The 222,597-nt window shown below is 58.5% G+C and carries 240 protein-coding genes, 1 other RNA gene, 2 pseudogenes and 1 other annotated feature (2 of these 244 cut by a window edge); of the genes and pseudogenes, 106 read left to right on the forward strand and 137 right to left on the reverse strand.

Annotation, left to right across the window (positions count from 1 at the left end):
* Positions 1-459: the beginning of a Fe-S cluster assembly protein SufB gene (gene sufB, locus CRO23_RS13170; protein WP_025302644.1), read on the reverse strand. The gene continues 1,038 nt to the left of window position 1, outside the view; only the first 459 of its 1,497 coding nucleotides appear in the window; the start codon lies at positions 457-459; its stop codon lies off the left edge, out of view.
* A gap of 14 nt (positions 460-473) precedes the next feature.
* Positions 474-845 carry a Fe-S cluster assembly scaffold SufA gene (sufA, locus tag CRO23_RS13175; RefSeq protein WP_004931368.1) on the reverse strand — a complete coding sequence of 124 codons (372 nt, stop codon included), beginning with the start codon at positions 843-845 and terminating at the stop codon, positions 474-476.
* Positions 846-1,371: 526 nt separating this feature from the next.
* On the opposite strand from sufA, the gene CRO23_RS13180 reads away from it, so the two are divergent.
* Complete coding sequence (locus CRO23_RS13180) at positions 1,372-1,776, forward strand: hypothetical protein (protein WP_004931369.1); 405 nt, start codon at positions 1,372-1,374, stop codon at positions 1,774-1,776.
* Between the two features lie 45 nt (positions 1,777-1,821).
* Here CRO23_RS13180 and menI read toward each other — a convergent pair whose 3' ends face one another.
* Both menI and ydiJ read right to left on the reverse strand, forming a co-directional pair.
* A complete protein-coding gene (gene menI / locus CRO23_RS13185; protein WP_016927938.1) occupies positions 1,822-2,238 on the reverse strand; it encodes a 1,4-dihydroxy-2-naphthoyl-CoA hydrolase in 417 nt (138 codons plus the stop codon).
* The gene (ydiJ, locus tag CRO23_RS13190) at positions 2,235-5,291 is read right to left on the reverse strand and encodes a D-2-hydroxyglutarate dehydrogenase YdiJ (RefSeq protein ID WP_097102154.1); all 3,057 of its coding nucleotides are present in this window, start codon (positions 5,289-5,291) and stop codon (positions 2,235-2,237) included. The genes menI and ydiJ overlap by 4 nt, the downstream gene beginning before the upstream one ends.
* 245 nt (positions 5,292-5,536) lie before the next feature.
* On the opposite strand from ydiJ, the gene ydiK reads away from it, so the two are divergent.
* Both ydiK and rprA read left to right on the forward strand, forming a co-directional pair.
* Positions 5,537-6,637 (forward strand): AI-2E family transporter YdiK, encoded by a 1,101-nt coding sequence (gene ydiK / locus CRO23_RS13195; RefSeq protein WP_049191420.1) that lies wholly within the window; start codon positions 5,537-5,539, stop codon positions 6,635-6,637.
* Positions 6,638-6,895: 258 nt separating this feature from the next.
* Positions 6,896-7,005: antisense sRNA RprA (rprA, locus tag CRO23_RS13200), an RNA gene on the forward strand.
* Positions 7,006-7,114: 109 nt separating this feature from the next.
* On the opposite strand, the gene ppsA is transcribed toward rprA, so the two are convergent.
* Positions 7,115-9,493, reverse strand: coding sequence for a phosphoenolpyruvate synthase (gene ppsA / locus CRO23_RS13205; protein ID WP_028128172.1), 2,379 nt, complete (start codon positions 9,491-9,493; stop codon positions 7,115-7,117).
* A gap of 460 nt (positions 9,494-9,953) precedes the next feature.
* Between ppsA and ppsR the strand changes: the two genes are divergently transcribed.
* From ppsR to CRO23_RS13255, 9 genes are all read left to right on the forward strand, one after another.
* Positions 9,954-10,814, forward strand: coding sequence for a posphoenolpyruvate synthetase regulatory kinase/phosphorylase PpsR (gene ppsR, locus CRO23_RS13215; protein WP_161544659.1), 861 nt, complete (start codon positions 9,954-9,956; stop codon positions 10,812-10,814).
* Positions 10,815-11,010: 196 nt separating this feature from the next.
* Positions 11,011-12,057, forward strand: a complete 1,047-nt coding sequence (locus CRO23_RS13220; protein ID WP_015377715.1) for a 3-deoxy-7-phosphoheptulonate synthase — start codon at positions 11,011-11,013, stop codon at positions 12,055-12,057.
* Between the two features lie 105 nt (positions 12,058-12,162).
* Positions 12,163-12,648 (forward strand): glutathione peroxidase, encoded by a 486-nt coding sequence (locus CRO23_RS13225; protein ID WP_015377714.1) that lies wholly within the window; start codon positions 12,163-12,165, stop codon positions 12,646-12,648.
* 171 nt (positions 12,649-12,819) lie between these two features.
* A complete protein-coding gene (gene hemP / locus CRO23_RS13230) occupies positions 12,820-13,002 on the forward strand; it encodes a hemin uptake protein HemP (RefSeq protein WP_016927944.1) in 183 nt (60 codons plus the stop codon).
* Between the two features lie 94 nt (positions 13,003-13,096).
* On the forward strand, positions 13,097-15,169 hold the full coding sequence (locus CRO23_RS13235; protein ID WP_016927945.1) for a TonB-dependent hemoglobin/transferrin/lactoferrin family receptor: 2,073 nt from the start codon (positions 13,097-13,099) through the stop codon (positions 15,167-15,169).
* A 66-nt stretch (positions 15,170-15,235) separates the two neighbouring features.
* Positions 15,236-16,273: a hemin-degrading factor gene (locus CRO23_RS13240; protein WP_049300239.1), complete on the forward strand. Its 1,038-nt coding sequence runs from the start codon at positions 15,236-15,238 to the stop codon at positions 16,271-16,273.
* A complete protein-coding gene (locus CRO23_RS13245) occupies positions 16,270-17,100 on the forward strand; it encodes a heme/hemin ABC transporter substrate-binding protein (protein WP_097102156.1) in 831 nt (276 codons plus the stop codon). The genes CRO23_RS13240 and CRO23_RS13245 overlap by 4 nt, the downstream gene beginning before the upstream one ends.
* A complete protein-coding gene (locus CRO23_RS13250) occupies positions 17,100-18,104 on the forward strand; it encodes a FecCD family ABC transporter permease (protein ID WP_016927948.1) in 1,005 nt (334 codons plus the stop codon). The genes CRO23_RS13245 and CRO23_RS13250 overlap by 1 nt, the downstream gene beginning before the upstream one ends.
* A complete protein-coding gene (locus tag CRO23_RS13255) occupies positions 18,097-18,882 on the forward strand; it encodes a heme ABC transporter ATP-binding protein (RefSeq protein WP_016927949.1) in 786 nt (261 codons plus the stop codon). Before CRO23_RS13250 ends, CRO23_RS13255 begins: the two co-directional genes overlap by 8 nt.
* 33 nt (positions 18,883-18,915) lie before the next feature.
* Here CRO23_RS13255 and CRO23_RS13260 read toward each other — a convergent pair whose 3' ends face one another.
* The 15 genes from CRO23_RS13260 to CRO23_RS13330 all read right to left on the reverse strand — a co-directional run bounded on the left by CRO23_RS13260 (position 18,916) and on the right by CRO23_RS13330 (position 34,324).
* The gene (locus CRO23_RS13260) at positions 18,916-20,358 is read right to left on the reverse strand and encodes a protein adenylyltransferase SelO (protein WP_097102158.1); all 1,443 of its coding nucleotides are present in this window, start codon (positions 20,356-20,358) and stop codon (positions 18,916-18,918) included.
* 256 nt (positions 20,359-20,614) lie between these two features.
* Complete coding sequence (locus CRO23_RS13265) at positions 20,615-21,346, reverse strand: EAL domain-containing protein (protein WP_016927951.1); 732 nt, start codon at positions 21,344-21,346, stop codon at positions 20,615-20,617.
* A gap of 514 nt (positions 21,347-21,860) precedes the next feature.
* Positions 21,861-22,874 (reverse strand): lipoate--protein ligase A, encoded by a 1,014-nt coding sequence (locus CRO23_RS13270; protein ID WP_033640505.1) that lies wholly within the window; start codon positions 22,872-22,874, stop codon positions 21,861-21,863.
* Positions 22,875-22,933: 59 nt separating this feature from the next.
* Positions 22,934-23,398 (reverse strand): NlpC/P60 family protein, encoded by a 465-nt coding sequence (locus CRO23_RS13275; protein ID WP_016927954.1) that lies wholly within the window; start codon positions 23,396-23,398, stop codon positions 22,934-22,936.
* Positions 23,399-23,569: 171 nt separating this feature from the next.
* On the reverse strand, positions 23,570-23,962 hold the full coding sequence (gene arnF / locus CRO23_RS13280; protein WP_016927955.1) for a 4-amino-4-deoxy-L-arabinose-phosphoundecaprenol flippase subunit ArnF: 393 nt from the start codon (positions 23,960-23,962) through the stop codon (positions 23,570-23,572).
* Positions 23,959-24,303: a 4-amino-4-deoxy-L-arabinose-phosphoundecaprenol flippase subunit ArnE gene (arnE, locus tag CRO23_RS13285; RefSeq protein ID WP_004931404.1), complete on the reverse strand. Its 345-nt coding sequence runs from the start codon at positions 24,301-24,303 to the stop codon at positions 23,959-23,961. Before arnE ends, arnF begins: the two co-directional genes overlap by 4 nt.
* The gene (gene arnT, locus CRO23_RS13290; protein ID WP_097102160.1) at positions 24,300-25,964 is read right to left on the reverse strand and encodes a lipid IV(A) 4-amino-4-deoxy-L-arabinosyltransferase; all 1,665 of its coding nucleotides are present in this window, start codon (positions 25,962-25,964) and stop codon (positions 24,300-24,302) included. The genes arnE and arnT overlap by 4 nt, the downstream gene beginning before the upstream one ends.
* Positions 25,961-26,866: a 4-deoxy-4-formamido-L-arabinose-phosphoundecaprenol deformylase gene (gene arnD / locus CRO23_RS13295; RefSeq protein ID WP_016927957.1), complete on the reverse strand. Its 906-nt coding sequence runs from the start codon at positions 26,864-26,866 to the stop codon at positions 25,961-25,963. Before arnD ends, arnT begins: the two co-directional genes overlap by 4 nt.
* The gene (gene arnA, locus CRO23_RS13300; RefSeq protein ID WP_097103097.1) at positions 26,863-28,845 is read right to left on the reverse strand and encodes a bifunctional UDP-4-amino-4-deoxy-L-arabinose formyltransferase/UDP-glucuronic acid oxidase ArnA; all 1,983 of its coding nucleotides are present in this window, start codon (positions 28,843-28,845) and stop codon (positions 26,863-26,865) included. Before arnA ends, arnD begins: the two co-directional genes overlap by 4 nt.
* Positions 28,845-29,825: an undecaprenyl-phosphate 4-deoxy-4-formamido-L-arabinose transferase gene (arnC, locus tag CRO23_RS13305; protein ID WP_015377702.1), complete on the reverse strand. Its 981-nt coding sequence runs from the start codon at positions 29,823-29,825 to the stop codon at positions 28,845-28,847. Before arnC ends, arnA begins: the two co-directional genes overlap by 1 nt.
* Entirely contained in the window at positions 29,812-30,966 is a 1,155-nt protein-coding gene (arnB, locus tag CRO23_RS13310) for a UDP-4-amino-4-deoxy-L-arabinose aminotransferase (protein ID WP_097102162.1), read from the reverse strand. Before arnB ends, arnC begins: the two co-directional genes overlap by 14 nt.
* A gap of 396 nt (positions 30,967-31,362) precedes the next feature.
* Positions 31,363-32,118, reverse strand: a complete 756-nt coding sequence (gene btuD / locus CRO23_RS13315; protein WP_016927960.1) for a vitamin B12 ABC transporter ATP-binding protein BtuD — start codon at positions 32,116-32,118, stop codon at positions 31,363-31,365.
* Between the two features lie 5 nt (positions 32,119-32,123).
* Positions 32,124-32,675, reverse strand: coding sequence for a glutathione peroxidase (locus CRO23_RS13320; RefSeq protein WP_004931411.1), 552 nt, complete (start codon positions 32,673-32,675; stop codon positions 32,124-32,126).
* Positions 32,676-32,720: 45 nt separating this feature from the next.
* Positions 32,721-33,728: a vitamin B12 ABC transporter permease BtuC gene (gene btuC, locus CRO23_RS13325; protein ID WP_097102163.1), complete on the reverse strand. Its 1,008-nt coding sequence runs from the start codon at positions 33,726-33,728 to the stop codon at positions 32,721-32,723.
* Positions 33,729-33,907: 179 nt separating this feature from the next.
* Positions 33,908-34,324 (reverse strand): DUF2502 domain-containing protein, encoded by a 417-nt coding sequence (locus CRO23_RS13330; protein ID WP_016927962.1) that lies wholly within the window; start codon positions 34,322-34,324, stop codon positions 33,908-33,910.
* A gap of 232 nt (positions 34,325-34,556) precedes the next feature.
* On the opposite strand from CRO23_RS13330, the gene CRO23_RS25305 reads away from it, so the two are divergent.
* Complete coding sequence (locus tag CRO23_RS25305; RefSeq protein ID WP_016927963.1) at positions 34,557-34,688, forward strand: hypothetical protein; 132 nt, start codon at positions 34,557-34,559, stop codon at positions 34,686-34,688.
* A 187-nt stretch (positions 34,689-34,875) separates the two neighbouring features.
* Here the strand turns inward: CRO23_RS25305 and ihfA are convergent, their stop codons facing one another.
* The 8 genes from ihfA to thrS form a co-directional block, all read right to left on the reverse strand.
* Entirely contained in the window at positions 34,876-35,172 is a 297-nt protein-coding gene (gene ihfA, locus CRO23_RS13335; RefSeq protein ID WP_004931414.1) for an integration host factor subunit alpha, read from the reverse strand.
* A 4-nt stretch (positions 35,173-35,176) separates the two neighbouring features.
* On the reverse strand, positions 35,177-37,564 hold the full coding sequence (gene pheT / locus CRO23_RS13340) for a phenylalanine--tRNA ligase subunit beta (protein ID WP_097102165.1): 2,388 nt from the start codon (positions 37,562-37,564) through the stop codon (positions 35,177-35,179).
* Between the two features lie 14 nt (positions 37,565-37,578).
* Entirely contained in the window at positions 37,579-38,562 is a 984-nt protein-coding gene (gene pheS, locus CRO23_RS13345) for a phenylalanine--tRNA ligase subunit alpha (protein WP_004931416.1), read from the reverse strand.
* 186 nt (positions 38,563-38,748) lie between these two features.
* Positions 38,749-38,871, reverse strand: a sequence feature (Phe leader region).
* Complete coding sequence (gene pheM / locus CRO23_RS25180) at positions 38,823-38,867, reverse strand: pheST operon leader peptide PheM (RefSeq protein ID WP_121626058.1); 45 nt, start codon at positions 38,865-38,867, stop codon at positions 38,823-38,825. It overlaps the preceding feature by 45 nt.
* 113 nt (positions 38,872-38,984) lie before the next feature.
* Positions 38,985-39,341, reverse strand: coding sequence for a 50S ribosomal protein L20 (rplT, locus tag CRO23_RS13350; protein WP_004931417.1), 357 nt, complete (start codon positions 39,339-39,341; stop codon positions 38,985-38,987).
* 43 nt (positions 39,342-39,384) lie between these two features.
* Positions 39,385-39,582 carry a 50S ribosomal protein L35 gene (gene rpmI, locus CRO23_RS13355; RefSeq protein WP_004931418.1) on the reverse strand — a complete coding sequence of 66 codons (198 nt, stop codon included), beginning with the start codon at positions 39,580-39,582 and terminating at the stop codon, positions 39,385-39,387.
* A 98-nt stretch (positions 39,583-39,680) separates the two neighbouring features.
* The gene (gene infC / locus CRO23_RS13360; protein WP_048233542.1) at positions 39,681-40,232 is read right to left on the reverse strand and encodes a translation initiation factor IF-3; all 552 of its coding nucleotides are present in this window, start codon (positions 40,230-40,232) and stop codon (positions 39,681-39,683) included.
* A gap of 3 nt (positions 40,233-40,235) precedes the next feature.
* Positions 40,236-42,164: a threonine--tRNA ligase gene (gene thrS, locus CRO23_RS13365; protein ID WP_025159696.1), complete on the reverse strand. Its 1,929-nt coding sequence runs from the start codon at positions 42,162-42,164 to the stop codon at positions 40,236-40,238.
* A 267-nt stretch (positions 42,165-42,431) separates the two neighbouring features.
* Between thrS and CRO23_RS13370 the strand changes: the two genes are divergently transcribed.
* Positions 42,432-43,139, forward strand: a complete 708-nt coding sequence (locus CRO23_RS13370; protein ID WP_097102167.1) for an SOS response-associated peptidase family protein — start codon at positions 42,432-42,434, stop codon at positions 43,137-43,139.
* Here the strand turns inward: CRO23_RS13370 and umuC are convergent.
* The 12 genes from umuC to CRO23_RS13430 form a co-directional block, all read right to left on the reverse strand.
* Positions 43,136-44,404 carry a translesion error-prone DNA polymerase V subunit UmuC gene (umuC, locus tag CRO23_RS13375; RefSeq protein ID WP_097102169.1) on the reverse strand — a complete coding sequence of 423 codons (1,269 nt, stop codon included), beginning with the start codon at positions 44,402-44,404 and terminating at the stop codon, positions 43,136-43,138. The two genes, CRO23_RS13370 and umuC, sit on opposite strands and share 4 nt — an antisense overlap.
* Entirely contained in the window at positions 44,404-44,826 is a 423-nt protein-coding gene (umuD, locus tag CRO23_RS13380) for a translesion error-prone DNA polymerase V autoproteolytic subunit (RefSeq protein WP_033637997.1), read from the reverse strand. The genes umuC and umuD overlap by 1 nt, the downstream gene beginning before the upstream one ends.
* Positions 44,827-44,971: 145 nt before the next feature.
* Positions 44,972-45,154 carry a recombinase RecA gene (locus tag CRO23_RS13385; protein WP_255253508.1) on the reverse strand — a complete coding sequence of 61 codons (183 nt, stop codon included), beginning with the start codon at positions 45,152-45,154 and terminating at the stop codon, positions 44,972-44,974.
* 2 nt (positions 45,155-45,156) lie between these two features.
* The gene (locus CRO23_RS13390; protein WP_097102171.1) at positions 45,157-46,062 is read right to left on the reverse strand and encodes a hypothetical protein; all 906 of its coding nucleotides are present in this window, start codon (positions 46,060-46,062) and stop codon (positions 45,157-45,159) included.
* Complete coding sequence (locus CRO23_RS13395; RefSeq protein WP_141398617.1) at positions 46,063-48,396, reverse strand: hypothetical protein; 2,334 nt, start codon at positions 48,394-48,396, stop codon at positions 46,063-46,065.
* Between the two features lie 68 nt (positions 48,397-48,464).
* Positions 48,465-50,942: a MoaD/ThiS family protein gene (locus tag CRO23_RS13400; protein WP_097102175.1), complete on the reverse strand. Its 2,478-nt coding sequence runs from the start codon at positions 50,940-50,942 to the stop codon at positions 48,465-48,467.
* Entirely contained in the window at positions 50,929-51,324 is a 396-nt protein-coding gene (locus CRO23_RS13405; protein ID WP_097102177.1) for an NlpC/P60 family protein, read from the reverse strand. Before CRO23_RS13405 ends, CRO23_RS13400 begins: the two co-directional genes overlap by 14 nt.
* Positions 51,321-51,791: a hypothetical protein gene (locus CRO23_RS13410; protein ID WP_049299995.1), complete on the reverse strand. Its 471-nt coding sequence runs from the start codon at positions 51,789-51,791 to the stop codon at positions 51,321-51,323. The genes CRO23_RS13405 and CRO23_RS13410 overlap by 4 nt, the downstream gene beginning before the upstream one ends.
* Positions 51,791-52,267 carry a hypothetical protein gene (locus CRO23_RS13415; protein WP_162807749.1) on the reverse strand — a complete coding sequence of 159 codons (477 nt, stop codon included), beginning with the start codon at positions 52,265-52,267 and terminating at the stop codon, positions 51,791-51,793. The genes CRO23_RS13410 and CRO23_RS13415 overlap by 1 nt, the downstream gene beginning before the upstream one ends.
* A gap of 41 nt (positions 52,268-52,308) precedes the next feature.
* A complete protein-coding gene (locus tag CRO23_RS13420) occupies positions 52,309-54,966 on the reverse strand; it encodes a tape measure protein (RefSeq protein WP_097102181.1) in 2,658 nt (885 codons plus the stop codon).
* Between the two features lie 64 nt (positions 54,967-55,030).
* Complete coding sequence (locus CRO23_RS13425) at positions 55,031-55,363, reverse strand: hypothetical protein (RefSeq protein ID WP_060447769.1); 333 nt, start codon at positions 55,361-55,363, stop codon at positions 55,031-55,033.
* 12 nt (positions 55,364-55,375) lie between these two features.
* Positions 55,376-55,747, reverse strand: a complete 372-nt coding sequence (locus CRO23_RS13430) for a hypothetical protein (RefSeq protein ID WP_141398618.1) — start codon at positions 55,745-55,747, stop codon at positions 55,376-55,378.
* A 194-nt stretch (positions 55,748-55,941) separates the two neighbouring features.
* Here CRO23_RS13430 and CRO23_RS13435 point away from each other — a divergent pair, with 194 nt between their 5' ends.
* Positions 55,942-56,430, forward strand: a complete 489-nt coding sequence (locus tag CRO23_RS13435) for a hypothetical protein (protein WP_141398619.1) — start codon at positions 55,942-55,944, stop codon at positions 56,428-56,430.
* Positions 56,431-56,571: 141 nt separating this feature from the next.
* On the opposite strand, the gene CRO23_RS13440 is transcribed toward CRO23_RS13435, so the two are convergent.
* The 31 genes and pseudogenes from CRO23_RS13440 to CRO23_RS13595 form a co-directional block, all read right to left on the reverse strand.
* Positions 56,572-57,249: a DUF6246 family protein gene (locus CRO23_RS13440; protein ID WP_097102186.1), complete on the reverse strand. Its 678-nt coding sequence runs from the start codon at positions 57,247-57,249 to the stop codon at positions 56,572-56,574.
* 39 nt (positions 57,250-57,288) lie between these two features.
* Positions 57,289-57,825, reverse strand: a complete 537-nt coding sequence (locus CRO23_RS13445; protein ID WP_097102187.1) for a Rha family transcriptional regulator — start codon at positions 57,823-57,825, stop codon at positions 57,289-57,291.
* A gap of 206 nt (positions 57,826-58,031) precedes the next feature.
* On the reverse strand, positions 58,032-58,781 hold the full coding sequence (locus CRO23_RS13450) for an Ig-like domain-containing protein (protein WP_097102189.1): 750 nt from the start codon (positions 58,779-58,781) through the stop codon (positions 58,032-58,034).
* Positions 58,782-58,841: 60 nt separating this feature from the next.
* Positions 58,842-59,225 carry a phage tail termination protein gene (locus tag CRO23_RS13455; protein ID WP_097102191.1) on the reverse strand — a complete coding sequence of 128 codons (384 nt, stop codon included), beginning with the start codon at positions 59,223-59,225 and terminating at the stop codon, positions 58,842-58,844.
* Complete coding sequence (locus CRO23_RS13460) at positions 59,222-59,620, reverse strand: HK97 gp10 family phage protein (protein WP_097102193.1); 399 nt, start codon at positions 59,618-59,620, stop codon at positions 59,222-59,224. The genes CRO23_RS13455 and CRO23_RS13460 overlap by 4 nt, the downstream gene beginning before the upstream one ends.
* A 2-nt stretch (positions 59,621-59,622) precedes the next feature.
* Positions 59,623-59,970, reverse strand: coding sequence for a hypothetical protein (locus tag CRO23_RS13465; RefSeq protein WP_097102195.1), 348 nt, complete (start codon positions 59,968-59,970; stop codon positions 59,623-59,625).
* Positions 59,971-60,141: 171 nt separating this feature from the next.
* Positions 60,142-60,540, reverse strand: a complete 399-nt coding sequence (locus CRO23_RS13475; RefSeq protein ID WP_097102199.1) for a DUF7370 family protein — start codon at positions 60,538-60,540, stop codon at positions 60,142-60,144.
* A 66-nt stretch (positions 60,541-60,606) separates the two neighbouring features.
* Positions 60,607-60,900: a hypothetical protein gene (locus CRO23_RS13480; protein ID WP_097102201.1), complete on the reverse strand. Its 294-nt coding sequence runs from the start codon at positions 60,898-60,900 to the stop codon at positions 60,607-60,609.
* A gap of 9 nt (positions 60,901-60,909) precedes the next feature.
* The gene (locus CRO23_RS13485) at positions 60,910-61,986 is read right to left on the reverse strand and encodes a major capsid protein (RefSeq protein WP_097102203.1); all 1,077 of its coding nucleotides are present in this window, start codon (positions 61,984-61,986) and stop codon (positions 60,910-60,912) included.
* 17 nt (positions 61,987-62,003) lie between these two features.
* On the reverse strand, positions 62,004-62,450 hold the full coding sequence (locus CRO23_RS13490; protein ID WP_097102205.1) for a gp53 minor capsid family protein: 447 nt from the start codon (positions 62,448-62,450) through the stop codon (positions 62,004-62,006).
* A 12-nt stretch (positions 62,451-62,462) separates the two neighbouring features.
* A complete protein-coding gene (locus CRO23_RS13495; protein WP_097102207.1) occupies positions 62,463-63,728 on the reverse strand; it encodes a hypothetical protein in 1,266 nt (421 codons plus the stop codon).
* Positions 63,729-63,731: 3 nt separating this feature from the next.
* Positions 63,732-64,658: a phage minor head protein gene (locus tag CRO23_RS13500; protein WP_077038805.1), complete on the reverse strand. Its 927-nt coding sequence runs from the start codon at positions 64,656-64,658 to the stop codon at positions 63,732-63,734.
* Positions 64,642-65,970 carry an anti-CBASS protein Acb1 family protein gene (locus tag CRO23_RS13505; RefSeq protein WP_097102209.1) on the reverse strand — a complete coding sequence of 443 codons (1,329 nt, stop codon included), beginning with the start codon at positions 65,968-65,970 and terminating at the stop codon, positions 64,642-64,644. Before CRO23_RS13505 ends, CRO23_RS13500 begins: the two co-directional genes overlap by 17 nt.
* Before the next feature lie 21 nt (positions 65,971-65,991).
* Positions 65,992-67,239: a PBSX family phage terminase large subunit gene (locus tag CRO23_RS13510; protein WP_063919325.1), complete on the reverse strand. Its 1,248-nt coding sequence runs from the start codon at positions 67,237-67,239 to the stop codon at positions 65,992-65,994.
* On the reverse strand, positions 67,236-67,691 hold the full coding sequence (locus CRO23_RS13515) for a DUF2280 domain-containing protein (protein ID WP_097102211.1): 456 nt from the start codon (positions 67,689-67,691) through the stop codon (positions 67,236-67,238). The genes CRO23_RS13510 and CRO23_RS13515 overlap by 4 nt, the downstream gene beginning before the upstream one ends.
* 31 nt (positions 67,692-67,722) lie before the next feature.
* Positions 67,723-68,373, reverse strand: coding sequence for a putative metallopeptidase (locus tag CRO23_RS13520; protein WP_097102213.1), 651 nt, complete (start codon positions 68,371-68,373; stop codon positions 67,723-67,725).
* Between the two features lie 230 nt (positions 68,374-68,603).
* Positions 68,604-68,870 (reverse strand): Rz1-like lysis system protein LysC, encoded by a 267-nt coding sequence (lysC, locus tag CRO23_RS25185; protein WP_217992225.1) that lies wholly within the window; start codon positions 68,868-68,870, stop codon positions 68,604-68,606.
* Positions 68,761-69,141: a DUF2570 domain-containing protein gene (locus CRO23_RS13530; protein WP_097102217.1), complete on the reverse strand. Its 381-nt coding sequence runs from the start codon at positions 69,139-69,141 to the stop codon at positions 68,761-68,763. The genes lysC and CRO23_RS13530 overlap by 110 nt, the downstream gene beginning before the upstream one ends.
* Positions 69,138-69,572 carry a lysozyme gene (locus CRO23_RS13535; protein WP_097102219.1) on the reverse strand — a complete coding sequence of 145 codons (435 nt, stop codon included), beginning with the start codon at positions 69,570-69,572 and terminating at the stop codon, positions 69,138-69,140. The genes CRO23_RS13530 and CRO23_RS13535 overlap by 4 nt, the downstream gene beginning before the upstream one ends.
* A complete protein-coding gene (locus CRO23_RS13540; protein ID WP_060441685.1) occupies positions 69,559-69,876 on the reverse strand; it encodes a phage holin family protein in 318 nt (105 codons plus the stop codon). The genes CRO23_RS13535 and CRO23_RS13540 overlap by 14 nt, the downstream gene beginning before the upstream one ends.
* 180 nt (positions 69,877-70,056) lie before the next feature.
* A complete protein-coding gene (locus tag CRO23_RS13545; protein WP_097102221.1) occupies positions 70,057-70,449 on the reverse strand; it encodes a hypothetical protein in 393 nt (130 codons plus the stop codon).
* Positions 70,433-71,203 (reverse strand): hypothetical protein, encoded by a 771-nt coding sequence (locus tag CRO23_RS13550; protein ID WP_097102223.1) that lies wholly within the window; start codon positions 71,201-71,203, stop codon positions 70,433-70,435. The genes CRO23_RS13545 and CRO23_RS13550 overlap by 17 nt, the downstream gene beginning before the upstream one ends.
* Before the next feature lie 208 nt (positions 71,204-71,411).
* Positions 71,412-71,810 carry an antiterminator Q family protein gene (locus tag CRO23_RS13555; protein ID WP_097102225.1) on the reverse strand — a complete coding sequence of 133 codons (399 nt, stop codon included), beginning with the start codon at positions 71,808-71,810 and terminating at the stop codon, positions 71,412-71,414.
* Positions 71,807-72,163, reverse strand: coding sequence for a RusA family crossover junction endodeoxyribonuclease (locus CRO23_RS13560; protein ID WP_097102227.1), 357 nt, complete (start codon positions 72,161-72,163; stop codon positions 71,807-71,809). Before CRO23_RS13560 ends, CRO23_RS13555 begins: the two co-directional genes overlap by 4 nt.
* Positions 72,160-73,134: a DUF968 domain-containing protein gene (locus CRO23_RS13565; protein ID WP_097102229.1), complete on the reverse strand. Its 975-nt coding sequence runs from the start codon at positions 73,132-73,134 to the stop codon at positions 72,160-72,162. Before CRO23_RS13565 ends, CRO23_RS13560 begins: the two co-directional genes overlap by 4 nt.
* The gene (locus CRO23_RS13570) at positions 73,131-74,153 is read right to left on the reverse strand and encodes a helix-turn-helix domain-containing protein (protein ID WP_097102231.1); all 1,023 of its coding nucleotides are present in this window, start codon (positions 74,151-74,153) and stop codon (positions 73,131-73,133) included. The genes CRO23_RS13565 and CRO23_RS13570 overlap by 4 nt, the downstream gene beginning before the upstream one ends.
* Positions 74,150-74,287, reverse strand: a pseudogene (locus CRO23_RS25310) (DUF4222 domain-containing protein); the annotation flags it as partial. The gene CRO23_RS13570 and the pseudogene CRO23_RS25310, both read right to left, overlap by 4 nt.
* Positions 74,288-74,318: 31 nt before the next feature.
* Positions 74,319-75,056 carry a KilA-N domain-containing protein gene (locus CRO23_RS13580; RefSeq protein WP_097102233.1) on the reverse strand — a complete coding sequence of 246 codons (738 nt, stop codon included), beginning with the start codon at positions 75,054-75,056 and terminating at the stop codon, positions 74,319-74,321.
* A gap of 14 nt (positions 75,057-75,070) precedes the next feature.
* Positions 75,071-75,343: a hypothetical protein gene (locus CRO23_RS13585; RefSeq protein ID WP_097102235.1), complete on the reverse strand. Its 273-nt coding sequence runs from the start codon at positions 75,341-75,343 to the stop codon at positions 75,071-75,073.
* A gap of 8 nt (positions 75,344-75,351) precedes the next feature.
* Positions 75,352-75,642, reverse strand: coding sequence for a CII family transcriptional regulator (locus tag CRO23_RS13590; RefSeq protein ID WP_060706485.1), 291 nt, complete (start codon positions 75,640-75,642; stop codon positions 75,352-75,354).
* A 25-nt stretch (positions 75,643-75,667) separates the two neighbouring features.
* Positions 75,668-75,880: a transcriptional regulator gene (locus CRO23_RS13595; RefSeq protein ID WP_060706484.1), complete on the reverse strand. Its 213-nt coding sequence runs from the start codon at positions 75,878-75,880 to the stop codon at positions 75,668-75,670.
* 41 nt (positions 75,881-75,921) lie between these two features.
* On the opposite strand from CRO23_RS13595, the gene CRO23_RS13600 reads away from it, so the two are divergent.
* The 16 genes from CRO23_RS13600 (at position 75,922) to CRO23_RS13675 (ending at position 83,818) form a co-directional block, all read left to right on the forward strand.
* The gene (locus tag CRO23_RS13600) at positions 75,922-76,584 is read left to right on the forward strand and encodes a helix-turn-helix domain-containing protein (RefSeq protein WP_080377027.1); all 663 of its coding nucleotides are present in this window, start codon (positions 75,922-75,924) and stop codon (positions 76,582-76,584) included.
* 1,080 nt (positions 76,585-77,664) lie between these two features.
* A complete protein-coding gene (locus CRO23_RS24915; protein WP_141398621.1) occupies positions 77,665-77,877 on the forward strand; it encodes a hypothetical protein in 213 nt (70 codons plus the stop codon).
* Between the two features lie 140 nt (positions 77,878-78,017).
* Positions 78,018-78,803 carry a ParB/RepB/Spo0J family partition protein gene (locus CRO23_RS13610; RefSeq protein WP_097102238.1) on the forward strand — a complete coding sequence of 262 codons (786 nt, stop codon included), beginning with the start codon at positions 78,018-78,020 and terminating at the stop codon, positions 78,801-78,803.
* Complete coding sequence (locus CRO23_RS13615) at positions 78,800-79,288, forward strand: hypothetical protein (protein WP_097102240.1); 489 nt, start codon at positions 78,800-78,802, stop codon at positions 79,286-79,288. The genes CRO23_RS13610 and CRO23_RS13615 overlap by 4 nt, the downstream gene beginning before the upstream one ends.
* Positions 79,285-79,827: a hypothetical protein gene (locus tag CRO23_RS13620; RefSeq protein ID WP_097102242.1), complete on the forward strand. Its 543-nt coding sequence runs from the start codon at positions 79,285-79,287 to the stop codon at positions 79,825-79,827. The genes CRO23_RS13615 and CRO23_RS13620 overlap by 4 nt, the downstream gene beginning before the upstream one ends.
* Complete coding sequence (locus tag CRO23_RS13625) at positions 79,824-80,009, forward strand: Lar family restriction alleviation protein (RefSeq protein WP_097102244.1); 186 nt, start codon at positions 79,824-79,826, stop codon at positions 80,007-80,009. The genes CRO23_RS13620 and CRO23_RS13625 overlap by 4 nt, the downstream gene beginning before the upstream one ends.
* A complete protein-coding gene (locus CRO23_RS13630) occupies positions 80,006-80,341 on the forward strand; it encodes a hypothetical protein (protein ID WP_097102246.1) in 336 nt (111 codons plus the stop codon). The genes CRO23_RS13625 and CRO23_RS13630 overlap by 4 nt, the downstream gene beginning before the upstream one ends.
* A complete protein-coding gene (locus CRO23_RS13635; RefSeq protein ID WP_141398622.1) occupies positions 80,331-80,996 on the forward strand; it encodes a hypothetical protein in 666 nt (221 codons plus the stop codon). The genes CRO23_RS13630 and CRO23_RS13635 overlap by 11 nt, the downstream gene beginning before the upstream one ends.
* A complete protein-coding gene (locus CRO23_RS13640) occupies positions 80,997-81,251 on the forward strand; it encodes a hypothetical protein (RefSeq protein ID WP_097102249.1) in 255 nt (84 codons plus the stop codon).
* 9 nt (positions 81,252-81,260) lie between these two features.
* Positions 81,261-81,824, forward strand: coding sequence for a hypothetical protein (locus tag CRO23_RS13645; protein WP_097102250.1), 564 nt, complete (start codon positions 81,261-81,263; stop codon positions 81,822-81,824).
* Positions 81,814-82,128: a DUF4406 domain-containing protein gene (locus CRO23_RS13650; RefSeq protein ID WP_097102252.1), complete on the forward strand. Its 315-nt coding sequence runs from the start codon at positions 81,814-81,816 to the stop codon at positions 82,126-82,128. Before CRO23_RS13645 ends, CRO23_RS13650 begins: the two co-directional genes overlap by 11 nt.
* Positions 82,106-82,324, forward strand: coding sequence for a hypothetical protein (locus CRO23_RS24920; RefSeq protein WP_141398623.1), 219 nt, complete (start codon positions 82,106-82,108; stop codon positions 82,322-82,324). The genes CRO23_RS13650 and CRO23_RS24920 overlap by 23 nt, the downstream gene beginning before the upstream one ends.
* 12 nt (positions 82,325-82,336) lie before the next feature.
* Positions 82,337-82,546, forward strand: coding sequence for a ParE family toxin-like protein (locus CRO23_RS25410; RefSeq protein WP_072270069.1), 210 nt, complete (start codon positions 82,337-82,339; stop codon positions 82,544-82,546).
* Between the two features lie 2 nt (positions 82,547-82,548).
* Positions 82,549-82,743, forward strand: a complete 195-nt coding sequence (locus CRO23_RS13660) for an ANR family transcriptional regulator (protein ID WP_075205909.1) — start codon at positions 82,549-82,551, stop codon at positions 82,741-82,743.
* A complete protein-coding gene (locus tag CRO23_RS13665; RefSeq protein WP_097102254.1) occupies positions 82,740-83,387 on the forward strand; it encodes an MT-A70 family methyltransferase in 648 nt (215 codons plus the stop codon). The genes CRO23_RS13660 and CRO23_RS13665 overlap by 4 nt, the downstream gene beginning before the upstream one ends.
* Before the next feature lie 182 nt (positions 83,388-83,569).
* A complete protein-coding gene (locus CRO23_RS13675; protein WP_071532844.1) occupies positions 83,570-83,818 on the forward strand; it encodes a hypothetical protein in 249 nt (82 codons plus the stop codon).
* On the opposite strand, the gene CRO23_RS13680 is transcribed toward CRO23_RS13675, so the two are convergent.
* Both CRO23_RS13680 and CRO23_RS13685 read right to left on the reverse strand, forming a co-directional pair.
* Entirely contained in the window at positions 83,782-84,984 is a 1,203-nt protein-coding gene (locus CRO23_RS13680) for a tyrosine-type recombinase/integrase (protein ID WP_097102256.1), read from the reverse strand. The two genes, CRO23_RS13675 and CRO23_RS13680, sit on opposite strands and share 37 nt — an antisense overlap.
* A 349-nt stretch (positions 84,985-85,333) precedes the next feature.
* The gene (locus tag CRO23_RS13685; protein ID WP_097102259.1) at positions 85,334-85,957 is read right to left on the reverse strand and encodes a hypothetical protein; all 624 of its coding nucleotides are present in this window, start codon (positions 85,955-85,957) and stop codon (positions 85,334-85,336) included.
* 247 nt (positions 85,958-86,204) lie between these two features.
* On the opposite strand from CRO23_RS13685, the gene CRO23_RS24925 reads away from it, so the two are divergent.
* On the forward strand, positions 86,205-86,402 hold the full coding sequence (locus tag CRO23_RS24925; protein ID WP_050072186.1) for a hypothetical protein: 198 nt from the start codon (positions 86,205-86,207) through the stop codon (positions 86,400-86,402).
* A 107-nt stretch (positions 86,403-86,509) separates the two neighbouring features.
* A complete protein-coding gene (locus CRO23_RS13690) occupies positions 86,510-87,196 on the forward strand; it encodes a MarC family NAAT transporter (protein ID WP_016927970.1) in 687 nt (228 codons plus the stop codon).
* Positions 87,197-87,233: 37 nt separating this feature from the next.
* Here CRO23_RS13690 and CRO23_RS13695 read toward each other — a convergent pair whose 3' ends face one another.
* From CRO23_RS13695 to CRO23_RS13720, 6 genes are all read right to left on the reverse strand, one after another.
* Positions 87,234-88,367: an ABC transporter substrate-binding protein gene (locus CRO23_RS13695; RefSeq protein WP_028128169.1), complete on the reverse strand. Its 1,134-nt coding sequence runs from the start codon at positions 88,365-88,367 to the stop codon at positions 87,234-87,236.
* A 150-nt stretch (positions 88,368-88,517) separates the two neighbouring features.
* Positions 88,518-89,801 carry a serine/threonine protein kinase gene (locus CRO23_RS13700; RefSeq protein ID WP_033640513.1) on the reverse strand — a complete coding sequence of 428 codons (1,284 nt, stop codon included), beginning with the start codon at positions 89,799-89,801 and terminating at the stop codon, positions 88,518-88,520.
* A gap of 257 nt (positions 89,802-90,058) precedes the next feature.
* Entirely contained in the window at positions 90,059-91,396 is a 1,338-nt protein-coding gene (locus tag CRO23_RS13705; protein WP_033640514.1) for a c-type cytochrome, read from the reverse strand.
* Between the two features lie 12 nt (positions 91,397-91,408).
* Positions 91,409-93,190 (reverse strand): GMC family oxidoreductase, encoded by a 1,782-nt coding sequence (locus CRO23_RS13710; RefSeq protein WP_004931432.1) that lies wholly within the window; start codon positions 93,188-93,190, stop codon positions 91,409-91,411.
* 2 nt (positions 93,191-93,192) lie between these two features.
* On the reverse strand, positions 93,193-93,918 hold the full coding sequence (locus CRO23_RS13715; protein WP_016927975.1) for a gluconate 2-dehydrogenase subunit 3 family protein: 726 nt from the start codon (positions 93,916-93,918) through the stop codon (positions 93,193-93,195).
* A gap of 307 nt (positions 93,919-94,225) precedes the next feature.
* Positions 94,226-94,891 carry a transglycosylase SLT domain-containing protein gene (locus CRO23_RS13720; protein WP_004931439.1) on the reverse strand — a complete coding sequence of 222 codons (666 nt, stop codon included), beginning with the start codon at positions 94,889-94,891 and terminating at the stop codon, positions 94,226-94,228.
* Positions 94,892-95,000: 109 nt separating this feature from the next.
* Between CRO23_RS13720 and ghoS the strand changes: the two genes are divergently transcribed.
* From ghoS to CRO23_RS13750, 6 genes are all read left to right on the forward strand, one after another.
* Entirely contained in the window at positions 95,001-95,300 is a 300-nt protein-coding gene (gene ghoS, locus CRO23_RS13725) for a type V toxin-antitoxin system endoribonuclease antitoxin GhoS (RefSeq protein WP_016927977.1), read from the forward strand.
* Positions 95,301-95,431: 131 nt separating this feature from the next.
* Complete coding sequence (locus tag CRO23_RS13730) at positions 95,432-96,376, forward strand: metal ABC transporter substrate-binding protein (RefSeq protein WP_079451310.1); 945 nt, start codon at positions 95,432-95,434, stop codon at positions 96,374-96,376.
* Positions 96,373-97,263, forward strand: coding sequence for a manganese/iron ABC transporter ATP-binding protein (locus CRO23_RS13735; protein ID WP_049300232.1), 891 nt, complete (start codon positions 96,373-96,375; stop codon positions 97,261-97,263). Before CRO23_RS13730 ends, CRO23_RS13735 begins: the two co-directional genes overlap by 4 nt.
* Entirely contained in the window at positions 97,263-98,123 is an 861-nt protein-coding gene (gene yfeC / locus CRO23_RS13740; RefSeq protein ID WP_049300231.1) for an iron/manganese ABC transporter permease subunit YfeC, read from the forward strand. Before CRO23_RS13735 ends, yfeC begins: the two co-directional genes overlap by 1 nt.
* The gene (locus tag CRO23_RS13745) at positions 98,123-98,977 is read left to right on the forward strand and encodes a metal ABC transporter permease (RefSeq protein ID WP_033640520.1); all 855 of its coding nucleotides are present in this window, start codon (positions 98,123-98,125) and stop codon (positions 98,975-98,977) included. Before yfeC ends, CRO23_RS13745 begins: the two co-directional genes overlap by 1 nt.
* A 236-nt stretch (positions 98,978-99,213) precedes the next feature.
* Complete coding sequence (locus CRO23_RS13750; RefSeq protein ID WP_004931452.1) at positions 99,214-100,083, forward strand: fructosamine kinase family protein; 870 nt, start codon at positions 99,214-99,216, stop codon at positions 100,081-100,083.
* Positions 100,084-100,118: 35 nt separating this feature from the next.
* Here the strand turns inward: CRO23_RS13750 and CRO23_RS13755 are convergent, their stop codons facing one another.
* Complete coding sequence (locus tag CRO23_RS13755) at positions 100,119-100,679, reverse strand: YniB family protein (RefSeq protein ID WP_004931453.1); 561 nt, start codon at positions 100,677-100,679, stop codon at positions 100,119-100,121.
* 185 nt (positions 100,680-100,864) lie between these two features.
* Here CRO23_RS13755 and CRO23_RS13760 point away from each other — a divergent pair, with 185 nt between their 5' ends.
* The 4 genes from CRO23_RS13760 to CRO23_RS13775 all read left to right on the forward strand — a co-directional run bounded on the left by CRO23_RS13760 (position 100,865) and on the right by CRO23_RS13775 (position 105,417).
* A complete protein-coding gene (locus CRO23_RS13760) occupies positions 100,865-102,145 on the forward strand; it encodes an HdeD family acid-resistance protein (RefSeq protein ID WP_097102261.1) in 1,281 nt (426 codons plus the stop codon).
* 63 nt (positions 102,146-102,208) lie between these two features.
* Positions 102,209-102,874, forward strand: a complete 666-nt coding sequence (gene hxpB, locus CRO23_RS13765) for a hexitol phosphatase HxpB (protein WP_033640522.1) — start codon at positions 102,209-102,211, stop codon at positions 102,872-102,874.
* Between the two features lie 421 nt (positions 102,875-103,295).
* Positions 103,296-103,844 (forward strand): metal-dependent hydrolase, encoded by a 549-nt coding sequence (locus CRO23_RS13770; RefSeq protein ID WP_004931456.1) that lies wholly within the window; start codon positions 103,296-103,298, stop codon positions 103,842-103,844.
* Between the two features lie 181 nt (positions 103,845-104,025).
* Positions 104,026-105,417 (forward strand): L-cystine transporter, encoded by a 1,392-nt coding sequence (locus tag CRO23_RS13775; RefSeq protein ID WP_176519326.1) that lies wholly within the window; start codon positions 104,026-104,028, stop codon positions 105,415-105,417.
* A gap of 63 nt (positions 105,418-105,480) precedes the next feature.
* Here the strand turns inward: CRO23_RS13775 and phnX are convergent, their stop codons facing one another.
* On the reverse strand, positions 105,481-106,290 hold the full coding sequence (phnX, locus tag CRO23_RS13780; protein WP_049300226.1) for a phosphonoacetaldehyde hydrolase: 810 nt from the start codon (positions 106,288-106,290) through the stop codon (positions 105,481-105,483).
* A 9-nt stretch (positions 106,291-106,299) separates the two neighbouring features.
* Positions 106,300-107,403: a 2-aminoethylphosphonate--pyruvate transaminase gene (phnW, locus tag CRO23_RS13785; RefSeq protein WP_097102265.1), complete on the reverse strand. Its 1,104-nt coding sequence runs from the start codon at positions 107,401-107,403 to the stop codon at positions 106,300-106,302.
* Positions 107,404-107,557: 154 nt separating this feature from the next.
* On the opposite strand from phnW, the gene phnR reads away from it, so the two are divergent.
* The 5 genes from phnR (at position 107,558) to CRO23_RS13810 (ending at position 112,267) form a co-directional block, all read left to right on the forward strand.
* A complete protein-coding gene (gene phnR, locus CRO23_RS13790) occupies positions 107,558-108,277 on the forward strand; it encodes a phosphonate utilization transcriptional regulator PhnR (RefSeq protein WP_016927989.1) in 720 nt (239 codons plus the stop codon).
* Between the two features lie 175 nt (positions 108,278-108,452).
* The gene (locus CRO23_RS13795) at positions 108,453-109,463 is read left to right on the forward strand and encodes a 2-aminoethylphosphonate ABC transporter substrate-binding protein (protein WP_097102267.1); all 1,011 of its coding nucleotides are present in this window, start codon (positions 108,453-108,455) and stop codon (positions 109,461-109,463) included.
* Between the two features lie 8 nt (positions 109,464-109,471).
* Complete coding sequence (gene phnT, locus CRO23_RS13800) at positions 109,472-110,596, forward strand: 2-aminoethylphosphonate ABC transport system ATP-binding subunit PhnT (protein WP_050487542.1); 1,125 nt, start codon at positions 109,472-109,474, stop codon at positions 110,594-110,596.
* A gap of 1 nt (position 110,597) precedes the next feature.
* Complete coding sequence (gene phnU, locus CRO23_RS13805) at positions 110,598-111,461, forward strand: 2-aminoethylphosphonate ABC transporter permease subunit (RefSeq protein ID WP_016927992.1); 864 nt, start codon at positions 110,598-110,600, stop codon at positions 111,459-111,461.
* A gap of 2 nt (positions 111,462-111,463) precedes the next feature.
* The gene (locus CRO23_RS13810; RefSeq protein ID WP_097102269.1) at positions 111,464-112,267 is read left to right on the forward strand and encodes an ABC transporter permease; all 804 of its coding nucleotides are present in this window, start codon (positions 111,464-111,466) and stop codon (positions 112,265-112,267) included.
* A gap of 46 nt (positions 112,268-112,313) precedes the next feature.
* On the opposite strand, the gene kdgR is transcribed toward CRO23_RS13810, so the two are convergent.
* Positions 112,314-113,105 (reverse strand): DNA-binding transcriptional regulator KdgR, encoded by a 792-nt coding sequence (gene kdgR / locus CRO23_RS13815; protein ID WP_097102271.1) that lies wholly within the window; start codon positions 113,103-113,105, stop codon positions 112,314-112,316.
* 231 nt (positions 113,106-113,336) lie between these two features.
* Between kdgR and CRO23_RS13825 the strand changes: the two genes are divergently transcribed.
* Complete coding sequence (locus CRO23_RS13825; protein ID WP_016927996.1) at positions 113,337-114,731, forward strand: MFS transporter; 1,395 nt, start codon at positions 113,337-113,339, stop codon at positions 114,729-114,731.
* 90 nt (positions 114,732-114,821) lie between these two features.
* On the opposite strand, the gene CRO23_RS13830 is transcribed toward CRO23_RS13825, so the two are convergent.
* From CRO23_RS13830 to CRO23_RS13850, 5 genes are all read right to left on the reverse strand, one after another.
* Positions 114,822-115,529: a hypothetical protein gene (locus CRO23_RS13830; protein WP_033640534.1), complete on the reverse strand. Its 708-nt coding sequence runs from the start codon at positions 115,527-115,529 to the stop codon at positions 114,822-114,824.
* A 339-nt stretch (positions 115,530-115,868) separates the two neighbouring features.
* A complete protein-coding gene (gene htpX, locus CRO23_RS13835; protein WP_016927998.1) occupies positions 115,869-116,753 on the reverse strand; it encodes a protease HtpX in 885 nt (294 codons plus the stop codon).
* Positions 116,754-117,062: 309 nt separating this feature from the next.
* Complete coding sequence (gene prc / locus CRO23_RS13840) at positions 117,063-119,111, reverse strand: carboxy terminal-processing peptidase (protein WP_016927999.1); 2,049 nt, start codon at positions 119,109-119,111, stop codon at positions 117,063-117,065.
* A gap of 19 nt (positions 119,112-119,130) precedes the next feature.
* Entirely contained in the window at positions 119,131-119,841 is a 711-nt protein-coding gene (gene proQ / locus CRO23_RS13845) for an RNA chaperone ProQ (protein WP_004931497.1), read from the reverse strand.
* Between the two features lie 96 nt (positions 119,842-119,937).
* Positions 119,938-120,435 carry a GAF domain-containing protein gene (locus tag CRO23_RS13850; RefSeq protein ID WP_097102273.1) on the reverse strand — a complete coding sequence of 166 codons (498 nt, stop codon included), beginning with the start codon at positions 120,433-120,435 and terminating at the stop codon, positions 119,938-119,940.
* Between the two features lie 255 nt (positions 120,436-120,690).
* On the opposite strand from CRO23_RS13850, the gene yebS reads away from it, so the two are divergent.
* The 10 genes from yebS (at position 120,691) to CRO23_RS13900 (ending at position 132,554) form a co-directional block, all read left to right on the forward strand.
* Positions 120,691-121,938 (forward strand): membrane integrity lipid transport subunit YebS, encoded by a 1,248-nt coding sequence (gene yebS / locus CRO23_RS13855; RefSeq protein ID WP_028128162.1) that lies wholly within the window; start codon positions 120,691-120,693, stop codon positions 121,936-121,938.
* Entirely contained in the window at positions 121,907-124,537 is a 2,631-nt protein-coding gene (locus CRO23_RS13860) for a PqiB family protein (protein WP_028128161.1), read from the forward strand. The genes yebS and CRO23_RS13860 overlap by 32 nt, the downstream gene beginning before the upstream one ends.
* Before the next feature lie 101 nt (positions 124,538-124,638).
* Positions 124,639-126,075 carry a 16S rRNA (cytosine(1407)-C(5))-methyltransferase RsmF gene (rsmF, locus tag CRO23_RS13865; protein ID WP_097102274.1) on the forward strand — a complete coding sequence of 479 codons (1,437 nt, stop codon included), beginning with the start codon at positions 124,639-124,641 and terminating at the stop codon, positions 126,073-126,075.
* A gap of 274 nt (positions 126,076-126,349) precedes the next feature.
* On the forward strand, positions 126,350-126,889 hold the full coding sequence (locus CRO23_RS13870) for a Csu type fimbrial protein (protein ID WP_016928005.1): 540 nt from the start codon (positions 126,350-126,352) through the stop codon (positions 126,887-126,889).
* Between the two features lie 2 nt (positions 126,890-126,891).
* Complete coding sequence (locus CRO23_RS13875) at positions 126,892-127,395, forward strand: Csu type fimbrial protein (RefSeq protein ID WP_097102275.1); 504 nt, start codon at positions 126,892-126,894, stop codon at positions 127,393-127,395.
* Between the two features lie 5 nt (positions 127,396-127,400).
* On the forward strand, positions 127,401-127,949 hold the full coding sequence (locus tag CRO23_RS13880; RefSeq protein ID WP_086013591.1) for a Csu type fimbrial protein: 549 nt from the start codon (positions 127,401-127,403) through the stop codon (positions 127,947-127,949).
* Positions 127,950-127,973: 24 nt separating this feature from the next.
* Positions 127,974-128,738 carry a fimbrial biogenesis chaperone gene (locus CRO23_RS13885; RefSeq protein ID WP_033640548.1) on the forward strand — a complete coding sequence of 255 codons (765 nt, stop codon included), beginning with the start codon at positions 127,974-127,976 and terminating at the stop codon, positions 128,736-128,738.
* Between the two features lie 67 nt (positions 128,739-128,805).
* Positions 128,806-131,226: a fimbria/pilus outer membrane usher protein gene (locus CRO23_RS13890; protein ID WP_176519327.1), complete on the forward strand. Its 2,421-nt coding sequence runs from the start codon at positions 128,806-128,808 to the stop codon at positions 131,224-131,226.
* 20 nt (positions 131,227-131,246) lie between these two features.
* A complete protein-coding gene (locus tag CRO23_RS13895; RefSeq protein ID WP_079449321.1) occupies positions 131,247-132,179 on the forward strand; it encodes a Csu type fimbrial protein in 933 nt (310 codons plus the stop codon).
* A gap of 135 nt (positions 132,180-132,314) precedes the next feature.
* Complete coding sequence (locus tag CRO23_RS13900; protein ID WP_004931517.1) at positions 132,315-132,554, forward strand: DUF1480 family protein; 240 nt, start codon at positions 132,315-132,317, stop codon at positions 132,552-132,554.
* A gap of 54 nt (positions 132,555-132,608) precedes the next feature.
* Here CRO23_RS13900 and CRO23_RS13905 read toward each other — a convergent pair whose 3' ends face one another.
* Both CRO23_RS13905 and CRO23_RS13910 read right to left on the reverse strand, forming a co-directional pair.
* Positions 132,609-133,208, reverse strand: coding sequence for a papain-like cysteine protease family protein (locus CRO23_RS13905; RefSeq protein WP_097102277.1), 600 nt, complete (start codon positions 133,206-133,208; stop codon positions 132,609-132,611).
* Between the two features lie 4 nt (positions 133,209-133,212).
* Positions 133,213-133,605, reverse strand: coding sequence for an ASCH domain-containing protein (locus tag CRO23_RS13910; RefSeq protein ID WP_004931522.1), 393 nt, complete (start codon positions 133,603-133,605; stop codon positions 133,213-133,215).
* Positions 133,606-133,944: 339 nt separating this feature from the next.
* On the opposite strand from CRO23_RS13910, the gene yniD reads away from it, so the two are divergent.
* The gene (yniD, locus tag CRO23_RS25315; protein ID WP_016928013.1) at positions 133,945-134,037 is read left to right on the forward strand and encodes a small membrane protein YniD; all 93 of its coding nucleotides are present in this window, start codon (positions 133,945-133,947) and stop codon (positions 134,035-134,037) included.
* 36 nt (positions 134,038-134,073) lie between these two features.
* Here yniD and CRO23_RS25095 read toward each other — a convergent pair whose 3' ends face one another.
* A complete protein-coding gene (locus tag CRO23_RS25095; RefSeq protein WP_162835083.1) occupies positions 134,074-134,226 on the reverse strand; it encodes a hypothetical protein in 153 nt (50 codons plus the stop codon).
* Positions 134,227-134,385: 159 nt separating this feature from the next.
* Between CRO23_RS25095 and CRO23_RS13915 the strand changes: the two genes are divergently transcribed.
* Complete coding sequence (locus CRO23_RS13915; RefSeq protein ID WP_016928015.1) at positions 134,386-134,595, forward strand: hypothetical protein; 210 nt, start codon at positions 134,386-134,388, stop codon at positions 134,593-134,595.
* Positions 134,596-134,742: 147 nt separating this feature from the next.
* On the opposite strand, the gene CRO23_RS13920 is transcribed toward CRO23_RS13915, so the two are convergent.
* Both CRO23_RS13920 and CRO23_RS13930 read right to left on the reverse strand, forming a co-directional pair.
* Positions 134,743-136,161, reverse strand: coding sequence for a serralysin family metalloprotease (locus CRO23_RS13920; RefSeq protein ID WP_016928016.1), 1,419 nt, complete (start codon positions 136,159-136,161; stop codon positions 134,743-134,745).
* A 333-nt stretch (positions 136,162-136,494) separates the two neighbouring features.
* Positions 136,495-137,838, reverse strand: coding sequence for a 2-hydroxycarboxylate transporter family protein (locus tag CRO23_RS13930; RefSeq protein WP_048795674.1), 1,344 nt, complete (start codon positions 137,836-137,838; stop codon positions 136,495-136,497).
* Positions 137,839-138,270: 432 nt separating this feature from the next.
* Here CRO23_RS13930 and pckA point away from each other — a divergent pair, with 432 nt between their 5' ends.
* Positions 138,271-139,890, forward strand: a complete 1,620-nt coding sequence (gene pckA / locus CRO23_RS13935; protein ID WP_016928019.1) for a phosphoenolpyruvate carboxykinase (ATP) — start codon at positions 138,271-138,273, stop codon at positions 139,888-139,890.
* 56 nt (positions 139,891-139,946) lie between these two features.
* Here the strand turns inward: pckA and CRO23_RS13940 are convergent, their stop codons facing one another.
* The gene (locus CRO23_RS13940; RefSeq protein ID WP_079449324.1) at positions 139,947-140,591 is read right to left on the reverse strand and encodes a TetR/AcrR family transcriptional regulator; all 645 of its coding nucleotides are present in this window, start codon (positions 140,589-140,591) and stop codon (positions 139,947-139,949) included.
* 93 nt (positions 140,592-140,684) lie between these two features.
* On the opposite strand from CRO23_RS13940, the gene CRO23_RS13945 reads away from it, so the two are divergent.
* The 5 genes from CRO23_RS13945 to CRO23_RS13965 all read left to right on the forward strand — a co-directional run bounded on the left by CRO23_RS13945 (position 140,685) and on the right by CRO23_RS13965 (position 146,113).
* On the forward strand, positions 140,685-141,383 hold the full coding sequence (locus tag CRO23_RS13945) for a DAPG hydrolase family protein (RefSeq protein WP_016928021.1): 699 nt from the start codon (positions 140,685-140,687) through the stop codon (positions 141,381-141,383).
* Positions 141,384-141,465: 82 nt separating this feature from the next.
* Entirely contained in the window at positions 141,466-141,852 is a 387-nt protein-coding gene (locus CRO23_RS13950) for a GFA family protein (RefSeq protein WP_016928022.1), read from the forward strand.
* Positions 141,853-141,941: 89 nt separating this feature from the next.
* A complete protein-coding gene (locus CRO23_RS13955) occupies positions 141,942-143,246 on the forward strand; it encodes an MFS transporter (protein ID WP_097102279.1) in 1,305 nt (434 codons plus the stop codon).
* A gap of 168 nt (positions 143,247-143,414) precedes the next feature.
* On the forward strand, positions 143,415-144,674 hold the full coding sequence (locus CRO23_RS13960; RefSeq protein ID WP_033640564.1) for an MFS transporter: 1,260 nt from the start codon (positions 143,415-143,417) through the stop codon (positions 144,672-144,674).
* Positions 144,671-146,113, forward strand: a complete 1,443-nt coding sequence (locus tag CRO23_RS13965; RefSeq protein ID WP_097102281.1) for a glycoside hydrolase family 32 protein — start codon at positions 144,671-144,673, stop codon at positions 146,111-146,113. Before CRO23_RS13960 ends, CRO23_RS13965 begins: the two co-directional genes overlap by 4 nt.
* Before the next feature lie 41 nt (positions 146,114-146,154).
* Here the strand turns inward: CRO23_RS13965 and CRO23_RS13970 are convergent, their stop codons facing one another.
* The 3 genes from CRO23_RS13970 to CRO23_RS13980 all read right to left on the reverse strand — a co-directional run bounded on the left by CRO23_RS13970 (position 146,155) and on the right by CRO23_RS13980 (position 149,153).
* A complete protein-coding gene (locus CRO23_RS13970) occupies positions 146,155-147,156 on the reverse strand; it encodes a LacI family DNA-binding transcriptional regulator (protein WP_028127390.1) in 1,002 nt (333 codons plus the stop codon).
* Between the two features lie 69 nt (positions 147,157-147,225).
* On the reverse strand, positions 147,226-147,783 hold the full coding sequence (locus CRO23_RS13975) for a HutD/Ves family protein (protein WP_016928027.1): 558 nt from the start codon (positions 147,781-147,783) through the stop codon (positions 147,226-147,228).
* A complete protein-coding gene (locus CRO23_RS13980; protein WP_097102283.1) occupies positions 147,783-149,153 on the reverse strand; it encodes a formimidoylglutamate deiminase in 1,371 nt (456 codons plus the stop codon). Before CRO23_RS13980 ends, CRO23_RS13975 begins: the two co-directional genes overlap by 1 nt.
* Positions 149,154-149,333: 180 nt before the next feature.
* On the opposite strand from CRO23_RS13980, the gene hutC reads away from it, so the two are divergent.
* From hutC to CRO23_RS14000, 4 genes are all read left to right on the forward strand, one after another.
* Positions 149,334-150,089, forward strand: a complete 756-nt coding sequence (gene hutC / locus CRO23_RS13985) for a histidine utilization repressor (protein ID WP_028128056.1) — start codon at positions 149,334-149,336, stop codon at positions 150,087-150,089.
* A gap of 156 nt (positions 150,090-150,245) precedes the next feature.
* Entirely contained in the window at positions 150,246-151,469 is a 1,224-nt protein-coding gene (hutI, locus tag CRO23_RS13990; protein WP_016928030.1) for an imidazolonepropionase, read from the forward strand.
* On the forward strand, positions 151,466-152,269 hold the full coding sequence (hutG, locus tag CRO23_RS13995) for an N-formylglutamate deformylase (RefSeq protein WP_097102285.1): 804 nt from the start codon (positions 151,466-151,468) through the stop codon (positions 152,267-152,269). Before hutI ends, hutG begins: the two co-directional genes overlap by 4 nt.
* A 236-nt stretch (positions 152,270-152,505) precedes the next feature.
* The gene (locus CRO23_RS14000) at positions 152,506-154,041 is read left to right on the forward strand and encodes a serine hydrolase domain-containing protein (RefSeq protein ID WP_016928032.1); all 1,536 of its coding nucleotides are present in this window, start codon (positions 152,506-152,508) and stop codon (positions 154,039-154,041) included.
* A gap of 3 nt (positions 154,042-154,044) precedes the next feature.
* On the opposite strand, the gene CRO23_RS14005 is transcribed toward CRO23_RS14000, so the two are convergent.
* Both CRO23_RS14005 and CRO23_RS14010 read right to left on the reverse strand, forming a co-directional pair.
* Complete coding sequence (locus CRO23_RS14005; protein WP_028128276.1) at positions 154,045-154,575, reverse strand: chorismate mutase; 531 nt, start codon at positions 154,573-154,575, stop codon at positions 154,045-154,047.
* Positions 154,576-154,689: 114 nt separating this feature from the next.
* Positions 154,690-155,181: an anti-virulence regulator CigR family protein gene (locus CRO23_RS14010; RefSeq protein WP_079451327.1), complete on the reverse strand. Its 492-nt coding sequence runs from the start codon at positions 155,179-155,181 to the stop codon at positions 154,690-154,692.
* 442 nt (positions 155,182-155,623) lie between these two features.
* Here CRO23_RS14010 and CRO23_RS14015 point away from each other — a divergent pair, with 442 nt between their 5' ends.
* Entirely contained in the window at positions 155,624-155,803 is a 180-nt protein-coding gene (locus CRO23_RS14015) for a hypothetical protein (protein WP_025160261.1), read from the forward strand.
* Between the two features lie 54 nt (positions 155,804-155,857).
* Here CRO23_RS14015 and CRO23_RS14020 read toward each other — a convergent pair whose 3' ends face one another.
* The 6 genes from CRO23_RS14020 to CRO23_RS14050 form a co-directional block, all read right to left on the reverse strand.
* Complete coding sequence (locus tag CRO23_RS14020; protein WP_028128054.1) at positions 155,858-156,739, reverse strand: nucleoside-specific channel-forming protein Tsx; 882 nt, start codon at positions 156,737-156,739, stop codon at positions 155,858-155,860.
* A 416-nt stretch (positions 156,740-157,155) separates the two neighbouring features.
* Positions 157,156-158,028, reverse strand: coding sequence for a glycosyl transferase (locus CRO23_RS14025; protein WP_097102287.1), 873 nt, complete (start codon positions 158,026-158,028; stop codon positions 157,156-157,158).
* Between the two features lie 169 nt (positions 158,029-158,197).
* A complete protein-coding gene (locus CRO23_RS14030; RefSeq protein WP_004941292.1) occupies positions 158,198-158,470 on the reverse strand; it encodes a hypothetical protein in 273 nt (90 codons plus the stop codon).
* A gap of 73 nt (positions 158,471-158,543) precedes the next feature.
* Positions 158,544-159,437: an aromatic amino acid DMT transporter YddG gene (yddG, locus tag CRO23_RS14035; RefSeq protein WP_016928038.1), complete on the reverse strand. Its 894-nt coding sequence runs from the start codon at positions 159,435-159,437 to the stop codon at positions 158,544-158,546.
* A gap of 91 nt (positions 159,438-159,528) precedes the next feature.
* The gene (locus CRO23_RS14040) at positions 159,529-160,899 is read right to left on the reverse strand and encodes an APC family permease (protein ID WP_016928039.1); all 1,371 of its coding nucleotides are present in this window, start codon (positions 160,897-160,899) and stop codon (positions 159,529-159,531) included.
* 308 nt (positions 160,900-161,207) lie between these two features.
* The gene (locus CRO23_RS14050; RefSeq protein ID WP_015377637.1) at positions 161,208-162,626 is read right to left on the reverse strand and encodes a glutamine synthetase family protein; all 1,419 of its coding nucleotides are present in this window, start codon (positions 162,624-162,626) and stop codon (positions 161,208-161,210) included.
* Between the two features lie 219 nt (positions 162,627-162,845).
* Between CRO23_RS14050 and puuD the strand changes: the two genes are divergently transcribed.
* The 4 genes from puuD to CRO23_RS14070 are packed head-to-tail and all read left to right on the forward strand — an operon-like array spanning position 162,846 to position 166,965.
* Positions 162,846-163,607, forward strand: coding sequence for a gamma-glutamyl-gamma-aminobutyrate hydrolase (gene puuD, locus CRO23_RS14055; protein ID WP_025302552.1), 762 nt, complete (start codon positions 162,846-162,848; stop codon positions 163,605-163,607).
* Positions 163,604-164,161: an HTH-type transcriptional regulator PuuR gene (gene puuR, locus CRO23_RS14060; RefSeq protein ID WP_016928041.1), complete on the forward strand. Its 558-nt coding sequence runs from the start codon at positions 163,604-163,606 to the stop codon at positions 164,159-164,161. The genes puuD and puuR overlap by 4 nt, the downstream gene beginning before the upstream one ends.
* A gap of 15 nt (positions 164,162-164,176) precedes the next feature.
* The gene (gene puuC / locus CRO23_RS14065; RefSeq protein ID WP_060445309.1) at positions 164,177-165,673 is read left to right on the forward strand and encodes an aldehyde dehydrogenase PuuC; all 1,497 of its coding nucleotides are present in this window, start codon (positions 164,177-164,179) and stop codon (positions 165,671-165,673) included.
* An 11-nt stretch (positions 165,674-165,684) separates the two neighbouring features.
* Positions 165,685-166,965, forward strand: a complete 1,281-nt coding sequence (locus tag CRO23_RS14070; RefSeq protein WP_016928043.1) for an NAD(P)/FAD-dependent oxidoreductase — start codon at positions 165,685-165,687, stop codon at positions 166,963-166,965.
* Positions 166,966-167,009: 44 nt separating this feature from the next.
* Here the strand turns inward: CRO23_RS14070 and CRO23_RS14075 are convergent, their stop codons facing one another.
* Together CRO23_RS14075 and CRO23_RS14080 are read right to left on the reverse strand one after the other, a co-directional pair.
* Positions 167,010-167,765, reverse strand: a complete 756-nt coding sequence (locus tag CRO23_RS14075; RefSeq protein WP_016928044.1) for an SDR family NAD(P)-dependent oxidoreductase — start codon at positions 167,763-167,765, stop codon at positions 167,010-167,012.
* 315 nt (positions 167,766-168,080) lie between these two features.
* On the reverse strand, positions 168,081-168,509 hold the full coding sequence (locus CRO23_RS14080) for a universal stress protein (RefSeq protein ID WP_033633267.1): 429 nt from the start codon (positions 168,507-168,509) through the stop codon (positions 168,081-168,083).
* Positions 168,510-168,762: 253 nt separating this feature from the next.
* On the opposite strand from CRO23_RS14080, the gene CRO23_RS14085 reads away from it, so the two are divergent.
* Positions 168,763-169,440 (forward strand): isochorismatase family protein, encoded by a 678-nt coding sequence (locus CRO23_RS14085; protein WP_016928046.1) that lies wholly within the window; start codon positions 168,763-168,765, stop codon positions 169,438-169,440.
* A 215-nt stretch (positions 169,441-169,655) separates the two neighbouring features.
* On the opposite strand, the pseudogene CRO23_RS14090 reads toward CRO23_RS14085, so the two are convergent.
* Positions 169,656-169,731, reverse strand: a pseudogene (locus CRO23_RS14090).
* 114 nt (positions 169,732-169,845) lie between these two features.
* Entirely contained in the window at positions 169,846-170,058 is a 213-nt protein-coding gene (gene cspE / locus CRO23_RS14095) for a transcription antiterminator/RNA stability regulator CspE (RefSeq protein ID WP_016928047.1), read from the reverse strand.
* Between the two features lie 558 nt (positions 170,059-170,616).
* Between cspE and CRO23_RS14100 the strand changes: the two genes are divergently transcribed.
* On the forward strand, positions 170,617-171,018 hold the full coding sequence (locus CRO23_RS14100; protein WP_033641431.1) for a hypothetical protein: 402 nt from the start codon (positions 170,617-170,619) through the stop codon (positions 171,016-171,018).
* An 8-nt stretch (positions 171,019-171,026) separates the two neighbouring features.
* Here the strand turns inward: CRO23_RS14100 and CRO23_RS14105 are convergent, their stop codons facing one another.
* From CRO23_RS14105 to CRO23_RS14115, 3 genes are all read right to left on the reverse strand, one after another.
* The gene (locus CRO23_RS14105) at positions 171,027-171,671 is read right to left on the reverse strand and encodes a Qnr family pentapeptide repeat protein (RefSeq protein WP_015377630.1); all 645 of its coding nucleotides are present in this window, start codon (positions 171,669-171,671) and stop codon (positions 171,027-171,029) included.
* A gap of 74 nt (positions 171,672-171,745) precedes the next feature.
* On the reverse strand, positions 171,746-172,819 hold the full coding sequence (locus tag CRO23_RS14110; RefSeq protein WP_097103106.1) for an SMP-30/gluconolactonase/LRE family protein: 1,074 nt from the start codon (positions 172,817-172,819) through the stop codon (positions 171,746-171,748).
* Positions 172,820-172,972: 153 nt separating this feature from the next.
* Positions 172,973-173,182 carry a hypothetical protein gene (locus CRO23_RS14115; RefSeq protein ID WP_004941260.1) on the reverse strand — a complete coding sequence of 70 codons (210 nt, stop codon included), beginning with the start codon at positions 173,180-173,182 and terminating at the stop codon, positions 172,973-172,975.
* A 141-nt stretch (positions 173,183-173,323) separates the two neighbouring features.
* On the opposite strand from CRO23_RS14115, the gene CRO23_RS14120 reads away from it, so the two are divergent.
* Positions 173,324-173,674, forward strand: coding sequence for a GFA family protein (locus CRO23_RS14120; RefSeq protein WP_016928050.1), 351 nt, complete (start codon positions 173,324-173,326; stop codon positions 173,672-173,674).
* A gap of 13 nt (positions 173,675-173,687) precedes the next feature.
* Here CRO23_RS14120 and CRO23_RS14125 read toward each other — a convergent pair whose 3' ends face one another.
* The 5 genes from CRO23_RS14125 to CRO23_RS14145 all read right to left on the reverse strand — a co-directional run bounded on the left by CRO23_RS14125 (position 173,688) and on the right by CRO23_RS14145 (position 178,062).
* Entirely contained in the window at positions 173,688-174,860 is a 1,173-nt protein-coding gene (locus tag CRO23_RS14125; protein WP_097102289.1) for a Gfo/Idh/MocA family protein, read from the reverse strand.
* A gap of 14 nt (positions 174,861-174,874) precedes the next feature.
* Complete coding sequence (locus tag CRO23_RS14130; RefSeq protein ID WP_097102291.1) at positions 174,875-175,798, reverse strand: TIM barrel protein; 924 nt, start codon at positions 175,796-175,798, stop codon at positions 174,875-174,877.
* A 186-nt stretch (positions 175,799-175,984) separates the two neighbouring features.
* Positions 175,985-177,016 carry a LacI family DNA-binding transcriptional regulator gene (locus CRO23_RS14135; protein ID WP_097102293.1) on the reverse strand — a complete coding sequence of 344 codons (1,032 nt, stop codon included), beginning with the start codon at positions 177,014-177,016 and terminating at the stop codon, positions 175,985-175,987.
* A 72-nt stretch (positions 177,017-177,088) separates the two neighbouring features.
* The gene (locus tag CRO23_RS14140) at positions 177,089-177,505 is read right to left on the reverse strand and encodes a DUF2000 domain-containing protein (RefSeq protein ID WP_004941246.1); all 417 of its coding nucleotides are present in this window, start codon (positions 177,503-177,505) and stop codon (positions 177,089-177,091) included.
* Between the two features lie 98 nt (positions 177,506-177,603).
* A complete protein-coding gene (locus CRO23_RS14145) occupies positions 177,604-178,062 on the reverse strand; it encodes a hypothetical protein (RefSeq protein ID WP_097102295.1) in 459 nt (152 codons plus the stop codon).
* Positions 178,063-178,290: 228 nt separating this feature from the next.
* Between CRO23_RS14145 and CRO23_RS14150 the strand changes: the two genes are divergently transcribed.
* Complete coding sequence (locus CRO23_RS14150; protein ID WP_097102297.1) at positions 178,291-179,499, forward strand: MFS transporter; 1,209 nt, start codon at positions 178,291-178,293, stop codon at positions 179,497-179,499.
* On the opposite strand, the gene CRO23_RS14155 is transcribed toward CRO23_RS14150, so the two are convergent.
* Positions 179,474-179,887 carry a LysR substrate-binding domain-containing protein gene (locus tag CRO23_RS14155; protein WP_255253509.1) on the reverse strand — a complete coding sequence of 138 codons (414 nt, stop codon included), beginning with the start codon at positions 179,885-179,887 and terminating at the stop codon, positions 179,474-179,476. The two genes, CRO23_RS14150 and CRO23_RS14155, sit on opposite strands and share 26 nt — an antisense overlap.
* Positions 179,888-179,920: 33 nt before the next feature.
* On the opposite strand from CRO23_RS14155, the gene CRO23_RS14160 reads away from it, so the two are divergent.
* Complete coding sequence (locus tag CRO23_RS14160) at positions 179,921-180,130, forward strand: tautomerase family protein (protein ID WP_033633277.1); 210 nt, start codon at positions 179,921-179,923, stop codon at positions 180,128-180,130.
* 85 nt (positions 180,131-180,215) lie between these two features.
* Here the strand turns inward: CRO23_RS14160 and CRO23_RS25100 are convergent, their stop codons facing one another.
* Complete coding sequence (locus CRO23_RS25100; protein WP_170913118.1) at positions 180,216-180,353, reverse strand: hypothetical protein; 138 nt, start codon at positions 180,351-180,353, stop codon at positions 180,216-180,218.
* A 294-nt stretch (positions 180,354-180,647) separates the two neighbouring features.
* Between CRO23_RS25100 and CRO23_RS14165 the strand changes: the two genes are divergently transcribed.
* Both CRO23_RS14165 and CRO23_RS14170 read left to right on the forward strand, forming a co-directional pair.
* On the forward strand, positions 180,648-181,763 hold the full coding sequence (locus CRO23_RS14165) for an AI-2E family transporter (RefSeq protein WP_079449333.1): 1,116 nt from the start codon (positions 180,648-180,650) through the stop codon (positions 181,761-181,763).
* A 94-nt stretch (positions 181,764-181,857) separates the two neighbouring features.
* On the forward strand, positions 181,858-182,070 hold the full coding sequence (locus tag CRO23_RS14170; RefSeq protein ID WP_004941224.1) for a hypothetical protein: 213 nt from the start codon (positions 181,858-181,860) through the stop codon (positions 182,068-182,070).
* Here the strand turns inward: CRO23_RS14170 and CRO23_RS14175 are convergent.
* Entirely contained in the window at positions 182,067-182,486 is a 420-nt protein-coding gene (locus CRO23_RS14175; protein WP_016928058.1) for a GNAT family N-acetyltransferase, read from the reverse strand. The genes CRO23_RS14170 and CRO23_RS14175 overlap by 4 nt on opposite strands.
* Before the next feature lie 145 nt (positions 182,487-182,631).
* Between CRO23_RS14175 and CRO23_RS14180 the strand changes: the two genes are divergently transcribed.
* Positions 182,632-182,922 (forward strand): hypothetical protein, encoded by a 291-nt coding sequence (locus CRO23_RS14180; RefSeq protein ID WP_016928059.1) that lies wholly within the window; start codon positions 182,632-182,634, stop codon positions 182,920-182,922.
* A 30-nt stretch (positions 182,923-182,952) separates the two neighbouring features.
* Here CRO23_RS14180 and CRO23_RS14185 read toward each other — a convergent pair whose 3' ends face one another.
* Both CRO23_RS14185 and tolA read right to left on the reverse strand, forming a co-directional pair.
* Complete coding sequence (locus CRO23_RS14185; protein WP_097102299.1) at positions 182,953-183,855, reverse strand: HNH endonuclease; 903 nt, start codon at positions 183,853-183,855, stop codon at positions 182,953-182,955.
* 148 nt (positions 183,856-184,003) lie between these two features.
* Positions 184,004-184,459 (reverse strand): cell envelope integrity protein TolA, encoded by a 456-nt coding sequence (gene tolA, locus CRO23_RS14190; protein WP_255253510.1) that lies wholly within the window; start codon positions 184,457-184,459, stop codon positions 184,004-184,006.
* A 220-nt stretch (positions 184,460-184,679) separates the two neighbouring features.
* Between tolA and CRO23_RS14195 the strand changes: the two genes are divergently transcribed.
* Positions 184,680-185,741: a beta family protein gene (locus CRO23_RS14195; protein ID WP_097102301.1), complete on the forward strand. Its 1,062-nt coding sequence runs from the start codon at positions 184,680-184,682 to the stop codon at positions 185,739-185,741.
* Here CRO23_RS14195 and CRO23_RS14200 read toward each other — a convergent pair.
* Entirely contained in the window at positions 185,711-186,304 is a 594-nt protein-coding gene (locus CRO23_RS14200; protein ID WP_097103108.1) for a sce7726 family protein, read from the reverse strand. The genes CRO23_RS14195 and CRO23_RS14200 overlap by 31 nt on opposite strands.
* Before the next feature lie 787 nt (positions 186,305-187,091).
* On the opposite strand from CRO23_RS14200, the gene uspF reads away from it, so the two are divergent.
* Positions 187,092-187,547, forward strand: coding sequence for a universal stress protein UspF (gene uspF / locus CRO23_RS14205; RefSeq protein ID WP_016928063.1), 456 nt, complete (start codon positions 187,092-187,094; stop codon positions 187,545-187,547).
* 84 nt (positions 187,548-187,631) lie between these two features.
* Here uspF and icd read toward each other — a convergent pair whose 3' ends face one another.
* Positions 187,632-188,885, reverse strand: coding sequence for an NADP-dependent isocitrate dehydrogenase (gene icd / locus CRO23_RS14210; RefSeq protein ID WP_015377612.1), 1,254 nt, complete (start codon positions 188,883-188,885; stop codon positions 187,632-187,634).
* 131 nt (positions 188,886-189,016) lie between these two features.
* Between icd and rluE the strand changes: the two genes are divergently transcribed.
* From rluE to mnmA, 4 genes are all read left to right on the forward strand, one after another.
* Positions 189,017-189,643, forward strand: coding sequence for a 23S rRNA pseudouridine(2457) synthase RluE (rluE, locus tag CRO23_RS14215; protein WP_097102303.1), 627 nt, complete (start codon positions 189,017-189,019; stop codon positions 189,641-189,643).
* A 22-nt stretch (positions 189,644-189,665) separates the two neighbouring features.
* Positions 189,666-190,004, forward strand: a complete 339-nt coding sequence (locus tag CRO23_RS14220) for a lysozyme inhibitor LprI family protein (protein WP_097102305.1) — start codon at positions 189,666-189,668, stop codon at positions 190,002-190,004.
* Positions 190,005-190,013: 9 nt separating this feature from the next.
* Positions 190,014-190,460, forward strand: coding sequence for an NUDIX hydrolase (locus CRO23_RS14225; protein WP_015377609.1), 447 nt, complete (start codon positions 190,014-190,016; stop codon positions 190,458-190,460).
* Positions 190,461-190,566: 106 nt separating this feature from the next.
* Positions 190,567-191,667: a tRNA 2-thiouridine(34) synthase MnmA gene (gene mnmA, locus CRO23_RS14230; protein ID WP_016928066.1), complete on the forward strand. Its 1,101-nt coding sequence runs from the start codon at positions 190,567-190,569 to the stop codon at positions 191,665-191,667.
* Between the two features lie 50 nt (positions 191,668-191,717).
* Here the strand turns inward: mnmA and kup are convergent, their stop codons facing one another.
* Positions 191,718-193,586 (reverse strand): low affinity potassium transporter Kup, encoded by a 1,869-nt coding sequence (gene kup / locus CRO23_RS14235; protein ID WP_016928067.1) that lies wholly within the window; start codon positions 193,584-193,586, stop codon positions 191,718-191,720.
* Positions 193,587-193,917: 331 nt separating this feature from the next.
* On the opposite strand from kup, the gene hflD reads away from it, so the two are divergent.
* Positions 193,918-194,544, forward strand: coding sequence for a high frequency lysogenization protein HflD (hflD, locus tag CRO23_RS14240; RefSeq protein ID WP_016928068.1), 627 nt, complete (start codon positions 193,918-193,920; stop codon positions 194,542-194,544).
* A 22-nt stretch (positions 194,545-194,566) separates the two neighbouring features.
* Positions 194,567-195,937: an adenylosuccinate lyase gene (gene purB / locus CRO23_RS14245; protein WP_016928069.1), complete on the forward strand. Its 1,371-nt coding sequence runs from the start codon at positions 194,567-194,569 to the stop codon at positions 195,935-195,937.
* A 51-nt stretch (positions 195,938-195,988) separates the two neighbouring features.
* Here the strand turns inward: purB and CRO23_RS14250 are convergent, their stop codons facing one another.
* The 3 genes from CRO23_RS14250 to pdxR all read right to left on the reverse strand — a co-directional run bounded on the left by CRO23_RS14250 (position 195,989) and on the right by pdxR (position 198,792).
* Positions 195,989-196,693 (reverse strand): GNAT family N-acetyltransferase, encoded by a 705-nt coding sequence (locus CRO23_RS14250; protein ID WP_028128046.1) that lies wholly within the window; start codon positions 196,691-196,693, stop codon positions 195,989-195,991.
* A 15-nt stretch (positions 196,694-196,708) separates the two neighbouring features.
* Positions 196,709-197,161 carry a GNAT family N-acetyltransferase gene (locus CRO23_RS14255; RefSeq protein ID WP_097102307.1) on the reverse strand — a complete coding sequence of 151 codons (453 nt, stop codon included), beginning with the start codon at positions 197,159-197,161 and terminating at the stop codon, positions 196,709-196,711.
* Between the two features lie 116 nt (positions 197,162-197,277).
* Positions 197,278-198,792, reverse strand: coding sequence for a MocR-like pyridoxine biosynthesis transcription factor PdxR (gene pdxR / locus CRO23_RS14260; protein WP_097102309.1), 1,515 nt, complete (start codon positions 198,790-198,792; stop codon positions 197,278-197,280).
* 138 nt (positions 198,793-198,930) lie between these two features.
* Between pdxR and CRO23_RS14265 the strand changes: the two genes are divergently transcribed.
* Positions 198,931-199,695 (forward strand): GntR family transcriptional regulator, encoded by a 765-nt coding sequence (locus CRO23_RS14265; RefSeq protein ID WP_016928073.1) that lies wholly within the window; start codon positions 198,931-198,933, stop codon positions 199,693-199,695.
* A gap of 4 nt (positions 199,696-199,699) precedes the next feature.
* Here CRO23_RS14265 and CRO23_RS14270 read toward each other — a convergent pair whose 3' ends face one another.
* On the reverse strand, positions 199,700-200,719 hold the full coding sequence (locus CRO23_RS14270; RefSeq protein ID WP_079449340.1) for an ADP-ribosylglycohydrolase family protein: 1,020 nt from the start codon (positions 200,717-200,719) through the stop codon (positions 199,700-199,702).
* Positions 200,720-201,097: 378 nt separating this feature from the next.
* Here CRO23_RS14270 and phoP point away from each other — a divergent pair, with 378 nt between their 5' ends.
* The 3 genes from phoP to CRO23_RS14285 all read left to right on the forward strand — a co-directional run bounded on the left by phoP (position 201,098) and on the right by CRO23_RS14285 (position 204,438).
* A complete protein-coding gene (phoP, locus tag CRO23_RS14275; RefSeq protein ID WP_004941169.1) occupies positions 201,098-201,769 on the forward strand; it encodes a two-component system response regulator PhoP in 672 nt (223 codons plus the stop codon).
* A gap of 5 nt (positions 201,770-201,774) precedes the next feature.
* Positions 201,775-203,232, forward strand: coding sequence for a two-component system sensor histidine kinase PhoQ (gene phoQ, locus CRO23_RS14280; RefSeq protein WP_028128045.1), 1,458 nt, complete (start codon positions 201,775-201,777; stop codon positions 203,230-203,232).
* A gap of 84 nt (positions 203,233-203,316) precedes the next feature.
* Complete coding sequence (locus CRO23_RS14285) at positions 203,317-204,438, forward strand: ribosomal protein uL16 3-hydroxylase (protein ID WP_004941161.1); 1,122 nt, start codon at positions 203,317-203,319, stop codon at positions 204,436-204,438.
* 40 nt (positions 204,439-204,478) lie between these two features.
* Here CRO23_RS14285 and CRO23_RS14290 read toward each other — a convergent pair whose 3' ends face one another.
* Positions 204,479-205,567, reverse strand: a complete 1,089-nt coding sequence (locus tag CRO23_RS14290) for a malate/lactate/ureidoglycolate dehydrogenase (protein ID WP_028128044.1) — start codon at positions 205,565-205,567, stop codon at positions 204,479-204,481.
* Between the two features lie 90 nt (positions 205,568-205,657).
* The gene (pepT, locus tag CRO23_RS14295; protein ID WP_004941154.1) at positions 205,658-206,887 is read right to left on the reverse strand and encodes a peptidase T; all 1,230 of its coding nucleotides are present in this window, start codon (positions 206,885-206,887) and stop codon (positions 205,658-205,660) included.
* A 57-nt stretch (positions 206,888-206,944) separates the two neighbouring features.
* On the opposite strand from pepT, the gene CRO23_RS24930 reads away from it, so the two are divergent.
* From CRO23_RS24930 to CRO23_RS14320, 6 genes are all read left to right on the forward strand, one after another.
* Complete coding sequence (locus CRO23_RS24930) at positions 206,945-207,235, forward strand: hypothetical protein (RefSeq protein WP_126502237.1); 291 nt, start codon at positions 206,945-206,947, stop codon at positions 207,233-207,235.
* Positions 207,236-207,243: 8 nt separating this feature from the next.
* A complete protein-coding gene (gene potA, locus CRO23_RS14300) occupies positions 207,244-208,359 on the forward strand; it encodes a spermidine/putrescine ABC transporter ATP-binding protein PotA (RefSeq protein ID WP_097102311.1) in 1,116 nt (371 codons plus the stop codon).
* The gene (gene potB / locus CRO23_RS14305; protein WP_004941149.1) at positions 208,343-209,203 is read left to right on the forward strand and encodes a spermidine/putrescine ABC transporter permease PotB; all 861 of its coding nucleotides are present in this window, start codon (positions 208,343-208,345) and stop codon (positions 209,201-209,203) included. Before potA ends, potB begins: the two co-directional genes overlap by 17 nt.
* Positions 209,200-209,982, forward strand: coding sequence for a spermidine/putrescine ABC transporter permease PotC (potC, locus tag CRO23_RS14310; protein WP_033640617.1), 783 nt, complete (start codon positions 209,200-209,202; stop codon positions 209,980-209,982). The genes potB and potC overlap by 4 nt, the downstream gene beginning before the upstream one ends.
* 218 nt (positions 209,983-210,200) lie before the next feature.
* The gene (locus tag CRO23_RS14315) at positions 210,201-211,760 is read left to right on the forward strand and encodes a PTS transporter subunit EIIC (RefSeq protein WP_016928082.1); all 1,560 of its coding nucleotides are present in this window, start codon (positions 210,201-210,203) and stop codon (positions 211,758-211,760) included.
* 24 nt (positions 211,761-211,784) lie between these two features.
* Positions 211,785-213,170 carry a family 4 glycosyl hydrolase gene (locus tag CRO23_RS14320; RefSeq protein ID WP_097102313.1) on the forward strand — a complete coding sequence of 462 codons (1,386 nt, stop codon included), beginning with the start codon at positions 211,785-211,787 and terminating at the stop codon, positions 213,168-213,170.
* Positions 213,171-213,182: 12 nt separating this feature from the next.
* Here the strand turns inward: CRO23_RS14320 and CRO23_RS14325 are convergent, their stop codons facing one another.
* Positions 213,183-213,893, reverse strand: a complete 711-nt coding sequence (locus CRO23_RS14325) for a MurR/RpiR family transcriptional regulator (protein ID WP_016928084.1) — start codon at positions 213,891-213,893, stop codon at positions 213,183-213,185.
* On the opposite strand from CRO23_RS14325, the gene CRO23_RS24935 reads away from it, so the two are divergent.
* Both CRO23_RS24935 and potD read left to right on the forward strand, forming a co-directional pair.
* Positions 213,883-214,200, forward strand: a complete 318-nt coding sequence (locus tag CRO23_RS24935; protein WP_141398625.1) for a hypothetical protein — start codon at positions 213,883-213,885, stop codon at positions 214,198-214,200. The two genes, CRO23_RS14325 and CRO23_RS24935, sit on opposite strands and share 11 nt — an antisense overlap.
* Entirely contained in the window at positions 214,130-215,173 is a 1,044-nt protein-coding gene (gene potD / locus CRO23_RS14330) for a spermidine/putrescine ABC transporter substrate-binding protein PotD (RefSeq protein ID WP_079449345.1), read from the forward strand. The genes CRO23_RS24935 and potD overlap by 71 nt, the downstream gene beginning before the upstream one ends.
* A gap of 48 nt (positions 215,174-215,221) precedes the next feature.
* Here potD and cobB read toward each other — a convergent pair whose 3' ends face one another.
* The 5 genes from cobB to lolC form a co-directional block, all read right to left on the reverse strand.
* The gene (gene cobB / locus CRO23_RS14335; RefSeq protein ID WP_016928086.1) at positions 215,222-216,058 is read right to left on the reverse strand and encodes a Sir2 family NAD+-dependent deacetylase; all 837 of its coding nucleotides are present in this window, start codon (positions 216,056-216,058) and stop codon (positions 215,222-215,224) included.
* A 91-nt stretch (positions 216,059-216,149) separates the two neighbouring features.
* Positions 216,150-217,067 (reverse strand): N-acetylglucosamine kinase, encoded by a 918-nt coding sequence (gene nagK / locus CRO23_RS14340; RefSeq protein WP_048795582.1) that lies wholly within the window; start codon positions 217,065-217,067, stop codon positions 216,150-216,152.
* A gap of 53 nt (positions 217,068-217,120) precedes the next feature.
* Entirely contained in the window at positions 217,121-218,368 is a 1,248-nt protein-coding gene (gene lolE, locus CRO23_RS14345) for a lipoprotein-releasing ABC transporter permease subunit LolE (protein WP_049300655.1), read from the reverse strand.
* On the reverse strand, positions 218,368-219,072 hold the full coding sequence (gene lolD, locus CRO23_RS14350) for a lipoprotein-releasing ABC transporter ATP-binding protein LolD (protein ID WP_004941120.1): 705 nt from the start codon (positions 219,070-219,072) through the stop codon (positions 218,368-218,370). Before lolD ends, lolE begins: the two co-directional genes overlap by 1 nt.
* The gene (gene lolC / locus CRO23_RS14355; RefSeq protein WP_097102315.1) at positions 219,065-220,267 is read right to left on the reverse strand and encodes a lipoprotein-releasing ABC transporter permease subunit LolC; all 1,203 of its coding nucleotides are present in this window, start codon (positions 220,265-220,267) and stop codon (positions 219,065-219,067) included. Before lolC ends, lolD begins: the two co-directional genes overlap by 8 nt.
* Positions 220,268-220,305: 38 nt before the next feature.
* On the opposite strand from lolC, the gene CRO23_RS14360 reads away from it, so the two are divergent.
* Both CRO23_RS14360 and mfd read left to right on the forward strand, forming a co-directional pair.
* Positions 220,306-220,566: a hypothetical protein gene (locus CRO23_RS14360; RefSeq protein ID WP_097102317.1), complete on the forward strand. Its 261-nt coding sequence runs from the start codon at positions 220,306-220,308 to the stop codon at positions 220,564-220,566.
* Between the two features lie 10 nt (positions 220,567-220,576).
* Positions 220,577-222,597, forward strand: partial view of a transcription-repair coupling factor gene (mfd, locus tag CRO23_RS14365; RefSeq protein ID WP_049300657.1) — the 5' portion only. 1,453 nt of this gene lie beyond the right edge of the window; only the first 2,021 of its 3,474 coding nucleotides appear in the window; the start codon lies at positions 220,577-220,579; the stop codon falls past the right edge of the window.

A 222,597-nucleotide genomic window follows, 5' to 3' on the forward strand; every position in this document is an offset into this window, starting at 1 on the left:
CGAGACCGAGTCGAAGATGGCGTCCACCGCCACCTCGCTGCCCTCGCGCACCGGCACGCCGAGCTGGTTGAACGCCAGCTCCACTTCGCTGGTCAGGTAATCTTTTTCCGTCGCCGCGCCCGGTTGCTGCTCGGCGCCGGGTTGCGAACCGCAGGCATCGTCGCAGCTGCCGCAGGACGGCGCCGAATAGTAACTGTAGTCCTGGTAGTTCAGGCGTTCGTAATTGGCCTTCAGCCAGTGCGGCTCCTCCATCTGCAGCCAGGCGCGGTAGGCCTCGAGGCGGAATTCCAGCATCCACTCGGGTTCGTTGCGCTTGGCCGAGATGGCGCGCACCACCTCTTCGTTGATGCCTTTGGCCAACTCATCGGTTGCCAGCTGGGTGAAGAAACCTTCTTTGTAGCGACCTTCGCTGACCCAAGCCTGCACTTCATTAGGCATTTCTACATTGCTTCGTGTCATGTTGATTGCATCGCTCAAACGCCAAAGCTCTCGCCGCACCCGCAGGCATGCTGAGCTTTAGGGTTGTTGAATTTGAATATCTGATTCAGCCCTTCGCGGACGTAATCTACCGTGGTGCCATCGATGAACGGCATGGCCTTCAGCGGCACGTAGAGTTTGGCGCCGTCGCGCTCAAACAGCAGATCGTCATCGGCGGGTTCGCGGGTCAGATCCAGCACATAGGCAAAGCCGGCGCAGCCGGATTGTTTCACCCCTAGCTGCAGCCCTTTCACCTGCGGATCCTGCTGCATCAGTTTGGTTATTTGTCGTACGGCGCTGTCGCTGAGCGAAATGCCTTGCCAGACATTTTCATCCAGAGAAAAAGTGCCGACATTTTCCGTTTGCATAGGGTCTACCTCACACTCGTGTTTGGCCACAGCCAATCTGGGTTGCTTATATGTTAGTGATAACGATTATCACTTCAACCGTTTGTTTTGCGGGGGTATCCGCCGCGAGCGCGGTTTTTCGCTGCGGCGTGCGGCAAGCCAGCGGGACATCCGTGGCGGCTTGCGGCGTCTGGCGGCAAGGTGTACATGCTATCCCTATGAATTTGTTCTTTATCCTGCATCACCGTACCGCACTCCCCGGTGGCCCGTCAGCGTTACAGCGCCGCGGTGCATTGCCGATCTAAACATTCATAGAAAATACCTATTTCTGCATTCTGTCTGTCGTAAATGTGCGTTTATCGGCATTTCGTGGCGCAGCGCAAGCGCGCACCCTCAGGTTAAAGTTTAGTCGCTCAGGCTCAAGTTGGGTCGTCGGCAGCCTTTTACACCTCACGCAATGAAAAAACGCCACGCCGGGGATTGATCGGCAACGCGGCAGTTTATATGATAATGATTATCATTCAATTGTAATTTGAGCGCGAAGCCAATGACTCTTTCGATCAACGCATGGTTGCTGGGCAAGATTGATGACTACAAATTCAGCGTGCGCGACGCCACGGTGGACTTTTACATGGCCGAAGCGGCGCTACGGCGCCCGGAATGCAATATCGACCACCTGAAGCGGTACAACAGCGTCAGCCTTACCATGGCCAATCTGTGTCTGGAGAACGGTGACGACGACAGCTACCTGCACGCGCTCAGCAAGCTGCACAACCGGCTGATCGTCGAGATCAACAATCCGCAGCGTTGCCAGCTGTTTCGGGTGCAAAGTTACCACTTCGCGCGCCATACGCTGACGCTGATCTGCCAAAAATACGCAATGGAAGGCACCTGGGAGAAGGCGAACGCGTTTCAGAAGGACTTCGTCAAACGCGTGCCGTTTCAACTGTAAAGCGAAAGGCTCCGCAGGCCGAGCGCCTGCGGAAACCGGCGGGGATCAGTCGATGACCGCCGTGGTCAGACGCGAAGTGCAGCACAGCCGATCGCGCGCGTCGAAGATCTCGATTTGCCATACTTGATGACGGCGGCCAACGTGCAGCGCGCGGCACACCCCGCGCACCTGGCCATCGAACACCGCGCGCAGGTGGTTGGCGTTGATCTCCAGCCCCACCACTTTCTGCTCGCCCTCACTGCACAGGTAACCGGCCATCGATCCCATCGATTCCGCCAGCACCACCGACGCCCCGCCGTGCAACAGCCCGAACGGCTGCCGGGTGCGGCCATCGACCGGCATGGTGGCCTCGAGGAAATCCTCGCCCAGCTGGGTAAACTCGATGCCCACATGGCTGACCATGCAGCCGTCACCGGCGCGGTTCAGCTGCTCCAGCGACGTTTCACGTTTCCACAATTTCACTCAATCATCTCCAGAAGTGCCTGTAATGGGTGGCGCACGCCATTGCCCTCGATGCGTTTCACCTGGCTGCGGCAGGAATAGCCGGTCGCCAGGCAGCGCTGCCGCGGCAAACGCTGTAGCGTCGGATGCCATGATAGCTCATAAATGCCGAGCGAGTTTTGCAGGTTCTTGGCTTCATGGCCGTAAGTGCCCGCCATGCCGCAGCAGCCGACGCTGACGTTCTCCAGTTTGGCGCCGAAGCGGGCGAAGATCGCCGCCCATTGTTGGCCGCTGGCCGGCAGCGCGGTGGTTTCGGTGCAGTGGCCGAACAGATACCACGGCTCGCCGGTCGCCGGCTGTTCGGCGCGATCCGCGATCCGCTGCTGCAGCCATTCATGCACCAGCTGCACCTGGAAATCGCCGCGCTCGGCGCCGAGGATCTCGCGGTATTCGTCGCGGTAACACAGCACCAGCGCCGGATCGACGCCCACCAGCGGCATGCCGAGCTGCGCCACGCGGTTGAGAAAATCGGCGGTTTTGCGCGCGGTGCGGGCAAACCGCGTCAGGAAACCTTTCACATGCTGCGCCTTGCCGTTCGGCGAGAACGGCAGCAGCACCGGTTTATAACCGAGCTTCTCCACCAGCCGGACAAAGTCCGCCACCACTTTGGCGTCGTAATAGCTGGTGAACGGATCCTGGACGATCAACACGTGTTCTGCCCGCTGCTCGGCGCTCAGCCCTTCCAGCTGCTCCAGCGTCAGCGTGGTCGCGCGGTGGCCGGACAGCTGCTGACGCAGCGTCGGGCTGGACAACAGCGGCAGATCGACCATGCCGATGGCGTTGCGGCTCATCTCTCGCAGCCACGGCTGGCGGAAGAAGAAGTTGAACACCTTCGGCGCGCGGGCCATCAATGGGGTATAGCTCTCTACGCCGGCGACCATGTAGTCACTCACCGGGCGCAGATAGCGGGTGTGGTAGAGCTGCAGGAAGCGCGAACGGAACCCCGGCACGTCAATTTTGATCGGGCACTGGGTGGAACAGGCCTTGCAGGCCAGACAGCCAGACATCGCCTCTTTCACTTCGTGCGAAAAGTCGTACTCGCCCTTGCCGGCATGCCAGCTGTTGCGGGTTTTCTCGATTAGACCGCGCAAGCTGAGGCGCTGCTGCGGCAGCTGTTTCTCCAGCGCCAACGGATCGACGCCTTGCTCGGCCAACAGACGCAGCCACTCGCGCACCAGCGTCGCCCGCCCTTTCGGCGAATGAATGCGGTTGCCGCTGATCTTCATCGACGGGCACATCGGGCTGCGCACGTCGAAGTTGAAGCACAGGCCGTTGCCGTTACACTCCAGTGCGCCGCGGAACGAGGTGCGCACCTCGACCGGGATCTGGCGATCGAAGGTGCCGCGTTTGACCGCGTCAACCTGCATCATCGGCGCATCGACCGCCAGCGGCGAACAGATCTTGCCTGGGTTCAGGCGATTATCCGGATCGAACGCCGCCTTGATGCGGCGCAGCTCTTCATACAGCGTTTCCCCGAAGAATTCAGGGCTGTATTCCGCGCGGAACCCCTTGCCGTGCTCTCCCCACAGCAGGCCGCCGTATTTGGCGGTCAGCGCCACCACCCGATCGGAGATCTGCTTCATCAGCACTTCCTGCTGCGGGTCGCACATGTCAAGCGCCGGGCGCACGTGCAGCACCCCGGCGTCGACGTGGCCAAACATGCCATAGCTCAGATTGTGGTCATCGAGCAGTTGCCGAAATTCGACGATATAGTCCGCCAGATGTTGCGGCGGCACACAGGTGTCCTCGGCGAACGGAATCGGCTTGGCACGCCCTTTGGCGTTGCCCAGCAGCCCGACCGCCTTCTTGCGCATGTTGTAAATGCGCTCGATGCCAGCCAGATCGCCGCAGATCTGGTAGCCGATCACGCCGCCCTGCCGCTGCGCGATCAATTCGTCCAGCCGTTGGCACAGGGCTTCCATCTGGCCGTCGATCAGCGCCCGATCGTCGCCGGCGAACTCGACGATGTTCAGCCCGAGCATCTCTTTATCCGGCACGTCGGCGATCAGTTCGTTCACCGAGTGCCAAACAATGTCTTCACGCGCCAGGTTCAGCACCTTGGAATCGATGGTTTCCACCGACAGCGCCTTGGCCTCGACCATAAAGGGCGCATTGCGCAGCGCAGAGTCAAAGGAGTCGTACTTCACGTTGACCAGGCGGCGCACTTTCGGCAGCGGCGTGATGTCCAGCCGCGCCTCGGTGATAAACGCCAGCGTGCCCTCGGCGCCGGTCAGAATGCGCGTCAAATCGAAGGTCTGCAGATCGTCGCTCAGCACGTGGCGCAGATCGTAACCGGTGAGGAAGCGGTTGAGCTTGGGGAATTTCTCCAGGATCAGCGCGCGCTGCTCGCGGCAGCGGTTGAGCACCGTGCGGTAGATGCGCCCTTCGGCGGTCTCTTCCTGAGCAATCGTTTCCGCCAGCGCTGTCGGCATGGCGCGGGTATCGATCATCTCGCCGCCCAGCAGCACCGCCCGCAGGCCCAACACGTGATCGGAGGTTTTGCCGTACACCAGCGAGCCCTGGCCGGAAGCATCGGTGTTGATCATGCCCCCCAGCGTGGCGCGGTTGCTGGTGGACAGTTCCGGCGAGAAGAAGTAGCCGAACGGCCGCAGGTATTGATTCAGCTGATCCTTGATCACGCCGGCTTCGACTTTCACCCAGCCTTGTTCGACGTTGATCTCCAGAATGCGGTTCATGTGGCGCGACATATCGACCACGATGCCGGTATTGAGCGACTGGCCGTTGGTGCCGGTGCCGCCGCCGCGCGGGCTGAAGGTCAGCGTATTGAAGCGCTCTTCTCCGGCCAGACGGGCGATCAGCGCCACATCGGCGGTGGAACGGGGGAACACCACCGCATCGGGCAGCAGCTGATAGATACTGTTGTCGGTGGCCATCGTCAGCCGGTCGGCATAGCTGGTGGCGGTATCGCCGTTGAATCCGTTTAGCTTCAGTGCTTCCAAAAAGTCGAGCACCCGTTGAACGAGGCCGGGCGCCTGAGAAATCTGTGGGATCATTCGCTTTTTTGACCCTGTCCGTCTATTTTTTATGCGCTGATGTACGCTGAATCGGGCCTTTAATTCAGACCCACCCTATTTTTTAGTGACACTAAAAACTAACATACTCGTTTAGTGAAGGCATTCACATTATTACCGCCCTGCGAGCGCCGCCACAGGCGGCCGCCCGGCGGTGATAAACCGACCGACAGGCACCCCGATTCGCCGGTGCCAGGGATTTAATTGACCAGGATGAGAACCCACTGATGCCACTCCCGCAATCGCGTTACGACTTACCGCGAATTATTTTCGGCGTGCTGTTTATCGCCATCATGATCGTTGCCTGTTTTTGGGTGATCCAACCGTTTATTCTCGGCTTCGCCTGGGCGGGTATGGTGGTGATCGCCACCTGGCCGTTGCTGCTCAAACTGCAAAAGCTGCTGTGGGGCCGCCGCTCGCTGGCGGTGTTGGTCATGACCCTGCTGCTGATCCTGCTGTTCATTCTGCCTATTTCCCTGCTGATCAGCAGCGTGGTGGATAACAGCGCACCGCTGATCGCCTGGGCCAGTTCGCCCGGCAAGCTGCACATTCCCGATCTCGCCTGGCTGCAGTCCGTGCCGATGATCGGCGACAGGCTCTATACCAGCTACCACACATTGGTTAACGCCGGCGGCGCTGCGCTGCTGGCGAAGGTGCAGCCGTACTTCGGCCAAACCGCCACCTGGTTCGTGGCGCAGGCGGCGCATATCGGTCGTCTGCTGCTGCACTGCGCGCTGATGCTGCTGTTCAGCGCCTTGTTGTATGCGCGCGGCGAGCAGGTGGCGCTGGGTATCCGTCACTTTGCGGTGCGCCTCGGTTCCAAACGCGGCGATGCGGCGGTGCTGCTGGGCGGCCAGGCGATCCGCGCCGTCGCGCTGGGCGTGGTGGTGACGGCGTTGGTGCAGTCGGTGCTGGGCGGCATCGGTCTGGCAGTAAGCGGCATTCCTGCCGCCACTCTGCTGACGATGCTGATCTTTATCTGCTGCGTGGCGCAATTGGGGCCGCTGTTGGTGCTGGTGCCGGCCATCATCTGGCTGTACTGGCACGGCGACACCACCTGGGGCACCGTGCTGCTGGTCTGGAGCTGCGTGGTGGCCACGCTGGATAACGTGCTGCGCCCGGTGCTGATCCGCATGGGCGCAGACCTGCCGCTGCTGCTGATCCTGTCCGGCGTTATCGGCGGTTTGCTGGCCTTCGGCATGATTGGCCTGTTCATCGGCCCGGTGGTGTTGGCCGTATCTTATCGCCTGTTGACCGCCTGGATGGATGAAGCGCCGGAGCCGACCTCCGCACCGGAGCAAGTCATCGAAGATCTGGAAAAACGCTAATTCCCCCCTTCCGCCCGCATCGTCGGGCGGAACTTTTCACGCCTGTCATTATTCCTACCCCATTCGAGTAATATCTCCGCCCAATATAATGCCGCCCTATATTGATTTCAGTACGGCGAATGAAAGGTGCAATGTAAATCCCTGTTTGTTGCAAACGGAAAAAAGAGATAACTACCGCAAATAAAATGTGATGCCGCTATCGATTAGGATGATTCTTAATGACTAGTCGCGTTCAAAAATCTAGTATTATGGCCATCTATTGCTTCAAATCACTGATTTTAAAGCAACCTTTCTGAACAATGTAATGCCATACATGTGAATTGCTGTGTGTAGTCTTTGCCCATCTCCTACGGTGGGCTTTTTTTTATTCTTTTTTCGTCGAATTGATTATTTTACGCGCCGTTATTTACATTCAGAAATAAAAAGGCCGCAGCGTTAACTGCGGCCTGACGTTAATGCCTCAGCGAGGCCGAGACATTATTTCTTTTTCGACAAATTGATCCAGGTCTGCACCACAGTGTCCGGGTTGAGCGACAGGCTGTCGATGCCCTGCTCCATCAGCCACTCGGCGAAGTCTTCATGGTCAGACGGACCCTGGCCGCAGATGCCGACGTATTTGCCGTGGCGCTTGGCCGCCTGAATCGCCATCGACAGCAGCGCTTTCACCGCCTCGTTGCGCTCGTCGAACAGTTCCGACACCACGCCGGAATCGCGATCCAGCCCCAGCGCCAGCTGAGTCATGTCGTTGGAGCCGATGGAGAAGCCGTCGAAGTGCTCGAGGAACTGATCCGCCAACAGCGCATTGGACGGGATCTCGCACATCATGATCACTTTCAGCCCGTTTTCGCCGCGCTTCAGCCCCTGACGCGCCAACTCGGCCACCACCGCTTCCGCCTGCGCCACGGTGCGCACGAACGGCACCATGATTTCGACGTTGGTCAGCCCCATGTCGTTACGTACGCGTTTCACCGCCTCGCACTCCAGCGCGAAGCAATCGCGGAAGCTGTCGGCCACGTAACGGCCGGCGCCGCGGAAGCCCAGCATCGGGTTCTCTTCGTGCGGTTCATACTTATCGCCGCCCACCAAGTTGGCGTACTCGTTGGATTTGAAGTCGGACAGCCGCACGATCACACGCTTCGGCCAGAAGGCGGCGCCCAGCGTCGCGATCCCTTCTGTCAGGCGGCCAACGTAGAACTCGACCGGGTGGTCGTAACCCTGCATCAACGCGCGAATTTCGTTTTGCAGCGCCGGCGTCTGCTGATCGAACTCCAGCAGCGCGCGCGGGTGCACGCCAATCATGCGGTTGATGATAAATTCCAGCCGCGCCAGGCCCACGCCTTCATTCGGCAAACGCGCAAAGTCGAAAGCGCGATCCGGGTTGCCGACGTTCATCATGATCTTCAGCGGCAGATCCGGCAGCTCGGTCACTTCAGAGCTCTGCACGCTGAAATCCAGCATGTCGCTGTAAACGAAGCCGGTGTCGCCTTCCGCACAGGATACGGTGACTTTCTGGCCGTCTTTCAGCACGTCGGTGGCGTGGCCGCAGCCCACCACCGCCGGGATGCCCAGCTCACGGGCGATGATCGCCGCGTGACAGGTGCGCCCGCCGCGGTTGGTGACGATCGCGGCGGCTTTCTTCATGATCGGTTCCCAGTCTGGGTCGGTCATGTCGGTGACCAGCACGTCGCCCGGCTGGATGCGATCCATTTCGCTGATGTCGTGGATCACTTTCACCGGACCGGCGCCGATGCGGTGACCGATGGCGCGGCCTTCCACCAACACCGGACTGGTGCCGTTCAGCTGGTAGCGCTCCATGGTTTGTTCGTTGGAGCGTACGGTCTCCGGGCGTGCCTGCACGATCAGCAGCTTGCCGGTATGGCCGTCTTTCGCCCACTCGATATCCATCGGGCGGCCGTAATGTTTTTCGATCAGGATCGCCTGCTGCGCCAGCGCCTGCACTTCGTCATCCGTCAGCGAGAAACGGCTGCGCTGCGCTTCCGGCACGTCTTCAATGCGCACCTGTTTGCCGTGATCCTGCGACGGCGCGTATACCATGCGGATCTTTTTCGAACCCAGGTTGCGGCGCACGATCGCCGGCTTGCCGTTTTGCAGCGTCGGTTTGTGCACGTAGAACTCATCCGGGTTCACCGCGCCCTGCACCACCATTTCACCCAAGCCGAAAGCGGAGGTGATGAATACCACCTGATCAAAGCCGGACTCGGTGTCGATGGTGAACATGACGCCCGAGGAGGCCAGATCCGAGCGCACCATGCGCTGTACGCCGGCCGACAGCGCCACGCCGCGGTGATCGTAGCCCTGGTGCACGCGATAAGAGATGGCGCGGTCGTTGAACAGCGACGCGAACACGTGCTTGATCGCCACCATTACGGCGTCGATGCCCTGCACGTTGAGGAAGGTTTCCTGCTGGCCGGCGAAGGAGGCATCCGGCATGTCTTCCGCCGTGGCGGAAGAGCGTACCGCAAAGGAAGCTTCCGGTTCGCCGTCGGCGAGCTGTTGGTAAGCCTGATGAATTTCACGCTCGAACTCGGCGTGGAACGGCGTGTCGATCACCCATTGGCGGATCTGGGCGCCGGCCTTGGCCAGTTGGGCAACGTCGTCAACGTCGGTCTGATCCAGTAGCTGATAGATGCGCTGGTTAACACCGCTTTGTTCGAGGAAATCGTTAAACGCCTGTGCGGTGGTGGCAAAACCGTTAGGCACGGCCACGCCCAAATCGGAAAGATTGGTGATCATTTCACCGAGGGAGGCATTTTTGCCGCCGACACGGTCAACGTCGTGCATGCCAAGCTGGTTGTACCAAAGCACATTACGCAAGTCTGGGCCATTGTTGGACATCGAGACAATCCTTATTGCTATCAGTAGGGTAAAGACGGATTTAATTCGCTTGCTTTACGGCGCCGCTAACACGGAGCCGAATCAGACTAGCACACTGATCCGGGGAAAATGGAAAGGTGAATCGATCAACCCACTGAAGAAAGTGGTTTTTAAGAGAATGTCCTAACCGGCTGATTTGCCTGGGAACCGTTCCCAATCGCACGAAAAGCTTAGTTCTCAACAAATTACGCTCTTTTTAAAATTCTGTTTTAATGACCACGCAAACGCTATCATTTTTGGTGAAAATAGCGGCAAATTTACGTTTCGGCTCGAAAAGCGTCGCTGCGCCGCGATTTCTATCGCCGCCAACGCGCGCTTTTTTTTCGCGCGCCGCCGCAAGACGCTTTACCGCCCCGCCGTCACAATTTTTTCCCTCGCCCCTTTACCCGCGGATCGTCTGCGGCTCATGATATTGGCAGTGATGACAGCAGGAACACCGTTTTCAGGTAAGGAGCCTCGGGTGGAAAGAAGCGTTTTTTATATTTCGGATGGTACGGCGATCACCGCCGAAGTGCTGGGGCACGCGGTGCTGTCGCAGTTCCCGGTCACGGCGACCACTTACACCTTGCCGTTTGTCGAAACCGAGGCGCGCGCACGCGCAGTTCGCCAACAAATCGATGATATCTATAATGAAACCGGTGTGCGGCCGCTGGTGTTTTACTCCATCATCTCGCCGGAAGTGCGCGATGTGATCGTGCAAAGCCAAGGCTTCTGTCAGGATATCGTGCAGGCGCTGGTCGGCCCGCTGCAGGGTGAGCTGGACGTGGAGCCAACGCCGGTGCCGAACCGCACCCACGGTCTGACCGCCAGCAACCTCGGCAAGTACGACGCGCGCATTGCCGCCATCGACTATACCCTGGCGCATGACGACGGCATTTCGCTGCGCAATCTCGATCAGGCGCAGGTGATCCTGCTCGGCGTGTCGCGCTGCGGCAAAACCCCCACCAGCCTTTATCTGGCGATGCAGTTCGGCATCCGCGCCGCCAACTATCCGTTTATCGCCGACGATATGGACAATTTGCACCTGCCGGCCTCGCTGAAACCGTTTCAGCATAAATTATTCGGCCTGACCATCGATCCGGAACGCCTGGCGGCGATCCGCGAAGAACGGCGCGAAAACAGCCGTTACGCCTCACTGCGCCAGTGCCGCATGGAGCTCGCCGAGGTCGAGGCGCTGTTCCGCAAAAATCAGATCCGCTACCTCAATACCACCAACTATTCGGTCGAAGAGATCTCCACCAAAATCCTCGACATCCTTGGCATGAGCCGCCGCATGTTCTGATCTTTCCCTCGCGGGGCCCCGTGCCCCGCCGCCTGCCGTTTATTTCAGCAGCAGCTGATTTTTTTGTGCTTTTTTTCGCGGCTTTGATCAACAGAACACAATCTCTACGGTTGAATTCAGCGCTTTTTGCGTTATTGTGATCGCCATCACTTCCCGGCACTCCTGCCGCAGAGAAGAACAGTTTCCAGGGAACAACATGCACAAAACAGATGAACTGCGGACCGCGCGCATCGACAGCCTCGTCACGCCGCAAGCGTTGGCGGACAAGCTGCCGATCTCGGCGGCCATCGCCGATAACGTGACAGCGTCACGTAAACGCATTGAAAAAATCCTCACCGGTGAAGACCGCCGCCTGCTGGTGGTGATCGGCCCCTGCTCGATCCACGATCTCGACGCCGCCGTCGATTACGCCGGCCGGCTGAACGCCCTGCGCGAGCGCTACCAGGATCGCCTGGAGATCGTAATGCGCACCTATTTCGAAAAACCGCGCACCGTCGTCGGCTGGAAAGGCCTGATCTCCGATCCGGCGCTGGACGGTACCTTCCAGGTCAACCGCGGCATCGAAATGGCACGCCGCCTGCTGCTGGAAGTGAACCAGCTCGGCCTGCCGACCGCCACCGAATTCCTGGACATGGTCGTCGGCCAATACATCGCCGATCTGATCAGCTGGGGCGCCATCGGCGCACGCACCACCGAAAGCCAGATCCACCGTGAAATGGCCTCGGCGCTCTCCTGCCCGGTCGGCTTCAAAAACGGCACCGACGGCAACACCCGCATCGCCATCGACGCCATTCGCGCGGCGCGCGCCGGGCACATGTTCCTGTCGCCGGACAAACATGGCCAGATGACCATCTACCAGACCAGCGGCAACCCGTACGGCCACATCATCATGCGCGGCGGCAAAACGCCGAACTACCACGCCAGCGATATCGCCGCCGCCTGTGACAGCCTGCGTGAATTCGATCTGCCGGAGCACCTGGTGATCGACTTCAGCCACGGCAACTGCCAGAAAATGCACCGCCGCCAGTTGGAAGTGGCCGACAACGTCTGCCAGCAGATCCGCGCCGGCTCTGCCGCCATCACCGGCGTGATGGCGGAAAGCTTCCTGGTGGAAGGCACGCAGAAGATCGTCGCCGGCCAACCGTTGACCTATGGTCAGTCGATCACCGATCCTTGCCTGAGCTGGTCCGACAGCGAACAGTTGCTGGCGATGCTGGCGGATGCGGTCGATAGCCGTTTCTGACGCAACATAGACCGGGGCCTCGCCCCGGCTTTCTCCCTTCTGTCCCGCTCATCTATACTGATTGCAACGCTTTAGCACCCGCCGAAACGCACTGGGAGCCCCGGCATGATTCACTCTCTGTTATCCATTCCCTGCGTCACGCTGCAGGGCGAGCAAAAAACGCTGGGCGATTTCCCGGCGCGCGCTTACCTGGTGGTCAACACCGCCAGCAAGTGCGGCTTCACCCCGCAATACCGCGGGCTGGAAAATTTGTGGCGATACTATCGCGAGCGCGGCCTGATGGTGCTCGGCTTCCCCTGCAACCAGTTTGGTTCTCAGGAGCCGGGCAGTCCGCTGGAGATCGCCAATTTTTGCAGCCTCAACTACGGCGTCAGTTTCCCGCTGTTCAGCAAGATCGACGTTAACGGCCCCGGCGCCCACCCGCTATTCAATGAGCTGAAACGCCTGGCGCCCGGCATTCTGGGCAGCCGCCGCATCAAATGGAATTTCACCAAGTTCCTGCTCACCGCCGACGGCCAGCGCGTGACGCGCTTTGCGCCGATCACCAAGCCCGAACGCCTGTTTGACCGCATCGAAACCCTGCTGAAATAACGCCCCTTTTTTACGGGCCCAGTGCGCTCGGCCCGCTGCCGGATGTCCGTTCGACAAAAAGGTTCCATCGGTAAGAAAATTTTCCTTGATGTAACCTTTCCTTCACATGATAATGATTCTCAGTTTGATATTAATTACCATTTAATAATCTGTTTTATAAGCACAATGATGATGGATACTGCCAACACGCCAACCCCCGCCGCCGCGGCCCCGACCGAGCACAGCGCAAACGCGCCGCCCAGCTACGACAGCGCACAGCTGCTCGGCGCCGACGGCATCGCGTTCATTACCCATCAGGGCCAGCGCTATCAGCTGCGGCAGACCAAAGCCGGGAAATTGATCCTGACCAAATAACCACAGAACCCTCAAACGCCAGCCACCCCGATCGTTTGATCCAGGCAGCCAGCAAATCTATTGATATGTTTTATTACATACGGAGAGTTGCACCATGCCTCTGACATTTTCCACCCGGCTGCGTTTTTCCGCGTTGAGTCTGGCGATTGCCTGCGCTCTGCCTACGGTGGCCTTGGCACAAAACACCAGCACAACAACTTCTTCCAACGCGGCAGCGGCCAAAAACGCCGACGAGACCATGACCGTGGTCGCCACCGGCAACCAACGCAGCAGCTTTGAAGCGCCGATGATGGTCACGGTCATCGAAGGCAACTCGCCGGAAAGTCAAACTGCAGGCACCGCCGCCGATATGCTGCGCCGCGTGCCGGGCATTACCGTCACGGGTTCCGGGCGCAGCAATGGGCAGGATCTCATGATGCGCGGTTACGACCGACGCGGCGTGCTGACGTTGGTTGACGGCATCCGCCAGGGGACCGATACCGGCCATATTAACGGCACTTTTTTGGATCCTGCGTTAGTGAAACGCATTGAAATCGTGCGCGGCCCCTCCGCGTTGCTGTACGGCAGCGGCGCGTTGGGTGGCGTAGTGTCTTATGAGACCGTCGATGCCGCCGATCTGCTGCTGCCGGGCCAAGATAGCGGGTTCCGCGTCTACGGCACCGCCGGCACCGGCGACCACAGCCTGGGCATGGGCGCCAGCGCCTACGGCAAGACCGATAACCTCGACGGCCTGCTGTCGTTCGGCACCCGCGACGTCGGCGATCTTCGTCAGGGCAACGGCTTCGATGCGCCTAACGACGAAACCATCAGCAACGTGCTGGCTAAAGGCACCTGGAAGATCGACGATAGCCAGTCGCTAAGCGGCAACCTGCGCTACTACAACAACAGCGCCCAGGAGCCGAAAAACCCGCAAACCCCAGCCAGCTCCAGTGGAAACTTAATGACCGATCGTTCGACGATTCAACGCGATGCGGCATTGAGTTACAAACTGAAGCCGATCGGCCAGGATTGGCTGGATGCGGAAGCGAAAGTGTATTATTCAGACGTGAAAATTAACGCTCACGCCAATGGCAGCGAGGATGAAGCGCGTAAACAAACCACGAAAGGCGCCAAACTCGAAAACCGCACGCGCCTGTTTGCGGATACTTTCGCTTCACATCTGCTGACCTACGGCACCGAGGCTTACAAACAGGAGCAAACGCCGGGCGGCGCTACCGAAAGTTTCCCGCACGCAAAAATCAACTTCGCTTCAGGCTGGCTGCAGGACGAAATCACGCTGCGCGATCTGCCCGTCACCCTGCTCGCCGGCACCCGCTATGACAATTACAAGGGCTCAAGCGACGGCTATGCCGATGTGGATGCGAACAAATGGTCCTCACGCGGCGCAGTCAGCATTACGCCTACCGACTGGCTGATGCTGTTCGGCTCCTATTCTCAGGCGTTCCGCGCGCCAACGATGGGTGAGATGTACAACGACTCCAAGCACTTCTCTATTCCAATGGGACCAACCACCATCACCAACTATTGGGTGCCTAACCCGAATTTGAAGCCGGAAACCAACGAGACCCAAGAGTACGGGTTTGGTCTGCGTTTCGATGATTTGATGCTGGCCGATGATAGCCTGCAGTTCAAAGCCAGCTATTTCGATACCAAAGCCAAGGACTACATCACCACCGATGTCACGATGGAACTGGGACGCGGTCCGCGCGGCCCTTACTGCATCAGTTGCACCACCTTCTCGACCAATGTCGATCGCGCCAAAATCTGGGGATGGGACGCTACGCTCAGCTATAAAACCCCCTGGTTCGGCTGGGATTTGGCTTACAACCGCACCCGTGGCAAAAATGAAGCGACCGGTGACTGGTTAAGCAGCATCAATCCGGACACCGTCACCAGCTCGCTGGACGTGCCGCTGGGCGAAACCGGTCTGTCTGCCGGCTGGGTCGCCACCTTCGCCGAACGCGCGACGCGCGTGGAGACAGGCACGGCCGAACAAGCCGGTTATGGCGTCAACGACTTCTATCTGAGCTACAAGGGACGCGACCGTCTGCAGGGCATGACCACCACCGTGGTGTTGGGTAACGCCTTCGACAAAGAATATTACTCGCCGCAGGGCATCCCGCAGGATGGCCGCAACGCCAAACTGCTGGTCAGCTACCAGTGGTAATCATTTGACTATCTGGCGGACAACCCGATTGTCCGCCGTTCGCATTACAGCGCAGGAGAATCCGGCATGAGCAACACCCTATACGAACGCTACCAACAGGCTAAAATCGATCACCCCGGCAAATACGCCCGCGATCTGGCGGCGATCCTTGGCGTCAGCGAAGCGGAGCTGACGCACGCCCGCGTCGGCCACGACGCCCGCCGCCTGCAGGCCGACGCGCGCACCCTGCTGACCGAGCTTGAGCAGGTCGGCGTCACCAAGTCCATCACCCGCAACAGCTATGCGGTGCATGAGCAGATGGGCCGCTACCGCAACCAGCACCTTAACGGCCACGCCGGGCTGATCCTCAACCCGCGCGAGCTGGATCTGCGTCTGTTCCTCAACCACTGGACCAGCGTTTTCGCCATGAGCGAAACCAACAAACGCGGCGTGCGCCACAGCATCCAGTTCTTCGACCAACAGGGCGATGCGCTGCACAAGGTCTACACCACCGAGGAAACCGATCTGCCGGCCTGGATGGCGCTGGTGGAACGCCATCTGAGCGAAGAAAACCCGGCGCTGACGCTGCAGCCCGTCGAGGCGAATACCGTTGATGAAACAACGCAAGATCATGCCAAAATCGACGCTGAATGGCGCGCGATGACCGACGTTCACCAGTTCTTCCAGCTGCTGAGCCGCAATAAACTCACGCGCCAGCAGGCGTTCCGCGCCGTCGGCGACGATCTGGCCTATCAGGTGGACAACAGCGCGCTGTCGCAGCTGCTGGAAGCGGCGCAGCAGCAGCAAAACGAGATCATGATATTCGTCGGCAACCGCGGCTGCGTACAGATCTTCACCGGCCAGATCGAACGTTTGATGCCGCAGGAAGGCTGGATCAACGTGTTCAACCGCCGCTTCACGCTGCACCTGATCGAAGACGCCATCGCCGAAAGCTGGATCACCCGCAAACCGACCAAGGACGGCATCGTCACCAGCCTGGAGCTGTTCGCCGCCGACGGCACGCAGATCGCGCAGCTGTATGGCCAACGCACCGAAGGCCAGCCGGAGCAAACCCAGTGGCGCGAGCAGGTTGCCGCGCTCGCCGCCAAGGATATCGCCGCATGAAATCTTCCTTGATCCGCCGCCTGGCGCTGATGATGACGCTGGCGCTGCCGCTCACCGCGGCGGCGGCGCAGCGCATCGTCTCGATCGGCGGCGACGTGACGGAAATCGCCTTCGCGCTCGGCGCCGGCGACGACGTGATCGCCCGTGACAGCACCAGCTTGCACCCGGCGGCGGTGAAAACGCTGCCGGACGTCGGCTACATGCGCCAGCTGAATGCCGAAGGCATTTTGGCGCTCAAACCGACGCTGGTGCTGACGACCGAGCTGGCGCAACCGGCGCTGGTGCTCAAACAGCTGGCGGACAGCGGCGTCAAAGTGGTCAGCGTGCCGGGTGACACCACCCTGCAGGCGGTGCCGCAGAAAATCGCTACGATCGCCGCCGCGCTGCAACGCGTTGAGCAAGGCAAACAGCTGAGCGAGCGCTATCAACAGCAGCTGGCGGCGGTCGACACCTCTCCGCTGCCGGTCAAGGTGCTGTTTGTGATGAGCCACGGCGGCATTACGCCGATGGCCGCCGGGCAACACACCGCCGCCGACGCGGTGATCGCCGCCGCCGGACTGAAAAACGCCATGCAGGGCTTTGACCGCTACCGTCCGCTGTCGCAGGAAGGCGTCATCGCCAGCGCGCCGGATCTGTTGCTGGTCACCACCGACGGCGTGCGCACCCTCGGCGGCGAACAGCAGCTGTGGACGCTGCCGGGCCTGGCGTTGACGCCGGCGGGCAAGCAGCGCCGCGTACTGATCGTCGATGACATGGCGCTGCTGGGTTTCGGTCTGGAAACGCCGGCGGCGCTGGCCAAGCTGCGCCACGCGGCGGAGCAAAAGTAATGCGCTGTCGCACCTCGCCTCAGTTGGCCATCATCGGTCTGCTGGTGCTGCTGACGCTGCTGGCGCTGGTCGCCGCCAACCTGGGCGCGCTGACGCTGTCGTTTCGCACCCTGTGGCGCGAACCCTTCAGCGACGCCGCCTGGCACATCTGGCTGAACATTCGTCTGCCGCGCGTGCTGCTGGCGGTAGTGATCGGCTGCGCATTGGCGGTGTCCGGCGCGGTGATGCAGGGGCTGTTCCGCAACCCGCTGGCGGATCCGAGCCTACTGGGCATCAGCAGCGGCGGCGCGCTGTTTGTCGCCCTGTTCATCGTGATGCCGCTGGCGTTGCCGGTGACGATCGCGCTGTACGGCCATATGCTGGCGGCGTTCCTCGGCAGCCTGCTGGTATCGTTGTTGATCTACGGCATCAGCCGCAGCGGGCACGGCAATCTGTCGCGGCTGCTGCTGGCGGGCATCGCCATCAACGCCCTGTGCATGGCGGCCATCGGCGTGCTCTCTTACGTCAGCAGCGATCAACAGCTGCGCCAGTTCTCGCTGTGGATGATGGGCAGCCTCAGCCAGTCGCAGTGGCCGACGCTGGCGGTTTCGGCCTCGCTGATCCTGCCTACGGCGCTGCTGACGCTGCTGCAGGCGCGCCGGCTGAACCTGTTGCAGTTGGGGGATGAAGAGGCCCACTATCTCGGGGTGAACGTCCAGCGCGCCAAGCTGCAGCTGCTGTTGCTGAGCGCGCTGCTGATCGGTGCGGCGGTGGCGATGAGCGGCGTGATCGGTTTCGTCGGTCTGGTGGTGCCCCATCTGGTGCGCATGCGTCTCGGCGGCGATCACCGCTGGCTGCTGCCCTGCTCCGCGCTGGGCGGCGCCTGCCTGTTGCTGGTCAGCGATACGCTGGCGCGCACGCTGGTGGCGCCGGCCGAAATGCCGGTGGGGTTGATGACCAGCCTGATCGGCGGTCCTTATTTCTTGTGGCTGGTGATGCGCCAGCGGGAGCGAACCGGTGGATAACGCCGCCTGCCTGACGGCCCGAGAGCTGCGCTACAGCCTCGGTACGCGCCGCCTGATCAACGACGTTTCACTCAGCCTCGCCAGCGGTGAGATGGTGGCGATTATCGGCCCTAACGGCGCCGGAAAATCGACGCTGTTGCGCTTGCTGACCGGCTATCTGACGCCGGACTGCGGCGAATGCCGGCTGCTCGACCGCCCGCTGGAACACTGGGCGCCGCAGCAGTTGGCCAAAGTCCGGGCCGTGATGCGCCAGTACAGCGATCTGGCGTTTCCCTTCAGCGTGGAAGAAGTGGTCAGCATGGGGCGGGCGCCGCACGGCAAACGCGACGAGCATCAGGCGCTCCAACAGGTGATGGAACAAACCGACTGCCTGGCGCTGGCGCAGCGCGACTACCGTCAGCTTTCCGGCGGCGAACAACAACGGGTGCAGCTGGCGCGGGTGTTGGCGCAGTTGTGGCAGCCGCAACCGTCCCCCGCCTGGCTGTTCCTCGACGAGCCGACCTCGGCGCTGGACCTGTATCACCAGCAGCACACCCTGCGCCTGCTGCGCTCGCTGACGCGCCAACAGCCGCTGGGCGTCTGCTGCGTGCTGCACGATCTCAATCTGGCCGCGCTGTACGCCGATCGGATCCTGCTGTTGCATCAGGGCCGCCTGGTGGCCAGCGGCACGCCGCAGGAAGTGCTGCAGGCCGACATTCTCACCCGCTGGTATCAGGCCGATCTCGGCGTGGTGCATCATCCCGAAGCGTCGCTGCCGCAGGTCTATCTACGTCAATAACATCAAGGGCGCCATGAGGCGCCCTTTTTCATCTCAGCTGGAACAGGAAATCTCCAGATGTTTGCCCCAGTCCGGCGGCAGCGCGGCGAGATCGTCATACTCCGGCGCATCGTCGAACGGCCTCAGCAGAGCCTGATGCAACCGCTGCAAACGGCCCACGTCGTCTTTCTCTGCGTCCTCAATCGCCTGCTGCGCCAGATAGTTGCGCAGGATCAGGCGCGGGTTCACCGCCTTCATCACCCGTTGCCGTTCCGCATCGCTGACCTGTTCCTGTTGCAAACGTTGACGATACTGCTGATACCAGGCGTCGAACGCCGCACGGTCGATAAACTCGTCGCGCAACGGCGACTGCACCTGCTGCTGTTCGGTCTCACTCAACAAGCGGAACGTGCGGGTATAGTCCCGCCCTTCCTGCGCCATCAGGCTCAACAAACCGGTGAGCACGTCATTATCCTGCGCCGTCGGCGTGAAGAAGCCGAGTTTGGCGCGCATCTGTTCACCGTAGGCGCGCATCAGCGCCGGCTCATACGCCGCCAGCGCCTGCTGCAGCTGTTCGGTGGTCATCAGCCCCGACAGGGTCTGCGCCAGGCGATGCAGGTTCCACAGCGCCACCGCCGGCTGATTGTCGAAGGCGTAACGTCCCTGGTGATCGGAGTGGTTGCAGATATAGCCGGGCTGGTAGTCGTCCAGGAAGCCATAAGGGCCGTAATCGATGGTGATGCCGAGAATCGACATATTGTCGGTGTTCATCACGCCGTGGGCGAAACCGACGGTTTGCCAATGGGCGATCAAACGCGCCGTGCGTTCGACCACGTCGGTAAACCACAGCAGGTAACGCTCAGCCTGATCCTGCAGCTGTGGCCAGTGATGGGCGATGACGAAATCCGCCAGTTGCCGCACTTGCTCCGGCTGTTTACGGTAATAAAAGTGTTCGAAGTGGCCGAAGCGCACATGGCTTTCCGCCACCCGCATCAGCATGGCGCCGCGTTCCGGCTGCTCGCGATATACCGGTTGTTGGCTGGTGACGATGGTCAACGCTCGGGTGGTGGGGATCCCCAGATGGTGCAGCGCCTCAGAGGCCAGAAACTCGCGGATCACCGAACGCAGCACCGCGCGGCCATCACCCATGCGCGAATACGGCGTCAGCCCGGCGCCCTTCAGGTGCCAGTCGCGGTGGCTGCCGTCCGCCAGGCGCTGTTCGCCCAGCAAAATGCCGCGGCCATCTCCCAGTTGCCCGGCCCACACGCCGAACTGGTGGCCACTGTACACCTGCGCCAGCGGCTGCATGCCCGGCAGCAGCGTTTCTCCCGCCCAAATCGGGGTTTTATCCTGAGTAAACCAGCTTTCATCCAGCCCCAGTTCACGCGCCAGCGGCTCGCTATGGTACAGCAGGCGCGCATCCTTAAGCGGCGTTGGATTCAGAGCGGTGTAGAAACCAGGTAACTGTTGGTAGTAAGCGTTATCGAACTGCGGCATAGGCCCTCCGTTTCAGCGTAGTGTAGAGCGTGAACGGGCGGATTAACACCGAAGGAATGCAGGGAGAACGCATCCGCCTGCCGTCAGGACGGATGCAGGGAGTTTGGCGCTTCCGCTTGGCGGGGGGAACGCGGTTTAACGCTGGCGGACAAACGCGGTTATCAGCCCAAAACGAGGTGAATAACGACGGCGGGATCACGGTAACCTCACTCCGCGCATTATTGACCTCATAGGGTGTAGTTTTTTATATCACTTCTTAATTATTGAACTCGCTGGGCATCGTCAGCAAAGCCTGCAGATTATCCACACCAACGCTGGGCCATAAAAAACCTTGCAGGCCTAAAACACCGGCGTATCTGAGTTTATTAAAATACTCTTTTTTCTCTATTCCTCCGACGATCACGCCTTTACATAACAGGTTGATATTCTTTAACAACGAGTCAATGACCACGTCATACCCCTGATGGGTAAACAGCTGCCAGTAAAAACGTTTGTCTATCTTTACGTAGTCAAACAAACCGTCGTACAACGCAGTCAACGTGGCCTTACCGGAACCGAAATCATCGAGCCACAGCGTAAACATTTCGCTTAATCGCCGCACGCTCGGGTTGTTCTTGCCGGCCGAAAGATTCGGAAAACTCTCACTGATTTCAAATGCAATAAAAGGATATTGCCCGATCCTTTGGCCCAACGCCGAATCGGAAAGAATAAGCTCAACGATGGTTTCTTCGATATTGATGGTCAACTGCACGTTGTTACCGGTAAACCAAGCCGCATGCTGCTCCGCAAGTTTCAGTTGCTCATTAAATAACTCAATCCTTTGTTCAGGCGCCAATAAATTAATCCCAATTTCGGCCGGCATGGCTAAATCACCATCTAGACTGTTGAAACGGCTCAACATTTCCACCGCCAACAGCCCGCCCTCCATTGAGTAAACAGGTTGAAAAACATAGCTACTAATAAAGTCAGCTTCGAGTTGGATGTTCATTTTAATGCCACAGGATGAATGGCTAGCGTATCATCGTATATCAATATATTTTATCGATCAATCCCTCTGGGATTAATCGGAAATATCAATGTAAATACCCATGAAATATCATTTAATTGATAGATTAAAGCTATACGACAATCGTGAAAGGCGCAAAGAAAAGCAGCCGGACTTATGCCATGGCGGGCGCCAAACGCGTTATGCAAAATGGTATTTGACTTAAGTTGAATGGATTTATGGCTAAATTTGACTTATCTCCTTTGTTTTATTTAAGAAAAATCCTAAATAAAGTAAAATAATCTTTCCTCCTTAACGCCAATTTTTCCTGCCGTTAACGACGACTGATTAAATTTAATAACGCATCAATTCCGCCCGTTATTCGCGGCATTGAAAACGTAAAAAAATGCCCACCTTGATTTTCAGAAAATCTGCGCTACCGCCATGCAAAACGTCGATTTCAGCAATAAAAAAAGGGATGAGCACGCTCATCCCTTCATCACCTGGCCTGCGCGCGCTAGCGGATCGTTTCGCTCAGCCATTGCCGCAGCTCGGCTAATTCGGCCGCCTGCTGAGGATAGTCCGCCATCAGTCGGTCACAGCAAGCGGCAACGGGCTCGCTTCGATACGCGCAGCCCACCAGCATTTCCGCCAACCGCTGCAGCGGGGCAGGATTCAGGCTGTCGGTGAATACCTGCGCGCGAACGATCGCCCCCTTCTCCACATCGAAGAACAGGTCTACACCGCCCCAGACAAAGCGCTCGTTAAGCAAGTGGCTGAACGCCGGCGCCTTGCCAAAATTCCATTCCCAGCTGCTCTGTTTGGCGAACTGCGCGGCAAAATCGGGCAGTTCGGGGAATACATCCGGCGAAATGATCTCCGGCTCGGCCGTCTCGCCATAGTGGGCGAAGAAGGCCTGAACGATCGCCTCACACACCAGCTCATGGCTGATGCCCGGCAAAAACTCCGCCAGATTGGCGACGCGCGAACGCACCGAGGTGATGCCCTTGGCCTGCAGTTTTTTGGGATCCGGATTGAGGTAGTCCGCCAGCCGTTCCAGATCGGCATTCAGCAGCAGCGTGCCATGGTGGAAACCGCGATCCTGCGTTTCTCGATAGGCCGAGCCGGATATTTTTCGCGGCCCGTCGGCGGTTTCCATCACCAGATCGTTGCGCCCCGACGCGCCGGCTGTGACGCCCAACTGCCGCAGCGCTTGCAGAATGATGTCGGTCGAGACGCTCTTGTCGTAGCCCGGTTTGCCGGCCATAAAGGTGAAGCAGGTATTGCCCAGATCGTGAAATACCGCCCCGCCGCCGCTGCTGCGCCGCGCCAACCGAATGCCGTCCTGCTCCATACGCCGGGTATTGCACTCTTTCCAGGGGTTTTGCGACTGGCCAATCACCACCGTTTCGGCATTGCGCCACAGGAAGAGAATCTTTTGCGTGGTCATTTCGCGGAAGATGCACTCTTCCACCGCCAGGTTGAACCAGGGATCGTAGGAGTCGGAGATCAGTAAACGCAGGCTGTTCATGGCAGGCACCGTTCAAAACACGAGATGCCGCCATGATACACCAAATCAACGGGTTAAGGCTAAATGCGTCGCGCCTGCCAGTACACCCGCTTCCAGTAGACGTTATCGAGCGAGGAGCGGATCACCCCGCGGCTGGTCGACGCGTGGATAAATTGGTCGTTGGTATCGTAAATGCCGACGTGCAGGCCGTTCTCACCGCCGCCGGTTTTGAAAAACACCAGATCGCCCGGCATCAGCTCATCGCGTGAAACCTTGGTGCCCAGGGAGGTCTGTTCTTCGGTCGAACGCGGCAGTTGCATATCGAAACGATCGCGGAACGTGCGGTAAACAAAGCCGGAACAATCTACGCCGCCGCGATCCAGACCACCGTAACGGTATGGCGTGCCGTACCACTGGCGCAACTGTTCGTTGAGCTGGGCCACCACCACGATAGAGTCCGCCAGGCGGCCGCTGGGCGGCGGCGCATGGCTGCTACACCCGGCGAGGATCAAACTGGCTAATAAAAACCACACACGCATCCGCATAATATCCCTTCATTGAACACGTCGCCGCATTATGCCATCCGGTACACCACCGCCTGCGAGGCAAAGCCGGCATCACGTAAGGAGAGCGCCATTTGGCGTTAATTTATCTCCCGCACGATGAAAAAGGCAAGCGCCATAAGGGAGATAATGGCGGGATCGCCGGTTTTGGCGCTATTCCGGCGATTTTGTCTCGGGTTTGCTGTTAATCAGCCAGACGCCGAACAGAATAAACAGCGTGCCCAACGTTTTCAGCAGCGTAGCGGACTCGTTAAACCACGGCAGGATCACCGCCGCCAGGTAAACCAGCGCATAGCTGACGCTCAGCAGAGGATAAGCGCGGTTTAACGGCAGATGGCGCAGCGCAAAGAACCAACACAGCATCGACAGCGCATAACCGAAGATGCCGCCGCCCACCGCCAGCAGCGGCAACCCGTTGTCGCCGATCAGCGCCAACGAGACGTCGGCGAACGACATCAGCGGGATCTGCACCATGCCCCACTTCATCAGCAACTGCGCCAGCGTCACCAGCAGTACGCTGGCGGCGCCCCAGGCATAGCCCTTCATGAATGCACGCTCATCAGCAGGATCCCCAGCATAATCGACGCCACGCCGCACCAGTGGCGAACGGTCGTCGGCTCATGAAACAGCCAGCGCGCCGCCAGCGTCACCATCACGAAGTTCAGACTGAGCATCGGGTAAGCCAGGCTGAGCGGCAGGCGTTGCAACACATTGAGCCACACCGCCATGCCCAGCCCCAACAGCAACACCGCCAGCGCCAACCAGCGCAGCGTCTGTTTCAGCCGCGCCTCGTCTGCCCGTTCCCAGCAGTGCGCCGCCTGTTTCTGGCACAGCTGCCCACCACAGGTGAGCAGGCTGACCACTATCACCAACAAAAAACCGATCATGGTTGCTGTTTATACCACATCAGCACCAGGCGGTTCATACGATCCACCTTGTCTGCGACCGGCAGCTCCTGCGGCAGCGCTTCATCACGGGACAGCTGCAACACCAGCGACACATTGCCCTGCTTGCGCGCCTGCGCCAGCCACTGCGGGAAGTCGGCATCGCTGATCAGGTGCCCCTTGGCGTCCGGGTACTCAAGACCATAGGCCACCTCGCCTTTCTGGCTGTACATCAGCACGTCGCTGCGCTTCAGTTCCCAGGCCAGGCCGGCCGCCAATCCGACGCTGTCGCTCAACACATAGCGGCTGTCGCTCAGTTCAGCCATCGTGGCGCGGACGAAGTTTTGCGGCAGTTTGGAATCGGTCACCTGTTGCGGAATGGCGTAACCGATCACCAGGCACAGCAGCACCGGGCAAGCCGCCGCCCAGCGCCATTGGCGGCCGTTATCGCGCGCAGAAACCAATGCGAACAACAGCCAGCCGCCGAAGGCGATCAGGCCGAGCACCACTTTCGGCCACTCCTGGGGAGTAAACAGATGCGCTTTCGGCAGCAGACCGGAGCTCAACACCACCAGCGCCACGATGCCAATCAGCCCGAACAGGCCGTTCAACCAGGCATTGGCCTTGAACAGCTTGGCGCGCAGCGTGGCAGCATAGTCTTCCGCATAGGCGGTCATCAGCAGCGCCAGCGGCGCCATGCACGGTAGAATGTAGGTCGGCAGCTTGCCTTTGGCGATGCTGAAGAAGATCAGCGGCATCAGCGCCCAGCTCAGCAGGAAGAACAGCTCCGGACGCTGTACGCGCTCGCGCCAACCTTTGAGCAGCGCGCCGGGCAGCAGCGCCAGCCAAGGCAGCACCGCCGCCAGCAGAACCGGCAGGTAATACCAGAACGGCGCCTTGTGTTGAGCATTATCTTCGGCGAAACGCTGAATATGTTCGACCCAGAAGAAATAATTCCAGAAATCGGGTTCGCGTTGCGCGATAGCCAGCGCCCACGGCAGGCTGAGCAGCGTAGCGGTCACGATCGCCACCGGGCCATAGCACAGCAGATCCTTGATGCGGCGTTGCTGAATGACGATCGGGATCACCGCGATCACCGGCACCGCCAGCGCCAGGAAGCCCTTGGTCATAAAGCCCATGCCACAGGCCAGGCCCAGCAATGCGTAAGCGCCCAGCTTGCCCTTGACCGAGGAGGCCTTCAGCGTCAGGTAATAGCTGACCATCGCCGCCGCCAGCCACAGCGAAATCATCGGATCCAACACGCTGTAAGTGCCGATGCTGAACACCAGCACCATCGACAGGAACATCAACATCGCCAGGCTGGCGCGGCGCGCATTGCGCCACATCAGCATCGCCAGCGCGAACACCAGCAATGCGGTCATGCCGGTGCTGAACACCGAGCCGAAGCGCACCGCAAAGTTGTTTTCGCCAAACAGCCACTGGCTGATGTTATTGAACCAGTAACCCGCTACCGGCTTCTCGAAATAACGCAGCCCCAGCAGATGCGGCACCACCCAATCGCCGCGTTGCAGCATTTCACGGCTGATCTCGGCATAACGCGTTTCATCCGGCTGCCACAGCAGGCGGCCGTTAAGCGGGATCAGGTAAACCAGAGCAAAAAAAACGGCCAGCAGAATGGCCCAGGATCCTTTTAGCGCCTTCATGTAACGTCCTTCACATCGGTTTGACAGCCCAGCCAACCTTCGCGGCCGGGGAAAGGAGCGCGCTTGATGCGGCCCAACGGCAGTGACGCCAAATCTTGCGGTAACAGCGCGCTCAGCGGACAGAATTCGATGCCCTGCCGCTGTGCGCGTTGCAATAACTGTTCGAACATCGCCGCTTGCGACATGCCTTCCACTTCGGTGTGAATGGTGTACACCGGCACGCCGCGATCGTTCTCGATGGCGCGCAGAATGTAGTCGTTGAAGTCGGCCATGCTGACTTCGCTGCCGATCACTTCGTCAAAGGTCGGCAACGTGACCGGGATCTGCACCGTACCGTGACGCCCATCGCTCAGCACCGGACGAAACGGATGGGTGCCGCGGCAATCGCTGTTGTAATGGAAGCCGAAGCGCTGCTTGACCTCCAGCACGCGCGTATCGGCGCGCCAGCCCGCCACGGCGGAGCATTTCACCGGCTGGCCGGTGCAGGCGCTCAGGGCGTCGACGCCCCGCTGCACCTGCTCGGTCAGCTGCGCCTCGCTCCACTTGCCGACCTTGGCCTGCCAGCCCTGGTGATCCCAGGCGTGCAGCCCGACTTCATGGCCGGCTTCGGCGGTGCGCTTCATCAGCGGCCCCAACGCGCGCGAAATATTGCGCCCCGGCCAGGCGGTGCCGGCCAGCAGAATATCCAGGCCGTACAGCGAGGCGGCGTTCGAACGCAGCATTTTCCACAGAAATTTCGGACGCAAAAGGCGCCAAAGATGGCGCCCCATGTTGTCCGGTCCCACGCTGAAGAAGAAGCTGGCCTGAATGTCGTACTTTTCGAACAGGTCCAGCAACTGCGGCACCCCTTCACGGGTGCCGCTGAAGGTATCTACATCAACCCGCAGACCGACTTTCTTCATGCACCGTTCCCTTCCTGAACGGTAGTGCGCAGGAAGTAGTCCAGCGTATCGGCGACGGTTTGCTTCATCTCGATGGTCGGCTGCCAGCCCAGCAGACGGTGAGCGTTTTTGATGCTCGGCGTGCGGTGCTCGACGTCCTGGTAACCTTTGCCGTAGTAGCTGCTGCTCTCTACGTCCTTGAAGCCGGCAAACGGCGGGAAGCGGTCGCGCAACGGGTGGTTGTTGAAGCTTTCCAGCAGCATTTCCGCCAGCTCGCGAATGCTCGCTTCGTTGGTCGGGTTGCCAATGTTGACGATCTGGCCGTCGCACAGGCCGTCGCGGTTCTCGATGATGCGGAACAGCGCTTCGATGCCGTCGTTGATGTCAGTGAAGCAACGTTTCTGCGCGCCGCCGTCCATCAGTTTGATCGGCGAACCTTCCACCAGGTTGAGGATCAGCTGAGTGATGGCGCGAGAAGAACCGATGCGCGCAGCGTCCAGGTTATCCAGACGCGGCCCCATCCAGTTGAACGGACGGAACAGCGTGAACTTCAGGCCTTCTTTGGCGCCGTAAGCCCAGATCACCCGATCCAGCAGCTGTTTGGAGACCGAATAGATCCAGCGCTGCTTGTTGATTGGCCCGACGATCAGACGCGAATGGTCTTCGTCGAACTCATTGTCGTCGCACATGCCATACACTTCTGAGGTGGACGGGAAGATGATGCGCTTGTTGTATTTCACGCAGTCGCGAACGATCTTCAGGTTCTCTTCGAAGTCCAGCTCGAACACGCGCAGCGGGTTACGGGTGTATTCGATCGGCGTCGCGATCGCCACCAGCGGCAGCACCACGTCGCATTTCTTGATGTGATACTCGATCCACTCGGAGTGGATGCTGATGTCGCCTTCCACAAAGTGGAAACGCGGGTTGTCGAGGAAGCGGCTGATGGCGTCAGAACCGATATCCAGACCGTAGATGTCGTAGCGGTCGTCGCGCAGCAGGCGCTCGGTCAGGTGGTTGCCGATGAAGCCGTTAACCCCGAGGATCAGCACGCGGGTGCGGCGTTTCATTACGGCGTTCGGCTTGGCGGCCAAACGCACGTCGGTGACGATGCCCATTTCCTGCGCCAGGCGGCTGCCCTGCACGTACAGACCGCTGTCGTTCTGACCGGCGACGATCTCCAGCGCGCCTTCGCCACAGGCGATGACCAGCGGCGAGGTGCTCAGCACGGTGCCCGGCTGTTTATCGTGTTGGGTGTCCAGCACGCGAGAGCGCCAGACAATCAGTTTGCGCTGGCCGAGGTAGCTGAACGCGCCCGGGTACGGCTCCGTGACGGCGCGCACCAGGTTATTGATCTCTTTAGCGGATTTGTGCCACAGGATCTCGCCGTCCGCCGCGGTGCGACGGCCGAAGTAGCTGGCCTGAGACTCATCCTGCCGGGTGAAGGTGGCGGTGCCGTTCTTCAGTTTCGGCAGTTGCTCTTTCAACACGACCTGCGCGGCTTCCAGCACTTTTTTGTGCAGCGTCAGCGCGGTGTCGTTGTCTGCGATGGTCACTTTCTGCTGACCGACGATGTCGCCGGCGTCCGGGCGTTTCACCATTTTGTGCAGCGTGGCGCCGGTTTCGATTTCGCCATTCACCAGCGCCCAGTTCACCGGCGCGCGGCCACGGTAACGCGGCAGCAGCGAGCCGTGCAGGTTGAAACCGCCCTGCGGCGCCAGCGACAAGATCTCGTCGCTCAGCATGTGACGGTAATAGAACGAGAAGATCACGTCCGGCTGCAGTGCGCGAATGCGGTCAACCCACAGCGGGTGATTTACGTCTTCCGGCGCATAGACCGGCAGATCCAATTCGGCGCCCAAACGGGCCACAGAGGAGAAGAAGTTGTTCTCACCAGGGTCGTCGGTGTGCGTGAACACGGCCTGCACGTCATAACCCGCCTCAGTCAGCGCTTTCAGACCTGCGCAGCCAATATCATGGTAAGCAAATACAATAGCTTTCATCATTCTTCTTCCTGAGTATTGTGGTCATGCTGTGCACCGACCACTTTCTGAACAAAATAGCGAGGACGCGCACGCACGTCGGTATAGATGCGGCCGATGTATTCACCCAACAGTCCCATGCCGACAAACTGGGCGCCGATAAAGGTGAACAGGACGGCGAAAAGGGTGAACACGCCGCCGGCGGCCCATTCAGGGCCGAGCAGCAGACGCAGTGCAATCAGCACCAGCGCCAGCACAAATCCGGACAGCGCCACAATGCTGCCGACCACGCTGAGCAAACGCAGCGGCGTGGTGGTCAGGCAGGTGATCAGGTCATACATCAGGTTGATCAGCTTCATCAGGCTGTACTTGGAGTCGCCAAACTCGCGTTCGGCGTGACGCACGTCGATCTCGGTCGTGCGGCGGGCGAAGGTGTTCGCCAGAATCGGGATAAAGGTGCTGCGCTCATGGCAGTGCAGCATCGCCTCAACGATATGACGACGGTAGGCGCGCAGCATGCAGCCGTAGTCCCCCATCGACTTGCCGGTGGCGCGTTGAATCATCATGTTGATCACGCGCGAGGCGCTTTTGCGGAACCAGGAGTCCTGACGGTTGGCGCGCACGGTGCCCACCACGTCATAGCCCTCTTCCGCCACGCTGACCAAACGAGGGATCTCCTCCGGCGGGTTCTGCAGATCGGCGTCCAGCGTAATCACCAGATCGCCGGTCACCTGGTTGAAACCGGCCATGATCGCCGAGTGCTGGCCGTAGTTGCGGTTCAGCAAAACGGCGATCACGTGGCTATCCGGCTTTTCCGCCGCCGCGGTCAGCATGTCAGCGGAGTTGTCGCTGCTGCCATCGTCGACGAGGATGATTTCATAAGGTTGAGATAACTGCTTACAGGCGGCAGTAGTACGCTCCAGCAACGCGGGCAGGCTTTCCTGCTCGTTGTATACCGGGATGACTACCGACACTTTTTTAATCGGTTCAACGCGAGACACGTAAAGACTCCACAACAGAAGACAAGGCATTGACCACGCGATCCACGTCGGCGTCGGTCATGTCAGGGAATAGCGGTAAGGTGCACAGCCGCGCCGAGTTCCATTCGGTATTCGGCAAAGAAAGCTGTGGATAACGCTCACTGTAGAATTTCTGGGTGTGCGCGGCGCGGAAATGCAGCCCGGTGCCGACGCCAACCTCTTTCAGGCGCTCCATCAGCTGGTCGCGATCGATGCCGCAACGCGCCGGATCGACGCGGACCATGAACAGGTGCCAGGCGTGGTCATGCGGATAATCCGGCACGCCCAACGGTTGAAACGGCGAGCCTTCCAACGCGCTCAGGTAGCGCTGTGCCAGCGCCTTACGCCGTGCGTTCAACTCGGCGAAGCGTGACAGCTGCACCACGGCGATCGCCGCGTGAATGTCGGACAGGTTGTACTTGTAACCCGGCTCCACCACTTCGGCCTGCGGTTTGCGGCCTAGCTGCTGGCGATCGAAGGCATCGACGGCCAGACCATGGAACTTCAGACAACGCAGGCGATCCGCCAGCGCATCGTCATCGGTGGCTATCAGGCCGCCTTCGGCGCAGGTCACGTTTTTAATCGCATGGAAAGAGAAAATCGCCGTGCCGCGTGCGCCGACCCATTCGCCGTTGTAGCGCGTGCCGACCGCATGGGCGGCGTCTTCGATCAGCGGTAAGCGGTGGCGTTCGGCCACGGCGCGCAGCGCATCCATCTGCAGGGGAGCACCGGCATAATGCACCGGAACAATCGCTTTGGTATTGGGGGTGATGGCAGCCTCGACATCGGCGGCGCTGACCATCAGCGTATCACGGTCAACGTCGATCATCACCGGCGTGGCGCCCAGCAGCTCAATCATGTTGAGGGTGGAAACCCAGGTTTGCGAAGGGGTGATGACTTCGTCGCCGGGGCCGATGCCCAGCGCCATCAGCGTGATGTGCATGCCCGCCGTGGCGGAACTGACGGCGATGGCGTGCTTACAGCCGAAAGTGGAACAGAAGTCATTTTCCAGTTGCTGGTTTTGCGGCCCGGTGGTGATCCAGCCGGAACGCAGCACTTTCTCTACCGCGGCGATTTCTTCGTCGCCGATGGCCGGACGAGAGAAAGGCAAAAATTGATCCATAGTTAACCCCAAACGTATCGAACTGCTTTTGATGACACTGTAAATCCCTTTCGTTTAACGAATATTAAACGCCAGAGAAGAATCGTTTCCGTGGATTAACTGCCAATGTAAGGCCGCAAGCTTAACTAAACCTTAAGACGAGGATTGTCATCAGTAGGAGAACTGATGGATAGGCGCCGTCATCATTAATTTAATTTTATTATGAAAATCAAGTAATTATATTTATTAATAATTATTTACTTATTTTATTTTTGCCGAATCAAGCGTAGCACGTCATTGGCGTTTTTCAAGAAAACTCACGAGAAAATGAGAGGCAGCACAATAATAGCCGATGATTACCCGGCTATTTATATTCACTATGTTTAGTTTTCGTTTACATTTATGCCGCGGGACGAATTAAGCCGTGCGGGTCATGATCCAACGCTGGTTCCCCACCCATTGCAGGTGGAAATCCACTTCATAGATCTGCGACAACAGTGCGGGTGCCATCACCTCACGGGTGATGCCCTGCGCGACCAACTGCCCAGCGTGCAACAACCAAACCCGATCGGCCTGCTGCAGGGTATGATTCAGATCGTGCGCGCACACCAGCGCGCTTCGCCCACTTTGGCAGAATTCGCGCAGCAGGCGATCCAGCGCGACCTTTTGCGCCACATCCAGGCTATTGGTCGGTTCATCCAGCAGCAACAATCGGCTGTGCGGGTTGACGCTGGGCCATACCTGCAGCAATACCGCCGCCAGCCGCACCCGTTGCCATTCGCCACCGGAAAGCTGTGTCAGCATGCGTGACAGTTTATCCACCAGCTTCAACCGCTGGCACAGATAGAGGATGGTGTGCTCCACTTCGGTTTGCGCCGCGCCGGCAGGCCGGTGCAACGCCAAATACTGAAACACCGGCATCAACGACACCGGCGGCTGTTGCTGGCTGAGATAACCGCGTCGGCGCGCCAGCTCGCTCCCCGGATAATCGGCTAACGCGCGTCCGTCCAGGCAGACTTCGCCCAGCCCCGGCAGCATGCCCGCCACCCGCGCCAGCAGGGTACTCTTCCCTGCGCCATTTGGGCCGATCAGGTGAACCTGCAACCCGCCGTCAATCTGTGCCGAAAAAGGCGCCAGGCGCCCCGCCACCCCAACCTCAACGAGTTGCAGCATCCGTATTATCCTGCCAGCGCTTGTTTCACCGCCGCCACCAGCGCCGGATCCTCAGGTGTGGTGTCAGGCGAGAAGCGCTGGATCACCGTGCCGTCGCGCGCGATAAGGAATTTCTCGAAGTTCCACAGAATGTCGCCGGGGTGCTTCGGCGCACGCCCCTTGCTGGTCATCCGCGCTAGGAACTCGCTGCCTTCCGGCGCGACAGCCTCCGGCTGTGCGGCAATCAACGCTTGATACAGCGGATGACGGTGTTCGCCGTTCACCTCAATCTTGGCAAACATGGGGAATTGCACGCCGAAGGTTCCGCGGCAAAACGCCAGGATCTCTTCGTTGCTGCCCGGCTCCTGGCCCAGGAATTCATTGGACGGGAACCCCAGGACTTCCAGCCCTCGTTCGCGATAGGTTTCGTACAGCGCTTCCAGCCCTTCGTACTGCTTGGTCAGGCCGCACTCCGAGGCCACGTTGACCACCAGCAGCACCTTGCCCTGATAGGCACCCAGCGTGGTCGTCTGATTTTCGATGGTTTGTAACGGCAGGTTGTCGATTGGCTTGCTCATCGGTTGTCATCCTTTGGTTTTTTAATGGCAGGTGAATGAAGAAAACTACCTTACGCCTTTTGTCCGGGTCAGTAACCAGATAAATAGCGGCGCCCCCAGCGTGGCGGTCACCACGCCGATCGGCAGCTCGGCCGCCAGCAGCGCAACGCGAGCGATCACATCGGCCACCAGCAACACGCCGGCCCCCGCCAGCGCGCAGGCCGGCAGCAGATAGCGCTGGTCTGTCAGGCCAGTGAGCCGCAAAATATGCGGGATCACCAGCCCAACGAAGCCGATCACCCCGGCGAGCGCCACGCTGACGCCAACCAGCCAGCCGATCGCCAGCACCAGCAGGTTACGCCACAAATGCAGCGACAGCCCGAGCTGGCGCGCCTGCACCTCGCCGAGCGCCATCAGATTGAGCGCTCGGCCCTGGCCACACAGCCACAGCAACACCGGCAGCAGCGCCAGCACCAGCCACTTTTGGCGCCAGTCGACGCCGCCGAAACCGCCCATCATCCAGTACATCAGCTGCCGCAGATCGAGGCTGGTGCTGAAATAGACCGCCCAGGTCATCAGCGCGCTGCACACGATGCCCAGCGCCACGCCGACCAGCAACAGCCTTGCATTGGTCAGACGTCGCCGGCGAGCGAAACCCAGCAGCAAGAAGGTCATCGCCAGCGCACCGGCTATCGCGGCGGCGCTCATCAGCGCCACCGGCAACAAACCGTGCCCCAACAACACCGTCAGCACCAACGCTACGCCGGCGCCGTTAGCGACGCCCAGCAGACCGGGCTCCGCCAGAGGATTTTCAAACAGCGCCTGCATCACCGCGCCCGTCACCGCCAGGGCTGCGCCGACCAGCATCACCGCCAGCGCGCGCGGCAAACGCAGTTGCCAAACGAACAGTTGCGCTCGATCGCTGAACCACGCTGACGGCCATATCCATTGGTCGCCGGCGCAAAGGCTGACCAGCAACGCCACCGCCACGCCCAGCGCCAACAGACCGAGCTGGCGTTTATCGCGGTAGCGTTGATGTTGCAACAGTAAGGTGAAGGTACGGCTGGTTGGCATGGCGCGGCGGTTCCCTGCCGGCCGCTGTCGTGGCCGGATAATTGACGTTTGAGTCGAATATTAGGGGGTTAACGCCGCAAGGGGAAGTCTTGCGTGGATCGTGGCTCAGGAAAGCAGCGGCTGGCCTTGCCCGTCATCGCAGCAATGATGGCAAAACCAGCCGCCGATAAACTCAGGGATTAACGATGCGGACCGGCGTTGCCCGGCGGATAAGGTTGGCCGCGGCCGTCATCGCGGCGGTCATGGTCACCGCGATCGTCATGCCGGCGGTCGTGGTCGCGACTATCGCGATCGCCGTGGAATGGATTGCCGCTGCGTTCCGGTTCACGATGCGCATAGCCACGCGGCGGCGAAGGTTGCCAGCGTCCGCCGTCCCAGTACATACCGCGCGCATTGCGCTCACCCAGGCCGCGGCCCTGGTGCGCATGCCACCACTGCGGGGGACGCCAGTCGTAGCCATCCCAGTAATAGCCACGGCGGTCCTGATCCCCCAAATGCAGGGAAACGCCCGGCACGTTGATATCGACGGAGACATCGGCCTGTGCCGCCAGCGGCAGCAACAGCGGGAAACACACCAGCAACAGGATCTTTTTCATTTTGCCTTCTCACTCTATTTTTCTTGCTGCAGTGGTTATATCAATGCGCTTATTTAGCGACTATCTCACCGGCGCCTATTTTCAGATCGTTTTCGACGGCCTTACACAATCCCGACACTGTTTGCCGCCGCCTTTAATTATTATTGCCTCTGCCAAGGCTTAACGAATAACTGACATCGCTTAAGCGGCACGACAATGATAATTAAACGGATCCCCACCGGAGGATAATAAGATGATTAAACGTATCGGTATGCTGCTGGCCGTGGTCGCCCTCGCCTCAACCCTTAGCGCCTGCTGCTGGGGCCCGCACGGGGGCGGCGGCCATCGCGGCGACGGCCCTGGCCATTATTACGGCCGTTATTGAAGCGGGAAATAAAAGCCACGCATTATACGAAATAAGATATGAGAATATTCTGTAATTAAGGGAGATGATTTTCGCCGTGCCAACTTAACGGCTCAATGAAGTCTTGTCTTATCGATTAGGAATAAACTGAATTTTGTCTCAGAAAAGAAAAAGGCCGCGCAAGCGGCCTTTTTTGATGTCACGTCACTCACCCTTTCGGGCTGGCGTTTTCTACCCGGCTTTTCAGCTTCTGCCCCGGACGGAAGGTCACCACGCGGCGCGCCGTAATCGGAATGTCTTCGCCGGTCTTCGGGTTACGCCCCGGACGTTGGTTCTTGTCACGCAGATCAAAGTTGCCAAAACCCGACAGTTTTACCTGTTCGCCATTCTCAAGGGCCCGACGGACCTCTTCAAAGAACAGTTCCACCAGGTCTTTGGCGTCCCGTTTGCTAAGCCCAAGCTTCTCAAACAGGTGTTCTGACATTTCAGCTTTAGTAAGCGCCATAGGTTCAATCCCTCAAGGATGCTTGGAATCGCTGTTTTAGAGCCTCTACGCATTTTGCAACGGTAGCGGCTATCTCCTCTTCTTCCAGTGTACGAGCGGTATCCTGCAATACCAGACTGATAGCCAGGCTCTTGTCACCTTCTGCCACGCCCTTGCCACGGTACACGTCAAACAAGTTTACGCCAACTACCTGATTTGCGCCAACTTTCTTACACTCGGCCAAAATATCTTCTGCGGGGACGTTTTCAGCCACCACAATGGCGATATCACGGCGGTTTGCCGGGAAGCGCGAAATCTCCCGCGCCTGAGGCACGGCGCGGCTCGCAAGCTTGTTCCACTCCAGTTCAAACACCACGGTGCGGCCGTTAAGATCCAGTTTACGTTCAAGTTCCGGGTGAACCACACCGATGAAACCAACGCGTTCGCCATGCAAATAAATCGCCGCACTTTGCCCTGGATGCAGAGCCGGATTGGCTTCCGCCCGGAACTGAATTTCGGATAATTTACCGGTCAGCTCGAGGACAGACTCCAGATCCCCTTTTAAATCATAGAAGTCGACGGGCTTGCGCGCCAGATCCCAATGTTCATCGTGTGTATGGCCGGCGATCACGCCCGCCAGCATGACATCCTGACGGATACCCAGATCTGCCGCACTATCAGGCACAAAGCGCAGACCGCTTTCGAACAGACGCAGACGCGTCTGCTGGCGGTTCTGGTTATACACCACCGCAGACAGCAGGCCGGTCCACAGCGACAGACGCATCGCCGACATTTCTACCGAAATCGGGCTTGGCAGGATCAGCGCTTCTTCATTCGGGTGCAACAACACCTGCACCTTCGGATCGACGAAGCTGTAGGTGATCGCTTCCTGATAACCGTGATCGACCAGCATGGTCTTCACGCGCTTCAGCGTCAGATCGGCTTCGCGATGCTGGGTCATCACCAGATCTGCGCGGACCGGCACATCCGGGATGTTGTCGTAGCCGTAAACGCGTGCCACTTCTTCCACCAGATCCTCTTCGATCTCCATATCGAAACGCCAGCTCGGCGCGACCGCTTGCCAGCTGTCGCCCTGCTCGGTCACCTGGCAACCCAGGCGGCGCAGAATGTCGCTGACCTGCTCGCTCGGCACCACGTGGCCGATCAGGCGATCCAGTTTCTCGCGGCGCAGCGTGATGGTGGCGCGCTTCGGCAGTTCGTTCTCGTGGGTCACGTCGATAATCGGGCCGGCCTGGCCGCCGCAGATGTCGAGCAGCAGGCGCGTGGCGCGCTCCATCGCTTTGTACTGCAGCGCCGGATCGACGCCGCGCTCATAGCGGTGAGAAGCGTCGGTGTGCAGGCCGTGACGGCGCGCGCGGCCGGTGATCGACAGCGGGCTGAAGAAGGCGCACTCAAGCAGCACGTCCTGAGTTTCCCCGTTGACGCCGGAATGCTCGCCGCCGAAGATGCCGCCCATCGCCAACGCTTTTTGATGATCGGCGATCACTAAGGTATCGGCGTTCAGTTTGGCTTCGTTACCGTCCAGCAGCGTCAAGGTTTCCCCTTCTTCCGCCATGCGCACCACGATGCCGCCGTCGATGCGGCTCAGATCGAAAGCGTGCATCGGCTGGCCAAGCTCCAGCAGCACATAGTTGGTGACGTCAACTACCGCATCGATGGAGCGGATGCCACAGCGACGCAGCTTTTCACGCATCCACAGCGGGCTTGGCGCCTTGACGTCGATGCCTTTCACCACGCGGCCCAGATAACGCGGACACGCCTGCGGCGCGTCAACGCGGATCGGCAGCGTGGCGTCGATAGTGGCAGCCACCGGGCTCATATCCGGCTCGGTCAGCGCCACCTGGTTCAGTACGCCCACGTCGCGCGCAACGCCGATGATGCCCAGGCAGTCGGCGCGGTTCGGGGTAACGCTGATCTCGATGGTGTTGTCGTTCAGTTTCAGGTAGTCACGGATGTCGGTGCCGATCGGCGCATCCAGCGGCAGCTCGATGATGCCGTCATGATCGTCGGAAATGCCCAGCTCGGAGAATGAGCACAGCATGCCTTCCGAAGGCTCGCCGCGCAGCTTGGCGGCCTTGATTTTGAAATCGCCCGGCAGCACCGCGCCCACGGTGGCGACCGCCACTTTCAGGCCGGTACGGCAGTTCGGCGCGCCGCAGACGATGTCGAGCAAGCGATCGCCGCCGACGTTGACCTTGGTGACGCGCAGTTTGTCGGCGTTCGGGTGCTGACCGCACTCGACCACTTCACCCACCACAACGCCGTTAAACGCGCCGGCGACAGGATCCACGCCGTCCACTTCCAGGCCGGCCATGGTGATTTGATCGGATAATGCTTCGCTGCTGATGGCCGGGTTTACCCACTCGCGCAACCAGAGTTCACTGAATTTCATGTGATATTCCCGCCTTACTTAAACTGTTTGAGGAAACGCAGATCGTTTTCGAAGAATGCGCGCAGATCGGTGACGCCGTAACGCAGCATCGTCAGGCGCTCCATGCCCATGCCGAAGGCGAAGCCGGAGTAGACTTCCGGATCGATGCCCACGTTGCGCAGCACGTTTGGATGCACCATGCCGCAGCCCAGCACTTCCAGCCACTTGCCGTTCTTGCCCATCACGTCCACTTCAGCGGACGGCTCGGTGAACGGGAAGTAGGACGGACGGAAACGAACCTGCAGGTCTTCTTCAAAGAAGTTGTTCAGGAAATCGTGCAGCGTGCCCTTCAGGTTGGTGAAGCTGATGTCTTTATCGACGATCAGCCCTTCCATCTGGTGGAACATCGGGGTGTGAGTCTGATCGTAGTCGTTACGGTAAACGCGGCCCGGCGCAATGATGCGGATCGGCGGCTGTTGGTTCTTCATGGTGCGGATCTGCACGCCGGAAGTCTGGGTGCGCAGCAGGCGCGTGGCGTCAAACCAGAAGGTATCGTGGTCGGCGCGCGCCGGGTGATGCCCTGGAATGTTCAGCGCGTCGAAGTTATGGTAATCGTCTTCAATCTCCGGGCCGGTGGCAACGGAAAAGCCCAACTCGCCGAAGAAGGTTTCGATACGGTCGATGGTGCGGGTCACCGGATGCAAACCGCCGTTCTCCATGCGACGGCCTGGCAGGGAGACGTCGATGGTTTCAGCCGCCAGGCGCGCGTTCAGCGCGGCGCTTTCCAGCGCGTTCTTACGCGCGTTCAGGGCGTCCTGCACTTCTTGCTTGGCCTGGTTGATCACCGCGCCGGCCGCCGGACGGTCTTCCGCCGGTACGTCACGCAGAGACTGCATCTGCAAGGTGAAATGACCTTTCTTGCCAAAATATTCGACGCGCACCAAATCTAACGCGGCAACATCCTGGGCATCTTCTACGGCTGCCTTGGCATTGGCAACCAGCTCTGCGAGATGTGGCATTGCTTTCCTCTTCCTCTGGCCGGGATGGCCCTAAGTAATTGTTATCTATTATTCGAACACGCCTTTGAGCAATCTTCAAAGACTTTTCAATGCGTTGTCGACCAGGCGACTCACCTGCGCGGCACAGGGCCGGCTGAGTGTCTGCCCCCTCGCCGCAGCAGTGTGCAAGGCGAGGCAATGGCCAAAAACAAAAAAGCCTCCACGAGGGAGGCTTAGGCGCTACTTTTCGTTTCTTTTCTTACGCGCGAAGCCTCCTGAAATCAGGCGCTAAAGTAAAAAAAGAAACGAAAAATAGCTGCGTGCATGATTGCGGTACCTTGTCGATGATTGTCTACCAGTGATATAGCGGCGGGCAATAAAAGTCAATATTTGTCGCTGAAAACAAAGATTAAAAGAGGGAGCAAGCTCCCTCTTCAACTGACTTACGCCAGAGCTGCTTTCGCTTTCTCAACCAGTGCGCCGAAGGCCACTTTGTCGAAGACTGCGATGTCAGCCAGGATCTTACGGTCAATTTCGATCGACGCTTTTTTCAAGCCGTTGATGAACTTGCTGTAAGACAGACCGTTCTGACGAGCAGCTGCGTTGATACGTGCAATCCACAGCTGACGGAACTGACGCTTACGTTGACGACGGTCACGGTAAGCGTACTGACCTGCTTTGATTACTGCCTGGAAGGCAACACGATATACGCGCGAACGGGCACCGTAGTAACCTTTCGCCTGCTTCATGATTTTCTTGTGACGTGCGCGTGCAATTACACCACGTTTTACGCGAGCCATATGCTCTCTCCTAAAGTCTTATTCTAAATTCAAAAAAAATGGCTTATGCGTACGGCAGGCACGCGGTAACCAGGACCAGATCGTTTTTAGACACCATGCCTTTCGGACGCAGGTGACGTTTACGCTTGGTTGCTTTTTTGGTCAGAATATGACGCAGGTTGGCATGTTTACGCTTAAAACCACCGCTGCCGGTTTTTTTGAAGCGCTTGGCTGCACCACGTACAGTTTTAATCTTTGGCATTTTAATTAAATCCACTTCGCATTGTTAAACAACGAATCAGTTGGGCGAATAAAACCCACACAGCGCAAGCGCCGCGCGGGTTCCATTACTTGTAAGCCTTACTGTTTCTTCTTAGGAGCGAGCACCATAATCATCTGGCGGCCTTCGATCTTCGTAGGGAAGGATTCGACCACTGCCAGATCCATATCTTCACACAGGTCTTTACGGACGCGGTTAAGCACTTCCATACCGATCTGCTGGTGCGCCATCTCACGCCCGCGGAAACGCAGGGTGATTTTGGCTTTATCGCCATCTTCCAGAAAGCGAATCAGGTTGCGTAGTTTGACCTGATAGTCGCCATCATCTGTGCCAGGACGGAATTTGATTTCCTTGACCTGAATAACTTTTTGCTTCTTCTTCTGTTCTTTCGTCGACTTGCTCTTCTCGTAGAGGAATTTGCCGTAATCCATGATTCGGCAAACTGGCGGTTCGGCATTTGGGCTGATTTCTACTAAATCAACGCCCGCTTCCTCAGCTTTTTCAAGAGCTTCATTCAGACTGACAATACCAATCTGCTCGCCATCGACGCCGGTTAGGCGAACTTCTTGCGCGCGAATTTCTCTGTTAATGCGATTAGGACGCGCCGGTTGAACTCGTTTTCCGCCTTTAATACTTTATTCCTCCAGTTGATGAAGACTACGGCTGCGAATCTCTTTCAGCAGCTTGTCTACGACTTCGTTTACGTCCAGGCTTCCCAGGTCTTTGCCACGGCGGGTACGAACGGCAACTTTGCCTGCTTCGACCTCTTTGTCGCCGCACACCAACATGTAAGGGACTCGACGTAAAGTATGTTCGCGAATTTTAAAGCCAATCTTCTCATTTCTCAAGTCCGCTTTCACGCGAATGCCTGCATCCTGCAGTTTTTTGGTCAATTGCTGGACATAATCAGACTGGCTGTCGGTGATATTCATCACCACCACCTGCACCGGAGCGATCCAGGTCGGGTAGAACCCGGCGTATTCTTCGGTCAGGATACCGATGAAGCGTTCCATGGAGCCCAAAATGGCGCGGTGAATCATTACCGGCACGACGCGATCGTTGTTTTCGCCAACGTACGATGCGCCCAAACGGCCCGGCAAGAAGAAATCGAGCTGCACGGTACCACATTGCCATGCGCGATCCAAACAATCATGCAGGGTAAATTCAATTTTCGGTCCGTAGAAAGCGCCCTCGCCCGGCTGGTATTCGAACGGAATACCGTTCTCGGTCAGCGCGGCGGCCAAGTCTTCTTCCGCCCGGGTCCACATGTCGTCGGTGCCGATGCGTTTTTCCGGGCGAGTCGACAGCTTGACGGCGATCTTGTCGAAACCGAAAGTGCCGTACACGTCATACACCATGCGGATGCATTCGTTCACTTCGGCGCGCACCTGCTCTTCGGTACAGAAGATGTGGGCGTCATCCTGTGTGAAGCCGCGCACGCGCATCAGGCCGTGCAGGGAACCCGACGGCTCGTTGCGGTGGCAGCTGCCGAATTCGCCCATGCGCAGCGGCAAATCGCGGTACGACTTCAGGCCCTGGTTGAAGATCTGCACGTGGCCCGGGCAGTTCATCGGCTTGATGCAGTATTCGCGGTTTTCCGACGCGGTGGTGAACATGGCGTCTTTGTAGTTTTCCCAGTGGCCGGTTTTTTCCCACAGCACACGGTCCATCATGAACGGACCTTTCACTTCCTGGTACTGGTACTCTTTGAGCTTCATGCGCACGAAGGCTTCCAGCTCGCGGAAGATAGTCCAACCGTCGTTGTGCCAGAACACCATGCCCGGCGCTTCTTCCTGCATGTGATACAGGTCGAGCTGTTTGCCGATCTTGCGGTGATCGCGCTTGGCCGCTTCTTCCAGACGTTGCAGGTAGGCGTTCAGCTGCTTCTTGTCTGCCCAGGCGGTACCGTAGATACGCTGCAGCATTTTGTTTTTGCTGTCGCCGCGCCAGTAAGCGCCGGAGGTTTTCTGCAGCTTGAAATGGTGGCAGAAACGCATGTTCGGCACGTGCGGACCGCGGCACATGTCGACGTATTCTTCGTGGTGATACAGGCCAGGACGATCGTCATGGCTGATGTTCTCATCCAGGATCGCCACTTTGTAGATTTCGCCGCGCTCGGCGAAGGTGTCGCGGGCTTCTTGCCAGCTGACCTTCTTCTTGATGACGTCGTAATCCTTATCGGCCAACTCGTGCATCCGCTTTTCCAGCAGATCCAGGTCTTCCTGCGTCAGGGTGCGGTCGATATCCACGTCATAATAGAAACCGTTGTCGATCACCGGACCGATCGCCATTTTGGTATCCGGCCACAGCTGCTTGATCGCATGACCCAGCAGGTGCGCGCAGGAGTGGCGCATGATTTCCAGACCGTCTTCATCTTTGATGGTGATGATGGCCAGCTGCGCATCCGATTCGATCAGATCGCCGGCATCAACCAGTTCGCCGTTGACGCGGCCGGCGATACAGGCTTTCGCCAGGCCAGGGCCGATATCGCGCGCGACATCCATCGGGGAAACGGGGTGGTCGAAATGACGCTGACTACCGTCAGGAAGAGTAATAACAGGCATTAATAATTCCTTATCTACAGTGGTGACCCACACGACAGATCACATGAAGAAATACAATATTGTTTAACTACATGATGTTATCGACGCTATCCAGCTTTACCCTGCCAGATATGTACACTCATATGTACACAATTTGAAATGTACTATGTTGTTACGCCATAACGGGATGAGTAGTCTATCACTAGAGAAAGGCCATCATCTACAAGAGGATTTACAAACCATCCCCTCGTCTATACTTCCACTATCGTCCTCTAAAGGGATATCAGTATGTGTGGCCGATTTGCTCAAATTCAAACTCGTGCAGATTATCTAGATGTTCTGGCATCCGATCTGGAATTTGCCGGCGCATTGGATAACGTTCCGATTGCACGTTACAACGTGGCGCCAGGCACTCGTGTACTGATTTTTAGTCAGCTTGACGACAAGCTACACCTTGATCCTGTTGAGTGGGGTTATGGCCCTGATTGGTGGCGTGAAATGAAGCGTCAGCCGGTTATCAATGCGCGCGTTGAAACAGCCGCCACCAGCAGAATGTTCAAGCCGCTATGGAATCACGGTCGCGCGCTGGTGATGGCAGATGGCTGGTACGAGTGGAAGAAAGACAATCACGACGGCAAAGTAAAGCAACCCTATTTCATCTATCACGAATCGAAAGCACCTATATTTTTCGCCGCGATAAGCCGCCATCATCCCGATGCTATAGAGCCACCTGATGATGACGGTTTTGTCATCGTGACCAGCGCCAGCGATTCGGGCCTGCTCGATATTCATGACCGGCGGCCTGTCGTTCTGCCGCCAGCAGCTGCACGCGAGTGGATGAGGCCAGACATCACATCAGCGAGAGCAGAAGAGCTCGCGAACGAGGCGGCCACACCTCCCGATGATTTTGCCTGGCATCCTGTAGGAAAATCAGTCGGCAATATCCGCAATGATGGCGCTGAGCTGATTAAGCCTATCGCCAACCCATTGGTTTAATAAACCCGAGCACGCGGCAGATCACTCAGCCGTGTCGTGTATGCCGGCGACAGTAGCTCACGCTTCATTGACCACACCTGATGCGCCCCTTGTCCTGCGAACCACAGTTTTGCCCTCCCCGAGTTATTGATCCGATCAAGCACCCCCATCAGTTGTTCGCTGTTATGCCGTGGTTTGTACTCATCGAACAACCCCAACTGAGCCACGCCCTGACTGTAAAAATCCTGCAGCATCACCCCGCCTTTTTGATACCGATGACCGGGTTGCCAAATCGCATCAAGGCAACGCATAGCTGCGGCGATAATGTCGCGAGTATCCTGTGTCGGTGTGCTCAGTTTTATGCATGCAGTGTTGCCGTAGTATTCCTCATTGATTGCGAATGGGCTGGTTTTTAGCCACGCGCTGACATGCCGGCAATACTGGTGCTCCTCCCTCAACTTCTCAGCGGCACGCGTCGCGTACATACAAATAGCCTGGTGCATCTGGTCATACTCGGTGATCCGATCACCGAAGCTGCGGCTGCAGATGATCTGTTGTTTCGTCGGCGCAAATTCCTCGAGTTCGAGGCAAGGCTGGCCGCGCAACTCTCGTACAGTTCGCTCTACCACAACGCTGAAATGCTTGCGGATCATCGTAGTGCTTGCATCGGCCAGTTGTAGTGCTGTTTCAATCCCCATCATGTTGAGCTTTTTCGATATCCGGCGTCCGATACCCCAGACCTCATCGACAGGCACTAGGCCCATCAATTTGCGCTGGCGCCCTTCATTGGATAGATCCACTACTCCGCCGGTCTTGTCCCACTTCTTCGCCGCGAAGTTTGCCAACTTGGCCAGCGTCTTGGTTTGGGCAATGCCAACGCCCACAGTTAGCCCTGTGTTGCGCAGTACCTTGGCCCTCACCTGACGACCGAAAGTATCCAGATCAATGCAGTTACGAACGCCAGTCAGATCAAGGAAACTTTCATCAATTGAATACACTTCCACGCGAGGCGCCATCTCTTCTAAAACAGCCATCACACGCTGAGACATGTCTGCGTATAACTCATAGTTGCTGCTGAACGCGATGCCCCCTGCGCGCTCAAATTCTCGCTTAATTTTGAAATAGGGCTCTCCCATCTTTAGCCCTAACGCCTTCGCTTCCTTGCTCCTGGCTACAACGCATCCGTCGTTATTCGACAGAACTACGACAGGACGACCTCGCAGGTCTGGACGCCATAACGTTTCACAGCTCGCGTAGAAGCTGTTCACATCAGCAAGCGCGTACATCACTTGAGCCTCGTTATCGACGACACAACAACGCCCATCACCTCCAGATCGTCGCCGCCGTCATGAAGCAGGATCGGCTCATACTTCGGGTTCATAGGTTCCAATTGCGCGCGAGGATGCAAACAGAGACGCTTCACGGTGAACTCGCCGGCTATGCTGGCAATCACAATATCGCCATGGGCTGGGCTGATGCTGCGATCGACAACGAGCATAGAACCCTCCGTGATGCCAGCCTCCAACATCGAGTCGCCGGTCGCATAGAGAAAATAGGTCGCATTGGGATGGCTGATACAGTACTCGTTCAGATCGATACGCGAGCTAACGTAATCCGCCGCAGGACTGGGAAACCCCGCCGGAACCTTGTCGGCGAACAGCGGGATTTTGAGCTTGGTTGGGTTTGGTGTTGGATAAAAGAAAGTCATAATGTTGCCTTGTTACTGTGTTTTTATACAGTATATGCGCAAGATTTTGACGGTGGAAAGTTCGGATTTTTGTTAGATAGGTAGGATATTGATCGGTAAAGAAAGATAGTTTCTATGAATAGCCGGGTTCCCTCCCGGCATTACTTTAATCCCACCAATGCTCGTTCAGTGCCACCTCTGCAAACCCAGCGGCTAACACTTGCTTTTGCTCATCAGTAAAGCTTTGCCATATTTGCTGAACATCGCTAGAGACATAATTATGCCAGTGATGAGGCTGGCTGCCATCCACCAGCCATTCAGGGCTTTGGTAATCTTCCGGTACTATCATAGTTACATCCCCAGTCGTGACGCCAGAATCGCGTCTGATTCATCGGCAGTGTGCAGACATAGGATGTCCATGAATGCCCCGTAGCACGCCGCAACACCACTTGCAGTTTGTGCTCCACCGATCAGCAATGTGGCCGTGCTACTGCTCAGATCTGCAAGCTTTCCCGTCGCCGCCGGCTCTGAAGGAACAAGCAACTTCCCTTTCTCGTACCCCTCAATAATCCCTTGTTCAACTTTAAACAGGCCGGCGGAAGGCACGTAATCAGCATAGACACTCGTGGCCGCGACAATGCTCCCACCAGTTCCTGCCGGCCATGCGCTATCACGAGTCCCATAGCGCCACGCTTCAGTCGTTCCTTGGTTGTTGGTGATCATGGTACGGAAGTACGCCAGCGCCAAATTATTGATGTTGTATCCCGCAATGATACCGTTATTGTCCGCCCTGTCGAGGTCACTCATTCGCCCGGCAATAAGGTACGATTTGCCTTTTTGAATGATTTGGTTGGCGCGACTTTTAAGGAAGCGCCCGCCGCCTGACGTCACCTGGATAATCACCGCGCGAGCAGTCGCATCATAGGTCATGGCGCGAGGCGGCGTACCTTGCGAACCAGCGATTAAATCGCCCGCATCGCCGAGCAAGTTGTAAATGGTCTGGACGTTTCCAGAACCATCAACCTTCAGGCCGAATGCCGGCGCAGCACATACCGTCGCTCGGTCATACATGCCATTGTTCAGTAAAAATGAAAACCGCGCCAGGCAACCTGATTCGTCCGGGATAGTGCCTCCGTCTGCCACTACCCGCGCTTTGTAGGCATTAAAGAGCGCCTGTGGGTCAAGGATTGATGCCGACAAGTCGAGAGCGGCACGAAAACCCGCATAGGCTTTGCCAGTGTTGATAGCTGCTGTCATTTAAAATGCTCCATTCAGTGGTAGGCGGTCGAGGCATGCCCAGTTATATAGCGGAAAGGGTTGGTTATTCTTAGTGATCCAGCGTGATGTTTGAGTTGAGCTATCACGCAGGCAAACCAGTGGATAGACAAAGTCCTGGGTTGCTGGAACAGTGTTAGTGAATCCAATCAATAAGTGATCTGTAACTGCTGGGGACTGATTGAGATTAAGCCGGATAGTGTTTGGTGCGATAACTACTACAGACTGAACCTCAGCAGAGGCATCTTGCAACGAGAAGCCTTGCCCTGGACAATCGGCGATCGTTGTTGTGTCAATCACCAGCGGCGGATAAGGCACGTCGAACACGACATCGATGGTGCTATTGTTCACGGATAATGAGCGAACTTTCAGCCCCGTCCAGGTACCTTTTTTCACCGGGTCATACAGATGCCAGTAGATAGCCTGTGCGGCATATTCGCCTTGCAGCACTTTACCAGCGGCATTCAGATGGCTCAGCGTTGCATCGTTATAGAGCCAGTTAAGCGGGTATTTGGGGCCGTACATGATGGCTTTGACCGCGTTCTGACGCACATAAGTTAACTGGTCGGTGGCAGTGACAGAGTACGGCTGTACAATCACAGGCTCGCCGATTGGGTTACCTTGATCGTCTACCTGCTGATTTTTGGTGTTGATGCGACTGCCAACCTGACCCACCACCTCTGCGAAATTCTCGGACTGGCCGGTAATCGCTTTGAAGTCAACTTGCAGCCCAGAAAAATAGGGCGTCATCTTCGCGAGATAATCACCAGGATTCTGCGAGCTGCCGTTGTCGTTATCCGTTTCGCCATGCTCAAACGTCATGAATTTGAACGTGTAGCGTTTCCCTACTCCATCGGCTGCATTTTTACCCAACTGCACGAAGTCCAGCGAGTTTTGATAAGGGATAGTCCCTTTGCTTATCTCAGCAAAAGAGCGGCCACCAGCAGCAAATGGGGCATGAATAAACACCTGGTTGCCGGGATTTTTATGAAGCATCGCATAATACATTGGCAACACATTACCCTGGCGCCATCCTGCAGACGGATACTGTGCATCGTTAAGCGTAGAAAGGTCTGGCTCGCTTACAGGATCCATGCCGCCGCCTTCCGGCCTTCCATTTGCACCGGCGAGTACTCGACCACGAAAAACCGGATCACGATTGACAATATTAATGCCAGCACCATCTTTTGGCGTGTTCAGTGATTGGCCACCCGAACCACCGCCATGCACCTCGTTCGCCTCGATCGGCATTTCTCGAATAGATGGTTCGTACTTAACCCCATTTCCGGCTGTTGCTTCGCCACCAGGCACATAACTGAAAATAAATCCGGTAGATGTCAGTTTTTGAGCGGTGAGCACTGGCCTCTCAGACCACACAACATTTCCTCGCCATGCTGCCGCCGGGACGCCGTTATCAGTTTTTATCGTTGCCAAGGACTCGCCCAAATTATCTTGGAGTGGGCCATCAATACCTGGAATATAAAAACCACCGTCATCATCAATAGCGAGCAGTGCCGACGTTAAATCCTCGGCCAAAACCACATATTGAAATCCCACAATACGACGGGAAAATGTTGATGAACAAAGGGAGGAAACACGATCTTGAAGTGCGTCATCCATCCCGACGATGTTCATAGCACCATCATCGTCAATGGTGATAAGCCCGAGCTTTCCTGATTTATCCACCAGCGCCCATTGAAGCCCTTTATATCTGTTCGCTAATGATGTCGGGATCAACTGCTCAACATATTCCTGTATCCCACGAACAAGTCCAGCAAGCCACAATTCACCATTATCATCTACACCAAGAAGCGTTTCCGATGGGCCGTTTTTCGACTCCAAAGAGAATTGCCATCCTGTAGACGTGTAGTTTCTGAGCATCGATGTGATGTTTTTAAGTTGCGAAATATCGGCCAGGTTTGCCAACGCCTGTTGATAAACCGTTTGCACGAATTGCTCACTTGATATTTTCACACCAGTTGGTGTAATTACACCGCCAACGTTTTGATATTTTTCAGCTACAGCGCCTTCATCATCAGACCAGATAAAGAAGAATGCGCCGTCCGGTATTTCTCCAGATGCAATGGCAGCGGTAGCCTGCTCTTGAGTGTACGTTTTCCCAAGGGGCGATAAGTTAGCGATCAACCCGGCATTAGTAAGATGAGTATTCCCCAGTCGATCAACATACGTTTCTTGTTCTGACGTTGCCCACTCATCAAGTTTTGCGCCTGCAAATACATGGTCTTGAATTTTTGTACTTGGTACTGGGTCTTGCGTAGGCGTAGGAACTGGAATGCCTAAATAGGTATTAGCCATTATGCTACCTCATGATTACAGGCGTATATATGCCTCAGAAATTAATCTGATAAATTTGTTTTTAACGGTTATTGGTATATCTGTTCTGAATATTCGGTAAGGCTTAGCGTTTGCGTCTCATCTCCATTTGGCTTGGCGCTGTCAACTCGCCATATCGTAGAGTTCAGTTCCGAGTCTGTTGCGATGAAATAACGACTGGCATTTTGCACGCTGACCCGATCATAAATGTTTAAGTCAAATGAGCCAGCTGCGGCCTGAAACGCTTTTGGATTGCCAATCACTGGATAAGCGCGCCAACGGCCACGATAATCACCGAGGCTGTCGGTCATCACCACCCACATATCGCCCAGGCTGAAATCAATGCGCTCTGAAGTCGTGAACACGTCGCCATTTCGGCCCGTGATATACCCGTTTTGTTGGGTGTTGTCGTACATGTCTGGGCACTGAACGACTGTTCCGCGAACCACCTGGGTGGACTCCAGCACTTTCACAGTCATTGTCATGCGCGAGTAGAGGATTTTCCTCGCTTCCAGCCAGGCCCGGTCTGTAGCTTGAACGACATTGCGGCAACCGTCCAAGCTGATCTGCATCGCGTTAACTGTGGCATCCTCAACCTCGGTGATGCCGCTGCTGTCGATCTGCAGGTAGATGTACGCTTTCTTGTTCGTCAGCGGGTCTACGTAGTCCAGCGCTACGCCGTCATAACCACCGGGAAGAGACATTTGCCATGCCACTTTATACTCGTCCCAGAACATGTTTGAGCGCGCAAAAACCGCATCCGGGTTTGTCACTTTCTCATCACGCCAGAACGTCAGAACATCGCCGATGTTGTTGCCGTCGGCGCGGGCCACATTGGCGACCGTCGCTATGCGCTCACCCAGCGGTTGCTTCTCATCCGAGAAGGTGTAATCGAAATACCCAAGCTGGGCATCCGGCAGCGAATCGGCAATGGCATACAGAGCCGCGACGTCAATACTGGCCACGTCCTGCTTACCGACAACCACCCATTCGTGAAGGATGGCGTCGGCAAACGAACGACTCGGCCGCAGCGTGTAATCAACCGCGCCGGTAGTCCGGTCGTAGCTGATGGTATGCCGCTGCGCCAGCATGTTGTACTTCTGCTCGCGGTTGCTGTTGCTATCGTTCGACCCCTTAATCGTGATGCGGGCAATCGTGTCCTCCGGATACACGACGTTTTCGCGTACGTTCACCGCGTGGATCGCCATCAGAGTCACTACGTTGGCGTCATTGCTGTTGTCTAGGCGCTCGATAGTGACCGCATAGCGCCCCGCCCCGGCCGCCGGGACGAACTTATGCGTTGTGCGGAAATACCGGGTCGTAACCTGGAAGTCGTTATCGAAGAAATAATCGTGCTGCTCTGAAGTACCCGGCACCTGATTGTTGTCGTCATCGACCTGCCAGAACTTGATCCGGTATTGCGTTGTGCCGGCCGTCGCGCCGAGTTGAACCAGCACATGCACCCAGACCTGCGTCGAGACGATTGGCGACACTGACGGCCCGATAACAAGTGGTGTCTGATCGTTCAGTGTGAACAACGTCGCGTTGATAACAGCATTGCCCGGCAGAGACATAATTTCTCCCGAGAGCTCGCCGATATAAAACGTCGTGTACGACAGCGTGTCGTCGCCAATAAAACTCTCTGAGGAGATGATATTCCCGGCGCCGGTGACATTCCGCGTGACGCTTGTGCCACCGTCGCTCCAGGTGGCGTTAATGACGAAAGTGACTGGATGCGGTACCGCCAGGGCTGCAAAGTAGGCAAAGTTGTCATCGTTCGACAGGACAACAGCCTTTAGCTGATTACTCTCGATCGCCACCGATGTTGGCGCCGTCGTGGTCGCGGTCTGGGCCGGAAAGTCCTGGCTTTCATTCAGGCCTGGCACAGTCTCGTTATCGACGTCATCGAACTGATACCCGACTTCAATCGTGCCGATCACGTCACCCGGGTTATAAATCGCGGAACTGGCGCCCGCTAGGCTGCCGAGGTTCGATTCCGAGTAGCGGATCGATGAGATGGTGTACCGTCCGTAACCCACCTCGAACCATTCCGTAAGCTGTTTGTTGTTGTCGACGAACTCGAACAGCGCCTCCTGAATCAGGTCAGGAAAGACGCGGCACTGGCCGTAAATGTTCGGGCGCCCCTTGTACAGCCTCGCCCGGTTGGTCTGACCCGTCAGATCATTATTGGGGGATTCTCCTGTCGCCACCGATACTGACGCGCTGGGCTTATTTGACAGGCCGAACACCTTCAGCGCTCCGGAGAGGATTTTCGTGACCGGACGTAATATCGTGGTGATGAGTTTGCCAACCCCGCCCTCTGGCTGGTCGAACACAGCCACGACGTCACCAGATCGCAGTGGCAGGCTGATATCGTAATCGTCAGGCAGCGCACGGCCATTCAGTTTCACGATAACATCGCGGTGCAGCTGCAGAGCGTCAAGCAGGCTCACCAGTGTGGTGCCGGCATCTACTGCCCCCCGCTGCAGCGGCGCGCCTGGCAACCTCTGTAACTCATATCGAACCATGAATCATGTACTCCACGTGGCTGTAAACCTTAAGAAGCGCCAGCGGGCTGTCGCAGCGTACGAAGCCGAATTCGCCGCGGGCATGCAGGCACTTAACCGGGCTGATCATCACACCAATATGCGCCGGCACGTTGCCGCGGTAAAAAACGGCGATGCATCCGGTGGCCGCCACCGGCACACGCCGCCAGTGGGCGCGCTCCTGTTCGTAGCAGGTGATGAAATCCACGCCCGATTCGTAGCCGGCGATGTGATGCAGCTCCAGGCCGAGCACATGCCGGTAATAGAGAACCACCAGGCCCCAGCAGTCCATCTGCTCAAAACTACAGGCGCGGTTAGCCCAGGGCTTGCCGTTAACAAGCCCGATAAAGTCGCTCTGTGTCATACGGTGATCAGCCCGGGATAGTCTTTCGTGGTGTAAATGATGGAGTTGGCCAGCGTCAGTGGATTGGTCTTGCCGGCGGTCACCGTGACGTTACTGGCATCGGCTGAAATGTCGTTCACGTAAAGCGTCCAGTCTTTCAGGGATGATGCATCACCGATCGCATTCCATTGCTGATACAGGCACTTTATCGGCGTCATGCGCGCCGCCCCGCGCCAGCTTTTCAGTGTCTGCCGGACATGCTCCGTCGCGGCGACAAAGGTGATCGTCATTGATATGACCGCCGTCCCATCCTGGGCTGGCTCAGTCACACTAAAGCGCGCTGGCTCGAACTCGTTACCACCGAATGCGGCAGGCATGAACAGGTTGTTTACGACACGGTAATAGCCAAACGATGGGTGATAAAACTCTACCGTCTGTTTGATATCGCTCGCTGGACGCCGTTCTTTCCACTCTCTCAGTGTCGGCATTAGGTTTTCTCCGGGATAATTTCAGTAACCAGCAGATCCAGCCAATAGCCGTGATTGGACTGAGCTCCGACGATCCAGTCGTCATAGTCTTCAGTGATGTCATCAATCCCATTGCTGATAACAGTCGCAGTCCATGTCACTACATTACCGTTTTTGCTGGTCTGCACCGGCATGTTGACGAAGTGCAGCGTCTGCAGCTGAACGCCCTGCGTGTCGCCCAAGTCAATTGGCATCTGGAACCAGTTTCGCCCGCGGTCGCAGTACGTCGGAGATCGGAGCCACGACTTAAACCGCTCTGCCTGCTGCAGCGTGAATATCCATTGAAGCGTCCATGTTGCTTTGATGTCTGTGGTGATTGGGGTGAAGATCGCAGGGCCAACGGCAGGTTGTGTCGTCAGCCATCCCGTATCCTGCGTCATGTTCTGATCTGCTCGCTGCGGAAGCGGCAGTAATTCCGGGTATGAAACTGTTGCCACGTTTCCTCCGGGCACAAAAAACCCGCCGAAGCGGGTGAAGTTTAAAGACTGCCTGATGCCCTGCGATTTAGCCCAAAGGTTTGCTGCATCTGGGATGATACAGGGCCACCTCGCTCTAAGTCAGTTAACAGCAGATCAACTACGACATTGCCATCCTGCATATAAGCATCAGCGTTCTGAACAGCAGCGCCTGATGACTGGTTGTTCACGTTTACTTGGACATTAACACTGCCTCCACCATGCATGTCCCTATTGCTGATCACCTTGCCGTTGTCACCGGGGATCATGTACTGCTTACCAGTGCTCGCCTGGTAAATCTCTGGCTTGCCTCGCTCACCTACCTGGTACATCGCGCCAGCGCTCACAGGGCCGCCGTTATAACGCGCTCCAGCCAAAGCCAGCCCACCAGCCAATCCCACGGTTGAGGTTATCCCTGCAGCCGCTGGAGCTGCGTTAGCGCCAAGAGTTGCCAGTGATGCCATTGCGGCCGCCGGCGCCCAGGCAGAAGCCGTTGTTGCAGCCATACCCACAGATGACGCCACGGAGGCGGCGCCAAGCGTCTGGCCGAGGATGTAGTTTTTCAACGCCTCCACGCCCACCTGAACGATGCTGTTAATCACGCTGTTCAGAATGGTGTTGCCAAGAGAACGCATTGCCTCTTGTGCCGACATGGTGCCGGTAAGCAGCCCTGTAATAGCGTTTGAGGCATTACCCGAGAAGGCATCAACAGCACTCGTCAGCATGTCGTAACCAAGGCTCTGCTGGCTAAGGATTTCCCACTGCGCGGCAGTTCGCTGTTGTTCGTACTGCTTGTTAGCAGCATTCATCAGCTCAATTCCGCGCTGAGTAATCTTCCCTTTATCTGTTTCAAACTGCTGAATCAACGCCAGCTTCTGCGCATTCTCATTGGCAAGCTGCTGCACTGGGTCAACCATGCCGGCGGCTTGCTGTTGAGGACTTACCACGGCTTCAGCCCGGATTTTTGCCAAGTTAACCTGATGCTGTTGCTCCAGTTGCTCAGCCGTGGTGTTGTACTGCTCCTGGCTGATTTTCTTGGCCGCTAACGCCGTGTTTAAGTCCTTCACGTCCTGAGCGTAGCTGGCATTCTCTTTGGCTTCTGGCAGGAGCTTCTCTGCGGCCGCCTGCGCCTTGATAGCGTTGGCTGTGTCCCACTTTTTGGCAGCGTAAGCACCAGCCTCAGCGATCTGGGCCTGTGTAGCTCCTTTCCCCAGTGATTGCTGTGCTGTCAGGATCGCCTGCTCTCGGCTAAGCTCACTTGTTGAGTCCGCCGCAAGCTCAGACTGCTGCTTCAAGTTTGCCAGCTTCTGAGCAACACTTTCCGCTTGGCTGGCTGATTTTTTACCCTCCGCATTGCTTTCTTTCTGGGCTTTGGTATTCCGCTCTATCTCGGCATACTGATCTTGGAGTTTCTTCACTCGCGGATCATTCTTAGATATACCAGCATCTTCAGCGTCAAACACTGCCTGTAGCCTGGCTCTTGCTTCCCCTTCTAGTTTCGATAGTTCTATGCGACGCTGAGAACGCTTCACCAATGCATCTTGCTTAGAGTTTGCAGTGCCTGAGTTATTGAAATTAATCGTTCCATTGGCTGCGTTTTCTGAAGCTTTTGCCACCGAATTCATGTCGCCGATCAGCGTGGCTGCTTTGTTGCTGAGAGCTGCTAAAGCCTGATTTTGTTCTGACCAGCCATCAAGTCCAAGCCATGACCACGTTCTTGCTCTTCGTGCATACATTTCGCCAGTTGACGTGAGATCTGCAATCTTCTGTGATGCCGTCTCAGTTTTTCCACTTAGCCTATCTATTGCTGCGCTGATAGAGTCAATAACCTTCACCATGGTTGCGCTGGCGCCCATAGCTTCGTTCATTTTCCCAATTAGATTTTGAAGGGAAATCGTAAGGGAGTTGCTCGCCTGATCCATCGTCCTTGGGAGCTTCGAGAATTCATCGTTAACAGCCGATGACTGCTTCATGATTGCATTAAGTGCATCCTGAGCGCTCAACTTACCCTCGAGCATTGCTTGTCGCAACTGCCCCATTGATAGTCCCATCCCTGCGCCAATCTGCCTAGCAAGCTCAGGCATTTGTTCAAGGATGGAGTTAAATTCTTCGGCTCTTACTGTGCCGGAGGAAATAGACTGGCCGAATTGTCTTAATGCATTTGCCATCTCTTCTGTAGAAGAGCCGCCAACTCGCCCTATTTTCTGAAGCGTATCGGTTAATGCAAGTATTTGGGTGTTGGTTGCTCCAGTCCCTTTTAGCGCGGAGGTCATCGCCTCCCACAGCTTGGCCGTATCCCTGAGGCTAGCGCCAGTAGTCGATGCTATGGCGGTCAACGTTTCAAACGTAGACATTGCTGCTGCGGCATCAGTTGATAGCCTGAGGATCCGTGACTGAAGTTGCGTAATGTTATCGGCGACTGTCAAAAAAGCCTTGCCGTAATCGATAATCAAAGCAACTGATATTGCGCTTGCAACCCCGCTCAACACTGATTTAAACCCAGACATAGACCTACCAGCACTGTCGGCAGAGGATGTCAGTCCATCAACGGCTTTAGATGAACGATTGGCTTGTTTTTCCATCTCCCCTAACACGACAGCTGCTTGACGGCTACCTGTGACCATCTTTGCAGTTTCAATATCAACTTGGTAAACCAAGCTCCCACCGTCCTGCTCCGCCATTTACTGATCTCCGGGCATAAAAAAACCCCGGTTGAACGGGGTTTATTTTCTAATGGTTAATATTTTACTTGCAGGCTTCATTACCTACATAATCAGCGATTGATTGGGGAACTATATCGCTCATATTCGGGTCAGCGCGGGATAACTTCATTTGCTCTAGGGTCTCGCCATCACCCAGGTACTTTACTGTGCGATTAACGCAGTCGTAAGCACGCTCAGAGTATGACACCCCGGAACTACCCTCTCGCTTAGTAATAATGGTTTTCAGACCATCACGCTCCCCCTTACCTAACACTGTATACACAGCCTTGGAATCGGTAGGTATTGAAATTTTATACTCTGCCGACATGACAAATGGAGAAACAAACAATGCAAGTAAAAATAATGTCTTTTTCATAGATACCCCATATCAACCAGCCCAACCTTCCAACTTTCTCTTCGCTTCTATCTTCGCAAGCTTATCAAAGTCTTTTTGGCGGCGCAGTATAACTGCGTACTGGCGATAGCCATGATGGGTCGGATAATAGAATTCGCGGTCAACGTCTCCCAGAACTGATCGGTACTCTTCCAAATTCGCCTCATGCTTTGCCTTAAGCGCTTTCATCGCCAGTGGGGCAAGGGCGATCTGCTGCTCACACAGCGCTATAGCTTTCTTAAGATGTTTGTTTTCAGCGCGAAGCTTATAGTGAGCCTTGATCTGTTCCTGCAATCCGAAGTGAACCTGAATTATCTGGTCATACGAAAGATGCCGCAGGCCATCCAGCCATTCTTCCTCAGTCACATCCCTATCCCCATCAATCAAAGATAGAGGAATCGTAGCAGATGGCGCGCTGCTGGCAACGAAAAAACCCGCAGCTAAGCGGGTTACTGATCAAATGTCAGGGTGTGACTGAGATTCCTGCTGAGGTATCTTTTCTCCGATTTTCACCTCGCCAGGCGGCAAGAAACCTACACCAGGATACGGAGCATCATAATATGGATAAATTTGATCGCGAGTTACAGAGATACCTACTAACAGTTTGCATCAGAGCTTATCCTCGCTATGCATTATGGAACCATTTCGAGCCCAGTAAAGTAATGATCGATAATGACAAGTTGCACGCAAACATTGTTTACTTACAGCAACATGGACTTATCGATATAGCACCTGACAATACCGACGACCCGGCATCTCTCCTCCAGAGGATGAGAGCCACTGCAGCCGGCGTTGACTTTATGCTTGATGATGGAGGACTGAGCGCAATTTTAAAAGTGCAAACCATTAAACTACACAGCGATACCGTTGATGCCATTGAAAAAATTATCACCCAGTCAAACCTTCCGGAACCTGAGAAGGTGAGTATCGTTTCAAAACTTCGAGAGCTTCCGGCAGACGCCATAAAACATTTGACCCTTCAACTACTTTCTCAGGGGCTCGCTCGTGTGCCGGACGCAATTCAGTTAATTCAAACAGCCCTCCGGTAAGACAGAATTCGGTAGAAGCCCTAACAAGGGTAAATCTACCCCACCCTAATGATGCGCTCAGCAGCACCCAGAAGTCATCCTGGGTGTCCGCGTCGATTAAGAAACCTTTTGAATGCATACAGGCTGTAAATATTTTCATTCTTACCTCGCTGAATTTGACATCATCGCCTGCCAGCGCTTCTCATCTTCGTCCATCACCTGATCGTACTCTTCGCGCGTGAAGCCTTTTTGCTCTGGGTACTTTGCCGCCAGCAGCAACTGAAACTCGGTCATAGAAAGGCGCTCCGCTTCGGCTCGAAGCATGTTGAAGTGATTCCGTGCTGCGCTGATGTACTCGAAGGCGTTGAACTCGTTCACGTAGCTGTTCGACTCGTGTCGCTGCAGCTTGCGGATCTTTGCTTTACCGATGATACCGTGAGTGATCAGTGATTGGCCGATTGCGATGATATCGCTCGCCGGCATCTTACCGCGGCGGAACACGAAAGCTCTCTTCCCTCGTTTGCTTGGTCGCAACTCCCCCACCAGCGCGCTAAGGTCATCATCACAGCATGCCTGCATGACGATCATCCCGGCAAATATTGCCGCACCGCTGAATGACGGCGCGTTGATGTATGCCAGCAACCACCCAGGAACCTCACCGTATGCCTCAACAGCGGCTTCAAGTAACCGTGGCGCCTCACTGGTATGGAGTTCAGCAAAGCGCTCTACAATCTCCGCTGGCGAGCCTATGCGGGTCATGTTTGCGAACGAAGGTCGAAGGAAGTAATCGCGATCGGCATCGGTGATGACCATCTCGCCTAATTCAGTAATTGGTATCATTTTATATCCATATTGACGAGCATCCCTGCCCGATATATGTCACGAAGGCAGGCCTGGAATGGCTATCTGTCCGTGCCTCTCTACTTGTTCAATACGCGCTAAAAGCTGCGGCTTCTTCACCCTGCCCCAGCGATTAAGCAATCGACCTGACATACTGGCGACATCTTTCTCTTTCATGTACTCCAGCATTACCGCGTTGCGCTCGGCTTCATAACTGGCGTTATATTTCTTCAGTTCACTACTCATCCAATTGAAGGCGTTGATGTAGCCCTCTTTGATGCCAGCAGCCTTAGCGCCACTAAAACCCATCACAAGCATTACGAAACCACTGAAGTCCATTCGGTAGTATTTCTGCTTCTTGTCAAATATACCTAAGTCATTGATTTTCTCGACAGCGAAAAAATGCGCAGCGCGGAAATCATCAGAGAAATGCCCCTTTTCGATTGCACGAACTACATCAGACGGCCGCTTTCCGAATGCTTTGGCGATCATGAAAGTGTCAGTAATTGGTTCGCCTTCTTCGGCGGATACCATTTCGCGGAAGTCTATTCCATTAACTACAGTTGGATGCGTCATCGGATTACCTTTTAGTGATGAACCTTGTCGCACAGGAAGCGGCCCCAAGAAGGCTCCGACAGCCAGCCGGTTCCTCAAGGGTCATCCTGAAAGGTTCTTGGTTTGATTACTGCGCGTGCGGTGCGCGATGAATTTAAGGTACAAAAAAGCCCCGCATGAGCAGGGCTAGTCTTTGTCAGATCGACGGTCGGTTTCCCGACCATTTGCTATGCGGTAACGGTGATCGCACTGGTAGATGTTTTGGCGCCATCGTTGGTGGTAAACGTGATTGTGGCCGCGCCGGCAGAAACGCCAGTTACCAGACCTGACTGATTGACGGTTGCCTTACCGGTTGCCGAGGATGACCAGGTGCCGGTTTTGTCGCTGGCATCAACCGGCGCCACAGTAGCGGTAAGTTGCTGTGTAGCCCCTACGGCAATGCTTGCTGTTGCTGGCGCCACCGTCACACCAGTAACCGGAACATCCGCGGCGACTTCAAACACCACGGTATCGGCATCAGCAACTTTCCACTCGCCGGAGAAGGTGGAGATGTCGCTCGTACCAAAGTCACCAGACCACGACGTAGTGTTGAAGTAGCCCATGATGTAGGTGCCGGAGTCTTCGCCGACGAAATCGAATCGCACCCAGATCGACGGCTGCCGGCCAGCCTGCACTTCATCGAAAATGTACTTGGAGATGTTGAGAGCGCCGATCTCAGTGGTTTTGTCTTTGCGGCGGAATTCACCTTCACCGGAAATGGTGAAATCCATGCTAGTTACCAGGTTCTCCACCAGCCCTTTCGCGTCGTCCGCTTCAGACGTCACGGAGTTTGGCGAGAAGTCGAAGCCCTTGGTGGTCAGCGCGCCGAGGCGCTTCCAGTCACTCAGTGCCGGCAGCGTGTCAGCACAGCCGAAAGCCATACGCAGCACCGCGACTTTACCGATCAGCTTGCCGGTATCATTTGCACAACCTTGCATGTGTTACCTCTTCAAATAAAAAAGGCCGCCCAGAGGCAGCCTGATGGATAGATATGTGCGTTATTCGCCGTAGGTGCAACAGACTAAAAGCCGGTAGATTAATCGCCCCTCTGCTGATGGGATTGGCGTTGGAGAGCCTCCAAGCAGGCGCATGGCGCCAACACAGCTATCAGCGCCCTGCTGGCTGCTGATGTAGTCGGCGATTTTGTTCGCCGCGGCATCTGCTTCTGCGTTCTTCCCTTTAGCCCCGACAACATCGACCATTACGAAGAAATCTCCGCCGCGGTCGTATTGAATTTCTGAACCACCACCAGGCCGGAACACGATAAAGGCGTCTGATAACTTACCCGTGTCGTTCCACATCAGAGTTTGGATGGTGAGCCCTGCGGTTAGGCCTGCACTCTCGAAAAGATTTCGCAGGCGGAGATACATTGGAGGTGTCACAGCATCATCTCCTTCCTGATTATCTCGCCCACCTGCCGGCGGGTTTTCTCTGCGGCCTTGGTGAGGAATTTAGGTTCACCAGCAGGATCCCAGTAATTGCCACGGTTGTTTGTCCGCGGTAACCCCTTCATGATGCCACTGGCGTTATGAACATAGACCGCATAGTTGGCCGAATACCCGATACGGCCAGTAATCCGCGTACCGTTGATCATTGTCTCCTGGTACTGCGAATTTATCAGGGTACTGGTGTCAACCGGGGTCATCAGCGCTGCTTCATTAGCGATTATCATCACGGCCGACTTGATGGCCATGACCGCCTTTCTCGTCCTGACATCTTCAACCACGGCATCAAGGCGCCGCTGGGCCTCTTTGATACCTTTTATCTTTACGCCCATTGCTACGCTCCCGTCAGAATGGCTATATCCTCTGCCAGTCGCTCAAACGTGTCGGCATAGCGGATCACCTGTACCACCTCATCGGCACCCGCGGCGATCGGGTCTACCATGGTAGACACGCCGATAAGCAGATAGTCGCCTTTCTTAGCTTCGGTGAATTCAGTCCACACAGTGTTTTTTACAGTGATTTCCGAACCGATATTGTTCAGCTTCGTCGAGAGTCCGCCCTGGTAATCGCACATGATAATTTCAGGCGGAGCCCAACCCAGAGGATCGCCCGCTTCGCTATTGCCGAGATTGCGCCAGATGGTGGCCTCAGCCGTGTATGACCAGTTGGCTAATGATGACATGTCACTCTCTCCAGCTAATCACCGCAGGCCGTTCTGCCGCGATTTTCGGGCAATTAAATTTCCACTCACCGCGGTCGTTAACGAATCCCGTGGTTTGCCTGGACGTATCAGTCTTCACCCAGACGCGCTCAAAAGGCTTTGGTAACCGTTCGGCGACAGGTATCCATGACATCAACCACCACCGCACATGCAACTGCCCTTTCCGATCCATACACCGGCAAAAGCCTTGTTTGTTGGGTCAGGTGGAATCAGGCCTGTAGCGCACCCTTGTTTATCCAACCCTCGCAGTAGGTTCAACGCCCCTTTCCAGCGATCGCTGAATGACTGATAGCGGAACGAACGCGATGCTCCGCTTGGCGCCGTTTGAGAGCTGATGTATTTATCTCCCTGGCCTAATCCCATAAGCCCGAGAAGATATAGCTGGATGAGTAATGCTGTGGATGCTGGGTAATTCGCATCCAGACATTCCTGAATGCTGTTCACCTGCTCCACCAGCGCATCCAGGACGAAATCAGGCAAAGTGATACCCTGTGACTCCAGATATTCTTTGGCCTTTTCTTTAGTCACCATGGCTGATTCCTGTAAGAAGAAGCCCCGCCGAAACGGGGCATAAAAAAACCGCCTTGGCGGCGGCTGTTATTCAGCAGGGAACAGATTTTCGAGCTCGCCTTCCGGCAACAGTTCAGCGAGCTTTCCTTCGCCGAGGTTGCCTTTGAACTCAATCCCCAGATCAGTGAGCCGCGCTTTGATAGCATCCTTGCGCGACTTGGTTTCGTTGCCGGCATCCGGGGTGGCCGGGGTCAGCGCACCGCCGGCCTCGCCACGCATCAACCTCACATTAGATTTAAGCGCTGGGTGAAGCTTTTCCAGTTCCAGCACATCCCCGATCTCTACGCCATTCCAGGGGCGAATAACTTCGTATTTAGCCATGTTTCCCCCTTACGCCAGATCGGCGCCGTAGACAACACCGGAAAGTCCCTGATCGTCTGCAGTGATTTGCAGACCTTCAGCAGACATGATCTGGAAGTTGTAGTTAACGTTTGGCAGAGGGCGCGGCAAAGGAATAACGCCCTGAGCCATGCCTACCAGCGGGGAGACCACATCTTTGCGGCGAACATATGCGATGAACTCGTTGCCTTTCAGCGCGAACGTCTGGCGAATTTCTTTCACCGGTGCAAATGGCATTACCGCTTGCAATACATTGCCGCTCACTACGCCGTTGACCACGTATGGCTGCGCCAGGTTAGCCCAGATTTCCGGGGATACCCACATCACGTCGTACTGCGAAACTTTGTTATCGCGTGCCAACGTACCGAATGCCCCCTTACCGAAGAACTCGAACAACTGAGTCATCGTCGCGGTGGTCAGATCGATGTTAGCGCCGCCGGCACCAGCCCCCAGGTTGAGCTTTTTGCTGTTGCGGTGATTCTTCAGTCCTTGAGCCGGATAGCCCTGAACCTGAATTTTTTCATCACCGCCAAGGTAATAGGCCACCCGGCGCTTATTGACTTTACGCAACTTAGCAGACTGAGAATCCAGAACCAGATCAACACCCACGGAATTAAGGCCGGCAGCGTGACGCCAGTTAACCCCATAACCTGCAGTGAATACAGGGATCGGGTCACCGTCGCTATCATATTCAGTGTGATCGAATGAGAACGGCGCCTGGCCGTCAATGCTTACTGAGACATCATCAGCAATATCACCAACAACGTTATAGAGTTTTGCAGTTTTACCAACAGAAAGAATAGTCTGGACACCCATCAAATCATTGATGATTTCCATTCCGTCTTCCTGGTCGCGCAGCTGCAGGATCTGGTTATCGATTTCAGCCCAGAATTCGCGAGCGAAACCACCTACCGCATTACACGCCAGCATTTCAGGCGTCATATGCGCACGGTTTGCGGCGATCATGGCGTTATGGTTGGCGTTCCACATATTGCGGTTCGCCCACAGCTCATTCCAGTGACCGCCGAGACGGCTATTAGCCGCCAATGTCTCTTTGGAGAAATACATGTGCGTTTATCCTTCTTTTAAGCGCCAGCGGCGACAGTGCCAACGCGCATACGCACGCGGATGAAATCGGTAGCGCCGGCGGCGATGGTAGCTTCGTCCTGGCTGTAACCGATCACTGAGTCAGTGTCAGCAGTTGCCAGGGTGAATTGGCCGTTAGCGCCAAGCTTGATCGGGCTGTCTTTCTTATAGGCACCAGGTACGCAGAGCAGCGCCAGTTCACGGCCTTCTTCCACGTAGTTGCCTACAGCGGAATCGCCAGCAGGAACCGCTTCGGTGATTTTCAGCCCTTGATGGTAGGCAACATCGATGATGTAGATTCGCCCCTTAAGCGCGGTTGCCTGAGCGAACTCATCGCTGGCGTTGATGACAGCAGCAGTACCTGGCAAAAGTGCCGCTGCAGTGATGCGGGTTTCGGTCTTATACAGCGACTTTCCGTCGATGTTTACGCGACGATAACGTGGCATTGGATAGCCCCCTTATTTGAAGTGTTCTTCGGCGGCAGGTGCGCCATTTTCTTGCTGATGCTGACCGGAGTTACCGCCCAACTGAGCCGAGCTTCCCAGGCGCTTAAAAGCGTCATCCAACGCTTCGCCTGTCAGGGCATTAGCAGCCAGTTCACCAAGAACGGCCGCAACGGCTTCACGCTTGGTTTTCTCTTCCGCGCGAGAGTTTGCAGTCAGGGTTTCTGCCAACTGGTTATGGTTGGCCTGCAGTGCATCAACTTTCTCGGTGATCGGCTTGAGAGCCTCGGCGAAGTTGGCGGCCAGGCCTTTACCGATTTCGGTGATCAGCTCTTGTTTCTCTTCAGTGGTTAAAGGCATGTCGCCCTCCGTTTGGTGGTTGGTTGCAGGTTGTCCCTGCGGATTGAAAAGAGATTTAACTTTGTTGGCGACGACCGTCACCCAGGATTCCTGCCGCGCAACCGGTGTGCCGGTTTCATCGACGGTGATTTTTCCGCCCTCCGACGTGTAGCCATAAACCTGGGCTGCGCCGCCGTTGCGGATGATCACCACCTGTGAGTCGGTGAAATCAGCCACCCAGGCATATTCATTTTCGCCGGGAGCGAATCTTTCTTTTGCTGCGCGGTCGAGACGTTGCTCACGATCCCGGTAAGATTCGCCAATCAGCGCGCCAGAGTTGGCCTTTAACGGCGTAGCAAGGTCAGCGTTAACCATCAGACCAACACCCTGCTCGGGCGTCGCTGCGCCCACTTCATGCAGCAAGATTGCGTCATGATCCATGCCGTGAATCTTCGCCACCCATTTGGCGCCTGTTGCCTTCTGTTGCTCATTGGGCTCAAGCTGGTCGAGAAATACCGCAACGCTGGTGTGAATAGGTGGAACATCTTCACCGCGCTCAATGGCTTCTACGCGGGTGATAAGCTCCCTGCCTCCCTCACTCTGGTTAGCGATCTGGGTATCAACCCACTTCTCCAGGTAGATCCGGTTGCCAGATTTCTTCACATTGCGATTCCAGGCACCGATATGGCCCTGGTTGATACCTTCAGGAGAAAAGGCAGAGATGAATGCGCCATTTAGCTGAGGATGCCCCAGCGGCGCCAGCGTGCCTTCTAGCCCTTGATAGTGAGCATCTATTTCGCTGGCCGTATACAGCCCATCATTCATGACCACGTTTGCCGGCAGTGTGTAGCTCGGCAAAACAAGATGCTCGCGTCCGTTGTATGACTCCCGGCGAATTGTCTGGCTGTTGACCTTCGTAGTGACGTTAACTTGAACTTTCATGGATTAACCCTCTGCCCATTTGTAGCCTCTCTCCTTCATGTCGTTGAACGTCTGCTTGGCTTTGTCGATGATCGAAGGAGTGAGAGGGTTCCCTTTGTCATCCACCAGCACGGAAAGCTGCGAGCATTTGCAGTTGATGGCGTTTCCGTTCTTCGTGTACCACTCCCTCACCTCATCCTGCGTATACAGGTGAGCATGCCTGGCGGCGTGCGTTGCTCGGGTAGTAGGGCTCAACGCAGAGATATGAAGCAGCTTTGTTTTTATGCCATAGCGGTCTTGCGCATCCTGAGCCTCATCCCAACGTGCTCGCCTCAGTGCGGTAGTGATTTCCGTCCTGGCAATGCGATTCGCGCGCCGGGTTTCAATGCCGGTTTGCTCGTTGAGGTTTTTGGCTACGTCCCGCGGGTTGAGCCCCCTAGCAATGCCATCAGTCAGAATTCGCGCCATATCGCTCTTAACCTGAGCGCTAAGCCCTTTCATCTCTTCGAATTCACGCGCTCTGACCAGAATCAGCCGCAGCTGATAGGGTTCACTCAACAAGATGTTGGGAACATCCTGCTGGCCGGCAGCGTAAGCAGAGGATTGCTGGGAGAGGTTGTAATACTCCTGCGCCGTTCCTCGCTGGTAAGCGACAGACACATAGCGGCCAAAGAACCACAGATTGAACTCCCCACCCTCCAGCAGTATTTCGTCCACCAGCGCTTCGCCGTTCTGTAGCAGCATCGACAGAAGCCCTTGGTCAAGACGGAAGGTGTAGCGCTCGTTTACGACGGGTTCGGAGGGGATGCGGTTGAGGATGTCGATATAGCCTTTCGTTATCAGCTTCATGCGCTTTGCAAACTCACGCATGGCGCCACGCTCTAACTTATCAACTCCTGTGGGATCTTTGATGTTGCTCGGCAGGATTGGAGGCTTAGGTTTCGTCGTCATCCCCTGCCTCTCCAAGCGGGTCGCCGCCTTCAGTCTCAAATCCTGCAGCAGTGCGAATTTCCTCACCGCTGAACGGCGCCGTATCACCGCTTTCAACCATAGCCTTGTTCACTTCTGCCATGGCCTTAGAGTCCGCCAGGCGCTCAGCACGAGTCTGTTGATTGAGGTCGTCCCAGATGATCGTTTTCTGGCCGACAGAATCGATAATTCTCAGGTCGATCAGCTTGTCGCAGAAGTCTTCAATTTCGAACGATAGATCACCGCGGCGACTCTGGCAGCGTCCGTTCATGTACTTCTGGTCTTCGGTGCTTGAGCGCTCAGCCTGCTGGTTGCCTACCAGTATCCGCGAAGGAATATCAACGCCGGCAGAAGCCGTTTGCAGGTTCACGCTATAGGTTGGGCTTGGGTCAGACACAGGGGAAACAAGGGAGGTAACAGCTGCACCCTGTAGGCTCATCAGCACATCGTTGCCGCGGTTCATCTCGCGCGCGGCTTCGTTGAATTTGTCCTGCAATTCGTCAACGCTGACGCCATACATAGACGCCAGACTGCCGAAGTCGATCTCTTTGTCGAAGCTAAGCGCCAACTGCCGCGCTGCGTTCTTCAGGAATGACTCACCAGAACCGCCCTCTACTTTCTCCAGGCTGACAAATGCGTTATATGCTGGCTCAAGGAATCCGATAGCGTCGTCGGTGTAGTCGCCAAGGATGAAGATCCGGTCTGGATGGATTTCGACACGGCGCGTGGCGCCATTTGAAAGCCGCTCCGTGTATTGCCACATCTTCGGCTGGCCATATGTTTGCGAGCTAATACCGGTATCCCACTCGCTCACGTTTAGTGATCCAGCCCAGGCTACCGTGACTTTTTCGAGGCCTCGGCCTCTGGCTACTTCGGTATTCCATGGTTTGCTGTCGCGGATGTGCAGCAAAATGCCAGAGTAACGCCCGACAAGCCGTCGGCGGTCAGCTTCTGCAAAAGCGCGCCATAACCGGTTCGTGAATACCGGTTTGAGTTTTTTCTCCCAGGCAGTTTCCGCGCGCTTCTCGTCGGCCTTATCACCCTCGATGATCTCCGGGTTGGTCTGCCAGCATTTGCCCACCAGCTTTTCCACGGCGCCATGCGCAATACCACCGCGGCGATACAGTGAATAAAGATTGTCGTAAGTGATCTGCTCAGGAAAGCCGTATTCGCACCAGGCGGAGCCGCGTTTATTATCCAGGCCCATAGATGGCCCAAGCATCGCCATACGAGCACGCTCAATCCTGGCGTCGTTCAACGCGTGGTTGACGGCCAGCTGGAGATTTTTATTCATGTGGTTCCCGTTTGGAATGGTTTACCGAAGTCGCTTAGGGATCAGCATCCCGACGGCCTGAGATTTGCGTTTGATATGTCCATCCAAGCTGTAGCGTATCCCATCCCAACAGTGCTCATTGCCATCTGCCAGTTTTGGTAACACTTCACCGGTGATACGGTCAGTTTTGTAAGACCAGAGCCGTGCCTCGCGCGCCACGTTCTTGCAGCGAGGATGAATGATTATTTCGTCAAAGCCACGGAGATGGGCGATCCCGTCCTCAACGCTTCCCTGCCACTTTTCAGCAGCTGAAATATTGAATCCCTGTCGCTTGAGATAACTGATTGTCTCCGGGCGCGCTGAGTCGGCCTTAATGGGCCAGTCACGCACACCGGGAATGGTGTCGTACAGCTCAGGCATGTGGTCAAGTTCGGTGTGCTGACCATATGCCTCATATTCGATGTAAAGGCGGTTATGCAGAATGAATGAACGCACCAACGTATTCGGGTCTTTAGCGAAACCGAAGTCGGCACCGAAGAACAGGCGTTCCGCCTCTTTCCAGAGATTGTCGGAAAATTCAGCAATCCGATATTTGCCGGCCAGTACCTGCTTATCCGAGTTTTCGAGGTAAGCCCCTTCCCATACCCATGCGTATGTTGCCGGATCAAGACGGCGCTCATCGTTCAGCCGCTCACCTTCCAGCACGTCGGGGAACCAGGGGTTATCGGTGTAGTTCATCTCAACGGTAATGCAGTCATCGCCAGCCTCTTTGCGAAAACGCTTATCAGTGGCACTACCGTCGCGCTCTGGGTTCCACGTTACCCAAATCTCTGATCCTTCCTCACGTACGGTAGGGCTCAGCTTCTGCCAGGCTATTTCGCTGACTGATTCAGCCTCATCAACCCAGCAAAGCAAGATCCGCGCCTTCGACTTGATGCTATCGAGGTTATGCCGCAGACCACAGAACACATAATTCACACTCTTATCGATGGTTCGGATGTACTTTTCACCAATATCGAAATTGGCTGCTAACCATGGCACCGACAGGATCGCCTGCTTAACCTCCTGCATGCTCGACTCTTCCAGTGAGTTCATGAACTCACGAGCACAAAGGATTACCCCAGCTTCGCCATTCATCATAGCCTGGTAGGCTTTTACTGCTGTCATCATGGCAAAGGTGCGTGTCTTAGCACTACCGCGGCCACCGTGTGAGCAGCGATAGCGCTTATCCATGACGGTGAACAGCGGAGCTAACTTTGCTGGGATCGGTAGTTGAACGGCTTCACTCATGCTTTCGGCTCAACGGGCAGTAACTGGATGATGGTAGGCTTCGGGGTCATGCTGCCATCAGGACTTGTGTGCTCTACTTTCTGGCGATTGGTATAGGCGTCACCCATTTCTTTGGCCGCCTGCTCGATAAGTTGCGAGGTCATACCGTAGTTCTTCATCTTTTCAGCATTGGTCGCCATTCGGTCAAGAACGCGCAACCGGTACGCTTTGTTTGCGATCGGGATGTCGGCGATCTCATTCTGGAATCGTTTACGAGTGACATTGAACAGGTCGATCCACTTCTGGCTCAACTTGGACGCCATTGCGTTGCCGGGCGTGTATTGTGACACCTGCTGCCGTGAGACATCGATGCCATATTCAGCCTTTACAAGCTCAATGACTTTTGTCGGGCTTTCGAAACAGGCGAGTGATTGAACAATGAAGGCTTTAACCTCTGTCGATAATGCTGCCATTGGTCACCTCCATGACAATCTGAATACAGCTTTACGCCAGCCTCAACATGCAGTTACCGCACGCCCTGGCAATGTTTAGTTGTGCCACCTCCGCAGGCCTGTTGGCCGCATCAACCAGTTCCTGAACTTCCACGCTGGCGCCATACCGGCGAACCACGCCAACGAACTCCTCAACATCGTGTCCGCGCAGCTTCAACACCGGCTGGCCTTCCTTGTTGAATTTTGGTGCGCCGAAATCGTCTGTCGCCTGTGCGATGTGGTAAAGCTCATGCTCGACCAGGGCGCAAAACTCAGCATCAGAACACTGTGAGCAGTAGTCAGCAGCGAGCGTGATGATGAATTTCGGCACCTCGCCGAACCACTCGAGCATCTGCTGTTCCATCCTGGCTTTCTGCCAGCCGCCGGCGCGCATCGCTACCTCTTCAGCCTGGCCTAGCACATGGCGCCCTTTCTTCTCAAACGCCGACGACGCCCACATAAAGCGCAGATCAGCGTCTGCAAGGTGTCCGTGGTCAGGGTTAAACAGGCTGCCGGAATCGTCGATAATTTGACGCTTCATCCACTCCTGCACCTCGTTTGCAGGCACCAGGCCGATATAAGGCGTCAGCTGATGGTCTTCGATAAACCGTAACGGTGGGTAGGGTCGCCTCTCATGGCTCTCATCCTGTGCCGCTTTAGCCATGATTCTCTCCCAATAAAAAACCCGCCGGAGCGGATTCAGTCATTTCTTGCCGCTGGCATTATCGGTGGCACTCAGTGAATGCCACCTGTAATGCTAACCCTTAGTTGGGACAGCTTTAATCTTCATGCTGATGCATTTCATCAGTAGCCAATCCCATTTTGTTAGGCACGCGATGACCAACACCGGGGTGACCCAACGACGAATTTTGATTTCACAGACCAAGTTGCATGTCATTTTTCTCTCCCAATACTTTCACGCCATTGGTTCAGCGTGACCACCTGGCCGGCACAGATTGATAACGCTGTTTGCAGCGCCAGCGTGTAGCTCACCGCATCGCCCCAAGTGTCACCCTGAAGGCTTGGCTGCACGCAGGGAGTAAACACGGATTCAGGGGGCAACAGGACGATTTGCTGCGGTGCTGGCGGCGTTCTGCTGCAGGAGCTCAACAACAGCGGCAGGCATAGGACTATTCCCACATTTACTGCCTTTAAGTGCATCTCGCATTTTCCTCTGGTAGGTTTCCTCGCGCTGGCGTAGTAGCTGCTCTCTTTGTTGTTGCTCCGCTGCCAAGGCTCTGTTCTTCCGGTCTTGTGCTTGCAGGGTTGAGATCAGTCCTGACTGCTGCGCCAGCGTCTCTTTCTGCTGCTTAACCTGCTCACCGGCTTTTACTGCGGTGCCGTGGAAGTAAAATGCCAGCCTGCCGGCAACAATCAGCGCCACCAGCAACAGGCCGATCGCCATCGTGCGGAAGCTGAATGAGGTGTTCATGACAGAAACATCTCGCGCTCTGCTGCACGGCGCTTCACCAATCCTGGCATAACTTTACCTGCCGAGTTTCGCCATTTGGGGAACTCATCCGCTGCGCCTTGCACATCGCCGATGTTGAATTTCTTCACCAAAGTGGATTGCGCGAAGTTAGGGCCGCCGATGTTGAATGCCAGCGATACCATCGAGTCGAACTGGTTCTGCGTCATCGGGCGCTTAATCGCGCTGTTGACCGTCAGCTCAAACACGGCCAAGTCATCAGAGAAGAATTGCTCCGCCTGTTCCTGGGTAATTCGGTCGCCCTGCATAACGCCCTTGGTGTGGCCCCAGCCAATCGTCCAGGGCTTGCCGCCGGTGCCGGGGTCTGGGTATGCCTTCAGGCGAAGCTGCTCAAAACCCTTGATGAAATTGCGCCCGTTGTTACTGGTTTTCATAGCCATCACCTGCTTTATTCAAGAATCGACGTTCCAGCGCCTTAATCAGTGACGCACCAGACCAACCAGCCATACCACACACGCCGCCCATCACTTCTGACGGCCAGTCGTAATGTAAGGCGATCATCACCATGGTTAACCCGGCGAAGATAGAAACGAAGAGCTGCAGAAACAGCGTGCGCCAACTAAAGGCCTCGCCGTTCAGCACCTTGAATGAGTAACTGGCAATGGCTCCCAGCAAAGTCATGCCGAACGCAATCAGCATTGATAGGATGTTGGGTTCGTTCTTCCAGGGCATTTTCATAACCTCCCCCTTCCGGGGCTCTTTCCCGGTTTCGGGTTATGGGTAGGGTTCAGCCACCAGCCATAAATTTTGGCTATTAGAGCGGGTAGTATGTTGTCTGGGGCTGAAATGCAAAAAGGCCACCCGAAGGCAGCCTTGTTTTATGGATAACCCTATCAGGGTTCATGTTTACAACTTAGCTCATGATGATGCAGCAACACTTCCCGCAGTCATTTCTGTGCATTTTGTTACAAGCTTATTTGCGGTTATAATGGCCGCTTTAGCTTGCACTTCCCCGATATTTGCTTCCAGATCATAATCAGATATAATCCTCTGATCTTTAAGGGATTGAAGCACATATGAAATCGCGATTAAGTATCTTTTCTCATAGCTTTCACTTCCCCGCGCAGCATCACCTTTTATGTAATCAATTAAGCCTTGATGATTTTCTTTCGGGCCATGCTTCATTAGTGGGTTAACCAAATGATAGGCACCGTAGTAAGCACGAGCTATGGCATTGCGAAAGCCGATTTCATCAGCCCTACCAACACAATCATTCGCAAAGGTGATAAAATCCTCAGGAGTTACGGACATTGCCTTCACCCTCCTGCCCTCTGAACCAGGCGCTGAACCGTTTATCTGTAAGTTGTTCGCAGTCAGCAAGGGCAAATGCAAGATCAATGTTCATTTCAGCAATTTTTTCAGGATCGTTTCCCTTCACCATTACCACATATGATGAAGAATGTTCCTCTTGTATGCTCTGATATGCTAACCCAGATATTTTCGCGCCATGATGCTCAAGGACATGTATAGCGTTGCCAGCAATTTTCTTAAAATCGTCATCAGACAGCCCTACTATCTCCTTGAACTTACTTACTTCTTTTTTTGCTTCTGCAAGAGTCTTAGCCATTTCCTGGCTCTCCTTACCTTCAGCAATATTTATGTATCTTACAGCGTATAAAGTAGCCTGCTCTATATCACCACTGAAAAGGCAACTTTGGTAGGCAGTATGCAAAATTTGTTTATTTACATACAGTTGCGCTAAGCGCAAAGAAAGATCCCTAACCTCTGTGAACGTGCCTACATTGTTGATGTAAGCCAAGTAGTTGTTAGGAGCAATTATTACACCATCACTGATAGCTTGCTCAAAAAATGGGATTGCTTTTTCTTTTTCACCATAGGCCGCGTATGTCATCGCAAACAGATAGTTCTGCATAGCTTTGTCTTTAATAGACTCTATCGATTTAATGTAACGATAGAATTCCATTTCTGACAACACACTATCAGCACTTAGTCTGTCTGTGAGTTCATCATTGATTTCTACATACTTAGGTAATGGCTGAGGCATATCTAATCCTTCGTAAACTGAGTCGAAGATTAGACCAATCTATGCCTGTTCACAAGGTGTGTATCTAACCAGCAAGCAAAATCAGACATTGGCACCTACAAAACGAGAAAACCCCGCCAAGGCGAGGTTATGAAAGTTGATAAGCTACGTCACTACGTAACCAGTCTTATCACAATAGCCAGTAAAATTCGTAACGAAAAGCAGAAATTTACGCGACAGTCGAAATTTCAGATCTGCTCGTCCATGCGTCCATCTCAAGCGTAGCCCCCGTCATAGCTAAACAGCCTTCTATAAAGCTTTCTGCCATCATCAGCTTTTGCCTTATGTTCCCTTCTGAAACCTTCCATCTACGGGCTATCTCCGACTTTGATACCCCGTATCGGTAGTGAAGCATGATTACTCCAAGCTCTCTTTCGTCGCGTACCTTCTTCAATCTACCCACGGCGCCGTCAACAATCAGACCGTCATTATCGCAGCATGATGGTTTACTCTTGTTCGTATTCGGCAGAAGCCCCTTAAATCCTGCTGCGATTGGAGAGTAGTCCACACCGCTATTGTCTTTCGCCCACTGGCCCCAACGCTCTAATACCAACTGGATATCTCTCATATAATTTCCTTGATGATTATCTCGCCGGCATTTCCCCAGCGTTTGGTTACGCGGACATCCCAAACGGCACAATCTTCAGAGTAGATTGCGTCCATAAGGGCTTTTAGTAAGTTGTCTGCATCAGGCTTCTGCTGATGCGGTTTCCCGGCCATCTCAGCGCGTTTCTTCTTGCTCCAGCTATCTGGCATGGGTAAAACAAACGTCACGTGATAGCCACTCTCAGGCAGCGAGATTCGATTTAATTTCACCTCGTCGCAGAATGCCCGGTAGCGGAGAACTGGCGGGCGCTTCGCCCACCTATCTTTTTGTGTCATTCGTGGCTTGGGTATTGGCGTGACCGGGTACGTTTTCATGCGATCGCCCCGATGCCAATGGAGTAATCCAGGAACTGCGCCAGTAAATCGGTTTGGCTACCATGTTCCGCTTCCCAAGCTGCTGGGTCGTCATGCAAATTGCGGTGACAGGTACGACACAGCGGGATTGTCAGGTAGTCGCTGGGCTTGGTTCCCATCCCCCCTAGACCGTGACCGATGATGTGGTGAGGGTCGTCTGAGCGCGCTCCGCAACCGCAACAGGGGCGAGTCTTTACCCAGCGGGTATATTTGCTGTCCTCTACGCGGGTGAGCTTCGGTCGCAACATGAAGGCCTTTTGTGGTGCCGGGTCTACTGTGAAGCACTTGACCGCCTGCTTAGCGATGAGTTCTTTAACCGCCGGCAGACAATCAATTTCGGACTCCCTTCGGGTGCCGCTGATTACCTTTGGTTCAGGCCGGTCGGTCACTGTGCGCGCCACTTCTTCTGGGATCAGATCGAACACCCCGGCCAACATCGACCACAGCAGCAGCTCAGGAATGGTTAGCGGGCCTTCCGACTTCAAGCGGTGCTTCGCCGTCTCAGCTATCCAGCGAGCAGTATTACGTGCTGCAATTTTTTCCAGCTTCGGCGATGAGCCACAGCTTTGTTTGTAACACTGGGGGCAAATGCGAACGGCGGAATGCCCTACGCGCTCAGTGTCCAGAATCGTAGATGGTCGGTCATGTTTGCTGTATTGGCATTTCGTGAATTGCGTCGCCCATGCTTCAATCGCGTTAATCCCGCCGCAGGCGTTTATGACTCGCTCGTTCTGGAAGAAAACCTGTAACCGTGGGTCGCTGGCGATCTCATGCTCTACCGGCGGTAAAACGCCTTCAGGCGTATCCACAAATTTACGAGGGATGGTAGAAATCATCAGGCGCCCGTTCATGTGAAACGCCATCTCCTCAGTAACTGGGATCAGCACAATGCCCAGTTCACGTTGTACCGCTGCCTTGACTATCGCTCTCATGCCTGAACTCCTGACATTGCATAAGCTCTGGTTAAAATTGGGCGCCACTGCTGGCGAGCCTTGCTCTCGTCCACGTTGCCAAATCCGTTCTTACGCACCTGCTGCTGCGCGCGTTTCTCAGCGTCATTTTCTGGCATCGCTGCATCACGGATCAGGCGATCGAAAGCCTCATCGAAATCAATCTCCGGCGCGTCACCGACCACCGGCTCCTGGCGCTGCTGTTCGACTGCTTCGGCCATAGCAGCTTTGTGGCTGCGCTGACGATCCCAGGCCTTGGCAGCAGCAAGATAACCACCGAACCGGACGGCATCGAAAATCATCTTGGCGCTGAGCATGTGGCCCATCTTCGGATCGCCCAGCAGCAGACTTGCGCGGTGTTCAGCCACCAGCTTCAGTTCGGCGGCGCTGTTGCCGTCCGCCAGACGCTCGGTAATCTCACGCAACGTGTCGGCACGCTTTGGCGTCCTGCCGTTGATTTTTTCATTCAGAAAACCGAGAACTTCCCCAGCCTCATCTGATTGGTTCGATGCTCCAGCATCGTTCTGGGGGGCTATGGGGGGGGGTTCTTTTGGTTCAATGACTGGTTCAAAAGAGTGACTGGTTCTGGTGCCATCTGCTGGCATAGGGGGTGTGCTTTCTGACGGCACACCCTGTGTCACCTGCTGGCATACCCCTGTGCTTTTTGGCGGCATAGGGCTATGCTTTTTGACGGCACAGGGGGCTATGCTTTCTGGCGGCACAGGGTTATCCAGTGTCAGATAGTAGAGATTCGAGGTATTACCCTTGCCGTTATTCACGCCCAGGCGGTTCTCTTTGGTGAGTAAACCCATCTTTATCAATGCCTCAATGTGCGCCCGCACAGCGCTTTTGCTGCACTCACAGTGGTCAGCGACATGCTGATATGAAGGCCAGCACTCGCCCTTGTCGTTCGCGTTGTCGGCTATCTTGATCAGCACCAGCTTTCGCAGAGGGTTACCCACTTTGATGCTCATAGCCTGCGCCATCAGGTTCATGCTCATACTTCGACTCGCTTAAAATTCTCTTTGAAGTTCTCGACAGACCTGAAGCACTCGCCATGCTCATAACCATCACGCAGGAAAATCACTCGGTTCTCGCCGATGTCCCAACGGATGACATGCACGCGGATGCCGTGGCTGTCTACGTATTACCGATCAACCTCGCGGCTAGTCATGCAGCTCTTTCATCTCAAATCGGCCAAGGCGCGGGTGATACCAGTACTTGCTGCGGCAGGCGCGCGTCGCCGTTCGGCGTACCTCGCCTAGGGCAGACATGAAATCGTCCTCTTTCGCCACCGTCGCATTCGTCAGAATGCCGCCAGGTGCGTTGAAGGGGATTTTCTTGCTGGGTACATGGAAGGCGCTGATCAACGCTCTCACCTTCCCGTCGGAAAGGCCGGATTCAGCAACCAGGTTGCGGACAGTCTGCCAACCCGGAGGAATAGCGCCGGTCGAGATTTCTTCAATCTGCTGGGTTACGCCGCTCACCTGCAGCTGTAATGCGTTCATCTGGCGCTGCTGCTCGGCGGCTTTGGTCGCCATCAGAGCGATCATTTCCAGCTCGGTCATCGGTGATGCGGTTTGCACTGCGTCGAAGGTACGTATCACCTTCAGGTTGAAGGCAGCACTGATCCACATGGCGTAGGAGTAAACCAGCTCTTTGCAGGCATAGCTGCCCTGCTCTAAACCGCCGCGAATAACGCTAATTGGTTGATTTTGTTCCGAGGGGGGAATTCCTCCCTCGGTCAAAAGTTGCACAAGCTCTTGCGTTTGCTGGGTGGCATGCCAGTATTTCGGCTTGTGCCGCTCCTCGCCACCAGCTGCCCGATGCAGGTCATTCAGGCAGTAACGGCCAGCCGAGTCTTGACGAATGGCGGTCTCTTCGATCACAATCAGGTTGTTCATAGCAGAACTCCAAATCAGATTAGTGAAGGCCGTGCAGTTGCAGCTGCGCGGCTTTTTGCTTTCTTGCCTGCCTTCTCTGGCTTCTCGTCCTTCGTACCGCTTGCCAATGCAAACTGCCTGGCTCGGGTGAGGCAATCGTCGAATGCCATCCCTTTGCGGCTCGCCTGCGACATACGGCGATAGTGATCAGCACCATGGTTTGCCTCCCCCTGAGCCAGCGCTTCGCTGAATCCCTCTTTCACCAGCTGCTTCTTGATGTTGTCGTAAACAAACGTGTCCCAGGCCATAAAGCCCCCTATTCCGTCTTTGGTTCCCGGATGTGCTCCAGCATCGCCATTAACCCACGAGCCAGATCAGCGACTTCCTCGCCCCTGAACGTCAGCATGGTTTCCGAACGCTTGAAGCCGGTAGCGGCCAGCAGCAGGCTCGCTTTCTCCACCAGCCCCCCTTTGCTCTGCCAGCGGCTCACCTGCGATTTATCAACGCCGATCGCGCCGGCCAGGCTTGTCACCCCGATAGCTGCAATGCGGCTCATGATGTCGCTCTGGATCGCCTGAGCTTCGTTGCGTGTTGTTGCGGTTTGCATCTGTAATAATCTTCCTTGTTAAAAATCAGTTTGTTGTAATCAGATCCGACAGGTCTGGACGAATCTCTACGGCCTTAACCTTTCCGCCTGTAGCGTTTTCGATGCGCTTAACGTAAAGAGCGTCAATGCCGCCACCATGCAGCCAGCGCCAAACTGTCGGTTGGGAGACTCCACATAAGGAGGCGAGCGCCTGCTGGCTACCGACGATGCTTACAGCTTTTTGAATAGCTTTGTTCATCTTTTAATCCTTAAACGTATTATTCAAGGATGATAATAGCAATGCGTATTACCACTTGCAATAGCAATGCGAATTTGACGCTTAATACGCGTGGCTATAAATTTGCTGGCATGAAAACGACACTTGCAGAACGCCTTAACATGGCGATGGCCAAACGCAACAACATGACTCAAGCAGCTCTTGCTGAGGCATCAGGCGTTGCTCAGCCGACCATCTGGCGATTAACTAAAGGAAAGGCAAAAACTTCGGGACGGCTCGTCGATATTGCTAATGCCCTTGGTGTGAATGTTGACTGGCTGGCTAATGGCGTTGGTGAAATGGAAGGTGAATCACCTCCTATGACAACTCGCATTGAAAAATACAGCCAGATCCCTGTATGGGATGAAAGCGGGGCTACTGATGACTTTGTGATTTCGCCGAAAGGAAAAGCCGAACCATCATGGAAAGCTTTCATTCTTAAAAGAAATAGCGGATGCGCTGAGGCGCCAGCGGGTTCCATTGTTATTGCTGACTCGGCCTCTACGCCAGGATCCGGGGATTTAGTAGTAGCAAAAGTGAATAACTCGGTTTCTGCTTATCGCTTTGTTGATGGCGGGTCACATGGATACTTATCCGTTGACGATGCCAGGGTTCCATTGATTGAACTAGCGCCAGATTCATTGATCGGTGTTGTTGTTTTACTGCTACGCGACTTCAGAATGTAATCCCCCAAACCCTGCCCTGGCAGGGTTTCTTTTTCGTACACTCCCGCCGCACGCCGCACTAACATCTCAATCATATGAAACCCCGGGTGTAAAAAAACACTCAAAAATACTGTTTATATGTACAGTTATTTTCAAACTTTAATCCTTTCTCAAGAATTTGCAAAGCGTTAATCCCTGCCAGAAATCACACAACAGACCTTACCCCCTCCTCTTAGCACAATTTTTTACCAACTAAATTTACTTTCAAAACAGAGCATTATAGCAATTGCTATTGATTCAATCTTAATACGTATTGCTATTGATAATACTCATAGCTATTATCAATTCCATCGACAGCAACAACGTCACCGGCAGGAAGCCACACAGGTAAGACGCCCAGGGGTGAGCGATGCAATCACTCCCCGGCCCCGAGAGGGATCGACCGGAGACGTTCTTTAGGGAAAGAGTGGATTTACCCTGCCGCTGCCAGTGTGGGGTGGTAGGCATAAAACCACTACAGCAGAGGGTTACACGATGACAACACCAGAAATATTTGCACGTGAATGCGCTGATGAATGCGCCTATTACCGCAGCCAGGCGGCAAGATGGAAACTATCGCCATTACGCGGAACTTACGTGCAATTAGCCTGGGACAACCGACGTCGGGCTCGCAAGTGGTCGGCACTAATTACATAAAACACCGCGCCCTACAGGGCGCACTGAGGCAATCATGACATTCAATCAAATCGTCTGGCTTGGCGTGTTTGTCTTATGCGCTGCCTGCTGGGCTGGTGTCGGTTTTTATCTCGCCGGTTAACGCCGGCGTCTCACTTATCTGGTGGCGTATCGTTCCGGTTCCTAATTTATATCTACACAGTATAAATCCTCGGATCGGTGCGCCACCAGGTGCGTGAGAAATCACAAGCCTGCTCAGTACCACTTCCCTTGTCACATCCTTTGCCCCGCTCGCCGGGGCTCTTTTTTTTCACATCACCAAAGGCGCTGCCCTGCTCCAGTGTGCTGGAACCGTAGGGAAACCGAGCGCGTGCATCAACTCAGGCAGCGCCTTTGCCCATGTGAATTTCATTGAGAGGACATGTTATGCAAACCAATAACCAGCGCTGCGAACACTGCGGCCAGACCCGCGACGTAGCCAAGCAGGCTGTGAGCATTCAGCGCTACGAAGACGGCAGATATAAGTCCGTCCGAATCCTCGTCTGCGCCGATACCTGCGCGCCGGTGTACGTCGTCCGCCAGAACATCAGAACCCTGCAGCGCCGTCTGCATACTCAGCAGCGGAGGCCAACATGGTAAGCCTCAACGCCCGCATACAGCATAAGTATGACCTGACTGGGGGCGATTTCGCCCCTAAACGCCATCACGGCAAACACCTCTTCTACCTTCTCATTTTTACCCTGTGCCTGCTCACCGCTGGCGCGGTCTGGAGTTAAAGCATGGCTAAAAACTCAACGGAGGCCTACGGCGCCAGCGGTAAAACCAACGTGTTGATGTTCGAGCCTGAAAATCTGCACCTGGTATCCGATAAAACGCACCCGCTTTACGACGAACGCATCCACCTTCCTATACATGAGCCGACTGTGCTTAGCATCATGAAGCTGGGGGTGCTGGAGCCGATCATTATCTGGAAAGACCCAGAGACAGGCAGATCCTGCGTAGTTGAAGGTCGTCAGCGGGTTAAAAACACCCTCGAAGCCAATAAACGCCTGCAGGAAGAAGGCAAAAAACCTCTTCTGGTGCCGGCAGTGGTCAGACGCGGATCGCCGTTTAGCGTTGCTGAGGTGATGATTAGTGCCAATGAAATCTTCCAGGCAGACACGCCACTGGGACGCGCTAAAAAAATGGCTGATGCGCTTACGCGGGGCCACGACGAAAAAGATTTAGCGCTGATGTTTGGCGTCAGCGTGCAGACGATCCGCGCCACACTCGCCCTGCTCGATGCCACTCAAGCCGTTAAAGATGCGGTTGAATCTGGCGACATTACCGTTACCCAGGCGCGCCAGCTGGCGAACCTCACACCCGACGAACAGCGCGAAAAAGTGAAAGAGGTTGAGGTGGCCACAGCAGGAACCAAAGGCCACGAAAAAGCGCGCCGGCAGCGCCAGGTGATCGGCGACACCAAACCCCGCATGAAGTCCCGAAAAGAAATCACGAAAGCCCTTGAGGGGGCGAGCGGTGATTACGCGGCGGCGCTCCTCTGGGTGCTGGGAGACGAAGCATGACAAACATCAAGCGTTTTAACCCTGACTACATCATGCACGCGGCTCGCTTTGAGCCGTTCGCCAGAGAGGCGGAGCACGGTGAATATGTTCTGTTTGATGCCCACCAGCAAGTAGTGAGCGCCCTGAAGGCTGAGCGCGATGCGCTGGCTGTGGAAAATGCGGCGCTGAAAGCTGCAATGCACCCGGAGTTTATACCTGATGAAGTGCTGGTTGTATTTGGAGATACGGCAAAGTATGGATACGACTCATGTGATGCTGGAGGTTGGGCGTGGGTAGAAAATGATGATGAAGTAATAAAAGCTGTTTTTGGAGCAATGCCTAAGCCTGAAACCCCAGCCACTGACGCAGCAGTGCGCGAAATCGAGGCGCAGGGAGTTGAGAAGTTTGCAGACTTCCTTGATTCGCCGATCGATGGACAGCACTGCTATCAGAACGAAGTTGGCCTAGCGCGTCATTTCGCCAGCACGCTCCGGGAGGCCAAATGAAAGAGCGCCCAGTGATACCAGCAAATGAACTGAAGCCAGCACTGACACACAGCGAGCTTTGCCTGATTGCCGAGCGATTCCTGCGCAATAACGGTTTCTCGGTCGCTTTCCATGATCGCTTTGTTGCCGCTGTCTCCTCCGGCGAACAGCCTGACGCAATCGGGTTCCGTAATCTGGCATCCTGCCTGATCGAAGCCAAGTGCTCACGCGGTGACTTCCTCGCAGACCGGAAAAAGCGGTTCCGCATTCAACCTGAGCTCGGTATGGGGGATTGGCGCTTTTTTATCTGCGAGCCTGGGCTGATCCGCATCGATGAGCTGCCAGAGGGCTGGGGGCTGCTAAACGTAAAAGGCGGACGCGTTTATAAGGTTCATGGCTGGCCGGGTAACGCGATGTGGTGCACGAACAAGAATAAGCCGTTCCGCGCCAACAAGCAGGCTGAGTGCGATTACATGTACAGCGCACTGCGCCGCATGCAGATTCGCGGGCATCTGTCAGAGGTTTATGACGGATTACCTAAACAGGGAGGTGGAGCGTGAGGCATGACAACGTCAAACCGTGTCCATTTTGCGGTGCCAGAGCAGTAACAGTGAAAGAGATATCAGGACACTACCGAGCGAAATGCGGCGGATGTGAGGCAGCAACCGCATTCATGGGTAGCGAGCATAGCGCCATTGAACGATGGAATCAGCGGACCGAGGCCCAGGAGAAAGCACAATGAGCAAGCAGACCTACATCGAAGATTTACATCAGTCGTACCTAAGGGAGCTGCAAGCTAGGCGCTATCGCTGCTTCTCTCCGTACAAATTAAGGGGAAATGGCCGTTGGCTTGAAGCCTGCAATGCGCATAACCGCAAGGCTACTCGTAAGGCTCGCCGCTGCATCGGGAAAAGCAACAAGATTGGGGGGCGTAAAACAGGCAAAGGGATGTGCGGATTTTTGCTTGAGCTGAAAATGTGGTCGGGATTTACCAGCAGAAATCGCGAGTCACTTGGCTTACCAAGGCGCGTCTACCGTATCAGTCATAGCGGGGTAATTTCTTGTGACCAATAAGCTGAGCGAACTGAGCAAGCCGGTTATGTATTCACTGCGATTTCGGAATATGCATACCGGCGAGCCTGATAAAACCATCAACGCCAACACCACTTTCTCTGCGCTGGAGAAGGCAAAAGCATATGGCCTTGGTAGCCGGTATGTAACGCAAGACGACGGCAAGATAGTTAGCGTTCGTGACCCGTCACAAGACCCTATCGTTGAGCCACTCTACTCGCAAGAGTACGTCTCCGCCCTGCAACACGAATCAGCGGTTAACTGGGAGGCGGCGACATCCCTCGTTGCAGAGAACGAGGAATTAAAGCGTGCCAATCGGGCACAGGGCGACCACATCAATCAGCAGCAGGACAGAATCGATTCGCTGGAGAAGAAAAATGCCGATTTTGGGCGAGCGCTAAGGGCAGCAGAAAAGCGCATCGCCGAGCTGGAACACGACATGAATCTGACTGAAATGAGCCGCGATATTGCAGTGAGCCAGATGAAAGAATCAGAAAGCCGTGAGAAAGAACTACGCGCCAAGCTGGCTACGCCGGTGCGGTTGAAAAAGGTCGATTCTAGCAATGTGCCATTTGCCGGTGACGGATTTAATGCCGCCGTTGATTATTGCGCCGACCGCGTTCGCGCCGCTGGCTTCACCGTAGAGGGGGATGAGTAGATGGCAAAGCTGAACAAAAAAGAGCGCGCTTGGCTCGACGAGCTGCAAGAGGTGCTGAACCGCTGCCCGTCCGATCGTCTGGGTTTCTACACCGTAGGCGACCCGTGCTTACACGTCTATGACCGTAGCAAGGATCGGGAAATTGACGCGCACCAAGATCGCAACGGGCGTGAGTTCTGTCATAGCGTTGACGCGCTGAATGCAGGTTTCGGCGAACTGGATTTCCCGGCCGCCATTAATTCTACGGCAGGTTAAGGGGGATGCATGACACTAACGACCGAAAGACTGAAACAGCTGGCCGACCCAAACAGGGTTCGTAAATGCAGCATGGTTGAATATCAATCGATGGCGCGCGAACTACTGGCTAACCGGGAGGCGCAGCCGGTGGGTGAGATTCACACCGTTGCAGAATCCAGGAATCCAGGGGTGAATATCCACATGTTCAACTCAGAAAAAATAATTCCGAATGGCACCAAGTTATACGCTGCCCCGCCAGCGCCAGCGCCAGCGCCAGCAGTGCCGCCGGAAAAGGCTCCGAATGACTTTCTGTTTAGAACCAACGCCAACTATCAGGCCGCCGTTTATGTATCCGAGGGCTGGAACGCCTGCCGCGCCGCAATGCTGGCTCAACCTGTAAGTGGCGGTTACAAGTTGCCGGATAACGTGCGAGAAGCCTTAACTTTGGCGCTTCAGGCTATGGAATTTATGGGCGATACACTGAATAACATCGACGCGGTGTGCGCTGAAGATGTTGAGTATGTGTCTCCTGCATTCAACGCAGTTCGAGAATTGCTGGCGGCGGTGCCGGAGGGTGGGAATGGTGCATAAAGTGTATATCGCCGGCCCTATGACTGGACTCCCAAAATTTAACCGCCCTGCATTCTTCAGCATGGCCGAGCACGTCAAATGCTCTGGCGGTATCCCGCTTAATCCAGCAACTCTTCCTGACGGACTCACGCAGCCAGAATACATGGACATTTGTATGGCCATGATGCGATGCGCCACGAAGGTGATTTTCCTCGATGGCTGGCAGAACTCGCTGGGTGCGCGCGCTGAAATGGCGCTGGCTGAAAAATTAGGGCTTATTATCGAACATCAGGCGATACCTCATGATAACGATACCCGACGATAACGAAATCATCTCGCGGCTCAGTATTGCCGGTTCAACGCCTGATTCTGTCGCAAACCTCCTCCGCTGTGCCGGCTACAGCGGCATGACCGGGAAAGCCATCCGCCAACGCTTGATTAAGCTGGAAAAAGAAAACGCCGTTGAGAAAGTCCGCCGCCCTGGCATCCGATCCGCATGCTGGGCGCCAATCACCAAATAACCCACCGAAAATATGAAACCACGAATTCCGCAACGAATCAGCGCCAAAGCTGAGGGGGTTCTATGCGCCTATAGGGAGGGCAAAAAGAAACCCAACCAAACCTACCAGCACAAGTATTTGACGCTGCCAGTGGCCCGCTGCTGGCGAATGCTTTCTAAAGACAACGGCAACTCATGGGAGGTTATGTCCCACGAGCGCTACAACAACCAAATCAGGATTTAAACATGGGCACCTATGATGCATACCGAAATATCGCCAGAATTGCGGCTGAATGTGAACAACGTGGATGGTATGAAAAGGCCGCTGAAGTTTGGGAAAAGTCCCTCAAGCTTGCGCGAGCAGTCGATGTTCCGTGGATTAAAACCCGCATGGAGTTTTGCACCAACGCGGCCGCGCGCTGCTGGGGTAACGCTCAATGACCTATCAACTCATCTATGCAGATCCGCCCTGGAGTTACGGCAACACTATCAGCAATGGCGCCGCCGGCAATCACTACAGCACGATGAGTATGGCAGACCTGAAGCGCCTGCCGGTATGGGCAATTGCTGCGCCAGATAGCGTGCTCGCTATGTGGTACACCGGCAACCACAGCCAAGAGGCGATCGAGCTGGCAGAGGCCTGGGGATTCAGCGTCAGAACGATGAAGGCTTTCACATGGGTGAAGCTCAACCAGCAGGCCGAACTTCGCTTCAACAAGGCGCTGCTGCAACAAACCATCTTCGACTTCACCGACCTGCTCGACATGCTCAACGCCGAAACCCGAATGAATGGCGGCAACTACACCCGCGCCAACTCCGAAGACGTGCTGATCGCCGTTCGCGGCCAGGGCATCGAGCGCGCCAGCGCCTCAGTAAAACAGGTTGTGTTCAGCTGCCTCGGCGAGCACAGCGCGAAACCCTGGGAAGTCCGCCGGCGCCTTGAGCTGCTCTACGGCGACGTGTCACGAATCGAACTATTCAGCCGTGGCGATGCGCCTGGCTGGGATCATTGGGGGAATCAATGCCCAGTAAACAGCCTGCACCTTCAGCCGGCAGTGTTCAGCAAAACGCACTCCGATCAGTAGCAAAACGCTGTAACGACGAGCTCCACGCCGCGATTAAGCAACACCCGAAAACCCCTTTCGACACCCTATCCCGCCCTATCATCATGAAGCATTTCGCACAGGTCGAACTGCTCGGCATTTCATTGCCGCGATTCAACTACACGATCGGCATGCTGAATGGGCGTTTTACAGAGAGATAAGCCATGACTAAAAGCAACCTGCCAATTCAGCCAGTATTGATCACCCGCGAAGGTATACAGCAGCAGTTGGGCGGTATATCACGAACCACCTTTTGGCGCAGGAAAAAGCAGTGGGAAAAGGCTGGTACACCGTTCCCTAAACCGGCGCCTGGCACCAATCCCATCCACGGCGGCGAGCAGTATAGATATTGCGACGTTATACGTTTTTTCCGCGCTCAAGGCCTCATTGATGAAACGCAGGACGCCACATGAGCGGCCCAAATATCCAGCGCATTTTGCTGCTCTTTGAGATATGAATGCTGGTCATATACCGCCAGAACACCACCAAGTTTATGCCCCAGCACCTTTTCGGATACGTGGGGCTCAATCCCTAATTCGCTCATTTTAGTTTTTGCAGTGCGGCGTAGATCATGCATTGCCCAGTCATGAACTCCCATTTCATTCCTAAGCTGTTCCGCCATGTTCAATAGAACACCTGCTGACATAGGGCGATCGCCCTGAACAATCGCCGGCGGGAACAATTGCGATATGTTCGGGTATAGAGACATAGCCTCCTCAATTAGCTTTGCGGCATCCACTGATAGTCCTCTCACAAACGGCTGGCGCGTTTTTGAATTTTCCGCAGGAACGCGCCACGTTCTGTTTTTCACATCAAACTCGCCCTTCTTTGCCTTCCTTAGCTCAACTCCCCGACACCCTGTAAGCAGCAACAATTTAATGAAGATTTTGTTCTGGTGAACAATCCTGGAACCTTCAAGAGCCAACCAAAAAGCTCCTATTTCATCATCACTGAAATACCGTTTAACCACGCCAACAGGTTTTCCAACGTCGCTAATTCTCAATGCGGCGATAGGATTAACGCGAATCTTCTCCGTTCTCAAGCAATACGAAAACACCTGCTTTAGCTTTGAAAGCATGATCCCAGCAAAGGTTTCCGCCCCATTCGTTCTCATCCTTTTGAAAACTGGCTGCCAGTGAGATATCTGCATTTCATCCACAATCATATCGCCGACATATGGGATTACATGCCGCTCAAATGCCCTCTCCCAATACTGCAATTTCACAAGGCGCTGAGCCTGAGCGCTGGCAGTCCAATGTGATAGACAGTCTTTCACAGAGGCTGCGCCAGCGATCTCCTCAAGCGTCATGGCTTTCACTGTGATGGGGTCTTTCCCTTCAGCCAAGACGCGCTTGGCCTCTTGAACCATATCGCGCGCTTCTTTGAGCGAAATTTCGTCGTAACTTCCAAGCGTCATGCGGCGTGCCTTACCTGCGTACCGGTATCGGTACTGGAAGACAATCATCCCAAGTGGGGTTATACGGATAGACAGGCCGCCGCCGTCAGGCATCTCGATCAGTTTTGGGATGGGTTTTCCATTAAGCTTGCGGAGTTTGGCATCGGTGAGCACTGTGTACATCTCCAATTATGTACACAGGTATGTACACAATTTTAGTGGCTTGGATTGAAATCACATGAAACGGATTGAATCACTAGCCAAGGGCTTTTTCAAGCACCACAGTGAGTTGATGGGGGAATTTGAAACAGAATGGAATCACGTGAACTGCCGAGCATTGCTTACACGACAGATCACATGCAGTACGAAAATTGGATTTTGGGTTTGGTCAGCCAGGTTTCAGATCTCGCCCACAATTGCCAGATTGAAACCTCACTGGGTATACAGAATGGAACGCATACCTTCTCAGCCGCATTCGGCTAAGCGAATAGTATCACTAAAATTGTTCCGGATAAATAAAGCGCCGCCGCCCTCACACTTTCGCTTCATCCGGCTCAAAAACGCCTCTCATGTAGCTGAGAGTGGCCAACAGGCACAGGCCATAGCCCAGCAGTTCGCAGCCCTCTTCCACCATGTTTTTCACCACCCGGTTGTAGCCGTCCAGCATCAGCGTTTGCCACAGCGCGCTCATGCCGAACAGGCGTGAAAACACCAGAATGCACAGCAGGCCGGCGCACATCATGCCGTAACCGGGATGCGTCGCAAAATAGGCCAGGCCGCGCACCGTAGCCGCAATATGCCGTGCCGCATGCCACAGGCAGGCCAAGGCGACCGCCAGCGCGAACCACACCCAGGCGCCGTGCCACAACGCATCGAAAGCGAAGTCCATCTCGCGGATCAGCATGCAGAGAAAGAAACCGCCGACCAGCATCCAGGCGGAGCGGCGTTCCACCTGCCGCCGGGCCGCGGCGAAAAAACCGCCGGAGATGGCGAGCAGCAACAGTTCCTGCGCCGCTTCGGTCAGCGAGGTTTCATGCACGAAGTTATGCAACCAGTGCACATCGATAAACACCAGGCCGACCAATGCCGCCATGAAGGCGGCGGAAAGCGCGAATGCGCTGATTTTCCCCAGTAAAAATTTAAGTTCGTCTTGCATAATCAATCTCGTTATCGTTTTAAAGCGCGCCTATGGTAGGCAGCTGAGCCTGTGGGGTGTAGCAATTGGTGCGCAACGTCGGCCTTTGCCGGTCAACTGCGGCGAAAAAGGCCATAAAACACAAAAACTGCGCATTTTTTTCTGAGCGCAGGCCATTTTATCGCCGTTGTCGGTGATGCCGCCGCCTCGCGTGGCGCGCTCTGCCGCCAGCCGCTATCCTGAAAGCTGTCCGTTCCAATCGAGACTTATGCAGAACATGAACCGGTTACTTGCGGTCCTCGTCGTGGCATGCGCGGTATTGGCGATGCTGCATGGGCTGATGCATTTTGGCGTGCGTTCGGCGCCGCGGGCGATTGCGGTCAACGAAGCGCCGTTGGGATGTGAGGATGAACCTGAGCTCGCCGGCGAGTGCAACGGCAATGATGAAACGCCGGCCGACGGTTAATTAACGTTACGAGCTATCCCCATTGCCGCCAGGCACGCGGCAGGCTAGGCTGTTTAGCTCATGGGCCGCCGCTTGGCGGCCTGAACGTTGCACAGGGAGTCTACTTTATGACGGGTATTTTGCAGTTATTCCAGGCCATCGGACTGGGTTTGGTGCTGCTGTTGCCGCTGGCCAACCCGCTGACCACGGTGGCGTTGCTGCTCGGCTTGTCCGGCAATATGACGCGCGAAGAGCGCAATCAGCAGTCGCTGATGGCCTCGGTTTATGTGTTCTGCATCATGACGGTGGCGTTTTACGCCGGGCAGGTGGTGATGAACACCTTCGGCATTTCGATCCCCGGCCTGCGCATCGCCGGCGGCCTGATCGTCGCCTTCATCGGTTTTCGCATGCTGTTCCCGCAGCAGAGCCCCGAAGACGCGCCGGAGGTGGAGAGCAAGTCGCACGAGCTGCGCCACAAGACATCGGCCAACATCGCCTTCGTGCCGTTGGCCATGCCGAGCACCGCCGGGCCGGGCACCATCGCGATGATCATCAGCTCGGCGTCGAGCGTCAAAGCGAACTCGCTGGGTTTTGAACCCTGGGTGTTGGCCGTGGCGCCGGTCGCCATCTTCCTGACGGTCGCGGTGATCCTGTGGGCCTGCCTGCTCAGTTCCGGCGCCATCATGCGGTTGGTGGGGAAAAGCGGCATCGAGGCGATCTCGCGCCTGATGGGGTTCCTGCTGGTGTGCATGGGCGTACAGTTCATTATCAACGGCGTGCTGGAGATCATCTCCACCTATACGCCGGCCGCCTGATCATACAAAACGGGCGCGATCGTCGCGCCCGTTGCCGTTATTTCCCCGCCGGCGCCTGCGCGCCCAAAATGCCCTTGCCTTCCGGCACTTCGGTAAAGCGACTGAGGATCTCGCTGTAGGTCTTGGCCGGATCCAGATCCGGGAACTGCGCCGGATAGATAAACTTCGCCAGATACTCCAGCCCCACGATGTTGTACGGGTGGTTGTAGAAGTTATGGTAGATGCCGTAGAACCGCCCTTCCTTCACCGCCGACACCTGTGAGAACCCCGGGCGCTGTTTCATGCGGTTGAAGGCCTCATCCACCTGTTGCTGCGTCACGCCATAGCCGAACGGCACCGCGGCATTGGTCTTGCTGGCCCACTGTGAGCCGGAAACAATGTAGGCGTCCGGTTTCATGGCGATCACTTTTTCCAGCGCCACGTCGCCGGTCGCGCCCGGCAACAGCGCAGAGCCGATGTTGCGCGCGCCGACCGCCTCGACCAACGCGCCCCAGCCGACGTGCGCATGGGTGAAGCAGCAGGATTCCAGACCATTCAGACCGGCCTTGGCTTCGAAGAACACCAACGGTTTGGGCTCCACCGCCTGCGTTTTGGCCAGAATGGCCTGATAATGCTGCTGATAAAAATCGGTATATTGCTTGGCTTCGCTTTCGCGGTTGAGGGTTTCCCCCAACAGCGTCACGCTTTTCGGCGTGTTTTCCACCGGCTTGAGCATGGTATCGATAAACAACACCGGCACGTTCAGCGCCTTCAGCTTATCCAGCACGCCGGTTTGGCTCAGCGAAGGCTTGGAGCGCAGCTGGGCGATCATCAGATCGGGGCGCTTGGCGATCACGCTCTCCAGATTCACTTCGCCTTTATCGCTGAATCCCATGTCGATGATGTTTTTCGCCGCCGGCCATTTGCTCTGCAAGATATCCCAGGTCGCCGCGTCGCTTTTCTTCAGCAGGTTATTCCAGGCCACCAGCCGGCCGAACGGGTTGGCGCGATCGAGCAGCGCCAGCGTGAGAATGTCGCGCCCGTCCTGCACCACGATGCGTTTCGGCTCCTGCTGGAGGGTGACCGTCTGCCCGGAGGTGTCGGTCAGGGTCAACGGATAGGTAGTGGCCATCGCCGGAGAGGCGAGCAAGGCGGCGCAAACCAGCGCCGGCAAAGTGATTCGACGGTGCACGAAAAACTCCTTGGTCATGAATACATTCAGGAAATACTAATGAGAATGGCTTGCATTATCAAAGGTAACGTCCGGCATGTCGGCGATTAATTGCAAAGGGATGTGTAAAGAAAGGATAAGAGGCGCGCCGGAAGCGGCGCGCCCAGGGGATCACATCAGGCCGTAGATCAGCGCCGACAGCGCAATCAGGCCCATCACCAGCACGAAAACGTTGCTCGCCGCGCGGTACTGGCGCATGGCCGGCACCGCACGCACGGCGTACATCGGCAGGATAAACAGGATCGCTGCAATCAGCGGGCCGCTGATGGTTTCGATGATGTGCAGCGCGCTGGGGTTCCACACCGTCGCCGCCCAGGTGAGCAGGAACAGCGACGCCGCCGAGATGCGGTGCGTCATGCGCGAGGTGAGCGGCTTGCCGACCGCGCGCGTGACACCGTCGATCAGGCTGGTCGCCCCTTCCGTCACCCCCAGCGACGTGCCGAGATAGGACTTGGCCATCGCCAGCATCGCCATCACCGGGCCAAGGTAGGCGATCAGCGGGTTGGAGAATTTGTTGGCCAACGTGGTCAGCACCGTGATGTTCTGCTCTTTCGCCTGCAGCATGTCTTCATGAGACAGGCTCAGCACGCAGCTGAACACGAAGAACAGCACGGTAACGCAGATCAGCACATAGCTATAGCGCATGATGCGCGCGCAGCGGCGTTCCGCCTTGTCGCCGTACAGGCTCTTCTGGGTCGAGGCGAAGGAAGAGATGATCGGCGCATGGCTGAAGGAGAACACCATCACCGGCACGGCCAGCCACAGCGAATGCCATAGCCCCGGCGTGTCGAAGCGGGTGGCGGCCAGGCCGTGCACGAAGTTGGCGGTATTCCAGCTCGGCATCAGATAGAGCGAAATGCCCATCAGGAACACCAGCAGTGGGAACACCAGCATGCCCATCGCCGCCACGATGCTGTCTTTGCCGCGCAGCAGCACCAGATTGAGCACCACCACCACCGCCAGGCTCAGCCAGATGCGCGGCAGCGGGGCCACGTGGAACTGATGGATCAGGAAGCTGTCCAGCGCGTTGGTGATCGAAATGCTGTACACCAGCACGATCGGGAAGAACGCCATCAGATACAGCATCATGATGATTTTGCCGGCCAGCACGCCGAAGTGTTCCACCACCACATCGTGAATGTTGCCATCGCGGCTGGAGCCTGAAAGCACGAAGCGGCTGAGCGCGCGGTGCGGCAAATAAGTCAGCGGGAAAGCGAACAGCGCCATCAACAGCAGCACCAGCGGGCCGTTCAGGCCGGCGTTGATCGGCAAGAACAGCGTACCGGCGCCCACCGCAGTCGCATAGAGACCGAACATCCAGACGGTGTCGGTTTTGTTCCATTTGGCAGTCTGAGCGGCCGTCAGCGTGCCTGAATCGGGAGAAATCGTACTCATGAGACAGTCTACCTTAATCTGCGGCGACAACGATTGCGCCTAACGGGATATCCTTCTCCGCGAGTTTTTTAATAATAATCAGTGAATTAAAGCGATATTTCATACTTACGCCTGATGAAAGGACGGCAAAGGATAATGAAAAATCCGCTGCGGGTCTATGTTTTATCGGCTGAATGAACGATTTGCGAACACATTGTGCTGAAAAAAACGGCGCGCTCAGTAAAAACTAAGGGCCCCTTGCGGAGCCCTTAAGCGGTTTATTTCTTCGCGTCCGGATGGTCCGGCACCTCGGCGCTGCCCATCTCCTTCTCGTCGCGGATCATCGAGCGATCTTTACGCACGTCGGCTACGTCGGAAGCGCTCACCGGTTTGGCGCTGTTACCCCAGCTGGAGCGGATGAAGTTCACCACGTCCGCCACCTGCTGATCGTTCAGACGCCAGCCAAACGGCGGCATGGTGATGTTGGATACCGCCCCCTGCACCGCCGGCGTAGTGTTGCCGGTCAGCACGATGTGGATCAGCGAAGTCGCGTCCTCGGTCTGCACCACCGGATTGCCCTTCAGCGACGGGAAGGCGCGCTTGTAGCCCACGCCGTCGGTGCGGTGGCAGGCCGCGCAGTTATCGACATACAGCGCCGCGCCGGGCTTGCTGTCGTCGCCGCGCCACAGATCCTTGGCCACGCTGTCTTCGACCGGCGCCGCCTGCTGCTTGCCGTCTTTCGGCGGCAGCGATTTCAGGTAGCGCGCGATGGCGGTCAGATCGTCGTCGCTCAGGTATTGCAGGCTGTGCTCCACGACGTCGCTCATGCCGCCGAACACGATGGCTTTGTCGTTACGGCCGGTTTTCAGGAACTCTGTCAACTCGGCTTCGCTCCAGCTGCCCAGGCCATCCTTGCGGTCGCCGCGCAGGCTGGAAGCCACCCACCCGTCGATCGGCGCGTTGCTGCCGGACAGGTAGTCGTCGCTTTCGCTGTTGCTCAACGCTTTTTCCTGCATGGTGATGCTGCGCGGGGTATGGCAAGCGCCGCAGTGGCCCAGGCCTTCCACCAGGTAGCGTCCGCGTTCAATCACCGGATCGGCCTTGGCGTCGGCAACGAAGTCCGCCGGCGACGGCGCAAACATGCCGCGCCAGATGCTCAGCGGCCAGCGCATCGACAGCGGCCACGGGATGTCGGAGTCCTTGTTGGCCTGTTCCACCGGCTGCACGCCGTGCATGAAATAGGCATACATGGCGCGCATGTCGTCCTCTTTCACCAGCGCGAACGACGGGTACGGCATCGCCGGGTACAGGGTGCTGCCGTTTTTGGCTACGCCCTTACGCACCGCGTTGTCGAAATCCTCGAAGCTGTAATCGCCGATGCCGGTTTTCTTGTCCGGCGTGATGTTGGTCGAGTAGATGGTGCCGATCGGCGTCTCCATCGCCAGACCGCCGGCGAAGGTTTTGCCGCTCTTGCCATCGGTATGGCAGGCCACGCAGTCACCGGCGCGCGCCAGGTACTCGCCGCGCTTGATCAGCTCGCTGCTGACGGTGGCGTCCTGCGCCCAAACGGAAAAACTCACTGCACTGAGAACCAGTGCCGGTACAAATGCTTTCATCGTTCGCCGTCCTTATGCCTGCACCAATGGGCCTGGGTTTTTCAGATACTGCTCGCGAATGGCGCGGGCAGACCAGTAAGCCAGCGCCGCCACGGTGCCGGTCGGGTTGTAGCCCAGCCCTTGCGGGAAGGCCGATGCGCCGATCGAGAACACGTTGTGCACGTCCCAGCTCTGCAGATAGCGGTTGACCGCGCTGGTCTTCGGATCTTCCCCCATCACCGCACCGCCGTTCATGTGGGTAGTCTGGTAGCTGGTGGTGTCGAAGTGGCTGTTGGCGTTTTTCGGGCTGCCGGCGATCAGTTTCGGGTTCATCGCCTTGGCGATCGGCGCCATCTTGTCGTACATGAACTGCGCCATCTTGATGTCGTTTTCCTGCCAGTCGAACGTCATGCGCAGCAGCGGCTGGCCGAACACGTTCTTGTAGTTGGGATCGAGATCCAGATAGTTGTTGCGGTACGACTGGTGCGCGCCGTGGGCGTCCATCGAGACGTGATGGGTATAGGCATCCGCCACCGCCGCTTTCCACTTGCTGCCCCAGGCCGGGGTGCCCGGTGGGGTCGGCAGGCCGGAGATCGGCTTGGTGCCCGCCTGGTTGACCCAGAACGGCGAACCGCCGACGAAGCCTTCTTTGGCGTGATCGAAGTTATCGGCGTTGAAGTCATCCACGCCCACGCCGTTGCCGCCGGCGCCGATGAACGGGTTGGTGAACACGTCTTTATCGAAGAACGCCTTGATGGTGGTCATGTTCTGGTAAGCGAAGTTGCGCCCGACCACGCCTTCGCCGGTTACCGGATCGTAAGGCTTGCCGATGCCGGACAGCAGCATCAGGTGCACGTTGTGGAACTGGAACGCGCCCAGGATCACCAGATCGGCCGGCTGTTCAATTTCGCGGCCCTGCGCATCGACGTAGTTCACGCCGGTGGCGCGGGATTTGTCGTCGGTCAGGTTGACCTTCAGCACGTTGGCGTTGGTGCGCAGCTCGAAGCGTTTCTCCATGCGCAGCGCCGGCAAGATGTTGACGTTCGGCGAGGCCTTGGAATACATGTAGCAGGCGTAGCCGCTGCAGAAACCGCAGAAGTTGCACGGGCCCATCTGCGCGCCGTACGGGTTGGTGTAAGAATCCGAGGTGTTGGCGGACGGCAGGTTGTAGGGGTGGTAACCCACCTCCAGCGCCGCTTTCTCGAACAGCTGAGCGGAGTAGGTATTTTTCTGCGCCGGTAGCGGGAAGTCGTCGGAGCGATCCGGCGCAAAGCGGTTACCGCCCTTCTGCGCCACTTTCTGCCCTTTGATGGTCCAGGCGGTGCCGGAGGTGCCGAACACTTTCTCCGCCTTGTCGAAGAACGGCTCCAGCTCGTCGTAAGTCACGCCGAAGTCCTGGATGGTCATGTCCTTCGGAATGAAGTTTTTGCCGTAACGCTCTTCATAATGGCTGCGCATGCGCAGTTCGATCGGATCGACGCGGAAATGCACGCCCGACCAGTGCAGGCCGGCGCCGCCGACGCCGGTGCCCGGTAGGAACGCCGCCAGTTGGCGGTAAGGCACCGCGGTCTGGCTGCTGTTATGGCGAATGGTGACGGTGCTTTTCGACAGATCCTGGAACAGCTTGCGCCGAATGTTATAGGTCAGCTCGTCGATCACCTGCGGGTAAGAACCGTCCGGATAGGTGTCGCGCATCGGGCCGCGCTCCAGCGCCACCACGTTGAGGCCGGCCTCGGTCAGCTCTTTGGCCATGATCGCGCCCACCCAGCCGAAGCCGACGATCACCGCGTCTACTTTTTTCATTACCGTTGCCATGGTTAGCCCCTCTCCCCACGAATCGAGACCGGCGGGAAGGGATAACGCTCCCCTCGCTCAACCCAGTCCATAAAATCGGCGCGCGCGCCCGGAAAATTAATCAGCTTCCAGCCAACCATGTCTTTGTTGCCGCCATGGATCGGATCGCTGAAGAAACCTTCACGGGTGTTTTGCAGCAGATAGGAGAAGAACAGTTTCGACGGCAGTTGCTGGAACTCAGCCTCGCCGGACTCGAACTTTTGCAGCAGGGCGTCCTGCTGCGCGCCATCCAGTTCGGCGAAGGGCTTGCCGGCGTTTTTCTTGCTGTAGGCGTCGGCGTCTGCGATGCCGAGGTTGTAGATTTGCTTGGGCACCAGCGGCAGCTGATAGCCCATTTCCTTCGGCACATCGGGGTTGAACGGCCCCTGCATGTACCAGATGGAACCGGTGGCGTACGGGGTATTCATCTGGCGATCGATAAACTCCGGCACGCCGGCTTCCAGCGCGCCGGGGCCGCGTTCGTCGGCCGGGATCAGGCGCGCGACGGCAGCCTTGATGAAGGCCCACTCTTCCGGGGTGAAAAAGGTCGGTTGGTAATCGTTCTGCGTTGAGGTGTTCGAGGCCGCGACCGCCGGTGCCGGTGCCGTCAGCGCGCCAACGCCGCTGCCACCAATTACCGCCGCAGGAATTAAGGTCATCGATTTCAACAAGAAATCGCGCCGCGAATTGTTGGTTTTATGATTCGACATGTCACATTCCATCCAAAGATAGTCACAACTATTTAACCGCAACCTTGCGATCGATACGGGTTTTTAAAATAATTTGTTACTTATTTGTATATTTATTGAAGGTCAGAATGCGCACAAAAGCAAAAATGTTACCGGTAACTTATTGAATGAACGTAAAGATTTATCTGCTAACGTAAATTTAACTTTTTGTGCGGTTTTTCCGATAAGCGGTGAGGAAATAACGAAAAATGAGAGGTGGGTCGCGCACTGGAACGGTGCCGAAAACAAAATCGGCCGCGTTAAGCGGCCGACTCGACAAAAAAGAGGATTACTGCGACATCGCCTGATAGGCGGTGGTCACCTTCCACAAATAGCGCGGCGCCTGCGGTGCCGGGTGCTTTTTCTGGATGTGCTGATAAAACTCATCCGGGCTCATCTGATTAATGCGATTGACCGCCACGCGCTTGTCCGAGGAGAAGGTGCGCAACATGGCGCCCGCCCCGTTCACGTACGAAACGATAGTGGCGTAACGTAAAGTCTGTGGGTTGTTGATCCCGGCTAGCTGCTGGCTTTGAAGAATATTGATATAGGCCGTTCCCAGATCAATATTGACCGCCGGATCCTTCAGCTCACGCGAGCTGGGTTGCCCGCTTCGTCCCTTCATGCGATAGGCGTCGCGGCCGGCGGTAGAAGCCTTAAGCTGCATCAATCCCACTGCGTTCGAGGTGCTGACCACGTTCGGGTTAAACCCGGACTCCACCTGAATAATCGCTTTAATCAGCGTTTCGTCAACGCCATAGTTGCTGGCCGCCTGACGAATGTAATCGTTATAAGCAACCGGGGTGCCCGTGCGGTTTACCGGTGCCTGCGGAGGGGGTTTTAACCAACCGCCGCGCGTTGTGCCACTGCCTGAAATATTGCTTGCCGTTTGCGGGTCTTTGGCGCACCCCGACAAAAGTAAAATTGCCGTAAGGCAACCTATTTTTGTTTTCACAGAATCCCTCACTCCTTTCAATGAGTTGCGTAGCATATACAACTTGTAAGGACACCTGCAGTAATTTTTTGGGCTAATCTCAAGCTATCCATATACCAAGAGGTGATTTATGAGTCAATCTGCAACAAGCTGCTTTGTGGTGACTTTTCGCTATCAGGAAGCGGGATTAACCGACCTGGCGAAGCTGACCGGGCAATTGACGCGCGAAGGTTTTGTCACGTCGGTGACAGACGAAAATGGCGTTCACCACGAACTCGGCAGCAACAGTTTTGCGTTCATAACCGTGTTGGATCAAGAGGATGTACTGCGCCTGGCGCAGGGGTTCGGGCAGTTGGCATTGGGAAAACAGCCGGAGGTGGCGATATGCAGCTGTGAGGACTACCTTCAGCGGTTACATACTGATACATAAAATGCTATAACTCCCCGGACGGTATTATTTTTTCAGTTGGAGAAATACCCCGCCGGCGGTGGGCAAGTGACGCTTGACTTCGCTTCAATTGATATTGATAATCATTTTCATTTGAACCAGGAGACGTCATCATGCCATTGATAAGTTGCGCTTTTCATCGCAGTCGCCCTTCCCGCGCTGCCGCACTGTTACGCCCTTTTACGCTCGCCTGCCTGCTGCTCGGCGCCGCCTTGGTCAGTCAAAACGCGCTGGCGGAAAAAAAGCTGCGCGTGGTGACCACCTTCACCATCATTCAGGATATCGCCCAGAACGTGGCCGGTGACGCCGCCGTGGTGGAATCCATCACCAAGCCGGGTGCCGAGATCCACGACTATCAACCGACCCCGCGCGACATCGTCAAGGCGCAGCACGCCGACCTGATCCTGTGGAACGGCATGAACCTGGAGCGCTGGTTCCAGCGTTTCTTCGAAAACATCAAGCAGGTGCCGGCGGCGGTAGTCACCGAAGGCATTACCCCGCTGCCGATCCGCGAAGGGCCCTATAACGGCAACCCGAACCCGCATGCCTGGATGTCGCCAAGCAACGCGCTGGTGTATATCGAGAACATTCGCAAGGCGCTGGTGGCGCACGATCCGGCCAATGCGGAAACCTATAACCGCAATGCCAAGGCCTACGCAGAGAAAATCGGCGCGCTGGACGCCCCGCTGCGCGAACGCCTGGCGCGCATTCCGGCCGCACAGCGTTGGCTGGTGACCAGTGAAGGCGCTTTCAGCTACCTGGCGCAGGACTATCAGTTGAAAGAGGTTTATCTGTGGCCGATCAACGCCGATGAGCAAGGCTCGCCGCAGCAGGTGCGCCGGGTGATCGACGCCGTGCGCGTCCACCATATTCCGGTGGTGTTCAGCGAGAGCACCATTTCCGACAAGCCGGCCAAGCAGGTGGCGAAAGAAACCGGCGCCAAATACGGCGGCGTGCTGTACGTAGACTCGCTGTCCACTCGCGATGGCCCAGTGCCGACCTACATCGACCTGCTCAACACCACCGTGCAAACCATCGCCGAAGGATTCGATCAATGACCCATGAACCGTTTGCCCGCCCGGAGTTGAACGTGGACGACGTCACCGTGACCTACAACAACGGACACACCGCCATTCACAACGCCAGCTTTACCCTGAGCGGCGGTTCGATCTGCGCGCTGGTCGGTGTCAACGGCAGCGGCAAATCGACGCTGTTCAAAAGCATCATGGGGCTGGTCAAACCCACCAGCGGCCGGGTTTCGCTGAGCGACAAACCGGTGGCGGACGCGCTGAAAAAGAACCTGATCGCCTACGTGCCGCAAACCGAAGACGTCGACTGGAACTTCCCGGTGCTGGTGGAAGACGTGGTGATGATGGGCCGCTACGGCAAGATGAATTTCCTGCGCATTCCGTCACGTGAGGACAGGTTGCGGGTCGACAAGGCGCTGGAGCGCGTCGGCCTCAGCGAGCTGCGCGGCCGGCAGATCGGCGAGCTGTCCGGCGGCCAGAAAAAGCGCGTGTTTCTGGCGCGCGCGTTGGCGCAACAGGGCACCGTGCTGCTGCTGGATGAGCCATTCACCGGCGTGGATGTGAAAACCGAGAATGCCATTATCGAGCTGCTTCGCGCATTGCGCGACGAGGGGCATCTGATCCTGGTCTCCACCCACAACCTCGGCAGCGTGCCGGAGTTTTGCGATCGGGTGATCCTCATCAACCGCACGGTGCTGGCCGCCGGCCCGACCGAAACCACCTTCACGCAGAGCAACCTGGAGCAGGCGTTCGGCGGCGTGCTGCGCCATATCAACCTCTCCGGTCCGGATCTGCACGACGACAACGATCCGCGTACCGTTACGGTGTTGACCGACGATGAACGCCCGGCGGTGTTCTACGGCCACACCAAGAGCGATCCGCCGGCCAACAGCCAGGCCAGGGAGAAACAATCCTGATGCTGGATCTTCTGCTGCAACCTTTCAGTTATAACTACATGGTGAAAGCCATCTGGGTCAGCGCCATCGTCGGCGCCGCCTGCGCGTTCCTGTCCGCCTATCTGATGCTGAAAGGGTGGTCGCTGATGGGCGATGCGCTGTCGCACTCGGTGGTGCCCGGCGTGGCCGGCGCCTATGCCCTCGGCCTGCCCTACGCCGCCGGCGCCTTCTTCACCGGCATGCTGGCGGCGCTGGCGATGACGCTGGTGCGCCACATCACCCGGCTGCGCGAAGACGCCATCATCGGCTTTATCTTCTCCACCTTCTTCGCCGTCGGCCTGCTGATCGTTTCGCTCAATCCCACCTCGGTCAACGTACAGTCGATCATCTTCGGCAATATCCTCGGCATCGCCGACGAAGACGTGCTGCAGGTGGAAATCATCATCGGCGTTTCGCTGCTGATCCTGTGCCTGGTGTGGAAAGACCTGCTGGCGGTGTTCTTCGACGAAAGCCACGCGGTGTCGATCGGCCTGTCGCCGCTAAAGCTGAAGATCCTGTTCTTCACCCTGCTCAGCGCCTGCACCGTCGCCGCGCTGCAAACCGTCGGCGCCATTCTGGTGATCGCCATGGTGATCACCCCGGGCGCCACCGCCTACCTGCTGACCGACCGCTTCAGCCGGTTGGTGATCATCGCCATCATCATCGGCGCATTGACCAGCGGCGTCGGCGCCTATCTGAGTTTCTTCCTCGACGGCGCCACCGGCGGTGTGATCGTCACCCTGCAAACGCTGGTGTTCCTGGCGGCGTTCTTCTTCGCGCCGAAACACGGCCTGCTGGCGGCAAAACGTCGCGTGGCGCATTCGCAAACCGGAGGCCGCTGATGGACACGCTCTACCAACTGCTCAGCGAACCCTTCGCCTACCCGTTCATGCAGCGAGCGATCGTCGCCGCCATCGTTACCGGCGTGGTGTGCGCCGTGCTCTCCTGCTATCTGGTGCTCAAAGGCTGGTCGCTGATGGGCGATGCCATCTCGCACGCAGTGCTGCCCGGCATCGTGGTGGCGTTCGTGGTCGGCATTCCGCTGGCGATCGGCGCCTTCCTTTCCGGCATCTTCTGCGCGGTGGCCACTGGCTACCTGAAAGAGAACAGCCGGGTGAAAGAAGACACGGTGATGGGCATCGTTTTCTCCGGCATGTTCGCCTTCGGCCTGGTGTTGTTCTCGCGCATCGACACCGACCAGCACCTGAGCCACATTCTGTTCGGCAACATGCTGGGCATCACCGACGGCGAGCTGAAGCAAACCCTGCTGATTGCCGGCATCACCCTCGCGGTGGTGTTGCTCAAGCGCAAAGACTTCATGCTGTACTGTTTCGACCCGCACCACGCCCGGGTGATTGGCCTGCCGGTCAAGCTGCTGCACTACGGGCTGCTGTGCCTGCTGGCGATGACCATCGTCGCCTCGCTGCAGGCCGTGGGGGTGATTTTGGTGATCGCCATGCTGATCGCCCCCGGCATCATCGCCTTTATGCTGTGCCGCCGGTTTGATCGCATGCTGATGGCGGCGACGGTGGTGTCGGTGTTCTCCTGCGTGCTCGGCACCCTGATCAGCTTCCACATCGACGGTGCCACCGGGCCCTGCATCGTCATCGTGCAGGCCGTGCTGTTCGTTGTCGCCTTGTTGTACAGCAAGCTGCGTCCGTTACAGGGTAACAAAAACGCCCCAATGGGCAGTTAAACGCCCCTCTGATGCGGCGGGGTTCCCCGCCGCATCCTATCTTTCCCTCGCTTATCCGTTGTCATCAAGTTGCAACCGGTATTGCGCTTAAATTAATCAATAGGGTATATACTTTGAGCTGGCGAGCCGTTGAAAAAATCGCCGCCTTTGACGCCGGCTGTGCGCCGCGTCGTGTTTTCACCACGGGAAAGACGCTAACCTAATGAATTATCAGGCAGCACAGAGGGGGAGATACCATGTGGCAAGCCGTTAGCCGTCTGTTAAGTGAACATCTTGGCAGCGCAGAGATACGCGAAAGGATTGAACTGCCCGGGGGCGACATTCACCCGGCGTGGCGCGTGAGTTACGGTGATAACGAGGTGTTCGTGAAATGCGACGCCCGGGAACAACTGCCGATATTCACCGCCGAAGCCGATCAGCTGGCGTTGCTGGCGCGCAGCAAAAGCGTGCGGGTGCCGGAAGTGTACGGCGTCGGCAGCGATCGCGACTACAGCTTCCTGCTGCTGGAGTATCAGCAGTTGAAACCCCTCGATGCTCACGGCGCCTACTGCCTGGGCCAGCAGCTGGCGCATTTGCACCAGTGGAGCGAGCAACCGCAGTTCGGTCTCGACTTCGACAGCGATCTGACCACCACCCCGCAACCCAACGCCTGGCAACGCCGCTGGTCGGAATTCTTCGCCGAGCAGCGCATCGGCTGGCAGCTGCAGCTGGCCGCGGAGAAAGGCATGACCTTCGGCGATATCGACGACATTGTCGATCGGGTGTATCTGCGCTTGCAGCACCACCAGCCGCAACCGTCCCTGTTGCACGGCAACCTGTGGCCGGGCAACTGCGCGATGACCGCCCACGGGCCGATTCTGTTCGACCCGGCCAGTTACTGGGGCGATCGAGAGTGCGATTTGGCGATGCTGCCGCTGTATCCGGAACTGCCGCCGCAGATCTACGACGGCTATCAGAGCGTGTGGCCGCTGGGGGCCGGGTTTATCGAGCGCCAGCCGCTGTATCAGCTGTACTACCTGCTCAACCGCAGCAACCTGTTCGGCGGCCAGCATCTGGTGGCGGCACAACGCGCGGTGGAGGCGCTGTTGCAGCCGGAGGCGTCATAACGTTCCGGGGCGCCGAGCGGCGCCCCGTTGATGGCTCAGGCCGCGCCGGCCAATTGCCCTAACAAGCGGATCACGAACCAGGCGATCACCGCAATCACGATCGGCAGGATGTACAGCGGGAAGTACTGCAGGAAGATGGTGTGGTGCGGCAGCGTGATACGCTCCTCCAACTGCTGGCGCGTGTGCCCTTCACTGCCCTTGGCCTGCTCCAGGATCATCTGATCTTCCAGCCCTTCGCGAATGAACTTGACCTGACGTGACATGCGCGCGCCGGAAGCCTGCAAGGCCAGCCCGACGAAGATCAATATATAGATGATGATGAACATCAAATTGGCGCCGCTGAACAGGCTTTTATCCACGTCAGGCACCGGCGAGTTGTACCAGAAAAGGTTTAGGAACGGCGTATTGAAACGCACCATATCCACCATCACGTGGACAAAATCCAGCATCACTGCGTTGATGCCTTTGGTTTTTTCACTGTGCTGATAGATAAAGCCCAGCACGGAAATCAGCGTCGACAGCAACGCCGGGATAAAAACCACCCATCCGAGAATGCGTTTCAAAATGGCGATACGCCCGGCCTGTTGATACGTCATGTGTTCCCCTTGTTAGCGACGTAACCGAATCGGCTAAGTCTACCTGCAGTTGGCGAAACTCGCCCACCGTTTTCTTCATTCCCGCTGTGCTACAAGCTTAGCCGAATTAGTCGAAATCAAAAACTTAACCGCGCCGGCACACTATCATTGAAGAGATAACGTTATCCGTTTAGCCAGAGGCCGCCATGATTCGACTGATTATCTTATTGCTGGGCGCGCAGGCGCTGCATGGCCAGCGCCGCCTGCTGGTGCTGTTCGGTTGGCTGTGGATAGCCGCAGGGGCGCTGATGCTGTTCGATATACTGCAGGATGGCCGGTCCATGCTGGCGCTGGATGCGCTGGCGATCATCCTGGCGCTGGAGGGACTGGTGGCGATATCCGCCGCGCTGGTGATCGGCGCTTCGGCCAGCAGGCCGGTGCTGCTGAAGGGGCTGGGCTTCGTGTTTATGGCCTTTTTAACGTTGGACGTGCCCGCAGACGATAACATCGTCGCCACCGTGGTGTTTGGCAGCGCGCTGCTGCTTGACGGCGCCGTGCGCATCGCCTCCTCCACGGTGATTCAGCACAGTCGATGGAAAGCCGTGGCGCTGGCGGGCGGCGGCGAGATCCTGCTTTCATTGATGATTTTTGTCGGCTGGCCGGCGCCACATCGGATGACGGTGCCCTTTTGCCTCGGCGTGATGATGCTGCTTTCCGGCTGGGCTTTATTGCGTATCGCCCGCAGACTGACAAACTTCTCTCTGAATCAGAACCCCGCGCGGCTTTCATCCCCCCCGGCGGATGAAACCACACCGCTCACGGTCTATGTCTGGACCCCCATTGGCGCGGCGAAAGATGCCCGCCGGCGATACATCGTCGACCGATACATCGCGGCGGTCGACGGCGGCGGCAATATCTCTACCGGTCACGCCGCTCTGGCGCTCGCGCCGGATGTATATATCAGCCACTACCCGCTCAACGACATCAGCCATTCCGTTCAGGATTTCCGTCAGTTGCTGCATGCCGGCGATCAAAACAACGTCGATGGGCGCTTTCTGCCCGACCTGCCGGGCGAGATCGCCAGTTGGTGCCCACCGGACAAGAAAATTCAGTTCTATCGCTATAACCCGGCGGCGCTGCGCGCATTCTGGCTGCGTTATCGGCAGGACGCCACCTACAACCTGACTCGGCGAAACTGCTCCACCACGGTCATCGGCGCGCTCGACAGCGCGTTGGAAGGCGTGCTGGGCGATAAACATCTGTGGCGCCGTTTTCTGCTGCTGGTGCTGGATCCCAACCTGTGGATGCTGGCGGTACTGCGCAGCCGTGGCGAAAGCATGACCTGGACGCCAGGCTTGGTGCTGGACTATGCGCGCATGTTGCAACAGGTTACCGAGCGCCAGCACCAACGTTGGTGGCTAAAGCTGCGCGAAATGTGGACTATCCTTCGCTTTGGCAAAAGCCACACGCGCAGGCAAAGATTTTAGTCTCGCCGCCGGCGATGATAGAGTGTCGGCACATTCACCCGCGCCGACAGGAGTTAACCGCTAATGGCTTATTCGCAACGCATTGAAACCGCAATTTTTGATATGGACGGCTTGTTGATCGACTCGGAACCGCTGTGGCTGCAGGCCGAGCTGGATATCTTCGGTGCGCTGGGTTTGGATCTGTCCGATCGTCACAAGCTGCCGGACACGCTGGGGCTGCGCATCGATCTGGTGGTGAAGATGTGGTACCAGGCGATGCCGTGGCAAGGGGTTTCGCTCGATGAGGTGTCGGCGCGGATTATCGAGCGCGCCATCGAGCTGGTGCACGAGACGCGCCCGCTGCTGCCAGGCGTCCAGCAGGCGCTGGAGCTGTGCCGCAGTCAAGGGCTGAACATCGGTCTCGCCTCCGCTTCGCCGCTGCACATGCAACGCCAGGTGCTGAAGATGTTCGATCTTGAAGGTTACTTCGATCAGCTGGTTTCCGCCGAATACCTGCCATACAGCAAGCCGCACCCGGAGGTCTACCTGATCGCCGCCGAACGCCTGGGCAGCGATCCGCTGCGCTGCATCACGCTGGAAGACTCCTTTAACGGCATGATCGCCACCAAGGCCGCGCGCATGCGTTCCATCGTCATCCCGGCGGCCGAATACCGTCACGATCCGCGCTGGGCACTGGCAGACCACAAGCTGGAGACCCTGGAACAGCTCACTGCCGCTCACTTTGCCTAACCAGCGGCGCCGGCCGCCGGCGCCCTGCGTTTGCCGCTCTGCGTCATAAAAGGGATCCGCACCGCAAAATAAACAAAACAGCGTTTCATTATTATTGAATTAGCATGTTGTTATTATTATGCTGGGCGGCAGGAAAGCGACGGTCCGCGGAGCGTTGTCACTGCCACGCAGCGCTGTTCAGGGCCGCCGCTTCCTCCCGCCACACGCCAAGCCACCGCCTTTTTTCTCATCTTGATGCATCGCCCATTGCCCGCTTTTTATTCTCGCCCGTCAAAATCGATGATTTGTTACGCATTGCCGTAACAAGCCGTTGTAAAACAGGGAAAAATAAACAATTAGTTACAGGGTAACTGCTTCCACTACTGGGAATTTTCCCATATACTGGATAAATTAACAGTTTACCAGCCGGAATCGCAACAGCATGACCGCGGAAGGACACCTTATATTCTCTGTCGCTTGCGCGATCTTCGCCAAGAAGGCGGAAGTGACGCCAGAGCTGGCTACCGGCGACTGGTGGCACATCATACCCGCCGCGCTGCTGACCTCGCTGCTGCCGGACATCGATCACCCCAAGTCGGTGCTGGGTCAGCGCCTGCGCTGGATCGCCTTGCCCATCGCCCGCGCCTTCGGCCACCGCGGTTTCACCCACAGCCTGCTGGCGATCGCCGGCGGCATGGCGCTGTTCCAGTTGGACGTGCCGCGCAGTTGGCCGATCCCTGCCGACGCGCTGCACGCCATGATCATCGGTTACTTCAGCCATCTGCTGGCCGATATGCTCACCCCCGCCGGCGTGCCGCTGCTGTGGCCATGCCGCTGGCGTTTTCGCCTGCCGCTGCTCAACTCGCAAAAAGGCAACCAGCTGGAGCGGGTGCTGTGTCTGTGCCTGGTGGCGTTTGCCATCTGCTGGCAAGGTGATTTCACCCTGCCGGTGCAATCCTATGTCGAGCAAATCAGAAATATCAGACTCTGATCACAAAAAAACGCTTAACCCATCACCTTGATGTATATAAAACAAACAAAAACACACAAAAAGCTATATCAAATTCCATTTGGATATAAGTGGGCCACTCGGCAAACTGTTACGATATTTACATCGCGACATACGTGATGCGTTGTCGTTTTTATAAGAAAGATTATTGGAGACATTGGGGATGAATCTTCCGCTCGTGATTAACGTGCTGGTGTTTGTCGCGCTCCTTTTGCTGCTGGCGCAAACCCGCCACAAGCAATGGAGCCTGGCGAAAAAAGTGCTGGTCGGCCTGGTGGTCGGCGTGGTGTTCGGTCTGGGCCTGCAGCTGGTGTACGGCGCCGACAACCCGGTACTGAAAGAATCCATCAGCTGGTTCAACATCGTCGGCAACGGCTATGTGCAACTGCTGCAAATGATCGTCATGCCGCTGGTGTTCGCCTCGATCCTGAGCGCGGTGGCCAAGCTGCATAACGCCTCTTCTCTGGGCAAAATCAGCGTACTGACTATCGGCACGCTGCTGTTCACCACGCTGATCTCCGCGCTGGTGGGCGTGCTGGTCACCAACCTGTTCGGCCTGACCGCCGAAGGCCTGGTGCAGGGCGCGCAGGAAAGCGCGCGCCTGACGGCGATCCAAACCAACTACGTGGGCAAACTGGCCGACCTGACCGTGCCGCAGATGGTGCTGTCGTTCATCCCGAAAAACCCGTTCGCCGATCTGACCGGTGCCAGCCCGACGTCGATCATTAGCGTGGTGATTTTCGCCACCTTCCTCGGCGTGGCGTCGCTGCAGCTGCTGAAAGACGACAAGCCGAAAGGCGAGCGCGTGCTGGTGGCTATCGATACCCTGCAGGCCTGGGTGATGAAGCTGGTGCGTCTGGTCATGAAGCTGACGCCGTATGGCGTGCTGGCGCTGATGACCAAAGTGGTCGCCGGTTCCAACATTCACGACATCGTCAAGCTCGGCAGCTTCGTGGTGGCCTCCTACATCGGCCTGGCCATCATGTTCGTGGTACATGCCATCCTGCTGGCCTTCACCGGCGTGAACCCGATGAAGTTCTTCCGCAAGGTGTGGCCGGTGATCACCTTCGCCTTCACCAGCCGCTCCAGCGCCGCCAGCATTCCATTGAACGTGGAAGCGCAGACCCGTCGTCTGGGCGTGCCCGAATCCATCGCCAGCTTCTCGGCGTCGTTCGGCGCCACCATTGGTCAGAACGGCTGTGCGGGCCTCTACCCGGCGATGCTGGCGGTGATGGTTGCGCCGACCGTCGGCATCAACCCGCTGGATCCGGTGTGGATCGCCACCCTGGTCGGCATCGTCACCATCAGCTCCGCCGGTGTGGCGGGCGTGGGCGGCGGCGCCACCTTCGCCGCGCTGATCGTGCTGCCGGCGATGGGCCTGCCGGTGACGCTGGTCGCGCTGCTGATCTCGGTCGAACCGTTGATCGACATGGGCCGCACCGCGCTGAATGTCAACGGCTCCATGGCGGCAGGCACCATCACCAGCCAGTTGATGAAGCAAACCGACAAAGCCGTGATGGACAGCGAAGACGAAGTCGAACTGGCTCACCGCTAACGCCGTCTCAGAACAAAAAAACCGGGGATTATCCCCGGTTTTTTTATGTCCCGCGTTCGGTCGTTACGGCCGCTCGCCGTTCGCCAGCCGCCGGTTGATATCGGCGATCACATCCGGTAATTGCGCCAGCGTATCTATCACATAATGCGCGCCCGCCGCGTACAGCTTATCGGCGGCCGCCGTGCGGCGCTGCGCTATTTCCCCCGCCGCCATTTGACGGTACTCCGACCAGGTAGCGCCGAACTCGTTGCCGGACAGCGCCAGCCCGACGCTCCACATCCCGGCGTTCAGCCCTTCGGCAATGCCCGGCACCGCGTCATCCACCTTCACGCAGTGCGCCACCGCATCGATGCCCAGCGCGATCGCGTTCTGCAACGCCATCCACGGCCCCGGCCGCCCGCCGGCCGCGAGATCGTCAGTGGCGACCCAGTAATCCGGCGCGTAACCGCGCTGCGCGGCGGCCGGCGCCAGCACCTCCATCACCGCGCGCGGATAACCGGAGCAGGAGCCGATTTTAATGCCCTGTTCGCGCAGCCCGGCAATCACCTGCGGCACGCCCTCAATGGGATCGGCGAAGTCGATCACTTTGGCGATTTGCAGCGGCATAAACGCCTGATACAGCGCGTCGATGTCTTGATGGCTCATCGAGCGGCCCAGCTTCTGTCGCCAGCGCGCGTCGACCGCCGGCAGTTTGCCCAGCGCCTCGATGTGCTGCCATTTGCCGAGGCCCATCGGAATGCGCGCTTCCGCCAGGCTAATGTCGATATCGAAGGTGTGTTTGAACGCCTCGACGAAAATCTGCGTCGGTGCAAAGGAGCCAAAGTCCACCGTGGTGCCGGCCCAGTCGAGGATCACTGCGTTGATCTGTTTCATGGTCAATCCTTATTGATTCCAGTACATCGCCTGCCCGACGGCCGCCAGCAAACGTTCGATATCCTGCGGATAAATTTCCCCGATGTTGCCGATGCGGAAGCAGTCGCTCTGCGACACTTTGCCGGGATAAATCACGAAACCTTGCTGCTTCAGGCGCTGATAAAACTCGGTGAAGCGGTAAGTGTCGGCCTTCGGCGAATAGAACGCGGTGATGATCGGCGAATGCAGCGCATCGTCCAGCAGGGTTTCAAAGCCCAGCTCGCGCATGCCCGCCACCAGCCGACGCTGATTAGTCTGATAGCGGTGATGGCGCGCGGCAATGCCGCCCTCTTGTTCCAGCTCTTTCAGCGCCTGCGCGAAAGCCAGCACAGTGTGGGTCGGCGACGTAAAGCGCCATTTGCCGGCCTGATCCTCCATACAGCGCCACTGGGCATACAGATCCAGCGACAGCGAGCGTGAACGGCCGGCGCATTTCTCCAGCTCGCTGCGGCGGGCGATGACAAAAGCGAAGCCCGGCACGCCTTGAATGCATTTGTTGGCGGAGCTGATCAGAAAATCGATGCCCAGCGCGTCCACATCCAACGGGATGCCGCCAAAGCTGCTCATGGCGTCGACGATAAAGGTCTTGCCGTTGCGCGCCGCCAGACCGGCAACCTTCTGCAGCGGGTTGAGCATGCCGGTGGTGGTTTCACAGTGCACCATGGCGATATGGCTGATGCGCGCATCGCTTTTCAGCACCGCCTCCATCGCCGTCACATCCGGTTCATTCACCTCACCGCAGTCGAAAGCGTGGTGGTCGATATCCATCAGCCGCGCCATTTCGATCATCCGCGCCCCGTAGGCGCCGTTGTTGACGATCAGCAGCTTGTCCTGCGGGCCGATGACCGTGCCCAGCACGCCCTCTACCGCGAAGCTGCCGCTGCCTTGCAGCAGCACCGAGGTATAACCGGCGGACGGCGTCGCCAGCGCCACCAACCGTTGGCGAATGCGCTGCACCACGCCGAGGTTGTAATCTTCATCCCAGGTGCAGCTGTCATACAGCATCGCCTCTTTCACCGTTTTCGACGTGGTCAACGGGCCGGGGGTCAACAGCAGGTAGTTACGATCGGACATGTTATTCACCTATTGGTCTATACCAGATTGCGCGCATTGTGGCGGCAAATTCCTGCCCCGGTCAAACGACAAAGCGCGGTGAAACAAAAAATTCATCTGGCTATGTATAATAAGCGCGTGCCGGAATGTCGGGCCGATGCCATAGCGAGATGAAATGAAAGAACATCAGGGCGATATGCCTCACTACCTGCAGATCAAGGATCAGCTTCAGGCGCGCATCACCCGCGGCGCGCTACAGGCCGGCGATAAGCTGCCTTCGGAGCGCGAGCTGTGCGCCATCTTCTCCACCACCCGCGTCACCATTCGCGAAAGCCTGGCGCAATTGGAAGCCACCGGCGCCATCTACCGCGCCGATCGCCGCGGCTGGTTCGTCACGCCGGAACGGCTGTGGCTGGATCCGACGCAGAACACCAACTTCCACCGTCTCTGTCAGGAGCAAGGGCGCACGCCGCACACCGCGCTGCTGTCCGGCGAAAAAACCACGGTGCCGCTCGACGTGATGCAGCCGCTGGCGCTCGAACCGTTCGATCAGGTGTATCTGCTGCGCCGCGTGCGGTATGCCGACGGCCGCGCCATCTGCTATTGCGAGAACCACTGCTTGCCGCAGCGGGTGCCGGCACTGCTCAGTCACGATCTCAACGGCAGCCTGACCGAGGTTTATCAACAGCATTACGATTTGATTTACAGCAACATGCACCTGTCGTTCTACCCGACCGCCCTGCCTTATCGCGCCGCCAATGCGCTCGGCGCCATGGTCGGCCTGCCCGCGTTGCTGCTGCGCCGGTTGAATTACGATCAGCACGGCCGCATTCTCGATTTCGATATCGAATACTGGCGCCACGACAGCCTGCGCATCGAAGTCGATACGCTTTAACCCCCTGCATGACGGGGCTGCGCCTGCCGCTCCGCCTTTCTCTCCCACGCCTAATCCCCGCCGCCGGCAACTATATTTTGCCGCTTTCATTTGTTTGTCATATTTGCCGATTAGCTTGGCCGCATATCTGGTGTATACCAGTTTCGCATGAACCCGCAACAGTGAGGCTGAAGCTATGAAATTCTCTCGTCTGGTCGTGATGACCGCCATCGCACTCGGCGCCGCGCCGGCCTGGGCCGCCGACGCGGTGGTGACCGTCTACTCCGCCGATGGTCTGCACGACGGCGATCACAGCTGGTATCAAACCCAGTTCGACGCCTTCACCCAGGCGACCGGCGTCAAAGTGCAGTACGTCGAAGGCGGCTCCGGCGCCATCGTGGAGCGCCTGTCGAAGGAGCGCAGCAACCCGCAGGCCGACGTGCTGGTGACGCTGCCGCCGTTCATCCAGCGCGCCGCCGCGGAAAAACTGCTGCAGGATTTCACCCCGCAGGATGCGGCGCAGATCGCCGACGCCCAGCCGCAGTTCGTGCCGCTGGTGAACAACTACCTGAGCTTCATCTATAACGCCAAACTGCTGCCGCAGGCGCCCGCCAGCTATCAACAACTGCTGGACGCGCAATTCCGCAATAAGCTGCAGTACTCCACGCCGGGTCAGGCGGGTGACGGCACCGCGGTGATGCTGCAGGCGTTTCACAGCTTCGGCGGCAAAGATGCCGGTTTCGACTACCTCGGCAAGCTGCAAAGCAACAACGTCGGCCCTTCGGCCTCCACCGGCAAGCTGACCGCGCTGGTCAATAAAGGCGAGTTGCTGGTGGCCAACGGCGATCTGCAGATGAATCTGGCGCAGATGCGCAGCAATCCGAACGTGAAGGTGTTCTGGCCGGCCGGGCCGGACGGCAAACGCAGCACGCTGGTGCTGCCTTACTATATCGGCCTGGTGCAAGGCGCGCCGCAAAGCGCCAACGGCAAAAAACTGATCGACTTCCTGCTGAGCAAAGAAGCGCAGAGCAGCGTCAGCGCCATTTCCTACGGTATGCCGGTGCGCAAGGACGTCACCCCGACCGACGATAACTTCAAGCAGTCGCAGGCGGCGCTGAAAGGCGTGGACATCTGGGCGCCGGACTGGAACCAGGTGGTGAACAGCCTGTCCGCCGATATCTCCCGCTGGCGCCAGGTGACCGAATGACGCTGACGATGCCTTCTACCCTCTCTTCCCGCGCCGAGGCGCGGGATAGCAGCCTCGACATCGCCGGGCCGTCGGGCATTCAGCTCAACCGCGTCAGCGTGTCGTATCGCGGCACCGAGGTGCTGAAACCCCTCACGCTCACCATCGCCCCCGGCGAAGTGCTGGCGCTGATCGGCCCCTCCGGCTCGGGTAAAACCACCGTGCTGCGGGCGATCGCCGGATTCGTGCAGCCCTCCGCCGGACGCATCGCCATCGGTGACATCGATGTCACCGACGTGCCGCCCTATGAGCGCGGCCTGGGCATGGTGGTACAGAACTACGCGCTGTTTCCGCATATGCGCGTCGAGGACAATGTGGCGTTCGGCCTGCGCGCGCAAGGCAAGCCGCGCGGCCTGACCGCCGAGCGCGTCGAAGAAGCGTTGGCCATCGTCGGCATGTCCGCCTACGCCAAGCGCTATCCCAGCCAGCTTTCCGGCGGCCAACAGCAGAGGGTGGCGATCGCTCGCGCCATTGCGGTGCGCCCCAAAGTCTTGCTGCTGGATGAGCCGCTGTCGGCGCTGGACGCGCAAATCCGTCACAGCATGGTGGAAGAGATCGCCCGCCTGCACCGCGAGCTGCCGGATCTGACCATCCTGTACGTCACCCACGATCAGGGGGAAGCGCTGACGCTGGCGGACAAGATCGGCATCATGCGCGACGGCCACCTGATCGCCCACGGCGAAACCCGCGCGTTGTACCACCATCCGACGAACCGCTTCGCCGCCGAGTTTCTCGGCCGCGCCAACCTGCTGCCGGCCACCGCCCTTGAGACTACCGCGCAGCAAGGCATGACCACCGTCAGCTGCGCCGGCAAAGTGATCGGCTGTTTCACCTACGGCGCACAACGCGGCTTCGACAAGCTGCTGTGCATCCGGCCGCAGCATATTGCGCTTGATGCCGACGCCCAGCGCAGCAACTGCCTCATCGGCACGCTGCGCGATATTCATTGGCAGGGGGAGCTGACGCACCTGCAGTTCGAGGTACAAGGCCATTCGCTGCGCGTGGTCACCACCCATCGCAACCGGATGCCGCAGATCGGCGAGCGCGTGCCGCTCTATTTCGCCCCCGACGATGCGGTACTGATCGAGGACTGACATGACCGACTCTACGCTTATTCGCCCGGCCCTGCGGCTGCGTTTCCCGCGCAGTCTGTGGATCCTGCTGCCGCTGCTGGTGCTGGCGACGCTGTTTTTCTACCCGTTGGCGCTGATCGTCAAACAGGCGTTTACCGACGATCAGGGGCTATTCAGCGCCGCCGCGCTGCAACAGGTGTTCGAATCCCGGCGCTTTGTCAGCGCTCTGCTCAACACGCTGCAGATTGCGCTGCTGGCGACGCTGGGCTGCCTGGTGCTCGGCACCCTGCTGTCGCTGCTGCTGGTGTTCACGCCGTTCCCCGGCAGCCGACTGATCGCCCGGGTGATCGATACCTTTATCGCCATGCCGACCTTCCTGATCACGCTGGCCTTCACCTTTATCTACGGCTCCGCCGGTCTGCTGAACGGCACGCTGATGACGGCCTTCGGTTTCACCCTGCCGCCGGTGGACTTTCTTTACTCCATCTGGGGGGTGATCCTGGCGGAAATCACCGTGTTTACGCCGCTGGTGATGCGCCCGCTGATGGCGGCATTGTCGCAGATCGATCGCAGCCAGCTCGAGGCCGCCAGCATTCTCGGCGCCCGGCCGGGGCGCGTGGTGCGCCAGGTGATTTTACCGGCCGCGCTGCCGGCCTTGCTGGCCGGTGGCAGCCTGTGCCTGCTGTTGACCACCAATGAGTTCGGCATCGTGCTGTTTATCGGCGCCAAGGGCGTCACCACGCTGCCGATGATGGTCTACACCAAAGCGATTCTGGAGTCGGATTACGCCGTCGCCTGCACGATCGCCGTCGTGAATATCGCGCTGTCGCTCGGGCTGTTCTCCCTTTACCGCTACGCCGCGGCGCGCGCCGGGCTGAGGAACTGACGATGTTGATATGGTCCCGCACCGGACGCACCCTGACCTGCACGTTGACGATCACGCTGTTCGCCCTGTTCTTCTGCCTGCCGCTGGCGGTGATCCTGATGTCCAGCCTCAGTGAACAGTGGAACGGCGTGCTGCCGAGCGGTTTCACCCTCAACCACTTCCGCCAGGCGTTCAGCGGCGCCTCCTGGGACGCGCTGGTCGCCAGTCTGGCTATCGGTTTCAGCGCCAGCCTGTTCGCGCTGTTGTGCGGCACCTGGGCGGCGCTGGCGCTGCGCCACGCGCCTGAACGCGGCCGACGGCTGCTGGGCACGCTGTTTTTCATTCCCAGCGCGGTGCCTTCGGTCTCTATCGGTTTGGGGATGCTGGTGGCGTTCAGCCAGGGACCGCTGCAGATGAACGGCACCTTCCTGATCGTGCCCGCCGCTCACTTCGTGCTGATTTCCGCCTTTACCTTCGGCAACGTGATGGCCGGGTTGACCCGGCTACCTGGCGACTACGAGAACGTCGCCGCCAGCCTGGGCGCTTCGCCGCTGTTCCGCCTGCGCCACGTCACCCTGCCGATGATCGCCCCCTACATGATCTCCGCCTTCGCGCTCAGCCTGTCGCTGTCGATGGGGGAGCTGGGCGCGACCATGATGATCTACCCGCCGAGTTGGGCGACGCTGCCGGTCACGATCTTCAGCCTGACCGATCGCGGCAGCATCGCCAACGGCGCGACGCTGACCATGATCCTGGTGGCGGCCACGATGTTGCTGATGTTAGTGCTGGAGCGGATTGCGCAGCGGCTGACGCCGGGCGCAAAATAGCAACAAGGCGCTGCCATGGCGGCGCCTTGTTTTTAGAAACGAAGGGTCAGAACGGGTAGTCGTGATAGCCCTGCAGCTCGGAAATGCGTCGGGCGGCGACGTGCAGCAACGCCACATACTCCTCCCGCGCCGCGTCGGAAAAACGCAGCGTCGGGAAAGAGATGCTCAGCCCGGCGATCGCCACCCCGAACCGATCGAAGACCGGTACGGCGATGCAGCGGATCCCCGCCTCCTGCTCTTCGGCATCTTCGCCGAATCCCTGCGCTCGTACCCGATCCAGCACCGGCAACAGTTCGGCGGCGCTGGCCAAGGTATGCTCGGTGCTGCGGGTAAATTCAATCTGCGACAGGAGCTGCGCCACCTCATCCCGATCGCGCCAGGCCAGCAGCACTTTACCGATGGCGGTGCTGTGCAGCGGGTTACGGCGACCGATGCGCGAATACATGCGCAGGTTGTACATCGCGTCGATCTTGTGGATATAGACGATACCGTCCTCATCCAGAGCGCCGAGGTGGATGGTTTCGCGGGTGCGGTTCGACAGTTCGCGCATCTGCACGTCGGCGCTGCGGATCAGATCGACGTTCTCCAACGATTTGGCGCCCAGTTCGAACAGCTTGAGCGTCAGCGCATACTTTTCCGTCTCGCCCTCCTGCGAAACGTAGCCCAGCGCTTTCATGGTCTGCAGAAAACGGTAGACGGTGCTTTTGGACATCATCACCCGTTGGGACAGTTCGGTAATGCCAATCTCGCGCTCATCGCCAAGCGCCTGCAGAATGCCGAACACTTTCATCACGGATGAGACGGCATCCGGTTGCTTGTCTGAATCTGCGTTAGCCATGGTGCATACCCTACTTAACGGTTTTGTTTCAGGAAATTTAAACAAGGGTTTCAGTATAATCGGAACAGATCGCAGCGCGCAACGCGGCTGAACGCTAAGCAATTGAAGCCAAATGGATAACCGTTGGCCCGCTCACCGCCGTTTACAATTAAGCGGACAAGGGGCATGCAATCACGGGCGAATATGATTAGCATGATAATACTCCCCTGAATAAATACCGCTGAGACCAACATGCGTCCTTGTTCCGACGGCCTCCCCGTCCCGCAACGCTATGGGGCGATCCTCGCCATCGCCCTCGGCATTACCGTATCCGTGCTCGACGGCGCGATAGCCAACGTGGCGCTGCCCACCATCGCTCGCGATCTCAACGCCAGCCCGGCCAGCTCCATTTGGGTGGTCAACGCCTATCAGTTGGCGATCACCGTCTCTCTGCTGTCGCTGGCCTCGCTCGGCGATCTGGTCGGCTATCGCCGCATCTATCAGGCCGGATTGCTGGTGTTCAGCATCACCTCGCTGTTTTGCGCCCTGTCCGACTCACTGCTCACGCTGACCATCGCCCGCGTATTGCAAGGCTTTGGCGCCGCCGCCATCATGAGCGTCAACACCGCGCTGATCCGCATCATCTACCCGCAGCGTTTTCTCGGCCGCGGCATGGGCATCAACTCGCTGATCGTCGCCTGCTCCTCGGCGGCCGGGCCGACGGTGGCGGCGGCGATCCTGTCGGTCGCATCCTGGCAGTGGCTGTTCGCCATCAACCTGCCGATCGGCATCGTCGCACTGCTACTGGGGATGAAATTCCTGCCGGCCAACGGCCAGAAAAGCGATAACCGCCGTTTCGATCCCACCAGCGCGGTGCTGAACGCGCTGACCTTCGGCCTGCTGATCACCGCCATCAGCGGCTTCGCCCAGGGCCAGAGCCTGACGCTGATCTTCAGCGAAATCGCCGCACTGCTGGCGATTGGCGCGGTGTTCGTGCGCCGCCAGCTGCGCCAGGAATTTCCGTTGCTGCCGGTCGACCTGCTGCGCATTCCGATCTTCGCCCTGTCGATGGGCACCTCAATCTGTTCGTTCGCCGCGCAAATGCTGGCGATGGTGTCGTTGCCGTTCTTCCTGCAAACCGCGTTGGGCCGCGGCGAGGTGGCGACCGGGCTGCTGCTGACGCCGTGGCCGCTGGCGATCGTGGTGATGGCGCCGATCGCCGGTCGGCTGGTGGAGCGCGTGCACGCCGGCCTGCTGGGCTGCATTGGGCTGGCGGTGTTCGCGCTCGGGCTGTTTTCGCTGGCGCTGCTGCCGGCGGCGCCGTCGAATATGGACATCATCTGGCGCATGGTGCTGTGCGGCGCCGGCTTCGGCCTGTTCCAGTCGCCCAACAACCACACCATCATCTCCGCCGCGCCGCGCAACCGCAGCGGCGGCGCCAGCGGCATGCTGGGCACCGCCCGCCTGCTGGGGCAAACCTCGGGGGCCGCGCTGGTGGCGCTGATGTTCAACCTGTTCCCTACCTCCGGCACCCACGCTTCGCTGATCCTGGCCGGCGTGTTCGCTACCCTGGCGGCGGCGGTCAGCGGCCTGCGCATCACCCAATCGACCGCGCAAACGGCGCAGCCCAGCCGCGAGGTGAAATAGAGGACATTGAAAGAGCCGGAACCCAATCGATTTTAAAACCGACGCGGCCTGCCTGAGCCGGGCCGCGTCGAGTGCGATGCAGGCCTGGCGTCAGTCGCCGCTCCTCAAAGGGCTGCGGCCTTGTCGTAGACACGCTAAATAGGCGTCGTCATCCGGATACCAGCCAACAATGCGTTGGCCGTCGTTATCCACCCCCTCGAAGCCCTTCAGTAAGCCAGGGGCGAACATCCGCTTTATCAGATCTTCGGCCTGCGCGCTGTCGATGCGGCAATCACAGCGCGTGTCTCCGTCAACCTGAACGAAGTTCTGCAACGAAGCGAGACACCGCGCGTCGAGATCGCCATGGACATGGATAAACTCCCCCGTCTCTACCAGAGTGAGCGCGGTCAGGTCTCCCCCCACCACGAATGCGCCGTCGTTTCCTGAGCTGCAATAGGCGTGGCGTATGCGGACATCATCACGCACGACCAGTCCGCCCCAGCAAATCAGCGTATCCGCCTGCAGCCGACCCAGCACGACAATGCCGCCGTCCTCGCGCTGCGGTGACACCGCCAGGCATCCTTCCACGATCACATCGCCGTCCACGATCAGGTAATCGTACTCGTGGCTGTCGTGCTCGTCGGGGAAAAATGCCGGGAGGTGAAGATCGCCTGAATGCCAGCGAATAGCCGGCTGTTCAGCATCGTCATCATGCCGGTTGAACAGTTCCGCAACCGCATCGGCGATACCGCTTGTCAATTCGGCCAGGCGCGCCGGTAGCTCATCACCGTTGAGTAAGGGAAGGTGGTTGATTTTCATAGGGCCTCAGGGACAAATGTCATTGCGCCAAAGCATATAACATGCGCCTCCAAAGCCAAACAGCCGGCCGTGACCGAGCACGATGCGGCTTACCCACTCACCGGGTGAACGGGCATCGCACCTGCCCAGGCTGAGAGGCCGAAAGACGCTATTTTCAGGTCGGCATCAGGGACTTCGGACGCTGCTGCGCAGCATTAACGCCCGTAGACTTTGGTGAGGCGCTTTACCTCATTCATTGCCGAATTTCATTGTTGAATCCGTCACCGCCGCTGACCAAGCGGTTCAGGTATGCCATAAAAAAAACCCCGGCAAGCCGGGGTTTTCCTTTCATTCAGCCGATTATTTCAGGTACTGGCCGGAACGCAGCGCTTCGATACGTTTATCGAGCGGCGGATGCGACATGAACAGCTCGCTGAACGACTTGGATTTGCCGTTGATGCAGAACGCCATCATGCTGCCCGCTTCCTGCGGTTCATAGCTGGTTTTCAGACGCTGCAAGGCGGCGATCATCTTCTCGCGGCCCACCAGTTTGGCGGAGCCGGCGTCGGCATAGAACTCGCGGTGACGCGAGAACCACATGGTGATGATGCTCGCCAGGATGCCGAACACCAGTTCCAGCACCATCGACACCGCGAAGTAAATCATCGGGTTGCCGTTGCCTTCCCCTTCGCCATCACCGTCGCGGTTGCCGAGGAAACCGGCGGCGACCTGCGCGATCAGGCGTGAAATGAAGATGACGAAGGTGTTCACGATGCCCTGAATCAGGGTCATGGTCACCATATCGCCGTTGGCGACGTGGCTGATTTCGTGCGCGATGACCGCTTCCGCTTCGTCGCGGCTCATGCTCTGCAGCAGGCCGGTGCTGACGGCGACCAGCGAGGCGTCGCGGCGTGCGCCGGTAGCAAAGGCGTTGATGTCCGGCGCGTGGTAGATAGCGACCTGCGGCATGGCGATGCCCGCCTGCTGCGACTGACGGCGTACCGTTTCCAGCAGCCAGTTTTCGGTTTCGTTACGCGGTTGTTCAATTACTTCCCCGCCGACGGAGCGCAGCGCCATCCACTTGGACATCAGCAACGACACGAAAGCGCCGCCGAAGCCGAACAGACCGGCCATGATCATCAGGCCCTGAACGCTACTGGATTGGATTCCTGTCAGGCTGAGCACCAGCCCGAAAACCAACATCACCGCCAGGTTGGTGAGCAGGAACAGAGCTATACGCATCATAAAATGTTTACTTCCTCATAAATGTTAACAAAACGCTGTCTAAGATACCCTAGATCGTATGGGCATTCGTCACAGTTTCAAGAGTCGCGCGTCATTAACCTACTAAAAATACGAAACTTTACAAAAACGGCGCGCGACCGGGATTTGGCAAATTGTAAACGATTGTTGCGCAAGGCGGAGGTTTTTTTACCCTAAATTTGTCAGGCGATGCATCAGCCCGCCTCCCTTCATCCAGCAGGGAGGCTGGCCTTCGCGTCGCCATAAAAAAACGCACCCGAGGGTGCGTTTTTCATCCTGCCGTAGGCGGCCTTATTTGGCCGGCGTTGGCTGCTGAGCGGGCTGATCTTTTTCCAGATGAGCCAGGTCCAGCGCGATATGCACAGATTCATCCAGGTACGGATCCGGTTCCTGGTAATCCTTCGGCAGATCGTCGAGCGATTTCAGCGGCTTCTTGCCCGCGCGTTCCAGGCGCTCGTTGATGCGTTTCAGACGGGTCGCGTCGTCATCGTGGTTCTCTTTCTCGCGCACCGCCAGATTGAGGGACACGATGTTGCGTTTATCCTTCAGCGCCTTGTAATGCGCGATATCCTGCGCGATGTACTGGAACTCCGGATTTTGCGCAATGCGCTGCTGGTGATCTTTCAGCAGTTCCGGCTCGAACGGCGTCATATCGCCGGTCTTGCTGTAGGTCGCCGCATTGATGCTGTCCCACGGCATGGCGTTGTCTTCAAACGCTTCGCCGGTTTCCGCCGGATCGACGCCGGTCGGCATCAGAATGTCCGGCGTCACGCCCTTGCGCTGGGTGCTGCCGCCGTTGACGCGGTAGAACTTCTGAATGGTGTACTGCACCGAACCGAGCGCCGGCCACTCAGGGCGCAGCATCTGATCGTAGATGCGGTTCAACGAACGGTACTGCTGCACGGTGCCTTTACCGAAGGTCGGTTCGCCGACGATCAGCGCGCGGCCGTAATCCTGCATCGCCGCCGCGAAGATCTCGGAGGCGGAGGCGCTGAAGCGATCGACCAGCACCACCAGCGGGCCTTTGTAGTAGGTCACGCCGTCGGTGTCGGCGTCTTCACGCACTTTGCCGTTGTTATCGCGCACCTGCACCACCGGGCCGCTCGGAATGAACAGGCCGGACAGCGACACCGCTTCAGTCAGCGCGCCGCCGCCGTTGGTGCGCAGGTCGATGATCACGCTCTTGACGTTCTGCTTGGCCATCTTCTGCAGCTGCACTTTCACGTCATCGGTCAGACCGACGTAGAAGCCGGGGATGTCGAACACCGCCACCTTCTCTTTGCCGACGGTCTTGATGGTCATTTTCACCGCGCGGTCTTCCAGGCGGATGCGCTCGCGGGTCAAGGTGACCACGCGGGTTTTGGTGCCCTTGCCGGCCGGCAGGACTTCCAGGCGCACCTTGCTGCCCTTCGGCCCTTTGATCAACGACACCACGTCGTCCAGACGCCAGCCGATCACGTCCACCATCGGTTTGCCGGCCTGGCCGACGCCGACGATGCGATCGCCTACGGTGATCGCCTTGCTCTTCGCCGCCGGGCCGCCCGGCACCATCGAGTTGATCAGGGTGTAGTCGTCATCCATCTGCAGCACCGCGCCGATGCCTTCCAGCGACAGGCTCATCTCGGTGTTGAACTGCTCGGTATTGCGCGGAGACAGATAGTTGGTGTGCGGGTCGATTTCATGCGCAAAGGCATTCATCGCCAGTTGGAAGACGTCTTCGCTGTTGCTTTGCGTCAGGCGCTTGATGGCGAACTGATAGCGCTTGGTCAGCGTGTCGCGGATTTCTTTGTCGGTCTTGCCGGTCAGCTTGAGGTTCAGCTCGTCATAGGTGACTTTCGCATCCCACAGGCTATCCAGCTCGGCCTTGTCTTTCGGCCACGGCGCTTTGCTGCGGTCGAGATCGATAGTGCCGTTGCCGGTGAAGTTCATCGGCTTGTCCAGCAACGACAACGCATAGGTGTAACGCTCGAAACGGCGTTTCTGCGCCAGATTGAACAGCGCGTAGAAGGTGTCCAGCTTGCCGGTTTTCAGCTCTTCGCCAACCTGATTGCGTTTGCCGGCGAACTGCGCCACGTCGGAAGCCAGCAATACGTTATGGTTGTAGTCCAGCATGTTCAGGTAGCGATCGAAGATCTTGCCTGAAAACTCCGCGTCAAGGGCGAACTGGCGGTAATGAGAGCGAGTGAAGCGCGAGGTAACGCGCTCACTCACCGTAGCGTGCTGGGGTTCCTGTTGCAGTTGGGGCAGTTGGCCGATGCGGATGTTGGCTGTTTCCGCGCCGTAACTGACACCCGCCCACAGCAGCCCTGCAATCGCTGTTAATCTGACGAATTTGTTCATGCCTGGGTTGGCCTCCGTATCAGAACTGCAAGTGTTCTGCGCGCACAATCATCGCCAGACCGGAAGAGAGCTGCACACGTACGCCATCTTTAGCGATTTCGAGTACGGTAGCATCCATCGCGCTCTTGCCTGCTCTGACTTTGATTTCCTGGCCAATTTGCAGTTTAGAGATATCCGTGACTGGCGCATAACGCGGCTGGCTTTCCTCTTTGGCTGCACGAGGTTGGCGAGCGGGCTGTGGGCGAGTTTGTGGGCGCGGCTTGCGGTTTTCCGGCGCGGCTCCGCCTTCGCGACGTGCAGCGGGCTTTTTACCGGCTGGACGCGGACGGCGTGGCGCAGCATCGGCGGATTCGCCGGCGGCTTCACGTTTTTTGGCGTTTTGTTCGGCACGCTGTGCCTGAACGCGCGCTTTGGCTTCTTCAAGCTGCTGGCGAGCATGATCGACATGCTGCTGTTCCAGTTCACCGCACGGATTGCCGTCCAAATCGACGCGCTGCGCGCCGACTTTAACGCCGTACAGGTAACGCCAGCTTGAGGTGTACAGGCGCAGGGCAGAACGCAATTGCGTTTTGCTGAGATTCTCTTCCCCCTGCACGCGCTCTACCAAATCCTGAAAAATACCGATTTTCAGCGGACGAGCTTCGCCTTCGGCGCTAAAGCAGAGCGGAAAACGCTCGGCAAGAAAAGCAATGACTTCTTTACTAGAGTTCAACTTAGGTTGATTTTCCATGAAATTTCCTGATTACAACGGTATTGCCAACAAGCCACAGGCATGAACAGGCGTCATTATAATGACGCCATCGGTAATTGCCACGTTAACCGTCGATCAACTTGCCGCCACAGTCACATATTTCGCACTGTCGCACTGTTCCAGTTGCTCACAAAGCCCCGCCACCACTGCTTTCAGGCCCGCTTCGTCCCGTTCGTCGAAGCGTTGATAAACCGTGCTATCGATATCCAAAACGCCGATCGTCCGGCCGCCAACCGCCAGCGGCAGCACGATTTCCGCGTTGCTGGCCGCATCGCAGGCGATATGGCCCGGGAACGCATGCACGTCGCCGACGCGCTGCACGCGATTTTCCGCCACCGCCGTGCCGCACACGCCCTTGCCCACCGGGATGCGCACGCAGGCGATCTTGCCCTGGAACGGCCCCAGCACCAGCTGTTCGCCCTCCATCAGATAGAAACCGACCCAGTTCACGTCATCCAGACGCTCGTTGAGCAAGGCGCTGGCGTTGGACAGCGCCGCGATAAAGTTGGTCTCCCCGCCGAGCAACGCGCTCAGATCACGTTTTAATTCCGCGTAGAATTGTTCTTTTGTCATGTGATAACCATTGAAACAGTGAAGATGGCCAGAAGCCCAAAGCTTAGGCCCTATAAAATAAGCATTAAATGCGTATAGCCACAAGGTTAATCATCTGTTGCTTCACAAAACCCCGTCGCTCGGGGTATGTTTGCCGCTCAGAATCCCGGTTTACCTCGTTTTACCGTCCGGCGCCCGATCGCCAGTGACGCGGCCGGTTTATTTTTCAGCTACGCTGACAGTTCCGGCGGGCTCAAGGGCAGCGACTTGTCAAAAATGAAAATACACGCGATCACCGCCCCCCTTTCCAAAGCGCGCCACCAACGCTGCTGCGAGTGCGATCTGCTGTTCATGCTGCCGCCGCTCAGCGGCAATCAGGCCGCTTATTGTCCGCGCTGCAACGCCAAGGTGGTGCACGGCCGCGACTGGTCGATGACGCGTCTGACCGCCATGGCGATCACCATGCTGCTGCTGATGCCGTTCGCCTTCACCGAACCGCTGATCAGCATCCGCCTGCTCGGCACGCGCATCGACGCCAGTTTGCTGGAGGGCATCTGGCAGATGAGCCGCCAGGGCGATCCGCTCACCGCCAGCATGGTGGCGTTTTGCACCCTCGGCGCCCCGCTGACGCTGGCGCTGTCGTTGCTGTACCTGCGCTTCGGCCACGCGCTCGGCATGAACCTGCGCCCGGTGCTGCTGATGCTGGAACGGCTGAAAGAGTGGGTGATGCTGGACATTTATCTGATCGGCATGGCGGTGGCGGCCATCAAGGTGCAGGATTACGCCGACATCCAGGCGGGCAGCGCGCTGATCGCCTACCTGTCGCTCACCCTACTCAGCATCCTGACGCTGATCCACGCTAACCTGGAGCAGCTGTGGGAGCGTTACTATCCGCAGGAACAGCCGGAAGGCCCGCCGGCGGCGCTGCATATTTGCCTGTCCTGCCACTATACCGGCTACCCTGACGCGCGCGGCCGCTGCCCGCGCTGCCATGTGCCGATGTGCCACCGCCAGCCCTACAGCCTGCAGAAAACCTGGGCGGCGCTGATCGCGGCGATGATCCTGCTGATACCGGCCAACCTGCTGCCGATTTCCATCATTTACGCCAACGGCGTGCGGCTGGAAGACACCATCTTCTCCGGCGTGGTCTCACTGGCCACCTCCGGCAACGTGCCGATCGCCGCCATCGTGTTCATCGCCAGCGTGCTGGTGCCCTTCACCAAGGTGATCGTGCTGATCACGCTGTTGCTGAGCATCCACTTCAAAACCTCGCACAGTCTGAAGACGCGCATTCGTCTGCTGCGCCTGGTCACCTGGATCGGCCGCTGGTCGATGCTCGATCTGTTCGTTATCGCCTTGATGATGTCGCTGGTAAATCGCGATCAACTGTTATCTTTTACTATGGGACCGGCCGCGTTTTACTTTGGCTCGGCGGTCATTTTGACTATTCTTGCCGTTGAATGGCTCGATAGCCGATTGATTTGGGATGCACATGCAACAGGAAACGCCGACTACACCGACTGAAGCGCGGGTCAAGAACAAACGCCGCATTTCACCGTTCTGGTTACTGCCGTTCATCGCCCTGCTGATCGCCGGGTGGCTGGTCTATAACAATGTCCAGGAGCGCGGCACCACCGTCACCATCGATTTCCAATCGGCGGCGGGCATCGTTGCCGGCCGCACGCCGGTGCGCTACCAGGGCGTTGAGGTCGGCACGGTGCAAAAAATCAGTCTGAGCAAAGATCTGCGCAGCATCGTGGTGGAGGCCAGCATCAAAAGCGATCTGGAAGACTCGCTGCGCGAAGGCACCCAGTTCTGGCTGGTGACGCCCAAGGCCTCGCTGGCCGGGGTGTCCGGCCTCGATGCGCTGGTCGGCGGCAACTATATCGGCATGATGCCCGGCAGCGGCAAGGAGCAAACCCACTTCACCGCGCTCGATACCCAGCCGAAGTACCGCCTGAACACCGGTGAACTGATGATTCACCTGCACGCCGACGATCTCGGCTCGCTCAACAGCGGCTCGCTGGTCTACTACCGTAAAATTCCGGTCGGCAAGGTGTATGACTACACCATCAGCGAAGGCAACAAGGGCGTGACCATCGACGTGCTGATCGACCGCCGCTTCGCCAACCTGGTGAAGCGCAACAGCCGCTTCTGGAACGTTTCCGGCTTCAAGGGCGATTTCAGCCTGTCCGGCGCCACGGTGCAGATGGAGAGCCTGGCGGCGCTGGTCAACGGCGCCATTGCCTTCGATTCTCCGGCCGATGGCCAGCAGGCCAAGGGCGATCAGAGCTATACCCTGTATCCTGATCTGGCCCACAGCCAGCGCGGCGTCAATATCCTGCTGGATCTGCCGAGCGGCAACAGCCTGAGCGAAAACCGCACGCCGCTGATGTACCAGGGGCTGCAGGTCGGCACCCTGACCAAGCTGACGTTGCAACAGGACAGCAAAGTGGTCGGTGAACTGACCATCGATCCTTCGGTGGTCGATCTGATGCGCAGCGGCACCCGCATCGTGATGCGCAGCCCGCGCATCAGCCTCAACGACGCCAAGCTTAGCCAGTTGCTGACCGGCACCACGCTGGAGCTGGTGCCGGGCGAAGGCGAGCCGCAGCAGCGCTTCAACGTGCTGGACAGCAGCGAAACGCTGTTGCAACAGCCTGGCGTGCTGACCGTTACGCTGAATGCGCCGCAAAGCTACGGCATCGACGTCGGGCAGCCGCTGGTGGTGCACGGCGTGAAAGTCGGCCAAATTCTGAGCCGCACGCTGACCGCCGGCGGCGTGGTATTCACCGCCGCCATCGACGCGCAGTACCGCGGCCTGCTGCACAAAGACAGTAAATTCGTGGTCAACAGCCGTCTCGACGTCAAGCTGGGCATTGACGGCATGGAAGTGCTTGGCGCCAGCGCCCAGGAATGGGTAGACGGCGGCGTGCGCATTATTCCCGGCAGCAAGGGGGAACCGGGCGGCCAATACCCGCTGTACGCCAACAGCGAAAAAGCCGAGGAAGGCATCGTCGGCAACGCCCCCGCCACCACCCTGACCCTCAGCGCCACCAGCCTGCCGGACGTGCAGGCCGGCTCGGTAGTGCTGTACCGCAAATTCCAGGTGGGCGAGATCGTCAACGTTCGGCCGAAGGCCAACGAGTTTGAGGTGGACGTCTACATCAGCCCGGAATACCGCAAGCTGCTGACGCGCGAAAGCATCTTCTGGGCCGAAGGCGGCGCCAAGGTGCAGCTCAACGGCAGCGGGCTGACGGTGCAGGCTTCGCCGCTCAACCGCGCGCTGAAAGGCGCCATCAGCTTCGATAATCTACAGGGCGTGACGCTGAACAAGGGCGCCAACCGCGTGCTGTACGCCAGCGAAACCGCCGCCCGCGCGGTGGGCAGCCAAATCACGCTGAAAACCTACGACGCCAGCAAGCTGTCGGCGGGCATGCCGCTGCGCTACCTCGGCATCGACGTCGGACAGGTAGAGTCGCTGCAGCTGGCGCCGGAGCGCAACGAAGTGTTGGCCAAAGCGGTGCTGTATCCGGAATACGTGCAGACCTTCGCGCGCCTGGGCAGCCGCTTCTCGATCGTGTCGCCGGAGATCTCCGCCGCCGGCGTCAGCAATCTCGATACCCTGCTTCAACCTTATATCAACGTGGAGCCAGGGCGCGGCCGCGAGCTGCGCACCTTCGAGCTGCAGCAGGCCAGCATCACCGACTCGCGCTATCTCGATGGCCTGAGCGTCGTGCTCGACGCGGCCGAAACCGGCTCGCTGCAGATCGGCACGCCGGTGCTGTTCCGCGGCGTGGAGGTCGGCACCATCACCGGTTTCTACCTTGGCGCCATGTCCGACCGGGTGCACGTTGCGCTGCGCATCAGCAAGAAGTATCAACATCTGGTGCGCAACAACAGCGTGTTCTGGCTGGCGTCGGGTTACAACCTGCAGTTCGGCCTGACCGGCGGCGTGATCAAGAGCGGCACCTTCCAGCAGTTCATTCGCGGCGGTATCGCCTTCGCCACCCCGCCGACCATTCCGCTGGCGCCGAAAGCGACGCCGAACAAGCACTTCCTGCTGAATCCGGAAGAGCCGAAGGACTGGAAAACCTGGGGCACCGCCATTCCGCGCGATTAACTTTCGCGTTTTCCTCAGGGCCCGGCAATGCCGGGCCCTGTTTTTTTCCGCTTTGTGATAAACTCTCGCCCTTGTCTTTATTGCACCCTGAGAGTTCGCCCGTGGCCAAATCCACCGCCGTTTTTCTGCCCCCCGCTTTCCTTGACGCCACCCGCGCCATCATGCCCGCCGAGCTGGCGATGGACGATTTTATCGCCGCCTGTCAACGCCCGCTGCGCCGTAGCCTGCGCGTCAACACGCTGAAAATCAGCGTCGCCGACTTCCTGGCGCTGGTGCAGGATTACGACTGGCGACTGGAGCCCATTCCCTGGTGCGCGGAAGGGTTCTGGATCGAGCGCGACGATGAAAAACTGCGTCTGGGCAGCGCCGCCGAACACCTGAGCGGTCTGTTCTACATTCAGGAGGCCAGTTCGATGTTGCCGGTCAGCGCGCTGTTCGCCGGCGACGCGGCGCCGACTCGGGTGCTGGACGTGGCGGCGGCGCCGGGCTCCAAAACCACCCAGATCGCCGCGTTGATGGGCAACCAGGGCGGCATCGTCGCCAACGAATACTCCGCCAGCCGGGTGAAAGTGCTGCACGCCAATATCAGCCGCTGCGGCGTGAAGAACACCGCGCTGACCCACTTCGACGGCCGGGTGTTCGGCGCCGCGCTGCCGGAAAGCTTCGACGCCATTCTGCTCGACGCCCCCTGCTCCGGTGAAGGCGTGGTGCGTAAAGATCCGGACGCCATGAGCAACTGGTCGCCGGACAGCGTCGCCGAGATCGCCGCCACCCAGCGCGAGCTGATCGACAGCGCGTTTCATGCGCTGGCGCCGGGCGGCGTGATGGTTTATTCCACCTGCACGCTCAATGCGCAGGAAAATCAGCAGGTGGTGCGCTGGCTGCTGGACACCTATGGTGACGCGGTCAGCGTCGAGCCGCTGGGTGAGCTGTTCCCCGGCGCCGGCAAGGCATTGACCGCCGAAGGCTTCCTGCACGTCTTCCCGCAGATTTACGACAGCGAAGGCTTTTTCGTCGCCCGTCTGCGCAAACAGCATGCCGTAGCGCCGTTGGCGAAGCCGACCTATAAAGTCGGTAAGTTTCCGTTCAGCCCGCTGTCCGGCAAAGAGGCGGCGCTGGTCGCCCAAGCCGCCGCCGCATCCGGCTTAACCTGGGGCGATGACAGCCGGCTGTGGGAGCGCGATAAGGAAATCTGGCTGTTCCCGGCCGAGCTGGAGCCGCTGTTCGGCAAGGTGCGCTTCTCGCGTATCGGTCTCAAGCTGGCGGAACGCTTCCCGAAAGGTTTCCGTTGGCAGCACGAAGCGGCGATCGCCCTCGCAGGCGCCGGCGGCAAACAGCATTTCGAGCTGGACGCCGCGCTGGCCCAGGCGTGGTATCACGGCCGCGATCTCTACCCTGAGCAGCCACCGGCGGGCGACGAGTGCATCGTCACCTATCAGGGGCAACCGCTGGGCATCGCCAAACGCATTGGCAGCCGCATCAAAAACAATTTGCCGCGTGAACTGGTGCGGGATGGCGCGCTCGATTTCCACCTGTAAATAATACCGCGCCGGGGAATGAAACTCCCCGGCGATAAAATAACACTAATAATATTCCCATCGCCGTTCGTTATTATTCTAATCATTTCACTTTATCGGTATACCTCGCCTACAAGCCCCGCCATACGGGGAATGAGAATAAAAAGTTTCTCGTTTTCATCAAGACAATTCCCGATTCTTATTCTATTAATTAAAGTGCAGCTAAATGAATACGTTCAACCCACCTCTGGGTGGCGTCTTTGCGGGCTTTCTCTCATACGGCAAGGAATATAAGATGAAAAAAACTCTGATGGCATTGACCTCGGTAGCAACCCTGCTGTGCGCCAACGGCGCGGCTAACGCAGCAGGCACCATTCAAGGCACGTTAGGCGTGACGCTGACCATCGGCGCCGGTTGCGTCGTGGGGGGCGGCAGCAGCAGCGGTTCCGTCAACGACTTCGGCTCCATCAGCTTCGGTACTTACTCTTCACTGGCCAACATTATCGACGCCAGCGCCACCGGCGCAGGGGGGGCCGGTACGCTGTCATTGACCTGCACTACCGGCACAGACTACACGGTGGCGCTGGACAACGGACTCCACGTCACTTCAGGCACCCAACGCCGCATGGCCAGCACGGCAGGCGCATTCATCAGCTATAACCTGTACCAGGATGCCGCACGCACCACCGCCTGGGGCAGCGGTGCCAACGCGCGGACCGGTACCGGCACCGGCGCCGCCGTTCCGCTGATCGTGTATGGCCGCGTACCGGCGGCCGGCTCTACCCCGGCGGCGGACACCTATAACGACACCGTCACGATGACGGTCACCTGGTAACGGTGCGGCGCGCGCTCTGCTGCTGCGGATTATGGGCGTGCAGCCTGTTGGCGCAGGCCGACAGTAAAACCGCGACCCTCGGCGTCAGCGCGACCTTGCTCAGCGCCTGTGAGGCCGGCAGCAGTTCAGGCGGCAACGTCAGCTTCGGCACGCTGAATTTCGGCACGCTGTATTTTCTCAGCACCGCAACCAGCGTCGCCGGGCAGCAAAACGCCGGCGCCATTCGGGTGAAATGCACCAACGGCACCAGCTACAGCGTTCTGCTTGGCGGCGGGCAAAGCGGCAATACCGCTACCCGCTACCTGCAAAGCGCGGCGGGCCAACGGGTGAATTACAACCTGTATACCAACGCCGCCCACAGCACCATTTGGGATAATCTGACGGGCGTGTCACAAACCGCCAACGGTGCGGACAACTGGTTGCCGGTCTATGGCATGATTCCGGCGCAGTCCACGCCCCCGACAGGCAGCTACACCGATACGGTACAGGTCACGATCAATTGGTAATGACGATGCGCGCTTCCATTTGCGGTTTGCTGTTCTGTCTGCCGCTTTCCCCGGCCCAAAGCGATACCGGCGTCAACGATTTGACCAAAAGCCAGCCGTTCACCGTCAATGCAACCGTGGTAAAAGGCTGCGTATTGGGCAGCGGCGTCAGTGACGTGACCACCTTCGGCACCCTGAACTTCGGCCAACTGTCCTCGCTGAGCAACGCAGTCAGCGTCGTCTCCAGCAGCGGCGCCGGTTCGGTGCTGTTTCGCTGCAACCCGGGGCTGAGCGTCACGCTAGCCCTCGGCGTCGGCAATCACGTGACCGGATCCATCGCCGGCGGCAGAAAATTACAAAACGCCGTCACGTCTGAAACGCTGCTGTATCAACTTTATCAAGACAGCAACTACGCCACCCTTTGGGGAGATGGCGCCAACGGCGGCGCGGCGCAGACCGTCGCCGCCACCGGCAGCACGCAAGAAATCAAGGTTTACGCCCGTCTGTTTTCGACCAGTACCCTGCCCACCAGTGGCGTTTACAGCGATACGGTCTTGTTGACGGTCACTTATTAAGTTTTTTGCAATAAGGATTGAGTTATGCGCATACCCTTCCGTCTGCCGTTAACGGCAGCCTTGCTCCTGGCAAGCCAACAGCACGCCCTGGCCGCGGCTTCCATTCTCATCTGGCCGATCGATCCGGTGATTGAAGATCAACAACAGGCCACCGCGCTGTGGCTGGAAAATCGCGACAGCAAACCGGTCTATATGCAAATTCGCGTGTTGGGTTGGCAGCAAACCGCCGGCAAAGACGATTACAGCAACCAAAGCGACGTGATCGCCAGCCCGCCGGTGGCGTCGATCGCGCCAGGCAAACGCCAGCTGATACGCCTGATCAAACAGTCGGCGCCGGCGGCGGGACAGGAGCGGGCCTACCGCATTTTGGTCGATGAAGTGCCGGTGAAAGAACCATCGTCGAGCGCCGCTCCCGGCGGTGCGGAGATGGGGCTGAAATTCCAGATGCGCTACTCGGTGCCGCTGTTCGTCAGCGGCAAGGGCATCTGGACCAAACAGGACAGCGAAAAACCGCGCGATTACGCGACCGCCAGCCAACCCCTGCTCAGCTATCGTCTACAGCAGCAAAGCAGCGAACGCTGGCTGGAGGTGCGAAATCAAGGCGCAGTGCATGCCCGTATATCGAAAGTGACGCTGCAAGGCCGCAGCCTGAATCCCGGCCTGATGGGATACGTGCTGCCCGGTTCACAGATGCGCTTCGCCTTGCCGCCCGCCGGCGGTTTCAGCAGCGGCAAGCTGATGGCCACGGTCAATGACAACAAACAGCCCGTAGCCATTCCGTCTTATTGAGGCCCAGGTGCAGCCGACAGGGAGGCTATCGACGCGGCGCTTCAGCCTTAAGCCGCTGGCGTGTGCCATGCTGAGCATGGCGGCCGGCGGCTGGCTGCCGTTTGCGCTCGGCGACGATCTGCCGCCGCCGCCCAGCGCCATCAGCATGCCGGACACCACGCTGTATCTGGAGCCGGTCGTCAACGGGCGCCAAACCGGCAACGTCGTGCCGGTCAACTACCGCGGCGGCCATTACTACATGACGCCCCAACAACTGCTCGACGCCGGGCTGCCGGTAGCGGATAAACAGGCGAAAGAAATCGCCGTCGATCGGCTGGAGAAGGTGGATGTCAGCTACAGCGGCGAGAGCCAGCAGTTGCTGATCAACGTGCCCAACGACTGGTTGCCGCAGCAAACCATCGACGCCCGTTCACCGTTGCAGCGCTTGCCGGCGCAAAGCAGCCTCGGTTTGCTGTTCAACTACGACATCTACGCCAGCCAAAGCAACGGCAATGGCCGGCCGGGCTACCTGTCGGCGTGGAGCGAACAGCGGCTGTTCGACGGGTTCGGCGTCGTCGCCAACACCGGCATCTACCGCAGCGGGTTTAACGGCGGGCCAAACGACGATGGCGGCCGCTATATTCGGTATGACAGCTACTGGCGTTTCAACGATGACCAGCGGATGTTGAGTGTGATCGCCGGTGACCTAACCACCGGCTCGCTCCCCTGGAGCAGCGCCGTGCGCATCGGCGGCTTGCAATTGGCGCGCAATTTCGCGGTGCGCCCGGATCTTATCACCTACCCGCTGCCGCAGTTTTCCGGCCAGGCGGCATTGCCCAGCAGCGTCGATTTATACATCAACAGCTATAAAAACAGCACCACCAACATCAATCCCGGGCCGTTTACCCTCAACAGCGTGCCCTACATTAACGGCGCGGGTCAGGCCACCGTCGTCACCACCGACGCCCTCGGCCGCCAGGTCAGCACCACGGTACCGTTCTACGTGGCCAGCAACCTGCTGCAGACCGGCATGAGCGATTTCAGCATTTCCACCGGTTTGCTGCGGCGCAACTACGGGTTGAATTCTGCCGATTACGGGCAATGGGTAGGCAGCGCCAGCTTACGTTACGGCGTCACTGACTGGTTAACCCTGGAAGGGCGCGCCGAAGGCGCAGCCGAGTTGGCGGTCGGCGGCGGCGGCGCCGACATTCGCATCGGACAATGGGGGGTTTTCAACGCGTCCTACAGCGTCAGCCAGGCCGGCGACGAAGCGTTTAACGGCGGCAGGCCGATACAATCCCCCACGTATTATGACCCGCTGACCGGCAGGCCGTTGCAACAGCCGGATCCCCAGCCCGTCTATCGCTACACCGGCAACCACGGCGATCAGAGCAGTTTTGGCTACACCTACAGCAACTCACGCTTCAGCCTCAACGCGCAACGCATCCTGCGCAGCGCCGATTTTGGCGACATTTCCGTGTATAAAAGCGACTACCGTCTGAGCCGCCGCACCGATCAGTTGACCGGCAGCGTCAGCCTGGGCCGGCTCGGCAGCCTCGGCGCCGGTTATTTTGACGTTCGCGACGCCATCGCTCAACGAACCCGCCTGGTGAACCTGTCCTACAGTGTGTCGCTTTGGCGCAACAGCAGCCTGTACGCCTCGCTGAACCGGGAAATCGGCAGCAGCGGTTACAGCGCCCAACTGCAGCTCTCGATTCCGTTCGACAGTTGGGGCACGGCCAGCTTCAGCGCCGCGCGCGACAACAACAACCGCTGGAGCGAACGCGTCAGCTACAGCCGCGCCGCACCGACCGATGGCGGTTTCGGTTGGAATCTGGCCTACGCCAATAACCCGAGCGGCGGCGATTACCGCCAGGCGGATCTGACCTGGCGAACCCGCAGGCTCGAAGCCCGCGCGGGCGTATACGGCACCCGCGATGAAACCAACCACTGGGGAGAAATCAGCGGTTCGCTGGTGGCGATGAACGGCGGCGTATACGCCACCAACACCATCAACGATGCCTTTGCGCTGGTGTCCACGCAAGGATACGCCGACATTCCGGTGAGCTATGAGAACCAGCCGATCGGCAAGACCGATGCCCAGGGCTATTTACTGGTGCCGACCGTCACCTCTTACTACCATGCGAAATTCCAGATTGATCCGCTCAGCCTGCCCGCCGACGTCGCGCTGCCGACGGTGGAAAAAACCGTCGCCATTCGCGATCACAGCGGTTTTCTGGTCGAGTTCCCCATCCAACCCATCTCCGCCGCCGACGTCGAACTGGTTGACGAGCAAGGCAAACCGCTGGCCAACGGCAGCCAGGTGGCGGTGGTTGGCGGCCGTCAGCAGAGCTATGTCGGTTGGGATGGCATGACCTATATCGACCCGGTGCAACAACACAATCGCCTGAGCGTGATCCCGGCCGACGGCGGCCCGCCATGCCAGGCGGAATTCAGTCTGGCGAAGCCTCAGGGCATCCAGCGCGTCGGCCCGGTTGTCTGCCGCTAATTCAACGACGGAGAGTCACTATGTTTCGGGGATTGAAAGCCTTATTGTTGACCCTTTCACTGCTGCTCTGTCAGCGCGCATTCGCCGACTGCGCCACCACCAACGGCACCGTCACCTTACCGGGGAGCAGCTCTTTCGTGGTCTACAATGGGCAGATCAACGCCCAGGGCACCGCCGGCCTCAACTGCACCGGCCTCGGCCTCAATTTGCTCACGCAAAACACCGTCACGGTCAAGATCGCCTCCACCACCAACAATATGGCGGTTGCCAACACCGACGGCTCCGGCGATAAAATCGCTTACCTGATCTACCCCGACGCCAACTACCAATATCCTTACAGCATCGGCCAAACCATCGACTACAGCTCGCTGAACCTGCTGTCGCTGATCCTGATTTCCTCCAACGTCAACTTTCCGCTGTATATCAAAACCACCGCCGGCGCCAACGTGCGCGCAGGAACCTATACCGACAGCATCAACCTGATCTGGAATTACCATATTTGCGGTCTGGGCGTGCTCGGCCTGTGCGTTTGGTGGGATGGCGTCGACAAACCCAGCACGGTCAGCGTCAGCGTCACCATCACCAAAGATTGCCTGATCGGCACCGCACCCAACGTCAACTTCGGCAGCATGGCGTTGGTCGGACAGTTCAATCCCGTCAATCAGAGCATTACCCTGACCTGCACCAAAACCGAGGGATACAACACCTATTTCACCAACGGCAATAACCCGGTCACCGGTTGGCGGCGCATGAAAAGCGGCACCAGCAATTTCATGCAGTATCAGATTTACCTGCCAAATACGACGACCGTTTGGGATAGCACCAACAAACAGAGCGGCGCCGGCACCGGCCTGGCGCAAAGCATCCCGTATAAGGCGGCGGTCAATGCGGCGCAGACGGAAGTGGCGGTCGGCAGCTATCAGGACAACCTCAGTTTTGTGGTGGAGTACTAGGCGTTGTGTTTTGCCGGCGTGGAAATTGTTTCCAAAATGTAATTTTTATGTGGCATTTTTTGCTCATTTGGCTATGCTCTTACCGATGACCGCACTGGTCTAACCTCCTACCACACCATTGAGCAAGGAGTTCCCATGAGCAAAACCGTCGTAAAAATTGGCAGCTTCGAGGTCGATGACGCGCATCTTCACGCCGGCGCCGACCGCGCCGGCACCCTGAGCATTCCCTGCAAGTCCGATCCGGATCTGTGCATGCAGCTGGACGGCTGGGATGAACACACCAGCATCCCGGCGATCCTCGACGGCAAACAGTCGCTGCTGTACAAGCAACACTACGATCGGCAGGCGGACGCCTGGGTGATGCGGCTGGCATGAAAATGCCTCAGAACTGCTGACGACGCGCTGTTTTCATCGGAAACAGCGCGTTTTTTATGCGATGGCGATGCCGCGGCCGGCAAAGAAAGGGGCGAAGCGGTTGAGTGACAGCTGTACGTGCTCACGCGTCGCCGGGCTGTCGCCCGAAGGATTATGGAAGGTCACGCTTTGCGCATCGGCGGCGGTGATCAGCACCAGATGCCCGCCCCTGTGCGGCGGTGCGCTCTCCGGCCGGCGAATGGCGGGATGCACCGAGGCGATAAAGTAACGGTATTCGCTAAGCAGCGCCGGCACGTCGGCAGCCGCCAGCCCCACCTTCACCTCCGCTTGCAGCGCGAACTGCTCTCGCACGTACTCGACGAACGGCGCGTAAATCAGGCCCTTGATCCGCTCACCCTCGCGCACATAGGCGCCATAGGGCAGGCTGCGCCGCGCTAGCTCCAGCAGCGGCGGCGCTGCGCCGTCGCGATGGCCCAGCACCATTTTCAGGCAGGCCATGCCGCACACGTGGTTGGCCCACTCGATGTACTCGACCCGATCGCGGGCGCCGCTGCGCGCCCAATTTTCGTCTTGCGCCAGCGTCGCGCGGCCGGCTATCAGATCGGCGGCCAACGCCGGGCTCGCCCACTGGCACTCGTAGGGAACGGCGCGCATAAGATTAGAATTTGTCGACGACTTTGAAATTCATCAGCACCAGCGTCATGTCCGGCGAGAACAGATCGTACTCTTCGAAGAAGCGCTGCAGCTCTTTGCGCCAATGCGCCAGCGAGCGATCGCCCTCGCCTTCGGCAAAGGCGTGCGCTTCATCGACCTGATCGTAAGTTTTCATTTCCACCGCGGTCAGCTCGACCGCGCAGACCGGCTCCCCCTTGCCATCCACCACCAGGAACAGATCGCCGGCCTGCGGGATCCCTTCGCCGTCCAGGTTGGAACAGGTGGCCGTTTTGGTGCCATTGAGGATCAATTGCACCACTTCATCGGCCTGCTGCTCGGTATCGCCGAATGCCCAACGCTCAAGGTGTTCGTATTTCTGTGGAATTGCCGTCGCCATGATTATACCTTTTGGAAAAATGCCTCAATGCAGACAGGATAGTACAACGTATTGCCGGCCGTCTGCACCCGTCGCAGGCGCGACTGCGCATTCCACCACCGCCGTCTTTACGCGTTTTTACCGTTCTTCGCTGTGCCTGTCGCGCTGCGGGGCGCATACTGTGAACATTATTCACCCAATGGCGTCCGCCAGGCGGTAACATGCGGCAAAATGACATCGATGCTGACGATACGTTCAGCGACTTACTCAACGGCGTCGCGTTAGTGACGCTTTTCCTCATCCTCTTCGCCGGCGGGTGGTATTTCAGCTAAAAAGGAAGGCGACGTGGCGACAAAACGCATGGGCAACAAGCTCAGTAAAATGGTCGTGGTGCTGCTGCTGATCTGCCTGGCGCTGCTGCTGTTGCGTTGGGCGGCGATCGCCTTCGGTTAATCCCGCGAAACGACGCCGGCAACGCCGGCGCCCTGTTCACCGCCGCCGTGGCGCAGTCGGCTCCAGCAACTCCCGCAAATAGGCCAAACGCGCCTCCTCCTGAAGCAACCAGCGGCGACACAGCCAATGCTGCGTTTCACCCGTGCGGCTCAGGCGGTAGTACTCCGCCAAGGTTTCGACCCAGTTCATGATGTTTTCTCCTGCTTTTCGACAACGCAAGTATTGAGCGTAAAAACCAGAAGAAATACTGATGGCTTGTTTTTTATGCTTCCTGTTTTAGGCGGCGGGTAGCGAAGCCGCAGCTCAGCTGCTACATTGGGCAAAAATCAATCCACCGAGGTGTAGGCCATGACGTTCTCGGAACAGGAGATTAAACCCGTATGGGATGAGGTCGCACGCCTGATCGGCGATGGCGTGATGCAACTGCGTCATCGCGGCGAAGCGCTGTCGGTGGAAACGCTGGAAAAACATCTGACGCGGCAGTTGGCCGAGAGCAACGACATCGAACGGCGTATCCTGCTCGGCGCCGCCATCAACATGCTGAAAGGCGGAAAATGAATCGCCAACCGAAGAAGGTTGGCGATCCGACAGAAGCCCGAGGTATGCAAGCCCGGCCTTCTGCGCGCTACTATGTCACGCTAATATGACGTAATTAATAGGAATTGTCGGGTTTTTGCCCAAAATGCCCTATTTTTGTTGCCTGCATCAGGCCAGCACGAAATCCCCCGCATCCAGCGGCTGTCCCACCACTTTCACCAGGAAATCACTGCCGTCAAAGCCGCCGCCCAGGTTGATCGCCACGTCACTGACGTGATTTTGCGCATCGTAGCTCAGCGTCGCCTCGCCTGCCTTGCCGCTGAACTGATCGACGAAGCGGATGCCGTCGGCGCTGCCGGTGTTGAACAGCGTCAGATCGATCTTGTCCTCGCCGCGCACGAAGTCGCGGATCCAATCCGGCGCCGCCGCCGTCGACTCATCCGCCGCAAAGTAGACGAAGGTGTCCTTGCCGGCGCCGCCCCACAGCTGATCCGCCCCTTTGCCGCCGTACAGCACGTCATCGCCCGCGCCGCCCTTGAGCACGTTATCGGCGGCGTTCCCTACCAGCACATCGTTACCCGACCCGCCGATGGCGTTTTCAATCGTTACGCCTGCGGCGATAGACACGTTGCCTTTCAGGCCGCCGACGTCCGAGAACGCCTTTTCATTCAGATTGATGCGCTGATTCTGGCCGAAGCCGGAGAAGTCGAAGGTGTCGTTGCCGCCGGCGTCCCAGGCGGTGAAGATTATCTTGTCCTGCGCGCCGGTGGCGGTGAGGAAGTCGCGATCGGTGTTGGAATTGAAACCGTAAACCGTGTCGCCGGTGCGGGTGTTCATGTTGGCGCCGTAGAAATGCTGGATCGCCGTGATGTCGTTGAGCAACGGCCCGGAAGAGTACGCGCCTTTAAAGTCCTGCCCGGTGTTGCTTTCGCTGAAATAGCTCATCAGGCTGTGCGCGCGGCTGTCCTCAAAGTAGGTCGCGTCTTTAGCGTAGGTGATGCTGACGCCCGGCGCGGCGTTATAGTCGCCCGGATGCTGCAACCCCAACGCATGGCCGATTTCATGGGTGAAGGTCTGGCGACCGTACTCGTTCTCATGGATCTGGTTGTTGACGAAGGTAGGGTTCTTGGCGTTATACCAGGTTTGCCCGGCGACCGAAGGCGAGGAGTCCGGGTTATACGCGAAGGCATAAGAGCCGCGCGAGCTGTAGTCGAACAGGCCGAATTTGATGTTGGCGGCGGCGGTGTTGCTGGTTTCGGTGAAGGTGATGTTAGCCACGTCTGACCATGACTGCAGCGACAGTTTAGCCTGCTCGCGCTGTTCGGCGTTAAAGCTGCTGAAGCCGCTGATGCTCATGCTCGACATGTTGCCCGGCGCCTTTTCCCAGAAGCTGTAGGTCAGGGAGACCGGCGTGTCGGTCACGCCCTTGTCGTGCCAACTGCGATCGCCGCGCACCAGCTCCAGGCCGGCGTTTTCGAACGTTTTCGACGGATGAAGCACGGTAATGGTGTCGTCTTCATCGGGTTTATAAGCGCCCAGCAGGGCTAATACGCCTTCGGCCTTAACGGAAGCATTGCTTGATGACATAACCTTATCTCCATATTCGTCAATTCAATCGGGGGGATGCCCCAACTGGCGGATTGCCTGAACGGCAGCGGCCCGGTGTTGAATCAATACGGGGATATCGGTAATGCGCTGGCGCCTTCCCTCGGCACTCTGAATGAGAACGATAATCCCTTAAGAGAAAAGAATAGACACATTTTCACCGATTACAGAATTTTCTTAGATAAAGTACGGCTATGCATTTGCGCCACACGAATGATTTTCAAGGCAATAATCAGCACTATCACGATAAGCGAATAAAAACGCATAAAAAAACCGGGGCAATCCAACCCCGGTTATCCATAAGATACTCTGGACTCAGACTAACCAACCAAGCAGCAGCGTCGCGCCGATGACCGTGGAAGCGCCGCCGATGCGCGTGGCGATTTGGGCGAACGGCATCAGCCCCATGCGGTTCGACGCCGACAGGATCGCCACGTCACCGGTGCCGCCCAGGCCACTGTGACAACAGGTGACAATCGCCGCCTCCACCGGAAACATCTTCAGGTAAGGCGCAATCAGGAAACTGACCAGTCCCATCGACAGCACCACCGAGCCACAGACCACCACATAACCGACCGAGAACACCGCCACCACGCTTTCCAGCGGCACGTACAGCATGCCCAGACCGATCATCAGCGGCCACACCAGCGCGGTGGAGACGAACTTGTAGAAACTGTGCGCGCCGGTCTCCATCGAAGCCGGGATCACCCGGCAGTACTTGCACAGCACCGCGAACAGGATCATCAGCACCGGCCCGGGAATATGCACGATGTGTTCGAACAGGCCGCCGACGATAAAGAAGGCGCAGATCACCAGCAGCCCGCCGCCCATCAGTTGGAAATCGACGTTGCCGCTTTGCTCCTTGATGGCGAACATCGCGTTCTCCTGCGCCGAACGGATCAGCATGCCGTCGCCGCTCAGCGCCTTGCGCTGCATACCGATGCGCGCCAGCACCCCGGCGGTCACGATGGCGAAGATGTTACCCAGCACCGCCGCCGGCGCCAGCTGCGCGACATAGACATCCGGCGTCGAGCCCAGGATCGCCGAATAGGCCAGCGACAGCGGTAAAATCCCCTCGCCGATGCCGCCGCCGATGATCGGCACGATGATGAAGAAGAAGGTGTGATAGAAGGTAAAGCCGAACAGCTTGCCCACCAGCAGCCCGGTGATCACCGCCGTGATCGTGCCCACCACCAGCGGCACGAACATGCGAATCATCCCCTGGATCAGGATCACCCGGTTCATGCCGAGAATGCTGCCGACCACCAGACTGGCGATGACGAAATAAAGCAGGTTCGCGTCTTTCATCAGCAAATGGACGGTGCCCATGACGTTGGGCTGGAAGACATCGAAATAGACCAGCACCGACGGCACCATCAAACACAGAATGGCCGGCCCGCCGATATCGCGCAGCACGGGAATGCTTTTTCCCAACTGCGCCAGCGCAAAGCCCAGCGTCATTATCACCGCCAGGCCGCCGATCATATTCTTCGGCAGGAAGTTGGCGTAGGCGGAAATCGCTACGATCGCGCAAATCGTGATAAACAAGGCGATCGGTACCGCGCCGATATCTATTTGACGAAGTTGATTAATTAATCCTGAGGATTCGGACGATGCCGTATTTTTATCACAGGCCAGTTCTGCATTTATCTGTTTCATTATTCACCCTGCTGACAAGCGTACAGTACGGTTAGATTCACCTGGCGCAAAAAATTTGCCATAGCCAAGCAAAAACAAATGATTACGAAAAATCCTATTGTGGATTTCGCTTTTTCTAATAAGAAATAAAACAGTAGACAGCCCTGACGATATGATAAAAAATAAAAATGCAAAACTAAATTACGCCGGCGGAATTCAATATTGTGACCCTCCGCCAAGGTTAGTTTTAATTAATTATCGTCAGCATTTTGTAATTAAAGTAAGCAGGCTTAAATTCGCTGCTATGCTATAGGAGGGCGAAAAAACCCCCTGTTTTATTAATAAAGAACCGGAAATGCATTAGCTGAATCCGGTCAGCTTGATCCGAATCTCAATCCTGCGCGCGGCACCGCACGGGAAAGAGGCATAATATGACTCATAAGGAAGTAGAATATGTCTTCACGCGCTGTTACCCCACAAACCCTCGCTCGCTACGGCATCCATCAGGCCGCCGACATCGTCTATAACCCCAGCTATGAATTGCTGTTCGCCGAAGAGACTCGCGCCGATCTGCCGCCGCTGGAGCGCGGCACACTCACCCAACTGGGCGCGGTCAACGTCGCGACCGGTGAATTTACCGGCCGTTCGCCGAAGGACAAATACATCGTGCGCGACGACACCACGCGCGATACCGTCTGGTGGTCGGACAACGGCACCGGCAAGAACGACAACCAGCCGCTCTCGCCGGAAGTCTGGCAGCATCTGAAGACGCTGGTGGGCAATCAGCTCTCCGGCAAGCGTCTGTTCGTGGTGGACGCGTTCTGCGGCGCCAACGCCGACACGCGTCTGAAAGTGCGCTTCATCACCGAGGTGGCCTGGCAGGCGCACTTCGTGAAAAACATGTTCATCCGCCCGAGCGACGCCGAGCTGGCGGACTTTGAACCGGACTTCGTGGTGATGAACGGCGCTAAATGCACCAACCCGGACTGGCAGCAGCAAGGGCTGCACTCGGAGAACTTCGTCGCCTTCAATCTGACCGAGCGCATGCAGTTGATCGGCGGCACCTGGTACGGCGGCGAAATGAAGAAAGGCCTGTTCTCGATCATGAACTATCTGCTGCCGCTGAAGGGCATCGCGTCGATGCACTGCTCGGCTAACGTCGGCGAGCAAGGCGACGTGGCGGTATTCTTCGGCCTGTCCGGCACCGGCAAAACCACCCTCTCTACCGACCCGAAACGCCAGCTGATCGGCGATGACGAGCACGGTTGGGACGACGACGGCGTGTTCAACTTCGAAGGCGGCTGCTACGCCAAAACCATCAAGCTGTCGCCGCAGGCGGAGCCGGAAATCTATCAGGCGATCCGTCGCGATGCGCTGCTGGAAAACGTCACCGTGCTGGCCGACGGCAGCATCGACTTCGACGACGCCAGCAAAACCGAGAACACCCGCGTCTCTTACCCGATTTATCACATCGAGAACATCGTCAAGCCGGTGTCCAAAGCCGGCCACGCGCGCAAGATCATCTTCCTGACCGCCGACGCCTTCGGCGTGCTGCCGCCGGTGTCGCGCCTGACGCCGGAGCAGACCCAATACCACTTCCTGTCCGGCTTCACCGCCAAGCTGGCCGGCACCGAGCGCGGCATCACCGCGCCGACGCCGACCTTCTCCGCCTGCTTCGGCGCCGCGTTCCTGACGCTGCACCCGACGCAGTACGCCGAAGTGCTGGTGAAACGCATGGAGGCCGCCGGCGCCCAGGCTTACCTGGTCAACACCGGCTGGAACGGCAGCGGCAAGCGTATCTCGATCAAAGATACTCGCGGCATCATCGACGCCATTCTGAATGGCGACATTGAGCAGGCCGAGACCTTCACGCTGCCGATCTTCGGGCTGGCAGTGCCGACCGCGCTGCCGGGCGTCGATCCGTCTATCCTCGATCCGCGCAAAACCTATGCCGACGAATCGCTGTGGCAGGAGAAAGCGCAGGATCTGGCGCAGCGCTTTATCGATAACTTCGCCAAATATACCGTCACTCCGGCGGGCGAAAAACTGGTGAACGCCGGGCCGAAGCTGTAACGCAGACGTTTTGCATTCTGCTGTTTAAGGGCCGAACTCTCGGCCCTTTCTTGTTTTCATCCTTCCGCCAGCAAACCCGGCATCACCAGCGCCACCGCCGCCGCGATGCGCTCGTCGATCGCGCTGCCCGGCGGCAACAGTCCCAGCGTCATCTGCCGTAGCGGCTCGGCGATGGTCATCGCCAACATCAGGTCGCTGGTTTGCGCCCAGTCGCGCTCACGCAGCCATCCGCACTGCTGCTGGCGCTGCAGCCAGTCCGCCACCGTCGTCCGGCCACGCTGAATGCCGTTGCGCTGATAGCTGCCCAGCAGCGCCTCGCGCCCCGGAAACTCGCTTTGCAACAGCCGAAACATCCCCACCGCCTCGGCGCTCAATACCTGCTGCGCGATGGCCTGCAGCCCTTTTTCCAACAGCGGCGCCACCGCCGCCCGTTGCGCGGCATCCTGGGCGAAGGCCGACTGAAACGCCTCGGTCCAGCCGCTCACCGCCTGCGCGACCAGTTCGTCGCGATTAGCGGCAAAACGATACAGGGTTTTTTTCGCCACCCCGGCGCGTTTCGCCACCGCGTCCACCGTTGCTGCGGCATAGCCGCCGTCGAGCAGCAACGCCAGCGTCGCCTGCGCCAGCGCGGCGCGCAGCGCCGTTTCCGGCGTGGCCGGCCGACCGCGAGCGCGCGGCGGTTCTTCATTCGGGTTCGCCATCTTTATTCCTCACAAGCATTGACAGACTCAGCATAGCAGCATAGCTTTATTTTGGAAACGACATTAGTTTCCAAAATAAAACAGGAACCCATTATGACACACCCTTCCCTGCTGGCGCCGTGGGGCGTCAACGATATCAACGAGTTGCTCAGGCCCGAACCGCTGCGGCTGGAGATGGGGCTGAGTCGCAGCGCCGACGGCCTGCTCACCGTCGCGATTCGTACCGATCTGCACGGCTGCAAAGGGCGCATGCTGGACTGGTGGTTCACCTTCTTCGAGAACACGCAGCACATCAACTGGTGGCACCCTCACGATCACGTCGAACATCGCGGCTGGGATCGCCACTGGAAAAAAGGGGAAAGCTACATCGGCGCCAGCATCGAAGCGGTCGAATGGCTGGCGGAGCTGCCGCCGGTCGCGGCGCGCCTCAAGTTCCACGCCGCCGATGACTTCTTCGCGCCGCAGCCGCTGCGCCAGGCGCGTGACGCGCAGGCACTCTCCGCCGCGGTTTGCGCGCGTATCGGCTTCGGCGATCAGGTGGCGTTGGATGACAACGGCGATCCCTGCGACGGCGAGATGCTGCATTTGGTGCGCGATACGCCTTACGGGTGCGTGCTGCGCAGCCGCTTCCTGCTGGGTAAAGCCTGCGCCAACGCCCACGACGAACTGTCGGATGACATCGGGTTTAACCTGATGCGCCACTGCTACAACGAGTTCAGCTATCTGGCGCAGTTCCTGCCGTCGCTGTACTACGCCGAAAACGGCCGCGAGCCGGCGCCGTTGCTCTGGTAAGCCGCCGGCGGGGCCTGTTATTTTCTCACGATGCCGCTATAGTGATTTTCATCGCCATTCCCGCGTTTCTGACGGAGAACTCATGGAAAATCCAGGCTATAGCGGCGGCTGCCTGTGCGGGCATATTCGCTTTCAGGCGCACGGCCTGCCCGGTAACCCACACAGCTGTTCCTGCGAATTTTGCCGGCGCCACTCGGGCGCGCCGACGCTCTGCTGGGTCGAATTTCCGCGTCAGGCCGTCAAGTGGAATGGTCCGGGCGGCCTGCCGGCCTTGTACCGCTCCTCGCCTTATTCCAGCCGCGCCTTTTGTCCGCGCTGCGGCAGCACGCTGGGGGCGCTCGACGACGAGCCGACGGTGGCGCTGGTCACCGGCAGCTTCGATCGCGCCGATCTGCCGGAGCTCCGCCCGACCTCGCACGCTTTCGCCGATGTATGCCCCTCATGGTGGCGCATCGACGGCATGCGCTGAGCGCTTCACAGTTCCCGCTGAAATCAATTGATTGTTTTGTCGTATAAATTTAGAACTGACGAACAATAATTCAAAATATGGGAACGGGGATGAATCAACAGACTCTCGACGCGCGCCGCTCGCGTCAGGCGTTGCTGGCCGGCTCGGTCGGCAACTTTATCGAATGGTATGAGTTCGGCGTATACGGGTTCCTGGCCACCGTTATCGCCGCCAATTTTTTCACGCTGCAGGGTGAAAATGAAATCACCAGCCTGATCCTCACCTACGCCGCTTTCGCGCTGGCGTTTTTCTGTCGGCCGATCGGCGCGGTGATCTTCGGCCGCATCGGCGATCGCATCGGCCGTCGCCCGACGCTGATTGCGGTCCTGCTGTTGATGACGCTGGCCACCGCGCTGATCGGCGTCATGCCGACCTATGCCTCGATCGGCGTCGCCGCCCCGCTGCTGCTGACGCTGCTGCGCATGTTTCAGGGGCTGTTCGCCGGCGGCGAATTCGGCGGCGCCGTGTCGCTGATGACCGAGTTCGCCCCGAAGGGCAAGCGCGGGCTGTTCGGCGCCTGGCAGTCGCTGACCGTCGCGCTCGGCCTGTTGGCCGGCGCCGGATTGGTGGCGCTGTTGGCCGCGCTGCTCAGCGCGCAGCAGCTGCATGACTGGGGCTGGCGCATTCCGTTCCTGCTGGCGCTGCCGATGGGCGCCGTGGCGCTGTGGCTGCGGCTCAAGCTCGAAGAGACACCCACGTTTACCCAGGCGCAACAGGCCGCGGAACACAGCGCCCCACCGCCGGAAGCGAGCTTGGGCGGCGTAGCGAAAACCATACTGATCGGCATCGGCCGCATGATGGGCTGGTCGGCCGCCGGCTATACCTTTCTGGTGGTGATGCCTTCCTATTTGCAAACCTCGCTGCACGCCACCTTCCAGCAGGCGCTGGTGGCGACGGTGCTGGCCAACGTCGGCTTCGCCCTGACCATTCTGCCGGCGGGCATCATCAGCGACAAACTGGGACGTAAAACGGTGATGCTGACGGCGGTGGCGGCGGTGATCCTGTTCACCTTTCCCTTACTGCACCTGCTGCAGGATGCGCAGAGTTCACTGTGGGCCAAAGGGCTGGCGGTGATGGTCGCCGGCGCCGTGGTCGGCCTGCTGGCCGGTCCCGGCCCGGCGATGCTGGCTGAGATGTTCCCGACCCGGGTGCGCTATACCGGTTTGGGGCTGGCTTACTCGCTATCCAATGCGGTGTTTTCCGGCTCGGCCGGGCTGACTATTACCGGCCTCATCAAACAGACCGGCAATATCGACATTCCCGCCTACTACGTGGTCGCCACCTCGGTGGTGAGCCTGTTTGCGCTGATGACGCTGCGCCGCGACGATCATCTGCGCTCGCTGAACGAACGTTAATCCTGCGGGGGCACATCGCCCCCTTGCCAACTCGTGACCTCGATCACAAGGCAAAAATGTTAACGTTAACTTTTGTGATTAACATCTCATGCGTGATATCTGGCCGCTTCATCCCTTCGCGAGTTAACGTTAACAATAGAGCTAACTTCACTCACCGGGGCCCTACCCATGAACCGCGAAACGAAAAAATATTACGTGCTGCTCAGCGGCCTGCTGTTCTTCTTTTTCTTCACCTGGTCTTCCAGCTTTTCGTTGATCTCGCTGTGGCTGAATCAAAAGATCGGGCTGAAAGGCGCCGAGACCGGCCTGATCTTCTCCGCTATCTCGCTGGTGGCGCTGTGCGCACAGCCGCTGTACGGGTTTATTCAGGATAAACTTGGGCTGCGCAAACACCTGCTGCAGTTTCTCGGCGTGATGCTGCTGCTGACCGGCCCGTTCTTTATCTACGTTTACGCCCCGCTGCTGGCGAGCAGCCTGCCGCTCGGCGCTTTGGTCGGCGGGGTGTTCATCGGCGCGACCTTCTTCGCCGGTATCGGCGCGCTGGAATCTTATACCGAGCGAGTCAGCCGCATCAGCGGTTTCGAATTCGGCCGCGCCCGCATGTGGGGCTCGCTTGGCTGGGCCAGCGCCACCTTTGTGGCCGGTTTTATCTTCAATATCAATCCGAACATCAATTTCTGGCTGGCCTCCGCCGCCGCCGTGGTGTTCCTGGTGCTGCTCAGCCAGGTACGCGAGCTGAAGCCGAATGCCATGGCCGGCCTGGCGTTCGGCAAACCGGAAAACCTGCGGCTGCAGGACGCGCTGGCGCTGCTGCGCATGCCCGGCTTCTGGGCGCTGGTGGTGTTTGTGCTGGGGATCAGCGTATACAACGTTTTCGATCAGCAATTTTCGGTCTACTTCGCTTCACAGTTCGCTTCTCGCGCACAGGGCAACGAGATGTACGGTTTTCTCAACTCGCTGCAGGTCTTCCTCGAGGCAGGCGGCATGTTCCTGGCCCCGCTACTGGTGAACCGCATCGGCGCCAAACAGGGGCTGTTGCTGGCCGGTGGCGTAATGGCGCTGCGCATGTTCGGCTCCGGCTTGGTCAGCGGCGCCTTGATGATCTCCGCCATGAAACTGCTGCACGCCGTAGAGTTGCCAATCCTGCTGATCGCTATTTTCAAATACATCGCGAGCCGCTTTGACAGCCGACTCTCCTCCACGCTGTACCTGGTAGGTTTCCAGTTCATCACCCAGGTGATGGCCAGCTTCCTGTCACCGCTGGCGGGCTACGGTTATGACCGCATCGGCTTTGCCGACACCTATCTGCTGATGGGCTGCGCGGTCGCCGCCACCACGCTTGTCTCCTGTTTCCTGCTGCGCGGCGAACGCTCCGCCACGGCAACGCCCTTTCCATCCGCCATTAAATCAAGTGAGTCTGTCCAATGAATACTGCCTTAGCTCAAGCCGACCATGCGGTCGAAGCCCTGCGCGCAGAACGCCGAGACGATTATTATCCGCAGTTCCATCTCGCGCCGCCCGCCGGCTGGATCAACGATCCCAACGGACTGATCTGTATTGACGGCGTCTATCATGCCTTCTTCCAGCATCACCCCTATAGCGAGCACTGGGGCCCCATGCACTGGGGGCACGCGACCAGCCGCGACCTGATACGCTGGCAGCATCAGCCCATCGCCCTGGCGCCCGATGCGCCCTATGACCAAGACGGTTGCTTTTCCGGCTGCGCCGTGGATGACAACGGCGTGCTGACGCTGATTTACACCGGCCACGTGTGGCTGGGCGAACCCGGTGACGACAGTCAGGTGCGGGAAGTGCAATGTCTGGCCACCAGCGAAGACGGCATACGCTTCGTCAAGCACGGGCCGGTGCTGGCCCCGCCGGACGGCATTCAGCATTTTCGCGATCCGAAAGTCTGGCGCGAGAACGGCGAATGGTGGCTGGTGGTCGGCGCCAAAGAAAACGGCCTGGGCCAGGTGCGCCTGTACCGTTCTGCCGACCTGCGCGCCTGGCGCTTCGATCGGGTGCTGGCCGGCGCGCAAACGGCGCATCAAGGGTATATGTGGGAATGCCCGGATTTCTTCCCGCTGGGGGAACAACACCTGCTGCTGTTCTCGCCGCAAGGACTGGCGGCGCAGGGCTACCGCTACCGCAATCGCTTTCAGAGCGGCTATCTGCTTGGCCACTGGCGGCCTAATAGCGACTTTACGGTGACCCAGCCCTTCTGTGAGCTGGATGCCGGCCACGATTTCTATGCGCCGCAGACCTTCACCGCCGCCGACGGCCGTCGGCTGCTGTTTGCCTGGATGGATATGTGGGAATCACCGATGCCCAGCAAAGCGCACCGCTGGGCCGGCGCCCTCACCCTGCCGCGCGAGCTGACGCTGGCCGCCGACGGCAGCGTCCGCATGAACCCGGCGCGTGAACTGGCGGCGCTGCGCCGAGAATCACACACGTTGTCGGCGCAGACGCTGACCAATCGGCAACTGCCGCTGGCGAACGATATGCAGGAGCTCATCCTGACGTTGAGACCGACCGACAGCGACGCCGAGCGTTACGGGCTGGCCATTGGGAGTGCGGCGCGGCTGTACGTCGACAATCAGTCACACCGACTGGTGCTGGAGCGTTTTAATGAACATCCGGCGCTGTGCGCCTGCCGCAGTGTGCCGCTGCCGGAAGGTGACACCGTGTCGCTGCGGATCTTTATTGACCGCTCCTCGCTGGAAATCTTCGTTAATCAGGGAGAGGCCTGCCTGACCAGCCGCTTCTATCCGACGGCGGGCGATCGCCGTCTCAGCCTGTTCGCCGAAGGCGGCCGGGCGCAGTTCGAGTCAATCGAGGGATGGCAGTTGGCGAGCATCTGGGGGTAATGGGAATGAGCACCGGGCGCGCAGCGACGCACCCGGTGCGGTTACAGCGAACCACGCGCCAACAGCGGGCAAGGCACTTTCACCGTATCACGCTGTTCCCGCTGCTCGATCACATGCAGCGCCGCAAGGCGACCCAGCGCATAGTGCGGCAATTGCACCGTCGTCAACGCCGGCAGGAACAGCTCGCCGATGCCAACCATGTTGTCGTAGCCCAGCACCGCCACCTGTTGCGGTATCCGCCATCCTTGCGCCAGCAATACCTGATACACCAGAAACGCTATCCGATCGTTCCCGCATACCACGACATCGCAATCGCGCCGGCCGGCAGAGAAATGCCGCGCCAGCACCGCGACGCAGTCGCGATAGCCTTGATCGCCGCCGCTCAGATCGAGATGATACTGCCGCAGTTGTTCAACATCGCGCCCCGCTTCGCGCCAGGCGCGCTCCAGACCGCGACGGCGCAGCCCCGCCGCCAGCGTATCCGCCGGTAAATGTATGCACAGCGGCGAACGATAGCCTTTGGCGATCAGCGTGCGCGTGGCGTCATACTGCCCTTGCTCATCATCAGGAATGTAGCTGGCGATCGCGTGCGCCGGGCTGACGCAGTTGGCCAGCACCAGCCTTTTGTCCAACAGTTTGGCCGGCACATCCACCTGACGCAGCCCCATGGTGGTGAAGATCACGCCGTCCGGTCGATGCGCCAACAGCAGATCGACGGTCTGTTCAGCGTTGTCGTCGGCAAACAGGTTGACGACGAAGCTGTTCCAGCCGCGCTCACGCGCGGTTTTTTCAATCGACAGGATCATGTCCACCGAGAACGGCGTCGTGGCGGTGTCCAGCGCCAGCACGCCGAGCGTCTGTACGCGATTTCCGTCACCGCGAATACGCCGCGCCGACAGATCCGGCACGTAGTCCAACTGGTCGATCGCCTGTTTGACGCGGTGATAGGTTTCCGGCCGCAGCTTGCCGGGTTCATTGATGGCGCGGGACACCGTCATCAACGAGACTCCGGCAAGTTTTGCGACGTCTTTCAGCGAAGCCATGCGCCCTTCTTTATGATTAATGGGGAAAAGTGAATAATCCCATAACCGGGCGCAGGACTCTACTCTGCGTTAGCAGGCTGTGATGTTCGCCCACAGGATCGCGCCGTCGGCCGTCAGCGGCGTCACTTCGCCACCCGCCGCCGTCCACCAGACACCTTCGCGCGCCCGCAGTTCGCCGCCCTCCGGCAGCGACCAAACGCCGCCCAGCACATACAGCACGCCCGCCCGGTTGGGTGACAGGGTGACGGGCGCCGTGCTGCGCCGCACCTCGGCCGCCTGCCGGCCGCGGCGTGTCATGATGTTGAAATCCTGACTGGCGCCGCCCAGCAGCGTCGCTTCCAGCGCCACGTCGCCGGAAAACGCGAACGGCTCCCCGACGCGCGCCAACTGATGGTCGATATGCCCGGCGCTGAACAGCCGCACGCCGTCGCCTTCCAGCAGGGTGATCGAACGATCGATGCCCGCAAAGGCGGAAAACGGCCCGTCCTGCGCGATGGTGGCGATGCTGGCGCGCCAGTCAAAATCCTGCGCGCCCGGCGGCCAGCTGACGATTTCACGGGTTTCCCCACCGCCGTTGCGCCACGGGCTGACCGGCAGCGCGGCGAAGTTAAAACGGTTCAGGCTCATTACGCCTCCTGCTGAAAGGTTTTCAGCACCTGCAGGAACTCGGCGCTGCTCTGCTGCTGCAGCGCGTGCCGCCCCTGCTCGATCACCTGCCGGCCGCCGACGAACACGTCGCGAATTTGCTCCTTGCCGCCGGCGAACAGCCAGCGATTGAGGATCGAGGCGTCCGGCGCCGCCGCCAGATACGGATCGTCGCCGTCCAGTACCAGCCAGTCGGCGCGATAGCCGCTCTGCAGCCGACCGATCGGCGCGCCGCACGCCTGCGCGCCGCCCTGCAGCGCCTGCAGGTACAGCACATCGCCTACCGCCGACTGTTCCGGTGTCGTCAGGCGATTGCGACGCTGATCGCGCAGCCGCTGGCCGTATTCAAACCAGCGCAGCTCTTCCACCACGTTGAGCGAAACGTGGCTGTCGGAACCGATGCCCCAGCGCCCCTGCTGCTGCAGGTAAGCGTCGCCGGGGAAAATGCCGTCGCCGAGGTTGGCTTCGGTGGTCAGACACAGGCCGGCCACCGCGCGGCTGCGCGCCAGCGCTTCCAGCTCGTCGCGATCCAGATGGGTGGCGTGCACCAGGCACCAGCGCTGATCCACCGGCAGATGGTCATACAGCCAGGCCACCGGGCGCTGCCCGCTCCACGCCAGACAGTCGTTCACCTCTTTTTGCTGCTCGGCGATATGAATATGCACCGGCAAGGTGCGATCCGACGCGGCCAAAATCTGCTGCATCTGCCCCAGCTCCACCGCACGCAGTGAGTGGAAACACAGCCCCTGATTCTGCAACGGGCGATCCGCCAGCTGACGGGCAATCACCTGCTGCTGATGCAGATAGCTTTCGGTGTCCTGGATAAACCGATTCTGCCCCGGCTGGGCCGGCTGGGCGCCGAAACCGGCGTAGCTGTAAAGCACCGGCAGCATCGTCATGCCAATGCCGGCCTGATGTGCGGCCTCGCTGAGGCGGCCGGTCATCTCACCGCGATCGGCGTAAGGCTTGCCGTCGGCGTCGTGATGCAGGTAGTGGAATTCGGCCACCTGGGTGTATCCGCCCTTGAGCATTTCGATATACAGTTGACGGGCGACCACCTCCACCTGCTCCGGCGTCAGACGCTGCACCAGGCGGTACATCAGATCGCGCCAGGTCCAGAAGCTGTCCTGCGGGTTGCCCGCCACTTCCGCCAGCCCGGCCATCGCGCGCTGGAAAGCGTGGGAGTGCAGGTTCGGCATGCCCGGCACCGCGTCGCCGTGCAGCCGAATGCAGCCTTGCGGCTCAGCGTTGGCGGTAACTTGAGTCAGATAACCTTGCGCATCGACGTCCAGCCGGACGTTATGCGCCCAGCCCTCTGGGAGCAAAGCGCGTGGGGCAAAATAAGCAGGCATGGCAGTATTCCACGGTTAATGTAACGGCGAATAAGGCGCGGCGATGGCGCGTCTTAAGGAATTTTTGGCGGTCGCCGGCAAGTTTCTGGCGCGACGGCCACTAGTTGTATATACATATACATACGCCGACATCAACAGTAAACTGGTGTTATTATTTTTTTATTTGACGAGGTTAACGTCGTGGCTGAACAACAGACCGTGTTACAACTGGCGGCTGCAATGAGCGATGCCCCCGCCCCGATCTACCAACGGGTCAAACAGGCGATCGTGAATCAAATCCGTGCGGGGCATTGGCAACCGCACCAGCGCGTGCCCTCCGAAAGTGAACTGGTGGCGGAACTGGGCGTCAGCCGCATGACCATCAACCGCGCGCTGCGCGAGCTGACCAGCGAAGGTTTTTTGATTCGCATGCAGGGCGTCGGCACCTTCGTCGCCGAAGCCAAGGCGCATACCGCACTGCTGGAAGTGCACAACATCGCCGATGAGATCGCCGCGCGAGGTCATCACCACAGCAGTAAAATCCTCGAGCTGAAGGCCCGCCCGGCCAGCGAGGAAGAAGCGACGGCGCTGGGCATTCAGCCCGGCCAACGGCTGTTCTACTCCCAGATCGTGCATTACGAAAACGACGTGCCGGTGCAGGTGGAAGACCGCTGCGTCAACCCACTGGTGGCGCCGGATTACCTGAAGCAGGATTTCGACCGCGTCACGCCCTATACCTATCTGACGCAGGCCGCGCCGCTGACCGCCGGCGAACACATCGTCGAAGCGGTGATCCCCACCCGGCGCGAGCGCGAGCTGCTGCAGCTGGAGGACCACGAACCCGGCCTGCTGATCCATCGCCGCACCTGGTCCGGCAAAACCGTGGTCACCTCGGCCCGGCTGCTGTACCCCGGCAGCCGTTATCAACTGTTCGGCCGCTTCACCAGCGAAGTCTGATCCCCGGCGGGCGCCCCTGCGCCCGCATCTCCGCGGTCGATCACATCCTGATAACAAAATCTCTCCCGCCTCTTGTGACATCCCGGTGAATGCGTTAGGTTGTTTTTAATTGTATATACAACCATGTGGGAGCTGCGGCTCCGGCGGAGGAAAGCAATGACGTCTGAGATTCACTGTGACAGCCTGTGGCACGGCGCCGATATCGTCACCATGCGCGACGGCAAATATCACACCCTGACCGACGGCGCGATCGCCGTGCGCGACGGCAAGATCGTCTGGATTGGCGAACATGCGGCGTTGCCGCCCGGCCTGATCGCGGACGAAACGGTGAAATTCGACGGCGGCATCGTCACCCCCGGCTTTGTTGACTGCCACACGCACCTGGTGTTCGGCGGCAACCGCAGCGGCGAGTTCGAACAGCGGCTGAACGGCGTAAGCTACGCCGACATCGCCGCACAGGGCGGCGGCATTATCTCCACCGTGAAAGCCACCCGCGAGGCCGACGAAGCGCTGCTGCTGGAGCAGGCGCTGTTCCGCCTGCGGCCGCTGCTGGCGGAAGGCGTCACCTGCGTGGAGATCAAGTCCGGCTATGGCCTCAGCCCGGAGAGCGAACTGAAAATGTTGCGGGTGGCGCGCAAGTTGGGCGAGCTGCTGCCGGTCGAGGTGAAAACCACCTGTCTGGCGGCCCATGCGCTGCCGCCGGAATACGCCAACCGCGCCGACGACTACATTAATCTGGTCTGCGACACCATCATCCCGCAGGCGGCGGCCGCCGGCCTGGCGGATGCGGTCGACGCCTTCTGCGAGCATCTGGCGTTCTCACCGGCGCAGGTGGAGCGAGTCTTCGCCGCCGCCGAAGCCGCCGGTTTGCCGGTCAAGCTGCACGCCGAGCAGCTCTCCGCCCTCGGCGGCAGCACGCTGGCGGCGCGCCACCACGCGCTCTCCGCCGACCACCTCGAATACGCCACCGAGCAAGACGCCCGCGCCATGGGCGACGCCGGCACCGTGGCGGTGCTGCTGCCGGGCGCCTACTACCTGCTGCGTGAAACTCAGTGCCCGCCGGTAGCGCTGTTCCGCAAGCACCACGTGGCGATGGCGATCGCCAGCGACGCCAACCCCGGCACCTCGCCGGCGCTGTCGCTGCGCCTGATGATCAACATGGCCTGCACGCTGTTCCGCCTGACGCCGGAAGAGGCGCTGGCGGGCGTCACCACCCACGCCGCCAAAGCGCTGGGGCTGCAGCACAGCCACGGCACGCTGGAAACCGGCAAGGTGGCGGACTTCGTTCACTGGCCGCTGTCGCGGCCGGCGGAACTGGCTTATTGGTTGGGCGGTCAACTGCCCTGTACGGTGATTTTCCGAGGAGAAGTACGTCAATGACCATTCGCGATCCTTTTAGCTTCCAGACCGGCAGCCTGCCGCTGCTGATCAGCATTCCGCACGCCGGCACGCAACTGACGCCGGCGGTCGAGGCCGGGCTGACCGACGACGCTCGCCCGCTGCCCGATACCGACTGGCACATTCCGCAGCTGTACGACTTCGCCCGGGCGATGGGCGCCAGCGTGCTGGTCGGCAACTATTCGCGCTTCGTCATCGATTTGAACCGCCCGGCGGACGACAAGCCGCTGTACACCACCGCCACCACCGGCCTGTATCCCGACGTGCTGTTCGACGGCCGCCCAAGCTTCCTGCCGGGCAAAACGCCGACGGACGAAGAACGCGCCGCCTACCTGCAGCAAATTTGGCAACCTTATCATCAGCAGCTGCAGAACGAACTGGCGCGCCTCAAAGCGCGCCACGGCTATGCGCTGCTGTTCGACGCGCACTCCATCGCCTCAGTGATCCCCCGGCTGTTCGACGGCCAACTGCCGGATCTCAATCTCGGCACCAACGGCGGTGAAAGCTGCGCCCAGGCGCTGAGCGATCGGCTGGTCGCCTGCTGCGAGCAGCAACAGCAGTACACCCACGTGCTCAACGGCCGCTTTAAGGGCGGTTATATCACCCGCGCCTATGGTCAGCCACAGCAACAACAGCATGCGATCCAGCTCGAACTGGCGCAGGTCAACTACATGTCCGAACAGTATCCTTTCGCGTTCGAGCCCCAGCGCGCCGCCTCGCTGCAGCGCCTGCTCAAGCAGATGATTGAAAGCCTGTTGGACGGCGCCGCCAGACTGAATTGATCCCCCTTTACAGGCGCCGCCGCGCGCCTGTTTTTCTCCCGCCTCTAACCGCAACGCCAGCAGCAATCTGCGCGCTATATCAAAGTTTCGCGTGATTCCCCGCTAACTGGTCTAAACAGCGCACAAAACAGCGGCCGACGAAAAACGCACTGCGCCACAATCAGCCCAAAAGCCCGCGCTCAGCGCCGGGCGGCGTGTGGCCAGCTGGCCCGTTTCGAATACTCTCTGGAGGCCCTATGTCTGTAACACCGTTAAACTGGCGCGCTGCCGGCGCCTTGGCCGAACAACTGCTGGCCAGCTGGCAACGGCATGGCGAACCCGGCGGCGCCATCACCCTGTTTGACGCCCAACAACGCCGCGCCACCGCCTGCGCCGGCCTGGCCGATCTGGCGCAGAACATCCCCTTCACCGCCGACAGCGTGGTGCGTTATGCTTCAGTGACCAAGCATATCTTCGCCGCGCTGGCGCTGAACGCCACCGATCGCGCCATTCGGCTGGAGCAACGTCTGGGTGAACTGCTCCCCGCCCTGCAGCCCGCGTTGGCGGACGTTACCGTCGGGCAGGCGCTGGACATGACCGGCGGCCTGCCCGACGTGCGCGAGACGCTCGGCCTGCTGGGCATCTCGCTGCACGCCGTCAGCGAGGCGCAGCCGGTGATGCGGTTTGTCGAGGGGCTGGAGAAATTGAACTACGAAGCCGGCAGCGAGATCGCCTACAGCAATACCGGCTATCGGCTGCTGGAGGCCGCGCTGCGCAGCAAAGGGTATGATTTCGACCAACTGGTGCAACAGCACATCGCCCGGCCGCTGCAGGTGCAGATGCGGGCGCCGGAAAGCTGGTTCGACGTGGTGCCGGGATTGGTGCCGGGTTACTGGCGTGCGCCGCAGGGCTGGCAACACGCCAGCGCCGGCCTGCACCTTTCCGCCTCCGGCAGCCTGACCGGCAGCCTCAACGCCCTCACCCGCTGGCTGCAGACGCTGCTGGCCGACCAGGGCCCCGGCCAGGGCGTGCTGGCGCAACTCGGCGCACCGCGCCGTCTCAATCAGGGCCAGCTCAGCGCTTATGGCCTGGGTCTGGCGCAAACCCCGCTGGGCCGCCGCCGCTTGCTCGGCCACGGCGGTTCCCACGCCGGTTACAAAACCTATTTCCTGCTGGCGCCCGACCGTCAGGCCGGCGTCGCGCTGGTGGCCAATCGCGAAGACTGCGACAGTTTCGGGATGGCTTTGCAGGTGATGGCGGCGCTGCTCGGCGAACCGCTGCCGCAGCGCAGCACGGCGATCCCCGACGGCCTCTACGCCACGCTGGCGGAGCCGCACTGGCTGGAGGTCAAAGACGGCAACCTGGCCTATCTGGGCAGCGATGAACCGCTGTATCAGGGCGAGGACGGGTACGCCGTGTCGCTGTCCGCCCATATGCCGCTCAAATTGAAATGGACCGGTGAAGCGATCGAGGGCGAAGTCGGGCATGTGGCGCGCCGTTTTCTGCCGGTCACGGCTAACGGCGACTGCCTGAAGCATGTGCAGGGGCTGTGGTATCACCCGCACTATCGCACCGCCTTTGAAATTCGCGGCGATCGGGTGCATATTGGCGTCGGTCCGGCGGCGCAGACCGGCACGCTCAGCCCGCTCGGCCAGGGCCGCATGCTGGTGGAGTGCCAGGACGGCCCGTGGTTAAAACGCTTTTGCCTCTATTTCCGCGGTTACAACGTGGATCTCATCGCCAACCGCAGCCGGATGCTGACCTTCCGTCGCAGCACCGTCGGCCGCGACTGACGCTCAGCGTGCGCTGCCGGTTTTGACCGCCAGCAGCGCATCCGCCAGCCGCCGCTTGTCGGCGGCGCTGAGATTCACCTGATCCACCGACGCCATAAACGCCGCCCGATCCGCCTCGCCGAGCGGGCCGGCACGCAGCCGCTCCGCCAGGCGTTGCAATATCTGGCTGCTCAGTTGCGCGATCTGCGGGCGCACCTGCGCCAACGGCCGCGGCTGCCAGCCGGGCTCCGGGCTCGCCAGCCAGTCGGCGCGATAGCGGTACTGAATCGCCTTGGCGGCGTCCATCTGCGCGGCGATAAAAGGCCGCACCGACGCCGGCTCCAGCCCCAAATGCCCCGCCTCCGCCTGCGCGCTGGCCAACACCTTCGCCTCCTGCGCCAGGTCTTCGATCGGTAAATGCTGCTGCGCCTTGTAACCGGCAACGTCTTTCATCAACGACAGCCGTTGGTTCACCAGCTCGCCGATGGCGGCGGCGCCGTCTGCCAACGCCGGAAAACTGGTCAAACAGCAGGCTATCAATAACGCCCTGAACATGGCGCCTCCCTTATGATGCAGTGAAAATGTCAGGCCCAAAGTTCACCACGTCCGCCCCGCGCTGGCAAATAAAAAGGCCCCGCCGCAGCGAGGCCCGATAACGCTCGACAAACGTTAGTCGAAAACGCCATTGATCACGGAGGCCACAATCGCGGTGCTGAGTGCGACCAGCACCAGGTCGTCGCCGGCGATACGCCACTCATAACCCGGGTACTGCGGCAACTCACGCAGCATCGAGTAAGGCACCACTTTTTTGGCGATACCCGGCGGCAGCGGTTTACCGCGCGCCAGATTTTTGGCGATGCCCGGTGGCAGCGAGCTGTAGCCGGTCAGGCCATAGTTGTGCGCCAGCGAACGGGCGCGGTCGCGCGAGAGGCTGACGGAGACCAGATTATCGTCGTTCCTATAGCCGCCTTTATCTTTATTGCCTTTGTTGCCGTGATTACCGTTGTTGCCATGGTTACCGTGATTGCCGCTGTTACCATGGCCGTTCCCGTTCCCGTTGCCGTTACCATTGCCGCCTTTGTCGGCCAAGGCCGGGGCGGATGACAACCCCAGCGATGCAATCAGCGCCAACACCGTGAGAGTCGTACGACGTTTGTTCATGTTGTGTATTCCTGCGTGGGTGACTCTGTTGACTATAGCCAGCCTTTTCCAGACAAAGTATAAGGAAAACTCCGAGATAACGGTGCGCTTTTACGGCATTCGCTTTCAAACCTTGTCTCAACGCAAAATGCCTCGAAAATGCCGATGCTTGTCTCAGATTTTTCTTGAAGAAAAATAAGCCTTACGCTAGCGTGGGAAGGTAACAAAAAAGAGTTAGCGTGCTCTTTTTCGTCGCACCTCAAATCTTATTCTTATCATCCATAATGATAATAGCGAACATTTCCCGCCTCTCCGTGCGGGATTCTTTTTCACACCGCTGTCGCCCCAATCTGGTGCTTTATGTTGAGATTTGGTTGCCGATAATTTACATTCGCTGTCTGAGAAACCTCAACCTCCCGCGGTGGCCAGGCTGGCAACGGGTGGGCGTTCAGGAGCAAAAGACGTGCAAATGACCCTCATGGAATACATCACTCGGCACTTTAATGGCGATCTTCATCGGTACGCGCAGTCGGAAGGCGTCAGCCGTGAACAAATCATTAGTTGGATAAATAATGAATGTCACGTGATCAAAGGCAGACTGTTTATGCCGGTGAAGCATCTCCCGGTTGAACAAGCCCAGTGATGACGAAAAAAAACCCCGCCAGGCGGGGTTTTCTGTTTCTGATAGCACGGAAAATCAGAAGTTATAGCCGACCACAAGGTAATAACCCCAACCGGTAGACTTGATCGGGCCCTGCGGGGTGCCGATATCCGCGCCATCCTGCCACTGACCGCCGTTGTGGAAATAACGCGCCACGAAAGAATAGTGCCAGTGATCGTAGTTCAGCGCCAAAATATGGCTGGAGGCGATCGAGTTGCTGGTGCGCACCTGTTTGCCGGTGCCGTCAACCCAATGGCTGTCCTTGCCCAGATCGGAACCGAAGTCGAAGTTGGTGAAGCCGATGTAGCTCAGGTTGCCGCCCCACACCTGGGTCAGCGGCACGAAGTATTTCACCTTAAAGCGGTAACCGTCCCAGCTGTTCTCGTTGGCGGCCTGGTAGTTTTCCCACTGGTATTTGGCATAGATGTTCATCGACAGGCTCATCGGCAGACCGGTGTCGATATCGGTGCCCAGACCCATGTACCAGGTGTTTTGACGGCCATCGGCGTTGTGGCCCAGATCATAGATGTAGTTGTTGGCGAAGTACCACTCTTTGAACGGACCGAAGCTCAGATCGGTGCCGGTGAGTTTGTCGATGGAGAAACGCGGTTCAATCTCCATAAACATCGGGGAGCCTTTGTCCCAGATGCCGCGATCCGGGGTATTGCCCACGCCGAAGAATTTCGGCACGTCAACGTAACCGTAGAAATCGAACCAGTCTTTCTTGGCGAAGGCTTCGTATTCGAGATACACGTCGTTATTCAGCTGCGGCCCGAAGCGGGTGTGGTAGCTGCCCACCACGTTGACGCTCTGGTGCCACCAGTCGGAGACATATTGACTGTCTTTGCTATCAGCCATTGATGATGCACTGTAAGACGCTGCGAGCAGTACACCTGCTGCGAGAGCTATTTTTTTCATTTTATTACCACATGCTTAAAGGGCCATTTCCTGCCCGTTTAGAAAAGATGACAATGAGTCTGCCGACACCTGGCGTTGTCTTCACACAGAAACTCGGATGACGCGCGCATTATAGAAACCACTGACTGTAAGAATCTGTGATCCAGTTACGCATTTCGCGAATAGGTAATCGATTGCGTTCACATTTGTCAAATTATGTTTCATGCAAATTCACATTCGCTGTGATTTTTGTCATGCAAAGCATTTTTCAGCCGAAAATTGCAGCAAATGTAACCCGCTGGTAGACGGCGGGAAAACCCGCTGAAAGTCATAAAAGATGGGCCGCGGCGATTAACGCCACAGCCCGCAGAATAGTGAACGCAAAAAACACCCTCAGGCGCCAGCGCGCGACAAACTCCCAGGGAGGGAAAGATCGACTAATCCAGCAAACCGCTCAAGACGCGGCGCAAAAAAGGTTGTTTCTTGCGCGTAATCGGATTGCCGTCATATTTTTTCTGAGATTGCTTATTGAAACCGCCGAATAACTGCACATTCCGGTACCGTTCCAGGGTATAACCGGCCTGCAGCGCTTCGCGATAGTATTGTTCGAACAGCTCGCGCAGATCATCGCGATAATGGCTGCGGATCTTGCCATCAAACCAATGCTTGCGGCTTTCAGCCCGCAGTCTGGGAAGCGAATAACGGTGGGAAAATTGGCTGCTCATATCCGAGTAATGCAACGCCTTCAATGCTTCCAACGGCAAATCGTCACCATCCAGATTGCTGTATTCCGGTTTCAACGGCTCGACGAACTCGGGATGTTCTTCAAAGAACCGCTGCATTTTTTTATGCCCCAATGGATCACGGCGCAACTCATCCAGCGGCGGCAAGAATCGCGCCGCTGCCTCGCAATCCCACAGCATTTCCCCCAAGCGCAGATCGTTGCCGGAACCCGCGGCCAAAATGGCAGTGCCCTCCTTCATCGGATGATGCCAAATCTCTGCGATATCACAGAGATACAGCACGTCCGCATCGGAGTAAAATGCCCGACCCTGGAAGTTACAGAAAGCGGGAATGCCCCAGCGAAATGCAGAGAACGGCGTTGCCCAACGCTCGGTGGTCCAACCTTCGCCGCCACTTTGAGAATACCAGGGACTGGCAGGGTCTCGCGACAAACGCATCCACTCAATTTGAACAGGTATTGAAGCATGCTTACGCAAGCTATACTCCAAAACCATCATCTGTTCCAAATCGCAATCATTTGGATCACACCCGATAAAAACTCGCGCAACATCCGCAGGTGGAATCATAAAATATATCCCTATAACACGCTATATAACCCGCATATGTTACCAATAATTTCAAAGGTCTCCTAATGGCAAATAAAACGCTTTCTCATCTTCAAAAAGCGCAGCCAGTGGAAACAATAAATTGATTTCTTTAATTTATTCAGCGTAATCGCGCCATAATCGCTGCGCGTCAGTTCACCGCCGGCACCGCCTTGGCGATGTTTTCCTGGCGGAACGCCACCTCTTCGCCGTTTTTCACCTCCCAACTGGCGACCGGAATATCGGTTTTGGGCGCCGCCGCGACGACCGAGCCGTAAATCAGCTTATCGTCGCGGCGCAAAATATAAACGTCGAGCTGATATTCATGTCGCAAATTCGCCGTGGTCAGGCGAACGGTATCGCCGCGCTCATAGTGATGCACGTCGATTTCAGGCTGTTGAATAAATTGAATGTCGCTTCTCATCGTCGTCGTTCCTTCAGGCAACATGGCTAGTTAAATTCTAGTTCAACATTGCGACGACAGCGGATAATTTCCGTTAATTTCCGCGAGTTGCCCGCCAACAGATCAGCGAGCCGAGTGTGACCATCGCTACGCCCTGCCAGAAACTGGCGGTCAGCGAGGTGTGCAGCACCAGCGCGGCGAACACCGCCGAGAGCACCGGGGTAAAATAGGAGACGGTCGCCAGCAGCGTCATGTTGCCGTGCAGAATGCCGACGTTCCAGGCGGCATACCCCGCCCCCATCGCCACCCCGGCGCACAGCAGCGTCACGGTCACGCCGACGCTGAACTGCATGCCGCTTTCCGCGCTGAAGGCGTACTTCAGCCACAGCGCCAGCGCGGTCAGCACGATAAACAGCACCACGCCGTTGCTGCCCCGGGCAATCTTCTTGGTCAGGTTGCAATACAGCGCCCAAATCACCGCGCCGCTGAAGGCCAGCGCGTAGCTGAGCGGGTTGCTGCGCACGTTGGCCAGCATCTGCGCCGGTGACCAGCCGCCCTCGCCGCTCATGATCCAGCCGATGCCGAACAGCGACAGCAGCAGCCCCGGCAGCAGCCACCATTTCGCCTTTTGGCCGTTGATCGCCAGCGCCATCAGCACGGTGAAACAGGGCCACAGGTAGTTGATCATGCCCACTTCTATCGCCTGCAGGCGGGTATTGGCGTAGCCGAGCGACAGCGACAGACAGATCTCGTAACTGACGAACAGCAGGCTGCCGACGATGAGATAAGGCCGCGGAAAGCTGCGCCATTTCGGCACGCCGAGCGCCACCAGCAAAAACACCGCGCTGACGCTGTAGATCATCGCCGCACCGCCGATCGGCCCCAGCCCTTCGCTGACGCTGCGAATCAGGCCGACCACGCTGCTCCACAGCACAATGGCCAATAAACCGAACAACGTGGCGCGGGTACGCGAGGGCAAAGCGGGCATAAGGCAGATCCAATAGGTTATTTTTTATCAGGTTTTTCACTCTACTGCCGCACGTACCAAAAAGAAAGGCGGGAAACTCCCGCCTGTGAATTTATTGCTGCGGTTGCCGCTCCAACTGCGGCGGCGGCTGGCGAAAGCGTCGGGTCAGCCAGGCCAAATAGCCGAAGCCCAGCGTCGCCCAGATAAGCCCCATGGTCAGCGAGCTTTTCTCCAGGTTCAGCCACAGCACCCCCACCGTCAGCGCCCCCACCAACGGCAGGAACAGGAAGTTGAAGCGATCCTTCCAGCTTTTGTTGCGCCCTTCGCGAATAAAGAAGTGGCTGATCACCGACAGGTTAACGAAGGTAAAGGCCACCAGCGCGCCGAAGTTGATCAGCGCCGTGGCGGTCACCAGATCGAATGACAGCGCCGACAACGCCACCAGCCCGACCATCAGTACGTTCAGCGCCGGCGTACGCCATTTGGGGTGGATATAGCCGAAGAATTTCTCCGGGAACACGTTGTCACGCCCCATCACGTACAGCAGGCGCGACACGCTGGCGTGCGACGCCAGGCCGGAGGCCAGCGTATTGATAAAGGTCACGCACAGGAAGATCGACTGGAACAGCTTGCCGCCGACGTACAGCGCGATCTCCGGCAACGCGGCGTCGGGCTGGTGAAAGCGTTGAATGGTCGGGAAAAACAGCTGGATAAAGAACGACACGCTGATAAAGATCACCCCGCCGTACAGCGCAGTCAGGAAGATGGCGCGCGGGATCACCTTGGCGGCGTCGGGCGTCTCCTCGCACAGCGTGGTGACCGCGTCAAAACCGAGGAACGAGAAGCACAGGATGGTCGCGCCGGTAATGATCGGCAGCAGGTGCGCATTCTCGCTGAGGAACGGCCGCAGGCTCCACACCGTGCCCATCCCCTCGCCGTTGTGCAGGCCGCGCACCACCAGGTAGATAAATACCAGAATGATCGCCACCTGCGCCAGCACGAACAGGGTATTGAAGTTGGCCACCAGATTGACGCTTTTCAGGTTGATGGCGGTGATCAGGATCACGAAGCCCACCACCCACACCCAGGGCGGTACTTCCGGAAACAGCGCGGTCAGGTAAATCTTCGCCAGCAGCGTATTGATCATCGGCAGGAACAGATAATCCAGCAGCGACGACCACCCCACCAGAAAACCGACGTGCGGGTTAATCGCCTTCTGCGCATAGGTGTAGGCGGAACCGGCGGTGGGAAACTGGCGCACCAGTTTGCCGTAGCTGATGGCGGTGAACAACACGCCGGCCAGCGCCAGCAGATAGGAGGTCGGCACATGGCCGTCGGTAAGGCCGGAGACGATGCCGAAGGTGTCAAACACCGTCATCGGCGTCAGATAGGCCAGGCCCATCATCACCACCTGCCACAGCTTGAGGGATTTGCGCAGTTGCGGTTTGCCCGCCGGACCGCCGTCGATGGTTTTAATCGTCATGGCGTTTCCCCTTTTGGTCCTCTGCTGTCAACCGTGCAACGTCATTCAGAGAGGCCGCGGGGAAACTGCTGCTCAGGCGGCGGGGAAAGCGGGTTGAGGTCACTGTCGGGCGGCCGGCGACCGGCCCGTAGGCACTGCGGCACAGGCAAACGTCTGCGCATGGGAATGGCTGAGTCATGGTTATTTCCTCGTCGGCGTCCTGTACGCCGTGATAGAAGAAATGCTGTACCGCAGCGCGCAGCCTCACCGGCTACAGGAGAGCCGATGAAATGCGCCGGGCGCGCGCGGTAGTCGTTGGGTGAGCGGGATCAGGCGTTTTTCAGCATCCACTCGATTTCGGTTTCGGTGATCAGGCGCTCGAACTGCACCAGTTCGTCGGTTTTGCAGGCCAGGTAGACATGGCTGAAGCGTTCGCCCAGCAACGCATTGAGCACCGGCTGATGTTCAAACTCGTACAGCGCGTCGCTCTGGCGGATCGGGAACGGCAGCCCGTCCTGCTCCAGCCCGTTGCCGGTCACCGGCTCAGGCAGCGGCAATGCGGTTTCCAGGCCGTAGACGATGCCCGCCAGAATGGTCGCCATCACCAGATAAGGGTTGGCGTCGGCGCCCGCCACGCGATACTCCACGCGGTGATTGTCGCGATCGCCGCAGGGAATGCGCAGCGCCACGGTGCGGTTGTTATGCCCCCAGGAAGCCTGGGTCGGCACATACATGCCGGGCTGGAAACGGCGATAGGCGTTGACGTTCGGCGCCAGCAGCGCCATCGAGGACGGCATCAGGGCGATCATGCCCGCCAGCGCCTGTTTCAGCAGCGCCGAATCCTCGCCGTCGTCGTCGGCGAACACATTGTCGCCTTGCGCATTCAGCATGCTGATGTGCACGTGCATGCCGCTGCCGGCGTGCTCTTCATACGGCTTGGCCATAAAGGTGGCCTGCATGTTGTGGTTCTCGGCCACCATGCGCACCAGCCGTTTCAGCGCCAGCGCATGGTCGCAGGCCTGCAGCACATCATCGGTATGGTGCAGGTTGACTTCGAACTGCCCCGGCGACGCCTCCGCCACCGCGCCGTCCGCCGGAATGCCCTGCAAACGCGCCAGCTCGTCGATTTCGCTCAGCACATCGGCGAAATGGTTCAGGTTATCGACGGAGTACACCTGGCTTTGGGTGTTGCGCTCCTGGGTTCCCGGCGCGCACGGCGGCTGCAGATAGCCTTCCGCGTCGCGTTGACGATCGATGAGATAGAACTCCAACTCTACCGCTACCACGGGGGAAAGCCCGCGCTGACGCAAACGCTGCCATACTCGGTTCAGCACATTGCGCGGTTCAACGTCAAAGGGAGTGCCATCTTCATCCAGCATGGTGAGCAGCACCTGCGCGATATATTGCGGGTCCGCCGCCGACGGCGTCAGCGTGCCCGGCACCGGCACGCACACGTGATCCGGCTCGCCCAACTCCTGCCCCAGCCCGGCCTCTTCCACCACGTTGCCGAGAATATCCATCGCAAATACCGACGCCGGGAAGTAACAACCCTTCTCCAGTTTGTTCAGGCCGCCGACCGGGATGCGTTTGCCGCGGAAGCTGCCGTTCAGATCGGTCAACAGTACGTCGACATGTTGGGTTAACGGATAACGTTCCAAATACTTCTTCACTTCGCGCTGGAACGCGCTACTTCGTCTCTCTTCACTGTGCTGAACAAAGTTTTCCACTTCTACGATGTTGGTCTGCATGGTTCACCCGCCGTTTGTGTTTTGCTGTCGTCGATGTTTATTGACCGTCTTGTTCAATATAATGCCCACAAATGAAACGTAGATGAAACAAATTTGTTTTGCAAGTGTTACTTTTGGTTTGAATATTGCCCAATCGACTGCTAGATTTATAGAATATTGAACGAAATCGGCGGTGGAGAAGCTTATCGTTCATAATTTCGAACGTACCAAGGGGATAGCATGGACAATATATTTAACAGACCAGTCATTGGCGTCGTCATGTGCAGGTATAGGTTAAACGGGCACCTCACACAGACCTTGCAAGAAAAGTACCTGAATGCCGTTATCACCGCCGGCGGCTTGCCGATCGCCCTGCCGCACGCGCTGGCGGAGCCGGAAATGCTGGCGGAACTGCTGCCGCGCCTCGACGGCATTTTGCTGCCGGGCAGCCCCAGTAATGTGCAGCCGCACCTTTATGGTGAAAACGGCGATGAGCCTGACGCCGATCCTGGCCGAGACGCGTTGAGCCTGGCGCTGATCCGCCAGGCATTCGACAGGCGCATTCCCCTTTTCGCCATTTGCCGCGGCATGCAGGAAATGGTGGTCGCCACTCAAGGCACCCTGCATCGCCGCCTGTATGAACTGCCCGAGCTGCTGGAGCATCGTGAAGATCACGACCTGCCGCTGGAACAGCAATACGCCCCCGCCCACGAGGTCATCGTTCAGGAAGGGGGGCTGCTTTCGCAACTGATACCGGATTGCAACAGATTCTGGGTGAACTCGCTGCACGGCCAGGGCGCCAAAACCCTGGGCGCGAGCGTTCGCATCGAGGCGCACGCCGCTGACGGGCTGGTGGAGGCGATCAGCGTGCGCGATCAGCCCTTCGCGCTCGGCGTGCAGTGGCACCCGGAGTGGAACAGCGACGAGTACGCCCTGTCGCGCCTGTTGTTTGATGGTTTCATCACCGCCTGTCGGAACTATCAAAAGGAAAAACGCCCATGAGCGACGTCAGCTTGGCACCGGGAAAACGTCTGTCGCAGATCCGTCAACAATTAGGGTTGTCGCAGCGCCGGGTCGCCGAACTGTCTGGGTTAACCCACAGCGCCATCAGTACTATCGAGCAAGACAAGGTCAGCCCGGCCATCAGCACGCTGCAAAAGCTGCTGACGGTGTACGGTCTGTCGCTGTCGGCGTTTTTCGCCGAGCCGGAAAAACCGGCTGAGCCGCAGATCGTGATAGACAGCGACGACCTGATCGAAATCGGCAGCCAGGGCGTTTCGATGAAGCTGATCCACAACGGCGACCCGAACCGCACGCTGGCGATGATGATCGAGACCTACGAACCGGGCACCACCACCGGCGAGCGCATCAAACACCAAGGGGAAGAGATCGGCACGCTGCTGGAGGGCGAAGTGGTGCTGCAGGTCAACGGCCAGAGCTATCACCTGCTGGCCGGGCAGAGCTACGCCATCAATACCGGCATCCCCCACAGTTTCAGCAACACGTCGGCGCGCATTTGCCGGATTATCAGCGCCCATACGCCGACGACATTCTGATCAACGGAGCCAGGCATGAACTTTCACCATTTGCAGTATTGGCAACAACGGGCGCAGGCCCTGAAGATTGAGCACCAGCTGTTTATCGACGGCCGCTACCAGCCGGCCGCCGCGGGGAAACGTTTCGCCGTGGAAGATCCCGCCGGCCGCCGCGAGCTGGCGCAGGTCGCGCGCGGCGAAGCCGCCGACATCGATCGGGCGGTCAGCGCGGCGCGCGCCGCCTTTGAACGCGGCGACTGGGCCCAGGCCGCCCCGGCGCAGCGCAAAACCACGCTGCTGCGCTTCGCCGATCTGATGGAACAGCATCATGAAGAGCTGGCGCTGCTGGAAACGCTGGACACCGGCAAACCCATTCGTCACAGCCTGCGCGACGACGTGCCGGGCGCCATCCGCTGCATCCGCTGGTACGCCGAAGCGATCGATAAGGTGTACGGCGAAATCGCCCCCACCGGTCGCGAGGCGCTGGCGCTGATCGAGCGCGAGCCGATCGGCGTGGTCGGCGCCATCGTGCCCTGGAACTTCCCGCTGCTGCTGGCCTGCTGGAAACTCGGCCCGGCGCTGGCCGCCGGCAACAGCGTGGTGCTTAAACCCTCCGAAAAATCGCCGCTGAGCGCCATCCTGCTCGGCAAATTGGCTCAGCAGGCCGGACTGCCGGACGGCGTGCTGAACGTGGTGCCCGGCTATGGCCACGACGCCGGCAAGGCGCTGGCGCTGCACCGCGACGTCGACGCCCTCACCTTTACCGGCTCCACCCTGGTGGCGAAACAGCTGATGATTTACGCCGGCGAATCGAACATGAAGCGCGTCTGGCTGGAGGCCGGCGGCAAAAGCGCCAACATCGTCTTCGCCGACTGCCCGGATCTGGATCAGGCCGCCCGCAGCGCCGCCGCCGGCATCTTCTATAATCAGGGGCAGGTATGCATCGCCGGCACTCGCCTGCTGGTCGAAGCGAGCATTGAGCAAGCGTTCCTGCAGGCGCTGCGCAAACACGCGGCGACCTTCATGCCCGGCGATCCGCTCGATCCCGACACGGTGATGGGCACGCTGATCGACAGCGGCCACTGCGAGAAAGTGGCCGGCTATATCGATCGGGGGCTGAGCCAGGGCGCCGCGCTGTTCCTCGACGGGCGCGACCATCCGCAGGGCGACCACGCCGGCTATCTGGGGCCGACCATCCTCACCCAGGTGGACAATGCCATGAGCGTGGCGCGCGATGAAATCTTCGGCCCGGTGTTGGCGGTGACCGCCTTCGACGACGAGCAACAGGCGCTGCAGCTGGCCAACGACAGCGACTACGGCCTCGGCGCCGCGGTCTGGACCCGCGATCTGGCGCGCGCGCACCGCATGGCGCGCCAACTGAAGGCCGGCACGGTGTTCGTCAACAACTACAACGACGGCGATATGACCGTGCCGTTCGGCGGCTACAAGCAGAGCGGCAACGGCCGCGACAAATCGCTGCATGCGCTGGACAAGTTCACCGAATTGAAAACCACCTGGATCTCGCTGGAATAAGGGCTTATCTCATGACTGAACACGTAAAAAGCTACTATGCGGCCACGGCCAACGCACATCAGCCCTATCCGCAACTGAATGAATCGATCGAATGCGACGTCTGCGTGATCGGCGGCGGCTATACCGGCCTCTCCTCCGCGCTGTTCCTGGTGGAAGCCGGTTACGACGTGGTGGTGCTGGAAGCGGCGCGCATCGGTTTCGGCGCCAGCGGCCGCAACGGCGGCCAGTTGGTCAACTCTTACAGCCGCGACATCGATGTGATTGAAGAGCGTTACGGCGCGGAAAGCGCCCGCCTGCTCGGCAGCATGATGTTCGAAGGCGCGGAGATCATTCGCAGCCGCATCAGCCGCTACGCCATCGACTGCGACTACCGCCCCGGCGGCATCTTCGCCGCCCTGAACAACAAGCAGTTCCATGCGCTGATCGAGCAAAAACGCAACTGGGAGCGCTACGGCAATACCCAGCTTGAGCTGCTCGACGCAGACCGGGTGCGCCAGGAGATCGCCAGCGATCGTTACGTCGGCGCGCTGCTCGATCACAGCGGCGGCCACATCCATCCGCTCAATCTGGCGCTGGGCGAAGCCGAGGCGATCCGCCTGCAGGGCGGGCGCATCTTCGAGCAATCGGCGGTGACGAACATCCGCCACGGCGAACCGGCGCTCATCAGCACCGCCAACGGCCAGGTGAAGGCGCGTTTCGTCATCGTCGCCGGCAACGCCTATCTGGGCGATAAGCTGGAGCCGCGGCTGGCCAAGCGCAGCATGCCGTGCGGCACTCAGGTGGTGACCACTGAACCGCTGGCGCCGGAGATCGCGCAGGCGCTGATCCCGCAGAACTACTGCGTGGAGGACTGCAACTACCTGCTGGATTACTACCGCATCACCGCCGATCATCGCCTGCTGTACGGCGGCGGCGTGGTGTACGGCGCGCGCGATCCGGACGATATCGATAACCTGATCCGGCCGAAGCTGCTGAAGACCTTCCCGCAGCTGAAAGGGGTGCGTATCGACTATCGCTGGACCGGCAACTTCCTGCTGACGCTGTCGCGCATGCCGCAGTTCGGCCGGCTGGAGAATAACGTGTACTACATGCAGGGCTACAGCGGCCACGGCGTGACCTGCACCCATCTGGCGGGCAAGCTGATCGCCGAGCTGATGCGCGGCGACGCCGAACGCTTCGACGCCTTCGCCAAACTGCCGCACCTGCCGTTCTTCGGCGGACGCAATCTGCAGATCCCGTTCACCGCCATCGGCGCGGCCTACTACACGCTGCGCGACCGCATCGGCGTCTAAAAACAACAGGCCCGGTCATCCTGGCCGGGCCTGTGCGTTAACGCTTAGACGATCTTCGGTTGGCCGTCCGAGGCGGTCGCCCCGCCATCGACCGGAATGTTGGCGCCATTGATAAAGCTGGCGTCGTCGCTGGCCAGGAACGCCATCACCGCCGCCACCTCTTCCGGCTCTGCCGCACGCCCCAGCGCGATGCGCTCATTGAACTTGTCGCGGATCTCCTGCGGCCAGCCGTTGGTCATGTTGGTTTTGACCAGGCTCGGGCAGACCGAGTTGATGCGCACGCCGTCACCGCCGTGATCGAGCGCCATGGCGCGCGTCAGGTTGACCACCGCGCCTTTCGCCGCGCAGTAATAGGCCGCGCCCCAGTCGCCGCCCAGGCCGGACACCGACGCGGTATTGACGATGCAGCCCTTGGTCTTCAGCAGGTGCGGCAAGGCGAATTTGGAGCAGAACACCACGCCGTCAATATCAACCCCGGCGATGCGACGCCAGTCGTCGATGCTGGTTTCCAGCACGCTGCCCGCCACATGCACGCCGGCATTGTTCAGCAAGACGTCGATGCGGCCCAGTTTTTCCGCCACCTCGTTCATCATTTTTTCAACCGCGACGTGATCGGACACATCGATATGCACCGCCATCGCTCGGCCCTTCGGCAGCGAAGCGGCGACCTTGTCTACCGCTTCCTTGGCCCAGTCGGCCAGCACCACGATCGCGCCCTCGGCTGAGAAACGCCGCGCCGCCGCTTCCCCCATGCCATTGCCTGCACCGGTGATAACCACGACTTTATTGTCAAAACGCATGAGACCTCCTCCATGTGAACGTATTTATATAAGTCATACAAATCTCATTACCCCGAGGATAAGGCGCCCCTCCGCGGAGAGCCAGTCAAAACGTGCGGTTTATTAACCCAAATGAGGTATGGCAGTGATTTCAATGCGCTGGATTAACCTTTATCGGATTTTGGCCAACATATTGATGGAGAAAATAAAATTGCGGTCAGTCACTATTTTTCGGGCGGATTGTCAGCAAGCGGGATTATTGCAGGTATGCGGTTATCTTCACCCAGAGAAAAGCGATACGAATGGAAAACGGCAGCCGCCCGCAGGCGGCCGCGACTATTTTTTCTCGATGGGGACAACCAGCAGATCGACGTTCAGTTCGTTGATCGCCTGGCGCGCCGAAGAAACCAGCCGGCTCCAGACATCGTGGTGGTGGCCGAAGATCACCAGGTCGAACCCTTTTTCCTTCGCCACCCGGTTCAGCTCTTCCGTCAACGCGCCGCGGCTGACGATCACCTCTTCGACCGGATAGGACGACTGCCCTTTGATCGCATTGAGCATATTCTTCACCCGCTCCGAAAATGTGCGATCGGTGTAGTTGTAATCTCCCACGCCCAGATCGACGTAATAACCGGCGCGATGAATGTCGATATAGATCAGGGAAAGTTTGGCATTGAGCGCGGCGGCCAGTCTGGCGCCCTTGCCCAGCAGGAACTCGGCGTCTTCGCTGAGATCCGTGGCGACAACGATATGCCGATAAGCCATGATGGCGGCCCTCCTCGTCAGATCCGTAAACAGGATGGCGCTCCTTGCCGCATGTTTCTCATGCACCTTAAGTTTAGCCCAGCGCCGGCCTCCTCGCCTGCTGCAGTGTCGTTCCATTTATGGAACGATGCATCCCGACTTCAGGCTCTACCGGATTTCTCTCTCGGCTCTACACTGTATGCAAGTGCTGAGTTTCAGCCTTATCAATCAAAGAAGATACCTACTGACCTCACGACGAGAAAAGGAAAACACCATGAGCACTCCAGCCAACTTCAACGGCCAGCGTCCTGTTATTGATGCTAATGACGCAGTCATGCTCTTGATTGACCACCAGAGCGGCCTGTTCCAGACCGTCGCCGATATGCCGATGACCGAACTGCGCGCCCGCGCCGCCGCCCTGGCCAGCATCGCCACCCTAAGCAAACTGCCGGTGATCACCACCGCCTCGGTACCGCAGGGCCCCAACGGCCCGCTGATCCCGGAAATTCACCAGAATGCGCCGCACGCGCAATACGTCGCCCGTAAAGGGGAAATCAACGCCTGGGACAACCCGGACTTTGTGGCGGCGGTCAAGGCCACCGGCCGAAAGACCCTGATCATCGCCGGCACCATCACCAGCGTCTGCATGGCCTTCCCGTCCATCAGCGCAGTGGCCGAAGGCTATAAAGTTTTCGCGGTGATCGACGCCTCCGGCACCTACTCAAAAATGGCGCAGGAAATCACCCTGGCGCGCGTGGTGCAGGCCGGCGTGGTGCCGATCGACACCGCCGGAGTGGCCTCGGAGCTGCAGGGCAGCTGGAACCGCGCCGACGCTCAGCAATGGGCCGAGGTTTACACCAAAATCTTCCCAGCCTATCAGTTGCTGATCGAGAGCTACCTCAAGGCGCAGGACGTGGTGAAAAACAACGAACTGCTGGACTCGCAGCGTTAAGATCGCGGGCATAAAAAACCCCGGCCAAGGCCGGGGCTATTAATCGTGTGCCGGTGACTTTCCCGGCTGTCATGTTATGGCGTAAGCGTCCATCCCACACTCCAACATTACGCAGCCTAAGCGCGACTTTTTCACAACAGAAAAATAGACTGAAACGCGGCGTTATTAATTCTGCGGCAATCTGTTTTTCTGTTGCCAATAATCATTAATTATTGGACGTCATCGAGGAATCGAACCCCAGTCCGCCAACGAATAATTTCGCTGCCGCTCTTCCTGCTGAGCTAATGACGTATCGAGAAAGACTCCGGGCAAACCCGGAGTTTATTCAGGCTGAGGATTTCATTGCTTAACTGCTCCGGCTTAAACCATCATCGCTGTCGTAAGAAATTGCACCTCGGCCGAAAATTATAACGCGACCACGTTGCCGGCAGAAGGCCCCTTCATGCCATTTTCGATAGTGAACTCAACCTGTTGGCCTTCGTCCAGCGTTTTGAAATCGTTGCTCTGGATAGCGGAGAAGTGTACAAACACGTCTTTGCCACCGTCTGCCGGGGTGATAAAGCCAAAGCCTTTACCTGCATCAAACCATTTTACCAAACCCGTCATTTTATTGGTCATAGAGATATTTCCTTTATATTTTTGCGACGCCATAGGGCGATAGAGGTCTGTTTTTATTGGAAACTTATGGGGCACTAGAGAAGAGAATTCGCGGAAGAAGAGGTATCTGAGGGATATCGCTAATACTGAGAACTGCTTTACTAAAACTGCTTTCATAAGGTCTGAACTACAAACCGATGACGCTATTTACACACAGCTAAATTATTTAAGCAAGATATATTTTAAATTATATTCATATGGCTCATAAATTTATTACCGCAAAGGACCGCCTGCATCTGCCGCCAGCTCAGGGTTATCTGCGCGGCGTTCGGGGTGAAAAATAACGAACGATTGGACTCGCCGCGCCGGGGCCGATCATGAACGCGCAAACAGCCGCCGATTCCGCGTTCTGCTCTTCCCTTCACGCGAAACCACTCCCTGCTATAACACTGAAGAAAACCGCTTAATCGTCATGAAAGAGAAACAAAAGCTTAATAAATCAATCTGTTCTCGACACTGGTGCATTATCGTTGTTAGGATAATTATTTTACTTTACAGGAAATGACCTCAAGGATGGCTATGATGGGCAAAAGAACACTGACGCTAGCTGCACTGACGCTCAGTTTGGCAGGCTGCCAGCCGGCACCACCAAGCTATGTGGAAAACGCGAATGCCTTGATTGCCAAACAAATCAGCGCAATTAGCCCGCAAACGGCGCAGTGTAAATTTGCCCAAGACGGGCACTATTGGATTTCGGCTTGCTCATTGGGTAACGCGCGCGACACGCCGGTGTTCGCCCTGTTCGAACAGGAAGGCGTCATGCAGGCCAACGACAATCTGGCGATCGCCGTCGTGCCGCTCAACGAGCAGGCTCGCCACCTCTCACAGGATCCCCGCTTCACTATCCCGGTAATGCAACGCCGTATTCCCGTGGACGCAGAGAAAGCCTCCAATCGCTTATTTGCCCAACCGTCGCGTTAGCCATTCCCTTAGCCGATGATTGCGATCCCCAGCCGCTCCAGCAGCTGCGCGGCCTGGTGGCTGTCCATTTTGACGCCCTGCAGATCGGTGGTACGCAAATCCAACTCGCCCAGTTCCGCGTTGCTCAAATCACACTGGGTGACATCGGCGGCACGCCAGTCGAAACCGGAGAATTCGCCGCCGGACAGATCGGAACCGCTGAAACTGGCGCCGAGCACCTGCGCGCCGTGCCAGCGGTTTTCCCACAGCTCGCATTTCTCCAGCACCACCTTGGCGAAGTTGGCATAGCTCAGGTTGCTTTTGGTGATATAGGCGCTGCAAAACCAGGTGCGGCTGGTGATCATGTTCATAAAGCTGGCGCCGCGAAAATCGGCGCCCTGCGCGCGGCATTCGCGGATCTCCACCCCCAGAGCGCTGGCATGGCGGAAGTCGGCCATCGACAAATCGCAGCTTCTGAAGCTGGCGTCTTTCAGTATCGCGCGGCTGAAATTGCCGCCCTGTCGGCTGTCGCGATCGTAAAACTGGCAGCCGATAAACTCGGTACCGGTCAGATCGGCGCCCGAAAAATCGCACAGCATAAAGCTGCCGTTTTCAATCTTCTCGCCGGTAAAGCGGTTACGGTCAATCTTTTCACCCTTCAACATCAGACTCATCGCAGCACACCTGTTTATTTATACAGTCAGTGCGCATTTAATCCTATTCCGGCGCGGTTGGCAATCGCCGTCGATCAGCGGCCATCCGCCGCGGCCGGTTCGAACGCCACCTTGACGATACTGAACGTCTTGGTACTTTCCGCCTGAGCGACGTCGGCAAACAGCCGGGGGTAACGGGAGTTGACGACCCACACCTCGCCATCCCGCAGCGCGGCGCCGGTCGGCCCATCCAATCCCGGCGACGCGGCGACCGCAGCGATACGCGCGCTGGCCCAGCCGTCGGTCGAGGAGAGCAGTGACACGTCGCCGGACATGCTCCCCTTTTCATCCGGAAAAGACTGTACGATCACCAATTCATGGGCATTTTTGAGCCGCAGCCCGTCCGGCCCTTTCAGCCGCTGCGGCAGCCTGATTTCACTGACCGCCGGCGCGTTCTCCAACGTCACCTTCCACAGCAGCCCGCGGGTGTAGTCCGCGGCAATCAGGTAGCCATCCGGGTGATACACCACGCCATTGAGATAAGGCCGCGTGCCCTGCGCAGCGGCGGGTGCGTCGGCCGGCATCAAGCGCGCTGAGCGCACCAAAATCGACGCCTGGCGCGTTGTCCGGTCGATCTTGTAAATCTGCGGCTGGAAGCTGTCGGTCACGTAAATATTGCCCTGCGCGTCGAGCGTCAGATCGTTGGGCAGCGTCGACCCATGGCTTAGCGATGAAAGATCGTACGTCTGCTGCAGCGCGCCGGTATCGAGATTGAACTCCAGCACCTGCGCCACGCGATTGCGCGTGCCAGCGGCAGAGTTGCGGGACACGCCCACGTCTTCGTTGCACACCAGCACCCGGTTGCGCTCGGCGTCCACCAGCATGCCGGAGGTGGTGATAAGCCCCTTGCCGGTGGAAAACCGCCGATAGCGGCCATCCGGGTAGACCAAGCCAAGCTGCCCGCTGCGCAGAGAGGAAATCAGGAACGCACCGGCGCGTGCATTCCAGGCGATGCCCTCAGGGTAGGCGCCGGCGGGGTCCGGCGAAAACTCGATGCGTTGCGTGGCCTGCGCCTGCATAACGCCGCTGAACAACAGCGCTGCGCCGGCCAACTGGGTGACGCGTCGGCGGCGCGGCAATAAGAAAGAAAAGAAGCTGAAGCGGAACATGAGCATGACCCTGATGAGGACTCGGATCGCTAGAGTAAGATCGCGCCGCTCACGGCACCAGCCGGGAAAAAGGCAATGCGCCACTAAAAAAATCGCAGTAATCAGCGCAAAAAAAAACCGCCCGAGACGGGCGGTTGACGTGACGGCGAACCGTTACTTCAGGGCTTCCTGAATGGCGTCGGCCATCGGGCCGATGTGCTTTTCCGCCGCCTTCAGCTGGAAGTCCACGCCGTTGCCGTCGTTGGTATCCGACAGCGTGGCCTTGATCAGTTCCAGCGCCGCCTGCACCGCCACCAGCCGTTTGTGCTGTTCGTCCGTGACCGGTTCGGCGCCCATATTGGCCGGATAGTAATGTTCTAACATCGCGATCTCCTTTTGATGACGTTAACCTCTAACCTACCAGAAAACCGTGCATTTACTAAGGAAACCAGGCCGGGCGCGGCCGAGTGACGATAAATTGCACTATACTGGGCAAACACTCTCCCCTGTTACAGGATCATCGCCATGTCATTCCAGGGAAGCTGCCACTGCGGCGCCGTCACCTTTACCGTGGACGCCGAACTGCCGACCGAAGCCCTCAGCTGCAACTGTTCGATTTGCCGCCGCAAAGGGCTGCTGCTGTCGTTCTTCCCCATCAGCGCTTTCACGCTCAACAGCGGTCAAGACCAGCTCAGCACCTACACTTTCAATCACCACAGGATCCGCCATCAGTTCTGCCGAGTCTGCGGAGCCCAGCCCTTCGCCTACGGCACCGCGCCAGACGGCGCCGCGATGTGCGCCGTTAACCTGCGTTGCGTGCCGGACGTCGCGCTGGATGCGTTACAGATCCACAGCTACGACGGGGCCAGCGTCTGAGCGAATCGCTCGCTCAGTCGAAGGTGACCCAGCCGGCGTCGGTTTCGGCGGATTGCACGCAGCGCGCCACCCACTTCACGCCCAGCGCGCCGGCCTGCACGTCCGGGTACCAGAAGTCGGCCAGGAAGGCTGCGTCGCGCCGATCGGTGGCGTCCATCGCCAGCGCGAAGCGGCGGTAGAGATTCGACCAGGCTTCAAACAGCCCCTCCGCATGGCCGCCGCCGATGCGATCGTCCGCCAGCGCCGACGCGGCGAGATACGGCATGCCGCGCTCCAGGATCCGCACCGGCTCGCCCTGCACTTCGAAGCGCAGCTGATTGGGTTGTTCATCCCACCACTCCAGGCTGGCCTTTTCACCGACAATGCGCACCTTTTGGCCGTGCATCGAACCGCAGTTGACCGCCGAAGCCCACACGGAGCCGACGGCGCCGTTGTGATACTCCATCAGCACATAGGCATTGTCCTCCAACGGCGCGCGCGACGGCACAAAGCTTTGCCGGCTGCAGATCAGCCGCCGGATCTTCAACTGCGGCGCCATGGTTTCCGCCAGGAACAGCGTGTGGGTTGCCAGATCGCCCAGCACATAGCTGGGGCCGACAAAGCGCGGATCGACCCGCCAGCGAGTGCTGGGATTATCCTGCTCCACCGGCGCGGCGTGAAAGCCGTGGGCGAACTGCATATTCACCAGCCGAATTTCCCCCAGCCGGCCATCGGCAATCATCTGCCGGGCCTGCAAAATCATCTGGTGCCCGGCATAGCCGTAGGTCACGCCGATGACTTTGCGCTGCCGCTCGCACAGCGCCGCCAGCGCCTGCGCCTCTTCGACGCTGAAACACAGCGGCTTCTCGCATACCACGTGCAATCCCGCCTCCAGCGCCGCCCGGCAAATGGCGTAATGGGTGTTGTTCGGCGTGGCGATCGAGACCGCTTCGATGCCGTCCGCCCGCGCGGCTTCGGCGCGGAACATCTCGGCATAATCCGCATAACAGCGCTCCGCCGCCACGCCCAGACTCCGGCCAAAATCACGCCCGCGTTCGGCGTCAATGTCGAACGCGCCGGCCAACAGAGTAAACGCGCCGTCGCGCAAGGCCGCCGAACGGTGGATGTAACCGATCTGGCTGGTGCCACCGCCGCCGACCATGCCCCAGCGCAACGATCTCGCCAAAGGTTTGCTGCCGTTGATCATCGTGTTTCTCCTGATTAAAAGCCGAGGCCGCGCAAGTAGCGCAAGCTGGCGGCGACGTCCTGCAGGCTGCCCTGCACATTGCGCGGATCGCGCTCCTGCTCGATAGTGATCCAGCCCCGATATCCGCGCTCGGCCAACAGCGCACGCAGCTGCGGATAATCGATCGCCCCGCTGCCCAACGGGCACATGACGCCCTCGGCGCAGGCGGTGAAAAAATCGACGCCGCGCGCCAGCACCTCGCGGAACACCTGCGGATCGACGTCTTTGAAGTGCAGGTAATCAAGACGATCAAAGTGCTTGCGCAGCCAGGCAGCCGGGTCCAGCCCGGCGTAATACAGATGGCCGGTATCCAGGCACAATCCGGCGGTGTGATGCGGAATGTCCGCCGCCAACCGGTCGATTTCGTCGGCGAACTCGATGCAGCCGCCGGCGTGCGGATGCACCACCGGCCGCACACCGTATTCCCGCCAGGCCAGTTCGCTGATGCGCGTAATGTGCCCGACCATCCTCTGCCACTCCCCCTGCGACAAACGCGGCGCTAAATCTGAACGCCCGGCGAACCTGGCGCGTTGCGGATTGCCGAAATCGATAATCACCAAGAACGGCGGCGCGGCGCGATCGCCCTCGGTCGGCTCCGCCCTGGGCGCCCGCGAGAGGTTGCGGCATATCCGATGAGTCAGGGCCAGCAGGCGCTCAATGTTCGCCTCGCTGACCAGATCGTCAAAAATCGTGCCGGCCACCAGCGACAGGCGATGCTGCTCCAGCGCGGCACACAGCGCCTCGCTCTGCGTCGGCAGATAGCCCCACGGCCCCAGCTCGATGCTGCGGTAGCCGGCCGCCGACGCTTCTTGCAGAACCGTGGCATAGGGCGGCAAATGGGGGTTGTTCGGATCATCCACGCCCCAACTGCAGGGCGCATTGGCGATAGGCAAAGTCATGGCGACGGCTCCTTTTTTGCGGGGAATGCCGGCAGTATCAAACAAAAATTCCAAAATCATCAATAATGAAAATTTTATTTTTTGATAGAGATCGCGCTATTTTTGATAAATTATTTGATATTTTTTAATCAAATTCAGGCAGCACCTGGCTGCGCCCTGACCTCGGCGAACACCACTCAGCGGCCGTCAGAGGTTTTCTTTGGTGATCACATCGAAGCGATTAATGATGTGGCGTAATCCCGGTTGTTCATCGGCGGCGAGTAACGTCTCGACGATCGTGGCGGCCAATTCGGGAATGCGGTGGCACAGCAGCAGATCCACCGTGCCGTCGAGCAGCGCCATTTCACCGCCCTGCACCGGGCCGTGGCACACCAGCGTGATGTCGCGCTGCCGGCCGCTCTCTCGCAACGCCTGAATAATGCCCTCCACACCGCCGCTCGGCGCGTAAAGCGCCGCCAGTTCCGGGTGGTTCGCCAGCAGTTCACGCGTGACCCGGCGCGCCGTTTCCGCGTCCTCGAGGCTGCGCACCGGTTCCAGCACACGCTGGCCGCTCATCTGCTCACGCAGGTAGGAGCGAAAACCGATCTCGCAGGCTTCCTGGCAAGTAAAACGGTTGTCGCCGATGATCACGCCGACGTCGCCCTGACGCCGGCACAGACGATCCACCGCCCAGCCGGCGGTGCGGCCCGCTTTTTGATTATCCAGACCGATGTAGCCGGCGCGGCTGGGCACCGATAAATCCGATAGCAGCGCGAAAACGTTGATGCCCGCCTGGGCGACTTCTTCTACGGCATAGTGGATCAGGGGATGATCCAGCGCCAGCACGCCGATCGCTTCCACCTGGCGGCTCAATTGGCTAATGGCGGCGGCGGTGTCGCCGATGGCATTGAGAGAGTGGAAGATGAACTGCGGCGGCTGACCCGGCTCATGATACGGCGCCGCTTGCGCCATCAGTTCATCAGCCAGTTGCGCATAGAAAGAGTGTTCGCGCCGCAGCAGGATAAACCCCATTTTCAGGCGGCGCTCCGGCCTGCCCAGCACCGCCGACAGGCAGTGGGACTTCTCCAACGCGAACCCCAACTTTTTCGCCGCCTCAATCACCCGGCGCTGGGTGGCGGGCCGCACCGACGCGCGTTGGTTGATCACCCGATCGACGGTGGCGATGCCGACCCGCGCCTCTCTGGCGATGGCCGCCATGGTGGTTTTCTTGCCGCTCATGTTCATCTCCATCAACGATTTGATGGAAAAATATCATAGCCGTTGCCGCCCCTGATGTGACGCCGTTCGCGATTAACGGTAGACGGAGAACTTCTTGGTGAGCGGCTTAAGCTGCTCGGTGTCACCGTAGAGCGCCACCGCCACGAAATCCAGCTGCTCGTAGGGGGTATTGGCGGTGTCGGCGATCTGCTGCTCGGCGGAGTGCGACAGCATGGTGGTGGTGAAGAAGTTGGACAGCACGCCCTCCTCCTTGCATTTGAGGATCAGGTTGCTGAGCTGGCTGCTGTTTTTAGCCTGAAGGATGACGATCGGGTAGTGGCTCATGTTGGCGCTGACGCCGTCGAGACTGCTCGGATAGTGGTGAAACTCACGCTGTTCGATCAGATCGGTGATGCCCGCCGTCAGATGGCAGGAAGCGTTAAACAGCGTGGCCGGTTCGTGATTGCGGTTGAGGATGATATAAAACTTTTTCTCGTTGTCGCTGTACATACTCTTCTCCTTGAATAGGCAACCAGTTTTACCCAAGCTGCACAGGGTTTCAAGGCGCGAAAAGGGGCCGCGTCCGGCCCCGTGCTAACGCTGCCGGCTCAGACCGCGCCTTCACCCGGGCCGAGCGGCTGCGCCACCTGATGCAGCACGGTGATGTTCTGCAAAAGCGTGCCGCCGTCGATCGGTTTCATCTGACCGTCGCGGTCTTTATAGTGCGTCGGCTTGGCGCCATGGAAGAACAGCCCGGCGTTGACCTGTACGCCCAAATAGCCTGCGCTGGCCGGCAGGCGCTGCACGTCGGTCCAGGGGTTGGAAACCGGCACATACTGGAAGCCTTCGCTCGTCTTGGCGTACAGCGGGCGCAGCAGCGTGACAAAGGCCATCATCGGCGACAGCGCTTCTTTAAAGATCTGCACCGGCCGATCGACCGTCATCAAGAAACCCTGCGGCTGTTCCTCAACCGTGTCGAGGCTCAGGCTGCTGCTGATATCGTCACCCCGGCCGCCATAGCTCCATTCAATGGCCGACGCCCCACTCTCGTTCATCATCTCTGACATACACTGCTCCTTATAAAATGAATTCAACACGCCTGCTGCGTGCCGGAACAGTAAACCGCTGCGGGGGGACCCGCGTCCACGCCGGGCGGCACGCTGGCGAACCAAACAACGAGGCGCGCAAAATAAAGCTCGAAATGAACAGTTTCCCCACGTGATAGCGCAGCATTTGAACGGCCTTTGCTGTAGCGCAGAGGCATAGTGATGGCGTTGCCGCCACCGGAGAGTGTTATGACCGCGATTAAACCGGACGCCATCGACCGCGTTCTCCCCGCCGCCACGCCCTGGCTGGCCGTCATCAACGTGCTGTTCGCCGGCATCGCGGCGGCGCTGCACGTGGGTAAGGCCACTATCGCGTTGCCGGCGCTGCAGGCCGAGTTTGGCCGTTCACTGGAGACGCTAAGCTGGGTCATTTCGGCCTTTCCTTTCGTCGGGGTGTTCGGCGGCATCGCCGCCGGACTGCTGGTGCGCCGCTGGGGCGATCGGCGCCTGCTGGCGTTCGGGCTGCTGATCATCAGCGCCGCCAGCTTCGCCGGCGCCACGCTGCACGACTTCAGCGGGTTGATTGTCAGCCGCTTTGTCGAAGGCCTCGGCTTCGTGATCGTGGTGGTCGCCTCACCGGCGGTGCTGAACCGCATCGTCGCCCCGGCGCAGCGCAACCTGGTGTTCGGCATCTGGAGCACCTTCATGCCAGCGGGCATCGCCATTTCACTGTTTTTCGGCCCCCATCTCGCCGGTTGGCAACAGAGTTGGCAGGCCGGTGCGGCGTTGACGCTGCTGGCCGCCCTGCTGCTGCCGCTGACTACGTCCCGCCGCGCCGCCGAGGCGCACGTTCCGCCGTCGCCGCTGCGGCAAGCGCTGGGCGCGATGCTGCGGGCGCGCCAGCCGCTGTTGCTGGCGCTGATGTTCACCGCTTACAACCTGCAGTTTTTCTCGGTGATGACCTTTTTGCCGATCTTTCTGATGCAGCGCATCGGCCTGTCGCTCGCGGCCGCCGGCGGCATCAGCGCGGCGGCGGTGGCGGCCAACATCATCGGCAACCTCGCCGCCGGCGTGCTGCTGTCGCGCGGGCTGCCCGCCAGAACGCTGCTCGCCGCCACCAGCCTGTTTATCGGGGTCTTCGGCGTCGGCATTTTCCTGCCGATGACGCCCAACGGCCTGCTTATCCCGCTGTGCTTCCTGTTCTGCGCCATCGCCGGCATGCTGCCCGCCACCATTCTAGCCGCCACGCCGGCGGCGACGCCGGAACCGACGCTGCTGCCGCTGAGCCTCGGGCTGGTGATGCAGGGAAACTACCTCGGCCAGGTGATCGGCCCGGTCGCGCTGAGCGCCATCGTGGCCGCGGCCGGCTGGGCGGCCCCGGCGTGGCTGGTGCTCGCGGCGGCGGTGTCAGGAGCCGTATTGGCGCTGGCGGCTACGCTTCCGTCAGGAAATCGATGAATTTCCGCACCTTCAGCGGGACAAAGCGCGCATAAGGGTAAAGCAGGATGAAGGGGCGCGAGGCGCCGGCATAATCTTTCAAAACCTCGACCAGCGCCCCGTTGCTCAAATCTTGTTCGACGGTAAAGCGATACACCTGCATCAGTCCGGCACCGCTTTTCACCAGCGTCAGCGTAGCGAGGTAATCTTCCTGGCAAAGCCAGCGTCCGGCAGTGTCCACTTTGCTATTTTCGCCCTGAATCTTAAACGTCCAGGCGGTTTTTCTGCCGGTGCTGGGCAACGCATACTGAATGCAATCGTGCCGGGCCAGATCCGCCGATGCGGTGCTGTATCTGACCGACGCCCATTTCGTTACCGGCGCGGCGCTCGCGGTTGACGGCAGCGCCACCGCCGGGGTCTGGTGAAACCGGGGGAAAACGCCATGCCATACGTCAACATTAAAGTGACCGACGAAGGGGTCAGCGCCGCGCAAAAGCGCATGCTGATCGAGGGAGCCACCACGCTGCTGGAGCGGGTGCTGAATAAGCCACGCCACACCACTTTCGTGGTGATTGACGAGGTGGCCACCGACAACTGGGGCGTCGGCGGAGAGAGCGTCACCGCCCTGCGCGCCAAAGAACGAGGCGAATAACGGATGATTGATGCTGTGAGTCTCGTGTCGTAGGGTACAGCCGCTCATTATCGTTATCGGGCCTGCATGATGAGACCAAGCACGCTTAGCGCGAAGGATAAGGCCAGTGGTGATCAAGGCCCGATAGTGACAAGGCGCCGGTCGTGGCAAGATAAACCAGCACGCCGGCGAAAGCGATCAGCAGCACCTTTTCGATAACGGCAAGTCTTTTGTGTTCAGTCATTTGCATACTCCTTCGTGATATCGGGCGAACGGCCGCCCTCCTAAAAACTAGGAAAGCCTGGCGCAGGCGGCAAGTGCGGCTCACAAAATGAAACACAATCGATAAATTTATTTAATTATTTAGCCCTCTTTCTTTTCTCTCGCCGCCGCCTGTTCACCATGCGGCGCCCGCCTTGCCCTTAATAACCCTATGGAATACGCCACTAAAAATCCCCTACCGGATAAGCAAAGGTAATGATAGTGTTGTTTTCATTCAGTTCATCTATGCTGAAAATTCATCTTTTGAGGGACGACTATGATGTCTAAAGGCATTTCCAAGGGATTCTTTATTCTGATCCTGTTCATCGTTACCGCCGCCTTTCTCGACGTGCTGGGGCCTTATTACTCCTCGGTGCTGTGGGCGGTTATTCTGGCGGTGATTTTCCATCCGGTGAAAAAGAAGTTGAAGCAGTACGTCGGCGAACGCAACGGCGTGGTGTCGCTGCTAACGGTGGCGCTGATCTGCCTGATCGTGTTCACGCCGTTGGCGATCATCGCCTCGTCGCTGGCGATGGAATTCAACGTGATCTACACCAAGCTGCAGACCAACAACAGCCAATTGCCGACCATGCTGGCGGACTTTATGCGCCACCTGCCCGGCTGGGCGCAGCGCTTCCTGGCGGAGCATAACCTCAACAGCGCCGCCGAGATCCAAAAGCAGCTTTCCGAGGTGGCGCTCAAGGGCGGGCAATATCTGGCGGGCAGCGTGTTCCTGATCGGCAAGGGCACCTTCAACTTCGTCGTCGGTTTCGGCGTGATGCTCTACCTGCTGTTCTTCCTGCTGAAAGACGGCCCCTATCTGGTGAACCTGGCGCTCGAAGCGCTGCCGCTCTCCCAGCACGTGAAACACCACCTGTTCGTGAAGTTCGCCGCCGTTTCCCGCGCCACCGTCAAGGGCACGGTGGTGGTCGCCGTGGTGCAAGGCGCGCTCGGCGGGCTGGCGTTTTACTTTACCGGCATCGACGGCAGCCTGCTGTGGGGCGCGCTGATGGCGTTCCTGTCGATCATCCCGGCCGTGGGCTCCGCCATCATCTGGGTGCCGGCGGTGATCTACTTCTTCGCCACCGGCATGCTGTGGAAAGGCATCTTCCTGGTGGTGTTCTTCGTGGTGGTGATCGGCCTGGTGGACAACATCCTGCGCCCGCTGCTGGTGGGCAAAGACACCAAAATGCCGGACTACCTGATCCTGATCTCCACCCTGGGCGGCATGGAGATTTACGGCATCAACGGCTTCGTCATCGGCCCCTTGATCGCCGCGCTGTTCATCGCCTGCTGGAACATCCTGTCCGGCCGCGACAGCGAGGAGAACATCGAAGAGATCGACGAAGAGTTTATCGAGGAAGGCAAAAACCATCCCGACGCGCTGGAGTAAACCTCCCGCAGCGAATCACGCAGGGGCCCGTTTGGGCCCCTTTTTTTTGTCTGTGGTATCCTTGCCAGGCTCACAAGGAAGAACGGGTTTCGTTATGCTTATTTTCTACGCCACGCTGGCCATCGCCTTCACCCTGCTGTGCCTGCTGGCCTTTATCTCTTGCGCTTACCAGCTTTCGAAGCACGGCGACGTCAAATTTTTGGCCTCGCTTTCGGTGCTGATCTTCGCGCTGCTGGCCTTCTATGCCGCTTATGGCTACGTCAGCACCTGGCTGCAACAGCAGGCGGTCGATGTCCGGTTGTATTAGCGCAGCGGGATAAAAAAGACCTGCTCCGGATCGCCGTCATCGAGATTGTCAATCTGGCCGCTGGCGACAAATCCGGCGTTCAGCAGCAGCCGCTGCATCGGCAGGTTGGAACGATTGGTGGAAGTGAACAGCTTCGGGTTTCGGCAATGGGACTTCAATGCCGTAATCAACGCCTGCCCGACGCCCCGGCGGCGATAGCGCTCTCCGACCATCAGCATCTCGATAAAGCCGCAGCCGAAGAAGTGATAGTGCAGTACGCCATAGCCCATCACCACGTCCTGTTCCTTGGCAAGATAGCACTCCCCCTGCCCGCACCAGGCCCGGATCTGCGCCGCGCGCTGCGGTTCGTGTTCGGCGACGCTGTCGAGGGCGATCAGGGCTGCGACATCGCTGTCAGTGGCCTGGCGAACAAACATGTTTTAATCCTCATGCTGATGGATACGGCGACACCGCTTCAACGAAACGGCAACCGAAGCGGGATAACTTTTACATCCTCGCCGAATTTTGTAATCCTATTATAGAGTTACTAAAACACACGCCAAGGAAGGAAAGCTTTTCCCGATGAGAATACCGCAAATCTCCGCCGCCCTGCTGTTTACCCTGCTGCTGGCGGGCTGCCAGTTCCACAAGACCGTGTTCCCGCCGCCGTATATCGGCGCCCCGCAGGAGATCAGCACCTACGAAGTGAAAGGGCTGACGTTCGTCACCACCGTCACCTTCAGCGGCCTGTTCGCCGAAGATCTGGTGCGCGAATACGCACAGAAACATCACTATCGCTACTATGTGGTCACGATGCGCAGCAACGGTTTTAAAGATCGGAGCGAACGCGTGAGCGCGATGATGTATCGGTAAGAGCCCCGGCTCTGATTTGGCAAACCTGCATCAGGGCACAGTTTCAAACCCCCACTTCACTCGATGCCGTTGCAGGTATGCTCTGTTCTTTTCAGACAACCCGCTAATATTGGCGTCCAACGGGATCCTCAGCTCACATAGCAAACCGCTCATCGTCCGTGAATACAGCAAACGTCCGCCATCGGCAAAACTGATCATGCCTCGATCGAACAGCTTGTCCAGATTGGGGATTAACGGCAAACCATTGTGCGGATCCACTTTTTCTTCTGGGGTCGCAATCGACCAGGCAACGATGTGAGAGGCAATGAGAATGGACGGCTCCGCAATCCCCGTGACGGCGCACCGGTTTCCCCACCGCTTAAACATTTTATCGCGATAGGGACCATGCCCAATCCGCGCCTGAATCACCCTTTCTTGCTCACCACCGACCTCTCTGGTGATTTCGACGGTATCCGCATGGAAGTTGATAGAGAGATTTTCCGAGAGAAAACCGGCGATCAACGCGGCTGCCGGCGCGGGGATCTCGCACATATAGTTTTCGGTGCATCCGCCTTTCTTATTAAAAACGCGCGGAAGGCAAGCCTGGTTGTGCATGCGTGTGAACGCTTGATTAAAAAGGGAAACATCAATAGGTAGTTCAAGACGCGTCAGTTCCAAATCGACTTGGGTACCCGCAATATGCGGCGGTCCCGCGACCCGATGCTCAGGCCGCGGTGCAGAGTAAGCATCGCGTACCGCTGTCGCCACGCCGATGATCTTCCTACCCTTGTGGCAAAAAATCAGGTCACCCTCTTTGACTTTTTTGACCGTTTCCCACCCGGCAGGTTTAAACATGTTCCCAGTCTTATTTATTCCATATTGCGGCGCCCACAGGAATTCGCCCTTAAAAACTTCCGCGACGCTGCCACCAATGTTGACCCAGAAAAAACGCATGGCCACTCTTTTATAATCAGGATTTTTAAGGGTTATCGTCACCCTTCATCAAGGGCTTTAGTGATTCTCACCAATTAACGCAGGGTGACGGCAATAAAAAATCCCGGCCTTGACCGGGATAGCGTTGCACGGAAACAGCGCTGTTTATTCACTGCGGGCGAAATTCCAACGCGCTGCTTTTGACCGCTTCGTAAACCGCGGCCGTTGGCGGCTTAGGCAGACGCGCATTGGTGATTGCCTTGATCGCGGCCTGGCAAAGTTCCGGTTCCCCTTGCTCAGCCCGAATGCTGATCAGCATACCGTCCGGCGCCAGCTTGATGCTCAATGTGCAACGCTTGCCTGAGTAGGCTTCGGCATCTTTCAAATGGCTTTGAATCGCGGCCTGCAACTGGGCGATATAGTGTTCTTTCTCTTTTCCCGGTGCCGGCGTCTTTGGGTCGCCAAGGTTGGTGAAAAGATCGTCAACCTCTTTATTTACCGGATCGGTTTGGCTGGGGGCCGTGCTCTTGGCACACCCCGTTAATGCCAGCGCGGTCATCGCCGCCAATACTGTGGCAACGCCGGTTTTATAGCCTGAATGCGTTATTTTCATATTTATATCCATCCTGTACAATTCAGCACGTACAAAAATATAATTTAATTAAAAAAAATAAGCCAACCAGCATTAACCATGCGTTATTAATTAAACTCAAACTATATCATCACAAAAAACACATAATTTGATCGGGTTCACAATAATTTTAATTATTCTTATTGAAGCTAAAAGCAAAATACAATTAAAATCAAAAATCACCATAATGAAAGGAAACAAATAAGGGTATACTATGAGCTCACACAAATATTATCCTCAACTTAAGTGGAAACCGGCAGAATATGAATCCTTAAGGGAAATAGATCAAGCAACCCTAGATGGTATAACCCCAATAATTAAAGTTTTGGATATTGACTGGGATTTTGAGAATGATTGTTACAAAAAAACACTGTCTGACTATTTGATTGACTTCGGCAGTAACCTAGCCCTAAGCTGGTCTCCTGAAAGACCAATATTGTTGGACGTTAGTGAACTAGACTCTCATGGCACACAACATCATCATCCTTTAGATATGTGTGTAGTTAGTGCTAAACAGCATAATAAAGAGTTAATACCCGTTATATCACCTAATTATTCTCATAACTATTTTCAATCAGTTATGAGAAATAAAACCAATGGTGTTGCAGTAACAGTTAACTTTTCAAACTTACATTATTTGAATCAGCTAGTGTCTGATTTAGACACACCCACCAATCTAGTAGATATAATTATTGACCTAGGCGATATTCAGCAAGTGACTGATAGTTTAAAACAGCAAACCTTGCAATCTTGTCAATTTATTATAAACATGGCACATTGGAGAAACATAATATTATCTAGTACATGCTACCCAAATTCACAAGCTGGAATTCCACAGCATCAAATATATAGGCTACGCCGAGAGGAGTGGCAACTTTGGATCGATATAATTCAAACAGGCCAACTTACTTTCACTCCAAGCTTTAGCGATTATCCTACTGCTAGTTCAACAATTACTAGCATAGATCCCCGGTTTATGTCGCAATATGCAGCTGTAAGATATTCAAACAGCGATTCGTGGATATTTGTAAAAGGTACGGCAGTGAAAGGTAACGGATGGGGACAAACGCAAAATTTATGTAATATTTTAATAAGCTCACAGTTTTACTATGGTCAAAACTTCAGCTGGGGAGATAATTATATATTTAACCGAGCCCATGGTATAAACTCATCTGGAGGCTCGAAGGAATGGAGAAAAGTTGCACATACACATCATTTTACGATGGTTGTACAACAACTGGCTAACTATTCAGCACATTTTCCGGCACGACCTTGATCTCTCCATGCAATTCTATTTTTTAGTGCCATCCTGACCTCTAACTTTAACATTCTTAATGGAGTGCATTCAGCTAATATCTGCCAAAGTTCAAAACGGGGTTTGCTTCTATTCCCCTTTGCAAGCCCCATTCTATCAAGTACGCAAAGGCATTCTTCTTTCCATAAGAGTTGAGCCAACGCCAACTCATTAACAATTGGATTAAATTTATCAGCTCGATGTGATAAAAAATTAATTCCACCTCTATTACCTTGAATGACTATTTTCACCCCCCACCAATCTGGTAACAAATTTATAGCTTCATCCATATGATTCTCAGCAACAACTAGCGTAGCCTTATCCATTATAGATGAATAATGCGTAATTTGTCCTGGCAAGCGCTCTAGGGTATCTTTCGAACTTTTAAGTTCATATCCATGTAAAATGCCATTTATAACGGTTATATCTGCTCGTGCAGAACCCAAACTGATGTTAAATTCATCAATAATCAGCGTATCTGGATTCTTGTGATGATCCTTCAACACTTTCTTATGCACGGCTTCTCTAACATCAATGTCTTTCATTTTCATAACCTTACGGCTTTGTTTTATCTGCATCTTAGTAGAAACATCTTTTCCAGTGCTTTAGTATATACCATCTCGACATATCTTTCGATACCATTAAATAATTAAACCTAACACCTAACATCTTTCAATGAATTTATCACCAGATACTTAATCTCAAACATCTTATTTCTCAAAAAATCAGAATAAATAACAAATTAAAGATTGTTTTCTTGCACACTATGATTAAACTTAATGCTTCCATGGTCATATTTTTAATAAATTCAACTCACCTAAGATATAGATAAATAGTTCCCAGAAAAGAGTCTTATATCCCTGTCATCATTCAAACGCGAAGAAATTTATAATTTTGCTTAACGACAGCATCGTCAAACCATGAAAAATTACGCCACCTATTAAGCGTTCGAAGTTGTAGACTCCCTATTTTTGTGGTGACAGTACGTCCCATACCTTGAATGCTCAGGTAAGCCTTTTCGTTGCGCACATTGCATAGCGTCAGACTGATTTCTTAGTAATGACCTTTTTATTCATATACTTAGCCTCTAAAAAAGGTGGGAAATTAACTGCACCACCATTTTATAACGCATTGACTCTAAAGAGATTTATATATTTTAGCCTCTAATATTCGGCTAGAGCTAACATTCCCTAACCTATTGCGGAAACCGCGATTTCTGCATACCTTACCAGCAGACAACGTGCCAGGTTTGCCATACGGATCTCCCCTTTCCCGACGTCGAACGGCTATAATCTGATAAGTGGAGTTTTTTGAAAACGATAAGGAGGGAGTATGTACAAAACTATTTTGGTTCCCGTGGATATTACCGAGCCGGAATTAACACAGCAGGTCATCCCGCATGTCAACGCGCTCGCCAGGCTCGAAGACTCCCACGTCCATTTCCTGGCGGTGATCCCGTCGCGCGCCACCTATGCCGCTTTCGGCTTTGCCGCCACGGCGGCGATAGAAACCAAAGACGAAATCATTGCGGTAGCAACCGAAGGGCTGGCAAAAGCGGCCAAAGAATTCAGCGTGCCTGAAGATAGAGTGACCACGCACGTTGCCGTCGGCGATCCCAAAGATCAGATCCTGGAGCTCGCCGATGCGCTCAACGCGGAGATTATCGTGATGGGTTCCAACCGCCCTTCTGCCATCACTTATCTCCTCGGCTCCAATGCCACCGCCGTCGTCCGCCACGCCAATTGCCCGGTGCTGGTCGTGCGTGAATCGGCTAACGCCGCGCAGTGAGCCTGTCCGACACCTCACTCATATTTGAACAGTAAAAAAACGGGAGCCCTAAGGCTCCCGTTCTCATTCAAACGCCAAACACGCTTACATGTGTTTAACGATGGCGTCGCCAAACTCTGAACATTTCAGCAGCTTAGCGCCTTCCATCAGGCGTTCGAAGTCGTATGTCACGGTCTTGGCCGCGATGGCGCCTTCCATGCCTTTAACGATCAGGTCAGCCGCTTCGAACCAGCCCATGTGGCGCAGCATCATCTCTGCGGACAGGATGATGGAGCCTGGGTTCACTTTGTCCTGGCCGGCGTACTTCGGCGCGGTGCCGTGAGTCGCTTCGAACAGCGCGCAGTCGGAGCCGATGTTGGCGCCCGGTGCGATACCGATGCCGCCTACCTGGGCCGCCAGGGCGTCGGAGATGTAGTCGCCGTTCAGGTTCATACAGGCGATCACGTCGTATTCCGCCGGGCGCAGCAGGATCTGCTGCAGGAAGGCGTCGGCGATCACGTCTTTAACCACGATCTCTTTGCCGGTGTTCGGGTTCTTGATCTTCAGCCATGGGCCGCCGTCGATCAGCTCGCCGCCGAACTCTTCGCGCGCCAGCTCATAGCCCCAATCCTTGAAGGCACCTTCGGTGAACTTCATGATGTTGCCTTTGTGAACCAGAGTCACGGAGTCGCGGTCGTTGGTGATGGCGTATTCGATCGCCGCGCGCACCAGACGCTTGGTCCCTTCTTCGGAGCATGGCTTCACGCCGATACCGCACTGCTCTGGGAAGCGGATTTTCTTCACGCCCATTTCGTCGCGCAGGAATTTGATCACTTTGTCCGCTTCGGCGGAGCCGGCTTTCCACTCGATGCCGGCGTAGATGTCTTCGGCGTTTTCGCGGAAGATCACCATGTCGGTCAGCTCAGGCTGTTTCACCGGGCTTGGGGTGCCCTGGTAGTAACGCACCGGGCGCAGGCACACGTACAGGTCCAGCTGCTGGCGCAGGGCCACGTTCAGAGAACGGATGCCGCCGCCGACCGGGGTGGTCAGGGGGCCTTTGATGGCGACGCGGTAGTCGCGGATCAGGTCCAGAGTTTCGTCCGGCAGCCACACGTCTTTACCGTAAACGTGGGTAGATTTTTCGCCGGTGTAGATTTCCATCCAGGAGATTTTACGTTCGCCGTGGTAAGCCTTTTTAACGGCCGCATCAACCACGTGGATCATGGCAGGAGTCACGTCAACGCCGATGCCGTCGCCTTCGATGAACGGGATGATCGGGTTATGAGGAACAACCAGTTTACCCTGGGCGTCAACCGTGATTTTTTTACCTTCTGCCGGAACAACTACTTTGCTTTCCATCAACCTCTCCTTCAAGCGCAATTTTGTTAATGCTTTGTAAGATGCGTGTAGATACTACTTGAATATTCGGTCCGCGCCAATCCGAAACGGATTCGGTTATAATGCGCTTATCATCCGTAATCTCAACCGTTATGAAAAAATTCTCTGTTAGAAATCACAACGTTAAACGATTCAGCAAGCCGAATGCCGCCAAACCCGCCGCGCCGAAGGGGCCGCGCCGCATTGTGTTATTCAACAAGCCCTTCGACGTGCTGCCGCAGTTCACCGACGAAGCCGGCCGCGCCACGCTGAAAGAATACATCCCCTTCCCCGACGTTTACGCCGCCGGGCGCCTGGATCGCGACAGCGAAGGGCTGCTGGTGCTGACCAACGACGGCCAGCTGCAGGCGCAGCTCACCCAGCCGGGCAAGCGCACCGGCAAAATCTATTATGTGCAGGTCGAGGGCGCGCCGCAGGAGAGCGATCTGGCGCCGCTGCGCAGCGGCGTCACGCTGAAAGACGGCCCGACGCTGCCCGCCGGTGTTGAGTTGGTGGCCGAGCCGCAGTGGCTGTGGCCGCGCACCCCGCCGATCCGCGAGCGTAAATCCATCCCCACCAGTTGGCTGAAAATCACCCTGTATGAAGGGCGAAACCGCCAGGTGCGTCGCATGACGGCGCATATCGGGTTCCCTACCCTGCGCCTGATTCGCTACAGTATGGGTAATCTTTCGCTGGGTTCACTGCAGCCCGGTGAATGGAAAACCATCGATTCCCTGTAGACCGATAACTGATGGAGGCGCCATGAAATCTACTCCGATCGCGCTGCTGCTCGCCGCTCTGGCGGCCCCGTTCGCCGCCCCGGCCGCCAGCTTCGACTGCGCCAAGGCGGCAAGCCGCGATGAGCAAGCCATCTGCGCCAACCGCACGCTGAACGATCTGGACGTGCAAATGGCCACCAAGTACCAATTCCTGCGCGGCCTGTTCGCCATGGGCGCGCGCGGCGCGATGCAGGACAGCCAGCAGGCCTGGCTGGCCAAACGCCAGCGGTGCGGCGACGACACCGCCTGCCTGCTGCAAAGTTACCGCACCCGCATCGCCGAGCTGGACGACATCTACCGGCGCATCGACAAACCGCTGTAAGGAGACCGCATGTTCAAACCGCACGTCACCGTAGCCTGCGTGGTGCACGCCGCCGGCAAATTTTTGGTCGTCGAAGAGACCATCAACGGCAAAGCGCTGTGGAATCAGCCGGCCGGCCACCTGGAGGCCGACGAGACGCTGGTGCAGGCCGCCGAGCGCGAGCTGTGGGAAGAGACCGGCATCCGCGCCACGCCGCAGGCGTTCCTGCGCCTGCACCAGTGGATCGCGCCGGATCGCACGCCGTTCCTGCGTTTCTGCTTCGTCATCGAGCTGGAACAGCCGCTGCCGACCGAGCCGCACGACAGCGACATCGATCGCTGCCTGTGGTTGAGCGCCGACGAGATTTTGCAGGCGCCCAACCTGCGTTCCGCGCTGGTGGCCGAGAGCATTCGCAGTTATCAGCAGCCGGAGCGTTACCCGCTGTCGCTAGTCGGCAGCTTCGCCTGGCCACATTGAGGACGCCGGGCAGCACAAGATGAACAGTGCGCCGGCGCGGGCAACGTGGTAAAATCCTGCGCTTGTTTTTATCAGCACGGTTCGTGTTCAAGTTCGTGAGATCCCCATGTCAGACAACAGCCAGAAAAAAGTAATCGTCGGTATGTCCGGCGGCGTCGACTCTTCCGTTACCGCCTATCTGTTACAGCAACAGGGCTATCAGGTCGCTGGGCTGTTCATGAAAAACTGGGAAGAAGACGACGACGAAGAGTACTGCTCCGCCGCGACCGATCTGGCCGACGCGCAAGCGGTCTGCGACAAGCTGGGCATCGAACTGCACACGGTGAACTTTGCGGCGGAATACTGGGACAACGTGTTTGAGCTGTTCCTGGAAGAGTACAAGGCCGGCCGCACGCCGAACCCGGACATCCTGTGCAATAAAGAGATCAAATTCAAAGCCTTCCTGGAGTTCGCCGCCGAAGATCTGGGGGCCGATTTCATCGCCACCGGCCATTACGTGCGCCGCCAGGACGTGGACGGCAAAAGCCGCCTGCTGCGCGGCGTCGACGGCAACAAAGATCAGAGCTACTTCCTCTACACCCTGAGCCACGAGCAGGTGGCGCAGAGCCTGTTCCCGGTCGGGGAGCTGGAGAAGCCGGAGGTGCGCCGCATCGCCGAGCAACTGGAGCTGGTCACCGCCAAGAAGAAAGACTCCACCGGCATCTGCTTCATCGGCGAACGCAAGTTCCGCGACTTCCTCGGCCGCTACCTGCCGGCGCAGCCGGGTCCGATCGTCAGCGTCGACGGCCAGACCGTCGGCGAACACCAGGGTCTGATGTATCACACCCTGGGCCAGCGTAAAGGGCTGGGCATCGGCGGCCTGAAAGACAGCAGCGAAGATCCATGGTACGTGGTGGATAAAGACGTGGCCAACAACGTGCTGGTGGTTGCGCAGGGGCACGATCACCCGCGCCTGATGTCCGTCGGCCTGATCGCGCAGCAGCTGCACTGGGTAGATCGTCTGCCGCTGACCGGCCCGTTCCGCTGTACGGTGAAGACCCGCTATCGCCAGCAGGACATCCCTTGCACCGTGACCCCGCTCGACGACGAACGCATCGAAGTGCGTTTCGACGAGCCGGTCTCCGCCGTCACCCCCGGTCAGTCGGCGGTGTTCTACCAGGGCGAAATCTGCCTCGGCGGCGGCATCATCGAACAGCGCCTGGCGTAATTCGCCTGCCGCCCAAGAAAAACGCTGCGTTCACCGCAGCGTTTTTTTATTCAAAATTCCACCTGCGCGCCCAGCTCGATCACCCGATTCGGCGGGATTTCGAACAGATCCGGCGCCCGCAGCGCGTTGCGCTGCAATAGCTGGAACACCTTGCCGCGCACGCGCAGATACCAGGGCCGCTTGCCCAGCACCAGCGTATCGCGCGACATGAAGAACGAGGTCTCGTTCATGGTGAAGCTCATCCCCTCCAGCCCGCAGCGATAAAGGATATCCGTCACGTTGGGCGTCTCGCGCCAGCCGTAGCTCGCCACCACCCGCCAAAAGCTCGCCGACAGCTGTTCGATCGCCACCCGCTGCACATTGTGCACGTACGGCATGTCGGTGGTGACGATGGTCAGCAGCACCACGCGCTCGTGCAGCACCTTGTTGTGCTTCAGGTTATGCAACAGCACCAGCGGCACCGCATGCGGCGTGCGCTCCATAAACACCGCGGTGCCCGGCACCCGCTTCGGCGGCGCCTTCTCCAGCGATTCGATCAGCGCGCTCAGCCCTTCCTGGTTGTCGCGCAACCGGCGGATCAGGCGCGAACGCTCGGTCTTCCAGGTCAGCATGATCAGCAGAATCGTCAGCCCAAGCGCCACCGGCAGCCAGCCGCCGGTCGCCAGCTTGATCAGGTTGGCGCCGAACAGCGGCACGTCGATGCACAGCATGACCAGCAGCATCAACCCGCCCAGCGCGCGCGGCCAGCCCCAGTTTTTCACCGCCACGATGCTCAGCAAAATCGACGACAGCAGCATGGTGCCGGTCACCACGATGCCGTAAGCCGACGCCAGGTTGCTGGAGTGTTTGAAACTGATAATCACGATCAGCACCGCCGCGAACAGCAGCCAGTTCACCACCGGAATGTAGATCTGCCCGGACTCCTGATCGGAGGTATAGATGATGCGCATCGGCGGCAGGTAGCCCAGCCGCACCGCCTGCCGCGTCAGCGAGAACACGCCGGAGATCACCGCCTGCGAGGCGATCACCGTCGCCAGCGTGGCGATCACCAGCAGCGGGATCAGCGCCCAGGTCGGCGCCAGCAGGAAGAACGGGTTGTTGATCGCCGCCGGATTGGCCAGCAGCAGCGCCCCCTGGCCGAAGTAGTTCAACACCAGCGCCGGCGCCACCAGCGTAAACCACGCCAGACGGATCGGCTTTTTACCGAAGTGGCCCATATCGGCGTACAACGCTTCTGCGCCGGTGACCGACAGCACCACCATGCCCAGCGCAAAGAATGACACCGCCTTGTATTCGAGGAAGAAATTCACCGCCCAGTAAGGGTTCAGCGCCCGCAGCACGCCGGGGTGATGCAGAATGCCGCCGATGCCCAGCAGCGCCAGCGTCAGGAACCAGATAACCATCGCCGGGGCAAACAGTTTGCCGACGCTGCCGGTGCCGCGTTTTTGGATCGCGAACAACGCGGTCAGCACCAGCAGCGACAGCGGCACGATAAAGCTGTCCAGCTCGGGGGCGATAATCTGCAGCCCCTCGATGGCCGAGAGCACCGAAATGGCCGGGGTGATCACCCCGTCGCCGTAAAAGAAGCTGCCGCCCACCAGCCCGATCAGCACCGCCGCCGGCACCCAGCGCGCATCCAGCTTGCGGATCGCCAGCGACATCAGCGTCAGAATGCCTCCCTCGCCGTCGTTGTCGGCGCGCATCACAAAACAAATGTATTTAATGGACACCACCAGCGTCAGCAGCCAGAAAATCAGCGACAAAAAGCCGTAAATCGAGGCCGGCGTCAGGGTGATGCCCTCCTCCGCCGTCAGGCATTCGCGCAGGGTATACAGCGGGCTGGTACCGATATCGCCGTACACCACGCCGATGGCCGCCAGCGTCACCGCCGGCAGCGGCTGCTTGTTTTTTACGTGCATATAAAGGTCTTTATTTAAGGGTTCACGTTGGCAGTATAGATGCAGCCGCCGCACTTTATTTGCCGCCGCAACAATAAGTTCGCGCCGCCGCGCCGGCGATTTTCGCCGCCTTATTGCGCAGTTCTGCGCCGCACGGCGCCTCCGCCTCGTCACAGACGTATTAGACGCTGGGTTTACCCTCGATTTTGTGGCATGATCCGCGGCATTCGTTGTCATCGTTGTTACAGCCACGCCCGAGCGTTACCGTTCGCGGCCGCCGCCGTTGCCCCTGCGATACACACAACCTTATGCAGTAAGCCATGTACCGTTCACCGCGTTTACAGGAGTCATCGTGGCGAAGAATTATTATGACATCACGCTGGCCATGGCGGGCATCAGCCAGTCGGCGCGTTTGGTTCAGCAGTTGGCCCATGAAGGGCAATGCGACCGCGAAGCGTTTCAGACCTCGCTGAAAAGCCTGCTGCAAATGGATCCGCCCTCCACGCTGGCGGTGTTCGGCGGCGAAGAACGCAATTTGATGGTCGGCCTCGAAACCCTGATGGGCGTGCTGAATGCCAACAACAAAGGGCCGGGCGCGGAACTGACCCGCTACACCATCAGCCTGATGGTGCTGGAGCGCAAGCTCAACGCCAACAAACAGGCGATGAACACGCTCGGCGAACGCCTCGGCCAGCTTGAGCGCCAGTTGGCGCACTTCGATCTTGAGTCAGACACCATCATCAGCGCGCTGGCCGGCATTTACGTCGACGTGGTCAGCCCGCTCGGGCCGCGCATTCAGGTGACCGGCTCGCCGGCGATCTTGCAGAATCCGCAGGTGCAGGCCAAGGTGCGCGCCACGCTGCTGGCCGGCATTCGCGCCGCCGTGCTGTGGCAACAGGTCGGCGGCAGCCGCCTGCAGTTAATGTTTTCCCGTAATCGTCTGTTCAAGCAGGCGCAAAATATCGTTGCTCATTGTTAATCGATCCCAGGAGTTGCTACCGATGGAATTATCCTCACTGACCGCCGTTTCCCCCGTTGATGGACGCTACGGTGATAAAGTCAGCGCACTGCGCCCCATTTTCAGCGAATACGGTCTGCTGAAATTCCGCGTACAGGTTGAAGTACGTTGGCTGCAAAAACTGGCCGCCTGCGCAGAAATCAAGGAAGTTCCCGCTTTTGACGCCGACGCAAACGCTTTCCTCGACAAAATCGTCGCGGAATTCAATGAAGAAGACGCACAGCGCATCAAAACCATCGAACGCACCACCAACCACGACGTGAAAGCGGTCGAGTATTTCCTGAAGGAAAAAGTGGCGGCGGTGCCTGCGCTGCACGCGGTGTCCGAGTTCATCCACTTCGCCTGCACCTCCGAAGACATCAACAACCTGTCGCATGCGCTGATGCTGCAAAGCGCCCGTCAGGACGTGGTGTTGCCTTACTGGCGCAAGATCATCGACGCGCTGAAAGGGCTGGCGCAGGAATACCGCGATATCCCGCTGCTGTCGCGCACCCACGGCCAGCCGGCAACCCCGTCGACCGTCGGCAAAGAGTTCGCCAACGTGGCTTACCGCATGGAGCGCCAGTACCGCCAGCTGGAGCGCGTGGAGATCATGGGTAAAATCAACGGCGCGGTCGGCAACTACAATGCCCACATCGTCGCTTACCCGGAAGTGGACTGGCATCAGTTCAGCGAAGCGTTTGTGACCTCGCTCGGCATCACCTGGAACCCGTACACCACGCAGATCGAACCACATGACTACATCGCCGAACTGTTCGACTGCGTAGCGCGTTTCAACACCATTCTGATCGACTTCGACCGCGACATCTGGGGCTACATCGCCCTGAACCACTTCAAGCAGAAGACCATCGCCGGCGAAATCGGCTCTTCCACCATGCCGCACAAGGTCAACCCGATCGACTTCGAAAACTCCGAAGGCAACCTGGGCCTGGCCAACGCCGTGCTGGGCCACCTGGCGGGTAAACTGCCAGTTTCCCGCTGGCAGCGCGATCTGACCGACTCCACCGTGCTGCGTAACCTGGGCGTGGGCCTGGGCTATGCGCTGATCGCCTATCAGGCCACCCTGAAGGGCATCAGCAAGCTGGAAGTCAACCAGGCGCACCTGTTGGACGAACTGGATCACAACTGGGAAGTGCTGGCCGAGCCGATCCAGACCGTGATGCGCCGCTACGGCATCGAGAAGCCTTACGAGAAGTTGAAAGAACTGACCCGCGGCAAGCGCGTGGACGCCGCCGGCATGCAGGCGTTCATCGATGGTCTGGCGCTGCCGGAAGAAGAGAAAACCCGTCTGAAGGCGATGACCCCGGCCAACTACATCGGCCGCGCCACTACCCTGGTCGACGAGCTGAAGTAAGCGCGTTAGACCCACAACGACAAGGCGGCCCACGGGCCGCCTTGTTGCTTATTATTCGCCGCGCAACACCTGCAGCCGGGCAATCTGCCGCCCCTGCGCATCGAAGTTGTCCGCACTCAGCCAACGCTCAAACGCCTGCCGCACCGCAGGCCAACGGTCAGCGGTGATGGCGAACCAGTCGGTATCGCGGCTGCGCCCTTTAACGATCACCGCAAAGCGGAAGTTGCCCTCGTAACGGAAGCCAAAACGCAGAGCGGCCTGGCGCGATGGCGCGTTATGGCTGTCGCACTTCCACTCACAGCGGCGATAGCCCAGCGTGTCGAAGGCGTAACGCAGCAGCAGCGCGATGGCCTCGGTGGCGCTGGAGCGCTGTTTCATCAACGGTGACCAGCTGACGTGGCCGATCTCCAGCACGCCGTTGGCCTCGTCGATGCGCATCAGAGCCACCGTCCCCACCGGCGCGTCGCTGGCGGCATCGAACACCGTCAGATTGACCAGCGTCGGGTTGGCCTGCAGCGTCTCCAGATGCAGCAGCATCGCCGCCGGCGTGTCGGGCCGTTCGATAGACAGATAGGTCCAGTCGCGGCCGTCCGGCGCCAGCTGGAAAGCGTCGTACAGCGCGGCGTAATCCCGCTGCGGCTCGAGCGGCGCCAGCGAGCAGAAACGCCCGCCGAGCGTTGCGCCGCCCGGGCGACGAGCCGGCTGCCAATCCGGCATCGGTTCGCCAATCGGCTGACCATAACGATTCATTGCCATACGCGCCTCCTGCGGTTAACGGGTATAAACGATAAACGAGCTTCTTCTGCCGATTTTGTCGTACAGCGAACGCGCCGGCGCGTTGTACTCCTGAGTCATCCAATAGACCCGATCGCTGCCGCGCGCCTCCGCCAGTCGATACGCCTGTTCGAACAGTTTTTCCGACACTTTATGGCCGCGCGCCTGCGGCGACAAATAGAGATCTTCGATATAACAATAGCCCATCGCGCTCCAGGTGGACGGATGGAATACCAGGTTCATCAGCCCCAGCAGCCGGCCGTCGGCATCCTCCGCCACCAGCCCGTACACCTGTTCATCCTGCCCCAACCGTTCGAAGGTGCGATCGGTCACCTGCGGCGCCACGTCGGCGCGGTAAAAGTCGAGATAGCCCTGCCACAACGCCAGCCATTGCGCTCTGTCGTCGCCATTGATTCTGCGGATGGTCACTTCACGATTTGATGGGTTCATAGCGCCTCACGGGGTTAAGATATTATTTCCATTAGGGAAATAACCGAATAGCGGCAGGATACACCGCGCAGCGGCGGCGTAATACGGACCAATTCAAAACGCCGAGCAGACCAATTTTAACCGCCGCTTTCCCGCGGCAGCGCGTTGAACACCTGCGCCAGCGTGGCGATAAAGCGCACGATCTCGTCCGGCGTATAGGCCGAAAAACCGAGCACCAGCGCCCCGCGCTGCGGCGCGCCGGTGTAGAAATCAGCCAGGCCGTACAACCGTATTCCTCGTTCGGCCGCCGCCGCCACCAGCCGCCGCTCCGTCGCCGCATCCGCCAACGGGCAAACCAGCTGCAGCCCACCCTGCGGCAAGGCCGGGTGCGTCCAGGGCGCAAGATGGCGTTGCACCGCGTCGTACAGCACATCCAGCCGTGCCTTGTACAGCGTGCGCATATTGCGCAGATGCTCGGCGTAGCCGCCCTCATGCAGGCAGTGGAACAGCGTCATCTGCGCCAGCGCCGACGTGTAGCCGTCCTGAAACTGCCTGGCGGCGACCAATGGCCGCACCAGCTGCGGCGGCGCAATCATGAAGCCGATGCGCAGCCCCGGAAACAGCGTCTTGCTGAAGGTGCCGATGTACAGCGTGCGCCCGCCGCTGTCCAGCCCCTGCAGCGCCGCCTTGGTTTGTCGATCGTAGTTGAACTCGGCGTCGTAATCGTCTTCGATGATCCAGGCCCGCCGACGCTGGGCCCACTGCAACAGCGCCAGACGCCGCTCGAGGCTCAGCGAATACCCCAGCGGGTAGTGATGGGACGGCGTGATGTAAACGCCCCGCCCGCCGCCCGTGGCGTGCATCAGTTGCCCGACGTCCATCCCCTGCTCATCGATGCCGATCGGCCGCGCCTGCAGCCCCGCCGACTGCACCAGCTTTTTCGCCCCCTGGTAGCCCGGCTCTTCGACGAATACCGCATCGCCGGGATCGAACAGCACCTGGGTGCACAGCGCCAGCGCCTGCTGAGAGCTGGTGACCACGATCACCTGCTCCGCCGACGCCTTGACGCCCCGCTCCCGCTGCAAATAGTGCGCGATCGCCGCGCGCAGTTCCGGCAAGCCCTGCGGATCGGCATACCCCAACAGCCGCTCGCCGTGGCGCCGCAGCGCCTGCTTTTCCCACTGCAGCCATGAATCGATGGGAAACGCCCGCAGATCCGCCAGCGAGGGCGTCAGCGAAGCCTGGCGGCTGGTGTGCGGCGTATGGCTGACCGCCAGCAACGCCCGGCCGCGATCGCTTAATTCGCGTTCCGCCAGCCGCGCCTCTTGGCCTGCCTGCGTCGCCAGCAGTTCACGGCCGAGCAGCGTATCGCAGCGATAACGCACAAAGCTGCCGCTCCCCACCGTTCGGCTGATAAACCCCTCCGCCTCCAGCCGCGCGTAGGTCTGTTCCACCGTGTCACGCGCCACCGTCAACCGGGCCGCCAACGCGCGGCTCGGCGGCAGCTTCGCCCGCCACGGCAGTTCCCCGGCGGTGATGAGCCGCAACAGGGCCTGATGCAGCGCCGAACGTCGGGTCAGCCCCTGCTGACGCTGCTGGGTGAAGGCTGCCAGGATTGCCGCGTCGTCCGCGTGTCGTGGGGTATCACTCATGGGCAGTCTGTTTCTCCGAACCTGGGGCGATAGCACACTACTCTACCTCATTTCGCCCAGCGGCGGCGGCAGTTGCGCTGCCCGGCGAAATCCCCTTAAATAAGCCATCGCATTGCGGCTACAGGACTTCCGTCAGCTATGAGCAAGGAGATCAACCAGCGTCTGCTGGAAAAACTGCTGCAGGATCTGGCCAGCGCGGGCGCGATGCCGTTATATCTGCGCTTTAACGCCTCGGTGCGCCAGGCTATCGAGCAAGGATTACTGAACGCGGGGGATTTCCTGCCCAGCGAGCGCCTGTTTACCGAACAGCTTGGCATCTCGCGCATCACGGTGCGCAAAGCGCTGGCCTGCCTTGAGCAAGACGGCATCATCGGCCGTTCACGCGGCTACGGCACCTTTATCCAGCCGCAACGGCCCGCGCCGAAGCTGCGCTATTCATTAGCGGACATCAAAGGGTTCTCGCGCGAGGCGACGCAACAGGGGCGTCAGCCGGATACGCAATGGATCAGCCGCGAGCGGGTGCCGGCCAGCGCCGAACTGGCGGAAAAACTCCGGCTGGCGGTTGGAGCGCCGATCTACCAACTCAAGCGCATTCACTTTATCGATCGGCGGCCGATGTCGGTGGCGGTGTCCTACGTGGTGGCGGCGGCGATTGCCAACGTCGACGAGATTGGCATCTCGCTGTACGACTACTTCCGGCGCAACAATGTGGAGATGGGCTCGCTGCGCAGCCAGGTCAGCGCGGCGATGGCCGACGACGACATCCGCCAGGCGCTGCAGCTATCCGAACCGATGCCGCTGCTGATCGTGCGCCAGACGTTGTTCGACCACCGCAAGAAGCCGATCGAATACAGCGAAAGCTTCTGCCGCAGCGACATGTACGAGTTTACCAGCGAAAGCTGATCCGTCACGCCTCGCCCTGCCGGCGGCGGCGAAAACGCGCGAACGCCTGGGCATACGCCTCAACGTCCAGCGGATTCACCCGCTGCAACTCCGCCAGCAGGGCAGGATCCATCGCGTCGGCGCCGTGCAGCGCGCCGCAGACAGCGGTGGCCATCGCGCCGATGGTGTCGGTATCGCCGCCCAGATTGGCGCACAGCACCGCGCAACGGGTAGGATCGGTTTGCGCCAGCTGCACCATCGCCAGCGCCGCCGGCACCGACTCGATGGTGCTCACCCCGGCGCCAATCAGTTGATATATCCGCTCAGAGGCCTGCTCGGGATCGGCGGCCTCATCCACCACCTGAAACGCCAACTCGATGCGCGCCGCCAGCGAGGGGCTGAACGTCGTCACCTGACGGCGCTGGGCATACTCCGCCACGCCTGGCAGCGCCAGGCGAATCGAGGCCCAGTCCGCACCCTCCACCGCACGCGAAACCGCCCAAGCGATCGCGACGGCACCGGCGACGGCGATGTCGGATTTGTGCGTCGGACTGGAGGCCAGCCACACCTGCTGACAGAAATCCTCCAGCGGCGCAGACGGCAGCACACAACCCAAAGGCGAAATGCGCATTGCTGCGCCATTGGTGATGCCGTTGTTTTCCAACTCGGCGATCGGCGTGCCCGCTTTCTGCTCGCTCAACGCCAGTTTGGAACTGGGGCCGAGAATGTTCTTGTTGAAGGCGTCAAAACTGTCCACCCAGCGGATCACATTGCGGGCGATCAGCGCCGGCACCACCTCACCTTCCGCTTCCCGCAGCGCATCGGCCAGCGCCAGTGCCATCGCGGTATCGTCGGTATATTGCCCGGCCTTGAAGTAACAGGCGGCCGAGTTCTCCGCCGGCCCATCGAGAAAACCGTCTATCCAGCCGAAATGGCGCTTAACCCGCTCGCGCGGCCACAGCTCGGAAGGCATGCCGAGCGCGTCGCCCAGCATCTGTCCGTAAAGTGCGCCCGCTATGCGTTCTGCCTGGGTTAACTGCTTCATCCGTCGCTCCTGAGAAAATGTGCCGTTGCCTCAATAATACCTTATTAGTACCTTTAAAGCTTATCAAGCGCCCGGCTCACACTTCCCTTTCGCGGGCAATGCCCGGCGCGTTTAAGTTGCGTTTAATGTTGCCCCGCCGCTGTTTATCCGACGTTTATCAGAGCTTGTCGATAATGTCGGCGAACAAATTGATAACGCTTATTTTAATACATTGCTTCGGCTCTCTTGCGGGCCGGGCGGGTTATACCTACCATAGCCTCAGCACTTTTTGTCAAAATGGTTCAGGTGGCCGCGTTATTCCCTGACACGCCGCAGAGCGTGTTCCCTTTTATCGCGTGGGTGACAGGATGTTCACCCGCATAGTCACAGGAGTTCGCCATGCGAGTACTGGTTGTTGAAGATAATGGTTTGCTGCGTCACCACCTTTCCGTTCAGATGCGCGAGATGGGCCATCAGGTCGACGCGGCCGAAGACGCCAAGGAAGCCGATTATTTCCTGCAGGAACACGCGCCGGATATCGCCATCGTCGATCTCGGCCTGCCGGGTGAAGACGGCCTGAGCCTGATCCGCCGCTGGCGCGCCCATCAGACCAAGCTGCCGATCCTGGTGCTGACCGCCCGCGAAAGCTGGCAGGACAAAGTGGCGGTGCTGGAAGCCGGCGCCGACGACTATGTCACCAAGCCGTTCCACCTGGAAGAGGTGATCGCCCGCATGCAGGCGCTGATGCGTCGCAACAGCGGCCTGGCTTCGCAGGTGATCGTGCTGCCGCCGTTCCAGATCGATCTGTCGCGCCGCGAACTGAGCGTCAACGATCAACAGATCAAGCTGACCGCCTTTGAATACACCATCATCGAAACCCTGATCCGCAACGCCGGCAAGGTGGTGAGCAAGGATTCGTTGATGCTGCAGCTCTACCCGGACGCCGAACTGCGTGAAAGCCACACCATCGACGTGCTGATGGGCCGCTTGCGCAAGAAAGTGCAGGCGGAATACCCGCATGAAGTGATCACCACGGTACGTGGCCAGGGCTATCGTTTTGACGCGAAGTGAACATGATGTTCAACAAGAATAAAAAACCGTTTTCGCTGCGTGCCCGCTTCCTGATGGCGACCGCCGGGGTGATCCTGGCGCTGTCGCTCTCTTACGGTTTGGTGGCGGTCGTCGGCTATATCGTCAGCTTCGACAAAACCGCCTTCCGTCTGCTGCGCGGCGAGAGCAACCTGTTCTTCAGCCTGGCGCAGTGGAAAGACAACAAACTCACCATCGCCATTCCCCCCGATCTCGATCTCAACTTCCCGACGCTGGTCTTTATCTACGACGATAAAGGCAACCTGCTGTGGAGCCAGCGCAAGGTGCCGGAGCTCGAGAAGCTGATCAACAAGGAATGGCTGGAGGAGTCCGGCTTCTACGAAATCGACACCGACACCCGCGTCAGTAGCGAAGTGCTGGGGGACAACCCCAAAGCGCAGGATCAGCTGAAGAATTACGACGATACCGATCAGAACGCGCTGACCCACTCTGTGGCGGTCAACACCTATGCCGCCACGCCTCGCCTGCCGGCGCTGACCATCGTGGTGGTTGACAGCATTCCGCAGGAGCTGCAGCGATCCGACGTGGTGTGGGAGTGGTTCAGCTACGTGCTGTTGGCCAACCTGCTGCTGGTGGTGCCGCTGCTGTGGCTGGCGGCCTACTGGAGCCTGCGGCCGATCAAGGCGCTGGTCAATCAGGTGGGCGAACTGGAGAACGGCGAGCGCGATCAGCTGGATGAGAACCCGCCCAGCGAACTGCGCGGGCTGGTGCGTAATCTGAACATTCTGGTGCGTAACGAGCGCCAGCGCTACACCAAATATCGCACCACCCTGTCGGATCTGACCCACAGCCTGAAAACGCCGCTGGCGGTGCTGCAAAGCACCCTGCGCTCGCTGCGCAGCGGCAAGCAGACCACCATCGAAGAAGCCGAGCCGATCATGCTGGATCAGATCGGGCGCATCTCGCAGCAGATCGGTTACTACCTGCACCGGGCCAGCATCAACTCCGGCCAAACGGTGTTGACGCGCGAGATCCACTCGGTGCCGGCGCTGCTCGACAGCCTGGTGGTGGCGCTGAACAAGGTTTACCAGCGCAAAGGGGTGGTGATCACGCTGGACATCTCGCCGGAAGTGACCTTTATGGGCGAGAAGAACGACTTTATGGAAGTGATGGGCAACGTGTTGGAAAACGCCTGCAAATACTGCCTGGAGTTCGTTGAGATCACCTCGCTGCACTCAGAGAAAAATCTCATCCTCGTCATCGACGACGACGGCCCGGGCATCCCGGAAAGCAAGCGCCAGCTGATCTTCCAGCGCGGCCAGCGGGTGGACACCCTGCGCCCCGGCCAGGGCCTTGGCCTGTCGGTGGCGGCGGAGATCATCGAGCAATACGACGGCGAAATCGTCATCAGCGACAGCCCGCTCGGCGGCGCGCGCATGCAGGTCACTTTCGCCCGCCAGCACGATACCCACCACAACGAATAAATTATGCCGCTGCGGCCCCGATCCACGGGGCCAAACTTCCGTTATAATCGCACTCAGGCTCACTCCCCTATCCTGGAATAGAACATGGATTATCAATTAGATCTGGACTGGAACGATTTTTTGCAACGTTATTGGCAAAAGCGTCCGGTGATTCTGAAGCGCGGCTTCAAAAACTTTATCGATCCGATCTCCCCGGATGAGCTGGCCGGGTTGGCGATGGAAAACGAAGTGGACAGCCGCCTGGTCAGCCACCAGGACGGCCGTTGGCAGGTTGCGCACGGCCCCTTCGAGAGCTTCGACCACCTGAGCGAAAACAACTGGTCGCTGCTGGTGCAGGCGGTGGATCACTGGCATGAGCCTTCGGCGGCGCTGATGCGCCCGTTCCGCCAACTGCCGGACTGGCGGATGGATGACCTGATGATCTCCTTCTCTGTGCCGGGCGGCGGCGTCGGCCCGCACCTCGATCAGTACGACGTGTTCATCATTCAGGGCACCGGCCGCCGCCGCTGGCGAGTCGGGGAAAAAACGCCGCTGAAACAGCACTGCCCGCACCCGGATCTGCTGCAGGTCGAGCCGTTCGACGCCATCATCGACGAAGAGATGGAACCGGGCGACATTCTCTACATTCCGCCGGGCTTCCCGCATGAAGGCTACGCGCTGGAAAACGCGCTCAACTACTCGGTGGGCTTCCGCGCGCCGAACGGCCGCGAGCTGGTGAGCGGCTTCGCCGACTACGTGCTGGCGCGCGAGCTCGGCAGCAAACGCTACGGCGATCCGGACGTTAAACTGCGCGAACACCCGGCGGAGATCCTGCCGCAGGAAGTGGACGCCTTACGGCAGATGATGCTGGATCTGGTGCAACAGCCGGAGCACTTCCAGCACTGGTTCGGCGAGTTTATCTCCCAGTCGCGCCACGAGCTGGATCTGGCGCCGCCGGAGCCGCCGTATCAGGCCGGGGAAATCTATGAACTGCTGCAACAGGGTGAAGCGCTGCAGCGCCTGGGCGGGTTGCGCGTGCTGCGCGTCGGCGATCGCTGCTTCGTCAACGGCGAGCTGATCGACACCGACCAGCTGCAGGCCGCAGACGCCCTGTGCCAGCACTTCAGCGTCGACGCCGCCCTGCTCGGCGACGCGGTGGACGATCCGTCATTCCTGGCGCTGCTGACCGCGCTGGTCAACAGCGGCTATTGGTACTTTAACGACTGATTGCCGTCACGCGCACAAGCCACCCTGCCGGGTGGCTTTTTTATGCCTGCCGCGCCTGCGCGCGAAAGCCGGCCAGCGCTTCATCCGCCATGCCCGCCTGCTCCGCCGCCGCGCAAATCTGCCGCCAGGTATTAGCGTCTATCGGTATGCCCTGCTCCAGCCGCGCCGCGCGGTTGGCCTCCTCCCATTCGCCCGGCACCGCGATCGGCTGTTCACCGCTCGGCGGCGACGCCTTCACCCAGCCGATGAACGCTTCGGCCTCGGCCTGCATTTGCGGGGCGTCGAAGGCCTGAGGATCGAGGATCAGGGTCGTCATGCAGTTGAAGATGGCGTCGCTGTCGGCTTTCAGCGTGGCGTCGTGGGTGGTGCGGCCGCCGGAGAGCGCGCCGCCGAGGATCTCGCACATCGCCGCCAGCGCATAGCCTTTGTGCAAGCCGAACGGCAACAGTGACCCGAAGGGCGCTTCGTGCATCACCTTCGGTTCGGTAGTCGGTTGCCCGTGTTCGTCGATCAGATAGCCCGCCGCCACCGACAAGCCTTTGTTATAGGCCACCCGAGTCTTGCCGAAGGCGATGCCGCTGGTGGCGAAATCCAACAGCAGCGGCGTGCGGCCCGGCCGCGGGAAAATGGCGCAGAACGGATTGGTGCCGAAGCGGCGATCGCTGCCGCCGAACGGCGCCACCATCGGATCGCCCACCACGTTGACGAAGTGAATCGAGATAAAACCGGCGCGGGCGCACTGCTCCGCCCAATGGCCGATGCGGCCGATATGGTGCGCGTTGTGCAGCGCCACCGCCGCCAGGCCCAGCTTGCCGGCGCGTTCAATGCCCAGCGCCATCGCTTCGCTGGCCACCACCTGACCGAAGCCGCGCGCGCCGTCGAGCGTCAGCACCGCGCCGGCGTCGCGCACCACCTCGGCATGTTGATTAAGCTGCAATTGCCCCTGCGCCAACGATGCCATGTAACTGGGGATCATGCCGACGCCGTGCGAGTCGTGCCCGGCCAGATTGGCCTGCACCAGATGATCGGCCACCAGCTCGGCTTCGCGTGCCGTGCTGCCGGCCTGGCGCCAAATCGCCTGAACGAACTGCGCCAAATGTGGGCTGGCGATACGGTATTCGGTGCTCATCATGCGGTCCTTATGCGTAGGGATGAACCTCCACACTATGAGCAACGCCTTGTTTCGGCAAGCGATTATGCCGATCGCAAGCGTCCCGTTTTACCGCGCCCGCTCGGCGGCCAGCGCCGCGATGCGCATAATTACCGCCACCGCTTGCTCCATGCCCTCCAGCGTCACGAATTCGTGCTTGCCGTGGTAGTTGTAGCCGCCGGTGAACAGGTTCGGGCACGGCAGGCCGCGGAACGACAGCTGCGCGCCGTCGGTGCCGCCGCGGATCGGCTTCATCACCGGTTCGATGTCGCAGTCGCGCATCGCCTGCTGCGCCAGCGCAATCACGTGCGGGTGCTCCGCCACCTGTTCGCGCATGTTGTAATAACTGTCTTCGATGCTCACTTCGATATAGCAATCGCGCGGCAAGCCTTTGCCGACCTCACGGGCGATGTCCACCATTTTGCGTTTGCGCGCCTCAAACCCCTCACGCTCGAAGTCGCGCAGGATATAGTGCATTTCGGCGCGCTCTACGCTGCCCTTGATGCTGCTGAGGTGATAAAAGCCCTGGTAGCCTTCGGTGGTCTCCGGCGCTTCGTCCGCCGGCAGCGCCTGATGAATGCGGGTGGCCAGCGACAGCGCGTTGACCATCACCCCCTTGGCGCTGCCGGGGTGCACGCTGTTGCCGAGGATTTTGATCGTCACCGAGGCGGCGTTGAAGTTTTCGCACTCCAGCTCGCCGACGCCGCCGCCGTCCACCGTGTAGGCCCATTCGGCATTGAAGGCCGCCACGTCGAACAGCTGCGCCCCCTTGCCCACCTCCTCGTCCGGGGTGAAGGCCACGCGGATGTCGCCGTGCGGGATTTTGCGCGCGCGTAGGCGCACCATGGCGGTGAGGATCTCGGCGATGCCCGCCTTGTCGTCGGCGCCCAGCAGCGTCTTGCCGTCGGTGGTGATCAGGGTCTGCCCCAGCATCTGGTGCAGGATCGGGAACATCACCGGCGACAGCACTTCATCACCGATGCCGAGCGCAATGTCGCCGCCGCGATAGTTCTCGACGATCTGCGGATTGACATGTTTGCCGCTGAAATCCGGTGAAGTATCCAGATGGGCGATGAAACCGACCGCAGGCACCGGCCAGGCGACGTTACCCGGCCAGGTGCCCATCACGCAGCCGTGTTCGCTGAGCGACACCCGCTCGAAGCCGAGCGCGATCATTTCCTGCTGCAACGCACGCGCCAGCTTCAACTGCCCGTCGGTGCTCGGCACATGCTTTACGTTCGCTTTGGACTGGGTGTCGAAAGAGACGTAGTTGAAAAAGCGGTCAAGTAATTTGTCCATGGTAGCGGCCCCTCAGAATATCGCGTTTCATTATGCGGAACCGATCAGGATCAAATATTGCGTCAGGTCATTTTTAACCAGAATTCGCCAATATCATTAATCTTTGTGATGATTTCTGAGGGGAATAATGCTGTCATCACAGGGTCATTTGTCGCTATCATGATGAAAAACGCGGCATCTGGGCCGGATCGGCTTTCAATTCCGGCATTCAGCGTCTATCATGCGCGCTCGAAAAATTTCCATTGGCGTAACTGGTTTGAGCTTCTTTTGAATCGCGGGCATTCCCGCAAGCTCCGGCAGTCTTTTCCAGTTGCGGTTCTATCTGCATTAGCCCACGGGATAGAGTAATACGATAAATGACTGAGACATCCTCTCCGACTCCCCTTGTTGAACTGCATGCCCTGAGCAAAGCGTTCGATGGCAAAACCATCATTGCCGATCTGGATCTGACGATTAACCACGGCGAATTCCTCACTATTCTCGGCCCCTCCGGCTGTGGCAAAACCACGGTGCTGCGCCTGATCGCCGGTCTAGAAGACGCCGATTTGGGCCGCATCGTGCTCGACGGCCAGGACATCACCGCCATTCCGGCCGAACATCGCCACGTCAACACCGTGTTTCAAAGCTACGCCCTGTTTCCGCACATGTCGGTGTTCGACAACGTTGCCTTCGGCCTGCGCATGCAAAAGGTGCCGGCGGCGGAACTGACGCCGCGCGTGGAAGAGGCGCTGCGCATGGTGCAGCTGGATGCGTTCGCCAAGCGGCGGTCGGGGCAGCTCTCCGGCGGCCAACAGCAGCGCGTGGCCATCGCCCGCGCGGTGGTCAACAAACCGAAGGTGCTGCTGCTGGACGAATCGCTGTCGGCGCTGGACTACAAGCTGCGCAAGCAGATGCAGAACGAACTGAAAGCGCTGCAGCGCAAACTGGGCATCACCTTCGTGTTCGTCACCCACGATCAGGAAGAAGCGCTGACCATGTCGGATCGCATCGTGGTGATGCGCGAAGGCCGCATCGAGCAGGACGGCACGCCGCGTGAGATCTACGAAGAGCCGAAGAACCTGTTCGTCGCCAGCTTCATCGGCGAGATCAACATCTTCGACGCGGTGGTTTTGCAACGCCTCGATCCGCAGCGGGTGCGCGCCAACGTCGAGGGCCGCGAGTGCGACATCTACGCCGATCTGCCGGTGGAGCCGGGCCAAAAGCTGAAGGTGCTGCTGCGCCCGGAAGATCTGCGGGTGGAAGAAGTGAACGACAGCGCGCAGCACGACGGGCTGATCGGTTACGTGCGTGAGCGCAACTACAAAGGCATGACGCTGGAGTCGGTGGTCGAGCTGGAGAATGGCAAAACGGTGATGGTCAGCGAGTTCTTCAACGAAGACGATCCGGACGTCGATCACTCGCTCAATCAGAAGATGGCGGTGACCTGGGTCGAAAGCTGGGAGGTGGTGCTGGCCGATGAAGAAATCGCGTAAAGTCTTTCAGAATGTGGTGATCGTCGGCGTCGTCGCCTGGCTGCTGCTGTTCGTGTTCATGCCGAACCTGATGATCATCGGCGCCAGCTTCCTGACCCGCGACGACGCCAACCTGGTGCAGATGGTGTTCACGCTGGATAACTACCGGCGTTTGTTCGATCCGTTGTACGCCCAGGTGCTGCTGCACTCGCTGAACATGGCGCTGATCGCCACCCTGTGCTGCCTGGCGATCGGCTATCCGTTCGCCTTTATCCTGGCGCGCTTGCCGCAGAAGGTGCGGCCGCTGCTGCTGTTTCTGCTGATCGTGCCCTTCTGGACCAACTCGCTGATCCGCATCTACGGCCTGAAGCTGTTTCTCAGCACCCGCGGCTATCTCAACGACGCGCTGCTGTGGATCGGCGTCATCGACAAGCCGCTGCGCATCATGTACACCTCGGAAGCGGTCGTCCTCGGCCTGGTGTATATCCTGCTGCCGTTTATGGTGATGCCGCTCTACTCCAGCATCGAAAAGCTCGATAAATCCTGCCTGGAGGCGGCGCGCGATCTCGGCGCCAGCAAGCTGCAGACCTTTATCCGCATCATCGTGCCGCTGACCATGCCGGGCATTATCGCCGGCTGCCTGCTGGTGGTGCTGCCGGCGATGGGGCTGTTCTTCGTCGCCGATCTGATGGGCGGCGCCAAAAACCTGCTGATCGGCAACGTGATTAAAAGCCAGTTCCTCAATATCCGCGACTGGCCGTTCGGCGCGGCCACCAGCATCTGCCTGACGCTGGTGATGGGGCTGTTGCTGCTGGTCTATTACCGAGCCGCACGCCTGCTGAACAAGAAGGAGGATCTGGCATGATCGGACGTCTGCTGCGCGGCGGCTTTATGACGCTGGTATACGCCTATCTGTATATCCCGATCGTCATCCTGATCGTCAACTCCTTCAACGCCTCGCGCTTCGGCATCAACTGGCAAGGGTTTACCGCCAAGTGGTACAGCACGCTGCTCAACAACGACAGCCTGTTGCAGGCCGCGGGCCACTCGCTGACCATGGCGGTGCTCTCCGCCACCTTCGCCACGCTGATCGGCTCGCTGACTGCGGTGGCGCTGTACCGTTACCGCTTCCGCGGCAAACCGTTTGTCGGCGGCATGCTGTTTGTGGTGATGATGTCGCCGGACATCGTGATGGCTATCTCGCTGCTGGTGCTGTTCATGCTGCTGGGCATTTCGCTCGGCTTCTGGTCGCTGCTGTTCTCGCACATCACCTTCTGCCTGCCGTTCGTGGTGGTGACCGTCTACGCGCGCCTGAAAGGCTTCGACGTGAAGATGCTGGAAGCCGCGCGCGATCTCGGCGCAAGCGAGTTCACCATCCTGCGCAAAATCATCCTGCCGCTGGCGATGCCGGCGGTGGCGGCCGGTTGGCTGCTGAGCTTCACCCTGTCGATGGACGACGTGGTCGTCTCCTCCTTCGTCACCGGGCCGAGCTACGAAATTTTGCCGCTGAAGATCTACTCGATGGTGAAAGTCGGCGTCTCGCCGGAGGTCAATGCGCTGGCCACCATTTTGCTGCTGCTGTCGCTGGTGCTGGTGATCGCCAGCCAGTGGGTGATGCGCGATCGCGCGCCCAAGGCAGAATAATCCTTCCCGCCGGGCGCCGCAGCGCCCGGTTGTGATCCCCTTCACAACCGGCACCGGTTGTCACTCTCTGACCATCGGTGCCTATTTCCGCCCCGCCGATTGCAGCGGCGAAAACTTCCCCCTATAACTGAATCCAGGCAAGGTGCCTTATTTTTTCTCGCTTCCAGGGAGTTTATTCAGCAACGTCGTCATCCATTAAAATATAAAAAGGAACTGCCATGAAAGGTATTATCGATAATATCTTAAATAAGCTGCAGCTTTTCTCCAAAGCCATGATGGGGCCGATATTTTTCCTGCCGGTAATCGGTCTGATTCTGGCGCTCAGTTCTATTCTTACCAATGCCACATTAATCAATGAACATTCCGCCATCTTCTCTATCGGTAAAATGATCGGCGATACCTTCTGGCCGTTATTCGGCAATCTCGGGCTGATTTTCTGTATCGGTATTACCTACGGCCTGGCCAAAGACAAGAAAAGCGAAGCGGCGCTGGTCGCGGTGATGTGCTTTATCATGTTCCTCGGCGCCAATTCTTCTTATCTGCAATTCAGCGGCCACGTCGCGGCCAAGATCAACGGTGAGTATTATGGGACCGGGCAGACGGAGTTGCTGGGTTTTACCGTGGTGGATATGGGCATTTTCCTCGGTCTTATCCTCGGCGTCACCATCGCCTGGGTGCATAACCGCCTGTGCAACGTCGAACTCAACGGCGTGTTCTCGGTCTACGGCGGCGCCAAGCTGGTGCTGATTGCCATGACGCCGATCATCATGCTGTACGCCGTCGCCTTCAGCTACCTATGGCCGGCGATTTCACAGGGCCTGATCGCGCTGACCGGCTTTATGAAAAGCGCCGGCTCGCTCGGGGTATTCGTCTACGGCTTCTTTGAGAAATTCCTGATCCCCACCGGGCTGCACCACTTTATCTGGTCGCCGTTCCAGCTCACCAGCATCGGCGGTTCGATCGTGCAGGACGGCCAGACCGTCTCCGGTTCGCAGGCGATTTTCCTGGCCTACATGCGCGACCCGAGCATCTCGCCGCTGATGAACGAGGCGCTGCGCTTCTCGCAGCAAGGGATGGTGACCATCTTCGGCCTGTCGGGCGCGGCATTGGCTTTCTATCACACCGCCAAGCCGGAAAAGAAAATGCTGGCCAAGGCGATTCTAATCCCCGCCATCACCACCTCGATCCTGGTCGGCATCACCGAGCCGATAGAGTTCACCTTCCTGTTTATCTCTCCGCTGCTGTGGGTGATCCACGCCGTGTTGACCGCGTTGTCGCAGGTGGCCTGCAACCTGTTGCAGGTGCGCCCCTGGGGGGCCAGCGGGCTGGTCGAGTTCCTGGCCTACAACCTGCCGCTGCCGGTTTCCCTCACCCGCTGGCCGCTGTATGTGGTCATCGGCCTGGTGCAGTTTGCGGTGTATTACCTGGTGTTCAAAACGCTGGTGCTGAAGCTCAATCTGAAGACGCCGGGCCGTGAAGATGATCAGGACGTCAAACTCTATTCCAAACAGGATTACCGGAACCGCAAAAATACCCCGGACGAGCCGAGCGGCATCATTATTCGCGCGCTGGGCGGCAAGGAAAACATTATTTCCGTCGATAACTGCTTTACCCGGCTGCGGGTGGAATTAAAGGATATGGCGCGGGTGGATGAGGCCGCGTTGAAAAGCACCGGCGCCAAAGGCGTGGTAAAGAATCGCCGTGAAGTACAGGTGATTTACGGCGTCACGGTCGGCAAGGTCAAAAATCAGGTAGAGAAATATTTAGCGGCACTCTAACGCTTTATTAATGGGAGATATCGAATGAAATTAACCGTTCTCGGCGGCGGCGGCGTGCGTTCCCCGTTCCTCGCCAAGTCCATCGCCTATAACGCCCATCGCATCGGCATTACCGAAGTGGTGTTTATGGATACCGATGAGCGCCATCTGGCGATCTACGGCGCCCTCGCGCAGGGCGTATTCCAGCGCATTCGCGGCGACATTGCTTTCAGTCTCAGCAGCGATCCGCACCAGGCGCTGCAAGGCGCCGATTACATTATCACCACCCTGCGCATCGGCGGCGAGGAAGGCCGCATCCATGACGAGCGCATCGCGCTCAATCACCAGTTGCTCGGGCAAGAAACCACCGGCGCCGGCGGCTTCGCCATGGCGATGCGTTCGATTCCGGCGATCCTCGACTATTGCCGCCTGATCGAGCAGCTTTCCTCGCCGGACGCGGTCCTGTTCAACTTCACCAATCCTTCCGGCATGGTGACCGAGGCGATCATCAAATCCGGCTTCCAGCGCCGGGTCTACGGCATCTGCGACGCCCCCAGCGAGTTTATCCGCGAACTGGCCGAGCTGCTGGACTGCCGCGAAGACCAACTGAGCGTCGACTGTTTCGGCCTCAACCATCTTTCCTGGTTCCGCAATGCGCGCGTCAACGGCGAACCGGTCACGGATCGGTTGCTGGCGGATCCGCGCCTGTATCGCGACACCTGCATGAAGTACTTCTCGCCGGAGCTGGTGGCGCTGTCGGACAATTTGATGCTCAACGAGTATCTCTACTATTACTACTACCGTGAGCAGGCGATCGCCGCCATCGTCGCGGGCGGCGAGACCCGCGGCGAACAAATCGCGGCGATCAACCGCCAAATGCTGTCAGAGTTAGGCGAGCTGGACATCCCCCGTCAGTTGGAACACGCCTTCTCTGTCTATTTCTGCCATTACCTGCAGCGCGAAAACTCCTACATGCAGCGCGAGTCCAACCAGGGCAAGGTGAAAACGCGTGAGATGCTGACGCTGCAACAGTTTATCGAACAGCCGGACAGCGGCGGCTATGCCGGGGTGGCGATCGACATTCTGGAGGCGGTCAACAGCGGCCGGCAAAAACGCGTGGTGGTATCGATGCAAAACCGCGACACGCTCGATTTTCTGCACCCGGAAGACGTGATCGAAATCAGCTGCGAATTGAGCAGCGCCGGCATTCAGCCGGTCAAAATGCGCGATATTCCCGACACCCAGAAAAACCTGATTTCGCAGGTGAAAGAGTACGAACGGCTGGCGGTGGCGGCGATCCTGACCGGCAATCGCCAGCTGGCCATCAAGGCGCTGATGGTGCACCCGCTGGTCAACTCCTACTCGCTGGCGAAAACGCTGGTGGAGGAGTACCTGCAGGCTCACCGTCAGTATGCCGGGCACTGGCGCTAAATGGCGCGGCCGTCAGCGGCCGCGTCGTTCAAACCAGGCGGTGATCACATTCTCGAATCCCAACAGACAGTGACCGAAAAACGGGTTGGGATAGTAGATATCGTGATCGTATTTTTGCCGGTCCTCAAACAGAAAGGTCATGTCGGCCTGCTGCGCCAGCGGGCTGTCGCCGTCGCCGCAGAAGGCCGCCAGCAGAATGCGGTTACGCTTCACCGCCTCGCCCCAGCTCAGCGCCGAGCCGCTGTTGCCCGACTTTGAAATCACGATCACCATGTCGAAGCGAAAGCGCGTCTCACGGTCAAGAATATCGAAATCCGGCCACAGCGACAGGTAACTGTCTACGCCCAGCGTCATAAACTTGTTGTACATATACTGCGCCACCAGCTGCGAAAAACCGCTGCCGTGGATCAGGATCTTGCCGCTGTCGAGCAGATCGAGAAACTGCGCCTGCTGGGCCGGCGGTGCCGCCGACGTAGGGCGTTCCGCCTGGTAGGCCGGCGCCATCGTCAGGTTGAATTTGATGAAATAGACCAGTTCGAGATAGCCGCGAAAGCCCAGCTTTTTAGCCAGCCGCACCAGCGTCGAGGGGGAACTGTAGCAGCGCGCGGACACCGCGCGGATGCCGTCGTCGATGCAGGCGTCCGGGTTGTCGAGAATGCAGTGCAAAATCGTCAGATCCGTCTTGCTGAGCTCCGCCTGGCTGAAGACCTGTTTGAAATTCATCGCCGCCCTCGTTTATTCGCCAAAATTATTGTTTCGCACGCGCTTCACCGCCTGTCCAGCGCGAGACACACAAATTGTGATGCGCTTTAAGCCGCCGAACCCCTTGATTTGCCAGCGGGATAACCGCCTTTACCCACTCCGCCCCGGCCCCTATAATGGCCCCTTTCTGGGGTATGGCGCGGCCGAAAACGGCAGCCCATACGGGTTCGGCTCACTACTGCTGAAGGATACGCTGCATGAAAAAGTGGTCACATCTGCTCGCAGCCGGGATGATGGCGCTGAGTTTCTGCTCTGCAAACGCCTCTGACGGCAAAACGCTGTATTTCTATAACTGGACTGAATACGTCCCGCCGGGGCTGCTGGAGCAGTTCACCAAAGAAACCGGCATCAAGGTGATTTATTCCACCTATGAATCCAACGAAAGCATGTACGCCAAGCTGAAGACCTACAAAGACGGCGCGTACGATCTGGTGGTGCCTTCCACTTACTTCATCGCCAAGATGAGCAAGGAAGGCATGCTGCAAAAAATCGACAAGAGCAAGCTCAGCCACTTCAAGGATCTCGATCCTACCCTGCTGAACAAGCCGTTCGATCCCAACAACGACTACTCCATCCCTTACATCTGGGGCGCTACCGCCATCGGCGTTAACAGCGACGCGCAGGATCCGTCCACCGTCACCGCCTGGGCCGATCTGTGGCAGCCGCAGTACAAAGGCCGCCTGCTGCTGACCGACGATGCGCGCGAAGTGTTCCAGATGGCGCTGCTCAAGCTGGGTTATTCCGGCAACACCACCGATCCGAAAGAGATCGAAGCCGCCTACCACGAACTGCAGAAATTGATGCCGAACGTGCTGGCCTTCAACTCCGACAACCCGGGCAACCCGTTTATGGAAGGGGAAGTCAACGTTGGCATGGTGTGGAACGGTTCGGCCTTTGTGGCGCGCCAGGCCGGCACGCCGCTGGAGATCGTCTGGCCGAAAGAAGGCGGGATCTTCTGGATGGACAGCCTGGCCATTCCGGCCAACGCGCGCAACGTCGAAGGGGCGCTAAAGCTGATAGACTTCCTGCTGCGGCCGGAAATCGCGGTGCAGGTGGCGGAAACCATCGGTTACCCGACGCCGAACCTGGCGGCGAAGAAGCTGCTGTCGCCGGAGATCGCCAACGACAAGTCACTCTACCCGGATAAGACGGTGATTGAGCACGGCGAGTGGCAAAACGACGTCGGCGACGCCAGCACGCTGTACGAAAGCTACTTCCAAAAGCTGAAAGCCGGGCGCTAATACGCCCCGCCATCCCATCAGGGCGCGCAGTGCGCCCTGATGCCTTTCTCAGGGCCTGTCGGCCCGCGCCACCTTGCCCACCAGGAACTTGTGCACAAAACGCGGCACCACTTCGCTGGCCAGACCGTAGTGTTTCTCATCGAACTGGCTCTCTACCTGGCTCGGTTCCAGGTTCAGCTCCATGGCGTAAGCGCCGCCCAGCCGCGCCTCATGCACGAAGCCGGCCGCCGGGTAGACATGGCCGGAGGTGCCGATAGCGACGAAGAAATCGGCCTTGCTCAGCGCCTGGTAGATGTCGTCCATGCCCAGCGGCATCTCACCGAACCACACCACGTGCGGCCGCAGCGGCGCCGGGAACTGGCAGCAATGGCAACGATCGTCAACGCTGAGATCGCCGGGCCATTCGAACACCTGCCCCGACTGGGTGCAACGCACCTTCAGCAGTTCGCCGTGCATGTGCAGCACCCGCTTGCTGCCGGCGCGCTCATGCAGGTTATCAATGTTTTGCGTGACCAGTAGGAAGTTGTCCCCCAGCCACTCTTCCAGATCCGCCAGCGCGCGGTGCGCGGCGTTCGGGACGATCTCCTCCGTCTGCAGCTGACGGCGGCGTTCGTTGTAAAACGCCTGCACCAGCGCCGGATCGCGCTGGAAACCTTCCGGCGTGGCGACGTCCTCCACCCGGTGCTCTTCCCACAGCCCATCCGCGGCGCGGAAGGTGCGAATGCCCGACTCGGCCGAAATGCCGGCCCCGGTCAACACCACCACAAACGGCTTTTTCAGCTCGGCCGCCGCCATGGTGTCACGGTGAAAAATGCGTGAACGAAAGCGCTGATGCAGCACATGCTTACTCTTGCGAAACTGACACAGCCGATGGCGAGTGTGCATTAACTCTCTCCTTACTTTTCCCTGTTTACCCTTCTTACTGGACGTTGCGGCGTTGTTGGCTGCATACATTCACGCCTTGCCTCAACGCCCATTACGTTGGGCGAGCCAAATTGAGGAACGCCGCGCCGCGCACGCCGCCGGCGTCGCCATAGCGCGCCTTCTCGATGCGCGGCAGCCGGGCCACCCGCAGCAGGTGCGCCGGCAGCCGCTGCGGCAACGCCTGGTAAATGGCGTCGAAGTTCGACAGCCCGCCGCCGATCACCACCAGGTGCGGATCCAGCACCGTCAGCAGGTTGCCCAGGCAGATCGCCAGCACGTCCATAAAGCGGTCGACGTGAGCCACCGCCTGCGGCTCGCCCGCCTGATAATGCGCAATGATCTCGGTGGCAGGCAAGCGCCGGTCATAGAAATGGGCGTACATCCATTCGAAACCGCGGCCCGATATGTAATTTTCAATGCAACCCTGATGGCCGCACCCGCAGGCAACGCGAGGCACATCACGCCCCAGCACCTCGAGCGCGTCCACCGGCAGGCGCAAATGGCCGAACTCGCCGGCGATATAGTTGCGCCCGGGCACCGTCTTGCCGTCGACGATCAGGCCGCCGCCTACGCCGGTGCCGAGAATGATGCCCAGCACCGTCGGGTAGCGGCGGAACTCGTCGTCCCAGGCTTCCGATAGCGCAAAGCAGTTGGCGTCGTTATCGACGCGCACCTCGCGCCCGATCAGCGCCGCCAGATCGCGCGGCAGCGGCCGCCCCATCGCCGCCGGCACGTTGGCGGTAAACAACGTGCCGTCATCGTCGTTGGGCAGGCCCGGAATACCGATGCCGACGCTGCCACGCCGGCCGCAAAACGCATCCGCCTCAAGGGTCAGATCGCACAGCGTGGCCAGCAGCTGCCGGTAATCTTCACGCGGCGTCGGCACCCGCTTTTGCCAAATGCGCTGCAGGTTGTCGTCGAACACCCCCAGCTCAATCTTGGTGCCGCCCATATCGAAACCGTAGTACATAACCCATCCCCAGGCTAAAAAAACGGGGCGGCATCGCTGCCTCCCCGTCGGTTTTATTGTCCGCTCAGCACCCGCGCCGGATCGATGCGGCTGGCGCGCCTCGCCGGATACCAACTGGCCAACAGGCTCAGCACGATGGCGGTCGCCAGCACGATCAGCACATCCAGCCAGTGCAGCTCGGAAGGCAGGAAGTCGATGAAGTAAATATCGCCCGACAGGAAGGAGTGACCGACCAGTTTCTCGACGCCCCGGATGATGTTGGTCAGCTGCAGCGAGGCGATCACCCCGATCACCACGCCGCTCAGGCTGCCCAGCAGCCCGGCCAGCAGCCCGTACCAGATGAAGATGGCGCGGATAAAGCCGTCTTTGGCGCCCAAGGTGCGCAGCACCGCGATGTCGGCGCTTTTGTCTTTCACCGCCATCACCAACGTGGAGACGATGTTGAAGCAGGCCACGCCGATCACCAGCACCATCGCCAGGTACATGATGGCGCGGATCATCTGGATGTCGCGGTACATGTAGCCGTACTTGCCGATCCAGCTCTTGATGTAGATGTAAGCGTTGGTCACTTCGCCGGCGTCGCGCACCAGCTTGTTGGCGGCGAACACGTCGTTCATCTTGAGCGCGATGCCCGTGACGCTGTCACCCATGTCGAGATACTGCTGCGCATCGGCCAGCGGCACCAGCGCCAGGCTGTGATCGAGCTGGCCGCTGAGCTGCAAAATGCCGGTCACGTGCAGGCGAATGCGCTTCGGCTGCAGCAGCTTCATTTCCGGGTCGCTGTTGGGGATCATCACCGTGACATAGGCGCCCTGCTTGACGCCCAGCGCGTCGGCCACGCCCTTGCCGAGGATCACCTGCTGCTCGCCGGGCTTGAAGTTGGCCCAGGCGTCGCCCTGCACATACTGCGGCAGCGCGCTCAGTCGGCTCTCCTGCTGCGGATCCACGCCTTTGACTTCCACCGCGCGCAGCTGCGCGCCGTTTTCCATCAGGCCGGTAAAGTTAATGTACGGCGCGGCGGCCAAGATGCCCGGCACCTTTTCCACCCGCTGCAGAATCGACGGCCAGCCGCTGAACGGCTGATTGACCGGTTCGAGTTCGCCGTGCGGCACCACCGCCAGAATGCGGTTCTTGAGCTCGCGCTCAAAGCCGTTCATCGCGCTCAGGCCGACGATCAGCACCGCCACCCCCAGCGCGATGCCGATGGTGGAGATGACCGAGATCAGCGACACCATGCCGCCGCGTTTACGGCCGCGGCTAAAACGCAGGGCCGTCAAGAAGGACAGTGAGGCTCCCGCCATTACTCGGCCCCCATCAGGGTCAGTTGCGCCTGCAGGTGGCCGTCGGCCATTTCCAGCTGGCGGCTCAGGCGCTTGGCCAGCTGCAGATCGTGCGTTACCACCAGGAAAGCGGTGCCCTGGCGCACGTTCAGCTCGCCGAGCAGATCGAAGATGCTGTCCGCGGTGCGCTTGTCGAGGTTGCCGGTCGGTTCGTCCGCCAGTACCAGCGCCGGGTTATTGACCAGCGCGCGCGCGATCGCCACGCGCTGACGCTCGCCGCCGGAAAGCTCGGACGGGCGGTGTTTGCTGCGCTTTTCCAGCCCGACCGCCGCCAGCATCTCCCGCGCTTTCTCCTGCGCCTGCGCCGGCTTGGCGCCGCCGATCAAGAGCGGCATGGCGGCGTTTTCCAACGCGGTGAAGTCCGGCAACAGATGGTGGAACTGATAGATGAAGCCCAGCTGGCGGTTGCGCAGCTCGGCCTTGGCCGCCGAAGACATGGCGTTCAGCGATTCGCCCTTGAAGATCACCTCGCCGGAGGTCGGCGAGTCCAACCCGCCCAGCAGGTGCAACAGGGTGCTCTTGCCGGAACCCGAGCTGCCGACGATCGCCATCATCTCGCCCTGCTGCATGGCAAAGCTGACATTGCGCAGCACGTCGGTGTGCAGATTGCCTTCCTGGTAGGTCTTGCACAGGTTGTCACACTGCAGCAAAAGATGGTTACTCATAACGTAAAGCCTCAGCGGGTTGTACGGCGGCAGCGCGCCATGAAGGATAAAGCGTGGACAACAGGGAAACCGCCATCGCCACCACGGCAATGATCGTCACCTGCAGCGGATCGACCGCCACCGGCAGCGAAGCGCCGTCGATCAAGGCGCCGAGGATCGGCATCAGGTTATTCAGGTTGGTGGCCAGCAGCACGCCGAGCAGCGTGCCGAGCAGCGAACCGATGATGCCGGCGCTGGCGCCTTGCACCATGAACACCGACATAATCTGGCGGCGGGTCAGCCCCTGGGTCTGCAGAATGGCGACCTCGCCCTGCTTCTCCATCACCAGCAGGCCGAGCGACGTAATGATGTTAAACGCCGCCACCGCCACGATCAGGCTGAGCAGCAGCCCCATCATGTTCTTCTCCATACGCACCGCCTGGAACAGCTCGCCCTTGCGATCGCGCCAGTCTTTCCAGACAGTGCCCGCCGGCAGCGCCTGTTGGCTGAGGGTATCGACCGTCAGCGGCTGTTGCAGGAACAGGCGCCAGCCGGTGATGTTGCCGGCCGGGTAGCGCATCAGGCGCGAAGCGTCCTGTTGGTTGACCAGCAGCTGATAGCCGTCCACCTCGCTGTTGGCGTGGAAGGTGCCGATGAGAGTGAACAGGCGCTGGCTGGGAATGCGGCCCATCGGCGTGAACTGGCTGGCGCTCGGCACCATCACGCGCAGTGAATCGCCGCGCTTGACGCCCAGTTGCCCCGCCAGCTGTTCGCCGATGATGATGTTGTATTGGCCCGGCTGCAGTTGCTGCTGCTTGACGTTGACCAGATACGGGGTCAGCGGATCGGCCTCGTCGGGATTCACGCCGAGCATCACCCCGACCGCCACGCTGCGGGCGCTTTGCAGCACCACGTCACCGGTGGTCAGCGGCGCGACGCGCGTGACGCCCTGCAGCTTCTGCACCTCGGTGGCCGGCAGCTGCTGCGGGTTGACCGATCCTTGCGGACTGGTGACCAACGCCTGCGGCATCAGGCCGAGAATGTTGTTTTCCAGATCCTTTTCGAATCCGTTCATCACCGACAGCACGGTGACCAACGCCATCACCCCCAGCGTAATGCCGATGGTGGAAAGCCAGGACACAAACCGCCCGAAGCGGTCTGAGGCTCGCCCGCGCATGTAGCGCAGGCCAATGAATAACGCGACAGGTTGATACATGAAATCCGTTTGATAGCCGTGGCTTAAGCAAAGTGATCATGGATAATAAAGGCTCTCCCTCGTTTAGGGAACACCCGAGGGCCTTTTATTGCGTGGCGGCGAAGAGGGAGACGGCGGCAGCTTCGCGCGTTATTTATCTTCAGCCGCAAAAAACAGACGGCATTAACCGGTTAAATAACCGGCAGAAAATTGATGAGCAGCGCTTTTTGCTGTGTCAGTTTGCCGGCCGCTGGGCTACTATAAACAGCATAAAGGCGCTGGGTTATCCGTGCCGGGACGCCATCCAACACATTGATTAAAGATACCTGAATGAGCACTTCCGATAGCCGTAACCGTTCTTCATCCCCCCGTTATTCTCTGCCCGATCGCGCGGGCGATCTGCGCCAACTGGGGCAACTGACCGGCGCGGCCTGTGCCGTGGAGTGCGCCGAGATCGTCGAACGCCACCCTGGCCCGGTGATGCTGATCGCGCCGGACATGCAAAACGCCCTGCGGCTGCGCGACGAGATCCAGCAGTTCACCGATCAGATGGTGACCACGCTGTCCGACTGGGAAACCCTGCCGTACGACAGCTTCTCGCCGCATCAGGAAATCATCTCGGATCGTTTGTCGAGCCTGTATCACCTGCCGACCATGGCGCGCGGCGTGATCATTCTGCCGGTCAACACCCTGATGCAGCGCGTCTGCCCGCACGAATTCCTGCACGGCCACGCGCTGGTGATGAAGAAAGGCCAGCGCCTGTCGCGCGACAAGCTGCGCGCGCAGTTGGAACAGGCCGGTTACCGCAGCGTCGATCAGGTGATGGAGCATGGCGAATTCGCCACCCGCGGCGCGCTGCTCGATCTTTACCCGATGGGCAGCGATGAGCCTTACCGCATCGACTTTTTCGATGACGAAATCGACAGTCTGCGCATCTTCGACGTCGATACCCAGCGCACGCTGAGCGAAGTCGAGGCCATCAATCTGTTGCCGGCCCACGAGTTCCCCACCGACAAGAACGCCATCGAGCTGTTCCGCAGCCAGTGGCGCGAGCAGTTTGAGGTGCGTCGCGACGCCGAGCACATCTATCAGCAGGTCAGCAAAAGCGCCTGGCCCGCCGGTATCGAATACTGGCAGCCGCTGTTCTTCAGCCAGCCGCTGCCGTCGCTGTTCAGCTACCTGCCGGCCAATACGCTGATCGTCAATACCGGCGATCTGGAGGGCGCCGCCGAGCGCTTCTGGCAGGACGTCAACCAGCGTTACGAAAGCCGCCGCGTCGATCCGATGCGTCCGCTGCTGGCGCCGGATACGCTGTGGCTGCGCGTTGATGCGCTGTTCGGCGAGCTGAAGGCCTGGCCGCGCATCGCGCTGAAAACCGATGAGCTGCCGGCCAAGGCCGGCAATACCAATCTGGATTACCATGCCCTGCCCGATCTGGCGGTGCAGGCGCAGCATAAATCCCCACTGGATAATTTGCGGCGCTTTATCGAAGGCTTCGACGGTAGCGTGATTTTCTCCGTCGAGAGCGAGGGGCGGCGTGAAACGCTGCAGGATCTGCTCGGCCGCATCAAGCTGGCGCCGGCGCTGATTCAGCGTCTCGATCAGGCGGAGACGACAGGCCGTTACATGATGGTCGGCGCCGCCGAACACGGCTTCCTCGACGGCCTGCGCCAGCGGGCGCTGATCTGCGAAAGCGATCTGCTCGGCGAGCGCGTCAGCCGCCGCCGGCAGGACAACCGGCGCACCATCAACACCGATACCCTGATCCGCAACCTGGCGGAGCTGCATCCCGGCCAGCCGGTGGTGCACCTGGAGCACGGCGTTGGTCGCTACGTCGGCCTGACCACGCTGGAAGCCGGCGGCATCAAGGCCGAATACCTGATCCTCTCCTACGCCGGTGAGGACAAGCTGTACGTGCCGGTGTCCTCGCTGCATCTGATCAGCCGCTACGCCGGCGGCGCGGACGAAAACGCTCCGCTGCACAAACTGGGTGGCGACGCCTGGACGCGCGCGCGGCAGAAAGCGGCCGAGCGGGTGCGCGACGTAGCGGCCGAGCTGCTGGATATCTACGCCCAGCGCGCCGCCAAGGCCGGTTTCGCCTTCAAACACAACCGCGAGCAGTACCAGCTGTTCTGCCAGAGCTTCCCGTTCGAAACCACGCCGGATCAGGAACAGGCGATCAACGCGGTGCTGAGCGACATGTGTCAGCCGCTGGCGATGGACCGCCTGGTGTGCGGCGACGTCGGCTTCGGTAAAACCGAAGTGGCGATGCGCGCCGCCTTCCTGGCGGTGGAAAACGGCAAGCAGGTGGCGGTCCTGGTGCCGACGACACTGCTGGCGCAGCAGCACTT

The organism is Serratia sp. JKS296 (assembly GCF_900215445.1).
Classification (GTDB): domain Bacteria; phylum Pseudomonadota; class Gammaproteobacteria; order Enterobacterales; family Enterobacteriaceae; genus Serratia; species Serratia marcescens.

What these genes read in the sequence shown, in the direction of transcription:
- CRO23_RS13250 (WP_016927948.1), top strand. Translation starts at nt 17,100, where the DNA reads ATGCGCTGTCGCACCTCGCCTCAGTTGGCCATCATCGGTCTGCTGGTG.
- CRO23_RS13630 (WP_097102246.1), top strand. Translation starts at nt 80,006, where the DNA reads ATGAGCAAGCAGACCTACATCGAAGATTTACATCAGTCGTACCTAAGG.
- CRO23_RS13460 (WP_097102193.1), bottom strand. Translation starts at nt 59,620, where the DNA reads ATGGGCGTAAAGATAAAAGGTATCAAAGAGGCCCAGCGGCGCCTTGAT.
- arnB (WP_097102162.1), bottom strand. Translation starts at nt 30,966, where the DNA reads ATGGATCAATTTTTGCCTTTCTCTCGTCCGGCCATCGGCGACGAAGAA.
- arnA (WP_097103097.1), bottom strand. Translation starts at nt 28,845, where the DNA reads ATGAAAGCTATTGTATTTGCTTACCATGATATTGGCTGCGCAGGTCTG.
- CRO23_RS14100 (WP_033641431.1), top strand. Translation starts at nt 170,617, where the DNA reads ATGATGGGCAAAAGAACACTGACGCTAGCTGCACTGACGCTCAGTTTG.
- CRO23_RS13745 (WP_033640520.1), top strand. Translation starts at nt 98,123, where the DNA reads ATGGACACGCTCTACCAACTGCTCAGCGAACCCTTCGCCTACCCGTTC.
- CRO23_RS13950 (WP_016928022.1), top strand. Translation starts at nt 141,466, where the DNA reads ATGGAAAATCCAGGCTATAGCGGCGGCTGCCTGTGCGGGCATATTCGC.
- CRO23_RS14140 (WP_004941246.1), bottom strand. Translation starts at nt 177,505, where the DNA reads ATGTACAGCGACAACGAGAAAAAGTTTTATATCATCCTCAACCGCAAT.
- arnT (WP_097102160.1), bottom strand. Translation starts at nt 25,964, where the DNA reads ATGAAGGCGCTAAAAGGATCCTGGGCCATTCTGCTGGCCGTTTTTTTT.
- btuD (WP_016927960.1), bottom strand. Translation starts at nt 32,118, where the DNA reads ATGCTGCAACTCGTTGAGGTTGGGGTGGCGGGGCGCCTGGCGCCTTTT.
- CRO23_RS14085 (WP_016928046.1), top strand. Translation starts at nt 168,763, where the DNA reads ATGAGCACTCCAGCCAACTTCAACGGCCAGCGTCCTGTTATTGATGCT.
- CRO23_RS13580 (WP_097102233.1), bottom strand. Translation starts at nt 75,056, where the DNA reads ATGAACAACCTGATTGTGATCGAAGAGACCGCCATTCGTCAAGACTCG.
- CRO23_RS13615 (WP_097102240.1), top strand. Translation starts at nt 78,800, where the DNA reads ATGACAAACATCAAGCGTTTTAACCCTGACTACATCATGCACGCGGCT.
- CRO23_RS25305 (WP_016927963.1), top strand. Translation starts at nt 34,557, where the DNA reads ATGATTAAACGTATCGGTATGCTGCTGGCCGTGGTCGCCCTCGCCTCA.
- CRO23_RS13715 (WP_016927975.1), bottom strand. Translation starts at nt 93,918, where the DNA reads ATGTCGAATCATAAAACCAACAATTCGCGGCGCGATTTCTTGTTGAAA.
- CRO23_RS13680 (WP_097102256.1), bottom strand. Translation starts at nt 84,984, where the DNA reads ATGTACACAGTGCTCACCGATGCCAAACTCCGCAAGCTTAATGGAAAA.
- CRO23_RS13955 (WP_097102279.1), top strand. Translation starts at nt 141,942, where the DNA reads ATGAATCAACAGACTCTCGACGCGCGCCGCTCGCGTCAGGCGTTGCTG.
- potA (WP_097102311.1), top strand. Translation starts at nt 207,244, where the DNA reads ATGACTGAGACATCCTCTCCGACTCCCCTTGTTGAACTGCATGCCCTG.
- CRO23_RS14255 (WP_097102307.1), bottom strand. Translation starts at nt 197,161, where the DNA reads ATGAACCCATCAAATCGTGAAGTGACCATCCGCAGAATCAATGGCGAC.
- CRO23_RS13245 (WP_097102156.1), top strand. Translation starts at nt 16,270, where the DNA reads ATGAAATCTTCCTTGATCCGCCGCCTGGCGCTGATGATGACGCTGGCG.
- CRO23_RS14105 (WP_015377630.1), bottom strand. Translation starts at nt 171,671, where the DNA reads ATGAGTCTGATGTTGAAGGGTGAAAAGATTGACCGTAACCGCTTTACC.
- ihfA (WP_004931414.1), bottom strand. Translation starts at nt 35,172, where the DNA reads ATGGCGCTTACTAAAGCTGAAATGTCAGAACACCTGTTTGAGAAGCTT.
- CRO23_RS13505 (WP_097102209.1), bottom strand. Translation starts at nt 65,970, where the DNA reads ATGAATAAAAATCTCCAGCTGGCCGTCAACCACGCGTTGAACGACGCC.
- CRO23_RS25095 (WP_162835083.1), bottom strand. Translation starts at nt 134,226, where the DNA reads ATGAACTGGGTCGAAACCTTGGCGGAGTACTACCGCCTGAGCCGCACG.
- CRO23_RS14325 (WP_016928084.1), bottom strand. Translation starts at nt 213,893, where the DNA reads ATGAATTTCAAACAGGTCTTCAGCCAGGCGGAGCTCAGCAAGACGGAT.
- kdgR (WP_097102271.1), bottom strand. Translation starts at nt 113,105, where the DNA reads ATGGCTAACGCAGATTCAGACAAGCAACCGGATGCCGTCTCATCCGTG.
- CRO23_RS14020 (WP_028128054.1), bottom strand. Translation starts at nt 156,739, where the DNA reads ATGAAAAAAATAGCTCTCGCAGCAGGTGTACTGCTCGCAGCGTCTTAC.
- CRO23_RS13795 (WP_097102267.1), top strand. Translation starts at nt 108,453, where the DNA reads ATGAAATTCTCTCGTCTGGTCGTGATGACCGCCATCGCACTCGGCGCC.
- CRO23_RS13445 (WP_097102187.1), bottom strand. Translation starts at nt 57,825, where the DNA reads ATGACGCATCCAACTGTAGTTAATGGAATAGACTTCCGCGAAATGGTA.
- CRO23_RS13965 (WP_097102281.1), top strand. Translation starts at nt 144,671, where the DNA reads ATGAATACTGCCTTAGCTCAAGCCGACCATGCGGTCGAAGCCCTGCGC.
- CRO23_RS14185 (WP_097102299.1), bottom strand. Translation starts at nt 183,855, where the DNA reads ATGCGTTTTTTCTGGGTCAACATTGGTGGCAGCGTCGCGGAAGTTTTT.
- CRO23_RS13490 (WP_097102205.1), bottom strand. Translation starts at nt 62,450, where the DNA reads ATGCCACGTTATCGTCGCGTAAACATCGACGGAAAGTCGCTGTATAAG.
- CRO23_RS13600 (WP_080377027.1), top strand. Translation starts at nt 75,922, where the DNA reads ATGCGTATTACCACTTGCAATAGCAATGCGAATTTGACGCTTAATACG.
- thrS (WP_025159696.1), bottom strand. Translation starts at nt 42,164, where the DNA reads ATGCCTGTTATTACTCTTCCTGACGGTAGTCAGCGTCATTTCGACCAC.
- CRO23_RS13220 (WP_015377715.1), top strand. Translation starts at nt 11,011, where the DNA reads ATGCACAAAACAGATGAACTGCGGACCGCGCGCATCGACAGCCTCGTC.
- CRO23_RS13750 (WP_004931452.1), top strand. Translation starts at nt 99,214, where the DNA reads ATGTGGCAAGCCGTTAGCCGTCTGTTAAGTGAACATCTTGGCAGCGCA.
- pckA (WP_016928019.1), top strand. Translation starts at nt 138,271, where the DNA reads ATGTCTTCACGCGCTGTTACCCCACAAACCCTCGCTCGCTACGGCATC.
- lolE (WP_049300655.1), bottom strand. Translation starts at nt 218,368, where the DNA reads ATGGCGGGAGCCTCACTGTCCTTCTTGACGGCCCTGCGTTTTAGCCGC.
- CRO23_RS14145 (WP_097102295.1), bottom strand. Translation starts at nt 178,062, where the DNA reads ATGTCAGAGATGATGAACGAGAGTGGGGCGTCGGCCATTGAATGGAGC.
- arnF (WP_016927955.1), bottom strand. Translation starts at nt 23,962, where the DNA reads ATGAAGGGCTATGCCTGGGGCGCCGCCAGCGTACTGCTGGTGACGCTG.
- CRO23_RS13650 (WP_097102252.1), top strand. Translation starts at nt 81,814, where the DNA reads ATGGTGCATAAAGTGTATATCGCCGGCCCTATGACTGGACTCCCAAAA.
- CRO23_RS13760 (WP_097102261.1), top strand. Translation starts at nt 100,865, where the DNA reads ATGATTCGACTGATTATCTTATTGCTGGGCGCGCAGGCGCTGCATGGC.
- proQ (WP_004931497.1), bottom strand. Translation starts at nt 119,841, where the DNA reads ATGGAAAATCAACCTAAGTTGAACTCTAGTAAAGAAGTCATTGCTTTT.
- phnW (WP_097102265.1), bottom strand. Translation starts at nt 107,403, where the DNA reads ATGTCCGATCGTAACTACCTGCTGTTGACCCCCGGCCCGTTGACCACG.
- CRO23_RS14200 (WP_097103108.1), bottom strand. Translation starts at nt 186,304, where the DNA reads ATGAAAGACATTGATGTTAGAGAAGCCGTGCATAAGAAAGTGTTGAAG.
- CRO23_RS13825 (WP_016927996.1), top strand. Translation starts at nt 113,337, where the DNA reads ATGCGTCCTTGTTCCGACGGCCTCCCCGTCCCGCAACGCTATGGGGCG.
- CRO23_RS14000 (WP_016928032.1), top strand. Translation starts at nt 152,506, where the DNA reads ATGTCTGTAACACCGTTAAACTGGCGCGCTGCCGGCGCCTTGGCCGAA.
- ppsA (WP_028128172.1), bottom strand. Translation starts at nt 9,493, where the DNA reads ATGTCCAACAATGGCCCAGACTTGCGTAATGTGCTTTGGTACAACCAG.
- CRO23_RS13390 (WP_097102171.1), bottom strand. Translation starts at nt 46,062, where the DNA reads ATGACAGCAGCTATCAACACTGGCAAAGCCTATGCGGGTTTTCGTGCC.
- puuD (WP_025302552.1), top strand. Translation starts at nt 162,846, where the DNA reads ATGGACAATATATTTAACAGACCAGTCATTGGCGTCGTCATGTGCAGG.
- CRO23_RS13890 (WP_176519327.1), top strand. Translation starts at nt 128,806, where the DNA reads ATGCTGAGCATGGCGGCCGGCGGCTGGCTGCCGTTTGCGCTCGGCGAC.
- umuD (WP_033637997.1), bottom strand. Translation starts at nt 44,826, where the DNA reads ATGACTTTCTTTTATCCAACACCAAACCCAACCAAGCTCAAAATCCCG.
- CRO23_RS14250 (WP_028128046.1), bottom strand. Translation starts at nt 196,693, where the DNA reads ATGGCAATGAATCGTTATGGTCAGCCGATTGGCGAACCGATGCCGGAT.
- CRO23_RS14125 (WP_097102289.1), bottom strand. Translation starts at nt 174,860, where the DNA reads ATGATCAACGGCAGCAAACCTTTGGCGAGATCGTTGCGCTGGGGCATG.
- rplT (WP_004931417.1), bottom strand. Translation starts at nt 39,341, where the DNA reads ATGGCTCGCGTAAAACGTGGTGTAATTGCACGCGCACGTCACAAGAAA.
- potD (WP_079449345.1), top strand. Translation starts at nt 214,130, where the DNA reads ATGAAAAAGTGGTCACATCTGCTCGCAGCCGGGATGATGGCGCTGAGT.
- CRO23_RS14075 (WP_016928044.1), bottom strand. Translation starts at nt 167,765, where the DNA reads ATGCGTTTTGACAATAAAGTCGTGGTTATCACCGGTGCAGGCAATGGC.
- CRO23_RS13520 (WP_097102213.1), bottom strand. Translation starts at nt 68,373, where the DNA reads ATGGCTAAAGCGGCACAGGATGAGAGCCATGAGAGGCGACCCTACCCA.
- CRO23_RS13545 (WP_097102221.1), bottom strand. Translation starts at nt 70,449, where the DNA reads ATGTCCGTAACTCCTGAGGATTTTATCACCTTTGCGAATGATTGTGTT.
- CRO23_RS13690 (WP_016927970.1), top strand. Translation starts at nt 86,510, where the DNA reads ATGACGGGTATTTTGCAGTTATTCCAGGCCATCGGACTGGGTTTGGTG.
- CRO23_RS14040 (WP_016928039.1), bottom strand. Translation starts at nt 160,899, where the DNA reads ATGACGATTAAAACCATCGACGGCGGTCCGGCGGGCAAACCGCAACTG.
- puuR (WP_016928041.1), top strand. Translation starts at nt 163,604, where the DNA reads ATGAGCGACGTCAGCTTGGCACCGGGAAAACGTCTGTCGCAGATCCGT.
- CRO23_RS14195 (WP_097102301.1), top strand. Translation starts at nt 184,680, where the DNA reads ATGAGCTCACACAAATATTATCCTCAACTTAAGTGGAAACCGGCAGAA.
- CRO23_RS14115 (WP_004941260.1), bottom strand. Translation starts at nt 173,182, where the DNA reads ATGTTAGAACATTACTATCCGGCCAATATGGGCGCCGAACCGGTCACG.
- CRO23_RS13645 (WP_097102250.1), top strand. Translation starts at nt 81,261, where the DNA reads ATGACACTAACGACCGAAAGACTGAAACAGCTGGCCGACCCAAACAGG.
- CRO23_RS13885 (WP_033640548.1), top strand. Translation starts at nt 127,974, where the DNA reads ATGCGCATACCCTTCCGTCTGCCGTTAACGGCAGCCTTGCTCCTGGCA.
- phnX (WP_049300226.1), bottom strand. Translation starts at nt 106,290, where the DNA reads ATGAAACAGATCAACGCAGTGATCCTCGACTGGGCCGGCACCACGGTG.
- CRO23_RS14030 (WP_004941292.1), bottom strand. Translation starts at nt 158,470, where the DNA reads ATGAGAAGCGACATTCAATTTATTCAACAGCCTGAAATCGACGTGCAT.
- CRO23_RS13595 (WP_060706484.1), bottom strand. Translation starts at nt 75,880, where the DNA reads ATGAACAAAGCTATTCAAAAAGCTGTAAGCATCGTCGGTAGCCAGCAG.
- CRO23_RS13620 (WP_097102242.1), top strand. Translation starts at nt 79,285, where the DNA reads ATGAAAGAGCGCCCAGTGATACCAGCAAATGAACTGAAGCCAGCACTG.
- CRO23_RS13910 (WP_004931522.1), bottom strand. Translation starts at nt 133,605, where the DNA reads ATGGCGACGGCAATTCCACAGAAATACGAACACCTTGAGCGTTGGGCA.
- pepT (WP_004941154.1), bottom strand. Translation starts at nt 206,887, where the DNA reads ATGGACAAATTACTTGACCGCTTTTTCAACTACGTCTCTTTCGACACC.
- CRO23_RS13775 (WP_176519326.1), top strand. Translation starts at nt 104,026, where the DNA reads ATGAATCTTCCGCTCGTGATTAACGTGCTGGTGTTTGTCGCGCTCCTT.
- CRO23_RS13560 (WP_097102227.1), bottom strand. Translation starts at nt 72,163, where the DNA reads ATGAAAACGTACCCGGTCACGCCAATACCCAAGCCACGAATGACACAA.
- pheS (WP_004931416.1), bottom strand. Translation starts at nt 38,562, where the DNA reads ATGCCACATCTCGCAGAGCTGGTTGCCAATGCCAAGGCAGCCGTAGAA.
- CRO23_RS14270 (WP_079449340.1), bottom strand. Translation starts at nt 200,719, where the DNA reads ATGAAGCAGTTAACCCAGGCAGAACGCATAGCGGGCGCACTTTACGGA.
- phoP (WP_004941169.1), top strand. Translation starts at nt 201,098, where the DNA reads ATGCGAGTACTGGTTGTTGAAGATAATGGTTTGCTGCGTCACCACCTT.
- kup (WP_016928067.1), bottom strand. Translation starts at nt 193,586, where the DNA reads ATGCACGTAAAAAACAAGCAGCCGCTGCCGGCGGTGACGCTGGCGGCC.
- CRO23_RS25410 (WP_072270069.1), top strand. Translation starts at nt 82,337, where the DNA reads ATGAAACCACGAATTCCGCAACGAATCAGCGCCAAAGCTGAGGGGGTT.
- arnE (WP_004931404.1), bottom strand. Translation starts at nt 24,303, where the DNA reads ATGATCGGTTTTTTGTTGGTGATAGTGGTCAGCCTGCTCACCTGTGGT.
- CRO23_RS13945 (WP_016928021.1), top strand. Translation starts at nt 140,685, where the DNA reads ATGACACACCCTTCCCTGCTGGCGCCGTGGGGCGTCAACGATATCAAC.
- CRO23_RS14285 (WP_004941161.1), top strand. Translation starts at nt 203,317, where the DNA reads ATGGATTATCAATTAGATCTGGACTGGAACGATTTTTTGCAACGTTAT.
- ghoS (WP_016927977.1), top strand. Translation starts at nt 95,001, where the DNA reads ATGAGTCAATCTGCAACAAGCTGCTTTGTGGTGACTTTTCGCTATCAG.
- yfeC (WP_049300231.1), top strand. Translation starts at nt 97,263, where the DNA reads ATGCTGGATCTTCTGCTGCAACCTTTCAGTTATAACTACATGGTGAAA.
- CRO23_RS14225 (WP_015377609.1), top strand. Translation starts at nt 190,014, where the DNA reads ATGTTCAAACCGCACGTCACCGTAGCCTGCGTGGTGCACGCCGCCGGC.
- CRO23_RS13940 (WP_079449324.1), bottom strand. Translation starts at nt 140,591, where the DNA reads ATGGCGAACCCGAATGAAGAACCGCCGCGCGCTCGCGGTCGGCCGGCC.
- CRO23_RS13880 (WP_086013591.1), top strand. Translation starts at nt 127,401, where the DNA reads ATGCGCGCTTCCATTTGCGGTTTGCTGTTCTGTCTGCCGCTTTCCCCG.
- hutI (WP_016928030.1), top strand. Translation starts at nt 150,246, where the DNA reads ATGACGTCTGAGATTCACTGTGACAGCCTGTGGCACGGCGCCGATATC.
- CRO23_RS13810 (WP_097102269.1), top strand. Translation starts at nt 111,464, where the DNA reads ATGTTGATATGGTCCCGCACCGGACGCACCCTGACCTGCACGTTGACG.
- CRO23_RS13410 (WP_049299995.1), bottom strand. Translation starts at nt 51,791, where the DNA reads ATGCCGACACTGAGAGAGTGGAAAGAACGGCGTCCAGCGAGCGATATC.
- CRO23_RS24925 (WP_050072186.1), top strand. Translation starts at nt 86,205, where the DNA reads ATGCAGAACATGAACCGGTTACTTGCGGTCCTCGTCGTGGCATGCGCG.
- CRO23_RS13980 (WP_097102283.1), bottom strand. Translation starts at nt 149,153, where the DNA reads ATGCCTGCTTATTTTGCCCCACGCGCTTTGCTCCCAGAGGGCTGGGCG.
- CRO23_RS13705 (WP_033640514.1), bottom strand. Translation starts at nt 91,396, where the DNA reads ATGAAAGCATTTGTACCGGCACTGGTTCTCAGTGCAGTGAGTTTTTCC.
- CRO23_RS14025 (WP_097102287.1), bottom strand. Translation starts at nt 158,028, where the DNA reads ATGATTCCACCTGCGGATGTTGCGCGAGTTTTTATCGGGTGTGATCCA.
- CRO23_RS13225 (WP_015377714.1), top strand. Translation starts at nt 12,163, where the DNA reads ATGATTCACTCTCTGTTATCCATTCCCTGCGTCACGCTGCAGGGCGAG.
- phoQ (WP_028128045.1), top strand. Translation starts at nt 201,775, where the DNA reads ATGTTCAACAAGAATAAAAAACCGTTTTCGCTGCGTGCCCGCTTCCTG.
- puuC (WP_060445309.1), top strand. Translation starts at nt 164,177, where the DNA reads ATGAACTTTCACCATTTGCAGTATTGGCAACAACGGGCGCAGGCCCTG.
- CRO23_RS14120 (WP_016928050.1), top strand. Translation starts at nt 173,324, where the DNA reads ATGTCATTCCAGGGAAGCTGCCACTGCGGCGCCGTCACCTTTACCGTG.
- CRO23_RS24920 (WP_141398623.1), top strand. Translation starts at nt 82,106, where the DNA reads ATGATAACGATACCCGACGATAACGAAATCATCTCGCGGCTCAGTATT.
- CRO23_RS14150 (WP_097102297.1), top strand. Translation starts at nt 178,291, where the DNA reads ATGACCGCGATTAAACCGGACGCCATCGACCGCGTTCTCCCCGCCGCC.
- CRO23_RS13960 (WP_033640564.1), top strand. Translation starts at nt 143,415, where the DNA reads ATGAACCGCGAAACGAAAAAATATTACGTGCTGCTCAGCGGCCTGCTG.
- CRO23_RS13710 (WP_004931432.1), bottom strand. Translation starts at nt 93,190, where the DNA reads ATGGCAACGGTAATGAAAAAAGTAGACGCGGTGATCGTCGGCTTCGGC.
- mnmA (WP_016928066.1), top strand. Translation starts at nt 190,567, where the DNA reads ATGTCAGACAACAGCCAGAAAAAAGTAATCGTCGGTATGTCCGGCGGC.
- CRO23_RS13975 (WP_016928027.1), bottom strand. Translation starts at nt 147,783, where the DNA reads ATGAGCCTGAACCGTTTTAACTTCGCCGCGCTGCCGGTCAGCCCGTGG.
- umuC (WP_097102169.1), bottom strand. Translation starts at nt 44,404, where the DNA reads ATGTACGCGCTTGCTGATGTGAACAGCTTCTACGCGAGCTGTGAAACG.
- sufA (WP_004931368.1), bottom strand. Translation starts at nt 845, where the DNA reads ATGCAAACGGAAAATGTCGGCACTTTTTCTCTGGATGAAAATGTCTGG.
- yniD (WP_016928013.1), top strand. Translation starts at nt 133,945, where the DNA reads ATGGGCAACAAGCTCAGTAAAATGGTCGTGGTGCTGCTGCTGATCTGC.
- arnD (WP_016927957.1), bottom strand. Translation starts at nt 26,866, where the DNA reads ATGAAGAAAGTCGGTCTGCGGGTTGATGTAGATACCTTCAGCGGCACC.
- CRO23_RS14110 (WP_097103106.1), bottom strand. Translation starts at nt 172,819, where the DNA reads ATGTTCCGCTTCAGCTTCTTTTCTTTCTTATTGCCGCGCCGCCGACGC.
- rluE (WP_097102303.1), top strand. Translation starts at nt 189,017, where the DNA reads ATGAAAAAATTCTCTGTTAGAAATCACAACGTTAAACGATTCAGCAAG.
- CRO23_RS13440 (WP_097102186.1), bottom strand. Translation starts at nt 57,249, where the DNA reads ATGATACCAATTACTGAATTAGGCGAGATGGTCATCACCGATGCCGAT.
- CRO23_RS13830 (WP_033640534.1), bottom strand. Translation starts at nt 115,529, where the DNA reads ATGAAAATCAACCACCTTCCCTTACTCAACGGTGATGAGCTACCGGCG.
- CRO23_RS13610 (WP_097102238.1), top strand. Translation starts at nt 78,018, where the DNA reads ATGGCTAAAAACTCAACGGAGGCCTACGGCGCCAGCGGTAAAACCAAC.
- ydiJ (WP_097102154.1), bottom strand. Translation starts at nt 5,291, where the DNA reads ATGATCCCACAGATTTCTCAGGCGCCCGGCCTCGTTCAACGGGTGCTC.
- CRO23_RS13660 (WP_075205909.1), top strand. Translation starts at nt 82,549, where the DNA reads ATGGGCACCTATGATGCATACCGAAATATCGCCAGAATTGCGGCTGAA.
- CRO23_RS14265 (WP_016928073.1), top strand. Translation starts at nt 198,931, where the DNA reads ATGAGCAAGGAGATCAACCAGCGTCTGCTGGAAAAACTGCTGCAGGAT.
- CRO23_RS13530 (WP_097102217.1), bottom strand. Translation starts at nt 69,141, where the DNA reads ATGAACACCTCATTCAGCTTCCGCACGATGGCGATCGGCCTGTTGCTG.
- CRO23_RS13755 (WP_004931453.1), bottom strand. Translation starts at nt 100,679, where the DNA reads ATGACGTATCAACAGGCCGGGCGTATCGCCATTTTGAAACGCATTCTC.
- CRO23_RS24915 (WP_141398621.1), top strand. Translation starts at nt 77,665, where the DNA reads ATGCAAACCAATAACCAGCGCTGCGAACACTGCGGCCAGACCCGCGAC.
- CRO23_RS13555 (WP_097102225.1), bottom strand. Translation starts at nt 71,810, where the DNA reads ATGAGAGATATCCAGTTGGTATTAGAGCGTTGGGGCCAGTGGGCGAAA.
- CRO23_RS13900 (WP_004931517.1), top strand. Translation starts at nt 132,315, where the DNA reads ATGAGCAAAACCGTCGTAAAAATTGGCAGCTTCGAGGTCGATGACGCG.
- CRO23_RS14220 (WP_097102305.1), top strand. Translation starts at nt 189,666, where the DNA reads ATGAAATCTACTCCGATCGCGCTGCTGCTCGCCGCTCTGGCGGCCCCG.
- nagK (WP_048795582.1), bottom strand. Translation starts at nt 217,067, where the DNA reads ATGTACTACGGTTTCGATATGGGCGGCACCAAGATTGAGCTGGGGGTG.
- CRO23_RS13930 (WP_048795674.1), bottom strand. Translation starts at nt 137,838, where the DNA reads ATGAAACAGATAAATGCAGAACTGGCCTGTGATAAAAATACGGCATCG.
- pheT (WP_097102165.1), bottom strand. Translation starts at nt 37,564, where the DNA reads ATGAAATTCAGTGAACTCTGGTTGCGCGAGTGGGTAAACCCGGCCATC.
- CRO23_RS13570 (WP_097102231.1), bottom strand. Translation starts at nt 74,153, where the DNA reads ATGAGCATGAACCTGATGGCGCAGGCTATGAGCATCAAAGTGGGTAAC.
- CRO23_RS13400 (WP_097102175.1), bottom strand. Translation starts at nt 50,942, where the DNA reads ATGGTTCGATATGAGTTACAGAGGTTGCCAGGCGCGCCGCTGCAGCGG.
- CRO23_RS14175 (WP_016928058.1), bottom strand. Translation starts at nt 182,486, where the DNA reads ATGTTTGTTCGCCAGGCCACTGACAGCGATGTCGCAGCCCTGATCGCC.
- CRO23_RS25100 (WP_170913118.1), bottom strand. Translation starts at nt 180,353, where the DNA reads ATGACTGAACACAAAAGACTTGCCGTTATCGAAAAGGTGCTGCTGATC.
- CRO23_RS13370 (WP_097102167.1), top strand. Translation starts at nt 42,432, where the DNA reads ATGTGTGGCCGATTTGCTCAAATTCAAACTCGTGCAGATTATCTAGAT.
- CRO23_RS14360 (WP_097102317.1), top strand. Translation starts at nt 220,306, where the DNA reads ATGGATAATAAAGGCTCTCCCTCGTTTAGGGAACACCCGAGGGCCTTT.
- CRO23_RS13435 (WP_141398619.1), top strand. Translation starts at nt 55,942, where the DNA reads ATGGATAAATTTGATCGCGAGTTACAGAGATACCTACTAACAGTTTGC.
- CRO23_RS14160 (WP_033633277.1), top strand. Translation starts at nt 179,921, where the DNA reads ATGCCATACGTCAACATTAAAGTGACCGACGAAGGGGTCAGCGCCGCG.
- CRO23_RS13495 (WP_097102207.1), bottom strand. Translation starts at nt 63,728, where the DNA reads ATGAAAGTTCAAGTTAACGTCACTACGAAGGTCAACAGCCAGACAATT.
- CRO23_RS13420 (WP_097102181.1), bottom strand. Translation starts at nt 54,966, where the DNA reads ATGGCGGAGCAGGACGGTGGGAGCTTGGTTTACCAAGTTGATATTGAA.
- CRO23_RS13860 (WP_028128161.1), top strand. Translation starts at nt 121,907, where the DNA reads ATGCAACAGGAAACGCCGACTACACCGACTGAAGCGCGGGTCAAGAAC.
- CRO23_RS13235 (WP_016927945.1), top strand. Translation starts at nt 13,097, where the DNA reads ATGCCTCTGACATTTTCCACCCGGCTGCGTTTTTCCGCGTTGAGTCTG.
- CRO23_RS13735 (WP_049300232.1), top strand. Translation starts at nt 96,373, where the DNA reads ATGACCCATGAACCGTTTGCCCGCCCGGAGTTGAACGTGGACGACGTC.
- CRO23_RS14080 (WP_033633267.1), bottom strand. Translation starts at nt 168,509, where the DNA reads ATGGCTTATCGGCATATCGTTGTCGCCACGGATCTCAGCGAAGACGCC.
- yebS (WP_028128162.1), top strand. Translation starts at nt 120,691, where the DNA reads ATGAAAATACACGCGATCACCGCCCCCCTTTCCAAAGCGCGCCACCAA.
- potB (WP_004941149.1), top strand. Translation starts at nt 208,343, where the DNA reads ATGAAGAAATCGCGTAAAGTCTTTCAGAATGTGGTGATCGTCGGCGTC.
- CRO23_RS13485 (WP_097102203.1), bottom strand. Translation starts at nt 61,986, where the DNA reads ATGTATTTCTCCAAAGAGACATTGGCGGCTAATAGCCGTCTCGGCGGT.
- CRO23_RS13275 (WP_016927954.1), bottom strand. Translation starts at nt 23,398, where the DNA reads ATGCGGATGCGTGTGTGGTTTTTATTAGCCAGTTTGATCCTCGCCGGG.
- CRO23_RS13330 (WP_016927962.1), bottom strand. Translation starts at nt 34,324, where the DNA reads ATGAAAAAGATCCTGTTGCTGGTGTGTTTCCCGCTGTTGCTGCCGCTG.
- CRO23_RS14135 (WP_097102293.1), bottom strand. Translation starts at nt 177,016, where the DNA reads ATGAGCGGCAAGAAAACCACCATGGCGGCCATCGCCAGAGAGGCGCGG.
- CRO23_RS13535 (WP_097102219.1), bottom strand. Translation starts at nt 69,572, where the DNA reads ATGAAAACCAGTAACAACGGGCGCAATTTCATCAAGGGTTTTGAGCAG.
- ppsR (WP_161544659.1), top strand. Translation starts at nt 9,954, where the DNA reads ATGACAGCAGGAACACCGTTTTCAGGTAAGGAGCCTCGGGTGGAAAGA.
- CRO23_RS14130 (WP_097102291.1), bottom strand. Translation starts at nt 175,798, where the DNA reads ATGACTTTGCCTATCGCCAATGCGCCCTGCAGTTGGGGCGTGGATGAT.
- uspF (WP_016928063.1), top strand. Translation starts at nt 187,092, where the DNA reads ATGTACAAAACTATTTTGGTTCCCGTGGATATTACCGAGCCGGAATTA.
- CRO23_RS13240 (WP_049300239.1), top strand. Translation starts at nt 15,236, where the DNA reads ATGAGCAACACCCTATACGAACGCTACCAACAGGCTAAAATCGATCAC.
- CRO23_RS13500 (WP_077038805.1), bottom strand. Translation starts at nt 64,658, where the DNA reads ATGACGACGAAACCTAAGCCTCCAATCCTGCCGAGCAACATCAAAGAT.
- prc (WP_016927999.1), bottom strand. Translation starts at nt 119,111, where the DNA reads ATGAACAAATTCGTCAGATTAACAGCGATTGCAGGGCTGCTGTGGGCG.
- CRO23_RS13770 (WP_004931456.1), top strand. Translation starts at nt 103,296, where the DNA reads ATGACCGCGGAAGGACACCTTATATTCTCTGTCGCTTGCGCGATCTTC.
- CRO23_RS14320 (WP_097102313.1), top strand. Translation starts at nt 211,785, where the DNA reads ATGAAATTAACCGTTCTCGGCGGCGGCGGCGTGCGTTCCCCGTTCCTC.
- CRO23_RS13565 (WP_097102229.1), bottom strand. Translation starts at nt 73,134, where the DNA reads ATGAGAGCGATAGTCAAGGCAGCGGTACAACGTGAACTGGGCATTGTG.
- yddG (WP_016928038.1), bottom strand. Translation starts at nt 159,437, where the DNA reads ATGCCCGCTTTGCCCTCGCGTACCCGCGCCACGTTGTTCGGTTTATTG.
- pdxR (WP_097102309.1), bottom strand. Translation starts at nt 198,792, where the DNA reads ATGAGTGATACCCCACGACACGCGGACGACGCGGCAATCCTGGCAGCC.
- ydiK (WP_049191420.1), top strand. Translation starts at nt 5,537, where the DNA reads ATGCCACTCCCGCAATCGCGTTACGACTTACCGCGAATTATTTTCGGC.
- htpX (WP_016927998.1), bottom strand. Translation starts at nt 116,753, where the DNA reads ATGATGCGTATAGCTCTGTTCCTGCTCACCAACCTGGCGGTGATGTTG.
- phnR (WP_016927989.1), top strand. Translation starts at nt 107,558, where the DNA reads ATGAAAGAACATCAGGGCGATATGCCTCACTACCTGCAGATCAAGGAT.
- btuC (WP_097102163.1), bottom strand. Translation starts at nt 33,728, where the DNA reads ATGCCAACCAGCCGTACCTTCACCTTACTGTTGCAACATCAACGCTAC.
- CRO23_RS14170 (WP_004941224.1), top strand. Translation starts at nt 181,858, where the DNA reads ATGCTTATTTTCTACGCCACGCTGGCCATCGCCTTCACCCTGCTGTGC.
- CRO23_RS13385 (WP_255253508.1), bottom strand. Translation starts at nt 45,154, where the DNA reads ATGATAGTACCGGAAGATTACCAAAGCCCTGAATGGCTGGTGGATGGC.
- icd (WP_015377612.1), bottom strand. Translation starts at nt 188,885, where the DNA reads ATGGAAAGCAAAGTAGTTGTTCCGGCAGAAGGTAAAAAAATCACGGTT.
- CRO23_RS13265 (WP_016927951.1), bottom strand. Translation starts at nt 21,346, where the DNA reads ATGAACATCCAACTCGAAGCTGACTTTATTAGTAGCTATGTTTTTCAA.
- CRO23_RS13480 (WP_097102201.1), bottom strand. Translation starts at nt 60,900, where the DNA reads ATGGCTAAATACGAAGTTATTCGCCCCTGGAATGGCGTAGAGATCGGG.
- CRO23_RS13915 (WP_016928015.1), top strand. Translation starts at nt 134,386, where the DNA reads ATGACGTTCTCGGAACAGGAGATTAAACCCGTATGGGATGAGGTCGCA.
- hemP (WP_016927944.1), top strand. Translation starts at nt 12,820, where the DNA reads ATGGATACTGCCAACACGCCAACCCCCGCCGCCGCGGCCCCGACCGAG.
- CRO23_RS13320 (WP_004931411.1), bottom strand. Translation starts at nt 32,675, where the DNA reads ATGAGCAAGCCAATCGACAACCTGCCGTTACAAACCATCGAAAATCAG.
- CRO23_RS13550 (WP_097102223.1), bottom strand. Translation starts at nt 71,203, where the DNA reads ATGCCTCAGCCATTACCTAAGTATGTAGAAATCAATGATGAACTCACA.
- CRO23_RS14070 (WP_016928043.1), top strand. Translation starts at nt 165,685, where the DNA reads ATGACTGAACACGTAAAAAGCTACTATGCGGCCACGGCCAACGCACAT.
- lysC (WP_217992225.1), bottom strand. Translation starts at nt 68,870, where the DNA reads ATGCACTTAAAGGCAGTAAATGTGGGAATAGTCCTATGCCTGCCGCTG.
- CRO23_RS13895 (WP_079449321.1), top strand. Translation starts at nt 131,247, where the DNA reads ATGTTTCGGGGATTGAAAGCCTTATTGTTGACCCTTTCACTGCTGCTC.
- CRO23_RS13640 (WP_097102249.1), top strand. Translation starts at nt 80,997, where the DNA reads ATGGCAAAGCTGAACAAAAAAGAGCGCGCTTGGCTCGACGAGCTGCAA.
- lolC (WP_097102315.1), bottom strand. Translation starts at nt 220,267, where the DNA reads ATGTATCAACCTGTCGCGTTATTCATTGGCCTGCGCTACATGCGCGGG.
- CRO23_RS13700 (WP_033640513.1), bottom strand. Translation starts at nt 89,801, where the DNA reads ATGAGTACGATTTCTCCCGATTCAGGCACGCTGACGGCCGCTCAGACT.
- CRO23_RS14165 (WP_079449333.1), top strand. Translation starts at nt 180,648, where the DNA reads ATGATGTCTAAAGGCATTTCCAAGGGATTCTTTATTCTGATCCTGTTC.
- CRO23_RS14005 (WP_028128276.1), bottom strand. Translation starts at nt 154,575, where the DNA reads ATGTTCAGGGCGTTATTGATAGCCTGCTGTTTGACCAGTTTTCCGGCG.
- CRO23_RS13540 (WP_060441685.1), bottom strand. Translation starts at nt 69,876, where the DNA reads ATGAAAATGCCCTGGAAGAACGAACCCAACATCCTATCAATGCTGATT.
- CRO23_RS13405 (WP_097102177.1), bottom strand. Translation starts at nt 51,324, where the DNA reads ATGACACAGAGCGACTTTATCGGGCTTGTTAACGGCAAGCCCTGGGCT.
- CRO23_RS14180 (WP_016928059.1), top strand. Translation starts at nt 182,632, where the DNA reads ATGAGAATACCGCAAATCTCCGCCGCCCTGCTGTTTACCCTGCTGCTG.
- phnT (WP_050487542.1), top strand. Translation starts at nt 109,472, where the DNA reads ATGCCTTCTACCCTCTCTTCCCGCGCCGAGGCGCGGGATAGCAGCCTC.
- CRO23_RS14315 (WP_016928082.1), top strand. Translation starts at nt 210,201, where the DNA reads ATGAAAGGTATTATCGATAATATCTTAAATAAGCTGCAGCTTTTCTCC.
- CRO23_RS14050 (WP_015377637.1), bottom strand. Translation starts at nt 162,626, where the DNA reads ATGCAGACCAACATCGTAGAAGTGGAAAACTTTGTTCAGCACAGTGAA.
- rpmI (WP_004931418.1), bottom strand. Translation starts at nt 39,582, where the DNA reads ATGCCAAAGATTAAAACTGTACGTGGTGCAGCCAAGCGCTTCAAAAAA.
- CRO23_RS13425 (WP_060447769.1), bottom strand. Translation starts at nt 55,363, where the DNA reads ATGAAAAAGACATTATTTTTACTTGCATTGTTTGTTTCTCCATTTGTC.
- CRO23_RS13920 (WP_016928016.1), bottom strand. Translation starts at nt 136,161, where the DNA reads ATGTCATCAAGCAATGCTTCCGTTAAGGCCGAAGGCGTATTAGCCCTG.
- CRO23_RS13905 (WP_097102277.1), bottom strand. Translation starts at nt 133,208, where the DNA reads ATGCGCGCCGTTCCCTACGAGTGCCAGTGGGCGAGCCCGGCGTTGGCC.
- CRO23_RS13870 (WP_016928005.1), top strand. Translation starts at nt 126,350, where the DNA reads ATGAAAAAAACTCTGATGGCATTGACCTCGGTAGCAACCCTGCTGTGC.
- CRO23_RS13395 (WP_141398617.1), bottom strand. Translation starts at nt 48,396, where the DNA reads ATGGCTAATACCTATTTAGGCATTCCAGTTCCTACGCCTACGCAAGAC.
- CRO23_RS13260 (WP_097102158.1), bottom strand. Translation starts at nt 20,358, where the DNA reads ATGCCGCAGTTCGATAACGCTTACTACCAACAGTTACCTGGTTTCTAC.
- CRO23_RS13665 (WP_097102254.1), top strand. Translation starts at nt 82,740, where the DNA reads ATGACCTATCAACTCATCTATGCAGATCCGCCCTGGAGTTACGGCAAC.
- CRO23_RS13450 (WP_097102189.1), bottom strand. Translation starts at nt 58,781, where the DNA reads ATGCAAGGTTGTGCAAATGATACCGGCAAGCTGATCGGTAAAGTCGCG.
- CRO23_RS13970 (WP_028127390.1), bottom strand. Translation starts at nt 147,156, where the DNA reads ATGGCTTCGCTGAAAGACGTCGCAAAACTTGCCGGAGTCTCGTTGATG.
- CRO23_RS13510 (WP_063919325.1), bottom strand. Translation starts at nt 67,239, where the DNA reads ATGAGTGAAGCCGTTCAACTACCGATCCCAGCAAAGTTAGCTCCGCTG.
- CRO23_RS13465 (WP_097102195.1), bottom strand. Translation starts at nt 59,970, where the DNA reads ATGTCATCATTAGCCAACTGGTCATACACGGCTGAGGCCACCATCTGG.
- CRO23_RS13675 (WP_071532844.1), top strand. Translation starts at nt 83,570, where the DNA reads ATGACTAAAAGCAACCTGCCAATTCAGCCAGTATTGATCACCCGCGAA.
- CRO23_RS13515 (WP_097102211.1), bottom strand. Translation starts at nt 67,691, where the DNA reads ATGGCAGCATTATCGACAGAGGTTAAAGCCTTCATTGTTCAATCACTC.
- hxpB (WP_033640522.1), top strand. Translation starts at nt 102,209, where the DNA reads ATGGCTTATTCGCAACGCATTGAAACCGCAATTTTTGATATGGACGGC.
- purB (WP_016928069.1), top strand. Translation starts at nt 194,567, where the DNA reads ATGGAATTATCCTCACTGACCGCCGTTTCCCCCGTTGATGGACGCTAC.
- lolD (WP_004941120.1), bottom strand. Translation starts at nt 219,072, where the DNA reads ATGAGTAACCATCTTTTGCTGCAGTGTGACAACCTGTGCAAGACCTAC.
- CRO23_RS13850 (WP_097102273.1), bottom strand. Translation starts at nt 120,435, where the DNA reads ATGACAAAAGAACAATTCTACGCGGAATTAAAACGTGATCTGAGCGCG.
- hutG (WP_097102285.1), top strand. Translation starts at nt 151,466, where the DNA reads ATGACCATTCGCGATCCTTTTAGCTTCCAGACCGGCAGCCTGCCGCTG.
- CRO23_RS13590 (WP_060706485.1), bottom strand. Translation starts at nt 75,642, where the DNA reads ATGCAAACCGCAACAACACGCAACGAAGCTCAGGCGATCCAGAGCGAC.
- CRO23_RS13180 (WP_004931369.1), top strand. Translation starts at nt 1,372, where the DNA reads ATGACTCTTTCGATCAACGCATGGTTGCTGGGCAAGATTGATGACTAC.
- CRO23_RS14010 (WP_079451327.1), bottom strand. Translation starts at nt 155,181, where the DNA reads ATGAACAAACGTCGTACGACTCTCACGGTGTTGGCGCTGATTGCATCG.
- CRO23_RS13585 (WP_097102235.1), bottom strand. Translation starts at nt 75,343, where the DNA reads ATGGCCTGGGACACGTTTGTTTACGACAACATCAAGAAGCAGCTGGTG.
- CRO23_RS13730 (WP_079451310.1), top strand. Translation starts at nt 95,432, where the DNA reads ATGCCATTGATAAGTTGCGCTTTTCATCGCAGTCGCCCTTCCCGCGCT.
- tolA (WP_255253510.1), bottom strand. Translation starts at nt 184,459, where the DNA reads ATGGATATAAATATGAAAATAACGCATTCAGGCTATAAAACCGGCGTT.
- cobB (WP_016928086.1), bottom strand. Translation starts at nt 216,058, where the DNA reads ATGCACACTCGCCATCGGCTGTGTCAGTTTCGCAAGAGTAAGCATGTG.
- CRO23_RS14290 (WP_028128044.1), bottom strand. Translation starts at nt 205,567, where the DNA reads ATGAGCACCGAATACCGTATCGCCAGCCCACATTTGGCGCAGTTCGTT.
- CRO23_RS13270 (WP_033640505.1), bottom strand. Translation starts at nt 22,874, where the DNA reads ATGAACAGCCTGCGTTTACTGATCTCCGACTCCTACGATCCCTGGTTC.
- cspE (WP_016928047.1), bottom strand. Translation starts at nt 170,058, where the DNA reads ATGACCAATAAAATGACGGGTTTGGTAAAATGGTTTGATGCAGGTAAA.
- potC (WP_033640617.1), top strand. Translation starts at nt 209,200, where the DNA reads ATGATCGGACGTCTGCTGCGCGGCGGCTTTATGACGCTGGTATACGCC.
- phnU (WP_016927992.1), top strand. Translation starts at nt 110,598, where the DNA reads ATGACCGACTCTACGCTTATTCGCCCGGCCCTGCGGCTGCGTTTCCCG.
- CRO23_RS13475 (WP_097102199.1), bottom strand. Translation starts at nt 60,540, where the DNA reads ATGGTGACTAAAGAAAAGGCCAAAGAATATCTGGAGTCACAGGGTATC.
- CRO23_RS13685 (WP_097102259.1), bottom strand. Translation starts at nt 85,957, where the DNA reads ATGCAAGACGAACTTAAATTTTTACTGGGGAAAATCAGCGCATTCGCG.